Genomic DNA, 170,233 nt, shown 5'->3' on the forward strand with positions numbered 1-170,233 from the left:
AAAAAGCCCACAGCAAATACCGCAGCCGCATTTAGCAGCTCGACCGTGGGGTTGCCGTGCGGGAAAAAGGCATGCGCAAAGTAAATGGTGAAAGAGGAATAAACATACCAATCAAAATATTCCAGCAGGTTGCCTGCGGAACCTGCCACAATGCCGCGGATGCGTTGTGCCGTGTTCACTCTATTGTTCTCCTGTCCGGAAAGGGCACGGTGTTATTTAAATCCGCGGCCTGAATGACGTGTTTTTATTGGCCTGCCACACAGCGTATGTTCTGCACGCAAGGCAGGCTAAGGGGTAGGTCATACCATTGCCGGTGGTCGATTGTCATTACGGTGCCGCGATAAAGCTGTTCTGGTGGGCATTCTATGCGTTTCTGGTGCTTGCTCTTGTTGCGGACATAAGACAAAACGGGGCATGAGTTCTGTAATTGTTCTTTTAAGTGTTGCTGTGTGCGCCTTGTTGCTGGGGGCGGGTCTTGTTGTGGTGCTGCGCCCTAAAGCAGGAGGTGGCACGGATGCAGATTTGCTGGCCCGGCTGTATGTTCTGGTAGAGCATGAGAGCGCGACGGCACGTTCCGAGAGTGCCGCGCAACGCAATGGCATGATGGAAATGGAACGCGCCATGGGTGGGCGTATTGAGCGCATGCGCACGGAGCTGGCGGAACAGCTTGGTGCATTGGCCGGAGGTCTGGGGCGAGAACAGGCGGAGGCCCGTGCCGCTCAGGCCGAAGCCCTGCGCAATCTGGCGGATACATCTGCCCAGCAGTTGGCCTCTATCCGGCACGCGGTTACGGAGCAACTGCACGAAGCTGTAGAGCAGCAGATGCAAACTTCGTTCCAGCGTGTGTTGGAGCAATTTTCCGCCATGCAAAAAGCCATGGGCGAAGTAAGGGCCATGACGGGCCAGATTGGAGACCTCAAGCGCCTGTTCAGCAATGTCAAAACCCGTGGTGGCTGGGGGGAAGCCCAGCTACGCGCCATTTTGGATGATGTACTGCCACCCGGCACGTATGAAAGCAATGTGCGGATTGGCAACGGAAACGATGTGGTGGAATTTGCCATCCGCATGCCTGTTAAATCCAGCACGCCTCCGCTTTTGCCTGTGGATAGCAAATTTCCCACAGAAGCCTATGAGCGGCTGCTCAACGCTGCGGATGAAGGTGATGCAGCGGCAGAAAAAGCTGCACGTAAATCTCTGGAAAACACCATGCGGGTGGAAGCGCGCAAGATTTCCAGCAAATATATTCACCCACCCAAAACGGTGGAGTTTGCCGTACTGTATCTGCCCACAGATGGGTTATATACAGAAGTGGCACGTATGCCGGGGCTGATTGATGAACTGGGGCGGCAGTTTCGGGTTATGGTTATGGGGCCTGCTCTTATGCCAGCCATGTTGCGCACAATCCATCTGGGGTACGTTACACTTGCGCTGGAAGAGCGGACAGAAACCATTGCGCGCCTGCTGGGGGCCACGCGGCAGGAAATGATCAAGATGGATGGCGTGCTGGATAAACTGGCACGAAATGCACAGGCCATGTCTTTTTCTATCGAGGAAGCCCGTAGGCGCACACGTTCGGTTAGCCGCAAGTTGCGTGAACTGGATGAACCGGAAGACAATGCCGCCGGAATAGAAGAGTCTGAAATTGAATTTACTGGTGTTGATTCAAATGGAGCGGCATCAGTGTAAAAGATGAATGGAACAGCGGATATGCTTAAGGAAGATGCCGATTTTTTCTCACCCAATGGGAAAGCGGTGCTTCTGGTAGAAGATGACAGCACCATAGCCGAGGAAATTGCAGCTGAACTGACAGCCCGCGGTTTTAAAGTGCTGCACGAAGCCACAGGTGATGCCGGGCTGGAAGCTGCCTTACGGTTAGAAGCAGACGTTATGGTGGTGGATCGTCTTTTGCCCGGTCTGGATGGTTTAAGCGTGATAGAAACCATGCGCCAGCAGGGCATACGCCTGCCTGTACTGGTGCTTTCTGCCCTTTCTGCGGTGGATGATCGGGTAACAGGCCTTAAGGCTGGGGGCGATGATTATCTGACCAAGCCCTTCGCCATAGAAGAGCTTGTGGCCCGGATAGAAGCCCTGTTGCGTAGGCCGGATGATACGCGCAGCACCAAGTTGCATCTGGGCCCAATTGATATGGATCTGATAGAACGCCGCGTCTGGCGCGATGGGCGGGAAATAGAGCTGTTGCCGCGTGAGTTCCGTTTGCTTGAATACCTTATGCGCAGGCCGGGGCAGGTGCTTACACGTTCCATGTTGCTGGAGGATGTGTGGCAATATCGGTTTATTCCGCGCACCAATCTGGTGGATGTGCATATTGGCAAGTTGCGGCGCAAAATTGATGGGCCGGGAGAGGAACCGTTGATCGAAAGTATTCGCGGAACGGGATTCCGGCTGCGTGTTCCTGACTGAACTTTTTCGCACAGCTACTTTCCGCATCACCCTTATGGCGCTGGCCGCCATGGCGGGGGTGATGGTCATGCAGTTTGGTCTGGTTTACGCGCAGCTTGAGGCCGTGGAATCGCGCCGTTCCACCGAGTTGCTGAAAGGTGAGGCCGAACTGCTGGCCCAGATGTCTCCCGAGCATCTGGAATACGTTATCCGCCGCCGTGCCACGGATGATCTGCGGCTGATTATTAACAGTGCTGGGCTGTTTGATTCCGGGCATGCTCTTATCGCAGGGGATTTGCGCACTTGGCCCAAGGGCCTAAAGGCAGATGGCAAACCCCACAATGTAGAAATTTACCCCGAAGAAGGGGATTCGTACCCCTTGCGTGTGCTGGCGGAAAAACTGCCAGATGGCACCATTCTGGTGTTGGGGCGCAGCTTCCATCTGCTTTCCGAACAAAAGCTCATGTTGCGCCACACCATGCTGGTGGCGGCTATTCCTACCTTTGTGTTTGCGTTGTTTCTGGGCATCGTGCTCAGCCATCGTGCTCTTTCCCGCGTGAAGGAAATGCACGAGGCCATAGACCGCATTATGGCCGGAGATATCCATGAACGTTTGCCCGCTGCCAAGGAACGGGATGATCTGGAACGCTTGGCCGGTAGTGTAAACCGTATGCTGGATCGGCTGGAGCGGTTGATGGACGATATGCGGGAAGTAGGGAATGATATTGCGCATGATTTGCGCACCCCGCTTTCTCGCATGCGTGCCAGATTGGAGCGGGCTCTTTCTGCTTGCGCAGAGCCAGAGGCGCTGGAGGCGGCCGTAGGGCGTGCTGTAGATGATCTGGACCAGTGCATGGGTATTATCACTGCGTTGCTGCGTATTGCGGAAATAGAAAACAGCCGCAGAAAAGCAGGCTTTGGGCAAGTGCTTTTAGCCGATCTGGTGGCAGACGTATTTGATTTGTATGAACCCATAGCTGAAATGGAAGATAAAGTGCTGGTTACAAAGGAGGGGGAAGCCCCCTGCTTTGTATGGGGGGATCGGCACTTGTTGATCGAGCTTTTGGCCAATCTGGTTGATAATGCCATAAAGTTCACACCAGAAGGTGGGCGCATTATGCTTGGCTCGCAACGCATCAACGGTGCGGCATCTCTGTTTGTTACGGATACGGGCGTAGGTATTGCACCGGCTGAAAGAGAAGCTGTTCTTTCACGCTTTTATCGGTCGGACAAAAGCCGCCACGTACCGGGGAGTGGGCTGGGGCTTAGCCTTGTGTGTGCCATTGCGCATCTGCACGAAGCCCATGTCACCATTGAAACAGGGGCGGAGGGTGTTGGCACCTGTTTCAGAATTACCTTTCCATCCGCTTTTTTACAAAAGGTTGAAGATTGCACGTAATGATGTTGGCGGGCCGCAGATATGTATGTAACGATAAAACCATGCCAAATCTGCCTGTCTGCAATGCAGCGTCTCTAACTGTGCAAGGTTGGAGCGCATGAACGAAATTGTCGTTACCGCGCTTAAAAAGCCGTATACGTTTGTGGTGCTTTCCATCCTGATTCTGGTGTTCGGAATCAGGGGAATATTCAATACGCCTACAGACGTATTTCCCAGCATTCGTATTCCTGTTGTGGCAGTGGTCTGGACCTATACGGGCCTGATGCCAGAGGATATGTCTGGCCGCGTCGTGTATTATTACGAGCGCGCTCTCACCGCGACCGTGAATAATATCGAACATATCGAGAGCCAATCGTATTATGGCCGCGGGATTGTGAAGATCTACTTCCAGCCCGGTACAGATACATCTGTGGCGCAAACCCAGATTACCTCGGTATCGCAGACAGTTATCAAGCAGATGCCCACGGGCTCTACACCACCGCTGGTGTTGGCTTATAACGCATCCTCTGTGCCGGTTGTGACGTTGCAGGTGTCTTCCACCTCCATGACGGCCTCACAAATTTACGACATGTCCTCCAACCTTATCCGTCCGGCGCTTGTTTCCGTGGCGGGGGCTGCCATTCCCAACCCGTACGGCGGGCAGCCGGGTAATATCATGGTGGATCTGGACCCGGTAAAACTGCTGGCGCATCGGCTTTCCCCGGTTGATGTCTCTCGCGCGTTGAACAGCCAGAACATTGTGCTGCCTGCGGGGGATCAGCGCATTGGCCCGTTTGACTGGATGGTGCAGACCAACGCCTCTCCCAAAAACATGGAAGAGCTGAACATGATCCCCATCAAACAGGTGGGGGATGCCGTGGTGCGGTTGCAGGATGTGGCATGGGTGCATGCAGGCGGCCCGCCACAAACCAACCTTGTGCTGGTTAAAGGGCAGCAGGGCGTTCTGATTGTTATTATGAAAAGTGGCGATGCCTCTACGCTGGATGTTGTGGCGGGGGTTAAAAAGCTGCTGCCGGGCATTGTAAAAACCCTGCCAGAGGGCGTGAGCATCAAGATTTTGAATGATGCCTCTACCTTTGTGAAGGAATCCGTGCAGGACGTGGTGCGTGAAATGCTCACCGCTGCGTGTCTCACCGGGCTTGTGGTGCTGCTGTTTCTGGGCTCTTGGCGTTCTACCGTTATTATTGCCACCTCCATTCCGCTGGCCATGCTGTGCTCGGTTATTGGGCTGGGTTGGGCCGGGCAGACCATCAATGTCATGACACTGGGCGGCTTGGCGCTGGCCGTGGGGATTTTGGTGGATGACGCCACGGTGATGATCGAAAACATCGACGCGCATCTTGAGATGGAAAAGGATCTGGAAACGGCCATTATTGATGCCGCAAACCAGATTGTTATCCCCACCTTTGTATCCACCATGTGTATCTGCATTGTGTGGATGCCGCTGTTCCAGCTTACGGGTGTTGCGGGCTGGCTGTTCATGCCCATGGCAGAAGCCATCATTTTTGCCATGATCGCCTCCTTTATCCTGTCCCGAACACTGGTGCCCACCATGGCCAAATACATGCTGGCGGCACAGGTGGCCGCACATGCACATGGCCCGCAGGAGCCCAAAACCATTTTTGGCCGCTTTCAGCGTGGGTTTGAGCATAAGTTCGAGCAGTTCCGGCATCGCTATCACGAGCTGCTGTCTCATTTGGTGGCAACGCGTGGTACGTTTGTGCCGGTGTTTGTGCTGTGCTCGCTTGGTTCCTTGGGGCTGCTGTTCTTTGTGGGGCAGGATTTCTTTCCCGAAGTGAACTCAGATGCCATTGCCCTGCATATGCGTGCGCCCATTGGCACAAGGTTGGAAGAATCCGGCAAGATTTCCCAGCTTGTGAATGATGAGATCGAACGCACATTGCCGGGGCAGGTAGAAGGGTTGGTTGATAACTGCGGTCTGCCCTTCAGCCCGTTGAATCAGGCTTATATTCCAACGCCAACAGTGGGCACGCAGGATTGCGATATTACGGTTTCACTTAAAAATCCGGCATCTCCTGTGGCCGAATATCGGCGGCTTTTGCGCCATAACCTGAACATGAAGTTTCCCGGCACGCAGTTTTCCTTCCTGCCGGGGGATCTGACAGCCAAAATTCTGAACTTTGGTTTGCCATCACCTATTGATGTGCAGGTGGTTGGGCGCAATCTGGCGGACAATTTCCGATTTGCGAACCGTCTGGCAGAACGTCTGCGCCATGTTACGGGCCTGACAGACGTGTTTGTGCAACAGCCCATGACAACCCCCACACTTATGGTGAATACCCGCCGTACTTACGCGCTGGGAACTGGCATTACAGAATCCGATGTTGCCAATAACGCACTGGTTTCTCTGTCCGGTAGTTCTCAGGTGGGGCAGGTTTACTGGTTGGATACCAAAACCGGTGTTTCGCATCTGATTGATATTCAAACGCCAGCGCCCTTCCTCCAGACCATGAATGATCTGGAAATTACGCCTGTTGATAAAGGGGATGGCAACCCATCTGGCCAAGATCCGCAAATCTTGGGTGGGTTGAGCAAGATCGATCAGATCGGCACCCCGGCGGAGGTGGCGCATTACAATATCATGCCGGTGTTTGATATTTACGCCACGAATGAGGGGATAGACCTCGGCACGGTCTCACGCGAGGTGTCGCGTATTGTAGATGAAGTGCAGGGTGACCTGCCGCATGGCTCCTCCCTCAGTGTGCTGGGGCAGGCTGTTACCATGAACAGCGCTTACGCCCAGTTGCTAGGTGGCTTGGCCATGTCTGTGCTGTTGGTTTACCTGCTGATTGTGGTGAACTTTCAGTCCTGGTTGGACCCGTTCATCATCATCACCGCGTTGCCCGGCGCACTGGCTGGTATTTCATGGAGCCTGTTTCTAACGCACACCACGCTTTCCGTGCCAGCCCTTACAGGGGCCATTATGTGCATGGGTACGGCCACGGCCAATGCTATTTTGGTTGTAGCTTTTGCGCGTGAACGTCTGGAAGAACATGGTGATGCCATTCAGGCCGCGCTGGAAGCTGGGTTTGAGCGTATTCGCCCAGTGCTGATGACAGCCTCCGCCATGATTATCGGCATGTTGCCCATGTCTTTAAGTAACTCGCAAAACGCACCCTTGGGTAAGGCCGTTATGGGCGGCCTGATAGTGGCAACAGTTGCCACTCTGCTGTTCGTACCCTGTGTTTTTGCCATGCTGCACACACGTAAAAAACCGCATGAAACCGAACAAGAGGAAGCTGCCGCATGACCCAAGAGCATCCAGACGCTTCAGGGCCTCAATCTCCCACGCCGGCTGGCAGCACACGTAAACGCAAAATCGGGTTTGTGGCTGTTGGCGGGGTTGCCATCCTGCTGGCAGTGGTGGGTATTGTTCAGCGCCATACGCAGTACGTTAATCTGGCGCACGAAACGGCACATAACGCTATTCCATCCGTGCAGGTTATCTACCCCCAGCCGGGCCCGGATGAACGCACTCTTTCCCTGCCTGCCAATATAGCAGCATGGTATCAGGCACCCATTTATGCGCAGGTCTCTGGCTACGTGAAAATGTGGTACAAAGATTTCGGTGCCAAGGTGAAGGCGGGCGATGTGCTGGCCGAAATTGATACACCGGGGTTAGATGCTCAATTTGCAGCAGCTAAAGCCAACCTGAATGTGGCGTTGGCGCGGTATAAGCTGGCCCAGATTACAGCAAAACGCTGGAAGGCCCTGCAAGGCACGCAAGCTGTTTCTCAGCAGGAAGTGGATGTGCAGGCAGCCAATGCAGAAGCCCAAAAGGCCGAGGTAGAAGCAGCGCAGCATGATGTAGAGCGTTATGCTGCGCTGGAAGCGTTCAAAAAAATTGTTGCGCCTTTTGATGGCGTTGTGACATCGCGCTTGGCGGATGTGGGGGATTACGTCAACGCAGGACGTGGGGATGTAGATGCTCACGGCAATGCCACCGAATTGTTTAGTGTGGCGGATGTGCATGCCATGCGTGTGTTTGTAGCCGTGCCGCAAGATTATGCAGATATTATCTCCCCGCGGTTGGAGGCAGATTTAAGTATTCCGCAATATCCTGAACGCACATTCCGGGCACATTTTCTGGCCACGGCTTCGGCCTTTAATGCATCTACCCGTACCGTTACAACAGAACTTACACTGGACAATAAATCTGGTGAACTCTGGCCCAATTCCTACGCCACAGCCACGTTCCATGCTCCCGGTGATACGGAAGAGCTGATTTTGCCACTGGGTGCTATTGTGTTCAGGGCGGAAGGCACGCAGGTTGCGCTGGTGGATGATACCAACCACGTGCATCTGGTGAATGTTACCCTAGGCACCAACTTCGGAACCACGGTGCAGATTCTGCGTGGTGTGAAGAAAACGGATCGGGTGATCAACAATCCATCTGCTGGGCTGCTGGATGGGCAGGAAGTGCGCATTGTTAAAGGCACACCCGGCTATAACATGCCCAGCACGCCGCCAGCCGTTAAAAAAGCAGAACCCAAAAAGCCAGCGCCTCCCACCAAATCATCCCAAGGGGAAGATGGGGATGACACCCGCGCGATGCCTGATGATAACGCGGATATGTCTGAAGCTGGGGCCCGCCCATGAGGAAAGGGAACATTCTGCCGCGTAAAGTTACACATATTCTGTTGGTAGGGGTGGCAACATCGGCCTTGGTGGGCTGCGATATGGCACCCCGCTATAAGCCTGCGCAATTTGTGCTGCCCGATAACTGGAGCGGGCAGGGCGTGATGAAGCCCGCCCACCCATCGGATGATGCCATTCGGTCCGATTGGTGGACAATGCTGGGTGATCCGGAACTCAACCGGCTGGAAGATCAGGCCATGCGCCTGAACCCGGATTTGCAGGCGCAGGCAGAGGCGTTCATGCAATCGCGCGATATGGCAGCGGAAGCCAAATCCCACCTTTACCCGCAGTTAAATGGGGCGGCGAGTGGGGCCAAATATAAAGGCTCCCAACACCGGCTATGGCGTGGAGCTGGGGCAACCGGGCCGATGTATATGTCGTCCGAGCAGTATTCGGCCACCGCAACGTGGGAGCCGGATTTCTGGTCTGCCATCCGCAACCGTATCCGTATGGCCAAGCAGGGTGTGCAGGAAGATGCCGCAAATTATGCCTCTGCACGCTTGAGCCTTCAGGCAGAACTGGCATCGGATTACGTTATTCTGCGTGGGTTGGATGCGCAGGATGCGGTGTATAAGGATTCTATCCGGTATTATCAGACAGCCGTGCAAGTTACGCGCATGCGTCTGGCTGGGGCCATTGCGCCGGGTATGGATGTTTCCCGCGCAGAAGCTCAGCTTTACACCACGCAGGCGCAGGAAACCGATATTCGCACCCAGCGTGATGTTATGGAACACGCTATAGCCGTGCTGGTTAATCAGGCTCCGGCCTCATTCCATATCGCGCCGGTTACAAAGCTTACGTTTGAGGAAAAAGAACCACCTATAGCGCTGCCATCCACTTTGCTGGAACGCAGGCCAGATATTGCCGCAGCAGAACGGCGTATGGCACAAGCAAACAGAGCCATCGGTGTGTCTCGCGCCGCGTTTTATCCGCACGTTACGTTTAACGCCATGACGGGCTTTATGGATAACGGGTTCGATCTGGCTTCGTTGTACAACGCTATGTATCAGTTTGGGGCACAAGCAGTGCTGCCGTTGTTCCAAGGTGGTTTGCGGCGTGCAGAATTGCAGCGCACGTGGTCGGGTTATCGGCAAACGGAAGATATTTACCGCAGCACGGTGTTAGATGCCTTTCAGGAAGTGGAAGACAATCTCACGCGCACCAATCGTTTGAAAACGCAGGTTAAGCAGGAAAGCAACGCCGTAGATGCCGCCTTGCGCACGCAGGGCATGACTATGGCGCTCTATACTGGTGGCCTAACCAATTATCTGGATGTTGTGGTGGCGCAGGTGGCGGCGCTGAATGCCCGCATTTCATTAGTGCAGGCGCAAACCCGACAGGTGGATGCGCGTGTGCAGCTTGTGCGTGCCCTTGGTGGTGGGTGGTCTCGTAGCCAATTGCCGCACGGTGAGGAAACCATCATGCCTTTCAAGCCCTTGCAGTATGAAAACCTGCGTCATGCAGCGCCTTTGGGTGGCATTAGCACCCAGACAGATCCGCTTTCCAATGATCTGACAGGCGGCATGAAAAATACACAACCACTTGACACGCAGCCAGCGCCCCGGTAAGCGCGGCACTTCTGATCGGAACGCGGGAGATTCTTGTCTGCGCCCTGTGCGTGGTGTGGAATCGAGAGAACCGCGGTTCGGGTTCATTTTGAGGAGTCCCGGATATGGCCAAAAAAGTTGTTGGCTACATCAAACTTCAGATCCCCGCTGGTAAGGCTAATCCTTCCCCGCCGGTTGGTCCGGCACTGGGTCAGCGCGGTCTGAACATCATGGAATTCTGTAAGGCATTTAACGCCAAGACCCAGGGTCTTGAGCCGGGTATGCCGATTCCTGTGGTTATCACCGCATATGCAGACCGTACGTTCAGCTTCATCACCAAAACCCCGCCGAACACCTACTTCCTGCTGAAGGCCGCCAAAATTTCCAAAGGCAGCCAGACAGTTGGCAAGGGTGGTAGCGTTGGTAAAGTGACCATGAGCCAGCTTCGTGAAATTGCTGAACAGAAACAGCAGGACATGAACGCAAACGATCTGGATGGCGCAGTGCGCATGCTGATCGGCTCTGCCCGCTCCATGGGCATTGATGTGGTGGAGGGCTAATATCATGGCAAAGAACAAGCGTATCGCTGCTGCACGTGCCAAGATTGAAGCTGGTAAAGTTTACGGTATTGATGAAGCTATCGCGCTGGTAAAAGGCAATGCGACAGCTAAATTTGATGAAACCGTTGAAATTGCACTGAACTTGGGCATTGACCCGCGTCATGCAGACCAGATGGTTCGTGGCTTTGTTTCCCTGCCGAATGGCACAGGCAAAACCCTGCGCGTTGCCGTGTTTGCACGTGGCCCGAAAGCTGAAGAAGCTCAGGCTGCTGGTGCAGACATCGTGGGTGCAGAAGACCTGATGGAAAAAGTGCAGGCTGGCGAAATCAACTTCGACCGCTGCATTGCTACGCCTGACATGATGGCTCTGGTGGGCCGTCTGGGTAAGATCCTCGGCCCGCGCGGGCTGATGCCGAACCCCAAGCTGGGCACCGTGACCATGAACGTAAAGGGCGCTGTTGAAGCGGCTAAGTCTGGTCAGGTTGAATATCGCGCTGAAAAGAGCGGTATTGTGCATGCTGGTGTTGGCAAGGCTTCCTTCAGTGAAGACAAGCTGGCTGAAAACGTACGTGCATTTATTGATGCCGTGCAGAAGGCCCGTCCGTCTGGCGCAAAAGGTGCTTACATGAAGAAGGGCGCTCTGTCCTCCACCATGGGCCCTGGCGTTCAGTTGGATCTCTCTGCCTTCGCTGGCTGAGAAAGAATGACGCCGCACTCGCTTTCGGGTTGGTGCGGTGCATGAAGGGGTGGTTACGGCTGCTCCTTCTTCCTGTCCGAGACCGTGCGCAACTTCGGTTTTAATCAGCCTTCGGGTTGGCGAGCGGTAAGACGGGAATGCTGGTTACAGGTCGTATTTACGGCACGCCAGATATTCCGTTTCAAGGACAGGCGAGCGGGTTGCGTTATGTATAACGGAACCTAAAGGGCAACCCGTTCTGTTGGGCGCAAGCTTAATGGAACAAGACGGAGACGGGATTTGAACCGTACGGAAAAGAAGGCCTTTATCGCCTCTCTGGCCGCCGTTTTCGCCCAGACGTCCATGGTTGTAGTCACCCGTAATGACGGGCTGACTGTGGCTGCTGTGACGGAACTGCGGCGTAAGGTGCGTGCAGCGGGTGCGAACTATAAGGTCGCTAAAAACCGGCTGGCAACTCTCGCCCTGGATGGGACCCAGTTCAACGGCATCGCGCCGCTGCTGCAAGGCCCGACCGCGCTTGCGTGGTCTGAAGACCCTGTGGCTGTGGCTAAGGCTGTCGTTGAGTTCGCCAAAACAAATGACAAGCTTGTGCTGCTTGGTGGTTCTCTTGGTTCTCAGGTGCTTGACGCCGATGGAATCAAGGCTCTGGCCGAGCTGCCGTCTCTTGATGCGCTGCGCGCGCAGCTCGTGGGTCTTATCTCCACGCCAGCTACGCGTATCGCCAGCGTTACTCAGGCGCCGGCAGGCCAGCTTGCACGTGTTTTTGGGGCCTATGCCAAAACGGGTGAAGCTGCCTGATTTCATTCCTTTGCATGAAGGAATGTTAAAGAATTTTGCGCTGCCTTCGTGCTTGAAGGTTGCGTTCTGCTAACCAGTATCTATATTAGGAAGTCAAACTATGGCTGATCTTGCTAAGCTTGTTGACGAACTGTCCGCTCTGACCGTTCTTGAAGCTGCTGAACTTTCCAAGCTGCTCGAAGAAAAATGGGGCGTTTCCGCTGCTGCTCCTGTAGCAGTTGCTGCTGCTGCACCTGGTGCTGCTGCTGCTCCGGCTGAAGAAAAAACCGAATTCACGGTTGTTCTGGCTAGCGCTGGCGACAAGAAGATCAACGTGATTAAGGAAATCCGCGGCATCACCGGTCTGGGCCTGAAAGAAGCCAAGGATCTGGTTGAAGGTGCGCCGAAGACCGTTAAAGAAGGTGTCAGCAAGGACGAAGCTGACAAGATCAAAAAGGCTCTTGAAGGCGCCGGGGCAACCGTCGAAGTCAAGTAAGTTTGCCAAATTTCTGATGCATGGCATCAGGGAAATGGAAAAAAGGTTTTCGGGTAGGGGCGCTGTGCCTCTGCCCGTTTGCCTGTTTCGGGTTGATCTGAAACAGGAGCCGGGTAAAACCCGGTATGGGCTTGAGACCAAAATTAGGTCGGACCATCAGGCTCGCGGGATGACCACGGGCATGATGGTCCGAGATAAATGGGCGGGGCAGGAGCGACGATGAACGCAATCACTAAATCGTTCACAGGACGGAAGCGGATTCGCAAAAGTTTCGGGCGGATTCCCGAAATCGCCCCGATGCCGAACCTGATTGACGTGCAGCGTGCGTCTTACGAGACATTTCTTCAGGCAAATGTATCGCCTGATGCACGTACTCCAACAGGTTTGCAGGAGGTATTCCGTTCCGTTTTCCCCATCAATGATTTTGCGGGGCGGGGGCGTCTGGAATTCGTCAGTTACGAATTTGAAGAGCCTAAATATGATGTGGAAGAATGCATTCAGCGTGGTCTGACATATGCCGCACCGCTGAAGGTTATTCTGCGCTTGATCGTGTGGGATGTGGACGAAGATACGGGGTCTCGTTCCATTCGCGATATTAAGGAACAGCCAGTCTATATGGGCGATATGCCGCTCATGACAGATAATGGCACCTTTATCGTCAACGGTACGGAGCGTGTTATCGTCAGCCAGATGCACCGTTCACCCGGTGTGTTCTTTGATCATGATAAAGGTAAAACGCATTCTTCTGGCAAATATCTGTTTGCGGCGCGTGTTATTCCTTACCGTGGTTCCTGGCTGGACTTCGAGTTTGACGCCAAAGATCTGCTTTACGTTCGTATCGACCGTAAGCGTAAGCTGCCTGTCACCACGCTGCTGTATGCGCTTGAAGGTGCAGCTTCTGAGGCTGCACGCAAAGCTAAAGCGGCTGAAGGCGGTGATGTTGACTCTATGGAAATCAAGGGGATGGATGCCAATGAAATCCTCTCCTACTTCTATAATGCTGTCACATTCATAAAAACAGCCAAAGGCTGGGCCCGCCCGTTTGATGCGGATTCTTTCCGTGGCCTCAAGCTGCTGGCGCCGCTGGTGGATGCAGAAACCGGTGAAGTGGTGGCGGAAGCCGAAACCAAGCTGACAGCCCGCATGGTGCGCAAGATCGCGGAAAAAACGCGTGAAGTGCTGGTGGGTGAGATCGATCTGCTTGGCCGTTACATTGCCCATGATATCGTCAATATGCAGACTGGCGAAATCTATGGCGAAGCTGGTGAGGAAATCACTGAAGCACGTCTTGCTGCTTTGGAAGAAGCCGGAATTACGGAACTTCCCCTGCTGGCAATTGACGCTGCTAACGGGCCGTGGATCCGTGATACGCTCACAGTAGATAAAAACAGCACGCGTGATGAAGCGCTGATTGACATCTACCGTGTAATGCGCCCCGGTGAGCCGCCAACGGCTGAAACAGCCGAAGCCATGCTGAATGGCTTGTTCTTTGATCCCGACCGTTATGATCTTTCCGCTGTTGGCCGCGTGAAGATGAACATGCGTCTGGATATGGACGTGCCAGACACAGTGCGTGTGCTGCGTAAAGAAGATATTCTGCGCACCATTAAAACACTGTGCGACCTGAAAGACGGTCGCGGTCAGATTGACGATATTGATAACCTTGGTAACCGCCGCGTGCGCTCGGTTGGTGAACTGATGGAAAATCAGTACCGCATTGGCCTGTTGCGGATGGAACGCGCTATCCGTGAGCGTATGGGCTCTGTGGATATTGATACGGTCATGCCACATGATCTGATCAATGCCAAACCTGCTGCTGCTGCTGTACGTGAGTTCTTTGGTTCTTCTCAGCTCAGCCAGTTTATGGATCAAACCAATCCGCTGTCTGAAGTGACGCATAAGCGTCGTCTTTCAGCGCTTGGCCCAGGTGGCTTGACCCGTGAGCGCGCAGGCTTTGAAGTGCGTGACGTTCACCCAACGCATTATGGTCGTATCTGCCCAATTGAAACGCCGGAAGGCCCGAACATTGGTCTGATCAACTCTCTGGCAACCTATGCCAAAGTGAACAAATACGGCTTTATCGAAACACCTTACCGTCTGGTAAAGGACGGCGTGCTACAGGACGGCTGGAAGTACCTCTCCGCTATGGAAGAGGAAAAGCTGGTTGTTGCGCAGGCCGATGCCAAGGTGAATGATCAGGGTGCGCTTACCAGCGATCTGATTTCTGTGCGTCGTAACGGTGATTTCCGTCTGGTTCCGCCAACGGAAGTAACGGCGTGTGACGTTTCGCCCAAGCAGCTCGTTTCCGTTGCTGCGGCGCTCATTCCGTTCCTGGAAAACGATGACGCGAACCGTGCACTGATGGGTTCCAACATGCAGCGTCAGGCTGTGCCGCTGGTGCGTTCCGATGCACCGTTGGTTGGCACAGGTATGGAAGCCGCTGTGGCGCGTGATTCCGGTGCAACAATTGTTGCCAAGCGCGAAGGTATTGTGGACCAGATTGACGGTGCCCGTATCGTAGTGCGTGCAACCAATGCGGCAGGTTCTACGCAGGGTGTAGATATCTACCGTCTGCGTAAGTATTCCCGTTCCAACCAGTCCACCTGTATTAACCAGCGTCCGCTAGTGCATGTAGGTGACAATGTGCGGGCAGGCGATATTATTGCCGATGGTCCTTCCACAGAGCTGGGTGAACTGGCTCTGGGCCGTAACGTGCTGGTCGCGTTTATGCCTTGGAATGGTTACAACTTCGAAGACTCCATCCTGATTTCCGAACGGATTGCCAAGGATGACGTTTTTACCTCGATCCATATCGAGGAATTCGAAGTCATGGCCCGTGATACCAAGCTGGGTCAGGAAGAAATCACGCGTGATATTCCGAATGTGGGTGAAGAAGCCCTGCGGAATTTGGATGAAGCCGGCATTGTGTATGTAGGTGCTGAAGTTAATCCGGGTGATATTCTGATCGGCAAGGTAACGCCAAAGGGCGAAAGCCCAATGACACCGGAAGAAAAACTTCTGCGTGCCATCTTTGGTGAAAAAGCCTCCGATGTGCGTGATACGTCTCTGCGTCTGCCGCCTGGCACATCTGGCACAATTGTTGATGTGCGTGTGTTCTCCCGCCGTGGTGTGGATAAAGATGAACGCGCCATGGCCATTGAACGTGCGGAAATCGAACGTCTTGCCAAAGACCGTGATGATGAACGCGCTATTCAGGAACGCTCTTTCTATAGTCGTTTGCGTGAAAAGCTTCTGGGGCAGGTTGCTGGCGCTGGGTTCAAGGGTATTCGCTCTGGAACCGAGATTACAGATGCCGTTCTGGATGAACATCCGCGTGCTACGTGGCGTCAGATTGTTGTCGCTTCTGACAGCGTTATGGCGGAACTGGAAACTTTGCGGCGTGAATTTGATGCGGCTATTGCACGTATTCAGGCACGTTTTGAAAGCAAGGTTGAAAAACTTCAGCGTGGTGATGAACTGCCACCTGGCGTGATGAAGATGGTCAAGGTTTTCGTGGCTGTTAAGCGTAAGCTGCAGCCAGGGGATAAAATGGCCGGTCGTCATGGTAACAAGGGTGTGGTTTCCCGCGTTGTTCCAGTTGAAGACATGCCGTTCCTGGAAGACGGCACGGCTGTTGATCTGGTGCTGAACCCGCTAGGTGTGCCTTCACGTATGAACGTGGGGCAGATTCTAGAAACGCATCTGGGTTGGGCTTGCGCTAAAATCGGCCGTGGCATTGGTGACATGGTGGATGAATACCAGCGTAATGGCGAAAAACGTCAGGAACTGCTTGATCGTCTGAAAGATGTGTACGGGGATAAAGTTTACAGCGAAGACATTGCCAATATGAGCAATGATGAGCTGATTGAACTGGCCAATAACCTGCGCAAAGGCGTGCCGATTGCAACGCCAGTGTTCGATGGTGCTTCCATTCCGGATATTGAAGCCATGCTTGAAAAAGCTGGCGTTAATAAATCTGGTCAGTCTCAGTTGATTGACGGGCGCACGGGTGAACCGTTCGAACGTAAAACAACGGTTGGCTACATCTACATGCTCAAGCTGCATCATCTTGTTGATGACAAGATCCATGCACGCTCTATCGGCCCATACTCGCTGGTTACACAGCAGCCTCTGGGTGGTAAGGCGCAGTTTGGTGGTCAGCGCTTTGGGGAAATGGAAGTGTGGGCGCTGGAAGCATATGGCGCAGCTTACACTCTACAGGAAATGCTGACTGTGAAGTCGGATGACGTTTCCGGTCGAACCAAAGTTTATGAATCCATCGTGCGTGAGCAGGATGATTTTGAGGCCGGTATTCCGGAAAGCTTTAACGTTCTGATCAAAGAGCTGAAGTCTCTGGGTCTGAACGTAGAACTGGAGCAGGGGGCCGAGTGACGGTGAATTTCGCCACCACCATCCGTTCTTATTTCAAAGGGGAGGCCGGGGTAGAAACCTCGGCTCCCCGTTTCCCGCTGGGGGCTTCGGTACATGAATGAGCTCATGAAAATTCTTGGCCAGACCGGCCAGGCGATGACATTTGATCAGATTAAGATTCAGTTGGCATCGCCCGAACAAATCCGTTCCTGGTCTTATGGCGAAATCAAGAAGCCCGAGACCATCAACTATCGTACGTTCAAGCCAGAACGGGATGGCCTGTTCTGTGCGCGTATTTTTGGTCCGATCAAGGATTATGAATGCCTTTGCGGTAAATACAAGCGGATGAAATTCCGCGGTATTATCTGCGAAAAGTGCGGTGTTGAAGTTACGCTGGCCAAAGTGCGTCGTGAGCGCATGGGCCATATTCAGCTTGCCAGCCCCGTTGCCCATATCTGGTTCCTGAAGTCTCTGCCCAGCCGTATCGGCCTGATGGTTGATATGACGCTGAAAGATCTGGAAAAGGTGCTTTACTTTGAAAGCTACCTGGTTCTGGAACCCGGCACGTCTCCGCTGAAGCAGTATTCCTTGCTGACGGAAGAACAGTACCTTGATGCCATGGATGAATATGGCGATGAAGGTGTTGAAGTTGGCATTGGCGCAGAAGCCATTAAAAAAGTTCTGGAACGCATTGATTGCGATGCCGAAAAGGTAGAGCTGCGTCAGGAACTTAAGGAAACAACTTCAGAAGCCAAGCGCAAAAAGCTTGTTAAGCGCCTGAAGCTGATTGAAGCGTTTGCAGAAAGCGGTTCCCGTCCAGAATGGATGATTCTGGATCTGGTGCCGGTTATTCCGCCGGATCTGCGTCCGCTGGTGCCGCTGGATGGCGGTCGTTTTGCAACGTCTGACCTGAACGATCTGTATCGGCGTGTTATCAACCGTAATAACCGTCTGAAGCGCCTGATGGAACTGCGTGCGCCCGATATTATCGTGCGTAACGAAAAGCGTATGCTGCAGGAAGCTGTGGATGCGTTGTTCGATAACGGGCGTCGTGGCCGTGCGATTACGGGTGCTAACAAGCGCCCGTTGAAATCTCTTTCCGATATGCTTAAAGGTAAGCAGGGGCGTTTCCGTCAGAACCTGCTTGGTAAGCGCGTCGATTACTCTGGCCGTTCTGTTATTGTGGTGGGGCCGGAGCTTAAACTCCATCAGTGTGGTCTTCCCAAAAAGATGGCGCTGGAGCTGTTCAAGCCGTTCATTTACGCCAAGCTGGAAAAATACGGTCATGCTACCACCATTAAAGCTGCAAAGCGGATGGTGGAAAAAGAGCGTCCAGAAGTTTGGGATATTCTTGAAGAAGTTATCCGCGAACATCCGGTTATGCTTAACCGTGCGCCTACGTTGCATCGTCTGGGTATTCAGGCGTTTGAACCGGTGCTGGTTGAAGGTAAGGCCATTCAGCTGCATCCGCTGGTCTGCACCGCGTTTAACGCAGACTTTGACGGTGACCAGATGGCTGTGCATGTGCCGCTGAGCCTTGAAGCCCAGCTTGAAGCACGTGTGCTGATGATGTCCACCAACAACATCCTCAGCCCAGCCAATGGTAAGCCGATTATCGTGCCTTCTCAGGATATCGTTTTGGGGCTGTATTACCTCAGCCTCGAAACACCTGAATTCAAGGTTACGCCAGATCGCTGTGAATATGATGAGAAGACAGGTGCTCTGGTCAAAGAAGGCGCGCCATCTTTCTCTTCTATTGGTGAAGTGGAATACGCACTCAGCGCCGGTGCACTGAAGCTGCATGATAAAATTCGCGCACGCTTCCAGAAGGTCGGTGCGGATGGCAAGGTCACCTACGAAACAGCCGTGACCACGCCTGGCCGTGTGTTGATTGCGCAGATCCTGCCGCAGCATGAAGCTGTGCCGTTCTCCCTCATCAACCGCCAGCTCACCAAAAAGGCCGTGTCTGACGTTATTGATACGGTGTATCGTCATTGCGGTCAGAAAGAAGCAGTTATCTTCTGTGATCGTCTGATGGCTCTGGGTTTCCGTCATGCTGCCAAGGCTGGTATTTCCTTTGGTAAGGATGACATGATCATCCCGCCTGAAAAGAAAGAACTGGTTGATCGCACGGCTGCCGAAGTTAAAGAGTTTGAACAGCAGTATCAGGATGGTCTGATCACGGCTGGCGAACGCTACAATAAGGTGGTGGACGCGTGGTCTCGTTGCACAGACGAAGTGCAGGCGGCCATGACCAAAGAAATTTCTCGTCAGGAAGTTGGTAAGCAGATCAACTCGGTGTGGATGATGAGCCACTCCGGGGCTCGTGGGTCGCCGGCTCAGATGAAACAGCTGGCCGGTATGCGTGGTCTGATGGCCAAGCCATCTGGTGAAATTATTGAGCAGCCGATTATTGCCAACTTTAAAGAAGGCCTTTCGGTTCTCGATTACTTCACCTCTACCCATGGTGCACGTAAAGGTCTGGCTGATACCGCGCTGAAAACCGCTAACTCCGGGTATCTCACCCGTCGTCTGGTGGATGTGGCGCAGGACAGCATCATTATCGAAGAAGATTGCGGTAGTGAACGCGGCCTGACGGTGCGTGCGGTAATGGATGGTGGGGAAGTTGTAGCTTCTCTGTCCGAACGTATCCTTGGCCGTACGGTTGCTTCCGATGTGGTGGCGCCAGGTACCAACGAAGTGATCGTTCCGCGCAATCATCTGATTGATGAAGCCGATGCCGAGCGGATTGAAAAATCTGGTGTGGAAACGGTTCATATCCGTTCTGTCCTGACCTGTGATAGCCGTGTTGGTGTATGTGGTCACTGCTATGGTCGTGATCTTGCACGCGGCACACCGGTTAACATCGGTGAAGCCGTGGGTGTTATCGCCGCTCAGTCCATTGGTGAGCCCGGCACACAGCTGACAATGCGTACCTTCCATATTGGTGGTGCGGCGCAGCGTGGTGCGGAACAGTCCATGATCGAAGCCTCTCGTGATGGTCAGGTCGTAATCCGTAACCGTAACGTTGTGCATAATAGTCAGAACGTGCCGATCGTGATGGCACGTAACTGTGAAATTCTTCTGTCTGACGAAAACGGTGTGGAGAAAGCCCGTTACCGTGTGCCGTACGGTGCCCGTTTGTTGACAGAAGAAGGGGCAAAAGTTGCTCGCGGTCAGAAACTGGCTGAGTGGGATCCGTACACCCTTCCGATTATCACGGAAAAAGCCGGTAAGGTTGAATACCTGGATCTGATTGACTCCATCACGCTTGTTGAGCGTATGGACGAAGTAACAGGCCTGACCTCCAAAGTGGTGGTTGACTATAAGCAGGCAGGTAAAGGTGTGGATCTGCGCCCACGTCTGCAGCTTAAGGATGCCAACGGTGATGTGGTGAAGTTGGATAACGGTGCAGATGCCCGTTACTTCCTCTCTCCCGAAACGCTTCTGTCTGTTGAAAACGGCACAGAAGTAAATGCCGGTGACGTTCTGGCGCGTCTGCCACGTGAAGGCTCCAAAACCCGTGATATTACGGGTGGTCTGCCCCGCGTTGCTGAATTGTTTGAAGCACGTCGGCCAAAAGACCACGCTATTATCGCGGAAATGGAAGGGCGCGTTGAATTCGGGAAAGATTACAAATCCAAGCGCCGTGTTATCGTGAAGAACGATGAAACGGGCGAGGAGCAGGAATACCTGATCCCGAAAGGCAAGCACATTTCCGTTCAGGAAGGTGACTTTGTGGAAAAAGGTGATCCGCTGGTCGATGGTCCGCGGGTGCCCCACGATATCCTGAAGGTGATGGGTGTAGAGGCTCTGTCTGATTACCTGATCAACGAAATTCAGGATGTGTATCGTCTTCAGGGTGTGAAGATTAACGATAAGCATATTGAAGTTATCGTGCGTCAGATGCTTCAGAAGGTAGAAATTCTGGAGCCGGGTGATACGACATATCTGATTGGCGAAACTGTTGACCGTATTGAGTTCGAGGCTGAAAATGCCAAGAGCCTCAAAGCAGGTGAGCGGCCAGCTCAGGGTATGCCGGTGCTGCAGGGCATCACCAAGGCTTCTCTGCAGACGCAGTCCTTTATCTCTGCTGCATCGTTCCAGGAAACCACACGCGTGCTCACAGAAGCTGCTACGGCAGGGAAAGTGGATAAGTTGATGGGCCTGAAGGAAAACGTAATTGTTGGGCGACTGATTCCAGCAGGCACGGGCAGTGTTATGAAGCGTCTGCGGGCTATTGCCGCAGAGCAGGATCGCCAACGTGTTGGGCGTTCTGCAGCCGAATAAACGTTGCAAATATGCTTCATGAAGGAAGGATCAGGGGAAACCTTGGTCCTTTTTTCATGTACAGCGTACGCAATTCTTTAAGAATCGCAGGGTAAAACTTGACTCCCAGCGGGGGGAGGGTTAGGTAGCAGCCCTCAGCTCTGGATATCCCTGTGGATAGAAAGAGCAATTAGGTTTTCTGTGTGAGTCTAGCATGCGGTTGGCTTCCGGGGTGGAAGCGGGGCCGGATGCCAACATAGCCCCATACAGGCAAATGCCTGATGGGATCTTTTTTAATGAAAGTCGGCAGTCAGAAATAATGGCGGCCGGCCGAACTGTGTAAGGATCGGGAAAGGCGCATGCCGACCATCAACCAGCTCATTGCCAAGGGGCGCAAGCCTGCGGTCAAGCGCAACAAGGTGCCCGCGCTGCAAGGATGCCCCCAAAAGCGCGGTGTTTGCACCCGCGTTTATACCACGACGCCAAAAAAGCCGAACTCCGCACTGCGTAAAGTCGCTAAGGTGCGTCTGACGAACGGCTATGAGGTGGTCAGCTATATTCCGGGTGAAGGTCATAACCTTCAGGAGCATAGTGTTGTGCTGATCCGCGGCGGTCGTGTGAAGGATTTGCCGGGTGTGCGTTATCACATCCTTCGTGGTGTTCTGGATACGCAGGGTATTGCCAAGCGGCGTCAGCGTCGCTCGCTGTATGGCGCCAAGCGTCCGAAATAAGAGGAAGAACAGGTATGAGTCGCCGTCATCGCGCAGTAAAGCGCGAGATCCTTCCCGATCCGAAATTCGGAGATATCGTTGTCACGCGTTTCATGAATGCGCTGATGTACGATGGTAAGAAGTCTGCTGCAGAAAGAATCGTATACGGTGCGCTGGATGCCATGGTGCGTCGTAGCGGTAACGGTGCGGATGCAGTGGTGCTGTTCCACAGTGCGCTGGATAACGTAAAGCCGGCTGTTGAAGTGCGTTCTCGCCGTGTTGGTGGGGCAACCTACCAGGTGCCGGTTGAAGTTCGCGCAGACCGCCGTCAGGCGTTGGCGATCCGTTGGGTGATTGATGCTGCGCGCAAGCGTGGCGAAAACACTATGCAGGATCGGCTTTCCAATGAGCTTCTGGATGCAGTCAACAATCGTGGCGCAGCAGTGAAGAAGCGGGAAGATACCCACCGTATGGCGGAAGCTAACAAAGCATTCAGCCACTATCGCTGGTAATGAAAGAAGCTGCTGCATTTCCTCTTGCAGTGAGTTTGCAGGGCTTATAACAACTGCATCCCGAATGGTTTTTGGGGCATGGAGTAAAAAATGGCTAAGGCTAAATTTGAGCGGAATAAACCGCACTGCAACATCGGCACCATTGGTCACGTTGACCATGGTAAGACCTCTCTGACGGCAGCGATCACCAAGACGCTTGCAAAGAAGGGTGGCGCTGAATTTAAGGCGTATGATCAGATCGACGCTGCTCCGGAAGAACGCGCTCGCGGCATCACCATTTCCACAGCTCACGTGGAATATGAAACCGACAAGCGTCACTACGCGCACGTTGACTGCCCCGGACATGCTGACTATGTGAAAAACATGATCACGGGTGCAGCACAGATGGACGGTGCAATCTTGGTTGTGTCCGCAGCTGACGGCCCGATGCCGCAGACCCGCGAACACATCCTGCTTGCTCGTCAGGTCGGTGTGCCAGCTCTGGTTGTATTCCTGAACAAGGTTGATCAGGTTGATGATCCGGAACTGCTTGAGCTGGTTGAAATGGAAGTTCGTGAACTTCTGTCTTCCTATCAGTTCCCTGGCGACGATGTGCCGATCATCAAGGGTTCCGCTCTGGTAACTCTGGAAGATGGTGATCCGGAAATCGGTGAAAACCGCGTTCGCGATCTGATGGACGCAGTTGATGCCTACATCCCGCAGCCAGAACGTCCGGTTGACCGTCCGTTCCTGATGCCGATCGAAGATGTGTTCTCCATCTCTGGTCGTGGCACCGTGGTAACGGGTCGTGTGGAACGTGGCGTGATCAATGTTGGTGACGAAATTGAAATCGTTGGTCTGAAGCCGACCACGAAGACAACCGTAACCGGCGTTGAAATGTTCCGTAAGCTGCTTGATCGCGGTGAAGCTGGTGACAACATCGGCGCTCTGCTGCGTGGCACCAAGCGCGAAGATGTGGAGCGTGGTCAGGTTCTGGCAAAGCCAGGCTCCATTACGCCGCATAAGAAGTTCAAGGCAGAAGCCTACATCCTGACGAAGGAAGAAGGTGGCCGTCATACGCCATTCTTCACCAACTATCGTCCGCAGTTCTACTTCCGTACGACTGACGTGACGGGTGTTGTGCACCTGCCGGAAGGCACCGAAATGGTGATGCCGGGCGACAACTGCGCCATGGAAGTTGAGCTGATTGCTCCAATCGCCATGGACGAAGGTCTGCGTTTCGCTATTCGCGAAGGTGGCCGCACGGTTGGTGCTGGCGTTGTTTCCTCCATTATCGAGTAATCGATAGAGGATATGAGCCTAAGTGGCCCCGACCGATTGATTTTGGTCGGGGTCTTACTTGGCGGCCGGGATTCCCCGGATAAGTAAAGTGTTGGACTAAAAAACAAATGGACAACCAGAACATCCGCATTCGCCTGAAAGCGTACGATCATCGGGTGCTGGATAACAGCACGAAAGAGATCGTGAATACGGCGAAGCGTACGGGTGCGCGGGTTCGGGGTCCTATCCCGCTGCCTACGCATATCGAACGGTTTACGGTTAACCGTTCTCCTCACGTTGATAAAAAGAGCCGCGAGCAGTTCGAAATTCGAACTCATCGCCGTCTGCTCGACATTGTTGAGCCCACTCCGCAGACCGTGGACGCTCTCATGAAGCTCGACCTCGCCGCTGGCGTTGATGTCGAGATCAAACTCTAAGGTCCAGACGATGCGCACCGGATTGATCGCAAAGAAGTTGGGCATGTCCCGACTGTTCAAGGAAGATGGCACGCATGTGCCTGTTACCGTCCTGCATGTTGATGATGTGCAGGTGGTTGATGTCCGTAACCAGGAGCGGGATGGCTACGTAGCTGTTCAGCTAGGTATGGGTAAAGCCAAGGTGAAAAACGTAACCAAGCCGAATCGTGGGCATTTTGCTCGCACGAAGGTGGAGCCCAAGCAGGCGCTTCGCGAATTTCGTGTAGCTGATGATGCCGCTCTTGAGGTTGGTGCTACCCTTTCAGCTTCTCACTTTGTTGTTGGCCAAAAGGTTGACGTTACAGGTGTAAGCAAAGGTAAGGGATTTGCTGGCGCAATGAAGCGCTGGAATTTTGCTGGTCTTGAAGCCACGCATGGTGTGTCTATTTCGCACCGTTCGCATGGTTCGACTGGTAATCGCCAGGATCCCGGCAAGACCTTTAAGAACAAGAAGATGGCTGGTCATCTCGGTGATGAACGCGTGACCACCTTGAATCTGGAAATCGCAGCGGTCGATCCGGAAAAGAATCTGATCATGGTTCGTGGCTCCGTGCCAGGAGCGAAGAACGGTGTTGTTCTGATCCGTGACGCCATTAAAAAAGCCCGCCATGATGACGCGCCTTATCCGGCCGGCCTCGTGAAGGCGGAGGGCTGAGGTCATGGAAATCGAAATCAAGACGCTAGATAACAGCAGCGCCGGTTCTGCAACGCTTCCGGACGAAATTTTCGCCGTTGCGCCGCGTGCAGATATCATGGCTCGTGTTGTGCACTGGCAGCTGGCTAAGCGCCGCGCCGGCACGCATAAGGTAAAGGGCATGGGCGAAGTGTCCGGCACCACCAAAAAGCCATACCGTCAGAAAGGCACAGGTAGCGCCCGTCAGGGTTCGTTGCGTGCGCCACAGTATCGTACCGGTGGGGCAGTGCATGGCCCGGTTGTGCGTGACCACGGTTACGATCTGCCGAAAAAAGTGCGCCGCCTTGGTCTGATTTCTGCGCTTTCTCAGAAGGCAAAAGACGGTAAGCTTATTGTACTGCAGTCTGCTTCTGGCGTTGATAAGACCAGCGAACTGGCAAAGAAACTGAAGTCTCTGGGTTGGACATCTGCTCTGATCGTGGATGCTGCTGTAGATGAGAGCTTCGGTCGTGCCGCCCGTAACCTGCCCAAGATCGACATTCTGCCGACCATTGGTGCGAATGTTTACGACATTCTGAACCACGAGGTGCTTGCGATTACGCAGGCCGGCCTTGAAGGACTGAAGGAGCGCCTGGCATGACGAATATTCTTGCCATTCGCAAGAAAGCCGAGCGTCTTTCCCGTGAAGCAATGTACGACATCGTGCGTACTCCTGTAATTACGGAAAAAGCTACGGCGCTTTCTGAAAAGAACCAGGTTGTTTTCAAAGTGGCAATGTCCGCTACGAAGCCTGAAATCAAGGTTGCGGTGGAAACGCTGTTCGGGGTCAAGGTCGTTGGTGTCAACACCTTGGTTCAGAAGGGAAAAACCAAACGCTTTAAAGGGCGTGTTGGGCAGCGTTCTGACGTGAAGAAGGCGTTCGTTCAGCTTGCGGAAGGTCAGTCTATTGATCTTACCGCCAAGCTGGCGTGACCGAAGGTAGAAATTCATGGCTCTGAAGCACTTTAATCCTGTCACGCCAAGCTTGCGTGGTACGGTGCTGGTTGATCGTGCTGACCTTTGGAAAGGTAAGCCGGTCAAACAGTTGACCGAAGGTAAAAACAAGACGGGCGGTCGTAATAATAATGGCCGTATCACTTCCCGTTTCCGTGGGGGTGGTCATAAGCAGTCTTACCGTTACGTAGACTTCAAACGTCGTAAGTTTGATGTTCTGGGTAAGGTGGAACGTCTGGAATATGATCCGAACCGCACCGCATTTATTGCGCTGGTGAAGTACGAAGATGGCGAGCTTGCATATATCCTGGCTCCGCAGCGTTTGAAAGTTGGTGACAATGTCATCGCTGGTGCACGCGTGGATATTAAGCCTGGTAATGCTATGCCGCTGGCTTCCATCCCGGTGGGAACAATTATCCATAACATCGAACTGAAGCAGGGTGCAGGTGGTAAGCTCGCACGTTCTGCTGGCACATATGCCCAGCTCGTTGGTAAGGATTCCGGTTACGCCCAGATCAAGTTGCAGTCTGGTGAGCTGCGTGTTGTTCGTGGTGAGTGCATGGCGACCGTTGGTGCCGTGTCCAATCCGGATAACATGAACCAGCATATGGGTAAGGCTGGGCGTTCCCGTTGGTTGGGGCGTCGTCCTCATAACCGTGGTGTGGTGATGAACCCTGTTGATCATCCGCATGGTGGTGGTGAAGGTCGTACCTCTGGTGGCCGTCATCCGGTTACGCCATGGGGCAAGCCAACCAAAGGGTACAAAACTCGGGTCAACAAGCGGACGGACAGTCTGATTATCCGTCGTCGAAAGACCGGCAAGTAAGGGGCAATAGAAGATGGCACGTTCCGTCTGGAAAGGCCCGTTCGTCGACGGGTATCTGCTGAATAAAGCTGAGGTATCCCGCGCGTCGGGTCGTAACGAAGTGATCAAGATCTGGTCTCGTCGTTCTACAATTCTTCCGCAGTTCGTCGGTCTGACGTTCGGTGTTTATAACGGTCAGAAGTTTCTGCCCGTACAGGTTACGGAAAACATGGTCGGACATAAGTTCGGCGAATTTTCTCCGACCCGTACATTCCATGGGCATGGTGCTGACAAGAAGTCTAAGCGGGGCTAAGCAGAGATGAGCAAGCCGAAGCATCCGCGCACACTCGCGGAAACAGAAGCGCAGGCAGTTACGCGCAACATCCGGGTTAGCCCCCGCAAGCTGAACCTTGTGGCCGGCCTGATCCGCAACAAGCCTGCTTCCCAGGCAGTTGCAACGTTGACGTTCTCTAAGCGCCGTATCGCTCAGGAAGTGAAAAAGACGCTGGAAAGCGCAATCGCTAATGCTGAAAACAATCACCAGCTGGACGTTGACCAGTTGGTGGTGAAAACAGCTGAAGTTGGAAAATCCATTGTCATGCGGCGTTTTCATGCCCGTGGTCGTGGGCGTTCTGCTCGTGTTGAAAAGTTTTTCAGTCACCTGAAGATTGTTGTAGCTGAACGGGCTGCTGAGCCCGAAGCAGCTTCTTCCGAACAGAAGGCGGCCTGAGGTATGGGACATAAAGTCAATCCAATCGGGCTGCGGCTCGGTATCAACCGCACGTGGGATAGCCGGTGGTATGCCGATTCCGACTATTCAAAATTGCTTCATGAAGATCTGAAGCTGCGTGCATTCCTGCGTCGCAAGCTGGTTGGCGCTGGTGTGTCTCGTGTCGTTATCGAACGTCCGGCCAAAAAGCCCCGCGTAACCATTTACGCCGCCCGTCCGGGTGTTGTGATTGGTAAGAAGGGTCAGGACATTGATGCGCTCCGTAAGGAGCTGACACGTATGGCTGGCACGGAAGTTGCGCTGAACATTGTTGAAATTCGCAAGCCAGAAATCGACGCTACACTGGTTGCAGAAAACATTGCTCAGCAGCTGGAACGTCGTGTGGCTTTCCGTCGTGCCATGAAGCGTGCAGTGCAGTCTGCTATGCGTCTGGGCGCACAGGGTATTCGTATCAACTGCTCTGGTCGTCTTGGCGGTGCGGAAATCGCACGTATCGAATGGTATCGTGAAGGTCGTGTGCCTCTGCACACCCTGCGTGCTGATATCGATTATGGCACAGCAACAGCAAAGACCACCTATGGCACTTGCGGTGTAAAAGTCTGGATCTTTAAGGGCGAAATTCTTGCTCATGATCCGATGGCTCAGGATCGCCGGGCGGCCGAACAGGCTCCTCAGCGCTGAGGAGAGGGATAAAACAACATGCTTTCCCCGAAGCGGACAAAATTCCGTAAAGCCCACAAAGGCCGTATCCACGGTCTTGCAAAAAGTGGCACCACGTTGAACTTCGGTACGTTTGGACTGAAGGCTCTTCAGCCGGAACGTATTACGGCACGCCAGATTGAAGCCTCCCGTCGGGCTATCACACGTGCCATGAAACGTGCAGGTCGCGTCTGGATTCGTATTTTTCCTGACCTTCCGGTCTCGACAAAACCTGCAGAAGTGCGTATGGGCTCCGGTAAGGGTTCCCCAGAATACTGGGTGGCCCGTGTGAAGCCAGGTCGCATTTTGTTTGAGATCGAAGGTGTGCCCCCTGAACTGGCGCGTGAAGCGTTGGCTCTGGGTGCAGCAAAACTGCCGATCAAGACCAAGTTTGTGACCCGAATTGGAGATGCGTGAGATGGTAAAGGCAACTAAGCCAGCCGATTTGCGCACCAAGACTCCAGACGAGCTTGAAGCTCGTCTGGTTGAATTGAAGCGTGAGCAGCTTAATCTGCGTTTCCAGCAGGCCACGGGTCAGACTGAAGCGCAGAGCCGTATGCGTGCGGTGCGCCGTGAGATTGCACGAATCAAGACGATTGCGGTGCAAAATGCAAAGACTGCAGCAGGTGCAAAAACATCTGCTGCCAATGCCTGAGGAGAGTTAGCCGATGCCAAGGCGCGTCCTGACCGGGCGTGTGACCAGCGATAAGATGGACAAAACCATTACGGTTCTTGTTGATCGTCGCGTCATGCATCCGCTCTATAAGAAATTCATTCGTCGCTCTAAAAAATATGCGGCGCATGATGAAGAAAATATCTGCAAGGTTGGTGACTCCGTGCGGATTGTTGAATGTCCGCCTATTTCACGCCGCAAGACGTGGACTGTGATTTCCCGCAACGGCGAAGTCGTTGGTGCGGAAGCCGGTGCATCGGCCTAACGTAAGGATATTTAGGTTATGATCCATCCCGAGACCAACCTTGACGTCGCCGATAATTCTGGTGCACGTCAGGTGCAGTGCATCAAGGTACTGGGCGGCTCCAAGCGGAAGTCCGCCTCGGTCGGCGACGTGATCGTCGTTTCCGTCAAAGAAGCTATCCCCCGTGGGAAAGTGAAGAAGGGCGACGTTCACCAGGCTGTTATCGTGCGGACTTCCTATCCAGTCCGTCGGCCTGATGGTAGCGCGATCCGTTTCGATAAAAACGCAGCTGTGCTGATTAACAAGCAGCAAGAACCGATTGGTACGCGTATTTTTGGACCGGTTGTGCGCGAATTGCGTGCGAAGAAGTTCATGAAGATCATCTCTCTCGCGCCGGAGGTGTTGTAATGGCTGCCCGTATTAAAAAAGGCGATACGGTTGTCGTCATCAGCGGTTCCTCCAAGGGGACGCAGGGAGAAGTTCTGGAGGTTCGTCCTTCCGAAAACCGTGCTGTTGTGCGTGGTGTGGCGCTAATTAAGCGTCATCAGCGTGCGCGCCGCATGGGTGAAGAAAGCGGGATTATTACCCGTGAAGCACCCATTCACCTTTCTAACCTGAAGCTGATTGATCCAGCCTCTAAAAAGCCGACACGAGTTGGTTTCCGAGTGCTGGAAAACGGCAAAAAAGTTCGCATCGCTAAGGCGACCGGCGAAGCTATTGAAGGTTGAGGGGCTACGAATGAGTGCGAAACAGGAAGGTCGTTCCCTGCCGCGCTTTCAGCAGCGGTATGAAAGCGAACTGCGTGCCAACCTGCGTAAGCAGTTTGGTTACAAAAATGAAATGCAGGTGCCTCACCTCGAAAAAATCGTCCTGAATATGGGCGTGGGTGAGGCTGCTGGCGATCAGAAGAAGCTAGATGCTGCTGTTGCAGAAATGGCGCTTATTGCTGGTCAGAAGCCTGTTAAAACAGTGGCGAAGAAAGCTATCGCTGGCTTCAAGATTCGTGAAGGTCTGCCGATTGGCTGTAAGGTCACTCTGCGCCGTGCACGGATGTATGAATTCCTTGATCGTTTGGTAACTATTGCTATGCCACGCATCCGCGATTTCCGCGGTCTGCCGGCTACCAAAGGTTTTGACGGTCGTGGTAACTTTGCTCTGGGCTTGAAAGAACAGATCATCTTCCCCGAAATCGAATACGATAAGGTAGATGAAATCCGCGGTATGGACGTGGTGTTTGTAACCAGTGCAAAGACAGATGCAGAAGCCAAGGCCCTGCTGAAGGCGTTTGATCTTCCCTTCGTGGGGTGATACAGACCCTGCTGGGTGTTTTAATGTGTGATCTTGGAAAACCGTCGAAGGTTTTCGAAGGGTTCCGGAGGTAATTTGTATGGCTAAGACTTCTGCCATTCTGCGTAACGCAAAGCGCGCGCGCATGGCGGCACGGGATAAAGAGAAGCGGGTAGCTCTCAAAAATATCGTTATGGATCGTTCTCTTCCCGTGGAGGATCGGTTTGATGCGTCTTTGAAGTTGGCTGAACTGCCGCGCAATGGTTCTCGCGTGCGGGTTCGTCTGCGTTGCAAACTGACAGGTCGTTCTCGCGGTAACTACCGCAAGTTTGAGCTGTGCCGTATTGCTTTCCGTGATCTGGCATCTGAAGGCCAGATTCCGGGTGTGGTTAAAGCAAGCTGGTAAGGGCGCGAGATGTCACTTTCTGATCCTTTGGGTGATATGCTCACCCGTATTCGTAATGCTCAGCGCGCGCGTCACAATGCTTGTGTTGCTCCGGCCTCTAAGCTGCGCGTGAGTGTTTTAGAAGCTCTGCAGCGTGAAGGCTACATTCGTGGCTATAAGCGTGAAGACGTCCGTAAGGGTATTGCTCAGTTGCATATTGAGCTGAAATACACCGACGGTGAGCCGGTTATCCGCGAAATTCAGCGTGTTTCACGCCCTGGTCGTCGCGTATATTCCAAAATTAAGGAACTTCCTCGCGTTTGTGCAGGTTTGGGTGTTTCTATCCTTTCCACACCGCGTGGTGTTCTTTCCGATGTTGAGGCTCGTGCTGCCAATGTTGGCGGTGAAGTCCTCTGCCGTGTTTTCTAAGGAGGGGTAAATGTCACGCGTAGGCAAGTATCCTGTTGAAGTGCCGGCAGGGGTAACCATCGCTATTGCAGATGGTGTTCTGAAGGCCAAAGGAAAATTGGGGGAGCTGGCTCTGCCGCTTTCTTCACATGTTTCCGTTGATGTGCAGGATGGTAAGGTTGTTGTGCAGCCAGTGGGCACTGCTGCTCAGGCTCGTATGATGTGGGGCACAACGCGTGCTCTGATCGCAACGGCTGTTAAAGGGGTTTCGGAAGGTTTTTCCAAGGCTCTGGAAATTAACGGCACAGGTTACCGTGCAGCTGTGCAGGGTTCTAATCTGGTGATGAACCTTGGGTTCTCCCATGATGTTGTGTATCCGATTCCTGCAGGCATCAAGATTTCTACGCCGCGTCCGACGGCTATTGTGGTGGAGGGGATCGATAAGCAGCGGGTAGGCCAGGTGGCTCTTGATATCCGCAGCTTCCGTAAGCCTGAACCTTACAAGGGCAAAGGTGTTCGGTACGAAACGGAAACCATTCGTCGTAAGGAAGGCAAGAAGAAATAATGAGCACTCAGCAGGAATTGCGGAACCGCCGTCGGGCGCGTCTCCGTTTTCAGCTGCGCCGCAAGGCAGGTGGGCGTCCTCGTCTGTCTGTTTTCCGGTCTGGCAAGAACATTTATGCTCAGGTGATCGACGATGCGCAGGGCCGTACTTTGGCCTCAGCGTCCTCCTTGGATAAGGAGCTGCAGACGGATCTGAAAAAAGGTTCCACGCAGGAAAGCGCTGGCGCTGTCGGTAAGCTGGTTGCACAGCGCGCCGTTGCTGCAGGTGTATCTCAGGTCGTGTTCGACAGGGGGTCTTATCTTTATCACGGGCGCGTCAAGGCCCTGGCAGAGGCGGCCCGTGAGGGCGGTCTCTCCTTCTGAGGAAAGGATCACGGAATGGCTCGTGAACCAAGAGAAGGCGGTCGAGGCGGCCGTGAGCGTGAACGCGAAGGGGATGAACTGGTCGATAAGCTGGTAACCATCAATCGCGTTGCGAAAGTGGTTAAGGGTGGTCGTCGGTTTGCTTTCGCTGCTCTGGTTGTTGTTGGTGACCAGAAGGGGCGTGTTGGCTACGGTGCAGGTAAGGCGCGCGAAGTTCCTGAAGCAATTCGTAAGGCTACGGAACGCGCCAAACGTGGCATGATCCGTGTCCCGATGAAGGAAGGCCGTACACTGCATCATGATGTTGCTGGTCACTTTGGTGCCGGTAAGGTTGTGCTGCGGTCTGCCGAAGCAGGGACGGGGATTATCGCTGGTGGTCCTATGCGTGCTGTATTCGAAAGCCTTGGTATTAACGATGTGGTTGCGAAGTCTCTGGGTACCCGGAACCCGCACAACATGGTTAAGGCAACTTTTGATGCGCTGGCACGTTGTGCAAGCCCACGTTCTGTAGCTAGCCGTCGCGGTAAGAAGGTTGCTGAAATCTTCGGTAAGCGTGAACAGGCTGTTGCTGCGGAGGCCGCTGATGTCTGATAAAAAAACCTTTAAGGTTGTGCAGATTGCGTCCGGTAACGGACGTAAGCCTGGACAGCAGGCAACTTTGATCGGTCTGGGTCTGAACAAGATTGGCCGTGAACGCGTTCTAGAAGATACTCCGTCTGTCCGGGGTATGGTACGCAAAGTGGCCCACCTGGTGAAGGTGGAGGATTGAAATGAAGCTCAACGAACTTCGTGATAACGAAGGTTCCCGTTACCGGAAAAAGCGTCTTGGGCGCGGTATTGGTTCTGGTAAAGGTAAGACGTCTGGTAGGGGTGTAAAAGGCCAGAAAGCACGTGAAGGGGTTTCCCTGAACGGGTTTGAAGGTGGGCAGCTTCCTATCTATCGTCGTCTGCCTAAGCGTGGCTTCAAAAACATCTTCCGCAAGGTTTATGCTCCTGTAAACCTTGGTGCGGTGGAAAAAGCCTTGGCTGATGGCAAACTGGCAGCAGGCACACCTGTTACTGAAGAAGCTTTGAAAAAAGCTGGTCTGGTTGGCACTGGCAAATATGCTGGCGTGCGCATTCTGGCCGAAGGTGAGCTGACAAAAGCTGTTACGTTTGAAGTCTCTGGTGCATCAGCTTCTGCTGTTGCTGCAGTAGAAAAAGCCGGAGGTAGCGTTAAGCTGCTGCAGCCTAAAGCTGCTGAAGCCAGCGCTTCCTGATGTTGCAAAAAGGAGAGCAGTGTTCGCACTGTTCTCCTTTCTTGTTCCTTCTCAGAATGTTGTCTGAATTTTTCAGGCGATTGTGCCAGCGTCTCCACAGCCGTGGTGGCGCTGTTTGTATGAAAGGACGGATGCATGGCTTCCGCGGCCGAACAACTGGCTGCCAACTTTAATGTAGGCTCTTTTGCCAAAGCGACTGAACTTAAAAAGCGAATCTGGTTTACACTGGGTGCGCTGATTGTTTACCGCTTGGGCACATACATCCCGGTTCCGGGGGTGGATGCCACAGTTATGGGGCAGCTTCTGGCGCAGCATCAGGGTGGCATTCTGGGCATGTTCAATATGTTCACGGGGGGTGCGCTTGGGCGTATGACCGTGTTCGCGCTGAACATCATGCCATATATCTCTGCGTCTATTATTGTGCAGCTTATGTCTACTGCTGTGCCTTCTCTTGAGGCTCTCAAGAAGGAAGGTGAACAGGGGCGTAAAAAGCTTAATCAGTATACACGTTACCTGACTGTCCTTATTGCGCTGTTTCAGGCGTATGGGATAGCTGTGGGGCTGGAGAACGTGCATAGCGCTGCAGGCGCTGCCGTTGTTCATCCCGGTATGTTCTTTTTGCTTTCATGCGTAACCACGCTTGTTGGCGGAACCATGTTTCTGATGTGGCTGGGTGAGCAAATTACCGCGCGTGGTGTGGGTAATGGGATCTCGCTCATTATCTTTGCTGGTATTGTGGCAAACCTGCCGCATGCATTGGCAAGCCTCTTCCAGCTTGGTTACACGGGCGCGCTTTCGCCGTTCTTTGTGCTGCTTTTCTTGGTTCTTGCAGCGCTTACCATCATGTTTATTGTGTTCATGGAACAGGCGCAGCGTCGGGTTGTTATCCAATATCCAAAGCGCCAGATGGGGCAGCGGATGTTTGGGGGGGACACAACCCATATGCCACTGAAAGTGAATACGGCTGGCGTTATTCCACCGATTTTTGCCTCTTCAGTGCTTCTGATTCCGGTAACGATTGCTGGTTTTATGAATGGCAAATCACTGCCGGGCTGGCTTTCCTTTCTGGGGCAGGAACTTGGGCAGGGGCAGCCACTGTATATGCTGTTCTATGCTGCCATGATTATATTTTTCTCATACTTTTATGCGGCCGTTACCTTCAATCCGACGGAAACAGCCGATAATTTGAGAAAGCAGGGTGGTTTTATCCCTGGTGTGCGCCCAGGTGCTTCTACAGCATCGTATTTTGATAAAATTCTCACCCGCCTGACCACGATCGGTGCAGCGTATATGGTGGCAGTCTGTCTGTTGCCTCAGATCCTGATCAGTCACTACAACGTACCGTTCTATTTTGGTGGAACGAGTCTGATTATTATTGTGTCTGTAACTATTGATACGGTCACACAAATTCAGTCTCATCTGGTGGCGCATCAATATCAGGGGCTTATGCGTAAATCGCGCGGCGGTAGGAAGCAGAGGATCATCAGACGATGAATATTATTTTTCTGGGCCCTCCCGGTGCGGGAAAAGGTACACAGTCCAAACTTCTTGAAGAGCGGTATGGGCTGATTCAGATTTCTACGGGCGATATGCTACGCGCAGAAGTGGCCAAGGGATCTGAAACAGGAAAGCAGGCAAAAGCTCTTATGGATGCCGGGAAACTGGTTCCTGATGAGTTGATTATTGCGATGCTGAAAAGCCGGATTGCGCAGGCAGATTGCCAGAATGGTTTCATTCTGGATGGTTTTCCGCGCACGCTGGCGCAGGCTGAAGAGCTGGACAGCATGCTTTCTTCAGACGGGAAGAAAATTGATACTGTTCTCTTCCTGGATGTGGACGAAGAAATTCTGGCAGATCGGATTTCCGGTCGCTTTACTTGTGGCAACTGCGGCAAGACGTACAACGAGGTCTCTAACCCACCCAAGGTGGATGGGATCTGTGATTCTTGCGGTAGCCATGAGTTCAAGCGCCGGGCGGACGATAAGCGGGAAACCGTTGTTGAACGGCTGAAAGAGTACCGGAAACTGACGGCACCGATTCTGCCGTTTTATGAAAAAACCGGACGGCTGCACAAAATTAACGGCATGCTGTCGGCCCCTGAAGTGACAGGCGAAATCGAAGATGCGCTTGCCAGCGAGGGGTTGATCACGAAAAAGTGATCCGTTTTCGTTGACTTGTGGCGGTGGCCGGTATATTTCGCGGCCACCAAGTGAAATCTGCCCCAAGGGCTATGAGCGTTCGTGGTTAAGGCGGGCGAACAGGAGTATAAGGCGTGGCACGTATTGCCGGCGTGAATGTCCCGACCAACAAACGGGTTGTTATCGGGCTTCAGTATATTTACGGGATTGGCGCAACTAAGGCTGCTGAAATCTGCAAGGCTCTGGAAATTCCAGAAGCAAAGCGGGTAAACGAGCTGAGCGACGACGAAATCCTGAAGGTGCGTGAACTGATCGACAGCAAGTATCGCGTTGAAGGCGATCTGCGTCGTGAAATCGCAATGAACATCAAGCGTCTGATGGATCTGGGCTGCTACCGCGGTCTGCGCCATCGTCGCGGTCTGCCTGTGCACGGTCAGCGCACACACACCAATGCTCGCACGCGCAAGGGCAAGGCTGTGGCGATTGCAGGCAAGAAAAAAGCAACGCGCTAATCCAACTGGTTAGGATGTCTAACCCTGCTGCGGCAGGCTCTGGGCAGGGACTGAGGTAGAAAAGACATGGCGAAAGCCGCAACTCCGCGTATTCGCAAAAAAGAGCGTAAGAACATTATTTCTGGCGTGGCGCATGTGCTCTCCACGTTCAACAACACCATGATCACCATCTCTGATGCACAAGGAAATGCCATTTCTTGGTCTTCCGCTGGCGCGCAGGGTTTTAAGGGGTCTCGGAAATCTACGCCTTATGCGGCGCAGGTTGCGGCGGAAGACGCAGGTCGCAAGGCTCGCGAACATGGTATGGAAACTCTGGAAATCGAAGTTTCCGGTCCTGGGTCAGGGCGTGAAAGCGCACTGCGTGCTTTGCAGGCTGTTGGTTTCACCATCACCTCCATCCGCGATATGACGCCGGTTCCGCATAATGGTTGCCGCCCGCGTAAGCGTCGCCGCGTCTAAGTCCTGAGCAGGAAGGCAGCTTACAATTTAAGCTGTCTTCCGGTTGTTGTGTCCACTTCAGAGAAATCGCTGCGATTGCAGTGGTTTTTCGTATTGAAAGGCCGGTACCTTGGTCCTTCAGAAAAACTGGCAATCTCTGATCAAGCCTGAAAAGCTTGAGGTCGAATCCGGTGTGGAGCCAGCACGCATCGCAACCGTGGTTGCAGAACCTCTGGAACGCGGGTTCGGGATGACACTGGGGAATGCGCTGCGGCGTGTTCTGCTGTCCTCGCTTCAGGGTGCGGCTGTTACTGCTGTGCAGATTGACGGCGTGCTGCATGAGTTCTCGTCTGTTGCGGGCGTTCGGGAAGATGTCACGGACATCGTGCTGAACATCAAGCAGCTGGCACTGCGTATGCATGGCGAAGGGCCAAAGCGTATGATGCTGACGGCCACGGGCCCCGGCGAAGTGCGCGCCCGCCAGATCCAGACCGGCCATGATATCGAGATCATGAACCCCGATCTTGTTATCTGCACGCTGGATGATGGCGTTAAGCTGGGCATGGAATTTATTGTTAACATGGGTAAAGGCTATGTGCCTGCCGCGGCTAACCGCCCGGAAGATGCACCAATTGGCCTGATTCCGGTGGATGCAATTTATTCCCCCGTAAAGCGCGTGTCTTATAAAGTTGAGCCTACCCGCGTGGGGCAGGTAACAGACTATGATAAGCTGCTGCTGACGGTTGAAACCAATGGTGCTGTAACACCTGAAGATGCTGTGGCTTTGGCTGCACGTATTCTGCAGGATCAGCTTCAGCTGTTCATTAACTTTGATGAGCCGCGCCCTGTGCAGGCTGAAGAGCCTGAAGATGATCTGCCGTTCAACCGTAATCTGCTGCGTAAGGTGGATGAACTTGAACTGTCTGTTCGTAGTGCAAACTGCCTGAAGAACGACAACATCATCTACATTGGGGATCTGGTGCAGAAGAGCGAGCAGGAAATGCTCCGTACTCCGAACTTTGGCCGGAAATCCCTGAACGAAATCAAGGAAGTTCTCACCTCTATGGGGCTGTCCTTGGGTATGAATGTGCCGGCTTGGCCGCCGGAAAATATTGAAGAGCTGGCAAAGCGGCTTGATGAGCCGTTTTGATCTGACTTTTCACACGATACGTAGGAACTGAACTATGCGTCACGGGATTGCCGGCAGAAAGCTCGGCGTTACTTCTTCTCACCGCGCAGCCATGTTTCGCAATATGGCTGTTGCACTGATCAAACACGAACAGATCACCACCACGCTGCCTAAAGCTAAGGAACTGCGTCCGGTTGTTGAAAAGCTGATTACGCTGGGTAAACGGGGCGATCTGCATGCGCGCCGTCAGGCTTTTGCCATGCTGCGTGATGATGTGATCGTGAAAAAGCTGTTTGCTGCTATTGCAGAACGCTACAAGGCTCGTAACGGCGGTTACACGCGCGTTCTGCGTGCTGGCGTGCGTTATGGCGATGCCGCACCTATGGCTGTTATCGAACTGGTTGATCGCGATGTTTCTGCCAAAGGGCAGGACAGCGGCCCACGTCCGGAAGCAGAAGAAAAGCAGGATCTGGCTGCATAAGCCACGTATCTGGTTTTTAGAAAAAAGGCTGGCTCAGAAATGGGCTGGCCTTTTTTTATGCTCTCATAATTGCATGAGTGGTGCGATTTTATATCGTGAAATTGGCTGGAAAATTTACACCATTTCAACATGGTATATTGACAATATAGCCTTCTGGCACGTTAGTAATTGCAAAATGAATGGCGCAAACAAACACGGTGGCATTATGAGGCAAGTTTTTCTGCGGATTATGCTGGTGGTCAGCCTGCTTTTTGTAGGGCTGATACAGCAGGCACGGGCCGGAACCCCGGTGCGTATTGGGTATATTCCTGTTCTGGGTTCATCCGCCCTGTTTGTTCTGGATGGTGAGGGCTGGGCCAAGCAGGCTGGTTTGGATCTGCAACTTGTGCGCTTTGGTTCTGGCCCTCAGGCTATTCAGGCTTTGGTGTCTGGGCGTATTGATGCCTACGTGGCAGGTGTGTTGCCGTTGTTGCAGGCACGTGCGCATGGTGTGGATGTTAAGGTTGTGGCTTCTGGTTCGGTGGAGGAACTGGAGCTGCTGGCCCGTGGCCCGTTGGCTCAGATCGTGCCAGAAGGGCAGGAGGGTGGTCTGTCTGCTCAGGTCATTAAGGATGGCTTTGCCAAGTTCAAGCAGGAACAGGGGCATTTGCCGCGTGTTGCCGCACAGCCAGCCGGTTCCGTGCCGGATATCATGCTCCGTTACTGGCTGCAAAAACGCCTTAATATTGCGCAGCCTGCCTCTGTTATCAATATTGCCGGTGTGGATATTGATGCCGCACAGCAGGCTTTTCTGGCTGGTGCGGTAGATGCCGCCGTATTGCGCGAACCTTCTTTAACAGTTGCAAAAATGCGTGTGCCGGAAGCCAGAATTCTGGCCACGGGGCATGATATGCTGCCCGATCAGCCGGGTTCTGTTCTGGCTATTGTAAAGCCAACAGAAGTGCCATGGGCAAAAACGCTTACAGGCCTGTTTGTTAAAGCCAACACTTTGGTGTCTCAGCATCCGGATGAAGCAGCTCCTTTCGTGCGCACGGCACTGGGTGGCGGTATGCTGAAGGAAGAAGTGTTGCAAAAAGCCCTTGCACGTTCTGCCCAGCATTTTGTGAGTGATCCTGCACGTATTGTAGAAGGCGTGCGGCAGTTACAGGATTTTGAGGTTGAACAGGGGCTTTTGCGTAAGGCCGAGCCAGTGGATAGCCTGTTTGATCTGGAGATGTGGAAGCAGAGCCAGCAGTGAGGGATAAAGTTTCGTTTTCAACAAAATGGGCGTTAGGTCTTATCGGGCTTATCGTCTTTTTTGGAGGGTGGGAGGCAGCAGTCCGAACAGGATTGCTGCCTTCTGGTATGGTGCCTGCTCCCAGTTCACTAGGGCCAGCCTGGCTGGATGAAGTGCGCGGGGGCTTTTGGCAGCAGGCCATTTTAGACAGTCTGCACCATTATCTGTTGGGCTTGCTTATTGGTTCCGTGCTGGGTGCTGGTTTAGGCATTCTGTGCGGCATGGCGGCTGTTGTGGATGGCTTGCTGGAAGGTATTGTCCGGCTGCTGCGGCCTGTGCCGGGCTTGGCGTGGGTGCCTTTTGCCATTTTGTGGTTTGGCCTGAACACATCGGGCGCCACCTTTGTGATTGCCATTTCAGTTTTCTGGATCAACTTTTACGCGGCCCACAGTGCCGTGCGCGGAGTGGACCCAGAACTGTATGAACTGGCAGCCGCTTTTGGGCATGGCAGCTTTTTGGGGCGTTTGTTCAAGGTGGTGCTGCCTGCGGCTTCTCCCGGCCTTATGTCTGGCCTGCGCACAGGTTTGGGGCAGGGCTGGATGTCTGTTGTGGCGGCGGAACTGTTTGGCGTTCCCGGTATTGGTGCGCGTATGATGCAGGCATCCAGCTTGTTGGCAACCGATGTTGTGGTTGTTTATATGCTCACCATGGCTTTGCTTTATGCGGTAACTGATTTTCTGTTCGGGTTTGTAAGAAAACGCGTGCTGAGGTGGCAACCATGAGCGACAAACACAGCGTTGCCAGCTTGGATAATGTCGGCCTCTCGCACGATGGCGGAGCTAATTTTGTGTTGCGCAATGTGAGCCTCACATTGGAGCAGGGTGAATTTGTTGCGCTTTTAGGCCCATCTGGTGTGGGGAAATCCACGCTTCTGCGCGTGTTTATGGGGCTCATGCAGCCTACGGAAGGCACAGTGGGTGGTTCGGCCTGCATAACAGATGCAGAGGAAACAGGCGCCAAACGGCGTAGGCGGGCCTTGGTCTTTCAGGATGCGCGGCTGATGCCGTGGCGCTCTGTGCTGAAAAATGTTGAGTTCGGGCTGGAAGGCTTGGGCCTAACGCGTGAAGAAAAGCATACACGCGCCATGGATGCGCTTAAACTGGTAGGGCTGGAGGAAGCAGCAGATAGGTGGCCCCGCCGTATGTCTGGTGGGCAGCGGCAGCGTGTAGGGGTTGCGCGTGCTTTTACAGTCAATCCTGATCTGCTGCTGATGGATGAGCCTTTTGGTGCCCTAGACCCTATTACACGCAGCAGCTTGCAAGAGGAGCTTCAACGTATCTGGCAACAAACGCATAAAACCGTGCTGTTTGTAACGCATGATATTGAGGAAGCCTTGCGCCTTGCTACCCGTGTAGTGGTGCTTGCGGGCGGCCCACCAGCAGGTATTACGGGTGAAATTGCCATTACGATGGATGAAAGAAACCCCGAAAGCACGGTGTTTAGAACCTATGCGGCCCGTTTGCGCGCCATGATTGCGGGGGAAAAAGACCCCGGTGGTGCTCCGTACTGGCGTTCTGCTGAAATTTAGTTGAAAAGCATATAAATAAAAGTCTCACGCATCCTTTTTGGGGTGTCGTGCGTTCACATGCAACAAAATGGGGAGACATCGCATGAGCGATGACAACACAAAGGATTACGCGCTGGAAGAAGGTATTGGCCGTGTTCAGGATGGTGCGGAAGGCTTGTTCAGCCAGCTCCCCAGTTATGATGAAATGAACCCGGCCAAGCGTTGTGCTGCAACGGAAGCTGTTCGGGATGTGGTGATTGACCAGCCCTTCCTGATTTTGCCGGTTGTGGGAATTTTCAGCTTTATTGTTGGTGGCCTGCTCCGGCGGCGACGTTAAAATTTTGATAGATTTTCAGTCAGAAAACTCTGCCTGAAGGTGTGAAGGAGATGATTACATGCTGAAGCTGGCACTGTTTTTTCTAGTTATTTCCCTTATTGCGGGACTGTTCGGTTTTGGTGGTATTTCCTCCGCAGCCGCGGGAATGGCAAAAATCCTGTTCTTTATCGCAATTATTCTGTTCGTTGTTTTTCTGGTGGTGGCCCTGTTGGCTGGGCGTGCCATTACAAAATAACCGCTTCTGAATAACCAGAGCATGAAAAAACCCCCGGTCTAAAAAGGCCGGGGGTTTTTGTTTGTGCAGCTAAAAAGCAGGCCGCCCTAGTTTTTATCCTTTTGGATAAAGGACGGCAGAAGCGGGTTGTCTGTTTGCATGGAATCCTTGCTAGGCAGCGAGGATGCATCCCACCCACCACCAAGAGCTTCAATAAGCGTGACGGAATCCAGAATACGGCTTTGCTGAATTTGCAGTGCCGTTTCCGCATTGGAAAGAGCTGTTACTTCCGCCGTAATAACCGTGGTGTAAATCTGGGTGCCAGCCATGTACTGGTTGAAGGAAATCTGCACAGCCTTGTTGGCGGCTTCTACAGCAACAGCCTGTTGGTCTGCCTGGTCTGCTAGTACGCGCAGGTTGGCAAGCTGATCTTCTACTTGTTGCAGGGCTGTCAGCACGGTCTGGCGGTAGGCGGCTACGTAGTAATTATAATTGGTGTTGGCTTCACGCACAGCGGCGGTGCGTGCGCCCCCCTCAAAGAGGGTTTCCGTAGCGGAAGCACCTAGCGCCCAGATACGGTTGGCTACCTGCACCAGAGCTCCCACCGGGTCACCACTGTAGGAGTAGCTGGCTGTTAATTTTACGTCCGGGTAAAATGCAGCAAGTGCTGCGCCAATCTGGGCGTTATATTCCTCCATCCTGCGTTCTGCGGCAGAAACATCTGGGCGGCGCTGCAAAAGCTCTGAGGGCACGGCAACAGGAATGGCCGGAATATCCCGCGTAAGCGCACCGTGGGGAATGGAAAGATCCGCCGGAGATTTGCCCATCAGAATGGCAATGGCATGTTCATACCCTGCGCGGGCGGCATCTGTTGCGGTGGCTTGGGCGCGTGTTTGCTCAAGCTGGGTTTTGGCCTGCATCAGTGTGGTGGGGTCAGCCGTGCCTGCATCATACTGGTTTTTGGTGATCTGGTAGGAGCGTTCGTAAAAATCTACGTTCTTTTGCAGCAGATCGTGCAAGCTATCCTGATACCGCAGGTTAAAATAAGCTGTTGCCAACTGCGCCTGATAGGAGAGTTTGGCATTGGTCAGATCAGCCGCAGAAGCCTGAGCCTCTGTTACCTGAGCCTGAATCTGACGGCGGATATTGCCCCACAAATCTAGATCCCACGAGGCGGAAGCACCCATTGCATAGGTATTTTCTGTGGTGTTGGAGGCAATGGAGGACGTTGTATCTCCGTAGTTAATAATCGTGCCTGATGAGCGCGAGCCACGGCCAGAACTCTGCCGGTTGAAGGAGAGGGCACCGCTTAATGTAGGATACAGCTCTGCTCGTATGGCGTTAATGGCGGCGCGGGCATTGCGGTATCTGGCCTCATACTGCGCGACATTCTGGTTGTTAATTTCCACCTGAGATTCAAGCTGGTTCAGCAGCGGATCATTATAAAGCGTCCACCATGCGCCTTTGGGAATGGCCGCCAAGCTGGGCTGTGCATAGTTCCACCCAGCCGCAGGCCGTAGCTCCTTGAACTGCGGAGAGATAATGGCCGAAGGGCGTTTATAATTGGGGCCAACCATGCAGCCCATAAGCGCCAGTGGTGCCATAAGGCTGGCAGCGCGGCGGGATAGTTTTTTGTGTTTGAGCATCATGCTGGAAAAAGAAGGCGAAACCATCAGCTATCCTGCCGGGAGGTGCGAGAAAAGAAAGAGCGCAGGCGTATTTTCTGAACACGCAGCCGCCACGTATCAAGCGTAAGATAAATAACAGGGGTGGTGTAAAGTGTAAGAGCCTGACTGACGAGCAACCCGCCCACAATGGCAATGCCCAACGGGTGGCGTAGTTCTGCCCCATAGCCATTGGTGATCATTAGCGGGGCCGCCCCCAGCGCTGCGGCAGCGGATGTCATGATAATAGGGCGGAAGCGGAGCAAGCAGGCTGTACGGATGGCCTCAAGCGAAGACATGCCATGTTCACGCTCTGCCACAAGAGCAAAATCCACCAACATGATGGCGTTTTTCTTTACAATGCCAATCAGCAGAATCACCCCGATCATGGCGATAAGCGAGAATTCTTCCCCAGCCAGTTGCAGCGCCAACAGTGCTCCCACACCAGCAGAAGGAAGGGTGGAAAGAATGGTGAGCGGGTGCAGATAGCTTTCGTACAGAATACCCAGAACAATATACACGGCAGCCAAGGCGGCGAGTATCAGCAGGGGTTCATCATTCACGGCTTTCTGGAACTGTGCGGCATTTCCCGCAAAACTGCCGTGGATGGTGGATGGCATATGCAGCGTAACCTGTGCGGCGTTGATAATCTGCGTTGCCGTACTAAGCGAAACACCCTTGGCCAGATTGAAGGAGATAGTGGAAGCCACAGCCATACCCTGATGGTTGACCGAAAGGGGTGTGCGTGTCTGCACAATCTGAGAAACCAGCGTAAGCGGCACCATGCTTTCTGACGATGTGCTGACAGCAGACCCGTTGGAAGCCCCGGCGCCTCCCGCCAGTGCGTTGGCAATCTGGTTTTTGAAGGATTCCGAACTGAGGGAAGATGCTGAACTGCTTCCGGCCTCATCCAGCCCGCTGGTGTTGCGCACGCGTATGGTGTTGGATTGTGTGCCACCGCCCGCTGTGCCACCGGCCACACTGACCCACACCTGCATCAGGCTATGGGGGTTGGACCACAGCACCGGGTCAGCTTCCATCACCACGCGATACTGATTGAGCCTGTTGTAGATGACAGAGGCCGCACGTTGCCCGAAGGCATCGTACAGCGTGTTGGAAAGCAACTGCGGCGTGATGCTGACACGTGCGGAGGTATCACGGTCTATATCCACGCTCATGGCGGAACCACCCTGCTGCACGTCGGATGAAAGATCGGTCAACTGTGGGTGGCGGCGTAATTCACTTTGGAGCTTGTCTGTCCATGTATAAAGCTCAGATGCGTTTTCCCCTTCCAATGTGTACTGGTAGGAGGCGTTGCTCTGCCGGGCGCCCGCACGTACGGCGCCGGGTTCCATCAGAAAGAAATCAGCCCCCACCAGTTTGCTCAGCCGTGTGCTGATACGGTTGATAAGGTCTGTGGGGGTATCCGAACGCTCGCTTTTGTCCTGCAACTGCAAGAACAGATTGGCTTGGTTGGAAGAGCCGCGACCACCAATAAAGGAGGAGACACTTTTAACTTCTGATTCCGCCAGAATAGCCTTTTGCACATCAGCCAGTTTTTTGCTGAGTGCGCCAAACGAGATAGACTGATCTCCCTGCAAATGTCCCATCAACAGGCCCGTATCTTCTACCGGGAAGAAGCCCTTGGGCATGAGAATAAACAGCGCGACAATCAGCGCCAGCGTAAAGGGCAGGCTCAGCAACACCAGCTTGCTATGCCGCAGCGCAACATCGAGTGAATACGCATATCCAGCCTGAAGTTTATCTAGCGCACGGGTAATACGTGCCGCTACACGGGCAGAAAACGGTGCGTGTTCCTGCGTTTCAAGCGCGGGCGCACGTGGGGCCAACAGGTAAGCAGCCATCATGGGGGTAAGCGTGAGAGATAGCACCATGGAAATAATGATGGTGATGCTGACCGTCATGGCGAATTCATGGAACAACCGGCCCGCAAGGCCACCCATGAGCAAAATGGGCAGAAAAACCGCAATTAGCGAAATGGAAATGGAGAAAACGGTAAAAGCTACCTCGCCGCTACCCTTTGTGGCGGCTTCTCGCGGGGGAAGGCCCTGTTCTATGTAGCGGGCAATATTTTCCACCACCACAATGGCATCATCCACCACAAAGCCGGTGGAAACCGTAAGCGCCATAAGGGACATATTGTCCAGCGAATAGCCAAACAGCGCCATCACCCCAAATGTGGCCACAATAGAAGCTGGCACCACAATGGCGGGAATAAGCGTCATTCTAACAGAGTGCAGAAACAGCAGCACCATTAGCACAACCAGCACCACGGAAATAACCAGTGTAAGCTGTGTATCGGCCAGAGAGGCGCGGATGGTAAGGGAACGATCCAGCCCAATATGCAAATCCACCCCGCCGGGTAGAGCGGCCTTGAGCATGGGCAGCTTAGCGTTGATCTGATCCACCGTATGGATCACGTTGGCCCCAGCCTGCGGGAACACGATGGCAATAACCGAGGGCTGGCCATTGTAATATCCGGCGTTGCGCAGGTCTTCCACGCTATCACGCACTTGGGCAATATCCGCCAGCCGCACGGGCCGATTATTGCGCCATGCGATAATCAGATCCCGATAATCCTGCGCTTTGCTTACCTGATCATTCGTATCCAGGGTAAAGCGCATGCCGCCTTGGTCAATAATACCTTTGGGGGTATGGGCATTGGCCGAGGCCAAGGCTGCGCGCACGTCTTCAAAGCTGATGCCGTAGCGGTAAAGCGGCAGAGGGTTTATTTCTGCACGGATAGCTGGCAGCGCACTCCCGCTGATTTCTACCTGACCAACACCTTCTACAGATGAAAGATGCTGCACCAGTACATTGGTGGCGTAATCATAAAGTTGTGGGCGCGTATGGGTGTCTGATGTCAGGGTTAAAATCAGAATAGGCGCGCCGTTAGGGTTGGCTTTGCGGTACGTCGGGTTTTGCCGCAGGGAGGACGGCATATCTGCATGGGCTGCCTGAAGGGCGGCTTCCACATCTCGCGCAGCGCCGTTGATATCGCGCGAGAGCGAGAATTGCAGCATGATGCGCGTGGTGTTTTGCGAGGATTGTGACGTCATTTCCGTCACATCCGCAATCTGGCCCAAATGTCGCTCCAGCGGGGCCGCTACAGAACTGGCAATTTCTTCCGGGCTGCCGCCAGCCTGCGTGGCCTGCACCATAATCACCGGAAAATCCACATTCGGCAGGTCAGATACCGGTAGGGTGCGGTAGCCTAAAATGCCCCCCAGCAACATGGCCACCGTAAGCAGAATGGTGGCCACGGGCCGGTCAATAAACAGCCGGCTTATGCTCATGGTGTGGAATGTCCATCAGCCGGAGGTGGGGCAGAAGGCTGGCTGTGCTGGTGCCGCATGGCGTTGAACTTGTGGGCCAGCGTATCCAGCGCCAGATAAATAACCGGCGTTGTAAACAGCGTAAGCAATTGGGAAAGTGCCAGCCCGCCAATAATGCTCAGCCCCAGAGGGTAACGCAGCTCGGACCCCGTGCCATGAGAGATGACCATGGGCACAGCACCCAACATGGCGGCAAGGGTTGTCATTAAAATAGGGCGAAAACGCAGTGTGGCGGCAGTGCGGATGGATTGAAGGGAGTCCATGCCATGCACGCGTTCGGCTTCCAGTGCGAAGTCGATCATCATGATGGCGTTTTTCTTAACAATGCCAATCAGCAGCACAATGCCGATAATGCCCATAATATCCAGATCCACGCCCGCAACCATCAGCGTTAACAGCGCTCCAATGGCGGCGGAGGGCAGGGTGGAGAGAATGGTAACCGGATGCACAAAGCTTTCGTAAAGAATGCCCAGCACGATGTACACGGCAATCAACGCCGCAGCTACAAGGAACAACTCATTGCTGAGTGAGCCTTCAAACGCGGCTGCCGTGCCTTGGAATGATGTCTGGAAGGTGGAAGGCAGCCCAATTTCTTTTTCCACCTTGCGGATGGCGGTCGTGGCATCCCCCAGCGCATAGCCATCGCTCAGATTAAAGGAAATGGTGGTGGCGGGGAACTGCCCAAAATGTGTGAGAAGCAGGGGCGCTGTTTCCTGCGTAACGGTGGTAACGGCATCTAGCGGCACCATGCCGGAAGTGGGTGAACGCGTAGGGCCAGAAACACTTTCCCCCGAATTGCCGCTGATACCCGGCAGATAAAGTTGGGAGAGTGAGGAAAGGTTGGTCTGGAACTTGGGGTCTGCTTCCAGAATAACGCGATACTGGTTGGACTGCGTATAGATGGTAGAAATCTGCCGCTGACCAAAGCTGTCATACAACACGTTATCAACGGTTTGCGGCGTGATGGAATAACGTGCTCCGGTGGCTCTATCCAGCGTAACCTTTGCCACCAGCCCAGATGCCTGCAAATCCGATGTGACATCAGAAAGCGCAGGTTCCTGCTTCAGGCGGTCCAGCAGCTTTGGCACCCATGTCTCAAAGGCACTGTATTCTGGGTTTTCAAGCAGGAACTGGTATTGCGTAGCCGTAACTGTTGTATCCAGAGAAAGATCCTGAATAGGCTGCATATACAGCTTGATACCGGCTACCTGTGAGGTTTCATCGGCCAGCCGCCGGGCAATTTGCGCCGCTGTGCTTGTGCGGTCATCATGCGGTTTCAGGTTGATAAGAAACCGGCCCTGATTAAGCGTGGCGTTCTGCCCATCCACCCCGATAAAGGAAGAAAGCGAGACCACATCCGGGTCTTTCAGCAGCACTTTGGCAAGTTCTTGCTGATGCTCTTTCATGCTCTCAAACGAGATGGTTTGTGAGGCAACAGAAATACCCTGAATCACCCCCGTATCCTGCGCGGGAAAGAACCCTTTGGGTATAACCCACGCCAGCACACCTGTAAGCAGCAGTGTACCTACGGCCACGCACAAGGTTAGCACGCGGTGGGCCAGCACCACATCCAGTATGCGGTCATATCCGGCAATCAGCTTTTCCGTGTAGTCTTCCATCCGGGCAGACCAGCGCTGGAATGCTGTTGTGGCAGAACCGGCATCATGCACACGTTCAGAAAGAATACGCGCGCACATCATCGGCACCAGTGTAAGCGAAACCACAGCAGACAGAATGATGGTAACGGCCAGTGTAAGCGCAAATTCATGGAACAGGCGGCCCACAACATCGCCCATAAACAGCAGTGGAATGAGCACAGCAATCAGCGAGATGGTGAGCGAGATAATGGTAAAGCCAATTTCCCCGGCCCCTTTCAGGGCGGCTGTCATACGGTCTTCTCCCGCTTCCACGTAGCGGGAGATGTTCTCGATCATAACAATGGCATCATCCACCACAAAGCCGGTGGCGATGGTAAGCGCCATAAGCGAAAGATTATCCAGCGAGAAATCCAGCAGATACATCACTGCCAGCGTGCCGATAATGGAAAGCGGCACAGACAGGCTGGGAATAATGGTGGCAGGGATATTGCGCAGGAATACAAAAATAACCGCTACAACCAGCGCGAGGGATAAAAACAGTTCGCCCTGTACATCGGACACAGAGGCGCGAATGGTGGTGGTGCGGTCTGTTAGCGGGGTAATATCAATACCCGGAGGCAGCGTTTCCCGTAGGGCAGGCAGGGTGGCTTTTACGTTGTCCACCACGGAAATTACGTTGGCGCCGGGCTGGCGCTGCACGTTCATGATCAGTGCGGGTGTAAGGTTGGACCATGCCGCAAGCTGCGTGTTTTCCGCACCGACAACCACCGTTGCGACATCACGCAGGCGGATAGGACCGTTGTTCTGATAGGCGATAACCTGATTAAGCAGCACATCCGCACTGGTAATCTGCCCATCCACCTGCAACGTGGCGGCCTTTTGCGGGCCGTCAAATGTACCGGTGGGGGAGTTTACGTTCACGTTGCCAATGGTGGTGCGCAACGTGTCCAGATCCATACCGTAGGATGTAAGCTTGGGAATGTTAACCCGCACCCGAATGGCTTTGCGGTTGCCACCAGAAAGCGTTACCAGCCCCACGCCGGAAATCTGGCTGATTTTTTGCGCCAGGCGGGTATCCACGTAGTCTTCCACTTCTGGCAGCGGAATGGTGGAAGATGTAATGCCCAGTGTTAGCACAGGTGTATCCGCCGGGTTTACCTTGGCGTAAACCGGAGGGGCTGGCAGATCTGTTGGCAGCAGGGAGTTGGCCTGGTTAATGGCAGCCTGAACTTCCTGCTCCGCCACATCTATGGAAGTATCCAGCGCAAAACGCAGGGTAATAACCGATGCCCCACCAGATGAGCGTGATGTCATCTGGTCCAGCCCCGGCATCTGGCCAAACTGGGTTTCCAGCGGGGCAGTTACAGAGGTGGACATGACATCTGGCCCAGCGCCGGGGTAGAATGTTTCAACCGTAATGGTTGGATAATCTACCTGCGGCAGGGCGGAAACGGGCAGAAAATGGTAGCCCAGCAGGCCAGCCATAAAAATGGCCAGCATAAGCAGAGTAGTGGCAACCGGCCTGCGAATAAAAAGGGCTGAGGGGTTCACTTTGCCGCGGAATCCGATGCTGGAGTGGTTTGTGCAGGAATGGTGACTTTAATGCCGGCACGCAGATGGTCTGTGCCATCTGTTACCACTCTGTCACCATCCTTCAGGCCGGAGGGAACAACAATGTTGGTGCCATCTGATGTGCCAGTGGTAACGGGCCGTACTTCAACGGTGTTATCGGCCTTTACAACGTAAACAAATAGGCCATTGGGGCCAGTTTGCACTGCTGTTGTGGGCAGTAGCAGCACATTGTTAAGTGTTTTAACCAACAGGCGGGCATTTACAAACTGGTTGGGAAACAGATGCTCATCCGTGTTGGGGAAGATGGCACGCAGGCGCACAGTGCCGGTGGAGGTATCTATTTCACTATCCAATGTGCTAACGGTGCCATCCGCAATTTTTTGCGTATTGGAACTGTTCCATGCCTCTACGGAAAGGGATTTTTGGGTGCGTAGCTCTTCCGCCACTTCAGGAAGCTGATCCTGCGGGAGTGTGAAGATAACAGAGATAGGCTGCATCTGCGTTAGAATAGCCAACCCGCCAGATTGACCCGCCGTAACGTAATTGCCCTTATCCACAGCACGTATGCCAATACGGCCATCTACAGGTGCAATAATATGGCAGTAAGTGATCTGGAGCTTCTGGTTATCCACCAAAGCCTGATCGGATTTTACCGTGCCTTCCAGTTGCTGCACGATAAACTGCTGATCCTTGGCCGTTTTAGCATCAATACTGTCCTGTCGGATCAGGCGCTGGTAACGCGCGCTATCTACGCGTGCCTGTGCAAGCTGGGCTTTATCTGCGGCAAGCTGGCCTTCATATTGGGCTAGCAACACCTCATAAGGGCGGGTGTCTATCAGCGCCAGCAGATCACCTTTGTGTACGTGCTGCCCTTCCGTAAACAGCACGTTCATCAGGTAGCCTTCCACGCGGGTTTGCACGGTTACGTTGGTAATGGGGATAACCGTTCCCAGCTCGGTAAACACCACGGGCATGGAGCCACTATGTACCGTTTGTACGGCAACGGGCTGCGCCTGAGATGTATCAGCCGTGTGGTGTTTGCCCTTTTTATGCGTTCCGCTGCTGGTGTCTCCATGCGGGCGCAGGAAGGCAAAGGCCAGCACGCATGCACCTGCCAGAGCTATGCCTGCAAGTAACATCCGTTTTTTACGGGGAGGGCGCGGAGATGGTGAAGACGGAGAAACGGGAGAGGCTGGCTGATGTTCATCCATGTGGCGCGCTGCGTATTACCTAAAAATAAGGAATATTGGTTCAGATAGGAAAATAAAGGCCAGAATAAGGTTTTATAATCCATCTGAGAGAAGTGATGGGAGCTGGAAAGCAGGAAGTTCTGCTTTCACCGTAAAACGTACCACATGGATATGGGAAGGGCTTGTTACGTTTTTTAACGTTTGTTTCCACTCATGGAGGCCCCGGCAGAAGGTGCAAGGCTCGCCGCAAATGGCACAGCCAGAAGAGATACAGCCCCAGTTGCCAGAAAACCTGCGGAAAAATCGCCCAAAGTGGGTGTTGTGTGGCCATATATTTGCCCCAGCACGGTAAGCGTGCCCGCAGCAATACATATGCCAGCAGAAAGCATGATCTGCTGCATGGTGGAATACAGGCTGGTTGCAGCGCTCATGTTACTTGCTGGCACATCAGCATAGGCAATGGTGTTGTAAGCGGAAAACTGGATAGCTTGCGCAGCCCCGGCACATGCCAAAATAAGCGAAAAAAGCCACAAGGCATGCGGCAGCCGAAAGCTCGCTACCAGTGTAAAAACGACAGCAGCGGAAATGCCATTGAACATTAGCACCTTCCGAAAGCCCCAGCGCCGCAAAATGGCGGGTACAAAGGGCCGCGTTATTAACGCCCCAATGGGGGCTGTAAATGTGACCAGCCCGCTTTGGGCAGCGTTGAGCCCCATGCCGATTTGCAGAAAGGATGGCATGAGAAAGGGCAGCGAGCCCACAGCCACGCGTGAGGCCGCGCCCGCTAAAACAGAAATCCGAAATGTGGGAATGCGCATAAGCCGGAAATCTAGCAATGGCGCGGGAATGCGGAAGGCATGAATGCAGTAAAGGGCCATCAGAAGGCTGCCCGCGCCCAGCATAACCACGCGCAAAGTTATTGAACCTTCTGCGTGGCTGAACAGTTCTGCAAAAACAGAAAGCAGCGCCAGCCCACCCCCGGCCAGCACCATGCCCTTTAAATCAAACGGCGCAGGTGAGGGCTCGCGAATTTGTGGAATAAAGCGCCATGTAAGCCCTAGCCCGACCAGCCCAATGGGAATGTTGAGGTAAAAATTCCACCGCCATGAAAACCATGTGGTGATAAATCCACCAACCACCGGGCCAAGCAAAGGGCCAAGCGTTGCGGGCAACATCATCCACGTCATGGTGCGCACAAGCTGATCACGCGGTGTGCTGCGGATAATCACAAGCCGCCCTATGGGCACCATAAGGGCGCCGCCAATACCTTGCAGCGTACGCATGCAGGCCAGAAAGGGAAGGGAGTTTGCTTGAGCGCAAAACAGAGAGCTGGTGACAAAAATGCAAATGGCCACCATCAGCACAGACCGGCTGCCCAGCCTGTCTGCCAACGCACCAGAAGCCGGTATGAAAATAGCTAACCCAATAATATAGGATGTGAGTGCAACAGAGGTTGCAACTGTATCAACGTGTAAACTGTTAGCAATAGAAGGCAGAGCTGTTGCCAGAATGGTGCCATCAAGCTGTTCCATAAACATCATGGAGGCAACGATCAGGGCGGTGAACTGCGCTTTGGTCGGGCGTGGCATGCCTAGTCAGAAACGTGTTTTTGCGGTCTGATGCAACCTATGATCCTGCAAGCACTGTTTTGTTACGGCAAGCAGGCGGGTGGGATTGCACTCAAAGTTTAAGGAAAAAGTCATGGCTGAAGATAAAATCAAGAATGTTGAAAGCAAGGTTGAAGGCGCAGCAACAGATGCCAAAGGCCATGTTAAAGATGCCATCGGCGGTTTGACAGGTAATATTGGCATGCAGGCCGAAGGTAAGTTCGATCAGTTTGCTGGCCACATGCAGCAGGATTTTGCAGATCTGTACGAAGAAGGTGAAGGCGTGCTGGAAAAGGCAGCAACCTTTGTGCGGGATAAGCCCCTGCTTTCATTGGGTATTGTATCCGCTATTGGCCTTGTTCTGGGCTGGCTGATCTCCCCCCGTCGCAAGCGTTCTTGAAAAATTAGTTTACCGGGACTCTTGCGCTCCTAGGTAAAAAAATGCTTCTCCTTCCCTGCGGAGTCGCAGTTGATGCGACTCGGTTAATTTAGCCGAGTCGCATCAAATGGATGGAAAGAGAAGCAATGCCGGACTTTACGCGGGAACAGCAGCTGGGTGGCCGAGTGGCCGGGGTGGATGAAGTGGGCCGTGGCCCGCTGGCAGGCCCCGTGGTTGCTGCCGCCGTGGTGTTTGGGGCTGGTGTACCTGCTGATCTTGCCGCTGTTATTGATGATTCCAAAAAATTAAAACCAGCTGTGCGCGAAGCCATAGCGGAACGCCTGCCGCAAGTGCCGGGTATTGAAATCGGCATTGGGGCAGCTTCCACTGCGGAAATCGATAAGCTGAACATTCACCATGCAGCCCATCTGGCCATGCAAAGGGCGGTAGGCCGCCTGCCACGCCTGCCAGACCACGTGCTGGTGGATGGCAACAAGCTGCCGGATTTTGGCTGCGCTGCACAGGCTATTGTGGGCGGAGACAGGGTAAGCCTGTCTATTGCTGCGGCATCTATTGTGGCCAAAGTGGTGCGAGACCGCGCTATGGCTCGGCTGGATGCGCGCTGGCCTGATTACGGCTGGGAGAAAAACGCGGGCTACGGCACGGCTGTTCATCGCAAGGCGCTGATCAGCGTGGGCATTACACCGCACCATAGAAAAACGTTCGGCACAGTGCGCCGGCAGCTAGAAGAACATTATTCGGCGGAGAAGCAGGTATGAGCGGCGCAAAATCAGCATCCATGGAACTCCCTATTGATCAGATCCTCCGTGGTGAATGCGTGGAAACCATGCGTTCCCTGCCTTCTGGTTCTGTGGATTGTGTGTTTGCAGATCCGCCATACAACCTCCAGTTACGTGGAGAACTGCGCCGCCCAGATGATACGCTGGTGGATGGCGTGGATGATGACTGGGACAAATTCTCTGATCTGGAAGAATATGACCGTTTCACCCGTGCATGGTTGGCAGAGGCCCGCCGTGTGCTGCATAAGGATGGCACAATTTGGGTGATTGGCTCCTATCATAACATCTATCGCATTGGCGCCATTTTGCAGGATCTGGGCTTCTGGATTCTCAATGACATTGTGTGGCGTAAATCCAACCCCATGCCCAATTTTCGTGGTCGGCGTTTTACCAATGCACATGAAACCCTTATCTGGGCCGCACGTGGGCAGGATAGCCGGTACCGCTTTAACTACCAGGCCATGAAGGCGCTGAATGATGATGTGCAGATGCGCTCAGACTGGTATCTGCCCCTGTGCACAGGCAATGAGCGCCTGCGGAATGAACACGGGTTGAAGCTACATCCGACCCAAAAACCAGAAAGCCTGCTGCACCGCGTGCTGCTGGCTTCCACCACGGTAAATGATGTTATTCTAGACCCATTCTCCGGCACAGGCACCACGGCTGCTATGGCGCGCCGTTTGCGGCGGCATTTTATCGGTATTGAACGCCACCCGGATTATGTAGAAGCTGCCATGGCGCGTGTGGCCGCTGAAACGCCGCTGGAAGCCGATGCCGTGCAGACCACACAGGATAAGCGTGAAGCCCCGCGTATTCCTTTCGGCTCATTGGTGGAGCAAGGGGTTATTGCTGCTGGTACGGTAGTGTGTGACAAAAAACGCCGCGTACATGCGACTGTTTCGCCTGATGGCACGTTGGTAAATGGCACCAAGCGCGGTTCTATCCACAAGTTGGGTGCGCAGCTTACAAATGCTCCTTCCTGCAATGGCTGGACATTCTGGTATTTTGAACGGGCAGGGGAATTGTTGCAGCTTGATGTGCTGCGGCAGGAAACACTCCAGAAAACAGCGCAGGCATAACTGCGCTGTTTTCTAAGGTGTAAGAAAATACTTTAAAAACAGAATATAAAAAGGCAGCGTTTTAGCTGCCGCCAAAGCCCAAAAAGCCCACAGAAGGTTGTGCGGTGCCGCCTGTGCTATCGTACCGCCGTTCTTGTATTTGCTTCTGTTCGTCCTGCTCATAACGGGCATTGTTGATGCCGCCAGAAACAACAGGTTCCGAACCACCATCCATGCTGCCACCGTAAGAACGCGGGTTATCTGCCGGAGTGCGGAGGGAAAGCAGAAGGAAGGTAATGGGGTTACGGTTAAGGTCGATAGACATATCCAGAGGTGTCTGACCCAGAATATTATGCCCGTTCAGATCCGCCCCACGGTTAATGGCATCTTTTGCAGCAGAAATGCTGCCACGGTTAATGGCATCAAACAGGGCGGCTGTGGGTTCCACATCCTTATTGGATTTATCCCCGTCATCTTCATCCAAGCCTGATGCACCGGGAATATTGGTGGGCGGGGCAGCCTGTTTGGCAGCCTGCGCGGCTTCCGCCTTTTTGGCGTCTTCAGCAGCAGCAGCTTCATCGCCCCCTTGTGCCTGCGCCCAGACAGGAGTGGTGGCAAAGCAGGCAAAACTGCCCATAAGCACGGCAGAAGAAGCAAGGCGGCAGAAACGGGTCATTGTCTGTCCATCATTACACGTATGCGTCATGCTATCACACCGCATAATGGTGTGAAAGTGGAGAGACCGCACACCCCACTCTTTCCCTGCTGTTATCAATTCCGGCCTTCACGCCACCATCCTGCAAAAAGGAAAGCGAGGGATACCAGCAGCATGCTCCATGTTGGCAATAAGGGTTCTGCACTTTTGCCCGTTACAATATGCGCGCCACGTTGCGGGAAGGCCAGCCAATTTGCGCCGTGCAGGGTGGAGGATTCTGCCATCCGAATGGTGGGTATGGCCAAATGTCCGGGCGTACCCAGCCAGAACACACCACCGCCAGACTGCTGCACAATAGGCGCCAGCTTGGTGGCTGTGGCCCGTAAATCCGTCATTTCACGGATATCGCTTTGCACTGGGGCTGCGTAGGCGGTGTGGGTGCCATCTGTTACCTGCCAGATTCCTGCTTCATTGGCGGGCATGGTTGCTGTCTGGCTGCCATCCTGTGGGGCAGCATGCAGGCGCAGGGATGTTTGCGTGCCTGAAGGCGCCGTGATGGTGACACCGGGCGGAGTGGCTTCGGTGCTGATACTGTGGCGCGTTACGGTTAACACGTTGTCTGTAATGCTGGCAGCCAGTTGTTCTTCTTCCAGCTCTGGCTCTTTCATCAGCCAATGGGAAATCCGGCGCAGCAATTCCGCTTGCGGTCCGCCACCACCTTCACCGCGAGACCAAAGCCAGATCTGGTCAGAAAGCAGGAGGGCCACACGGCCCTGATCCACCCGGTCTAGAACCAGCAGAGGGGCGGCATCTGGTCCGCTCATCAGCACTTCACCATGTGTGCTGTCTGGTTTGAGGGCACGGTACCAAGGCCCCCATACGCCTGCAACGGTTGTGGTGCTATCTGGCACGTTGGCATCGGGCGCACCAGAAAGAGCAGCCGTAACAGGGTGTTGGCGGCCTTGCGCAGTTAACCGAGGGCGGAACTGGCGCTCAACCATGCCTGTTTCTGGCGGCACATGCGCGGGCAGCACATCGCCTACAGGGGTTTCCTGTAATGATCCGGGGCCTACAAATTCCGGCCCAGCGGTTAGCAACAACCCACCACCACGGCGCACAAAGTTGGCAATGTTTTCCAGATAGCTGTGGGGCAGAATGCTGCGGTTTTCAAAACCATCCAGAATGATCAGGTCAAACTGGTTGATCTTGTCCTGAAACAGTTCCTTTACGGGAAAAGCAATGAGCGCCAGATCAGATAGCGGCGTGCCATCATCTTTTTCTGGTGGACGCAGAATGGTGAAGTGGATCAGATCCACTGCCGGGTCTGCTTTCAGCAACCGGCGCCAGACACGCTCCCCTTGGTTGGGGGTGCCGGAAATCAGCAAAACCCGCAGCCTGTCCCGAATACCCATAATATGGGTGATGTTTTGATTATTCAGTTGTGAGATTTCCCCCGACAGAGGGGAAACCGAAAGGCTGATAAGCATCTGCCCCGGCCGTGCAACAGGGATGCTGATATCTTGCGGCGTGCCAGTAACAACAGGGATAACCACAGGCTCTTCCCCATTCACGCGTAAGGTAAGTTCCGCTGGTGTGCCAGTATGCGTGCCGGGGCCGGAATCTTCGGCCAATACGCGTAAATGTGCGGGTTGTCCGGCAATGGCGTAGGGCGGTGCTTCTAGTATCTGGAGCTTGCGGTCTATTTCCTCACCTTTGGCGGTCAGCAACACATGCAGGGGTAGGGGAGTTTGTTCTCTCGCAGCAGTGTGCGGGCGCAGGCGATCTGGCAGGCTGGCCGGAATATCAGCAACCTGACCATCTGTAACCATCATGGCGCCAGCAAGCTGATCGGGCGGAATATCTGCTGCGGCCTGATCCAGAGCTTCAAATAGGCGGGTACCGTCATGCCCGTTCTGCCGTACTGTAACGGTACGAATATTCAGCCCTTCCACCTGCATGTGGGCCAATGCATCTGCCGCCTGCCGGGCAATAGCTGCCCGTTGTCCGATAGACATGGAAGGAGATTGATCTACCAGCATAAGGGCGGTTTGGGGCAGGCTATGCCAGCTTTCACGCAGATGCTGCGGGCCCGCCAGCCAGAACAGAAGCGAGGCAAGAGCAGCCAGGCGCAGCAAGGCCCCGCGCGCGCCGTTATACAGGCTCCACACACAAAGTATCAGGCCCCCAATGCCCAGCAAAGCCAGCAGCCATAAAGGCAGAAGTGGCGCAAAACCGATGGATTGCATTAAATTGTTTATCATGGCCGGTCTTCCAGCCGTTTCAGCAGCATGGGCACGTGCACTTGGTCTGCCTTATAACTGCCGGTAAGCGCGTAAATGACAATATTTAGTCCAAAGCGATAAGCCAGTAACCGTTGCTCTGCGCCACCAGGAATAACCGCAAAGGGCGTATTGCCAGATGGATCAACCGCCCAAGCGTGTGCCCAGTCTGCCGAGCCGATAATAATGGGGCTGACTTCATCATTTCCGGCATCGCCTTCCCGCGCCACCCAGATGGGCTGGCCAGCGTAACGGCCCGGAAAGTCATGCAGCAGGTAAAAAGTATGCGCCAGTAGGTGGTGGTCATTCATGGTTACGAGGGGCGGCACTGTTAGCCCTGTTGTAGCACGGCGCAGGGCGGCGCGCGTGCCCGGAGCATCTCCGGCAAAGCTGGCATCATCTGTGGTGCCGTCTGGCGTGTCCTGTCCTTGGGTATCAATGAGCAAAATGCCACCATGCGCCATAAAACGGTTGAGTGCGGCTATCATGGCGGGAGAGGTATGGGCATCTGGCGTAATCGGCCAGTATAGCAATGGATAGTAGGCCAGATCATCCGTTTCGGGGTGCACGCCATCAGGGTGGCCCAGCACGGCAGATGTGCGGGCATTCGTAAAATCCGCCAAACCCTGAAGCCCTTGGCGGGAGGCTTCATCTACATCTTCATGCCCGGTCAACACGTAGGCCAGACGTGTTTCAAGTGCTGCTCCGGGCACGGAGGGTAAGGTTTGTTGTGCAGGAACCGGCGGTTGTGTATCTGCTGCATGGGCCGGAGCGGCCATGCCGAACAGCAGCCCGCCTATAACCAATGCAGCCGTATGAGCGCGGTTGGTAACCAAAAGCCCTTTGCGCATCAGCAGAACCACAGCGCCATCAAGCAACAGCAGAACAATGGCTGCCAGAAGGCAGAAGCGCCCCAGTGGCACATCCGGCTGTTGTCCTGCCGGATCTGTAATAAGACCCACGGCGCTTTCAGGATGCAGCGTGGCAACGTGGTCCGCTGCATTTAAGGCGCGGCGGCCAGAACCGGGGCCATACAGGCCCGGAGGGTGCGCGGGGGAAACATCCGTGCTGGCAAAGGCGGAAGCTTTTAGGCCGCGCGCATAAGGTGGCGGAGGGCCAGCAATACCTGCACCATCCAGCGTAAGGGCTGGTTGCAATATGGCACCATCCGCTGGCACACTTACGCCGTTTGCGTGGTCTGTCAGCCTTTGCAGCATGGAGACAAACAACCCGGAAAGCGGCAGGTTAGACCAATCTGTTGTGCTGCTGACATGGAACAGCACAATTTCACCTTTGCCCAGCGCGGCATGTGTAACCAGCGGCGTGCCATCTGCCAGCCGTGCCCATGTATGCTCAGTAAGTGTGGCGGAGGGGCGTGCCAGAACCTGCCGAGAGACTGTGACATCATGAGGAGGCACTAAACCAGCGAATGGGGAGGTGGCATCAAACTTGGCAAGTTTTTGCGGGGTGCCCCATGTCATGGAGCCGCCGAGTTGGCGTGCACCATCCAGCAAAGCGACGGGAAGCAGATCTTGCATGGTCTGCTGGGTATTGTCGTTCTCGGTGGTTTCAGTCGCATCATCATGCTGGGCACCGGCAAGGGCTGGCCCTGCAAAGCGGATGAGTGTGCCGCCATTTTTAACCCATTCACGCACTTTTTCTCGTGTTTCCGGGTCTGCCAATGTGCCATCAGGCGCAATTAAAACAGAAAGCGGGCGGCTTAAAAGCGCTAATGGCGTGCCTTCATGCAATTCGGCAGAAGGGGCAAGAGCGCGGCGCAAATAGAACAAAGACCCCACTAAAGGTGTATCCGCCCCGCCGGAAGCCAGAAGCCCTACCGGATGCAGGCGGCTGCTTTCATCCATTAGCACTGTGGTGGCTGCGCTGGCTGTGCCTGCAAGCGTAAGCGTATCTATGCGGTTGCGCACGGCGGCAGGCAAGTTCACAGCAATATTGGCGTGGCCAGATTGTGCGGGCAGGGTTACGGGTACAACGGCCAGCGTGCCCCCATCTTGCGTATGCGCAATAACATTAAAACTACGTGGAGCCGCAGCAGGCATCGCCACCAGCCGTGCCATGACGTTATTGCCTTTATCGACCACCGGAGCCAGAGCCACAGCGTTTTGATGCGGAAAGCGCACTTCCCGCACGCGCCCCAAACGTTGCAGGGTGTGCGTAAACGCGCCATCGCTGGGGGTGGCAACATCATCCGCCAGATACAGAATACTGCCAAATGTTTGTGCCGCTAGATGTTCCAGTGTGTGGGCGGCAGCTAAGCGATCTACTTGCCAAGGTTCCGGGCGCAACGCGTTCAGGTGTTGCCGCACTTGAGCAACTGGCAAGGGGGCGAGGCTTTCTGCCACAGATGTTTCGGCTTCCGGCGCGGTGGTAAGCAACAGCACGGGACGTTTGGCGCGTTCGGCATCATCTAGAAAATTCTGGGCAGCGGCTAAACGTTCGTTCCAGTCTGCGGCGCTGAACATGCCGTTATCTATAATAAGCAACACCGGGCCAGATCCTTGCTGGGCGGCATTGTGCCCCGGTAGCACTGGCCGGGCCAGGCCAAGAACCAACAAAGCAACAGCGAGCAGCCGGAGGAGCAGCAACCACAGCGGAGAGCGTGCAGCCTCGATCTGGCGTGGTTTCAGGCTGGCCAACAGTTTTACAGGCGGAAACACTTGTTGGCGTGGGCGCGGGGGTATTGCACGCACAAGCCACCACACCAACGGCAGCGTAAGCAGGCCCAGTAGGGCAAGGGGAGCCAGAAAAATCATACCCGGCGGCCCATCAAATTATGCAGGGCCAGCAAGGTGGGCGTGGTTGGAGTATCGGTAACATGGCAAATATAATCATGCCCAAGGCTTGTAGCCATTTGCTCAATCTGGCTGCTACGTGCAGATGCCAGATGGGTGTAATCTGCACGCAATGTTTGCACATGGGGCAACTCAATGGGCGGTTCCTGCTCCAGCCCCGTAAACTCAACGCGCCCTTCATAGGGCAGGGAAAGCTCTGCCGGATCTGCGATATGGAGAATATGTGCACGCACGCCCCGCGCTGCACATTCATGAAGCAGGCCGCGCAGGGCCTCTGTTTCACACAGCAGATCACTGGTCAGCAGTAAATGTGCATGGCGCGGCAGCGCGGCAGCGGCAGGCAGCGTATTTTTTTGCGGCGAGGAAGCCTGAAACACCAAAGCCAATGCCAGACGCTCCAGAAGGCTACCCCCAGAAGGCAGATGCACCATACCGGATGAAGAAAGCAGCCGAATGCGCTCTCCCCCACGAGCAAGAGCGGCGGCCATTGCCAGCGTGAGTAGAATGGCGCTTTCCAGCTTGGTGGGCATGTTGGTGCGGGAGTGCCAGTTCATGGAGCCAGAAAGATCACACCACAACAGAATGGTTTGCGCGCTTTCGGCTTCTGTTTCGCGCACATAAGCGTGGGTACTGCGGGCGGACTGTCGCCAGTCTATATGCGCAGCGGGCTCTCCCGGCTGGGCTGGGCGATATTGCCAGAAGGTATCTCCCCACCCCGCGCGATGTTGCGGGTGCTGCCCGGCCGCCAGTGTGGCGGCGGTGCGATTGGCCTGCACAATTAAATCGGGCATGCGTGCCGCCAAGGCCTGTGCTTGTTGAGTAAGCGTGGCAGGTTGCCCGATGGCAGCAGAACTATCTGCCAGCGCGGCAAAATGCGGAGCCTGTGTGGTGCCAGCCTTATTGCGGCGGAATGCGGCGGTAAGAAAGGAGGGGCCGCGCAATGGCTTTAACCCAGTTGTTGCAGAAGGCGAGAGATTACATCCTGAATTTGCACACCTTCAGCGCGGGCGGCAAAAGTAAGCGCCATACGGTGGGCCAGAACAGGCTGGGCCAGTGCCGCAACATCATCCAGGCTGGGGGAAAGTCTGCCATCCAGCAAGGCGCATGCGCGGGTGGCCAGCATAAGCGTTTGTGCGGCCCGCGGGCCGGGGCCCCAAGCAATTTGTTCACGCAAGGTGGCATCTTGCGTGGTTTCTGGCCGGGCGTTGCGCACCAGGTTGAGAATGGCATCCAGCACTTTTTCACCTACCGGAATACGGCGCACCAGTGCCTGTGCTTCCAGCAGGCTTGCGGCATCCATAAGGGTTTGGGGCTGTTCTGTTTGTGCGCCGGTGGTGGCTAGCAGCATCTGCCGTTCTGCTGCTTCATCAGGGAAGGAGAGCGGAATTTGCAGCATAAAGCGGTCAAGCTGCGCTTCTGGCAGCGGGTAGGTGCCTTCCTGCTCCATAGGGTTCTGGGTGGCCAGAACATGAAAAGGGCGTGGCAAAGGGTATTCTGTTCCGGCTACGCTTACGCGGTGTTCCTGCATGGCTTGCAGCAGAGCGGACTGTGTGCGGGGGCTGGCGCGGTTGATTTCATCCGCCATCAGCAACTGGCAGAATACCGGGCCGGGCACAAAGCGGAAGCTGCGGTGGCCAGAGGCATCTTCATCCAGAATTTCACTGCCCGTAATATCGGAGGGCATAAGGTCTGGCGTAAACTGCACGCGGCGCGAATCAAGCCCCAGCACTGTTCCCAAAGTTGTGACCAGCAATGTTTTGCCTAAACCGGGCGCCCCCACCAAAAGCGCGTGGCCACCAGCAAGAATGGTGGCAAGCGTTTGGCGGATAACCTGTTTTTGGCCAAAAACAATGCGAGAGGTTTCCTGCTGCACGGCTTGCAGCCGTTCGCAGATACGGTCTGCCTCCCGCACTTCGGGAGGAGAGGAGGGCTGTTGCGCGGGCTGCGATGCGTCTGATGCGGTCATGGTTCCAGTGTGAAGCACATACGGGGCTTACATCAAGCGGGGTATCATCCCTATATCATCAGGATGACGGTATGGACACGTATTACAGGATGATAGGCCAGTGAAAGGCGAACACGCAGTAAGTGGCGACAGTCTTGCCTGTTCGGGGCATCAGGAAAGCCCGGAAAGGAAAAGGCATGACTTGGGATACCTGCCTTTTCTGGTGCGGCGCGATGGCGTGTGGCTTTATAGGGGCACGCCCATAAAACGTAAGGCCATGCTGTGCATGTTTGGCTCCATGCTCACGCGGGATGAAAAAGGGGCATACCTGCTACGCTCTCCTTTTGAGACCGGGTATATTGAAGTGGAAGACGTGCCTTTTCTGGCGGTAGAGCTGGATTGGACAGGCTGCGGCAGAATGCAGCGTCTGTGTTTTCGCACCAATATGGATGAAGTGGTGGTGGCTGGGCCAGAGCATCCGATTCGGACAGATTGGAACATGCCGCCAGAAGCGTGCCCGGAGAGTTGCCCACCCTATATCCGCTTGCGAGAGGGGGATGATAGGCGCTTTCCGTTAGAAGCGCGTCTGTCTCGCCCAGTGTGGTACGAGCTGGCCGCTTTGGCAGAGCCAGGCATGTGCCAAGGGGTTCCCTGCATGGGCGTGTGGAGTTGCGGGTGCTTTTTTCCGCTTGCCAGGCAATCATCCGGCACAGATTGCGACGCATGACCCGCACTTTATTGCACCGGCTGGCTCCTGCACGTTTGCATGCGCTGGAGCAGATATGGGCCGTGCTGCCTGAAGCACGGCTTGTTGGCGGTGTGGTGCGTGATTTGATGGTGGGGCGCGCTATTGCAGATGTTGATCTGGCAGTGCCGCAACCGCCCGAAGAGGTTATGCAAGGCCTGAAGGCGCAGGGCATTACAGTTGTGCCTACCGGGTTGGCGCATGGCACGGTGACAGCGGTTATCGATTCCGCGCCCTATGAAATTACCACCCTACGGCGCGATGTGGAAACAGATGGACGGCACGCCGTGGTGTGCTGGACAGACAACTGGCAGGAAGATGCCGCGCGCCGAGATTTTACAATCAACGCCATGTCCTGTGACAGCACAGGTGCTGTGCATGATTATTTTGGCGGCCAGCAAGATCTGGCAGAAGGAACTGTGCGTTTTGTAGGCGATGCCACGCTGCGGATACAGGAAGATGCGCTGCGTATTCTGCGGTTTTTTCGCTTTTGGGGGCGCTATGGGCAGGGGCGGGCAGATGCACAGGCCATGCAGGCCATTACTGCGCAGGCGGCGTTGCTGAACGGCCTGTCTGTTGAGCGGGTATGGTCTGAACTTAAACGTATTCTGGCTGGGCCGAAGGCGCAGGATGTTGTGTATTTGATGCAGCAGGCCGGTATTCTGCCTGTTCTGTTGCCAGAAGGTGCAAATGTGCCTTTGTTTGCACAGTTGATGGCGTTTAACCCGCCAGCAGATGCGCTGCTGCGGCTTGCTGCTTTGGTGCCGAATAAAAGCGCGGATATGGCACGCCGCCTCAAATTTTCTCGCGCTGAAGCCGCACGCCTCAAAGCCATGCAGGCTGAACCCGTGCCTTTGCCCAAGATGTCCGATGCGCAATTACGCCATTTATTGGCAGATACTCCGCCAGATATTCTGGCTGCACGCAGTTGGCTGCATCAGGCGCGGTATTCTGATGTTTTGGGCGAAGAACTGCGGCAACGTTTAGCGCAGCTTGAAATCCCTGTGTTTCCGATAGCAGGGCGAGATTTGCTAGAGGCAGGCTGCCAGCCGGGGCCGCACGTTGGGCAGGTGCTGAAAGATGTGCGCAACTGGTGGCAACAGGGTGGTTGCAGCGCAGATAAACAGGCTTGTCTGGCCTATGCGTTAGAGCTGGTGAAAGCGTTGCCATAATAAAACCATGCGTCAGCCTCTTACGCGAAAGGGGGGGAGGCTGTTAGAGAAGACGCATGACGTCACAAGCATCTGCTTCCTCTACCCGTTCGTCCCGTTCTTCCCGCGATTTATTGCCGGATGATACCCGCGTGCTTCTGAGGCGGTTATGGCGGCAGCAGGTGCGCCATTTTCCCGGTAACCTTACGGCTGTTGTGCTGCTTACGGTATTAACAGCCGGGCTTACTGCATTGTACCCGCTGGTTATTCAGCGTGCGCTGGATATGTTTTCCAGCCATGATTCCCGCATTCTGTATCAGGTGCCGCTGTTGGTGGTGCTGATTACGGTTGCCAAATCCATTTCTCAATACGCGCAAACGCTGGCGTCTCAGGGGTTGGTGCTTAAGGTTATTCGTGGTTTGCAAAGCGAGATGTTTGCGCATCTGATGCAGGCGGATATTACCGATGTAGAGCGTGAGGCTCCGGCCAAACTGGCAGCACGTTTTACCACGGATGCCGTTTCTATCCGTGAAGCCATGATCCGCGCCGTAAACTCGCTGGGTGATGTTGTGACCGTGGTGGGGCTGATTGCCTCCATGTTTTACATGGATTGGGAACTCAGCCTGATAGCCGGTCTGCTTTACCCCATTGCCGCAGTGCCTATTCAAAAGCTGGGCAAACGCGTGCGGCGCGCTTCTGGTGGCATGCAGGAACGGATTGGGGAAACCGCTGCTTTTCTAACAGAAAGCTTTAGCCAGGCTCGTACTGTGCGCGTGTATCGGCTTGAACAGCGCGAGGAAGAACGCGCGGCCATTTCCTTCGATCATCTGCATCAGGCCATGCTGCGTATTACGCGCGGTCGTGCACGTGTTGACCCCTTGTTAGAAGCGCTGGGTGGTTCTGCCGTGGCTGCTGTATTAGGTTTTGCAGGGTGGCGGGCCGCTATGGGCGGGGCCACATTGGGGGATTTTTCCGGCTTTGTGGCGGCTTTGTTGCTGGCAGCACGCCCCTTACGTGCATTAGGGGCCTTGAACGCGGCTTTGCAGGAAGGGTTGGCCGGGCTTGTGCGTATTTTTGAAATTATTGATGAAAAACCCGCCGTGGCAGATAGCCCCAATGCTGTGCTTCTTGGTGCCGGGCAGGGTGATCTGGTTTTTAAAGATGTCGGCTTTGTTTACCCAGATGGTCGCGTTGGTCTTTCCGGCCTTAATTTTGAGGCCAAGCCGGGCTTTACCGTAGCGCTGGTGGGGCCATCTGGTGCAGGTAAGTCCACAGCGCTTTCCCTCGTGCCGCGGCTGCATGATGTCACATCGGGCTGTATTTTGCTGGATGGGCAAGATCTGCGGGATCTCACACTGGCCAGCTTGCGAGATGCCATCGCTTATGTCAGCCAAGATCCGCTGCTGTTTGACCTTTCTGTGCGCGACAACATTCTGATAGGCCGTCCCACCGCCACGGAAGAGGAGGTTCAGGCAGCGGCCAAGGCAGCCGCAGCCGAAAAGTTTATTCTGGCCTTGCCCGCAGGGTATGAAACCATAGTGGGGCCGGGTGGGCAGCGTCTTTCTGGCGGGCAGAGGCAGCGTGTGGCCTTGGCGCGCGCTCTACTGCGCAACCCACGCCTTCTGTTGCTGGACGAAGCGACAAGCGCGCTTGATAGTGAGAACGAAGCCGCAGTGCAGGACGCTTTGGTGACCCTGCGCAAGGGGCGTACAACGCTTGTGGTGGCGCATCGTCTTTCCACCGTACGGTCGGCAGATCTGGTGGTGGTCATGCAGGAAGGCCATGCTGTGGAATGCGGAAACCATGATGAACTCATGGCGCAAAACGGTCTATATGCGCGGCTGGTTAGAACACAGGGGTTGGAACGTTAAGGCCAGCGCAGCAGATTGGGCGTGGCAAACTGCGTCTTTTTTACAGCAAAACATTAAAAACCCAGGTTGCATGTGTGCTGAATGCCATGTGCGACTTGATGCCTGCTTGTGAACATGCCACAAAACTGACCGACCAGTTCGGTCAGAGATGAATTGACCGAAAAAGCAGGGTATGCGCCGTGCGTTTGAGATGGCAGGGAACAGTATGACAGACGACCACAACGACCAGTCTTCCGCAAATACCGGCGCACCAGCCAAGCCAGAAGAAAAGAAAAAAGAGAATCCTCGCCGCAAGATTATTCTCACTGGTGTTATTGCCGTGCTGGCTGTGGGGGCCGGTGTTTACTGGTTTATGACTCGCAATGAAGTTGAAACCGATGATGCTTTTACCGCCGGGCGCGCCATTACCATTGCGCCGCATGTTAGCGGGTATGTGACAGAACTGCTGGTGAACGATAACCAGTTTGTACGCAAAGGGCAGCTTCTGGCGCGTATAGACCCGCGAGACTGGAAAGCCGCGCGAGATCAGGCTGCTGCACAGGTTGAAAGCGCGCAGGCATCTAAGAACGCCAGTGACATGATGCACATGGTGGCTATGCTGGAGTTTCCCGGTAAGCTGTTGCAGGCAAAAGGCCAGCTAGAAGCCGCCAAGGCTCAGGAATTTAAGGCGCAAACAGATTTCCGCCGCCAGCATGTGGTGGAACGTGCAGCAACTTCGCAGCAGGATATAGATTCCGCTCGTGCTGCGTTGGATGCCGCCAAAGCCCGCGTGATAGCCGCGCAGGGTGCTGTGCAGATGGCCATGCCTGTGCAACCCAATATTCAGAACACCGCTATCCAGATCACTCAGGAAGAGGCCGCAGTTAAAACCGCACAGGCCCGGCTGGAAACGGCAAACCTGAATCTGGAATGGACAGAAATTCGTGCCCCGCATGATGGCTGGATTTCCCAACGTAATCTGGAACAGGGCAACTATGTGCAGCAGGGGCAGAATATACTGTCCATTGTGGAGCCGGAAGTATGGGTAGTGGCCAACTACAAGGAAACCCAGATTACCCGTATGAAGCCCGGCCAGAAGGTGGATATCAAGGTAGATGCCTATCCATCCCTTAAGGTGCATGGGCATATTGATTCACTGCAAAAAGGCACAGGCGCGCAGTTCAGTGCCTTTCCGCCAGAAAACGCAACTGGCAACTACGTAAAAATTGTGCAGCGCGTGCCAGTTAAAATCCTGATCGATGATGGGTTGGACCCCAACCAGCCGTTGGCGCTTGGTATGTCCGTGGTGCCCACCGTGCATGTTGATACAGAAGGGCACTCTGATGCGCCGCCGCGTGATGGGGCAGAACCAGCAACCCCGGCTGCGCAATGAGCACACAGGCCGAAGTAGCCCCCGGCGGGTGGAAGCCGAAGCATAATCCGTGGACAGTCGCCTTTGTTGTAACCATGGCGGCGTTCATGGAAATTCTGGATACAACCATTGTGAACGTCTCCCTGCCACATATCGCAGGGAGCCTGTCCAGCACGTATGATGACGCTACATGGACATTGACCGCCTATCTGGTGGCCAACGGGATTGTGCTGACAATTTCTGGTTGGCTAGGTAAGGTTTTTGGCCGTAAAAACTACTTTCTTATCTGCATTGTTATGTTCACTGTATCGTCGTTTTTGTGCGGTACGGCCACCAGCCTTGCAGAGCTGGTTGTTTTTCGTCTGTTACAGGGCTTTTTTGGCGGAGGGCTCCAGCCCAACCAGCAGTCCATTATTTTGGATAGTTTTCCGCCCGAAAAACGTGCCGCAGCGTTTGGCCTTACCGCCATTGCAGCCGTTGTGGGGCCGGTTATTGGCCCAACGCTGGGTGGGTGGATTACCGATAATTTCTCTTGGCGCTGGATTTTCTTCATCAACGTGCCATTCGGGTTTTTAACAACCGTTGGCGTTATGGCGTTGGTGGAAGATCCACCATGGGCGCGCAAACAAAAAGCCCCAGTGGATGCCATTGGTATCAGCCTGATTACCATTGGGTTTGCCAGTCTTGAAGTGATGGTGGACCGTGGTGAGGATGCAGACTGGTTTGGCTCCACCTTCATCCGCATTATGGGTGTGCTGGCGTTTTTGGGCATTGGTGGCGCTGTTTTGTGGCTGTTACACGCCAAAAACCCGGCAGTGGATTTGCGTGTGTTCAAGGATCGTAACTTTGCGGTGGGCACAGCACTTATGGGGGCAATGGGGGCGCTGCTTTATGCATCCGCTATTATTGTTCCGCAGTTTGCCCAGCAGGTTATGGGGTACACGGCCACTATTTCTGGTTTGCTGCTTTCTCCGGGGGGGATTGCCGTTATCTTTCTGATCCCCATAGTGGGTAAGCTTATGACGCTCATGCCTGTGCGGAATGTGATTGCGCTTGGTTTTGGGCTTATGGGTATTGCTCTGTTTTGGTCAGCCCATTTGTTGCCATTGCTGGACTTCCATCATCTCATGCTGTTCCGCATGAGCCAGACGGCCTGTTTGGCTTTTCTGTTTGTGCCGCTTTCCACCATTGCGTATTCCACCATTCCGGAAAAACTGAATGCAGATGCTTCGGCATTATTCAGTATGGCGCGTAACGTGTTGGGGTCTTTGGCTATTTCTGGTGCCACGGCACTGCTTACAGAGCGGCGGCAGGCGCATCAGTCCTACATGGTGCAGTGGATGACGCCCTACCATCAGCCGTATAATGATTATTTGGCGCAGGCCAAGGGTGTTGCCACAGCCCACGGATACGCCCCCGGCGCGGCACAGGCCATTGCACAGCACACCCTGTTTCAGGAATTCACCCGGCAGGTGGCTATGTTGTCTTACAATGAAGTGTTCATGATCTTGGGTATAGGTTCGTTTCTTTGTGTGCCGTTCTGCTTCCTGTTTTCTGCCATTACAGGTAGCGGCAAGACGACTGGCGCACACTAAAAAGCGCAGCAAAAAGCCAATATAAAAAAGCTCCCTGACTATAGGCGGTCAGGGAGCTTTTTTATTGCGCGTTATTTTTTATGAGCGCGGTTTTGTAAACTGTGCGAAATCCTGCACCAAGCGATCATAAATTGGTTTTTTAAACCCCACATTCTGCTGGGGTAGGGTGGCAAGATCTATCCATTGCCATGCGTCAAATTCCGCAGGGGTTTGGGCATCTAGCCGGATATCGACATCTGTGCCTTCAAAAGCCAGAGCAAACCATTTTTGGGTCTGCCCCCGATACTTGCCACCCAATGCACGCCCGATAAGGTGCTGGGGCAGATCATACGTAATCCATTCAGGATGTTCGGCCAAAATACGCACTTTGTCTGTGCCAATTTCTTCTGCCACTTCGCGCAGCACAGCTTTTTCTGGTGCTTCTCCGGTATCAATACCACCTTGAGGGCATTGCCATGTGCCTTCATTCAAGGGGCCGCCAGCGCCGGGCATATCCGTACGCCGAGCAATAAAAATGCGCCCATCAGCATGAAAAATCATGGCCCCAACATTGGGGCGATACGGGAGGGACGTGGCGCTTGCATCTCTCATTGTTGCGGTTGGCCTTGCTGCTGCACCCGTGGGTTGGTGAGGTTGACATGCATGCTGCCATCTGCGGCGGCTGGGCCATAGGCGGACATATCCGGCGGTAGAACAATCTGGCTAACTGGCACCAAGGCAATGCCCATATCTTTCAGGTGTGGTAACCATGCGCGCAGGCAGGCCATGGCCACTGGCCGTAATGGCCCCAGAATGCCAATGGCGCGCCCATTCTGCCGTGCCATTTGCTGAAGTTTCAACAACTGGATATCAATATTTACAATATCGGTATCCGTGTTCACCACAACATCAGCGGTAGCAGCGCTACTGGCGCCTTCGGTTTGTGTGCCCGGTGTAGCATCCAGATAAAGCAGGCCGCGCTGATCTATGGCTTTTACCAAAGATTTAAAGCTTTCAGATTGCGGGAAGCTACCGCCATTTTGCCCTGCAAAGGCATTGGTAACCCCCACATATCCCGCCAGATGAGAAAGCGCCCAGTTCAGATTATCCATGTTCTGTTGGGGGGAAAGTAGCAGCCCAAGCGCTTTGGGCCCGGCATCTGTATTCTTGCTGGCATTATCTTGAATGGGGAGAGAAAGCAGCGTTTCATGCCGATGTTGGCGTGCTGCGTTCATCAGTTCTTCAGGGTTGGCGGCATAGGGTGAAATACCCAGAGAAACCGGACCGGGCAGGGAGTTTATGGCTTCTGTTGTCAGATCATCTGTCTGATCTATGCCATCAATCAGCAAAGCCACCATGGGGGTGCCGGGCGGCACATCCACAGCAGGAGCGGCATAAACCTTTTTGGGTGTGCGATCATGCGCACCCATTTTGGGAAGCGGAAAGCCCCCCGGGCCATTCTTGCTTTCCAGTAGATCAGCTTGCGGGCCGGGAATGGTGGTGCGCTGGATGGGGGAGGATTGTTTGGCAGCGGAATCTGCCGAAACATCAATATCCTGCCCCTCAATGGAAAGGCCGGGCGGCCCCATAACCTCCAACCCTATGGCCAGCGCCACGGCGGCTGTAGCGCACCCGCCCCAAAAGCGAATAAAGGTGCGCCCGTTAGAGGGCAGTTGCTGCCAGAGCGATGGAGTGTGCATGGCCTTTCCCTTTCGCGCCCTTAGTGGTGCGTTGCACTATCCGTTTTAGCGGGTTGCTTGGCAGGCGGCAGAGATGCAGCCGGATCTGGAGAAGGCAGGCCAGCCATAAAGCGCACAATACGCAGGCCTTCCTGAAGCTGGAAGTCTGTTGCAGGCTTATCGTATTCAAACTCCGGCCAGTTTGCCGGTGGTTCGTTTGGAATATCCTTGGCAATGGCTGGCAGATCCGTGCGCGGCTGTGCCTTGGTCTGGTTGCCGCCCTGATTTTTCAGAATATGCTCCAGATCAGCTTCGCGCAGGCTGAAGGCCGGATCTTCCCGCGTTTCCTTCACCACAATATCCGGTGTGATGCCCAGTGCCTGAATAGAACGGCCAGAAGGCGTATAGTAACGCGCAGTGGTTAGGCGTACGGCACCATTACCCGGAATGGGGATAATAGACTGCACAGAGCCCTTACCAAAGGAGCGCGTGCCAATCAGCACCGCACGGTGATGATCCTGCAATGCGCCAGAAACAATTTCGGAAGCCGAGGCGGAGCCACCGTTAATCAGCACGACCAGAGGCAGGCCATCTGTAATGTCGGTGCCGTGCGCATCCCAACGCTGGCTGTCTTTGGGGTTGCGCGAGCGGGTGGAAACAATCTCACCCGAACGGATGAAGTTGGAAGAAACATCCACAGCCTGATCCAGCAGGCCACCCGGATCGTTCCGCAGATCCAGCACTAGCCCGGCCAGCTTACCGCCAGCCTGCTGCTTGAGGCTGTTATAAGCTTTCAGCAGCTCTTTTTCCGTGGTTTCGTTAAACTGTGCTACGCGGATGTAACCTACCCGATCATACAGTGCAGATTTCACAACATCGATGTGAATCACTTCACGCGTTAGCGTTACCACAATGGGTTTAGGTGTTTTTTCGCGCACCAGTGTCAGGGTAATTTTGGTGTTGGCCTTGCCGCGCATTTTCTTCACGGCTTCATCCAGCGGGGTGCCGTCAATCGGGTGGCCATCTACGGCAATAATGTAATCACCCGGCTTGATGCCAGCCCTAAAGCCCGGTGTGCCATCAATAGGGGAAACAACGCGGATATGCCCATCCTGCTGCTGAAGTTCCAGACCAAGGCCGCCAAATTCGTCCTTCATCTGTACCATCATGTCATCATACTGTTTTTGCGTCATGTAGGAGCTGTGCGGGTCTAGCCCGCTCAGCATACCGTTTAGCGCATTGGTAATCAGATCACGGTCTGAAACAGGTTCCACATACTGTTGGCGGATCATGTCCATAACCGTGCCAAACAGCGTTAGCAGTCGGTATGTTTCAGCGTGGTTTGTGGTGGGCGTGGCATCTGGCGCCGTGGCAGCCTGCGCAGGGGCTGCAACAAGGGCGGAGCCAGAAAAATGGCCCGGATGAAAAGCCAGGGCAAGGCCGGTTAAGGCAGTGGCGCCGAACATCAGACCTGTGCGGAACTTCATGCGATCGTCTCTCCTGTCGCAGGGCTGTATGTGGCCCGTGCGTGTTCTTCCTGTCTTTTCAGCCAGCACAATAGGGGTGCGGCCAAGGTTTTACGCGCATAACCAGATGTTCTGGCGCTGGTTGGGCAGAGTAACCTTTGTGATCCTGCTTGGCAAAGAGCCAGCGTGTTTTCTGCCATTACAGAAAAGGCGCGGGATTGATGGTTTTCTGCCCATGGCGCAACTGAATGAACAGCGTGCCAGAGCCTCCGGAACTGCTCATCTGTCCTATAGGTGCGCCCTTTGTCAAACTCTGGCCCATATCTACGGCCAGTCCGCTTAGGCCCGCCATGATAAAGCGGTAATGGCGGCCGCAATTCAGAATAAGCATTTGTCCATAAGTGCGGAAAGGGGCTGCAAAATCTACTGTGCCAGCACAGGGGGCGCGCACACTGGCACCGGGGGACGTGCGGTATGTCATGCCTGTGGCCGGGCCAGATTCGGTAGCAGAGCCCCAGGTAGAAATAAGTGTGCCTGCAACGGGCCGCAGGCCAGATCCAGCAGAAGGATGCTCTGTAAGCCCCGGCCCTTGTGTTTTTACCATAGCGGCCATTTTACGGCGTGCAGCTTCAGCCCGCGCGGCCTCATGCGCGCGTTCTGCGGCAGCTATTTCTTTTTGCAGGGCAGATTCGGCCTGTGCCTGTAGGGCATCCAGTTTAGAAACGGCATCCTGCAAACTGGCAGCCCGCTGTGTTGCAGTTTGCAGTTGATGGTTGGTGTTTATGGCAGTGGCAGACGCCTGCTTCTGGGCTTCTCGCGCAAGGGCGGCCTGTTGGCGCACGGTATCGCGCTGGTGGCTTTGGGCTTGTTCAAGCTGGTTCAGTTCAGCCAGCTTGTTTGTTAGCGTGGTGTTGAGTGCCGTCAGCCGGGTTTGACGGGCGCGCATGCCTTTGGCTTCCTGCTCCATTTGGCGGGAAAGCCCGCGCAAAACCAAAAAGCCGGTAATGGCATCACCCTGCGGCATGGGCGCAGCCAGTAAGGTATCAGACGGATAAAGAGAAAGACGTTCTGCCAAGGGAAGGATAGGGGCAAGCGCGTGGGCATCTTGCACTAAGGCGGCTTGAAGCGAAGCCTGCTCTTTTTTTACATCCGAGATCTGATCTTGCAGATCAGAAAGCTGCTGTTCTGTGCTTTGAAGTTGCGATGTGGCGCTCACTGTTGCAGCAGAAAGCGCAAGTGCGCGGTTTTTGGCTTCTGCCGCGGCAGCCTGCGCAGCCTCATTCTGGCTACGGGATTGTGCAACAGCAGCGGCTTGCCGGGCTTTTTCCTGCTCCATGGCCTCGTGCTGCGCATGGGCTGCGTTGACGGCAGCCTGAGCTTCTCGCACAGAACGATCCGACATCACGGAAGGTTCTGCGGCCTTTTTGCTTTTGCGCGTATGTGTGCTGCGGGGCTTGCTTTCCCGCACAGAGGTTTTGGCCGCAGTTTGCGTGGAATGATGTGCTGTTGCTATTTTTTTATGATGTGTGGTTGCAGCCTGCAAAGGCATTGCCGGATAGCCCACCAGCAAAGCAGGCGCTGCAACCAGAACCGCTGTATATCCGGCCAGTTTCCCCCAATGGAAAGACGGGCAGATAGAAGAAGAAAAAGGCCGGATACGTTTCATTCAGCGTTCAAGCAGGGAAGAGCCTGTCATTTCCGCAGGTTTGGGTAAGTTGAGGAGAGCCAGTAGCGTGGGCGCAATATCTGCCAGCCTGCCACCATCACGCAGGGCAGATGCGCCCGAGCCATAGGCAATAAAGGGCACAAGGTTAAGTGTGTGTGATGTATGCGGGCCACCGGTTTTGGGGTCTTTCATGGTTTCGCAGTTACCATGATCTGCCGTTACCAGCAGCGCACCATGTTGTTCTGCTATAGCCTGTGCAATACGGCCCAAGCCGGTATCTACGGCTTCTACCGCTTTTACGGCAGCATCTAGCTTGCCCGTGTGGCCGACCATGTCCGGGTTGGCAAAGTTGAGAACAAGCAAATCATATTCACCACTTTTAATGGCGGCTACGGCTTTGTCTGTTAATTCCGGGGCGGACATTTCGGGTTGAAGATCATAGGTGGCTACTTTGGGGGATGGCACCAGAATACGATCTTCCCCTTCAAACAGTGTTTCGCGTCCACCGTTCATGAAGTAGGTGACATGCGGATATTTTTCCGTTTCCGCCATGCGCATCTGTTTAAGGCCAGCGCGGGAGACAACCTCGCCCAACAGGTTTGTCAGTTCCTCTGGCGGGAACAGAATGGACATGCGTTTGGAAAGCGTATCGCTGTAATGTGTCATGGCCACAGCGGCAGCAAACTGCACAACCTTGCCTCGTGCAAAGCCGTTGAAATCAGGCTCCAGCAAGGCATCCATCAGTTGGCGGATACGGTCTGCACGGAAGTTGAAGGAGAGAATGCCATCTCCATCCTTCATGCCGGTGTAGCCTTCCAGCACGGTGGGGACAATAAATTCATCTGAAATATCGGCCTGATAGGCGTTGTTCACCGTCTCTTCTGGTGTTGCAGCCGTTGGGCCTTCTGCGCTTACAATAGCGTTGTAGGCTTTTTCTACCCGGTCCCACCGTTTGTCGCGATCCATGGCGTAGTAGCGACCAGAAATGGTGGCGAGCGTTGTGGAAGAAGGCAGATCAGCCCGTAGTTTTTTCAAAAACTCCAGCGCAGAGCGCGGGGCGGTATCGCGCCCATCGGTAAACAGGTGGAACGCCACCGGCACGCCGGCTTGCGCAACAATGTGTGCAAGAGCTGCGGCATGATCCTGATGAGAATGTACGCCACCGGGAGAAACAAGGCCCATCAGGTGGCAGGTGCCACCGGTTTTTTTTAGCGTGGCAATAAAGTTTTCTATCACCGGGTTGCGGGCAAGGCTACCATCCCGAATGGCGGTGAAAATGCGCGGCAGTTCCTGCATGACCACACGGCCAGCCCCAATATTTAAATGACCAACTTCGGAGTTGCCCATTTGCCCTTCAGGCAAGCCCACATCTTCGCCACTGGTGCGCACAAAGTTGTGCGGGTTGTTCTGCCACAGCTTGTCAAAATTGGGGGTGCGGGCAATCTGTACCGCGTTGTCTGATTGATCCTCTCGCCATCCAAACCCATCAAGGATGACAAGCATAACTGGTCTCTTTTGTGGCTGGGATGTCGAGGTCATAGGTTTAAACCTTTTTATGTTTTTGTTTATGCGTGAATAATGCCACCAAATTGCATGAAGACAAAGAGGGCAAGTGCAGCAGGTGTGCGCATGCCCAAACACAAAGGGCAGCCCCCATACAGAAGCTGCCCTTGTAAAAGCCTTAACGCCTAAAAGTTTTCAGGCGCGGCGCACAATGTAAGATTTACCCAGTTCCTGCGTGATAAGGGCTGCGTGTTCCGGGTCTCGCGCTTCTATCATTACTTCCAACTGAGCAGCCTGCACGGAAGGGGCAGCAAACAGGCGCTGGTGCGAAACTTCGATAATATTGCCGCCAGCCTCCCCAATGCTTTTGGAAATATCGGCCAGAACGCCCGGGCGGTCTGGAATTTCCATAATCAGGCGCAAAATGCGGCCATCACGCAGCATGGCGCGCAGCAGCGTGTTGGCCAGAATACGGCTATCAATGTTTCCGCCAGAAATAGGTAGGGCAACTTTTTTACCGCGGAACATATCCGGGTAAGTCAGCAGGGCGGCAAGCCCAGCAGCACCTGCGCCTTCACTTACCTGTTTGGCGCCCTCAGCCAGCAGGGTAATGGCGTTTTCAATAGCAGATTCAGAAACAACCAGAACCTGATCAACCAGCTTGCGGATGACCTCATCCGTTTGGCGGCCAATTTGCAGAACGGCAATGCCTTCTGCAATGGTGGCACCACCATTAGGGCGTGTGGCCGGGCCGGGGAAAGCACACAGAGAATCATACTTTTCCACCTGCACGCCAATCAGCTTAATATCCGGGCGCATGGCGCGGGCTGCCACGGCACAGCCAGAAAGCAAGCCACCACCACCAATTGGCACTACCAGCGTATCCAGCGGCCCTGCGTCCTGAAAAAGCTCCAGCGCACAGGTGCCTTGGCCCGCCATAACTGCGGGATCATCATACGGATGGATAAAGGTGCGGCCTTCACGCGCTTGCAGGTCTTCTGCAAACATCAGGGCTTCTGCAAAGCTTTCGCCTTCCAGAATAACACGCGCCCCCCAATTGCGGGTGCGCACCACTTTGCCTGCCGGTGTAAACTTGGGCATGACAATAACGGCATCAATACCCAGCAGGCTGGCATGGCGCGCCACGCCCTGCGCATGGTTGCCAGCAGATACGGCAATGACACCACGGCTGCGTTCTTCGGGGGAAAGCAGTGCCAGCTTGTTGGCGGCACCACGTTCCTTGAACGACCCAACAGCCTGAAGATTTTCAAGCTTAAGGGTAATATCAGCCCCAGTTGCCTTGGAAAGCGCGTGGGAAGCAATGGTGGGCGTACGGATCACATTGCCGCGGATACGATCTGCCGCGACTGTGACATCCTGAAACGTGATCATATTAGATGAATTTGACGGAAAGGATTTCGTAAGTCCGATCTCCACCCGGTGCGGGCACAGAAACGGTATCGCCTTCTTCCTTGCCAATCAGTGCCTTGGCAAGTGGGGAGGAAATGGAAATGCGGTGCTGTTTGATATCTGCTTCGTGCAGGCCAACAATCTGGTATGTAATTTCCTTGTCCGTATCTTCGTCCACAAGGCACACAGTCGCCCCGAACTTGACCTGCTTGCCGGAAAGAGAGGTGGGCTCAATAACTTCTGCGGTGGAAATAAGTTCTTCCAGCTCCAGAATACGGCCTTCAATAAAGGACTGTCGTTCTCGTGCTGCGTGATATTCCGCATTTTCAGAAAGATCGCCGTGGCTACGGGCTTCCGCAATGGCGCGGATAACTGCCGGACGTTCTTCTGCTTTCAGCTTGCGCAGCTCATCTTCTAGCTGCAGCAGGCCCTTGCCCGTCATTGGAGTTTTCTGCAAGACGCATCCCCAGACTTAAAAAAGCAGCCGGAACCAGCGGGTTCCGGCGCAAAAGTTAAACAGTTACACGGGCAAGGCATAACCCGCAAAAGCAGGCTGCCACCCGAACATGGCTAAGGGGGTGCAGGCAGGTTATGCCTGCACCTTTAGCTTAGAATGTTCCACTAAAGTATGACTGAAGTGGCGCAACATCAAGCGGTCCTTCACGCATTGCCGCAATTGCATGAATTGCAGCCCGCGCGCCAGCCATGGTGGTGTAGTGCGGAATACCCAGCACAAGGGCAGAGCGGCGGATATCAAAACTGTCCGCTACAGACTGCGCACCCTGCGCCGTGTTGATAACCATCTGCACCTCACCAGAGCGAATGGCATCCACACAATGTGGGCGTCCTTCCAGCACCTTGTTTACAAGGTTTACTTCAATGCCGGAATCGCGCAGCTTTTTGGCTGTGCCGCGGGTGGCCATAATACGGAAACCCATGGAAGCCAGCAGGCGGCCTAGCGGCGGCAGTTGGGGCTTGTCACTTTCACGCACGGAAAGAAACACCGTGCCGGAGGTTGGCAGCTTAACACCTGCCCCAAGCTGGGATTTGGCAAAAGCGCGCTCGAAGGATGTATCCAGCCCCATGACTTCACCCGTGGAGCGCATTTCTGGCCCCAGAATGGTGTCTACTTCCGCAAAGCGGTTGAAGGGGAATACGGCTTCCTTTACCGCAACATGCGGCACCACGGCCCGATCATCCAGATTAAAGCCCGAAAGCTTGGCGCCAGCCATAACGCGTGCACCAATTTTAGCTACCGGCACGCCTGTGGCCTTGGCTACAAACGGCACGGTGCGGGATGCGCGTGGGTTTACTTCAAGAACAAAGATTTCCTGATCCTTGATGGCGTACTGCACGTTCATCAGGCCCACAATGCCCAGTTCCCGCGCCATGGCTTCTGTCTGGGCTTTTAGCTCAGTTACAATAGCGGGGGAGAGGGTATAGGGCGGCAGAGCGCAGGCGCTATCACCAGAGTGGATGCCTGCTTCTTCAATGTGTTCCATCACGCCAGCCACATATACATCAGTGCCGTCTGCAATGCAGTCCACATCAGCTTCAATGGCTTCGTTCAGGTAACGATCAAGCAGGATCGGGCCGGAGGAAATATCGTGCCCGGCCATTGTCAGCACATCGCGCATGTAGCGCTGTAGGCCGTTACGGTCGTACACAATTTCCATGGCGCGGCCACCCAGCACGTAGGAAGGGCGCACCACAACCGGATAGCCAACCTTTTCGGCCACGGCTTCGGCTTCTTCCGGCGTACGGGCAATGCCGTTTTCTGGCTGACGCAGGCCAAGCTTGTGCAACATGGTCTGGAAGCGTTCACGGTCTTCTGCCCGGTCAATGGCATCAGCCGGGGTGCCTAGCAGCGGAATGCCTGCGGCTTCCAGAGCGCGGGAAAGTTTAAGAGGTGTTTGCCCGCCATACTGCACAATGCAGCCCTTAACCGTGCCTTTTTGCTGTTCGCAACGGATAAGGGAAATAACATCCTCAGCCGTGAGCGGTTCAAAATACAAACGGTCGGAAGTGTCATAGTCGGTAGAAACCGTTTCCGGGTTGCAGTTGACCATGATGGTTTCATAACCGGCTTCACGCAGGGCGTAAGCAGCATGAACGCAGCAGTAATCGAACTCAATACCCTGCCCGATACGGTTGGGGCCACCACCCAGAATAACAATCTTTTCCCGGTCTGTTGGGTTGGATTCACAGGTTGGCGGGGCAAACTGCCCTTCGTAGGTGGAATACATATACGGGGTGGAGGATGCGAACTCACCCGCGCAGGTATCAATACGCTTGTAAACCGGTGTTACACCAGCTTCTGCCCGCAATTTGGCCACTTCTTCAGGCTGCGTGCCGGACAGGCGAGAAAGCTGTACATCTGAAAAGCCAAGGGCTTTCAGGCGGCGCAGGCTTTGGGCATCCTTGGGCAGGCCGTGGTTTTCCACTTCCCGTTCTGCGTGAATGATTTTTTCCATTTCACGCAGGAACCAAGGCTCAAACTTGCAGGCTTCGTGAATGTCTTCCACCGAAAGACCAGCCCGCAGCGCCTGCGCGGCCATAAGGATACGTTCCGGCTTGGGCTGGGAAAGAGCAGCACGAAAGGCATCTTCTCCACCATCGCCGGGCTGTTCTACAGGGTCCAGCCCATGCAGGCCGGTTTCCATAGAGCGCAGGCCCTTTTGCAGCGCTTCGGGGAAGGAGCGGCCAATGGCCATGGCTTCCCCAACGGATTTCATGGAGGTGGACAACAGAGCCGGTGCGCCGGGGAATTTTTCAAACGTAAAGCGCGGGATCTTCACCACCACGTAGTCAATGGTGGGTTCGAAGGAAGCCGGAGTGGTGCGCGTGATGTCGTTTTTCAGCTCATCCAGCGTATAACCAACGGCCAGTTTGGCAGCCACTTTGGCAATGGGGAAGCCCGTTGCCTTAGAGGCTAGCGCAGAAGAGCGGGACACGCGGGGGTTCATTTCAATAACCACCATGCGGCCATCTTTGGGGTTGATCCCAAACTGCACGTTGGACCCACCGGTTTCCACGCCAATGGCCCGCAGGCAGGCAATGGAGGCATCACGCATGCGCTGATATTCTTTGTCTGTCAGCGTTAATGCGGGGGCAACGGTGATGGAATCACCCGTATGCACACCCATTGGATCAATGTTTTCAATGGAGCAGATGATAATGCAGTTGTCCGCCTTATCGCGCACAACTTCCATTTCATATTCTTTCCAGCCCAGAACAGATTCTTCCACCAGCACTTCCGTAGTGGGGGAGGCATCCAGCCCGGAAAGCACGATCTGGTCGAATTCTTCACGGTTATAGGCAATGCCACCGCCGGAACCGCCCATAGTGAAGGAGGGGCGGATAATGGATGGAAAGCCAATCTGCTTAAGCGCATCGTGCGCTTCTGCCAGCGTGTGGGCAATAAAGCTACGGGGGCTTTCAATGCCAATGGCATCCATGGTTTCACGGAACTTCTGGCGGTCTTCTGCCCGGTCAATCACCTCGGCGTCTGCACCAATCAGTTCCACATTATGCTTGGTCAAAAAGCCTGATGCATGCAGCGCCATAGCGGTGTTCAGCGCTGTCTGGCCGCCCATTGTGGGCAGCACGGCATCTGGCTTTTCCTTAAGAATAATGCGTTCCACCACTTCCGGCGTAATGGGTTCCACATAAGTGGCGTCCGCAAGGCCGGGGTCTGTCATGATGGTGGCCGGGTTGGAGTTTACCAGAATAACCCGGTAGCCTTCTTCCCGCAGGGCCTTACAGGCCTGTGCGCCAGAGTAATCGAACTCGCACGCCTGCCCGATAACAATAGGGCCAGCGCCGATGATGAGGATGGAGCGGATGTCTGTCCGTTTGGGCATGATACGTTCGTTCCCGTTATTTCTTGGCGCTGTTAAGGTCGATCAGGGTGACAAAGCGTTTGAACAGATAGAAGCTGTCAGACGGGCCGGGGCTGGCTTCGGGATGATACTGGACGGAAAACGCCGGATACTTGTCTGATGCCAAGCCTTCGTTTGATTCATCAAACAAGCTGATATGTGTGACGTGCGCATCGGCGGGCAGGGTATCAGCATCCACAGCAAAGCCGTGGTTCTGGCTGGTAATTTCCACGCGCTTGGTGGCCAGATCCTGCACCGGCTGGTTAGCTCCGCGGTGGCCGCGTTCCATTTTGTAGGTTTTGGCGCCCAGCGCACGGGCCAGAAGCTGATGCCCAAGGCAGATGCCAAACAACGGTACGCCAGCATCCAGCACAGCTTTAATAGCGGGCACAGCATATGTGGCCGTAGCTGCCGGATCACCGGGGCCATTGGAGAGAAACACGCCTTCTGGCTTAAGGGCCAGAATTTCTTCACCCGTGGTGGTGGCAGGCACAACGGTTACGTCACACCCGGCAGCAACAAGGCAGCGCAAGATGTTGCGTTTTGCGCCGTAATCTACAGCAACAACCTTGCGCCGGTTTGTGGGGGCTTCCTTGCTGCCATTGGGCCATTCCCACACGCTTTTTGTCCATGCGTAAGGGGCGGCGCATGTTACTTCCTTGGCAAGATCCATGCCTTCAAGGCCCGGCCATGCTTTGGCTTCTGCCAAAATGGCATCCAGATCAAACTTGCCATCCTGCGGGAAAACCAGCGCAGCCGTTTGGGCGCCCTTGTCTCGAATTTTTAAGGTGAGGGAACGGGTATCCACACCGGCAATACCGGACACACCGCGTTCCTTCAGCCACGCATCAAAGCTTTCCGTTGCGCGCCAGTTGGCTGGTGCTGTGGGGTCTTCCTTCACCACAAGGCCGCGGGCAAACACTTTTGTAGCTTCATCATCTTCTGCATTCGCGCCCACATTGCCGATATGGGGGAAGGTGAAGGTAATAATCTGCCCGGCAAAAGATGGATCAGTAAGTGTTTCCTGATACCCGGTCATACCGGTTGAAAAGCAAATTTCGCCAATGGAGGGTTTGGAGGTGAAAGCGCCAAAGCCTTTCCCCCACAATACGGTTCCATCTGCGAGAACAAGCGCGGCGGTGGCGCCATCGGGGCGGGCGTCGGGCATGGATGATCCTGTCTTGCTGTCTCCCGCATGGGGGGAGGGTCGGTCTGTCGGAATGGGTTGGAGGTCTTCCAGGGAAAGGCCTGTGGCCTGCGCAATAACGGGCCAGTGGCGGGGCGGAATGGCCTGCGCCTGCCGCCATTTGCGGATGGCTTCCGTGCCAACGCCTGTTAGCTTGGCTGTGGCGTCTGGGCCGCCAATCCGGGCGATAATGGTATCTATGGACAAGGGCATGTGCGTGCTTGTGCCTCCCGAAGCCGTCTTCTAGCACTCGATTTCCAAGGTGGGAAGAAATTTCCCACCTGCAAGATGCTGTGTTGTAAGTGGGTGGGAAGTTTTTTCCCGTGGTGTTGCATGCGTGCCGCGCAGGGGCGGAGAGGTTCTTTATTTTCCGTATGATGTTTTTTTGTGAATCTGGATGATATGGTGCGCCCGATTGCAGCACAGAAAGAGCGGAGCATATGGAAATGACATTACGTGAACGCCTGATGGCAGACCTGAAAACAGCCATGAAAGCAGGCGAAAGCACCCGCGTGGCCACAATTCGGATGATTACGGCTAAGCTGAAAGACGTGGAAATTGCAGGCCGCGCCAAAGGGCAGGAAGGGTTGAATGAAAATGAAGCCATTGCGGCCCTGCGTGGGATGGTAAAGTCCCGCACGGAATCTGCTGGCATGTACAGAGAGGGCGGCCGCCCCGAGTTGGCGGAAAAGGAAGAAGCAGAAATCGAAGTGATCCGTGGCTATCTGCCGCCAGAAATGGATGAAGCCTCCTTGAAAGCTGCTGTGGATGAAGCTGTTGCCACCGTAAAGGCAGAAAGCCTGAAGGACATGGGCAAGGTGATGGCTGAACTGAAAAACAAGTTTGGCGTGGCGCTGGATATGGGCAAGGCCAGTGCTGCTGTAAAAGCGCGTCTGGGCTAAGCGTTTTTTAAACATCATATTTGCTGAAATAAGTATCAGCCCGATCTGAGGTGGTTTTATGCCGCCTAATCGGGCTGCTTGATGAAACGGACAGTCAATGGCGATTGATTCAGCTTTTCTGGATGAATTGCGGGCCCGCACGCCCATTGCGTCCGTTGTCGGGCGCAGGGTCAAACTGGCCCGCTCCGGGCGGAACTGGAAAGGGTGTTGCCCTTTCCATGGTGAAAAAACGCCCTCCTTTTATGTGTATGATGATCACTTCCACTGCTTTGGCTGCGGTGTGCATGGAGATGTCATCTCCTTTGTCATGCAGATGGAAGGCAAAAACTTCCCCGAAGCTGTAGAGGAGTTAGCCTCCAGCGCAGGCATGGAAGTGCCAAAGGATACGCGCCGCACGCAGGAAGAAGTGGCGCATGTGCGCTCGCTGGAAGATGTGCTGGCGGCGACGCAGGAAATCTGGTCTCGCGCCTTATACAAGCCAGAAGGGCGCGCTGGACTGGATTATCTGCTGGGGCGTGGCCTCACGCGGGAAACGCTGGAAACGTTCGGTTTAGGCTGGGCAAGTGAGAAGCGGGGAGATCTGGTTTCTGCCCTCGCGCCCAAAGGCATTACACCCGACATGATGGCCGAAGCAGGCCTGATGCGGGTGGATGAGCAAGGCCACCCCAAGGGTGAGTTGTTCTGGGGGCGTGTCACTTTCCCCATCCGGGATCGCAAAGGGCGTCTGGTTTCCTTTGGTGGGCGCATTCTGGGGGATGGGCAGCCGAAATACCTCAATGGCCCGGAAACTCCAGTTTTTTCCAAACGGCGGCTTTTGTTTGGGTTGGATCGTGCCCGCGCTGCTGTGCGTGCACCACGCCCCAAAGGTGTGTTGGCGCCGGATCTGGTGGTGGTGGAAGGGTATATGGATGTTATTGCCCTGCATCAGGCCGGTTTTACAGGGGCAGTTGCCCCACTGGGCACGGCGCTCACGCCTGAGCAGTTAGAAGCGTTGTGGCAGGTCGATCGTGCGCCCATTCTGTGTTTTGATGGTGACGCAGCAGGGCGTAGGGCAGCGGTTAAAGCAGCGGAAACGGGTCTGCCGTTGCTCAAGCAGGATTATTCCCTGCGTATCTGTTTGCTGCCTGATGGAGAAGACCCAGACAGCTTGGTGCGCACACGAGGGCGGCAGGCTGTAGCGGAAATGTTTGCCGCAGCGCAGCCTTTATCCGAAGTGCTGTTTGATTTGCTCAGCGCGGGCGCCAATAATCCGGGGCCAGAAGAACGTGCAGCCTTGCGGCGTAGGCTGACGGAAGTTGCAGGCCTTATCCCAGATAAAACGCTGGCGTCTGAATATCGCTCCACGTTGCTGGATCGGTTTTTTACGACATTCCGGCGCGGTGGCGGCAAATGGAACGGGCCGCAGAGCCGTAAAGCCAACGCGCCGGCCTCTGTGCCCGGTGCTGTGCCAGTAAATATGGATCAAACGCGCGAACGCCAACGCCTGATGCTGGAGTTGCTGCTGTTGCATCCTGTTCTGGTGCCGGAGGTGGAAGAGGCGTTATGTCGGCTTGATTTGCCAGAAGAATTTGCCGAGGTGCGCGCCCTTTTGCTTGATCTTTCTGCCGAGGGTGAGTTGCCAGATAATGCTGCGGCATTATATGCATGGTTGCAGGCACAAGGGGCGGAGGAAACCATTCGCGCTGTTGTGCGTGAAAGCTACTCTGCGATGTCGGAAAGTGATGCAGAAGACCCGGCACACACTGTTGCATCAAGAACACAGTGGTGGCATTTTTATGGTTTGCTCTACGGGCCGCAATTTATTCAGGAAGTAAATCGTGAGATTGCGCGTTTTGTTGAAAAAGGCGGAGATTCCGCTGAATGGCAACGGTTACAGGCGCGGCTAGAGGCAATGGAGCGCCTGAAACGCGGCGGTGTGGACGACACCGAGCTATAAGACAACAAATGTGTTCAGGGCGTGTTCCCCTTGACTTCACGCGCAGGATATCCCACGTCCTGCCCGCCCTGAAAAGAGAGCAGTACATAGTAAACTGGTCGTTCTGCATTCTGTTCGGATGCGGGCGGGGAGGAGCAGGTCTGGCATGGCGACAAAAACGGCATCAACCAACGCAGCGCAGGAACAGGATGGGGATACCACCCTGCTTGATACGCGGTCTTCTGCAGTCAAAAAACTGATTGCCAAAGGGCGTGAGCGCGGGTGCATTACGTTTGATGAGCTGAATGCCGTTCTCCCGCAGGACAAGATGTCTTCTGAACAGATTGAAGACATTATGGCTGTGCTGTCTGAAATGGGTATTCAGGTTGTCGAAAACGAAGATAACGACAACGAAGAAGCTGAACCCAAAAAAGCCGCCGCTGAAAGCGAAGATGCAGATGCGGAGGAAGAGGCTGAGACCGAAGCTGAAGCCGAAAGCCCAACCGGCAATGTAAATGCTGAAAGCGTAGGCCGCACGGATGACCCGGTGCGGATGTATCTGCGCGAAATGGGCACGGTGGAACTGCTCTCCCGCGAGGGCGAAATTGCTATTGCCAAGCGGATTGAGGCTGGCCGCGATGAAATGATTGGCGGCTTGTGTGAAAGCCCGCTGACATTCCGCGCCATCATCTCCTGGCATGAGATGATCCGTAACAATGAAATGCTGCTGCGTGACATTGTGGATCTGGAAGCCATGCAAAGCGGGGGCAACCCGCTAGAAGAAGGCGGAGACGGCACGTTTAATGAAGCCGAATCCGATTCGGACTCGGAAGAGGCAGAAGAGCCAGAAACCGAGGGCGAGGGTGATATTGAAAGCGAAGGCAGCGGCCTTTCCCTTTCTGCGCTGGAAGAAAAGCTTAAGCCGGAGATTCTGGCGCATTTTGATGAGATCGAACCGCTTTATGCAGCTCTGCGTAAGTTGCAGGTGCAGCGGATTGAAGCCCTGACATCTGGTGAAGATGTTGATGGGAATTTTGAAGAAAACTACGTTGCCCTGCGTGAAAAACTGGTGGGCAAGGTAGAGCAGGTACACCTGCACAATAACCGGATTGAAGATCTGGTTGCCCAGCTTAAACAGATGTTCCAGAAGCTAAACATGCTGGAAGGGCGCATGCTGCGTCTGGCAGAAAGCTGCCGTGTCTCGCGTGAAGATTTCTTGCTGAAATACCGTGGGCGTGAGCTTGATCCGGGCTGGATGGACATGGTTTCCGCCCTGTCTGGCCGTTCATGGAAAAACTTTGTGGCCAAGCACGCCAACACAGTGGTTGACCTGCGTGATCAGGTTGCGCAACTGGCGCAGGAAACGGGTTTGCCGATTGGTGAATTCCGCCGTGTGTATGCAACGGTTGCACGTGGTGAGCGTGATTCTGCCCGCGCTAAAAAGGAAATGATCGAAGCTAACCTGCGGCTGGTTATTTCCATTGCCAAAAAATACACCAACCGCGGCCTTCAGTTCCTTGATCTGATTCAGGAAGGCAATATCGGCTTGATGAAGGCGGTGGATAAGTTTGAGTACCGCCGTGGCTACAAGTTCTCCACTTATGCAACGTGGTGGATCAGGCAGGCTATTACGCGCTCCATTGCGGATCAGGCGCGTACCATCCGTATTCCTGTGCATATGATCGAAACGATCAACAAACTGGTGCGCACATCCCGCCAGATGCTGCATGAAATCGGGCGTGAACCTGCTCCGGAAGAACTGGCTGAAAAGCTGGGTATGCCGCTGGAAAAAGTGCGCAAGGTGCTAAAAATTGCCAAGGAGCCCATCTCCCTCGAAACCCCGATTGGGGATGAGGAAGATAGCCATCTTGGTGATTTTATCGAGGATAAAACGGCTATTATTCCGCTGGATGCCGCTATCCAGACCAACCTGCGTGAGGCCACAACCCGCGTTCTGGCCTCTCTCACCCCGCGTGAAGAACGCGTGCTGCGTATGCGCTTTGGTATCGGTATGAACACCGATCACACGCTGGAAGAAGTTGGCCAGCAGTTTAACGTGACGCGTGAACGTATCCGCCAGATTGAAGCCAAGGCCCTGCGTAAGCTTAAACATCCAAGCCGTAGCCGTAAGCTGCGTTCCTTCTTGGATGATAACTGATCTAAACTTTAACGCCGAATCCACAACGCGCATGAAGGTGGTTGTTACCTTCATGCGCATGTTTTCTCCGCCGCAACACACACCTTTGGCTTTGCCTGAAGGATGGCACGTGCAGGAGCGTATTCAGCCCGATGTGGCTGGGTATCGGCTTTTGCAGGATCGGGTGGGGCGGGAATATTGTTGGTGGATGCGGCAGGCGGCATCAGATGCCACTCTGGCCCGTTTTTTAGAAACTGCACCCGTAAACATTGGCCTTCTACGGCAAGAACAGCAGATCCGTGGTTTTTTTGAGCTGGATCTGGCAGATCCGCAATCTGTAAACCTTTCTTATTTCGGGTTGTTTCACGAGGCGATTGGCCAAGGGGTCGGGCGCGCTTTTCTGGATAACGTGCTGCGTTTGGCGTGGCGTGGCGGGCCGCATTCTGTGCGCGTAAACACCTGCACGGCAGATCATCCACGCGCATTGGCTTTGTATCAGCAGGCAGGCTTCAAGGTTATGCGGCGTGTAGAAGAGGTATGGGATGTGCCAGATCGGCTTGGCATTCCCGTTCCACAGCATCTGCGCGTGTGAATCTCTCTTGCTTTTGCCGCGTAAATATGATTGAGACTGCTCTTTCCCTGCCGGGTTCATGGCATTGGCCCGGCTATACCCGCAGCTTCAGATTTTAAAACTCTGTAGCACCGTAGGCCGGAAGGGTTCGGCACGGGTGGGTTGATTGTATCCGAAGGGAGTCAACATGCCACTTTATGAAACCGTGCTGATTGCGCGGAATGATATTTCCCAGCAGCAGGTGGATGCCATTCTTGATGGTATTGCCGCCCAGATTGAAGCCGATGGCGGTGCCGTGCGCAAGCGCGAGTACTGGGGCCTGCGTAGCCTTGCCTATCGTATCAAAAAGAACCGCAAGGGCCACTACGCTCTTCTGGGTCTGGAAGCACGTTCTGAACTGGTGAAAGAAATTGAACGCCAGCTCGCTCTGAACGAAGACGTTCTGCGTCTGCTGACACTGCGCGTTGAAGAAATCGACGAAGCTCCGTCTCCGGTTCTGTCCCGCAAGGGCGATGACCGTGGTGACCGTGGCGGCTTCCGTGGCCCCAAGCAGGCCGGTGGTCGTTTTGAAAGTGGCCGTGGCCGTCGCAGCGGTGGTGAAGACCGCAGCAACGCCGAACAGCCAGCTGACAACGCAGCAGCGGAGTAATCCAGAATGTCTGATACAATGGAAGTAAACCCCGCCGCCCGTCGCCCGGCTGTGGGTGCGCGTCGTCCGTTCTACCGTCGTCGCAAGTCTTGCCCGTTCTCCGGCCCCAACGCGCCGAAGATCGATTATAAAGACGTGCGTCTGCTCAGCCGCTTCCTGTCCGAACGTGGCAAGATCGTGCCGAGCCGCATCACGGCGGTTTCCGCAAAGAAGCAGCGTGAACTGGCACAGGCTATCAAGCGTGCCCGCTTCCTGGCTCTGCTTCCCTACGTTGTAAGCTGAGGGAGCGATCAATGGCTGCTACAGAAGTAATCCTGCTTCAGCGCGTCGAACATCTGGGTCAGATGGGCGATGTGGTGAAGGTACGTCCGGGTTTTGCCCGTAACTATCTGCTGCCACAGGGCAAGGCTATTCGTGCAAACGATGATAACCGTGCCCGTTTTGAGCGTGAACGCGCTCAGTTGGAAGCACAGAACATCAAGCGTCGTGAAGAAGCTGAACGTCTGTCCGAACGGATGGAAGGTCTGGCTGTCATCCTGATCCGTCAGGCCGGTGATAGCGGCAGCCTGTATGGTTCCGTCAGCACGCGCGATGTTGCGCAGGCTGTTACGGAAGCAGGCTTTACCATTTCCCGTCAGCAGGTTTTCCTTGCGCACCCCATTAAGTCTTTGGGGCTGTATGAAGTGAAAATTGCGCTGCACCCGGAAGTGGTTGTGCCGGTCATCATCAACGTGGCACGTTCTGAAGAAGAAGCAGAACGTCAGGCACGTGGTGAAGCTGCTTCTCTTGAAGAAGAAGCTGAAATTGCTGGTGATGATGCCGTTGTTGAAGGCGAACTCATTACCGACCCAGCAGAAATTGCTGAAGCAGAAGCTGCACCGGCAGAAGCTAACGCTTAATTGCTGTTTGCATTTTCATGCGGAAGAAGCCCGGAAAATTCTTTTCCGGGCTTTTTTTTTGCGCGTATGCTGCAATTAATTTTCTGAAGGAGACGCGGGATGAAGCAAGTTCTTGATCGCATTCTGCAACACTTTATCGCAGATGGTCAGTTGCAGGTGCGCTGGCCAGATGGAAGCACAAGCCTTTATAAAGGCCGCAATCCCGGCCCTTCAGCTGGCGTAGTACTGCATAATCAGGCTGCCGTGCGGGCTATGGTGATAAACCCGGGGCTGGGTTTTGGTGAAGCTTATATGGAGTCTCACCTCGATCCGTTGGAGTGCACGCTTTACAATCTGCTGGATGTGCTCATGCTTAACGCCATGCGCCCGGGTGGCCATGTGGCGGAACGTCTGGCATCGGCTCTGCGGTATGTGCGCCGGGGGTGGATACAGTTTAACCCAATCAAGCGTGCACAGCAGAATGTGGCGCATCATTATGATTTGGATAACCGCCTGTATTCTTTGTTTTTAGATAAAGATTGGCAATATTCCTGCGCTTATTTCCGGCATGGCACAGAAACGCTGGATGAGGCACAGGCCGCCAAAAAACACCATATTGCCGCCAAGCTGCTGTTAGATCGGCCGGATTTGGAAGTGCTGGATATTGGGTGCGGTTGGGGGGGTATGGCCCTTACACTGGCCAAGGATTACGGCGCTATTGTTACCGGCATTACTCTTTCTCAGGAGCAGTTGGCTTTTGCTCGCCAGCGCGCCAAGGATGAAAGGCTGGAAGGACGTGTGCGGTTTGAGTTGCTGGATTACCGCAACCTACATCGACGGTTTGACCGCATTGTCTCAGTTGGCATGTTCGAGCATGTCGGTGTAGGGCATTACCGGCAGTTTTTTGATGTCATCAAAAACGCACTGGTGGATGATGGTGTGGCACTTGTGCATTCTATTGGCCGGAGTGATGGGCCGGGCACAACAAACCCGTGGGTTAACAAATACATTTTCCCCGGTGGGTATTCTCCGGCGTTAAGCGAGGTTTTTGCCGCTGTTGAGCCTACAGGCTTGTGGGTGACTGATTGTGAAATCTTGCGTCTGCATTACGCAAAAACAATTGCCATCTGGCGTGAGCGTTTTGCGGCCAAACGGGCAGAAGCGGTTGCGTTGTATGATGAACGCTTTGCCCGGATGTTTGAGTTTTATCTCAACGCCGCAGAACTGGCTTTCCGTGTGCAGGGGCACATGAACTTTCAGCTCCAGCTTTCTCGTTCTATTTCTGCCGTGCCGTTTACGCGGGATTACATTGCCGCAGCAGAAAAAGAATAAGGCGCTTTATTGAGCCGATAGCGCAAAATGCGCACGTGCCAAGCGGTCAAACTCTGCAATATCCAGAGTTTCCGCGCGGCGCGTGCCATCTATTTCTGCTGCTGCCAAAAGCTTATCACCGTTCAGGCCTTTTAAGGCTCCGCGTAGCATTTTGCGCCGCTGCCCAAAGGCTGCTGCCGTTACGCGTTCCATTGCTTTAAAAAGAGCAGGCGCGGGTTGTTGGGCATGAGGCGTAATGCTGGCAACCGCAGACCATACGGCTGGGGGCGGTGAAAACGCACCCGGTGGCAGCTTCATAACAATCGCACACTCTGCACACCATTGGGCCAGTACAGCCAAGCGTCCGTAATGTTGGCTGTTGGGCGCGGCGCAAATACGTTCAGCCACTTCCCACTGGAACATGAGTGTCAGCCGTTCCCACGCGTTGCCTTGTCGTAGCCAGCCAATAAGCAAAGGTGTGGCCACATTATAAGGCAGATTGGCAATAATCTGCCGTGGTGCGGCGCAAAGCTCTGTAAGGTCACACTTTAGCGCATCGGCTTCCACCACCTTGAGGCGGTTGGGGTAAAAGCCAGCCAGTTCCTGAATAACCAGCACGGCGCGGCTATCCAGCTCCACTGCGGTTACAGATTCCGCAGGGCCATTCAGTAAAGCGCGTGTTAAACCACCGGGGCCGGGGCCAACTTCCACAACGTGGCGGCCTTTTAAGTTACCTGCCAGTGTTGCAATGCGTTCTGTAACACCCGGATCAAGCAGAAAGTGCTGGCCGAGGGCTTTGCGTGCATCCAGCCCATGCCGATGGATAACATCGCGCAGGCTTTCCATAGGGGCAGACAGGGCCTTATACCCCCTTTAGCTTGATGTGCTTGTCAATAATAGCGCGGCGGTGCAGGTCACTATCCAACTGGCGGGCGGCCTGTTCCACGCGTTCATTCATCAACTGGTCAGCAATTTCGCTAGGTGAGCGGTTGGAAAAGTTCTTTTCTTTTTTGGTGCAAACCATCAGCAGATCAATCCCATCGCGCGAGACCAGAGGGCGGGAGACCTTACCTTCGGGTAAATCAGCCAGCAGAGATTGCATTTGTGGGTTCAGGCGTTCCAGCGGCATTTCACCCGGATCTGTGGGGCGCTTTTCGCCTTCGGCCTTGTTCAGGGCCTCCATTTCCGTGCAGCTATGAGTGTTTTGGATAACCTGCATGGCTTTTTGCAGGGTAGATTCCTGCTGCGGCGTAATGTGCTGCGGGTCTAGCGGTGTATCAAAGGAAAGGAATACCTGCCGAATGGTAATCAGGTGGCCCATTTCGTGCCCAATAACACGCTTGCCATTAAGGGTGATGATAACATACCCGCCCGGCACTTTGATGGGGTTAGAAATAGCCCCAACGCCCACGGGCATTTGCCGTACCACCTGCACAACGGCCGGGTCTAGCTCATCTTCCTGTACCCAGCCCATGGAACCACCATCCAGCGCTGTCTGACTTTGGGAAAACTGAGCTGCCACAATGGGGAAGGGCGCACCCTTACGCAGTTCCTGAATAACGGTGTTGGTAAAGTCCAGCTCTTCCTGATCGTGCCGGGGATCTTCCACTTTTACAAAAATTTCGGCCAGTTCGTATTCTGTGCGGCCTTCTTCGCGCTTGAGCGCAGCCTGACGTTGGGCAATATCCTGTGCTGATACGCGTGAGCGCGCACCAAGCTCCTGCCGTAGCACCTGAATCCAGCCAATTTGCACCCGGATCTGGTCGATCAATGTGGTAAGAGACACGCCATCTTGTGCCAGATGCTCGCGCAGGGTGCCTTCGGGCATGCCGTTGCGCCGCTCAATATTGGTAATGGCGCCTGCAATCTGTTCGGGCGGCACATTGATATGGCGGCTAAGAATTTCCTGCGTACGCAGGCGTTCATCAATAAGCTGGCGAATAATTTGGGGCCGCAGCCGCGCCATCAGATCTGGCGTAAGGGGCAGGCCGGTAGAAAGGGCAAACAGTTTGCCGCGGTTATCAACATCGCGCTTGGTAAGCGGAATACTGTTGATAACAGCAAGAATCATATCATCTGGTTCAGGCTGGGCAGGCGTTGCTGTTTGCTGCGTTGCCGCGCTGGAGGTGTGCCGTGTTGCTGCCTGCGCATACGGTGCGCCAGCAATGGCCGGAACGCTAAGCGCGGCAAGGGAGCAACAGGCCAGTGCAAGGGAACGCAGGCGCATACGGAACAGTCTTTCAGCTTTCTGCCAGATCGGGAACTCTGTTCCCTGATACCGGAGCGCGAGGCATTTTTGAAGCAGTTCTTACTTAAGGCCGAAAGACCCAAGCGTTTTCAGGCTAAGGGTGAACAGGAAGGTAGAGTTACGCTGCTGCCCACCAATGGTGGTGTACTGCTTGAGATACATGAAATCGAGGCCGAAGCAGTCATTCGTATATCCAATATCTCCACCCAGAGAGACAAATTCACGGCGGGAGAGGCTGCGGCGCGCAAACCCGGAAAGATGCCAGTTATCCCAGTCGGAGGAGAAGCCGCCGCTGATTTCGTTTGTGCGTACAGTGTAAAGCTGGTTCGGGCTATAGGAGCGATAGTTGGTGGCAAAGTAGTAATAGGGGGTAACGGGTTCATACACATACCCGCCACGGATACGGAAATGCGGCACCCCGGCGCTGAACAGGGCATCACCAAAGTTGAATTTGCCGGTATAGGGATCAAGCCGCATACGGGCGTTGAAATCAAAATACTCGTTTGGTGCTACACGGGCACGCGCCACAATGTCTGAGGCATGATGGTCTAGCCCAGAATAGGGCAGGCGGTCATGTTCGATATGTTCCTGGAAGCTTTCACCGGCCAGAAGATCCACTTCGTGGCCATCCCATGTCCAGTTGGCATGCACCCCGATATTGCCGCGCAGGCCGCCATCCAGCCTGTCTGTGCCCTGATAGCGGTTAAGAGAAAACAGCGTTGAATCCGTAAATTCATAGGACATGCTATCTTCGTTCGGAATCATGTCCGTTGCGCCCATGCCAGTATTGGGGGCGTAAATGGCTTGCACAATGGGTTCTATCAACTGCGTGCCGCGGCCATGTTCAAAGCTGCGGACAAACGGCCAGTTGGTTTTTAACGCAATGGTAGGCAGAACCTGCCCGCTTACAACTGTACGGGCTGTTTTGTAGTAGTTGGGCTGCTGGTACAGCTTGCGGGCGCGGTAGACCATGGAATCAAGCCGCAATGTCAGCAGGAATTGCTGCCCTTGGCGGGAACGCCACAGCCTATCCCAGTTTAATTGCAATTCACCGCGCTGATCGGCAGACCCGTTTTCACGATATACGTAAAAATCGGTGGTGTTTACGCTGGTGCGACCGCCCAACGCATCTGGCTGGCCAACAAAGCTATACGTATAACGCGGCAACGCCCACGGCAGATCGGTGTTGTGAATGACACCTTTGTTCAGGCCCTGATAGTACTGCCCATCAATACGGGAGTAAGAGCCTGTGCCAAAGCCTTCAATATAGGCGTTGGAGTTTAGGGTATCAGACCCATAACCCTGCACACGGTAATCGCGCATATAGTCAGCAGAGGTGGCCAGATTGATGTTGGCTCCGGCGCGCCAGTGCTTGTTTATGGAGAACTGGCCACGGGCAAACAGATAGCCCTGCACACCATGGTTGCCGCCACGGCCTACATCATCACCAAAGCCGTTGGTGTAGCTGTTACTGCGATGCGTATCGTAAGCCAGACCGCCCTGAATGTTGATCTTGCCGAAGTTAAAGAAGTTTCGGTACTGCGCGCTGATCTGTGGCCCTGTTTTGGTGGAGAACAGGCCCTGCACGGTCATGTCGGACTGATCATCAATCACCCAGTAATACGGGATAGTGAAATACGTGCCCAGATAACGGTCATGCGGTGTAATGCCGGGCATAAGGAACCCGCTGTGCCGCTTGGCTGAAGGGTCCGTCATGGAGAAGTAGGGCAGGTAGATGACCGGAATACCCAGAATATCCAGATACGCATCACGGAAGTCGATTTTCTGGTGTTCCAGATCCTGCGTGGCGTCATAAGCGCGGAACTGCCAGAAAGGTGCGCGGGTTTTATCTTTTTCGCAGATTTCACAGGCCGTATAAACGGCGCGGCTCATGACGTTAATCTTGCCTGCTGTACGCCGCAGGCCGTTGGCTGCCAGCTTGGCGTTGTCCTGCATGGTGGCATTTACGTGCATCATGATACCATCCTTCATGCCGCCCGAAAGCTCGGCATAATGGGTGTACAGCACGGAACCATCTGGCTGAATGGTGGCTACATTTCCGCGTGCGGCTATAACGCCGGTATCGCGGTCATACACAATGCGGTCTGCTCGCAGCACATGGTCGCCCTGCCAGACCTGGACATTGCCAGTCCAGGTAACGGTGTGCTCAACATCGTTGTAGTCAACCTTATCGGCCTGAAAAGTTGCCGGTTCATCGGGAGATGTCGGGCGGCCGGTATCAAGGTGCATCACCTGCGGGCGGAACTGCGCGTGGGCATGTTTGGGCAGGTTGAAAAGAAGGCACGCGGCCATGCTCCCCAATGCGGTGGCCGCACTGAGGGTGGAACGACGGCGCAACAAAGGGTTGCGGAAAGGCCGGCGAGCCACGGTCAATCAGCCATCCTCCAAATGAAGCAGCAACGAAACAGCCAGACATAACCCGGCCAGCGTAGGGGCCCATGCAGCTAGCATCGGCGGAAGTGCCCCCGAATTCCCGAACTGCTCTGCAACCTTGGATACGGTGAAAAGCAGAAAACCCGCCGCAACGCCAGACCCGATCATGCGGGCAACGCCCCCGCGCCGAGATGGACGCATGGAAAACCCCGCCGCAACCAGTGCCATCGTGCCCGCCAGCATGGGCAATGCCAGCAGGGACTGAAAATGAATACGATGGCGAATAGATGAGAAACCTGAGCGATCAAGCAAGGAAATAAAGCCCGGCAGCGCCCAGACAGAAAGCGTTTCGGGGGAAGAAAAACTTTCCTGCACGCGGTTAACCGTTAAATCTGTAGGCAGATCAATCTGGCCAACGTGGTGCAACAAATCATTAGGCCGCACCACAGAGGCATCACTTAAAATCCATTTCAATGTTCCCAGATAGCCTTCGGGAGCTTCGATTCGCATCATCAGCTTGTCCTGATGATCAAGACGGAACACGCTCACATTACGGATACGGAGCAAGCCATCCTTAAGCTGCACGCCACGCGCATGTAGCATGGCAACGCCGTGCGGATCGTACTGACTATCTGATTGCCGTAGCCATAAAGACCCGCTGGACAGGCTGAGCGGCCCACCACCAGTACGCAGATATTGCTGATCCAGCTCTTCCGCCCGGCGATACATGGATGAAGACACCGGAGAAATCAGGGTGGTGAAAAGAGCACCAATCAGCATGGCGCAGGCTACCGGAGCGGTAAGAAATTGCCATGCGGAAATACCAGCAGCGCGCGCCACAATCAGTTCGGAAGAACGCGTAAGCCGCCAGAAGCAGACAATCCCGCCCAGAAGCATGCCAAAAGGTAGGATTTCCGTGGCAAAATAAGGCACATGAAGCGCTGCAATTTCTGTTACCACATTGGTGGAAACATCTGGCTTGGTGGCGACACGGCGCAACAGGTCAATAAAATCAAACAGGCAGACAATGCCGGTTAGGGAGGCAATCATCGCCACAACGGAAAACACAAACTGCCGCGCAATATAGCGGGAGAGGGTAACGGCAACAATCATCAGGCCGGAAGCCCCTTCAGTTCTGTGTCAGGCGGGCAGAGGCGCGGTCTGCCAGCATTTCCGGAATGAATAGTATGCCTGCGCATATCAGCCCCGGCAGTAATGCCACAAGCGGAATAAGCGGGATAAGGGCCATGTTTCGGCTGGCCAGGTTTTGCAGCAACAGGTTAATGGCCAACAGCCCCACAACAGTCAGCACCGCAGCAAGGGGCCGCTTGATATTGCCGTAGCGTGAAAAAGCTCCACGCAGCACGGCAACCAGCCCTACCATGGCAAAGGAAAAGCAGGTAAGAGGGGATGTAAGGCGGCGCCAGCCTTCTACCTTGAACTTGCCTGTATCGCGCACAGAAACCTGTTGTGGATCTGGGTGCAGCAGTTCCCCCAAAGACATTTCAGCAGCATCCCGAAAGCGGGCGTCTTCCTGATGTGCGGCAGACAAATCCATGGAATCCTGCTTGAAAACCAGCATGTTCAGGCGGCCTGTCTTATGGTCGATCACCTGTCTGGAACCATCGTACAGGATCACGCGGGGGGTATCATTCACGATCATCATGGACCCATGATTGGCCAGAATTGTGGCCTGATTCCCCGGTTGCCGATCATCCTCCACCATAATGCCGTGCAGCGTGCCATCGTGGCTGCGCGAACGAATATAGACCGTCATGGCATCCGAAACCTTGGTGAACACGCCTTCTTGCAGCATGAAGGCCGCCATCTTGTTGCGGATATCAAATTCGTATTGCCGGAAGGCGTGGTAGGATGTGGGCACAATCCACAGGTTCAGCAAAAAGCCCATTATGGTGGCCATAAGCGCACAGCCCAGCCCGGCCTTTGCCAGCGCAAACTGTGAAAGCCCCGCCGCCTGCATAACCGTAAGTTCGCGGTCTCCCGCCAGCCGTTGATACACAAACAGGCTGACCACAAAAGTGGTAATGGGCAGCACTACCGCCACAAAGGAAGGGATGAGCAGGCTTGTGAGTTCAATAAACACACGCAGGGAAAGCCCTCTGTCCACCACCAGAGAGACAAAGCGCAAAGACTGCATAAGCCAGATGAGCGCGGCCAACCCCCCGGTGGTTGCCAGCAGTGCCACCAGAAGCTGGTGGAACACATACCTGTCCAGCGTGAGGAAACGCGATTTCAGCCAAGACTGAAGTGAACGGACGGTCATACGTCTGTTATCTACTTCACCTGTGCGGGAGGCAACAGCCTTATCATGCATAAAGCAGGTGCAAGCATGTTGCTCCGGTGTGGTTTTTCTTGAAAACTGACAGTTTTATTGGCGCAAACTCTCAAAATTCCGCAATTTCTTTTTTCGCTTTTCGCGGAATTTCTAGAATAGAAGAATCACACCACCAGCAGCCGTGTTGTCGCTTTCCTTGTAAGGGCCGTGGGCGGCAGACGATGTATGAGTGTATTCACCCACCAGATTCAGCCAATCTGTCAGCTTGTAAAAAACAGCCCCAACTTCAGACTGGTTGCGCCGCACAAGGGTAGGGCTGTTTTCTCCCGGAGCCTGATACAGGTTGCTTACGCCGTAACTGCCCACCAGCTTGAGCCTTTTGGTAACGTGGTAGGCCCCCTGCACGTAATACCCTTCGGATGCACGTTTGCGGCCATTTTGCCCCACGCCATCAAAGAACAGCCCGGTGGTACCCAAGCCGCTGCCGCGATAGTAGTAGGCGACACCTTCAAGCGGACCATAGGTAACTTTGGTGCCAATATCGCCCGCTTCTGCCATTGCGCCCTTGCGGCTGTCTGTATTCAGCAAAGTGCTTTGCAGGCCCTGCTGATGCTGAATCAGGAAGCTGGCCCAGATGCGTGTCTGCACCTCGCCAACCTTGAAATCATACGTAACCTTGCCCTGCACCATGGGGGAGGAGTGATGCTCGGATGAGGCAGACAGATCGCCCCCGGCAAAATTAAATTCATCCAGCGGTTGGAAGATACCGACAGTGCCTTGAAAACCGTGAATGGTGGGTGAGGCGTAGGAAATCTGCGGAATCCAGTCTGCGTACACATAACCCACACCAATGCGGCCCAGAGATGTGTTGCCCGGAGCTGCGTTGTTGCCGGAAGCACCGACGCTGAGCAGCGTGGCATCGTTCAGAATAGCGTCGGAGCCAAACAGCGCCAGATCACGCCCGACTTTGAATGTGCCGATATTCTTGTTGCCAAACGTAACGTAAACCTGACGCAGATCGATACCAGCAGTGCCAAGCCCAACGGGGCTGCCGCCTGTGTTGGCGTTAAAGGCCCCGTTTTTGGCGTTATCAATACCCGGATACATGCCCAGAACGGCAGAAATATCCATACCGCGCTGCACGGTGCTAAGCTTGAGCACAAAGCCAGCAGGGAGCAGACCGTTACGCACAGCAGAAGAATCAAACCCGCTGGAACCGGTGGAAACACCCCCAGCCACGGCTTGCCCGCCAGCGGGGCTGTTGTAGGTGTAAAAGCCGTTCACAAAGCCAGAAAGGTTGATGTTGATGGGGCCCGCCATAAAGGTAAGCCCTTTGCCGGGCACGTATTTTGCCACCCGCACCACATCGTCGCCTTTAAGGGATTTGGCAGCTTCTTCGGCAGAACGGGCGCTGGCTTCTGCGCGTTCTGCGGCACTTTCGGCCCGCATGCCGGAATCTTCTGCACCGGGGTCAAACTTGATGCCGGGTTCGTATTCATCACCGCCAGCCCCATGCCCGGCATGGGCCACCATGCGGTGCCGTGTGCCCGAAGCCGCTGCCGTGCGGCCAGAGCCTGAACCACCTCTGCCGCCTGAAGATGCACGCTCGGTTTGTGCTGGAGCGGCGTGGCGCACGTGTTTGGCGAGCAGCGTATCGTATTCATGCTTGGTTAGGCTGCCTTTGGCGCGCAGCACATCCAGCAGATCGCTATAATCATCAGCCAGAGCAGCTTTGGGCAGCATGGCAGGCGAACCAGCAACCGATGCGGCCATAACCGTGGCAACCAGCGCCTTTTTTCCCGATGCCATACAACTGTGCTCCCCTAAAAACCTGCTCTCTCTTACTGTGGATCAGATTTCCTGCCGTCAATACGGCGTAAAAAGGCAGCAGCTTTGTAAGCCAAGAGGGCAACGATGCAGCAAAACCGAACGCATTGGTAGAAAAAACCCCATTCTACACTGCTGCGTAAACAGCAAAACGTATTGGTTCCATAATGGAATGGAATAAATATAATTCTTTAATATCAAGGAAATAGACGATTATTTTTTTGCGGTGGAAGCAGAATGAAAAACAGTATGAATTAAAAATGACGTAAGCAGTTTTGACGATAAAATGCTATATACACAGCACAAAAAGTGAAGAAAAGTGCGCTTACAAAAGTTCCACTCATCACGGAATTTTTATTGTTATAACAAGAATTTACGTCATTTCTTGAGGCTGTTTTTGATTGGCGACGTAAAAGGGTGCGAAAATTTCCCCGTAATTGCAGTACTTTGCATCATAATTTGCCATTATGCCGCCGTGTTCGCGCCGCACAGCACATTTTGGTGTCTTGAATTTAAACTTAGCTGGGCAGGGCAAGTGGTTCTGCCAAATCAGTAACGAAAGCAAACACAGTGTCGGCGGAAAAAGAAAAACACAGTCAGGCTTGGCCACACAGCGCTCAGCAGCAAGCTTTTTCTGCTGAGCCCATTATAACGGTGCCGGATGAGGAACTGCCACACTATGCCGGGCGGCCCGTGGCGTTTTTAGTGCGTTACATGCGGCATAGGCCTGTGGGGCATGCGTTGGTATTTGGCTCTGTTGGGTTGGCTATTGGCTGTATCGTGCTTTCATCTAACGGTATCCGCCGCCTGGTGGATCTCATGACAGGCACATCCCCTACAGGGGATGTTATGGCCGTATGGTCTGCCGTTGGGGTGCTGATTGGCCTGGTTGTGGCAGACAATATCTCGTGGCGTATTGCCGGGTGGTTTGCTGCCCGCACTTTTGTAGCGGTTACGGGGGATATCCGGCAGGATCTGTTCCGTTTTCTAACAGGCCATTCTCCCGCCTATTTTGCAGACCGTATGCCCACATCGCTTGCTGCACGTATCGCTACCGCTGGCAATGTGAGTTTCACCATAGAAAACTTGCTGGCATGGAGCGTATTGCCCCCTAGTCTGAATGTTCTGCTTTCTGTTGTGCTGATGTTGTCTGTCAGCACCATTATGGGCAGCGTGACAGTAGTGCTGGCCATTGGGCTATGTTTGCTGATGTTCCGTCTGGCCGTAAGGGGCCGCACTCTGCACGGAGATTACGCAGCAGCCGCCGCCGGGCTGGAAGGTGAAACGCTGGATGTTATGGGCAACATTGCACTGGTGCGGGCCTTTGGCATGCGCAACCGTGAGCGCGAGCGTTTTAATGCCCTCACGCAACGGGAAATGGGCGAACGCCTGAAGTCTCTGCGTTACATGGAAAAGCTGCGCATGATCCATGCGTTGCTGACTGCGGTGCTCACTACGGGTTTGCTCATTTGGGCCGTGTTGCTGTGGCAATGGCAGCAGGCAACCGTTGGGCAGGTGGTCATGATTATTACGTTGGGCTTTGCCATTCTGCACGGCACGCGGGATCTGGCTTTGTCTATGGTGGAAACCATCCAGCATAACGCACGGTTGTCCGAAGTGCTTTCCTCGCTACTTGTGCCGCATGATATGCCAGATGCTGAAAATGCCGTGCCGATGAAAGGCCCAGTGTTGGGCGATGTGCAGTTTCGGGATGTGGTGTTTGCGTATCCTGGTGGCGCCGCAGTGCTGGATCACTTCAACCTGCATATTCAGGCAGGCACCCGCGTAGGGTTGGTGGGGCGTTCGGGCTCAGGCAAAAGCACGGTGCTGGCCCTGTTGCAGCGCATGCGCTTTGTGCAGTCTGGCAGTGTGTTGATAGACGGGCAGGATATTCGCGATCTTACAGAAGATGCACTGCGGGCCTGCCTTTCCATTGTGCCGCAGGATGTCTCCTTGTTGCATCGCTCTGTTATGGAAAATATTCGCTACGGCAGGCCAGATGCCACAGATGCAGAAGTGCGTGCCGCAGCAGCCGCTGCCGGGTGTGCCGCATTTATCGACGAATTGTCTGAAGGATTTGCTACCATTGTAGGAGATAGGGGCGTAAAACTGTCTGGCGGGCAGCGCCAGCGTATTGCCATTGCACGCGCCTTTTTACGCAATGCCCCTATTCTTATTTTAGATGAAGCCACAAGCGCGCTGGACACGGAAAGCGAACAACACGTACAGCAAGCACTAGACAGGCTGATGGTTGGGCGCACGGTTATTGCTGTGGCGCACCGGCTTTCCACCTTACAAAACTTTGACAGAATCGTTGTGATGCAGGAAGGCAGGATTATCGAGGATGGTTCTCCTGCGCAGCTTGAACAGCAGGATGGCCCGTATCGGCAGTTTCTTAACAGGCAGATGACACACGCATAATGACAATCATACAAACACCACAGGCGTGGAAAAACCTGCGACCCGAAGGGCGGGGCGAAGCACGAGGTGCCCTTGCAGCCTATGCTTACCAGCAGATACGCGACAGGCTGATTTACTGTCATTATCAAGGTGGTGAGCGCTTGGTTTTGCGCCCGCTTGCGGCTTCATTGGAGTTAAGCCCCACTCCAGTGCGCGAGGCGCTGTTGCGCTTGGTTTCAGAACAGGCGCTGGAACTGGATGAACGCAATACAGCCCGTGTGCCGACCACCACGCGCGCACTGTTTTTAGAAATTCATGGTGTGCGGGGAGATCTGGAGGGCCGTCTTACCCGAGATCTGGTTACGCACATTACCCAAGAACAGATTGCGGTGCTGCGCGAAAAGCATCGGGACTTTATTGTGGCATATGAAAACGCAGACCCACATAAGACCGCTGTGGCCAATGCTATTTTCCATAGCACGGCAGCAGGTTTTTCCCGCTTGTTGTTTACGGTAGGGATTATTCGCGGGTTGTGGGCACGTATGGGGCCAATTTATGCAGCAGCTAACAGCTTGCCTACAATGAGCCCAGCAGACCCAAACCACCCGCATCTGCAAATTCTGGCCGCGTTTGAAAAGCGCGATGTTGAGGCCGCAACAGATGCATTGCAGCGTGATTTTCTGCAAGCTAGAGAATGGCTGGAACCTTTGCTGCCAGAAGAACAGCCGGTAACAGTTTGAATTTGAAGTAAAAATACACAAGCCTGCCAGACCGGAAAGGGTCGGTCAGGCTTGTGTATCTGTGTGCGGCGCAAAGCCCCGCAGTCAGGCAGGTTTAGGCTGGTTTGGTTTTGCCACCAGCCGGAGGTTTGCCAGATGCCGCAGTTTTGGCTTTGTTATCCGCTTTGTCTTTGTCTGACAGGCCCGGAACTTCCACATCAATTTCCAGCATGGAACAATGCGCGCCACGATCCAGCTTGATCTGAACCTTGTCCTGATCAACCGCAACGTGCCGTTTAATAACTTCCATGATCTCGCGGTGTAGCTGAGCCAGCAGGTCATCCTTGCCGTCACCTACACTGATGCGTTCATGCGCCAGCAAAATCTGCAACCGATCCCGCGCAACAGGGGCGGAGGAGCGGCGTTTAAAGAGGTTGGAGAGGAAGGTCATGAGACTCTCCGTTTGAACAGCCAGTCAAACAGGCCTTTGCGTTCAGTTGGAATGGTAACTTCCACTTTTTCACCCAACAAGCGGCGCGCTGCTTCTGCATAGGCGCGGGCTGGAGCGCTTTCCGGTTCGGCAATCGTAACAGGGGCGCCCACGTTGGATGCTTTCAGAACATCCGGGCTTTCTGGAATAATGCCAAGCAGTGGAATGGAAAGAATTTCAAGCACATCATCCGTAGCCAGCATGTCACCGCGTGCGGCGCGCTGCGGGTCATAACGTGTCAGTAGCAGGTGCTTATCAATTTTCTTGCCGCTTTTGGCCTTTTCCGTTGTGCTATCCAGCATCCCGATCATGCGGTCACTGTCTCGCACAGAGGAAACTTCCGGGTTGGTGACAATAACAGCCATATCAGCATGGTGCATGGCCATTTGTGCGCCACGCTCAATACCGGCGGGGCTATCACAGATAACCCAGTCAAACTTTTTACGAAGTTCTTCAATAACCTTGGCAACGCCCTCTGTGGTCAGGGCATCTTTATCCCGCGTCTGGGAGGCAGGTAGAAGGGAGAGGGTATCAATCCGCTTATCCTTGATAAGCGCCTGCGCCAGATTGGCGTCACCCTGAATAACGTTAATCAGGTCAAACACCACGCGGCGTTCCGCCCCCATAACCAGATCAAGATTACGCAGCCCGACGTCAAAATCTACCAGCACGACTTTCTGGCCGGTTTTGGCCAGTGCGGCTCCCAAGGCTGCGGAGGTTGTGGTTTTACCCACACCACCCTTGCCTGACGTGACGACCAGAACCTTTGCCATCAGTATTCCTTTTTATATCTCTGCGGGGTCATACGGATGAAGCCATGATGACCTTGTATGGCGATAACATGACAAGCTGCACCTAAAAAGAAAACTGCCAATATCTATTTAGTCTTAGTTTTCTTTTTATTTATTTTCTTACGGCAGCGGACGGAACAAAAGTGCTTCCCCCGAAAGCAGAACCTGTGCGGGCTTTTCTGTGCAGGCGGGGTCCATTTCTTCCGCCGTGGCATAGAATCCATCTATGGCCACAAGTTCGGCGGCCAGATTGCGGGTGTAAATCCGGGCATTGCCGTGCCCACCGATACCCGCAATGGCCCGCCCGCGTAAGGCGCCATAAATATGGATAGACCCCCCGGCAGAAACTTCCGCCCCAGAGGCCACAGCCCCCAGAATAATCACATCGCCATCTGGCCAGACAATATGCTGGCCGGAGCGTACGGGGTCTTCTATCAGCAGGGTTGTGGGGGGGGGTGGGCCTTCGGGTTCTTCTTCTGGTGCGGTAATTGGGCCCGAAGAGCGACCCCCCACCGGGCTTTCAGGCCATTCCCAATCTGCTACGGCAGGCCATGAGCGATCACCGTTTTCTATGCCCAGCACACGTATGCCACGTTCTTTGAGTGCAGGCAGCAAAAAGGCAAGGTTGGGTGTATCGGCCTGCATCATGCTCAGATCAAGAATAACAGGTTTGCCAGCAAAAAAGCCAACAGACCGCGTGATCTGATGATCCAGCGCCACCAGCCAATCTTCCAGCGGGGCTTCCGGCGTGAGGGTGAGCGCCAGAAAAGAGCGCCCGGACATACGGATACGGGGGAGTGGGGGATGTGTGCCGGACAAGAACAGCCGCTCTCGAAATAAAGATCAGGAATAACAGATGCACAGGATAATGGCGTTACAGTGCAGTTGGGAAGTGTCTGTTACGCATTGGATGCATGAAGGCAAGGGGATGGTGGGAATTTGATGTGCTTTCATGCTGTTTTCCCTCTGGCGTTGGGGCAGGCAATGGCATAAATCATCGGGTATGCGTACCCTCTTTCATTTTCCCCTCTCTCCTGCCAGCCGTACTGTTCGGCTTGTACTGGCGGAAAAGCGCCTGCCGTTTGAGGCCATTATTGAACGGGCATGGGAACACCGGCCCGAATTTTTGGCCATGAACCCAGCAGGTGATGTGCCGGTTCTGGTGGAAGATAATGGGCTGATTGTGCCGGATTCGTATGTGATCTGCGAATATCTGGAAGAAGCATATTCCGATACGCCGCTGCTGGGGCGTACGCTGGCAGAACGTGTGGAAGTGCGCCGCGTAATGGCGTGGTTTGATACGCTGTTTGCGCGCGAAGTTTCTGGCCGATTTATTGATGAGCGGGTGATGAAGCGCCTAAGCGGCCGCGGCAACCCAGATGGCACCGCGCTGCGTGAGGCCTATGCCGCCATGCGCCCGCTTATGAAATACGTGAATGATCTGGCAGAAAACCGGAACTGGCTTGCTGGTAATTTTCTGTCTCTGGCAGATTTTACGGCCGCTGGGCATCTGTCCTGCCTGGATTTTATTGGCGATATTGATTGGAGCAAGGTGCCAGCTGTGCGGGACTGGTACGCACGCATGAAGTCTCGCCCCTGTTTCCGTCCGCTTCTGGCAGATCGGGTTTCTGGCATAACGCCGCCTGAATATTACACCAATCTGGATTTCTGATCTTTTGAAACACCAAACGGCGTGGCACGCGCCAGATGTGCTGGTTATTGGCGGCGGTGCCGCAGGGCTTATGGCTGCCATAACGGCAGGCCAGCATGGGTGCAGCGTTGTTGTGGTGGAACACGGGCCGGAAGTGGGGCGCAAAATCCTTATTTCCGGTGGTGGGCGCTGTAATTTCACCAATACAGAAATACGGGCAGACCGGTTTTTGTCTGCCAACCGGCATTTTGTAAAATCAGCGCTCAGCCGCTATAAGCCGGAAGATTTTCTGGCTTTGTTGGCCAAACATGCCATTGCATGGCACGAGAAAAAGCTGGGCCAGCTTTTTTGCGATCATTCAGCGCGGGATATTGTTTCCATGCTGTTGGCAGAATGTGGCGCAGCAGGCGTGCGTATTCTTACAGATACACGCATTCGCCACGTCAGCCGCTCTGGTGATGCCTTTCGGGTAGAAAGCTCTGCCGGTGAGTTTCAGCCAAAAGCCGTTATCTTGGCTACGGGTGGGCTTTCCATTCCCAAATTGGGGGCTAGCAGCTTTGCGTATGATGTGGCGCGGCAATTTGATGTGCCCGTTATCAAACCAGAGCCGGCCCTTGTACCACTGGTGTTTGATCAGCCGCAGGATGGGTGGTTGAAAACGCTGGCTGGTGTTTCTCTGCCCGTGCGTGTGACGTGTGGCAAAACAGCTTTTGATGAAGCTTTGCTGTTTACGCATCGGGGGCTTTCTGGCCCAGCCTTGTTGCAGATTTCTTCCTATTGGCAGGCGGGGCAGGCTGTAAAGGTGGATATGCTGCCGGAGCAGAATTTGGCAGCCTTGCTGATGGGGCTGAAAAAAGCTGGTTCCAAAGCCAAGGCACCAGCAGCTTTGGCCAGATGGCTGCCGCAGCGTTTGGCCGCTGCCTTGGCAGCGCAAAAGGCATCTGAGCGGCCTATGGCGGAATGGGCCGATAAAGATATTCAGGCCTTGGCGCAGCGTGTGCAGAACATGCAACTTTACCCCACAGGCACAGAAGGCTTTGCCAAAGCAGAGGTGACGCGTGGCGGGGTGGATACACGCGCACTGTCTTCTCGCACCATGCAGGTAGAAGCTGTGCCCGGCCTGTTTATGGTGGGTGAAGCCGTGGATGTTACGGGCTGGCTGGGCGGCTATAACTTCCACTGGGCATGGGCCAGCGGCCACGCTGCGGGGGAAGCCGCAGCGCAGTTTCGTGCTGTGTAGGTTTTAGCTTTTTGCAGCTTTAATTTCGGCAGCCAGTTCCAGAGCGCGCGTATAAACGGTGCGCTTTGGCAAACCCGCTGCTGTTGCCGCCAGTGCTGCGGCATCCTTAACAGAATGTGTTTCCAACAGGCTACGCAAGGTGGTGTCCAGATCATCTTCAGATGTCTGCTCCGGCTCGGCTGGGCCAAGGAGCACGGTTATTTCTCCGCGCGGGGGTGTGGTGGCGTAAAAGGCAGCTAGGTCACCCACAGTATCACGCCGCACTTCCTCAAATTTTTTGGTCAGTTCTCGCGCTACAGCACAGGGGCGTGTGGGGCCAAAAATTTCCGCCATATCAGCCAAAGTTTCAGCCAGCCTATGCGGGGCCTCGTGCCAGATTAGGGTTGCGCTCAGGCCCGCACGTTCCGCCGCATGTAGCTTGGCAAAACTTTCCTTGCGGGCTGATGAGCGCGGCGGCGGAAAGCCAATAAACATAAACGGATGTGGTGGCAGGCCAGAAAGTACAAGTGCTGTTAATGCAGCGTTTGGGCCGGGTACGACTGTAACGGGCACATTGGCTTCTATGGCAGCGCGCACAAGGCGGAAGCCGGGGTCTGATAGCAGGGGCATGCCGGCATCAGAAACCAGCGCAATGTTGGCGCCATCTTGCAAGCGGGCAATCAGGCCGGGAATACGCTGGCGCTCATTATGTTCATGCAGTGCTTCGGTGCGGGCAGAAATACTGCGTTCTGTTAGCAGCCGGGCGGTGGTGCGTGTATCTTCACATAGAATCAGGTCTGCACTGGCCAGTGCTTCGGCACCACGCGGGCTGAAGTCTCCCAGATTGCCAATGGGGGTGGCAACCAACGTAAGACCGGGGCAAGAAGGCGCATGACTTGGCGGCTTTCCTTCGCTATGGAGGGGGGAAGTCCGGTCGCGGTGTTCATCAGGCCGGTTGTTTGTGGAGGACGATCTTGATGATGACGCGTGCATGTTCGCTCCTGTCTGGACTTTCCGGCCAAGGTCTGGCGGGAAAACAGACATGGCGCAAGGCCGGTCTGGCTGCTTTGGGCATAACCGGCATGGCTTTGGCTGGCTGTGCAGACCAATCTCCCTCTGCTGGTGGTGGGGTTTCTAAGCCTGTAGCCAGCCACAAAATTGGGGTTCTGCTGCCTCTTAGTGGCCCAAATGCCGGGCTGGGGCACGAACTGCTGGCGGGTGCGCAGCTTGCAGTTGGCAACACAGCACCTACGGACCCAACAGGGTTGCAGTTAGATGTGCATGATACAGCCGCAGCCGGTGGGGCATCTGGCGCGGCTACTGCTGCTGTAAGTGCCGGGGATGGCCTGCTGCTTGGCCCGCTTACCAGTGGTGATACCGCAGTTGCGGCACCCGCCGCACAGTCTGCCGGTATTCCGGTTCTGGCGTTCACCAGTGATATTTCTCAGGCTCGTTCTGGTGTGTGGATTATGGGTATCACGCCAGAAGATCAGGTGCAGCGTCTGGTAGAACAGGCACGCCAGGATGGGCGGCGTAAGTTTGCGGCGCTTTTGCCCAACAACCCGCTAGGCCATGCGCTGGGGAATGGCTTGCAGTCTGCTTGCCATGATCAGGGTTTGCCAGAGCCCACAATTGTGTATCACTCCGGCACGGCGGCCAGTATTTCGCAAAGCCTGCGTGATATTTCCAATTACGATACGCGTTTGCAGGCTGCAAAAGGCAACAGTAGTGAGCCAGCGCCTTACACGCCAGATGCAGATGCCGCCAAAACGGCAGACAAGCTGCCTTCTAATCTGGCGGCAGCATTGGGCACAGATGGTAGCGCACCAGCAGCGCCAACAGATACGCCCAAGGCAGAGACTCCCAAGTTAGAAGCGCCACCTTTTGATGCGCTACTGCTGGGTGATACCGGCCTGAATCTGAGAAACGTGATTGTGGCGTTGAACGAAACCCAGATCAGCCTGCCATCCGTGCGTATTATGGGGCCGGGCCTGTGGGCTGCTTTTGCCACTAAGCTGGGGGCCATTAAAGGCGCATGGTATGCCGCGCCAGATCCTACGTCTCGCCAGGCTTTTGTTACGCGTTTTATGGCGGTTAACCACCATATGCCCAAGCCATTGGCCGATTTGTCTTACGATGCTGCCAATGTGGCCAAAACCGTGGCGCAGAGTGGTGCTTCTGGGTATCCGGCCAGCGCACTTACGCGGTCTGAAGGGTTCTCTGGCGTCAATGGTCCGTTTACGCTGCTGCCTGATGGGCGTGTTCGTCGCGCTTTGGGTGTGTTTGAAGTGATTGGCGGTGGCAGCCCTGCCAAAATGCAGAGTGCTCCAGCAAAGGCCAGCGCAATATCTGGTTAATCTGGTTGTATTTGTAATAAAAGCTAAAAAGGGCTGCCTGATATATTTTCAGGCAGCCCTTTTTATTTGCTGTGCATAAAAGAAATTATTTTTTGTGCTGTGCCAGAATGGTTAGAACCTGCGCAACACGTTCCACCACATCATCCCACTTTCGCGGGGTGGTCTGGCGAATAATCTGCAACGTAGGGTACCATGGGCTATCTGTGCGCCCACTCAGCCAGCGCCAGCAGTTATCATACCGATCCATCAGCAAAACCGGCTTACCTAATCCGCCAGCCAGATGCACCACAGAGGTATCTACCGTGACCACAACATCCAAAGACATGATGAAGGCCGCTGTATCATCCATATTGTGGAGGAGATGTGTGGGGTCATACAATACCATGTTGGGCGGTGGGTCATTCATCTGCTCGGCATAAGGGCCTTTTTGCAAGCTGATGAGATTAACGCCTTCCACATCTCCCAATGGAGAGAGTGTGTGCAGGTTTATGGAGCGCCTGCGGTCTACAATATGGGCTGAAATTGTATTGGGCCGTGGTGCACCGCCCCATACCAGCCCCACATTCAGGTTATCATTTTCAGGCAGAAATTTTGCCAGTTCGCGCACTTTTATGGTGTCTGCCCGCAAATAGGGCACGGGCGCACCCATGGCATCTGGCGTGGCAGAAAAAACGCGGGGCAGGCTGATAAACGGGCAATGCCAATCAAACGGCGGGGTAGTGCCACCTACCTGCACAATTTGCGCACCAACAATCCGATTACAGAGTTCGCCCAGTGTTTCTGGTACCCATAAATGTGGGATGGCCCCCCGGTCTGAAAGTGGCTTGATGTAACGCAGATACATTAAAGTATCTCCAAGCCCTTCTTCCTGCGTAATCAGGATACGCTTCCCCCGGATATCCGTATTCGGCCCAAGCGAAGGCATAAGAGTGCTTGGCGGCAGGCTGGTATGGCCGGGCAGGCGCAAGCGCCATTCATGTTCTGCCCAACCTTGTGCATAACGCCCGGCTTTAAGCAGTGTAATGGAGTGGTTCAGGCGGATTTGCGGTTCCGTAGGACGCAGAGAAATGGCACGCCGATAGTAATCCAGCGCTTCATCCAGCCGCCCTTTGCCTGCCAGCATACATCCGATGTTTGAAAGTGTGCCTGCATGATCTGGCTGCGTTTCCAAAACATTTTGGAGGTGTGCCAAAGCTTCATCAAAACGGCCTTGTTCAAGAAGCGCCATGGCCAGCAGGTTGTGGGAGTGCATGCTGTTGGGCCGTAGGTCAACAGCATGGCGTAACAGGCTGATAGCTTCATCAAACTGTCCGCATTGCACCAGCAAATTGCCCAGAATATCATAAATACGGGCATCCTGCGGCGTGCGCTCCAGAGCAGCACGGCATACAGCTTCGGCTAAGGGGCGTTTGTCCAGTTCTGCCAGCAGATCACTCAGTGCCTGTAGCGGATGCTCCGTGCCAGCATGGCGGGATGCAATATCGCATAGAATTTCTGCGGCTTCTTCCGGCTGGTTAGTGCCTGCAAGGCAATATGCATACAGGGTTTTGGCCAGATCATTATTGCTGGTGCTCAATGGTTCCAGAACAGCAAGCATTGCGTTGAAGTGGCCCGCAATAATTTCTGTACGCGCGCGCCGCAACGTCAGTTGATCGGGCAGGGTAGGGGCAGAAGCAGCAGGAGTATTCATGATGGCATTAGGTATCGTTTAAAACAGATGAATGAATAACACGAGGCAGGCAATGTGTAGGCAAGAAAAAACCCGACACGATAGTGTATCATGCCGGGCGATGAACCTGAATGTCTAAAGTAACGGAATGTAAAAGGTTCAGGCAGCTTTCATAACTGCTGTCAGGGATTCCAGAACTTCAGTCGGGTCTTTCTTTTCCAAAACGGCCACTTCGGCCACAAAACGTTCCTGCGCGGCTTCAAACAGCTTGCGTTCGCTAAAGCTGCCATCCAAGCTATCTACGTTGCGGCGTAGATCACGCAGCACTTCGGCAATCTGTACCAAATCACCCGAGTTGATTTTTTCCTGATATGCCACGGCGCGGCGGGCCCACATGCCTTTGCTAACATGCGGCTTACCCTTGATAATGGCCATGGCCTTATCTACAATCTCGCGCGAGACAATTTTGCGCAGGCCAGCCTTACGGGCCTTGCTGAGCGGGATGCGCAGTGTCATCTGGTTGCCGGGGAAGGAAATCTGGATTACTTCCAGCTTCGTTCCGGCAATTTCATCAACCCCTATCCGGTCTACCCGCCCCACGCCATGGGCGGCATAGACAATGGCATCGCCTTCCTCAAAAGGATCTTCATCCTTTACTTTTGTTTTTGCTTGGGCTGCCGTAGCAGCTGCAGCGGTGCGTGCCATGGCGTCTGTCACGCCGCCTTTAGGAGGTGCTCTGAACGTGTTCATAGTTATAGCTTATAGCATAAAACCGCAGCGTTGTCTTGTAAAAGAGAAAACTGCGGTTCTGCTATTCAGTATTGTACGCCGTTTACAGCGCCAAGTGGTGGGGCTGTTGGGTCTCCGGTAGGCTGGGTGACGTCAATTTCAATATTTCGTGCCATTGTTGCCATGGGCAGCGCATGCGGTGTGCCAGAAAAAGGTTCCTGCAGGTCATTCGCACTTTTATCCAGTACCAGAAACAGGCAGCCCACCAGTGATGAACCCAGCGGCGTAATCCATTCCAGCGTCTGCACCATGGAAAGGGGCAGCACGATACAAAAGATATTTACCAATGTGCGCGGCAGGGCTGAAAACTGCATGGGCAAAGGCGTATTGCGGATACGCTCCAAACCACCCTGCGCGTTGGCAATGTCGGACAAAATGCGGTCAATCTGTCCATGCACCGCGCCATCAATGCCCTTTTTATTAACTTCTTCCGTAACGCCCAGCCCAATCTGATACAAAATAGCATTGGGCTTGTTGCGATAATGAACAATCGCATCCTGCATATAAGGCGGAAGCAGGCGCTGGATATCGGCCGAGGCATCTTCCTTTCCCAATGCCATGCGCAGGGCGTGGGGGTAGGCGGCAATGGCGTACATCAGATCATGCCGGTCTCCCAGCAATGTGCCCGCCTGTCGGCCAAAGGAGCGGCAGTTATTGGTAATAGCGCCCCACAACGTGCGGGCCTCCCACCAGCGGGCATAGGCGCTGTTGCTGCGGAACCCCATGAACAACGCCAGTGCAGAACCAATAAGGGAAACCGGCAGGCTGGGCTGTTCCATCCACTCCTGATGGAACACCTGAAAAAGCACAACTACAATTAAATCCCACCCTGCCATAAGCAGGATAACACCTAGAATTTCTTTTCCGATAATGCGTAGCCCGACCCTTTGGTCAACAATCATTCACAAATCCTCGCGTGTCACAAAAGCGTTCTTGCCTGAACCTATATCAACATGGCACGAAAAAAGGAGTTTCTTAACAATACAGATATTTATTTCATATTTTTCAGCATGAGTGCGGATTTTTGAAGGATCAGGAGGGCAGAAATGGATACGCAACCAACCAGCTTGCAACTGCGTGAGGAGCATGAATGCCACGGTGGTAAAGTGCAGTTTTATGAGCACTTTTCCCATACTCTGGGGCTTGCCGCCCGGTTTGGTGTGTTCTTGCCGCCCGCTGCATGTCTGGGGCAGAAGGTACCGGTTGTCTATGCACTGGCTGGGCTAACCTGCACGGAAGAAACATTCCTGATCAAATCCACCGCACTGGCAGAGGCTGCGCATTTGGGGCTGGCATTGGTGGCTCCGGATACATCACCACGCGGTGCAGGCGTGCCGGAAGAAGATAAGGATTGGGATTTAGGCACCGGCGCTGGTTTTTATCTGGATGCCACGCGAGCGCCTTGGTGCAAACATTACCGTATGGGCAGTTACATCGCGCAGGAACTGCCAGAAATTGTGGAGCAGGCGTTACCGTTGGATAGTGCGCGGCGTGGCATTATGGGCCATTCCATGGGGGGGCATGGTGCGTTGATACATGGTTTGCGTGCGCCGACCTTCTGGAAATCCATATCCGCTTTTGCGCCTATTGTGCATCCGGCGGCTGTGCCATGGGGGAAAAAGGTATTTACCGCGTATTTGGGGCCAGATCCGGCCATGTGGCGGGCATATGATGCGGTGTGCTTGTTGGAAGATGGCTACAAACACCCCAATGCCATTCTGGTTGATCAGGGTAAGGCAGACCAATTTCTGCAACGCGAACTTCAGCCGTGGCACTTGCAACAGGTGGCGGAACAGGTGGGGCAAAAATTGAACCTACGCCAGCACGCGGGGTACGATCATTCCTATTGGTTTGTACAAAGTTTTGCAGCAGACCATTTGCGCCACCATGCAGAAAACCTGAAAGTGGGTTAAATTTTTCAGGAATGGAGGGTGCGGCTCAGGCTGGGAGAGGTAAATCCGCCCAGTGCGCCCAACCATTTGAGATATTCCAAAGCCAGAAGCTGCAAAGATGAACGACGCAGAGGATGTTCCATGGCTGGAGGCAACACCGGATAGGGGTACAGGGTGACATCAGGCAATGTGCGGCTGAGTTCCAGCAATGCGCGGCGCATGTGGTAACTGGCTGTAACAACAATGAGCGAAGTAATATGGTTATCAGCAACCCAAACGGCTGTTTCCGTTGCGTTGCCAATGGTGGAGCGTGCCTGATAGCCAAGAGTAATACGTTCTGCCAAAGCCGGAGGCGCGGTGGAGGGTAAAAGTGCGCCCAGTGTGGTCTGGGTGTCCACGCCGGAAATCAGCAGTCTTTCACCCTGATTACGCGCTAGCAGATTAAGCGATGTATCAATGCGGCCCGCGCCACCTGTAAGCGCAACAATGCCATCTGCATGGGGCAAATAGCTTGGGGGGCGCAGGGCATCATTTACAAACCAGCCAAATCCACCAGCAAATGCAAAACAGGCTAGCAATGCCAGCCGAAGTAAAAGCCGCACAAAAAGCATGATCGGGCCAGAAGGGCGTGGCCCGGATGGTTTGTGGTGAGGGATTAAGGGAGCCGCCGTAGCCATAGGCGTACCATGCTTTGTGTTGTAACCCAGCAGATAAAGGCCGCAACAAAGGGCAGTGCAGCAAAGGCAACCAGCATATCTGTTGGAATAACACTTTGCAGAGTGTGCCAATCTGGCAGCAACAGCGTGTCAGACTGGAGTGAGATATTGGCAAAAGGTGCTGCCATTCTGAACAGAACCAGCAAAGGCACCATAGCCAAAACAGTGCCTGCCAAGCTGCCACCTAGCCCCAACATAGCTGTGCGCCAAGCAAAACGACCGGCAATATAGCCATCGGATGCACCCAGCCCATGCAGGATTTTAATAATATCGCGCCGGGTTGAAAGGCCTGCCCGTGTCGCAAGGCCGGTTACAAGCGTGGCAATGCCACCAACGGTTAGCAATGCCAAACCCGCACAGGCCAAAAGGCTGTTTGCCAGTGCCCTCAGACGTTCTCCCCAGCTTGCATTATGCTCAACAATGGTGCCAGGCACATGCGCGGTAAGGGTTTGCTCCAGATCTTTAGGGAGCTGCGCATTGTCTGGCAGACGAATGCGGATAATGGCTGGCAGAGGAAGGGCCGAATTATCCGCTTCACCCAACCAAGGTTCTAAAAGCCGTGCCAGTTCCTCTTTATCCAGACGGTGCATCACCGAGCCGGGAGGCAAGGTGTTGAGGTCTGCCAAAACGGCTTCTGCGCGGGTGGGGCCTGCGGGTTCTTTTTTGCTGGCAGGGGTAAGAGGTTGATCTGGGTCTGGCACCTGCACGGTAACAAGCTGGGCAGCACCTCCGGCCCAGCGGGCAGAAAGCGCACGCGCACCTGTTGCTCCAGCAAGGGTTAAAGCTGCCAAAAAACTCATCATGGCTACAAGCGCAAACAGGCTGCGGTCTGGTAGGGCTTCGGAAACAGATAAGCCATCCTTGCGGCCAGAAAAGGGCAAAATCATATATCTGCCCCTTCATCCTGCACCAGTCTGCCACGTTCCAGATAGAGGGCAGGACGTTGCAGCCTGCGTATCAGGGCCTCGTTATGCGTGGCCACAACCATGGTGGTACCCATGTCGCTGAGTTCAGCAAACATATCCAGCAACCGGTGGGCTTGGCTTTCTTCCAGCGCGTTGGTGGGTTCATCTGCCAAAATCAGGCCGGGGCGGTGGATAATGGCGCGGGCAATGGCTGTGCGCTGTTGCTCCCCGCCAGAAAGGCTGGATGCGGGGGCATGCAGGCGCTCACCCAATCCTACCCATTTAAGAATGGCTTGGATTTCATCCTGAATTTCATCTTCAGGGCGTTTTTGCAGGCGCAAAGGCAGGGCCACATTATCCGCCACGCTCAAGCCGGGGATAAGTTTGTAATCCTGATGCACCATGCCGATTCTCTGCCGCAGGCGCACAAAATGCGCACGCTTTTCCGCCTTGGAAACAGGTTTACCCAAAAGCAGCATACGCCCTTGCGTGGGCAGTGTTTCAAGGTGCAGTAGGCTGAGCAGGCTGCTTTTACCTGCGCCCGATGGGCCAAGAAGCCAGCGGAATCCCCCTTGCGGAATAGAGAAGGAAAGATCGGACAATACCAGCGCATTCTGCTTTTTGCCCCGCCGCCATGAAACGTTTTCCAGACGGATCATGCTGGAACCATAAAGGACGGAAGTGGCGTAAAGCGGAGCGATTGTTGCATGTATGTAGTGTAACCGACAGGCGGGGGAAGTGTCGATTGAAAGACACAACATACTGCTTAATAAACGGTCTGTTCCATCTTTTTGGCGCGATGTCTGGCGCGAACGGGCGTTACCTGTGCTAAGGGGGATGCCAAATCTGTTCTTCCGTTCGATGCCTTAGCCTCGCATCTGCGTGCAGCAGGCGCAGGGAGGAAGGCAGCCTTTATCAAGAGAGTGTTCATGAAGATCGTCTGTCCTTCCTGCGGTGTGGCCTATCAGGTTCCAGAGGCTCTTCTTGCCAAAAGGCAAATGCTCAAATGCTCTGCCTGTGGCGTTAAATGGCGGGTTCAGATCCCGCAGCCTCAGCCAGAACCTGTTGCGGAACCTGTGCCGCATGAACACGCTCAACCCCAATCTGCACAGCCAGAAGCAACAGCACCACACAGCGCGCCGAAAGAAAGTGCGCCACAAAAAAAAGTGGATTCTCCCACGGCACCTTCGGAAGCTCCTGCTGTCGATAGGCCGGATTCGGAGCTTCCACCACCCGTAACAGAACCTCCGGTACCGCAGGCACCTGTTCAAGAACCAGTTGCTACGCAAACAGCCGAAGCATCTGCGCCGGTTGCAGAAGTGTTGGCACCTGAAGCCGTTCAGCCCTCGCCGGAACCTCAGCCTGTTCCACAGCAGTATGCCCCGGAAATTCCAAGTGCGCCCGTTACTGAATCGACGCCTGTAGCAGAGCCGGAATCTTCTTCTGCGTCAGAGCCAGAAAAGCCAGTTGCGCCGCCGCCTGTTTCGGAAGCCCCACAGCCCACAACTGTGCGGCAGGTGCATGTTAAACAAACACCTCCGCCGTATGCTCAGCCGCATGTGGAGCCAACGCTATCGGCGGCAGCAAAACCTTCTGCTGCGCCTACGCCTGTAGCAGCACCAGAACAGCCGCAGATCAGAGAGCCCGCAGCACAAACGGGCCAACGTTATGAGCCTTTGCGTAAGGCATCACCCGCTGCGGAATCCGCCGCCCCGCGTGTTGCGCCAGAAGCAGGGGCCGCAAACCCGCCGCGGCCTATGGGAATGCCCAAAGTGCGGCCGGAAGTTGCACAGGCCTATGCTCAAAGTGCGGCGGCGCATGTTGCGCAACCTCAAGCACAATTGGCGCGCAAGCTGGATGTGCGTGGGCTGATTTTAACGGAAAAATTCTGGAAAATAGCCTGGATTATCAGCGTTGTTCTGGCTGTTATCGGTTTTGTGGCTATCTGGCATTGGTGGAATGCCATTGTGCATGCATGGCCTGCTGCGGCGCGCCTGCATCATGCAGGCTAATACCTGATACGAAAAGACGCGCGTGGCTTGCTAGGGATAGAGTAGGCTTGCGCAGCGTTTACATGCTGCGCCCGGCCAGTGTTGCCAGAGTAGCGCCTGCAGCAGCCAAAGCCATTAGCATAATACCATCCCAGATCAGGCCGCTGGCCGTTAGATCATGCCCGGCAATGGCAAGATGATGTGGAATGGCGGAAGCCACATTGGCAATGGCATCTCGCGCTTGCGGATCTGCCGATGCAGCAGATTTGGAAAGTGCGCCAACCAGCGCGGGCAGGGCGGCCCATGCTACACCTGCAATCAGCAACAGTGGGGCAAACAGCTCGGCAACCTGTTGCACAAAATAGAACGCAAAATAACAGACAGACCAAATGGCTGTGCGCACAAGGGCAAAGCTGGAAGTGCCAGAACGAGAGGCAGCAGAAGACTGGGAAGAAAGGGGCATGCGCGTGTCCATTGGTATCGTTCCTTGCCGGCAGTAACAGGGCCGAGTGGTTTTGCTGTATCCAACCCACAGAGCGCGCAGGCGGACTATTCTTGCCATCTATATACAGGCACAGGGTAAAGCATGCCAATGGATAGCCATATGGCGCATGCAAAGCATGTTTTTATATGGGTAACGCATTCGCGATGAGGGTGTGCAGGAAGATTTTTGTTAGAATATATTTTTTACACTGACCTCTCGGAAGGGCATGTCAGCGGCTTTTATGCCGGTGGCCGGTAAAATTATGGATTTTCTTTCCTGCTCCATCCTGTTTGCTGGGGTGGACGCGGCTTGGCAGGCACATCTTGAAACTCTGCTGCAGGCGCGTGGGTTGCGTGTAAAAAGCGTGGCGGATGGCCGTTCTGCCTTTGCCGGGTTTGATGAAGATCTGCCTGATCTTCTGGTTGTGCCAGCACGCTTGCCAGATATGCCCGCTACCCAACTTTGCCAGCGGTTGCGTTTAAACGCGGCCACGCGGGGTATTCCTGTAGTGGTGGTGTTGCCAGAAGCCAACAGCAGGCAGGAATCCGAAATTCTGGAGCGCGGAGCAGATTGCTGCTTCAGCATGGCGGATAATCCGCTTTTACTTGTTTTTCGTATCTGCGCGTTGCTGCGTGAATATGATGAAGACCTTGCCGGGCGAGAGGGCGTGGTTTTTCGCCAGCCGCGCATTGTTATCATGACAGCGCCGGGCGGCGTATTGTGGGCGTGGTCTGATAGGCAAAAACCCGCAGATTTTGAGCCAGCCAGAGGCGGCCAACCTTATCTGGTGGAGCTTCTGCAACAAAATGGGGAAGACGCTCTGCTGGTGGAAGATCCGGAAAAGCTGGATCTTTCCGGTATTGCCGGCAGCCGCGCCTGCCCGGATTGTGTGGTGGTGGATCTGGCCTGCCCGGCATTTGATGGCTTGGCGCTTGCCCGCACCATAGCGGCTTTTCGCAGGCGCAGCCGCCAGTGCACGCGCATTATGGGCATGGTGGAGCATGGTGGCCTATCTGGTGAGCAAGTGGCCCGTGCATTTCATGCCGGTATAGATGATCTGCTAGATGCCGATACGCCAGTAGATTTGCTGGTGAGCCGCATTGGCAGCCTTGTGCGGCGCAAGACATTGCAAGATGAAGCCCGGCGGGAAGAAGCGCATATAGAAAGTGCTCGTGCGCGTATGGCGCTGGCCGATGCCCTGCGGCGCGTCAATGCAGATCTGGCAGCGGCCAATCGCAAGCTGATAGAGGCGCAGGCCAAACTGGTGCAGTCCGCCAAAATGGCATCATTGGGGGAACTGGCTGCCGGTATTGCGCACGAATTTAACAACCCATTGGCGTTTGTGCTGGCGCATGAAAACACGGTCAAACGCAGCATGGTTAAGGCCCTGCATGCTGTGAGATCGCAAGATCTGGTAACGGCAGAAACCGCATTGCAAAAGGGGAGCGAACGCCTATCTGCCTCTCTTATCGGTCTTTCACGCATGCGGGATCTGGTGGCCAGTTTACGCCGTTTTTCCCGCTTGGAGGAAGGGGAGTTTCGCCGTCTGGATGTGCCAGAGGCCATAGGCATGGTGCTTACGCTGCTTGCCCCCAAGCTGGGGCAGGATATTGAGGTCACCTGCAAGCTGGAGGCTCCGCCAGAACTGGTGTGTCAGGCGGCGCTGGTAAATCAGGTGGTCATGAATATTGTAAGCAACGCCGCAGATGCCATTTTGGACACACGGCGCGAGACGATTCAAAGCTCCGAGCCTACGCTTCCACGTGCAGATCGTATCCTTATCACCTCGTTTTTGGAGCAAGCCGAAACCGGCAAAGGTGAAGAATACGTGATCCAGATAAGCGATACCGGGCCGGGTGTGCCCAAAGAGTTGCAGGAACGTGTTTTTGAACCGTTTTTTACCACAAAACCTGTAGGGTCTGGTACGGGGCTTGGGCTGGCCACGGCATACGGTGTTGTGCAGGCCCACGGCGGCAATGTTGTTGTAACCAATGCAAGCACGTTGGGGGGCGCCTGTTTCACCCTCCGCGTGCCATACAGAGCAGGAGAGGAGAGGCGCGGTGATAACGTTGCCTGACCTAAAACAGCGTCCCATCGTGCTTGTGGTGGATGACGAACCGGAGATTCTGGTTGCGCTGACAGACCTGCTGGAAGGGGCCTATCATGTTCTTTCTGCCTCATCGGGAGAACAGGGTTTGGCGTTGCTGCGTGAAAACCCAGATGTAGCGGTTATTATCTCGGACCAGCGCATGCCGGGCATGACGGGTGATGTCTTTTTGGCGCAGGCGCGGGATATTTCCGGTGCAGGGGCTATTTTGCTGACAGGATATGCCGATATCTCTGCCGTGGAAGCCGCGCTGAACCAAGGGCAGATTTCCTTTTTTGCCTACAAACCGTGGGATGATGAAACACTTCTTTCCATGGTAGGGCAGGCGGCTGCGCGCTATTTTCTGGAAAAAGAGTTGGAGTGTGAGCAGCTTTTGCTACGCGGGTTATTGGAAAACCTGCCATTTGGGCTGGCGTTCAAGGATCAGAACGGTTGCTTTATCCGCCTGAACCAGCAGATGGCGCGGGAGTTTGGCCGTAGCGTTGTCGAATGCTTGGGCCAGAAAGAAGAAGATCTGGTAAATGGCCCACGGCATGAAAGTCTGGAAGAAGCACAGCAGGCACTGGAAACATCTGGCCGGGATCAGCAGGTCTTGCAGCTTCCGGGGCCAGATGGGCAAAACCGCTGGCATGATCTTACGCGCGTGCGGTTGGACAGCTTGCGCAACGCCCCTGTGCGTTCGGGCTTGTTGTCCGATTATTCCATTCTGATTGATCGGGATGTGACAGACCTGCTGGGGCTGGAACAGCGCTTGCGGCAGGCCCAGAAAATGCAGGCAATCGGTACCTTGGCGGGTGGCATTGCGCATGATTTCAACAATCTGCTTACCGCCATTCAGGGTTCACTGGAGTTGGTGCAGGATCTGGAACCCCCGCGGGAGCCGGGTGTGGCGCGCCTGTACCAGAACGCCATGGAAGCTGCACGCCGAGGGGGCACACTTACGCGCAAGTTGCTAGACTTCAGCAGACCACGCCATTTGGTATGCCAGCGCGTGGAGGTGCAGGACGTAATGCAAAACCTCCAAGGCTTCATGAAGCAAGGCAAGGTGCCAGAAGATATTCGGGATGCGCTGGATTCTGCCTTGGTAGAAGGTAGCGGGCGCTTTAGCAGCGTGCAGTTTGCCTTGCCCGAAGAACCTCTGCCACCTGTATGGACAGACCCCGTGCAGCTTGAACTGGCGGTGTTTAGCCTGTGCATCAACGCCATTGATGCGCAGCCGGAGGGCGGCAGCACCAGCGTTTCTGTGCGGCAGGTTGCCCGGCTGTTAGGCCGACATGTTGGTAAGGATCATGCTGGCGCATGGGTGGTGGTGCAGGTTTCAGACAGAGGCGTGGGCATGACGGAAGAAATGCGTGCCCGCATTTTTGATCCGTTTTTTACCACCAAGGATATGGGGCAGGGCACAGGGCTGGGCCTGTCCATGATTTACGGCTTTATCAGCCATTGTGGTGGTGAAGTACGCGTAGAAAGTACACCGGGTGGCGGCACTTCTGTGGAATTGTGGTTCCCGGCCATGGATGCGCAGCTTTCAGCATCTCTCCCGCCCACTGCGGCTTCTGGTAATACCACGACCAACATCCGCACACTGGCAACCACCCCACAGGGCCGCGCTATTCTGGTTGTGGATGATGAGCCGGGCGTGCGGGCCGTAACGGCAGGTTTTCTGAGCCGCGCAGGGTATGAGGTCTTAGAATCTGCCAGCGGGGCAGAAGCTGTAGAAACCGTGCGCAACAGGCCAGATATTGCCCTTGTGGTGATGGATGTGATGATGCCGGGCATGAATGGGGGGGAGGCCGCACAGCGTATTCATGCAGAGCGGGCGGAACTGCCGGTGCTGTTTGTAACAGGTTACGCAGATCTGGGCATTTTGCCCGAAGGCGTGGCCGTGCTGCACAAACCTTATACGCGTGATGCGCTTTTAGGAGATGTGAAGGCCATGCTGGCTGCATAGGCCAACCCCTTGTTCTGGGCGCAATAAGGCTTATCTGAGGAAGATCATGCATACTCTTCATACAGCTTCCTCATCCCATGATCCCGTCGGCTGGCACGGGACAACCATTCTCTGCGTGCGGCGCGGGGCCGAAGTTGCCATGGCGGGCGATGGTCAGGTCACGCTAGGCAGCACGGTTGTAAAGGGCAATGCCCGCAAGGTGCGCCGCATAGGCCCGCAGGATAATATTCTGGCGGGCTTTGCTGGGGCTACGGCAGATGCCTTTACTCTGCTTGAGCGGTTGGAAGCCAAGCTGGAACGCTACCCTAACCAGCTTGAGCGCGCTTGTGTGGAGCTGGCAAAAGATTGGCGGACAGATCGTTATCTGCGCCGGTTAGAAGCCATGATGGCCGTGGCAGATGCCGAACATTCCTTTACCCTCACAGGCAATGGCGATGTTTTGGAACCCGAAGATGGCATTATCGCTATTGGCTCAGGCGGCAATTACGCACTTTCCGCCGCGCGTGCCCTGCTGACAGTTGATGGGTTGGGGGCGGAGGAAATTGTGCGGCGATCTATGAAGATTGCCGGTGATATCTGCGTTTACACCAATCATTCTGTCCGGGTGGAAACACTTAAGGCAGCCTCAGATCAGGAGAGCCGGTAATGGATGCTCCTAATTTTTCCCCGCGTGAAATTGTAAGCGAACTGGACCGGTTTATTGTGGGCCAGCAGGATGCCAAACGGGCCGTGGCCATTGCCATGCGCAACCGCTGGCGGCGTGCGCAGCTTTCTGAGGGCATGCGTGAAGAGGTTGTGCCCAAAAATATCCTTATGATTGGCCCCACGGGCTGCGGTAAAACGGAAATTGCCCGCAGGCTGGCAAAACTGGCTCAGGCGCCTTTCCTAAAGGTGGAAGCCACCAAGTTTACCGAAGTGGGTTACGTGGGCCGTGATGTAGACAGCATTGTGCGTGATCTGGTGGAAGTGTCCATCACCATGCTGAAAACATCGCGGCGCAAGGATGTTGAAGAAAAAGCTCAGCAGGCAGCGGAAGAACGCATTGTAGATGCTCTGGCAGGGGAAGGATCTTCTGCTGATACAAAAAGCAAATTCCGCAGCATGCTGCGCACTGGGCAGCTTGAAGACAAAGAAATTGATATTGCCGTAACCGAGCAGGCCCCTGCCGGAAGCGGTGAAATGCCCGGAGCCATGCCGGGGCAGGCCATCAATGTTGGTGATATGATGAAGGCCTTCATGAACCGTGGCCCCAAGCAGAAAAAGCTCAAGGTTTCTGTGGCACGGGAATATCTGAAGCGTGAAGAAGCAGACCGCCTGCTAGATGGTGAGGCTCTCACGCGGGAAGCCGTGGCGAATGCGCAGGAAAACGGCATTGTCTTTCTGGATGAGATAGACAAAGTGTGTGCCCGTGCCTCGGAAAGCGGCGCAAAGGGGGGAGATGTCTCTCGCGAGGGGGTGCAGCGTGATCTGCTGCCACTTATTGAAGGCACAACCGTTTCCACCAAATATGGGCCGGTAAACACAGACCATATTCTGTTTATTGCTTCTGGCGCGTTCCATCTGGCCAAGCCGTCTGACCTTTTGCCAGAGCTTCAAGGTCGTTTGCCTATTCGGGTAGAATTGCAGCCTCTGAGCCGCGAAGATTTGCGCCGTATTCTAACAGACCCCGAACATTCTCTGCTCAAGCAGTATATCGCCCTGATGGGAACCGAAGGCGTTACCCTAAACTTTGCAGATGATGCCATAGATGCGCTGGCTGAACTGGCAGCGGATATTAACGACCGTGTTGAAAATATTGGGGCGCGGCGCCTTGCCACAGTGCTGGAAAGATTGTTGGAAGATGTCTCTTTCACGGCATCGGATCGTAAGGGCGAAACCGTGGAAGTAAATGCTGCAATGGTGCAGGAAAAAGTCGCGCCACTGGCGCGCAAGGGAGATCTGAGCAGGTTTATTCTGTAATGGAAGCACCATTTGTAACGCCGCAGGAAGATACGGCAGAAGAAGCTATTGAGGCCATCCGCGATGAGCTGGAAATCTTTGATGATTGGATGGAGCGGTATCAGTACATCATAGAAATGGGGCGCAAGCTGCCGCCGTTTCCTCAGGAATGGTGTGATGATGCCCACCGTGTGCCCGGCTGCCAAAGCCAAGTATGGCTGGAAGAAAAGGAAGAAGACGGCAAGCTGTATTTTGCTGGTCTGTCTGATGCCGCCATAGTGTGCGGGCTGGTCGCCTTGCTGCTGCGCGTATATTCTGGCCGATCCAAGGCAGAAATTCAGGCAACAGATCCTAAGTTTTTGCGTGATCTGGGGCTTGTGCAGGCGCTTTCCACCAACAGAGGCAACGGGGTGGAAGCTATGGCGCGGGCTATTCGTTCCGTTGCGGCTTCTGCTGTGGCCTGAACAGAATGTGAATTGCGCTGCCTGCACACAGGTGGTGCAGTTCCAAATAAAAAACCGGCGTGCTGGAAAAATCCAGCCGCCGGTTTTTTTTATGTCTGCTTTAGAAAAAAGCGGAAGCCTGAAAAATCAGGCGTTCCCTTTTTCTTTTAGCGCTTTCAAAATGTCAGCCGGGCGTACAGGCAGGTGCCGCATACGCACGCCAACAGCATTGAAAATGGCGTTGCCAATAGCTGGTGCAATGGTGGTAACACCCGGTTCACCAAGCCCCATGGGTTTTTCCGTGCTGGGCAGGAACTCAATATCCATATCCGGCACATCTGTAATACGCAGGGGCGTATAGGTGTTCAGGTTGCGGTCACGCACGTTGCCGTTTTCAATTTCCGTGCCTTCAAACAGCGCCATGCTCAGGCCCCACAGCGCGCCGCCTTCAGTCTGAGCCAAAGCGCCGTCTGGGTCAATAATCGTGCCTGCATCCAGAACCAGCCAGATTTTCTGGCAGGTTACAACACCTGTTTCGCGGTCAACATGCACCTGTGCGGCGCCTGCTGTCCATGTAGGCATGTTGCGTTCCTGCCCGAAGGTGGTGGCAATGCCAATGGCCGTATCTTTAGGCAGGCTGACTTTGCCGTAACCGCACTTTTCCACCAGCTTTTTGAGCACATTGGCCTGGCGGGATGCGCCACCAACAGAGTTGGGAGCACTCCCTGCGTTGCGGCCTTTGCATGTTAGCAATCCAAGGCGGAAATCAACCGGGTCTTTCCCATAATCATGGGCCAGTTCATCCAGAAAGCTTTCATGCGCCCATGGTGTCCAGCCGGAACTAACCGAACGCAGCCAGCCGGGGCGGAAGGTGGCATCGGCCAGATCATTATCCAGCGCACGCACCAGAATGGGGCCAACGTCGTACCAATGGTCAGCGCCTGCAATGGCGAACTGATCGTATGGCTTGCCGTCTTCACCTTTTTCCATAAAGGCGGCAGCCATCACACCAGTTGGCCAACCAGCAGAAGCATGGTGTTCCCACCCGTTGATGGAACCATCCTTATTGACACCCGCGCGCACGGTCTGGATGGACGGTGAGCGGATGGAATCAAACAGCACGTCATCAGACCGGGTGAAGACCAGTTTAACAGGCTTGCCACCCAAGGCTTTGGAAATCAGTGCGGCAGGAACTGCGTAATCCCCGTTCAGGCGGCGGCCAAAACCACCCCCCAGCAGGTAGCTGCGCATCACCACATCGGATTCGGGAACCTGAAGCGCCTTGGCAATAACGGGCAGGAACAGTGTTTGCCACTGGTTGCCACAATGTACTTCCCACTTGCCTTCATGCAGGCGGGCAAGGGCGTTCATGGGTTCTAGCTGATAATGCAGTACGGAAGAGCACGTATAAGTGCGTTCCACCACCTTATCGGCTTTGCCCAGCGCTTCATCCACCCCGGCATCATTGAAGATGCGCGAACCGCCGGTTTTTTCGGCAATCTGCTTGCGGCCGTGTTCAATAATGTCCTGCTCGGTCACGTTGGCGGTTTTACCCGGTGTCCACGTGACTTTCAGGGCATCTGTTGCGCGGATGGCAGCAGGGTAGGAGGAAGCAAGAACCGCAACCCAGCCCGGCACCGTATTGGAAGGATCATCCAGTACAATGTAGCGGATATAGCCCTTAACCTTTTTGGCTTCCGTATCATCAACAGAAACCACTTTGGAGCCATACCGTGTGGGCGGCATTTTGGGGCGCGCGTAAACCATGCCTTCCAGCTTGGCATCAATACCATAAATGGCTGAACCATCTGTTTTGGAAGGAATATCCAGCGCTTTAACTTCACGCCCGATCAACCGGTGTTCAGATGCAGGCTTGAGCGGCAGCTTGGCCATTTCATCTGGCGTAAAGGTGCGGGTGGGGTGCGCACGGCTTACAATATCACCGTAGGAAATGGAGCGCTTGCCCGCAATAACCTGCCCATTACGTGCGATACAGGCAGAAGGTGCCACACCCAGCAGGCGTGCGCCTTCTTCCACCATGACGGTACGGGCTGCGGCACCAGCTTGGCGGAACTGATCCCACGTCAACCAGACAGACCATGAACCACCTGTAATCATCAGGCCCCATTTGGGGTCTGTATCTACATAGGTGATCCGAACCTTGTTCCAGTCCGCTTCCATTTCATCGGCAATAATCCGGGCAAGGGCTGTGCCAACATGCTGTCCCATTTCCGCACGGATAACGTTTACGTTCACCCAGCCATCTGGCGCAATGGAGCACCAGATTGTGGGTTCAAACGCACCACCGGCGGGCAGATTGCCTGCAGCCTGCGGATAAACCTGCGCAGCGTTACCCTGCCGCGCAAAGCCGAACATAAAGGCCGAGCCCATGGCCGTAAGCAGAAAACCGCGGCGCGTAGGCCCACGGCCAGCGGCCCGATCCTGCCGGGCTGCAATGCGTTCTAGCTTACCCATGAGATGCCTCCTCCTTCTGCATGGCGGCGGCGGCTTTTTTAATCGCCTTGCGGATGCGCACATACGTCATGCATCGGCACAGGCTACCGCCCATTACACCGTCAATCTGCTCATCCGTTGGGTTAGGATAATCTTTCAGAAGGCTGACAGCCTGCATAATCTGGCCCGACTGACAATACCCACACTGCGGAACCTGAATATCCTTCCAGGCTTCCTGCACAGGGTGCTTGCCTTCTGGGTGCAGGCCTTCAATCGTGGTTACATCAGCGCCTTCTATGGAGCTAACGGGCGTAATGCAGGAGCGGGTGGCGCGGCCACCCACCAGCACGGTGCATGCACCGCACTGGCCTACGCCACAACCAAACTTTGTGCCTGTCTGATCCAGATCATCACGCAGGGCCCACAACAAAGGGGTATCTTCTGGCACATCGACGGAAACGTCACGGCCATTGAGTTTGAATTTTATCATCTCTTGCTCCGTGTTCCGTCTTAGTGCGAAGAATTGACAGGAACTGGCTGGACGGTCTTGCGCACTTCGGCGGCCTTTTTCTCAAGGTTTGTCCACGGTGGCAGTGTGGTGCGGGTGCGGCGCAGATAGGCTGCAATGCGGGCCATATCCTTGTCAGACAGCGCATTGTAGAAGCTGGGCATGGCTACGCCAGATTGCCCTTCTTCCGCTGTAAGCCCACGCAGCATAACCTGATACAGGTTTGTGGGTTCATCCAGCCATAGTGCGTTGTTCAGCGCCAGATCCGGGCGGCCAAGAACAGGCGTAGGCGCTGCATTGTAATGGCAGGCCGCACAAGCACCCTGATACAGCTTTGCGTCTGGGTCCACATTCGGGCCGATCAGATCGGTTTTGGATTCTTCCATGGCGCGAGCCAAGGCGGCCTTATCGTTCTTTTCACGCTCGGCAGCGTGATCCACATCCGCAAAGTAATGCGCAATGGCATGCACATCTTCTTCCGGCACAGTGGAAAGGAAGCGATGCGGCACGGGGGACATAGGCCCACCAGCCGGGCCGTGCAGTGGTGCTACGCCAAAGCGCAGATACTGGAACAGCTCGTCTTCCGTCCATGTGGTGGGGGTTGGGTTGTGCTCGTTAAGAGCGGGCGCAATCCAGTTATCCACCACAGCGCCATCGTAGGCAGAGCCTTTCTTTTCGGCTCCCATAAGGTCACGCGGGGTATGGCATGCGCCGCAATGGGCGTTGCCTTCGGCCAGATAGGCACCGCGGTTCCACAGGGCATCATGCCGAGGGTCGGGCTTGTACACGCCGGGGCGCAGATACAGCAGCTTCCAACCCGCCTGAAGAATACGCAGGCTGAGCGGGAAAGGCAGTTCGTTCGGGCGGCGAGACATATGCACGGCTGGGCGTGTCATGATGTAGGCATACAGATCGGAAATATCCTGATCCGTCATCTTGGTGAAATGATCGTACGGGAAAGCCGGGATCAGATGTACGCCCTTGCGGGATACACCAAGATGCATGGCGCGGCGGAAGGCTTCTTCCGACCAGGCACCAATGCCCATTTCAACATCTGGTGTGATGTTGGAAGAATAGATGGCCCCAAACGGGGTATCCATTTTATAGTCACCAGCCAGTTCCGGGCCGCCGCCGTTATCTGTGCGGGTGTGACATTCGGCGCAATACCCTTCAGCCGCCACAATCCGCCCGCGTTCTATCTGCTCGGCAGAAAAGCTGGCGGGGTTTGGCCGCTCAATTGGTGCAATCGGTGGATACCACGCATAATATAAGAACCCGAGCCCCCCAAGGACCCCGGCCGCGGCTACTCCCGCTAGAAGACGTTTGATCACTCTACCCCCAATCCCGTGAAAAACGTACCATCTGGCGGGCAACACGTAAGCCTACGCGCCATGAGCCGATGGATCAGCGTCTGAGGTTCGTTTCTTGATTCAGGACAATTCTTATCTGGATTTGCGATGTAAATAAACGCATAGGTTCCACTGTATTACAGTGAAATTTGAATAAGATTTATTTGCCTGCTGAGAATATTGCAGAAAAACAGGGGTTTGATCTTTATCTATATTTCAATGAATATAGTTAAGCGTTGATTTTGCATGTATGCCATGCGCTCAGTTCTTGAAAGAAATCATATTTTTGCGATGAAAGGGGTCGTTGCGCTCTCTGGTCTGGCTGTGTTTGGTAGGCAGGGTAGGGAGCGCAACGGTAATTTAAGGCATATAAAGCCTAAGCTTGGTTAGTCAGCGTGCTGGGCAAGGGTTTTGTGTGTGCCTTGTGCACGAATGCTCTGGCGTAGTTTTACAACATCAGTTGCAAAATTGGGGTAATCTTTCAGGTTCCAGCCTGCAAAAACAGTCATCTGTAATCCTGCGGCCAGATCTTCTGCGCGTGCTAGCGCCAGTTGCTCTGCGTTGATGGCAGGTTCTGTAATGGTGTAGGGCGTGCCCTTATCCGTAGTGCCGCGCAGATATTCTAAAAAGCAAGCCGTGCCAAACGCCAGCCGCCAATGATCGCGCCCAGAGCCGAGAACCCCATTGACAGTATCTGTCAGGAACACAGGCAGTTTAGAGCCGCTATCGGAGGCAATGCGTAAAAGCTGATCTCCAACCGCCGGGTTGCGGAAGCGGTGCAGCACCTGCTGAGCATACTGCGCCAGAGAAAGACCTTTGGGCGGTGTAATGAACGGTGAGGCATCTTCGGTCAGAAAACGTTCCAGATGCCCCAGCAACAAGGTGTCGGCTATGGCATGAGGCACGGTGTCATACCCCATCAGCACGCCGGGAAGTGCCAGCATGGAGTGAGAGGCGTTGAGCATACGCAGTTTCACCTGCTCATAAGGCCCAACATCATCCGTAAACTGTACGCCCACAGTTTCCAGTTCCGGACGGCCTGCGCAGAAATGATCTTCGATAACCCATTGAGTGAAGTCTTCTGCAAAAATGGGCATCTGGTCGGCCACGCCTGTCAGAGCATCCAATCGTGTTATATCGGCTTCACCAACGGAAGGTGTAATCCGATCCACCATGCTGGATGGAAAGCTAACGTTTTCTTTTATCCATGCGCCCAAAATGGGATCACGCGCTGTGGCGTAGGTGCAAAAAGCTGTGCGGGCCACCTTGCCGTTATGGCGCAGGTTATCGCAGCTGAGCACTGTAAAGGGGCCGGTGCCGCTTTCGCGCCGCTGGCGTAGGGCTTCACATACCAGCCCGAATGCTGTTTCGGGTACATCACGCGCCAAATCTGCTTTAATATCAGGGTGATCCAGCGTGAAGTTGCCTTTGGCATCCAAGTAGTAGCCACCTTCTGTAATGGTCAGGGTGACAATTTTAATATCCGGATCTGTCAGGCGTTTAATGGCGGCAGCACGATCTTTGGCAGCATGCACATATTCTATAATGCTGCCGATAACACTGGTTTCATGGGAGCTATCGGGCGCAAAGGTGGTGAGGGTGTACAGGTTGTCCTGTTCCGCCATAATGGCTGCGCGCTTGTCTTCCCGCGCGGAGTTGCGCAATCCCACACCAACAATGGCCCAGCCTTGCTGGCCCTCACGCTCCAGAACTTTGTTGATATACATGGCCTGATGGGCGCGATGAAAATTGCCCACGCCAAGATGCGCAATGCCTGCTGTGGTTTTCTGCCGATTATAACGCGGCGTTGTAACCTGAACAGGAAGCTGATGCAGTGTGGCGTTGGAAAGAGGGATCATGAAAACTGTGTACCTCGCTTTAAAATATCTGTTGGTGAATAATGTTGGGGCAAAACGCAGCATAAGCAAGAAAGCTGCGTATGTGAGGCTTGAAAGTGATGGGGCTTTCCGTTAAGGGAGCGCATTCGCACACGCGTCCGGGCTTGTAGGGCATGCCCGGCCGTGGTTGGTTACCTTATAATTAAGGTAACGTTATCCAGAGTTTTTCAGGAGTGTTGAAATGCCCAAGATGAAGACCAAGTCGTCGGTCAAGAAGCGGTTTAAAATCACCGCAACCGGCAAGGTGCTCTCTGGTCCGTGCGGTAAACGCCACGGCCTTATCAAGCGCACACAGAAAATGAAGCGCTCCGCACGCGGCACGCAGACCATGACCCCGCAGGACGGCCGTACCGTCAAGCAGTGGGCCCCCTACGGGCTATAAGGAGCATCTGATTCATGGCACGTGTAAAACGGGGTGTTACCACCCTTGCTCGTCATAAAAAGGTTCTGGAACTGGCCAAGGGTTATCGCGGCCGCTCCTCCACCAACTATCGCATTGCGCTGGAACGTGTTGAAAAGGCACTGCGCTATGCTTACCGTGACCGCCGCAACAAAAAGCGTGAATTCCGCGCTCTGTGGATTCAGCGTATCAACGCTGCGGTGCGCGAACATGGCCTGACCTATAGCCGTTTCATTAACGGTCTGGACAAGGCTGGTATCGAAATCGATCGTAAGGTGCTGGCCGCCATTGCGTTTGATGATGCCGCAACCTTTGCTGAAATCGTAAAGAAGGCTCAGGCTGCTCTGGCTGCCTGATCTGCCTGTCTGATACGATAAGGTTGAAGAAAAGGCCGTCCCACGTGGGCGGCCTTTTTGCTTGGTGCCGGTGAGGGAGGATGTGGTTTTCCCTCTTGGGGCTTTTCTCCCGCTGCGGGAGATTGTATCCGCCCGGTAAGCATTTTCTCCTCGCGTGAGGTTTCATGAGCAACGATCTTGAGATTCTGCGGCAGGAAGTCCTGTCCGAACTGGCTGGCGCCACAGACCTGAAAGCATGGGATGCTGTGCGTGTCAGCACCCTGGGAAAATCTGGCAGGCTGACGGCTTTGCTCAAAGCGCTGGGGAAAATGCAGCCCGATGAACGCAAAGCCCGTGGTGTGGCGCTCAACCGCCTGCGTGATGAACTCACCCGTGCAATTGAAGCGCGCGGTAAAGAGCTGGAAGCCGCAGCGCTGGAAGCCCGTTTGGTTGCAGAGCGGGTGGATGTTACCCTGCCACCACCACCGGTAGAACGGGGTTACCTGCACCCCATCAGCCGCACGATTGAAGAAATGACCGCCATTTTTGGCGCCATGGGCTTTAAGGTGGCAGAAGGGCCGGATATCGAAACAGACTGGCACAACTTTTCCGCCCTCAACACGCCCGATCATCATCCTGCACGTACGGATCATGATACGTTTTATTTGCCGCCACAGCCGGGGCTGGATGTTACGCGCGTGCTGCGTACCCAGACATCTGGTGTGCAAATTCGTACCATGCTGGCGCAAAAGCCGCCTATCCGCGTGATTGTGCCGGGCCGTACCTACCGGGCCGATCATGATGCCACGCACTCCCCCATGTTCCACCAGTGCGAAGGCTTGGTTGTGGGCAAGGGCATTACACTAGGGCACCTGAAAGGCTGCCTGATTGAATTTTTGCGGGCGTTCTTCGGTAAGCCGGAATTACCGGTGCGCTTCCGTTCCTCCTACTTCCCGTTTACCGAACCTTCCTTGGAAGTGGATATCGGCTGGTCTCGTAAAACTGGTGAGATCGGCGGTGGAGAAGACTGGTTGGAAGTGCTGGGCGCAGGCATGGTGCATGCCCGTGTGCTGGCCAACTGTGGGTTGGACCCGCGTGAATGGCAGGGCTTTGCCTTTGGCATGGGCATTGAACGGCTGGCTATGTTGAAGAACGGTATTCCCGATCTGCGTTCGTTTTATGAAAGTGATATCCGCTGGCTGCGCTATTATGGGTCGGACCCGCTTGCGCCCGCGCTACTGCATGAGGGGGTGTGAGGAATGAAGTTCACGCTATCTTGGTTGTATGACCATCTGGATACGCAGGCCACGCTGGAAGAAATCTGCGCAAAGCTGAACCAGATCGGGCTTGAGGTTGAAAGCGTTGAAAACCGTGGCGCGGCGATTGAGCCATTTTTAACCGCCCGTATTTTGGATGCCCAACCGCACCCTAATGCAGACCGCCTTCAGGTGTGCCGGGTAGATGCGGGCCCCGGTTTTCAGGATGTGCAGGTGGTATGTGGTGCCCCCAATGCACGCAAAGGGCTAGCTGTTATTTTTGCCAAACCGGGTACCTATGTGCCGGGCTTGGATATTACCATCAAGGCTGGCAAGATTCGTGGTGAAGCCAGCGGCGGTATGCTGTGCTCCCTGCGTGAATTGGGCCTTGGTGAAGAAAGCAACGGCATTGCAGAACTGCCGGAAGATACGCTGCCCGGCCAGTCCTATGCTGATTTTGCTGACCTTGATGATGTGGTGATCGACATTGCCATTACCCCTAACCGGGGTGATGCGCTGGGCGTACGCGGCATTGCGCGGGATCTGGCTGCTGCAGGGCTTGGCACGTTGCGCCCGTGGCTGGCAGAAACGGTGGAAGGCACATTTGAATCCCCGGTGGTGTGGGATATCTCCTACCCAGAAGCCTGCCCGTGGGTGTTGGGCCGCACTATTCGTGGTGTGAAAAATGGCCCTAGCCCGGAATGGCTTCAGCGCAAGTTGGAAAGCATTGGCCTGCGCCCGATTTCCGCGCTGGTGGATATCACCAACTATTTCTGTTTCGATCTCGGCCGCCCGCTGCACGTGTTTGATGCTGCCAAAATTGCCGGTGGCAAGCTGACAATCTGCCGGGGTGAGGGGGAACAGTTCCGGGCGCTGGATGGGCAGGATTATACAGTTGGCCCAGAAGACTGCGTGATTGCAGATCAGGCTGGCGTACAGTCTTTGGCCGGAATTATGGGCGGTGAAGCCACAGGTGCAACAGCAGAAACCACAGATGTATTTGTGGAATGTGCCCTATTTGATGCCGTGAAAATTGCTCTGAGCGCTCGCCGTGTGGGGGTTTCCTCGGATTCCAGCTATCGGTTTGAGCGTGGGGTAGATCCAGCCCTGCCAGTTTCGGCGTTGGAAGCGGCAACACGCCTGATTATTGAACTCTGTGGTGGTGAGGCCAGCGAAGTTGTTTCTGCCGGGGCGCAGCCTGCTTGGCAGCGTGATGCCACGTTGCGTTTTGCCCGCGTGCGTGATCTGGGTGGGCTGGATGTGCCTGCTGATGAAAGCGTGGACCTGCTGGAAAAACTGGGTTTTGAGGTGCAGGACCGTAACAATACGCAGGTGCGTGTAAGCGTGCCATCATGGCGGAATGATATTGCCCAAAAGCCTATTCTGGCACAGGGCGAGGGTATTCCGGCTGATGTTGCCGCCAAGGCTGCGGAAGGTGTTGCCGCTATAGAATCAGAAAGCGATCTGGTTGAAGAAGTGCTGCGCCTTAAAGGGCTGGATGCCGTGCCTGCGGTGCCGCTGCCATCTGTGGTGGTTGTGCCAGAAGCTGCACTTACGCCTCGTCAGGCGCGTCTGGCACTTGCGCGGCGCTTTTTGGCTGCTCGCGGGCTTACAGAAACAGTCGGTTTCTCTTTCGTCTCGCACGAGGAGGCTGAACGGTTTGGTGGCGCGCCGGAATCCCTGCGTTTGCTCAATCCCATTGCGTCTGATCTAGACCAGATGCGCCCCACCCCCATGATCAATCTGTTGGCTGCGGTTAAGCATAACAGCGCACGTGGCTGGGGAGATCTGGGGCTGTTTGAAGTTGGCCCAGCCTTTGCTGAAAATGGCCAGCAACCTGTGGTAGCCGGTGTGCGCTCTGGCCATACACCGCGTTATCCGGGGCAGGCGGGGCAGCCTGTTTCTCTGTGGGCGGTTAAGGCAGATGCGCTGGAACTGCTCCAGCAGCTTGGTGTAAACCCAGATGCCATGAGCACCACCACAGATGCGCCGGGCTGGTATCATCCCGGTCGTTCTGGCGTGCTGCGGCAGGGGCCCAAAAACGTGCTGGCCTATTTTGGTGAATTGCATCCATCTCTGCTTCAGGCCGAGGGTATTGATGTGCCGGTTGTAGGGTTTGAATTGCTGCCAGATATGGTGCCCGACCCCAAACGCAAAAAGAAAGTCGCACCGCGTCTTTCTGCGTTCCAGCCAGTGCGGCGTGATTTTGCATTTGTTGTGGCGCGCGATGTACCGGGTGAAAAATTGCTGCGTGCCGTGCGTGGGGCAGAGCGCCAGCTTGTTGCAGATGTAAGCCTGTTTGATGTGTATGAAGGCCCGCACGTGCCAGAAGGGCATCGCTCTATTGGTGTGGAAGTTACGCTTCAGCCAATGGATAAAAGCCTGACAGATGCGGAACTGGAAGCTGTATCTGAAAAAATTGTTGCCGCTGTTACCAAGGCAACGGGTGCAACCCTGCGTTAAGCAGAAGGAGCTGGGTTGTATGAAGGAAAAGCGCATCATGGCAGGCAGGGCTGAAAACATGAGTTGGAAGAAAACTGTTTTCCTGTCTGCCTTGTTGTGTGGCTTAGCGGGTGGCGTTTTGCCACAGGCGCGGGCCGAACAAATTACAGGGGCCGGTTCCAGCTTTGCCGCGCCCTTGTATCAGTCATGGTCTGCTCATTCTGCGGCGCAAACCGGTGTGCAGCTTAATTATCAGACCATTGGTTCTGGCGCTGGGCAGAATCAGGTTTTGGCTGGCACAGTGGATTTTGGTGCATCCGATGCCCCAATGTCTCATGCGCGGCTGGAGGCTGGGCATTTGCTCCAGTTTCCTACCGCTATTGGTGGCATTGTTGTTATTGCCAATGTACCAGGTGTGCCAGAAGGTGCGTTGCGTCTTACTGGCCCCGTTCTGGCAGCTATTTATGATGGTTCCATCACGCAATGGAATGATCCGCAGATTGTTGCGCTCAACCCCGGTGTCACGTTGCCGGATCTGCCCGTGGCTCCGCTACACCGGGCAGACGGATCTGGCACAACCTATGTGTTTACAGAATATCTCGGCCGGGTTTCCCCCACGTGGGAGAAGCAGGTGGGGCGCGGCACGTCTGTTGCATGGCCTGTTGGTGCAGGTGCGCGCGGGAATGATGGCATTGCCTCTTACGTAAAAAATACAGAAGGCAGTGTGGGGTATGCGGAATACGCTTATGCGGAACGCAACCACCTTTCCACCGTTGTTCTGCAAAACCGGGCAGGGGAATTTGTGGTGCCCTCTGTTAACAGTTTTACGCGGGCGGCAGAAAACGCCACGTGGGATCAAGCAGACATGACAGCTTCGCTTTGTGATGCAGACGGAGCCGGAAGCTGGCCGATTGTAACCACCACCTATGCATTGGTGCCGCGTGAAGCAAATGAGGCAAACCACGGAAACGCTGTAAGAACGTTCTTCCGTTGGGGCGTGAAGGATGGAGAGGCCGCCAGCCGGGAACTGGACTATGTGCCATTGCCTGCAACTGTGCGAGATGCCGTTCTGGAGCGGCTGAAATAGGCGGATAACAGGGTTATTCGGTTCTTCCCGCGTTCATCCTGCGGTTGTCCCACGTTTCATCCACAGATTCTGTGGATAACGTATGAACCGGGATAAGTTACTGCACCCATGCCTGAGAGAACAAAAGCTGGTTTACGGGTGTAAACAACAGGTTTTTCAGGCGTGGGGATGTTAAAATTACAGCATCTTTTTCAATGGCTGGAGCTACGGGGGCTTGTTCCATAACCAGTTTGTCGGCCTCTTGCCACAAGGCGTTTTGTGCTTGGGCTGTCAGGCTAACATCCGTTTTGGCTTTATCCATCAGTCTTTGCACATCGTGATTGCAAAAGCCGGGAATATTGATGGAGCTGTCTGAACCGGGATGAATATTTTCACACCCCAATAAAGCATCCAAAAAATTGGAAGCCGATGGATAATCGGCAGACCAAGAGGCCACGCCAATCTGCACATGGTTATCTGAATTCTGCATGTAGGAAAAAGCCAGCGCACTGCTAAGTGGGCGTAGGTTGGCGCGGTAGCCAAGGTTTTGCAACATATCCCGCACCCATGCGCCCATAGCCAGATCAACACTGGTATTGGCAGCAATTACGGTGACTTTCTGGCCATATGTTCCGCTTTCACGCACCAGATTGCGGGCTTTTTCCATATCCACGCCACGCCACATAGGGGCAGGGGATTCGGGAGAGGCATCTTTAGTATAAAAACACTGCGTAGAGGGTGCTGGCAAAGTAGAAGGCAACATCCCGCAGAGTGGCCGCGCAATACCGGGGCCGCCATAAAGAATGGTCATGGCCTTGCGGTTGAGTGCGTAATTGACGGCTTGCCGCGCCTTGAGTGAAGAAAAAGGCGCCTCCCGCATGTTCATGGGTAGGAAATACATGGCCGGGTGGCGCAACACATGTGTCTGGCCAGCAAAGCGACTGCCTAATTCCCCAAGTCGGTCTAGGGGGATGGGGTCTGCCATCCAGTCATACTGTCCGTTTTCTACGGCGGTTACGGCAGCTTCATCCGGTATGCCAAAGGTGTATTCTATGTCATCAGGATAGCCGAGAGGCTGTGCCTGTGCACTCCATTCTTTAAAATATGGATTGCGTGCCAGCTTTAAAAATCGGTTCGGGTCATACACTGTAAGCTGATAGGGGCCGGTGCTTGGTAAAGGCACATTGCCGGTATCATGGTCTGGCGTATTGGCCGGTAAAATCACGGCGTGCGTAAATGCCAGCTTATGCAGGAATTCTGTATCAGGCGTTGTGAGATGAAATGTAATGCTGCGCGTGGCAGGGTTTTCTACAACCCCTTCAAGCTTGCAATCTGTTGGGCTGCGTAGGCAGGCATCGGCCCCTTTGATAGCCCCGTAAAAAGACCCTGCCGTTGGGCTGCCAACACGAAAAATCCGTCGGAAGGATGCCACAACATCAGCCGTGGTGACAGGCTGCCCGGTGGAAAAAATAATGCCTTCACGCAGGTGGAAAGTGTAGGTCAGGCCGCCATCTTCGGGGTGTGGAAGGTCTTCAGCCAAATCTGGCACCACGTCTGCCCCAGCCAGACCATCTGCTTTGCGGAAGGTGGTCAACCCATCATACACATTGGCAAACAGATTAATGTATTTGCCGGAGTAATTGATCTGGGGATCTAATGTGCCGCCAGAAGAGGCCGCAACCAAGCGTAAAGTGCCCCCCATATGTGGGACGGATGCGGCAGGGGCATCTAAAACAGGCGCGGCCATACCTGCTTTTGTTGCGCTGGCCGTAAGCAGCAGACAAAAACAGGCACAGCGAAACAGCTTGCCAGACTTACTGGCCAGAATTCTGCTCCATAGCCGCTTCCGGGGAAGGAGATGTCATCAACGTGCTAAGGTTTTTGTAAAGGGACGACACCATCATTATGCCCACAACTATTGTGGCGATAATAATGCAGATTCGTACAAATTTACTGGTCATAGCGCATTGAGCCGCCACCATAGTTGGTGGTGGAGTGCTTATAAGGGTTGGTACCCTGCTGCGGCGTAAGAGGGGGGCGGTACCAGCCAGGCGCAGCACGCCCATGGTTTGAGCCGGGGTGATAATAGTGCCGGTGCGGATCATGCGCGCAGGCAGCAAGCCCAAATCCGGCCAGCAACATAAGGGCGACCTTGTAAGTACGCCGCAATGAAGAAAACTGTTTCATCATACCTCCAACATAGCGTTGTTTGGGCCTGTTCGCCAAGAACAAAGCAGGTAGGCGCTGATATGTGGCGTGCAAGCCCGATACGTTCACATAATGGCAAGAAAATGCGTGAATAATGAGGCCAATGCCTTGGGGAATATGGCTAGGGCAGTGCATGCCATGTTAGGGATAACGCGTATATAATGCGGAAGCTGCCATTTCCTTGCCCTATCATGATGATAACGGCTCAGGCAGTATGGATGTTGGTGTTGGATATAGGGAATAGCGTGGCATGGCGGTAACGGGTCTGGCAGCGGTACTGCTTGTTATTGCGCTGCTTTTGGTGGTGGTGAGCACCGTGCAGCCCATTGCGCGCAAGCTGGAACTGTCTGAAACGGTTCTACTGGCTATTGTGGGTATTATCATCGGGTCTTTGGCAGATGTGGCTCTGCGCAGTTCCCACACTTCGGCTTTCAATGGCATTGCAGAGGCGCTGCTTGATTTCCCGCTGAACAGTGAAGAATTTCTGCTCATCTTTCTGCCCGCGCTGGTGTTTCAGGGCGCGTTGGCCATTGATGTGCGGCGTCTTGCGCATGAAACAGGTACTGTTTTGCTTTTGGCTGTGGTGGCGGTTGTTATTGCCACGGCCACTATTGGTTTTGCGTTGTATCCCTTTGCCCAGATGCCGCTGGTGGTCTGCCTGCTGCTTGGATCTATTGTGGCCACGACTGACCCTTCCGCCGTGGCCGGGATTTTCCGAGATATTGGGGCCGCAACACGCCTGACACGGCTGGTGGAGGGCGAGGCGCTGCTGAATGATGCGGCGGCTATTTCCATCTTTTCCATTCTGCTGCCTTCCGTCACGCTGCATAAAGCCATCCATCTGGGTGATGCGTTGATCTCCTTCGTGGTCTCCTTTGTGGGGGCGCTTATTGTTGGGGTGGTTGTCGGGCGGCTCACATTGGTCATGATGTCCGCTATTGCCAGTTCGGCAGCGGAAATTACGCTAACAGTGGCGCTGCCTTACGTGGTGTACATCCTCTCAGACGAAATTCTGGGGGTTTCCGGCGTGGTGGCCACAGCGGCCGCAGGGCTTACGCTGTCTGTGTACGGGCCATCCACCATTCGGCCGCAAACGTGGCTGTTTCTCAACCAGCTTTGGCAGCAATTGGTCTTTTGGGCGGGATCCTTGGTGTTTGTGCTGGCTTCCATGCTGGTACCGCGCCTGCTGGTGGGCATGACCCGGTGGGATTGGGTGCTTATCCTTATTGCCAGCGTGGCGGGGCTGGCTGCACGTGCGGCTGTGGTGTTTGGCATGTTGCCGCTATTGGCATGGACACGTCTTTCCCCACCCGTGCCCACACCATTTAAGGTGACAATGGTGTGGGGGGGCTTGCGTGGGGCCATTACATTGGCGCTGGCGTTGGCCGTTACGGAAAACGAACACGTTTCTACGCCGGTTGCGCATTTTATCGGTATTATTGCCACTGGGTTTGTGTTGATTACGCTGCTTGTTAACGGCACCACGCTGCGTTCCCTCGTGCTGTTTCTCAAGCTGGATCGTCTGTCCCCCATTGATGAAGCCATGCGCCATCAGGTGCTGAGTATCGGGCTGGGCAATGTGTGCAACCGCGCCAAGGAACTGGGGGATGAACTTGGTTTCAGCGCAGATGCCACGCGCTCGGTTGTTGATCATCTAGAACGCCGGGCAGAGGAAGAACAGGCAGCTAATGAGTTTGACCGCGCACTGTCTGATATCCAGCGCGTTAATCTGGCGCTGATTACCATTGCCAGTCAGGAACGCTCCATGCTGCTGGATCTGTTCCGTATGCAAGGGCTTTCTCGCCGGGTGATGGAAACATTGCTACGGTCTTCCGAAGCGGCAATTGATGGTGCACGGCTGGAAGGGCGTTTGGGGTATGTGCGCGCGCTGCGTAAACGGCTGAGCCCATCTTTGCGCTTCAAGGCGGCGCAATGGGTGCATAATCATTTGCATCTGGATCGGCCGCTGATGCTGTGCATGGCGGAACGGTTTGAAATGCTGATGGTGGCGCATTTCATTTCCATCTCTCTCACACGTTTCATGCACGAGCGGCTGGAGCCCACATTGGGCAGCCGTATTGGGGAAATTGTGGCCGAGGTGCTCTCTCGCCAGCGCAAGTTGCTGGATGAGGCGCTGGAAACCTTGCGCTTGCATTATCATGGCTATGCCGAGGCGCTGGAAAACCGGATTTTCCGCCAGATTGCCCTGCGCCTGGAAAGTGAAGAATACACAACCCTGCTTTCAGAATCCCTTATCAGTGATGAACTTAGCCGTGAACTGCTGAAAGAGCTGGAACGCCGCAGGCATCGTCTGATCAAGCGGATGAGCTTTGATCTGCGCAGTGGCATAGAAGACCGGCTAAAACATGCAGCCATCTTTAAGGGGTTGCCGGGGGCAGAACTGCATGATCTGGCCACGACCACATCCTTGCGTTTTGTGGCCCCGCAGGAGGTAATCTGCCGGAAAGGGCGCAAGATGGGCGCCATCTATTTTATTAGCGCCGGTTTGGCAGAAAGCCACGTTGCGGGGGCCGATGTGCTGTATGGCGCAGGTGATCTGATAGGCGCGCAGGAGGCTTTGCATGGCTGGCGTTGCCCCGGCACCATCCGTGCCGTGCAGTTTGGGCATTTCATGGTGATTACGGCCAGCCGCTTCCAGCGCTTGATTGAAGATTACCCCGTGGTGCTGGAAAACATTCAAAACATCCTGCGCAAGCGTGAAGCAGGCGAGCGGCCTATTGCTCTTTTGCCTGGCTCAAACCGTAAGGTGGAGGATGATGCTGGCAAGGATGCGCTTATGCTGTTGGCTCCCAAAAGCCAGTTGCCGCCTTCATCCACACCAAAAGAATAAGCGGCCTTCATTATGTGGGCATAAAAAACGGCGCGGAGCCAACAGGCCCGCGCCGTTTTTGTATATATACGCCGTAAATTTTATAGGCGGGTAATGGGTGGCGGCACAGAATTGCTCTGGCGTAGGGCAAGGCCAATTTGTAGCCAGCTTATGCCGCTTACAATCAGTTCTGCACCCACAAATGTACCAATCAACCACAGGCCAGACCACGGCAAGGTAAAGTACAGGCAGAGGCCAACAAGCAGGCTGATAAGCCCGCTACCCAGAATAATCACCCAGCCCGGCATACCGCGTGCTTGCAGGGCCAGAACGCAGCGCAGCACGCCTACAACCACAAAGCAGGCAGATACAAAAATGGTAATGGCAACAGAGCCCGTGGCTGGTTCTTCTATAAGAAGGTAACCGCCAGCGGCGTAGAGAAGCCCGCATAGCAGGGAAAAAATAAAGCCGCCCCAATCGCGTACAGCAAAGGCATGTACTATCTGCATAATGCCAGCAGCAATTAGCAGTGCGCCAATAAATATGGTGCTGGCAAGGGTTACGGAAACCGCATCAATACAGGCAATAAAGCCCAATATAATAAGGGCGAGACCCAACGCCACAAATAGCCCCCATTTTTTAGCAAATGGCATGCTGAGTAATCCTTTCTTTTCAATTTTATGGGTCGATTGCACGACTATGCACTGCAGAATGGAAGAAAGCGCAACGGAAAAAGTTGACACTGCGCCCGGGGTTTCGTAATTCCTGCCTCCATTGCCGGGAATGTGGACAAATCGGCCAGAAGGGGAACACGCCCCGCTGGTAATACGGTTTGCGCCCGCTCCGATCCGTGGTGGACGGGGACTACCGGTGTAACGACGGACATCTGCCCGATGTTCCGCCTGTTAAGAGAGAAGAGCGCACTATGAGCAAGCGCCTTGAGAGCAAGTATAAAATTAACCGTCGCCTTGGTGTAAACCTGTGGGGCCGCGCCAAATCTCCGGTTAACCGTCGCGAATATGGTCCGGGCCAGCATGGCCAGCGCCGTAAGGGCAAGCCGTCTGACTTCTCCGTTCAGCTGATGGCTAAGCAGAAGCTGAAGGGTTACTACGGTAACATTACAGAAAAGCAGTTCCGCCGCTATTATCAGGAAGCCGTGCGCCGCAAGGGTGATACGTCTGAAAACCTGATCAACCTGCTGGAACGCCGTCTGGATGCCGTTGTGTACCGGATGAAGTTTGCAATCACGCCGTTTGCATCCCGTCAGTTCATCAGCCATGGCCACATTCTGGTTAACGGCAAAAAGATGAACATTCCTTCCTACCTCGTGAAGGATGGTGACGTTATCGAAGTGCGTGAAAAATCCAAGCAGCTGGCTATCGTTCTGGATGCCGCGCAGTCTGCCGAACGCGATGTGCCGGAATACATGGAAGTGGATCATCGCCAGATGAAGGGCACGTACCTGCGTGGCCCGCAGCTTTCCGATGTGCCGTATCCGGTGCAGATGGAACCGAATCTGGTGGTCGAATACTACTCCCGTTAATCGGCGTTTAGGTTCGTTTTATACCGCGCCGGGTGGAGGGATTTCTCTCCATCCGGCGTTTGCCGTTTTTACTCATGTTTGTTTCGGAACAGAGCCCTTATGTCTGATACCGCATCCGCCCCTCTTAGCAGTGACATTACCCGCCGCCGGACCTTTGCTATTATCTCGCATCCGGATGCTGGTAAAACCACGCTGACAGAACGGATATTGCGGGCAGGTGGGGCTATTCAGATGGCGGGCAACGTGCGCGCCAAGGGCGAACGCCGCCGCACACGGTCTGACTGGATGGGCATTGAGCGTGACCGTGGGATTTCCGTTGTCAGCTCGGTCATGACATTCGATTACGGCGGCTGCGTATTCAACCTGCTGGATACACCCGGACATGAAGACTTTTCTGAAGATACCTACCGTACCTTAACAGCCGTAGATTCCGCCGTAATGGTGATTGACGCCGCTAAGGGCATTGAAGATCGTACACGCAAGCTGTTCGAGATTTGTCGTCTGCGTGATATTCCGATTGTTACCTTCATCAACAAGATGGACCGTGAGGCGCAGGATCCATTTGCTCTGCTGGATGAAATTGCATCATCCCTTGCGCTAGATACATCTCCTGCTACATGGCCGGTGGGGCGCGCGGCCACGTTTGTTGGCACTTACGATATTCTTACCAAAAAACTGCACACAACGGTTGATCTGCCAGAAGATGATGCCCGCCTTGTGCAGATGCGTGAGGAACTGGAGCTGGTAGAAGCCGCGCTGCCGGAGTTTGATAAAGAATCCTTCGATGCCGGACACCTTACCCCCGTGTTCTTCGGGAGTGCGATCAAGGAAATTGGGGTGACCGATCTGCTGGATGCACTGGTGGCTTTTGGCCCGCCCCCGCGCGATCAGGCCGCAGAAACCCGTGTGGTAAAGGCCACGGAGCCGAACATGACGGCGCTGGTGTTTAAAATTCAGGCGAATATGGACCCCAACCATCGTGACCGTATTGCCTTTGCCCGTATCTGTTCTGGCAAGCTAAGCCGTGGCATGCGCCTTAAACACACGCGCACAGGCAAAAGCTTTGCAGTGCATACGCCACAGTTCTTTTTTGCGCAGGATAGACATCTGGCAGAAGAAGCCTTCGCTGGGGATGTGGTGGGTATTCCCAACCACGGCACCTTGCGCATTGGCGATACGCTAACAGAGGGTGAAGATATCCAGTTTACCGGTGTGCCGCATTTTGCCCCGGAAATTCTGCGCCGCGTGCGGCTGGATGACGCCATGAAGGCCAAAAAGCTCAAACAGGCGCTGGTGCAGTTGGCGGAAGAAGGTGTGGTGCAGTTGTTCCGCCCGCAAGATGGCGCGCAGCCGATTGTTGGCGTTGTGGGTACTTTGCAGCTTGATGTGCTGCAATCTCGCCTGAAAGCAGAGTACGGTGTAGCCATTGGTTTTGATTCCACGCCGTATTCTTTGGCCCGCTGGATTACTGGCCCGCGTGAAAAAATTGAGGCCTTTGCCGCTGCACATCGCTCCGCCATGGCGGATGATCTGGATGATGATCCGGTGTTTCTGGCCACGTCAGCATTTATGATGCGCCGTACGGAAGAACAGAACCCGGATATCAACTTCCATGATATCAAGCAGATTGGTGTGGAAATTAAATAAGCAATTTAACGCTGGCGCATCATATGGTGCGCAGTGTTTTGCTTTTTTGCTCATGTTGCAGAAGGTACTGGCTGGTTGGCAGAATAGCGTTTTGCTCCAGCCATGTTGCTACGTTTTTGGCAGGTACGCAGGCCAGCATGTCGTATTCTTTATTGGCATGTTGCTTCCAACTTTCTTCTACTTTTTCAAAAGTCAGTCGGGTTTTTAACACAAGCCCAATATCCAACACGCGGGTATGAGGGTGCCGCACTGCCATAAGTGGCTGTTCAACCTGTAGATCTTTGGCATCCAGCCCCAATTCTTCTGTGGCTTCTGCTAAAATCTGTTCGGCCAGATTGATACTTTCGGCATCTGTGCGTTTTTCAATGCTACCAGCAGGCGGGCTTTGCCAAAAATTTCCCTGATAGATAGATGATGGGTTACGGCGGCCTAACACATATCCATCTGGCGTACGCACCAACCCGACCACAGCTAATGGTTGCAGCCGCAAAAATGGAAAAAGCGCAGGGTTCTTCATTTGCGCGAATACGCGACGATACTCTGTCCAGTAACCTTTAATAACGGTACGCGTTACGCAGGTGGCCGAAAAGACGCAGCCATTAAATAAGGCTGGCGTTGTTGCACAGGCTTGCTGCCAGAGATGCGTAATTTCCTGCTCGATATCTGCCAGAACAGCCGGAGGTGATGGTTCTACATCAATGCGGAATGAAGCAGAAAGGGGGAGGGCAGGCCATGGGCCACCAAAAAAACGGGTCATGCCTTACCCTAATGTGAGATGCGGTTAAAAGAAAAGGGAGCCACAAGGGCTCCCTTTCCATCGCAATCGGTTTTTTGAACAGCCGTAATGCTGAGTATCAGGCAACTGCCTGTTTCAGAGCTGCTGTCAGATCCTTTGTGGTGGCATTGCCGCCCAGATCCTTCGTGCGCACTGTACCGTTGGTGATAACCTTTTTGATACCGGCATCAATACGGTCAGCCAGATCATCACGGTTCACGTGGCGCAGCATCATAACAGCAGCCAGCAGCAGAGCCAGTGGGTTGGCAATGCCTTTGCCTGCGATATCTGGTGCAGAACCATGCACGGCTTCAAACACAGCGGCTTTTTCACCAATGTTTGCACCCGGTGCCATACCCAGACCACCAACCAGACCGGCCGTAAGGTCAGAAAGGATGTCACCAAACAGGTTGGAGGTTACAATCACATCAAACTGCCACGGGTTGATGACAAGCTGCATGGCGCAGGCATCTACAATCCGTTCATTGAATTCAACGCGGCCTTTGTATTCTTCTGCAACCTTGCGGCCTTCTTCAAGGAACAGGCCTGTCAGCAGTTTGAGGATATTGGCCTTGTGAACAATGGTTACCGTTTTGCGGTTATTCTTGACCGCATATTCAAAGGCAAACTTTACAATCCGGCGGCATTCTGCGCGGGAGTTAAAGCCAGAGCTTAGCGCAATGCCCTTGGGGTCATCCCCTACCGGAATGTAATGTTCCATTGCTGCGTAATAACCTTCAAGGTTTTCACGGAACAGAACAAGGTCGATATCATCAAACCGACCACCGGGAATGATGGTTTTGGTTGGGCGCAGGTTGGCAAACAGGCCAAATTCCTGACGCAGGGTTACGTTGATGGATTTAAACCCACCACCAACTGGAGTTGTCAGCGGGCCTTTCAGGGCCAGGCCAGTGCGCCGGATGCTTTCGATTGTCTGCTTGGGCAGCGGATCATTTACCGCGTCCACACCCGCCATACCGGCCAGTTGGCGATCCCATACAAATGGGGCCCCAACGGTATCCAGAATTTCGGTAACTGATTCAACAATTTCAGGGCCGATGCCATCACCTGCAATAAGAGTGGCTGGAATGGTCTTGCTGTCTGTCGTCATTCTGAGAAGCTCCCTTCAACTTCGTAGCCTGTTTTGCGCCCGTTTTACGGTGCATGCGATTCTCAATTTCGTGACCAGAGAGGAAAGACTCCGTCTCTCACGGCTTCTTGAGAGGTGCGCATGCTGTTTTCAGCCATTTCTGTGCATCAGATGGCAGGTGAGGGCCTACCTGATCCAAGATTTGAGCATGGTACGCGTCCAGCACGGCGGTATCTTCCGGGCCTAACAGGGCGAGGTCAATCAGCCGTCTGTCAAAAGGAGCCAATGTAAGGGTTTCAAATGCCAGAAAAGCTCGATCGGAATGCGGCATGTCATTCCGGCGGATCATTACCAGTGTTTCCAGACGAATGCCGTAGGCGCCGGGTTTGTAAAAGCCCGGTTCGTTGGAAATCACCATGCCTTCTTCCAGCGTAATGGGAGAAGGCATTTTAGAAATACGTGCAGGCCCTTCATGCACGGAAAGAAAGCTGCCAACACCGTGGCCGGTGCCGTGGTCATAATCCAACCCAGCCTGCCACAGGTCAAACCGTGCCAGTGCATCTAGCGCGTGGCCTTTGGTGCCAACAGGAAACCGCGCACGGCCCAAACGTAAATTACCTTTGAGCACGCGGGTAAATACGTCTTTCAAGCTGGCCGGTGGCGCATCAGGGCCTGTCCAGACAGTGCGGGTAACATCGGTTGTGCCTTCGGGGTACTGGCCACCGCTATCAATCAGATAAACTTCGTTATTCTGAAGTTTTCGGTCACTTTCCGGCGTAACGCGGTAATGAATAATGGCTCCATTGGGGCCAGAACCGGAAATGGCGGGAAAGGATTCCTCCCGGTAGTCCTTCCCTTCAGCACGAAAGGCATCAAGCTGTGTAGCGGCTTCAAGCTCTGTGCAGTTGCGGCCCTTTGTATCCAGCCAATGCAGGAAACGGCAAAGTGCGACACCATCACGCAGATGGGCTGTACGCATGCCCATCTGTTCCACTTTGTTTTTGCGGGCCTTGGGCAGCAGGCACGGGTCTGGTGTTTCCTGCACTGTTGCGCCGTGGCGGGTGAGCGTTTGGCCAAACCAGACGGCATTGCTGGCAGGATCTACACCAACGGTTTTGCTTTTCAGGGTTGCCAGAATCTGCTCCATCTCCTGCGGTGCATGCACGCGCACGGAAGAGCCAAGCCATTCCTTAATGTTTGTCGGGATTTTTTCTGGCTTTATAAATAGATCGACTGAGTTGTTTGCATGCACCAGCGCAAATGCCAAAGCTACGGGTGTGCAGGGAATATCGGAGCCTCGAATATTCAGTAGCCACGCAATAGAGGCGGAATCGCTCAGAACCGCAGCATCCTGACCATTCTGGGTAAGAATTGCAGCAATTTCCTGCCGTTTTTCGGCAGAGCTGCGGCCAGCAAAAGCCAGCGGGTGCATACAGGCTGGGGCAGAGGGAAAAGCCGGGCGATCTGCCCAGATATCATCCACCAGATTGCGGGATGTTGGCACCAGTATGACGCCGCTTTGGGCTACAAACGGGCGTAGTTCCGCAGCACTCATCACACGCGGATCATACCCTACGCGGGTTTCTGGTTTGGCTTGCTCCTTCAGCCACATGGCCGGAGGTGTCTGGCTGATATGCAGGCGTTGCCAGCACGTACCGTCCACCTGTTGATCCATCTGGGTAATGTAACGACCATCAGAAAACACAGCGGCGGTATGGGGCAGCACAATGGCTATGCCTGCGCTGCCCGTAAAACCAGTTAACCATGCCAGACGTTCAGCACAGGCTGGTGTGTATTCCCCCAAAAACTCATCGCTATGGGGCACAATCAGGCCATCCAACCCCTCGTTTTGCAAAAGGGTGCGCAGCGCAGCCAACCGGGCGGAAGATGCAGACGTCATGAAAACTGTGTCCTGAAATAACGTAGGAAAAGAAAAGGCTGATCAGGCTGTTTTTCGAACAGGAAGAACCGGGCGGCGTAGAATAAGGGTGGCCCATTCTCCTTCTGTCAATTCCTGCTCAAGAACCAGCCCCTGCCGCCGATGCGCGGCCAACACCATACGTACCTGTGTGCGCAACAACCCTGCCAGAATAACCGTGCCGCCGGGGGCCAGATACCGTGCCAGATCTTTGGCCATCAGGCACAAAGGGCGGGCCAGAATATTGGCAAAAACCAGATCAAACGGTGCGGCCTTCCAGATGGCAGGCGTTTGCCACCCATTGCCCAAGCGGCATGTAAGCAGGCGCCCAAGCTGGTTACGCTTGGCATTTTGTGCCGCTACGCGCACAGACCACGGCTCAATATCCACTGCCAACACTTTTTGGTGCAGCAATGCCGCAGCAGCCATGGCCAGAATACCGGTGCCGCAGCCCAGATCCAAAATCCGGCGAGGGCGACGGTAAGCCACACGCTCCAACGCGCGCAGGCACCCGCGGGTGGAGCCATGCTCGCCTGATCCAAAAGCTACGCCCGCATCCAGCGTGAGCACAATTCGGGTGGCATTTTTAGAATCGGGCAAATGCGTGCCGCGCACCACAAAACGGCGGCCCACTTCCTGTTCGGGAAAAGCCTCATACGTGCGGGCCAGCCAGCCTTCTGCTTCCGTGCTGGTGCGTTCCAGTGGAGCGGTAACGCCACTTGTCAGTTCGGCCAGCACAAGGCTGGCGGTTAGTTCATCTTCCCGGTGTCCGGTATCTTTCACGCCTTCTACCCGCCACAAGGTGCCTTCCGGGTTGGCCTCAAAAATACCAACCGTGGCGCACACGCTGCCAATGGCGTTTTCGTAAGCTTCCACCGCCGCTTCCGGCACAGTGACAGAAATGGTTTCAAGGCTGGTGGCATGACGGCGGGTAGGAGGAGCCATTAGATTTTCTCGATAAAGGATGAAAGAAGACGTTTGGTGCCGACAGATTCAAAAGACACTTCAACATGGTGCCGATCTGCCGAAATAACGATGCCTTCCCCAAAGCGGGGGTGGCGTACATGGTCACCCAGTTGCAGTGCCGGTGCGGCTTCCAGCATGGGGTCTTTTCTGCGGCGGGCAATAATGGGGCCGTTATCAAACACGGATTCGGAAAGGTTAAGGCCCTGGCGTTGGAACGTACCGCCTTCATCATGGCGAACCACGTGTTCATCTGGCAGTTCGTCTAAAAAGCGGCTGGGCATGGAAGGCTGCCAGTTGGCGTAAATACGCCGACGGCCAGCATGAAAGATAATGGCTTCCTGCCGTGCGCGTGTAATGCCCACGTAAGCCAGCCTGCGTTCTTCCTCCAGCCCTTTCAGGCCACCTTCATCCAACGTGCGTTGAGAGGGAAAAACACCTTCCTCCCACCCGGGCAGAAAGACTGTATCGAATTCAAGCCCTTTGGCGCCATGCAGAGTCATGATGGACAGGTAATCATCTTGCCCGTTTTCATCATGATCCATCACAAGGGCAACGTGTTCTAAAAACTCGCCCAGCGTTCCAAAATCAGCCAGCGCACGTGTCAGTTCCTTAAGGTTTTCCAGCCGCCCCGGCGCATCGGGGGAGCGGTCCTGCCGCCACATATCCAGATACCCGCTTTCTTCCAGCAGGTGTTCAACAGCCACCACATGGCCTTCACGCGCTAAAATATCGCGTGTGCTGGCAAAGGCTTCCATCAACTGGCGCAAATGGGCGGCGGATTTTCCTTTAAGCGCGTTATCTTCCAGCAGCTTTTCCGTGCCGCCGGTAAGGGGCAGGCTATTGGCGCGGGCAGCAGCATGCAGCTTTTGCAACCCGGCAGGGCCAACGCCGCGTTTGGGTACATTGATAATGCGTTCAAACGCCAGATCATCCGCCGGTTGGCTTAGTACGCGCATATAGGCCAGTGCATCACGTATTTCTGCACGTTCATAAAAACGCAGGCCACCTACAATGCGATAGGGTAGGCCAGTTTGCATAAGCCGTTCTTCAAACGCGCGGGTTTGAAAGCCCGCACGCACCAGAATGGCTATTTCTTTTAAAGCGTGGCCTTGTGCGCGTAGTTTTTCTGCCTGTTCGCATACCATGCGGGCTTCTGTATCCGAATCCCACACACCAAGAACGCTAACTTTTTTACCTTCTGCATCTTCTCTGCCAGGGCGAAGTGTCTTGCCTAACCGTTCGCTATTATGGGCGATAAGCCCTGCGGCAGCCCCCAGAATATGCCGGGTAGAGCGATAATTGCGTTCTAGCCGCACAACCTTGGCGGAGGGAAAATCTTTTTCAAACCGCAGAATGTTTTCAACTTCTGCACCACGCCAGGAGTAGATGGATTGGTCATCATCCCCCACGCAGCAGATATTGGCTGGGCCTTCTGCGTGTTTGGCCAGCAGACGCAGCCAGAGGTATTGAATGGTGTTGGTATCCTGATACTCATCCACCAGAATGTAACGGAACAGGCGATGATACTGTGCCAGCACATCAGGCCGTGTGCGCAAAATTTCGGTCACATGCAGCATCAGATCACCAAAATCGCAGGCGTTCAGTTGCTTCAGGCGGGCCTGATACGCGGTGTAAATGGCGCGGGCGTGGCCGTTGGCAAAGTCCGAATCCTCGGAGGGGGTAATGCGCTCTGGTGTAAGCCCACGGTCTTTCCAGCGCTGAATAACGCCTAAAAGGCCAGGAGCAGGCCAGCGTTTGATATCAATCTGCCACGGGGCCATAACCTGTTTGAGCAGGCGCAGCTGGTCATCCGTATCCAAAATTGTAAAGCTTTGTGTGAGCCCCACATATTCGGCATGGCGGCGCAGCATACGCGCACACAGGGCATGAAATGTGCCTAACCATAGCCCTTCTGCCGGACTGCCCAAAAGCAGCCCAATACGCTCACGCATTTCTCGCGCAGCTTTATTGGTAAAGGTTACTGTCAGGATCTGCCATGGCTTGGCGCGGCCTGTCAGCAGGATATGCGCAAAGCGGGTGGTTAAAACCCGTGTTTTGCCTGTGCCAGCACCAGCCAGCACCAGCAAAGGGCCATCCGTTGTTTCAATAGCAGCGCGCTGTTCGGGGTTAAGACGAGCCAGATAACTGTCACCCGATGCAGACGGAGATGAAAAAAGCGAGGCGGAGGGGTGTTCGGACGTATTCACCATGCCTTTATATAAGCATGTGCGCTTCAGGCCAAACGGAGCAATGGAATGGGGAGACAGTCGGCTGAGCAGAAAAGGCAAAAAAAGCCCAGCAGCTTTGCAGTAAAGGCTGACACAACCCAAGGTTGTTTAAATGCACCGCAAGGTGCCCTGCCTGTTTTTGAAAGCACCGGCCCTACAGGGCATCGCAAACGTATGCGCCAACGCGTGTTAGCCCAGGGCGCAGCTTCCTTGGCTGATTACGAATTGCTGGAAATGCTGTTGTATGTCGGGATTCCACGTAAAGATACAAAGCCCTTGGCAAAAAGCCTTATCAATACGTTTGGTAATTTGCAGGCTGTGCTGGAAGCAGGAGAAGAAAATCTGCGCCAGATCAGTGGTGTTACACGGGCAAGTGCCGCAGTATTGCAAGATGTGGCCTGCGTGGCAGACCGGTTGCCAGAAAGTGGTGAGGAATCACGCCAGTTTTTGGGCAACTGGGACAGTATTTTAGAATATGCAGATGTTTATCTGGCAAATGCTCCCAGAGGGCAGGTGCGTGCCTTGTTTCTGGATAGCCGCAACCAGTTAATTGCCGATGAAACGGTGCCAGCGTTTTTGCATGAAGGCAGCAGCCATGAGGCTATGGCCTGTATTCGGCAGGCTGTGGCGCTGGTTTTGCAACGTGCATTGGCTTTGCATGCCTGTGCGTTGGTAACTGTGGATTTGGTGGCAGAAAATCAAACGCTGGATCAAAGCCTTGCGCAAAATGCGCCTTTTGTAAGGGAATTGCAGCGTAGCGCCCCATTGTTGGCGGTGGAGGTGCATGATCATATTACCATTGGGTGGGGTGAATGGCGTAGCTTTAACCACCACGCAGGGCCGAAATTTTGACGCGCCCACCTACAAAACCCGAAAAAAAAGCGACAAGTCAATTTGCTGATGCCACGCATTTTCGGCTGAATGTTTCAACTGCGGAAGCTATTGCGTTTCCAGCCGAAATTTATGGCGGCACAGTGCCGGAAGCTTCTGGGGCGGAAGAAACGGATTTTTCTCTGCTATGCAGGCTTATAGTACAGGCACAGCCGCGTAATGCGAAAGCACAGGAACAGGCGCAGAACTTATTACATGAATATGGAAACCTATCCGCAGTAATGGCAGCTATAAGCTGGCAGGAGCCAAGTAAAAGCATAAAGGCGTTGCCAGAGGCTGCACGCATTTTGCTGATGTTGGCGCGTGAAACTGGGTTGCGTATCCAACGCGCAAGATTACGCCGTTCCGGCATACTGGCTGATAGCACACAGCTTTATGCGTATTTACGGGCTGTTATGGGGCCTGAAAAGCGCGAACAGGTGCGCGTATTGTTTCTAAATGAAAAGCACCAGCTTCTGGTTGATGATGTTATGGGGCAGGGCACGGTGGATCATACGCCTGTTTACCCGCGGGAAATTGTATCACGCGCCTTGCAGCTCAAAGCTACTATTCTGGTGTTGGTGCATAATCACCCAAGCGGAGACCCAACGCCTTCAGCCGATGATGTGGTGATGACAACGCAAATTTGTGGTGCAGCAAAAATTATGAATATCCACGTATGGGATCATATTATTGTTGCCGGAGAAAAGCTGTTGAGCATGCGTGAAGCAGGGCTTCTGTAAATATCCTGCTTCACACAGTATCTTAACTGGCGGCTGTGTCTTCTTTTGGTTCCGGGGCAGCGGTTTTGGTGGCCAGTGGCCCCAAAGCATCCTGAACACCCAAATTGCCGGGAAGTGCGCCGTAGGGGAACAAAATATTCACATGCCCCATTTTACGGCCAACGCGGGCTTCTTTCTTGCCGTATAAGTGCGGAATAAAGCCTTGAGTAGCCATAATTTGTGGCAACAGAGCCATATCTTCCGGCCCAACCAGATTTTTCATGATGGCATCAGAATGGCGCACAGCATGGGGTAAAGGCAGCCCCGCAACTGCACGGATGTGCATGTCAAACTGATCCTGTGGGCAGGCGTTCATGGTCCAGTGGCCCGAATTATGGGGGCGAGGGGCCATTTCGTTCACCAACAGGTTGCCGGTGCGATCAACAAACATCTCAACGCCCAGAATGCCAACCAATTCCAGTTTTTCTGCAATAGTGGTGGCCAGTTTTACGGCCTGCGCGGCAATGTTTGGATCAATAGGGGCCGGAGCTAGTGTAAGGTCTAGAATACCATTCCAGTGCCGGTTGAGCGCTGGATCAAAACACCGCACCGTACCATCGGCACTGCGCACCACCATAACGCTAATTTCGCAGGCAAAATCTACCATACCTTCTGCAACCAGAGGATGTGGTGCCAAGGCGTTAAAAGCATCTTCCAGATCATGGATATGGTGCACGCGGCGCTGGCCTTTGCCATCATATCCATTGCGGGTAGTTTTGAGAATCAGCGGTAAGCAAACTTTTTCTGCGGCTTCATGTAGGGTTTTTACGTCTGTGACCGCGTGCCACGGTGCTAATGGGATGCCAGCAGAAGCAAAAAAAGTTTTTTCAGCCAGTCTATCTTGGCTGATGCGCAAAATATGGCCCGAAGGATGCACAGGACAGTGTGTGGCCAAAAGGTCCAACGCATCTGCACTGATGTTTTCAAACTCAAAAGTTACAACATCAACCGCGCTGGCAAATGCATCCAGTGCTGCCGGATCATCATACTTGCCGCATGTTACAGCGTGAGAAACCTGAGCCGCCGGGCCATTGGCCTCGGTTGTCAGAATATGTGTGCGAAACCCAAGGCGTGCAGCTGCAATGGCAGACATACGGCCAAGCTGGCCACCGCCCACAATGCCGATAACGGCATTGGGCTTAAGCGGAGAATGTGAAGAGGTCATTTATCTTCGGTAATGGGGGAGTTGGGGACAGAGGCTGTTTGCAATGCACGCCATGTTTCAAGCCGCGCAGCAAGGGCCGGATTGTGCAGCGCCAGAATGGAGGCTGCCAGCAAGGCTGCATTTTTTGCCCCGGATGCACCAATAGCCAAAGTGCCCACGGGCACGCCACCGGGCATCTGCACAATAGAAAGCAGGCTGTCCATGCCTTTAAGTGCGCGGGATTCTACCGGAACACCTAAAACGGGCAGGCGTGTCCATGCCGCGCACATACCCGGCAGATGCGCAGCCCCGCCAGCACCAGCAATAATGACATTTAGCCCGCGTTCGGCTGCTGTGCGTGCGTAATCAGCCAGCCGATCTGGTGTGCGATGTGCTGAAACAATTAGGGTTTCATGCGGGATTTCCAGCTCAGTCAGCAATCCATCCGCATGGCGCATGGTTTCCCAATCTGACTGGCTGCCCATGATAATCCCCACAACTGGGGCAGAGGCTGCTTTGTCATCTAAAGCATCGGAAGCGGAGGGCAGGGGGGCGGTTTCGCTCACGGTAGGTATCTATCCGGGTTTTCTAAAGTCTGTAACGGGGTGGTTTAGGCGATATCATCAGGGATCAGAAGGCTTTCAACCTTGGTGATCTGATCTTTTAACAGGAGTTTACGCTTTTTAAGCCGCTGGAGATATAGTTGATCAATAAAGGTGGTTTCATGCCCCATCCGGCTGATAACTGTATCCAGATCTCTGTGTTCACTACGCAGTTCATGCAGTTGGGCAAGCAGTAAATCGCGATCTCGCAGCATGATGTCCTGTCTCCTTCACCACTGATGCGGAATCGTGCGCCGGGTCTGGCGGCCCGCAGAGTGAATAGCATGCCCGAAGCAGTGTTTACCATGTAAGAGCCGGACGCCAGCCAGGATTACAAAAAAACTTCTATGCTCAGCCCGCATGCCAGCAGGGCGTGATATATGAAATTAACATGAACTTTCTTATCCTCAGTACGTTAGCGTTTGTGGGTCATCAATCGAGTGGAGGCACCCAAATGACACGCCTTTCAAGGATCGAGAGTCTTAAATCGCGCCATTTCCGTATTGATCAGAAAATTATGAGCGAAGGTGGACGCCCCAGACCGGACGAGCGCGTGCTGATGTGCTTAAAATTACAAAAGCTACGAATAAAGGAAGAAATAGAGCGCCTTTCGGTTTAACGCCGTATTTGGCAGCTTAAATGCTTCTGAGGCAGAAAGAACGATCTTCTGCCTCAGGGCATCATTCCATTAGTTTTCGGAAGAGCTAAAGCTTTCCATATCTGTTACGGGTGCAGGAATTTCCTGCCCATCACGTTCCAGACGCATATTGGCTTCGTGCACGGCAGCGTTCAGATCTGTTTGGCTGCACAGCCCCACGGTTACCGGATCACGCGGTTTGATGTTGGGGGTGTTCCAATGCTGCTTGTTGCGTACTTTGGCAATGGTATCTTTGGTGGTGCCAAGCAGCTTAACAACCTGCTGATCGCTCAGTTGCGGATAGTTGCGCAGCAGGAATGCAATGCCATCCGGACGATCATGACGTTTAGCAACAGGCGTATAACGCGCCCCCTTGGAGCGACGGCGCACAGGGTTGTTAGAAGGTAGAATTTTCAGCCGTGCGTTGGGGTCTTTTTCACAACGCTGGATTTCTTCCTGCTTGAGCTGGTGATTCGCAACCGGATCATACCCGACAATACCATGTGCCACTTCGCCATCAGCAATGGCCTGCACTTCCAGCGGGTGCATACCGCAGAAAGCGGCAATCTGTTCAAAACTGAGAGCAGTTTTTTCAATCAGCCACACAGCAGTTGCTTTGGGCATTAACGGTAGGGTCGTCATGTTTTTGTATTCCTGTCGTCGGGCGGCGCTTGCGCAGGCACCGGGAACTTGACGGCCCGGAACGTGTTCCGCAGGCCTGCGTGCCTGCCGGCGCGCATCTGTGCCACGATATGGGGGGAGTGGCAGCTTCAGGTCAAGCCGCAATACACATAACGGCCCAATATTCTACACATTAAATAAGGGGGAAACCGCAGTTTCCCCCTTGCTGGGCCTATATGAAGTGTATTGGTAACACTTCAGCAATCAGGCGGCTGTGGCAATAGATTGCTGAGGTTGCTGCGACACCTGATTTTTCTGCTCGGTTGTAACGGCGCGTTCTTCTGGCGTGGTGCTGACAGTTTTAACAGGAATACGGCGCGGCTTAAGCGCTTCAGGAATAATCTGCTGCACCGTAATGCGCAAAAGCCCGTTATTCATTTCTGCGCCTGTTACTTCCACATGGTCTGCCAGTGCAAAACGGCGTTCAAACGCACGGCGGGCAATGCCTCGGTGCAGGATTTCTCCTTCATCCTGCGGAGCATTAACGCGGCCAGATACAACAAGCGTGTTATCCTGCACCACCAGTTCTATATCTTCCGGCCCAAAGCCAGCTATGGCCATGGTAAGCGTGTAGCTATCACTTCCCGTTTTGGCGATATCGTAGGGCGGAAAGCTGGAGTTGCCCGGTGAGCGGGCCGCAGAATCCATAACCTGTGCAAGGCGGTCAAAGCCAATTGCCGTGCGAAATAGCGGTGTAAAATCGTAACTCATGTAAGAACCTCCTCGTTCAGCAAGGTTCTGCCGGTTTTGCCAAGACCCCCGAAGGCAATCGTGCCCGGCAGCATTTTTTGGCGGAAACCCCATATGCGGGCATTTCCTTGCCCCTAAACGTGGAAAGCCCCGCGCTCTTTTTCAAGAGGCGGGGCTTTTCTGCATACGCAAAGAACTGAAAAATCAGCCTTTTTTGCGGGTGCCAATACCAGCAAAACGCTTGTTGAACTTGGCAACCTGGCCCCCGGTATCCAGCATACGCTGCACGCCTGTCCAAGCTGGGTGAGACTTGGGGTCAACGTCCAGACGGAGCGTATCGCCAGCCTTACCATAGCAGGAGTTCGTCTTGAATTCCGTGCCGTCAGTCATGACAACATTGATTTCGTGATAATCGGGGTGAATGCCGGGCTTCATGAAACTGGTTCTTTCGTTACAGCAGAAAGGGCCCGATACCGACCGGGCCAAGATTGCCGTGCATATAAACGAAATGCGTATGCTGGATCAACCGTTCATTTGCCTTGTTGGGCATGATAATGAAGTGAAGCATATAAAGGGCAAATAACAGCGTTTGTGCAGCATTTGTGTTACAGAATACCTTAAATATTAAGAAAAATGTATCAATCTTGATACAGGGGCTTGAGGAAAAAGCAGTAAAACGGCTACCTCTGGGCGGATTTTTCAGTATTAAACAGGAATTTTTGTATGGCTGACCTTAAATCTCACGTCCATGCCCCAGGTTGGGTGGGCGAGTTCCGGGCATTCATCATGCGCGGCAACGTTGTTGATCTGGCTGTTGGTGTTATTATTGGTGCTGCGTTTACATCCATTGTGAACAGCTTGGTAAAAGACATCTTCAACCCATTGATTGGTCTGCTTATCGGCGGGATTGATTTTTCCAACCTGTTCATCACGCTTAAGGGCCCGCATCTGGCAACTCTGGCAGAAGCCCAGAAAGCAGGTGCTGTTACACTGAACCTTGGCTTGTTCCTGAACGCCGTTATCCAGTTCCTGATTGTAGCCATGGCTATTTTCTGGATGGTTAAAGCCCTGACACGCTTGCATGTGCGTGAAGATGAAGAACCCAAGGCACCGCCGCCGCCATCCAAAACCGAAGTTCTGCTTGAGCAGATTCGTGATGAACTGGCAGCCAACAATAAAGATCAGGCACCGCATCAGGGCTAATACGCCTTATGCCAGCCACCATTGGCTTAAAATGGTAGCTGTGTGATCTGTTCCCGGAAAGTGGGATATGGGATATGCTTCTTATATGAAGCGCTCCCGATCCGGCTTTCCGGTTTTTTTTCGTTCAGCAATGGGTGTTCTAGCCATTTTAGGGCTGGCAGGGTGCCAAAGCTCACGCGGGCTGAAGGTGCAGGAAACACCGCGCACATTGCTGTATAGTTACGTCATAGCCAATGGTATGGCGCGCGGGCGGATAATGACAGAAGATCTGCCACCTGCCCAAGTCTTCAATATTATTACAACAGACAGAAACGCGCTTTTGGCTATTCTGGCGTTTCGGGATAAACCAACCCGGCGCAGGCTGCGGAAGGCGGGCCAGAAGGTGGAAGATTTTATTGGCGCGGTGGAACAACCCACGCAGCCTCTTTCTCCCGCATTGTCTGGCGCCATTCTTTTACCACCACCGCCAACATCCGGTTTCATGCGCTAGACATAAAAAAACGGAGCAGGGTGCATAACCCGCTCCGTTTTTGTTGGCTTATTGTTGCAAGGAAAAGCGTATCAGCTTTTCTGCTGCGCCGGGGCTGGGCCAGCCTTGGCACCACGTTTTAGTCTGCCTTCTCCCATAAACAGCAGCAGCGGCGCTGCAATGAAGATGGAGGAGGAAGTACCCACCACAATGCCGAACAACATGGTCCATGCAAAACCGGAAAGCGTAGCGCCGCCCCATAGTGCCAGCGGAAGAGCTGCCAAAAACACGGTGGAGGATGTGCCCAAAGTACGATTCAGCGTTTCGTTAATGGAAAGGTTGATCAGTTCCATCAGAGGCATGGTGCGATATTTGCGCAGGTTTTCACGCACACGGTCATACACCACCACCTTATCATTGGTGGAATAACCCAGAATGGTCAGAATGGCGGCCACCATCACAAGGTCAAATTCAAAACCCGTGATAACCAGAAAACCCATGGTTTTGGTCAGGTCCAGAACCAGCGTGATCACGGCGCTAAGGGCAAATTCCCACTCAAAGCGGAACCAGATGTAAACCAGAATCATGGCCAAGCTGAGCCCAAGGGCCAGCATACCATTGCGGAACAGCTCGGCCGAAACAGAAGCGCCAACCGCATCAGCCCGCAAAATGGTGGTGCCGGGCTGTGCATCTGTAACCGCGCGGCGCACAGTGTCCACCACAGCATCTGTATTCTGGTCATCTCCGGTATCTAGGCGGATCAACACATCATCGGGTGCGCCAAATGCCTGTAGCGATGCGTGGGAGATATGCTGTGCCGCCAGCGCCGTACGCAGCTTGGCAAAATCTGCCGGGCCGCTGGTTTTGGCTTCCACCACAATGCCGCCTCTAAAATCCAGCCCCAGCGTAAGGCCGGGGTGGAAGAACAGAATAATAGAGGCAATGGAAAGCACGGCCGAGACAATAAGCCCCATGTACCGGCCACGCATGAAGTTGATATGCGTGTCTTTGCGCACAAAACGCAGAAGAGGACGTCCGAACATAATGGCCTCGCTTCAGACAGGCAGGCTGGCAGGGCGCGTACGCGCATACCAGCGGGCCATAAGCATGCGGGAAAGCAGCAGGGTGGTGAACAGCGTGGTGGCAATACCAATGGTAATGGTTAGCGCAAAGCCACGCACCGGCCCGGTGCCAAATACAAACAGCATGACATGGGCCAAAAAGGCCGTGGCATTACTATCTACAATGGTGGAGGTGGCGCGTTCAAACCCGGTTTGCATGGCAGCCAAAGGGGTGCGGCCACGGGCTACTTCTTCACGTATGCGTTCGTTAATCAGAATATTGGCGTCCACCGCCATACCCAAGGTCAGCAGCATACCCGCCATACCCGGCAGTGTAAGTGTAGCTTCGAACAGAGAGAGAATGGCAACCATCAGCACAAGGTTGGCCAGCAGGGCGATATCTGCGTACCAGCCAAAGCGGCCATAAAACAGCACCATAAAAACCACAACCAGCAGGAAGCCAACGCCAAGGCTGAGAATACCGGCCCGAATGGAATCGGCCCCAAGAGATGGCCCGATGCTGCGCTGTTCCACCACGCTTAAAGGTGCGGGCAGTGCGCCAGCGCGGAGCATAAGTGCCAGATCCGTGGCTTTCTGGGCATCAAATCCGCCCGTAATCTGCCCGTTACCGCCCGTAATGGGGGTGCGGATAACGGGGGCTTCAATCACCTTGTTATCCAGAACAATGGCGAAGCGTTTGCCAACATTGGTTTGCGTAACAGATGAGAAAGCGCGCGTGCCTACTGAATCGAAAGAGAAGCTGACAGCCCATTCGCCTGTTTGCTGGTCAATCACTGCGCCTGCGTTTGTCAGGTCTGTGCCATCCACATCCACATGGTCAAAAACAGGCAGGGGGCCGCCTTCCGCCGGGTTAGCCATGGGCACAAGGCTCACACCCGGGGGGGCATAGGTGGCATGCAGCGGGTTGGAATCTACCAGCCGGAAGGTCATTTTGGCCGTGGTGCCAAGCAGCGCCTTAATCCGTTCTGGATCACTGATGCCGGGCAGCTCTACCACAATCCGATCATCGCCCTGACGGGTGATTTCGGGGTCAACCGCGCCCGTGCCATCAATACGCCGACGCACAATCTCGATAGACTGTGTCACAGCCTCCCGCGCGCGGGCCTTAATGGCATCTGCAGAAAGCACCAGAGCGATTGTGCCGTCATCCTGCTTTTTAACGCTGAATTCATTGGGCACAACGCGGGGCAGCTTGTCCAGCGTAGCAACATCTCTATCTGCTTCAGCCGCATCACGCGGTTGGAAGGAGACGGTGTTTTTGTCGGCATTCACGTTGATGTTCTGATAACCGAGCTGAGATTTCAGCAGGGCATCACGCGTGTTTTCTGCCAAGGTCTGGAGCCTGTCGTGCGTGAGGCTTTTAAGGTCAACCTGCATCAGCAGGTAAGACCCGCCCCGCAAATCTAACCCCAGATGGATTTGACGCCATGGTATGGAAGGGAAAGGCTTGCGCATACCGTTGGGTAGGCACAGCAGCAGGCCCAACAGGCACACGCCCAGCACCGAGGCCAGTTTGAGGCGGCTGTAATACATTCTCACCTGATCGCTTGCAGTTTTCTTGCCGGGAACATGCCGCCCCGGCAGGCGGGATGCAACCGTTGTGCTGCATTATTCGCGTTTCATACCTGTTGTATGGCCGCCACACCAAGATGTACGTGGCCAAACTGCATCAGTTTGCGGCAAGGCTGCCTGTTGTTGAGGGCGCTTGCATTCGGCTACGGGGGTGCTACGCCTGCATGCAGTCTTGTAGGGCACAAAAAGAAGGCGGATTTCATGGCTGAAACACTTAAGGTTGGCGTAATTGGAGCCGGACATTTCGGACGTTTTCATGCCTTGAAAGTGCGCCACGTTGCGCGGGAAACGCTGGTGGGGCTGTTTGATCCCGATAACAAGCGCGCGGCCTTGGTAGCAAAGGAAGCCGGATGCCCCGTTATGCAGGATGTTGATACCCTACTGGCAGCGTGTGATGCCGTGGTTGTGGCTGCTCCAGCAGAATTTCATTTTGAACTGGCAGTGCAAGCGCTGCGTGCGGGCAAGCATGTGCTGGTGGAAAAGCCCATAGCCGCCACGCTGGAACAGGCAGATTTTCTGGTTACTCTGGCGCATGAAAGCGGGTTGGTCTGTCAGGTTGGGCACCTGCTGCGTTATTCTGCCGAGCACGATGCCATTACCCAGCGTATCACCCGCCCTCTTTATATAGAGGCCACACGCATTGCCCCCTACAAGCCGCGCGGCACGGATGTATCCGTTATTCTGGATCTGATGATCCATGATTTGGATCTGGTTCTGGCTATTGTAGATAGCCCTATTGCGCAGGTGGATGCCTTGGGTGCGGCGGTAAGCTCTGCTCATGAAGATATTGCCAATGCGCGTGTGCGGTTTGAAAACGGCTGTGTGGCCACCATAACCGCCAGCCGCATCTCGCTGAAAACGGAACGGCGCATGCGCCTGTTTTCTGAGGAAGGCTACTTGTCCGCCGATTTTGTAAAACGGGAACTGACAATGATTGGCCGTGATCGGGGCCTTCCCTTACCGGGTACAGGCGGATTCCGGCGCGAGCACATCACGTGGAAAGAGCATGATTCGCTTATGGCTGAACACGAAGCTTTTGTTGCTGCGTGTCTGGACGGTGCCCCTGTGGTGGTGGACGCAAATGCCGGTCGGCGCGCTCTGGCGGCAGCTCTGGCCGTGGCAGATGGTATTGCCGAATCTCGCCGCCGGATGGAGCTTTCCGGACTGATTCAGGCCGAATAAAAAAGCACCCCACAGAAGCGGGAGAAAACCGCCACTTTCAAAATTTCAAGCCCCTTTTTCTAGCTTTCTGTGCAAAAATTCACTAGATATAGGGGGCAAGATAGAGCACAAGCACGAGATATGGTGCGGAGGCAAAGCCCCCCATCCGACCCCAAAATTGACGCAGAAAATAGCGGAGTAACCCAGCCATGACCCTGATTGACGTACAGGAAAATGACATTCGTCGTTCCTCGTCCGGGGGGGCAGAAGCCGGGGAACCCGATCTGTTCAACGCTGGCAAGATGGAAGATATGGTGCAGTTGCCCGGCCACCACCAAGTGCGGGTAGATCGCTCCCGTGATGCGTTGCTCACACCTTTTGGCAAGGCCACGCTGGATAACCGTTACCTTTTGCCGGATGAAGGGTATCAGGATCTGTTTGGCCGTGTGGCCTCGTATTACGGGGCAGATGCAGCCCATGCCCAGCGCATTTATGATTACATCAGTAAGCACTGGTTCATGCCAGCAACGCCCGTTCTGTCTAACGGCGGAACATCACGCGGGCTGCCTATTTCGTGCTTTCTGAACGAAGCCAGCGATAGCCTGAAGGGCATTGTTGATCTGTGGAATGAGAACGTCTGGCTGGCCAGTAAGGGCGGCGGCATTGGTTCCTATTGGGGTAATCTGCGCTCCATTGGTGAAAATGTTGGCCGCAATGGCAAAACATCCGGCGTTATTCCGTTTATCCGCGTGATGGATAGCCTCACACTGGCTATTTCTCAGGGCTCTTTGCGCCGCGGGTCTGCTGCGGTGTATCTGCCAGTCTGGCACCCAGAAATTGAAGAATTTATCGAACTGCGTCGCCCCACTGGGGGGGATCCCAACCGTAAGGCGCTGAACCTGCATCATGGTGTGCTGGTGTCAGACGCCTTTATGCGGGCTGTGGAAAGCGATGATGAATGGGCGCTGATCTCCCCTAAAGATAGCAGTGTTATCCGTAAGATTTCTGCCCGTGGGTTGTGGATACGTATTCTTACGGCCCGCATGGAGCAGGGTGAGCCCTACATTGTTTACTCCGACCATGTGAACAATGCGCGGCCGGAACACCACAAGTTAGCTGGGCTAGAAGTCAAAACCTCCAACCTGTGTTCCGAAATTACGCTGCCAACCGGGATCGATCATCACGGTAAGGCACGTACGGCTGTATGCTGTCTTTCTTCCCTGAATCTGGAAACATGGGATGAGTGGAAGGATAACCCGCAGTTTATTGAGGACGTGATGCTGTTCCTTGATAATGTGCTGCAGGACTTTATCGACCGTGCGCCAGAAGATATGCACCGCGCTAAATATGCGGCCATGCGTGAACGCTCTGTTGGGCTTGGTGTTATGGGATTCCACACCTTCCTGCAAAGCCGCAACGTGCCGTTTGAAAGTGTGATAGCAAAGGTCTGGAACCGTAAGATTTTCAAGCATATTCGTGAGCAGGCAGATGCAGCATCCCGCAAGTTGGCGGAACTGCGCGGCCCATGCCCGGATGCTGAAGAATACGGCGTTATGGAACGCTTTTCTAACAAGATGGCTATTGCGCCTACGGCGTCCATTTCCATTATTGCGGGGAACGCCAGCCCTGGCATTGAGCCAATTGCGGCCAATGTGTTCTTGCAGAAAACGCTTTCCGGTTCCTTTACCGTACGTAACCGGCACTTGCAGAAGCTGCTGGAGGAAAAAGGGCAGGATACGCCGGAGGTGTGGTCTTCCATTACCACCAGCAAGGGCAGCGTGCAGCATCTGGATTTTTTGACCCAGCAGGAAAAGGACGTGTTTAAAACCGCGTTCGAACTGGATCAGCGTTGGATCGTGGAGCATGCGGCAGATCGCCAGCCGTTTATCTGTCAGGCACAGTCCGTCAATCTGTTCCTTCCGGCCGATGTGCATAAGCGGGATCTGCACCAGATCCACTACATGGCTTGGAAAAAGGGCCTGAAATCTTTGTATTATTGCCGCAGCCTGTCTATCCAGCGTGCAGATACAGTGAGCAATGTTCTGGCCAAGAATGATGTGATGAATGTGGATTCATCCCAAGCATCGTCAGGTTCTGCATCAAGCGGGAATGACTACGAAGAATGCTTGGCCTGTCAGTAAGCATTGGCTACTAACAATTTGTTTATAAAAGAAATATGACGGCATCCTGCGTGTTGCCGTTAAGGGAGGCAGCATGAGCGAGCATATGTCTGGTCAGGAGCCGCAGCAGGAACAGAAGTTTGACCTGCTGACAGCCAACCCGGTTTACAAGCCGTTCCGCTACCCGTGGGCGTATGATGCGTGGTTGACGCAGCAGCGGCTGCACTGGCTGCCAGAAGAAGTGCCTCTGGCCGATGATGTAAAAGACTGGCACCGCGTTCTGAACGAAGGTGAACAGCATCTGGTGACGCAGATTTTCCGCTTCTTCACCCAGTCCGATGTGGAAGTGAACAACTGCTACATGAAGCACTACAGCCGTGTGTTTAAACCCACGGAAGTGCTGATGATGCTTTCAGCTTTTTCTAACATCGAAACCATCCATATTGCAGCGTACAGCTACCTTCTGGATACACTCGGCATGCCTGAAACCGAGTATTCTGCTTTCCTTAAGTATAAGGAAATGAAGGATAAATACGATTACATGCAAACGTTCACGGTGGACAGCAAGCATGAAATCGCCAAAACGCTGGCAGCTTTTGGGGCCTTTACGGAAGGGCTTCAGCTTTTTGCCTCTTTTGCCATTCTGCTAAACTTCCCACGCTTCAACAAACTTAAGGGCATGGGGCAGATTGTCTCATGGTCTGTGCGTGATGAAACACTGCACTGCCTGTCCATTATCCGGTTGTTCCGCGTGTTCATTCAGGAAAACCCTGAGCTGTGGACAGAGCAGCTACGCACGGAACTAACAGATATCTGCCGCACCATTGTAGAGCATGAGGAGGCCTTTATTGATCTGGCCTTTGAAATGGGTGCTGTAGAAGGGCTGAATGCGGAGCAGGTGAAAACCTACATCCACTTTATTGCAGACCGTCGCCTTACTCAGCTTGGGCTGGAGCCAATTTACAACACCACAACCAACCCGCTGCCGTGGTTGGATGATATGTTGAATGCCGTAGAACACACCAACTTCTTTGAAAACCGCTCCACAGAATACAGCCGTGCTTCCACAGCCGGTACGTGGGAAGAGGCTTTTGAAAACTCTGTGTTCGAATAAACAGCTTATAGCCCTGGCAACGGGGCGCCTTCTTCCAGCACTGTGCGGGCCGATGGCGTGAAAGCGCCATCGGCTTCGTGCAGCACCAGCCCAGCCAAAACACGGGCTGGGCTTTTAACGCCTTTGCGGGCCTGCACCAAGACAATGCGCGATTCTCGCCCGGCCTTTGGCCAGAACGGATAAAGCGTAACACCCCCAAATCCGGATTTGCTCAGGCAGAAAATGGCTTGGTCTGCTAATGCCGCGGGTAAAGCAAGCGTAAGGCTGCCTTTATGGCGCAGGATTCGGGCAGCGCCTGCAATCCATGTGGGTAAGGTATCTGCCCCCATCCGCCGGGCCAGATCACGACGCGGGTGCGCCGAGGCTGTGCCTAAAGGGGCATGCCACGGTGGATTCGCCATGCAGTGGTCAAAATATTGTTCGGGCAGCGGGTTATCTTCCAGAAAAACATCGGGAAATGTGGCATTCAGAATCCTGATATTCTGCTGATGGTTGGCGACCATGTTTTGCTGGGCCAGGGTTGCTGTATCACTTTCTTTTTCCACGCCCGTGCCCTGAAGGGTGGGCGCGCGGTGGAGCAGGCAAAGCAGCCCGGCTCCAGCGCCACAGCCAATTTCCAGCACATGCTGGCCTTTACGGGCCGGTACAGCGGCAGCCATAAGCACGGGTTCCAACCCGGTGCGATAGCCTTGCAGAAACTGGCTATAGGAGATACGGCCACGCAAAAGCGTTCCGGGAGTAATGGCAAAACGAGCTGGCATGGTTTCCGATGGGAGCTATGTGTCTGGCTGGCTTGAATTCGTAGGCGCTTGACCGTTTTTCAGGTGCCTCGCATATAGAAGAACGTCAACTCATCCCATGGCTGGGGGATAAAACGTTTGGGTGTTGCAATCAGTCTGTCAGAAACAGGCAGAACCACAAGCCAGGATGGATCTGGAGTTTCAGTGAGTAAACCAGGAGAAGCAGGCCTGAAAGCGCTGGCCGATTATCTTGCGTCGGACATGCTTGCCTGCAATCAGGTCATTGTAGACCGTATGCAAAGCCCCGTGGCACTTATACCGCAGCTTGCGGCCCATTTAGTGGCGGCTGGCGGAAAGCGGCTGAGGCCCTTGCTTACTCTGGCTGCGGCCAGAATGTGCGGCTATAATAATCAGGATGGGCGCATGCGGCATGTAGAAATTGCCGCGTGTGTAGAATTCATTCACACAGCCACGCTGCTGCATGATGATGTGGTGGATGACAGCCAGCTTCGCCGTGGGCTGGCAAGCGCCAATGCCATTTTTGGCAACAAGGCTTCTGTGCTGGTGGGGGACTTCCTGTTTGCGCGGTCTTTCCAGATTCTAACAGCCGATGCCTCGCTGGGTGTTATGGCGATTCTGTCTGCGGCTTCTGCCACGCTGGCGGAAGGTGAGGTCATGCAGATGACCACGCAGAATGATCTTTCCACATCGGTAGATCAGTATTTGCAGGTTATCTACGGCAAAACAGCAGCGCTGTTTGCTGCTGCGTGCGAATCTGGCGCTGTCATTGGTGAAGCTACGCCAGAACAGCGTGAAGCATTGCGCATGTATGGTGCCAATTTGGGCATGGCTTTCCAGCTTGTTGATGATGCGCTGGATTATGCGGCAGATCAGGCCACACTGGGTAAGGAAGTGGGGGATGATTTCCGTGAAGGAAAAGTCACCCTGCCTGTTCTGGCAGCTTACGAAGCCGGGAATGAGGAAGACCGTATTTTCTGGCGCCGGGTGATTGAGGAATGTGATCAGCACCCCGGAGATCTGGAAGCCGCGTTGGGTCGTATTGCAGAAACAAATGCAATTGGGATTACCCTAAAATGTGCGGAAGATTACGCGGCTAAAGCACGTGAAAATCTTTCTATGTTCCCAGATGACACATTGAAAAACCTGCTGCTGGAAACGGCCAGCTATTCTGCTAGCCGCGAGCGTTAAGAGCGGCTGTGTATTGGGGGCTGGCTATTACGGGTTAATAGCTGGCTTCTACTTCATTAATATCTTCCCATAATGTCACGGCACTGAACCCGTAAGGTTTTAAGTGTGTGAGCAGGGCTTGATCGTTCTGGGTATCAGGTAGGGCCGTAAACCATGCGCAGGGGTGTGCGTGGGTTTTCTGTGGTAAATGAGCCAGCAGGTTGCAGGTATGCCGCGCTACGGCTGGCGCAGGGTCTAGCCACGTCAGGCCGGGTGGAGAGAGCGCACGCAGACGGTTCAGCACAAAGGTATAATGTGTGCAGCCAAGGCCTACGGCATCCAGTCTGTTAGAATCCGGGTGAATAAACAGCCCTTCTATTTCTCGTAAAATCGTAGAATCAGGCACATCCTGTCCACGGAAGGCTAATTCCGCACATCCAGCTAAGCCGGGGGCAGCATGGGCAATAAGTGTGCATTCTGGCGCGTAAAGCGCATGGAGCCGAGAAAGGTATGGCCGCCGCACGGTAGCGCGTGTGGCCAGCAACCCGATAACCTTGGTTTGGGTGATACGCGCAGCCCAGCGTATGGGCGGAACACATCCTACAAAGGGCATATCTGGCCATGCGGCCCGCAGGGCTTCCAGCGCCAATGTGCTGGCCGTATTGCAGGCCACCACCACAGCCTGAGGCTGAAGCCGCCGAATAGCCTGAGAGAGCAAGGAGACGATTCGCTCAATAAGAAAACCGTCATCCTGTTCGCCATACGGAAAAATGGCGGTGTCGGCCAAATAATCTATGCAGACATCTGGCGCCAGCACTTGAATGGCCCTGACAATACCCAAACCTCCAATTCCGGAATCAAATGCCAGAATATGCCGGGGGCCAAAAAGGGCAGGGCCATCTATCTGCACCGTTTTATTTATCCTTGTTGGCTTTAAATGCAGCGGCTTCTTCCAAAGTGCCAACGCCACCGTGGCGAGCAGACCAAGCGCAAGGATCTTCCAGAAAACGCCGCACTTCTGATGCAGCTTCTTCAGAGAAGTATGGCCGTGTAGAGCATGCTTCCAGCACATCCCACCACGTGCACAGGGCATGCAAAGATACGTTCATTTCTGCCAGCGTGTTCTGCGCACCGGGGAAAACGCCGTAATAGAACACAACAAATGCGTGGTTGATAATGGCGCCAGCATTACGTAACGCATTGGCAAATTGCACTTTGGAACCACCATCGGTGGTCAGATCTTCTACCAGCAGGGTGCGCATGTTTTCAGGCACATCGCCTTCAATCTGGGCGTTGCGGCCAAAGCCTTTGGGTTTTTTGCGCACATAAGCCATCGGCAGCATCATGCGGTCTGCCATCCATGCTGCAAACGGAATGCCTGCGGTTTCACCACCCACAACGGCATCCAGGCTTTCATACCCAACGTGGCGGCCAATTTTTTCCACCCCAAGTTCCATAATTTTGGCACGGGCACGGGGGAAAAAGATAATGCGGCGGCAATCAATATAGACGGGAGATTTCCAGCCAGAAGTCAGGGTGTACGGATCTTCCGGGCGGAAATTTACGGCTTTGATTTCCAGCAGCAGGCGTGCGGTGGTCAGGGCCGCGTCGCGGTCCCAGTCGCTGGTCTCAGCGGGGTGGGCAGAGGCCACGCCTGAGGGTGATGTCATGTGCGCATGTCCTTGAATTTGGCGGTTGTCTATATATGTTTGGAATAACGCCGCAGGCGTGGAAAATCTATGCCTGATATGGCAGTTTTCCTGCATATGCATGCCAGATAAATAGGTGGGCGGCGTATGAGTGAAAAACTTGTGATGTTCAAAAGCCCCAGAATTGATTTTTGCACCTTGCTTATATGGTGGATGTAGCGTTTAATCATTCCCAGTTAAGATTGATTATCAGTTAAGGAATATGCCGTGGCCGCCGAAGCTAATCGTATCGCGCGCAAGTGTGAGCGGGCCGTTATAACGGCTTACAAGGAACTGCGCGAAGTTGGGACAGCGGATGTTACGGCATTTAATGCCTGCACCACCTTGTACCGTATTCATCATCCCGAAGCATCAGTGAATGAAGCGCGCCGCCTTGTGTCCGAATGGATTGATCATCATGTTGTCCGCATGGATTCCGGGCCAACCAAAGGGTGTGATTGCAACTAACGCACCTAAGGCGTACAGCCCTATGTAATCAGACGCATGTTCCGTTAGGGCATGCGTTTTTTTATGCCCAAGTGGTGGCTTGTGTCTTTGTGGCGCTGAAGAGCAGCACAAACAAAAAGCCGGTCTTCCATAAGGAAAACCGGCTTTTTGGGTTAACCTATCTTACCGTTTGGCAAGAGGCGTATAGTCGCGCTGTGGTGCGCCAATATAAAGCTGGCGAGGGCGGCTGATACGCTGGCCCGGTTCTTCAATCATTTCCTTCCACTGGCTGACCCAGCCGGTGGTGCGGGCAACGGCAAACAGCACGGTGAACATGCTGGTGGGAATGCCCATGGCCTTGAGAATGATGCCGGAATAGAAATCCACATTCGGGTAGAGCTTGCGCTGCACGAAGTAATCATCGCTCAGGGCAATTTTTTCCAGCTCAACAGCCAGATCAAGCAGCGGATCGTCCTTAATGCCCAGTTCTGTCAGCACTTCGTGGCAGGTCTGCTGCATAATCTTCGCACGTGGGTCGAAGTTTTTGTAAACGCGGTGGCCAAAGCCCATCAGCTTTACGCCGCTGTTCTTGTCCTTCACCTGCGCGATAAAGGCAGGGATGTTTTCTTTCTTGCCAATGCGAGCCAGCATTTTCAGCACGGCTTCGTTAGCACCACCATGTGCAGGCCCCCACAGGGCCGCAATGCCCGCAGCAATACAGGCAAACGGATTGGCGCCTGTAGAACCTGCCAGACGCACGGTAGAGGTGGAAGCATTCTGTTCATGATCGGCATGCAGGATCAGAATCCGGTTCATGGCGCGGGCCAGAACAGGGTTAACCTTGTAGGGTTCGGACATGCGCGCGAACATCATGGACAGGAAGTTTTCTGCGTAGTTCAGATCATTCCGCGGATAGATGAAGGCTTCACCCTGCGTGTATTTGTATGCCCATGCTGCAATGGTTGGGATTTTGGCAATCAGGCGCATGGCAGCTAGATCCCGGTTGGCGGGAATGGCAATATCGTTGGCATCTGGGTAGAAGGCAGACAAAGCCCCAACCGTGCCGCACAGAATGGCCATGGGGTGGGCATCACGCCGGAAGCCGTTAAAGAAGTTGCGGATCTGCTCGTGCAGCAGGGTGTGGTTTGTAAGGGTGTTGGTGAAGGTATCGTACTGTGCTTTGTTCGGCAGTTCACCATTCAGAAGCAGATAGATAACTTCCTCATAGGAAGCATTTTCCGCTAGCTGGGCAATGGGGTAGCCACGGTGCAGCAGAATACCCTTGTCGCCATCAATAAAGGTGATTTTGCTGTTGCAGGCGGCTGTTTCCCCGTAACCGGGGTCAAACGTGAAAACGCCCAGTTGCGCCGGAAGTTTGCGGATGTCGACAACATCCGGTCCCAGAGTGCCTGAAAGTACAGGCATTTCGGCGGATTTCCCACCAACCGAAATGGTAGCGGTAGATAGCTTACCTTCTTTCTGCGACGCGCTCATTAGTGTTTCCTTTTGCATGTTTGGGCCACGGTCGCTGCTGCGGCCTGCTCGTTCCACTTTGTCACCTATTCAAAAGGAAACCGGAAGATTGCTGGCGATAAACGAAGCGTTATCGGAACGGAGTATGCTTGGAAAACCACAGTTTTTTGGGGTTAGGGTCGCGCGAATGTGTGCAAATGCATGCTTTGACCATCGCACATTTGCCAGTGTGTCATATCCGGCAATGTGTTGCTTCCGTACATTTCAAAAATGGCAACAGCCCCCGGCGCGAATCCCTGGTCCAGTTCACTGGCCTGCATATCTAGGCTCAGGACTCATTCTTTGAGGTAGAAGATGAAGCTTGCTGCGATGTGGATAGCGGACATGAAAGTGTGTGCGCAGCGGTCAT

154 protein-coding genes (1 of these 154 running past the window's edge) are annotated in these 170,233 nt (G+C 54.4%); 93 read left to right on the forward strand and 61 right to left on the reverse strand.

Annotated elements, in window-relative coordinates; translation table 11 throughout:
- Positions 1-179, reverse strand: partial view of an MFS transporter gene (locus FKW31_RS05240; RefSeq protein ID WP_150178002.1) — the beginning only. The gene continues 1,105 nt to the left of window position 1, outside the view; 179 of the gene's 1,284 nt are visible here — the first part of the coding sequence; its start codon is at positions 177-179; the stop codon falls past the left edge of the window.
- Between the two features lie 235 nt (positions 180-414).
- Here FKW31_RS05240 and FKW31_RS05245 point away from each other — a divergent pair, with 235 nt between their 5' ends.
- The 47 genes from FKW31_RS05245 to FKW31_RS05475 all read left to right on the forward strand — a co-directional run bounded on the left by FKW31_RS05245 (position 415) and on the right by FKW31_RS05475 (position 41,230).
- Positions 415-1,686, forward strand: coding sequence for a DNA recombination protein RmuC (locus tag FKW31_RS05245; protein ID WP_063353852.1), 1,272 nt, complete (start codon positions 415-417; stop codon positions 1,684-1,686).
- A 3-nt stretch (positions 1,687-1,689) separates the two neighbouring features.
- Positions 1,690-2,421: a response regulator transcription factor gene (locus FKW31_RS05250; protein WP_006116065.1), complete on the forward strand. Its 732-nt coding sequence runs from the start codon at positions 1,690-1,692 to the stop codon at positions 2,419-2,421.
- Positions 2,408-3,799, forward strand: coding sequence for an ATP-binding protein (locus tag FKW31_RS05255; protein ID WP_150178003.1), 1,392 nt, complete (start codon positions 2,408-2,410; stop codon positions 3,797-3,799). Before FKW31_RS05250 ends, FKW31_RS05255 begins: the two co-directional genes overlap by 14 nt.
- A gap of 97 nt (positions 3,800-3,896) precedes the next feature.
- Complete coding sequence (locus tag FKW31_RS05260) at positions 3,897-7,070, forward strand: efflux RND transporter permease subunit (RefSeq protein WP_035351625.1); 3,174 nt, start codon at positions 3,897-3,899, stop codon at positions 7,068-7,070.
- Complete coding sequence (locus FKW31_RS05265) at positions 7,067-8,419, forward strand: efflux RND transporter periplasmic adaptor subunit (protein WP_063353853.1); 1,353 nt, start codon at positions 7,067-7,069, stop codon at positions 8,417-8,419. The genes FKW31_RS05260 and FKW31_RS05265 overlap by 4 nt, the downstream gene beginning before the upstream one ends.
- Positions 8,416-10,026: an efflux transporter outer membrane subunit gene (locus FKW31_RS05270; RefSeq protein WP_150178004.1), complete on the forward strand. Its 1,611-nt coding sequence runs from the start codon at positions 8,416-8,418 to the stop codon at positions 10,024-10,026. Before FKW31_RS05265 ends, FKW31_RS05270 begins: the two co-directional genes overlap by 4 nt.
- A 104-nt stretch (positions 10,027-10,130) precedes the next feature.
- Complete coding sequence (rplK, locus tag FKW31_RS05275) at positions 10,131-10,565, forward strand: 50S ribosomal protein L11 (protein ID WP_003622680.1); 435 nt, start codon at positions 10,131-10,133, stop codon at positions 10,563-10,565.
- A gap of 4 nt (positions 10,566-10,569) precedes the next feature.
- Positions 10,570-11,262 carry a 50S ribosomal protein L1 gene (rplA, locus tag FKW31_RS05280; RefSeq protein ID WP_035351622.1) on the forward strand — a complete coding sequence of 231 codons (693 nt, stop codon included), beginning with the start codon at positions 10,570-10,572 and terminating at the stop codon, positions 11,260-11,262.
- Positions 11,263-11,541: 279 nt separating this feature from the next.
- Entirely contained in the window at positions 11,542-12,060 is a 519-nt protein-coding gene (gene rplJ, locus FKW31_RS05285) for a 50S ribosomal protein L10 (RefSeq protein WP_003622686.1), read from the forward strand.
- A gap of 100 nt (positions 12,061-12,160) precedes the next feature.
- A complete protein-coding gene (rplL, locus tag FKW31_RS05290) occupies positions 12,161-12,535 on the forward strand; it encodes a 50S ribosomal protein L7/L12 (RefSeq protein WP_003622688.1) in 375 nt (124 codons plus the stop codon).
- 219 nt (positions 12,536-12,754) lie between these two features.
- Positions 12,755-16,927 carry a DNA-directed RNA polymerase subunit beta gene (gene rpoB / locus FKW31_RS05295; RefSeq protein WP_035351617.1) on the forward strand — a complete coding sequence of 1,391 codons (4,173 nt, stop codon included), beginning with the start codon at positions 12,755-12,757 and terminating at the stop codon, positions 16,925-16,927.
- A 93-nt stretch (positions 16,928-17,020) separates the two neighbouring features.
- Positions 17,021-21,196 (forward strand): DNA-directed RNA polymerase subunit beta', encoded by a 4,176-nt coding sequence (gene rpoC, locus FKW31_RS05300; protein ID WP_006116054.1) that lies wholly within the window; start codon positions 17,021-17,023, stop codon positions 21,194-21,196.
- 338 nt (positions 21,197-21,534) lie between these two features.
- Positions 21,535-21,906 (forward strand): 30S ribosomal protein S12, encoded by a 372-nt coding sequence (gene rpsL, locus FKW31_RS05305; RefSeq protein ID WP_003622698.1) that lies wholly within the window; start codon positions 21,535-21,537, stop codon positions 21,904-21,906.
- A 14-nt stretch (positions 21,907-21,920) separates the two neighbouring features.
- Positions 21,921-22,397 carry a 30S ribosomal protein S7 gene (gene rpsG / locus FKW31_RS05310; RefSeq protein WP_006116053.1) on the forward strand — a complete coding sequence of 159 codons (477 nt, stop codon included), beginning with the start codon at positions 21,921-21,923 and terminating at the stop codon, positions 22,395-22,397.
- A gap of 90 nt (positions 22,398-22,487) precedes the next feature.
- Positions 22,488-23,678 (forward strand): elongation factor Tu, encoded by a 1,191-nt coding sequence (gene tuf / locus FKW31_RS05315; RefSeq protein ID WP_006116052.1) that lies wholly within the window; start codon positions 22,488-22,490, stop codon positions 23,676-23,678.
- 107 nt (positions 23,679-23,785) lie between these two features.
- Positions 23,786-24,094 (forward strand): 30S ribosomal protein S10, encoded by a 309-nt coding sequence (gene rpsJ / locus FKW31_RS05320; RefSeq protein ID WP_007282720.1) that lies wholly within the window; start codon positions 23,786-23,788, stop codon positions 24,092-24,094.
- A 10-nt stretch (positions 24,095-24,104) separates the two neighbouring features.
- Positions 24,105-24,788 carry a 50S ribosomal protein L3 gene (gene rplC, locus FKW31_RS05325; RefSeq protein ID WP_035351615.1) on the forward strand — a complete coding sequence of 228 codons (684 nt, stop codon included), beginning with the start codon at positions 24,105-24,107 and terminating at the stop codon, positions 24,786-24,788.
- Positions 24,789-24,792: 4 nt separating this feature from the next.
- A complete protein-coding gene (gene rplD / locus FKW31_RS05330) occupies positions 24,793-25,407 on the forward strand; it encodes a 50S ribosomal protein L4 (RefSeq protein WP_006116050.1) in 615 nt (204 codons plus the stop codon).
- The gene (locus FKW31_RS05335; RefSeq protein WP_003622708.1) at positions 25,404-25,739 is read left to right on the forward strand and encodes a 50S ribosomal protein L23; all 336 of its coding nucleotides are present in this window, start codon (positions 25,404-25,406) and stop codon (positions 25,737-25,739) included. The genes rplD and FKW31_RS05335 overlap by 4 nt, the downstream gene beginning before the upstream one ends.
- 16 nt (positions 25,740-25,755) lie before the next feature.
- A complete protein-coding gene (rplB, locus tag FKW31_RS05340) occupies positions 25,756-26,586 on the forward strand; it encodes a 50S ribosomal protein L2 (RefSeq protein WP_003622710.1) in 831 nt (276 codons plus the stop codon).
- A 13-nt stretch (positions 26,587-26,599) separates the two neighbouring features.
- Positions 26,600-26,878 carry a 30S ribosomal protein S19 gene (rpsS, locus tag FKW31_RS05345; RefSeq protein ID WP_012812769.1) on the forward strand — a complete coding sequence of 93 codons (279 nt, stop codon included), beginning with the start codon at positions 26,600-26,602 and terminating at the stop codon, positions 26,876-26,878.
- A gap of 6 nt (positions 26,879-26,884) precedes the next feature.
- Positions 26,885-27,295: a 50S ribosomal protein L22 gene (gene rplV / locus FKW31_RS05350; RefSeq protein WP_003622713.1), complete on the forward strand. Its 411-nt coding sequence runs from the start codon at positions 26,885-26,887 to the stop codon at positions 27,293-27,295.
- A gap of 3 nt (positions 27,296-27,298) precedes the next feature.
- On the forward strand, positions 27,299-27,976 hold the full coding sequence (gene rpsC, locus FKW31_RS05355) for a 30S ribosomal protein S3 (RefSeq protein ID WP_003622715.1): 678 nt from the start codon (positions 27,299-27,301) through the stop codon (positions 27,974-27,976).
- Positions 27,977-27,994: 18 nt separating this feature from the next.
- Complete coding sequence (gene rplP / locus FKW31_RS05360; protein WP_035351612.1) at positions 27,995-28,411, forward strand: 50S ribosomal protein L16; 417 nt, start codon at positions 27,995-27,997, stop codon at positions 28,409-28,411.
- Position 28,412: 1 nt separating this feature from the next.
- Entirely contained in the window at positions 28,413-28,649 is a 237-nt protein-coding gene (gene rpmC / locus FKW31_RS05365; protein ID WP_006116047.1) for a 50S ribosomal protein L29, read from the forward strand.
- A gap of 13 nt (positions 28,650-28,662) precedes the next feature.
- Complete coding sequence (rpsQ, locus tag FKW31_RS05370) at positions 28,663-28,932, forward strand: 30S ribosomal protein S17 (RefSeq protein ID WP_006116046.1); 270 nt, start codon at positions 28,663-28,665, stop codon at positions 28,930-28,932.
- 18 nt (positions 28,933-28,950) lie between these two features.
- Complete coding sequence (gene rplN / locus FKW31_RS05375) at positions 28,951-29,319, forward strand: 50S ribosomal protein L14 (protein WP_012812770.1); 369 nt, start codon at positions 28,951-28,953, stop codon at positions 29,317-29,319.
- Complete coding sequence (rplX, locus tag FKW31_RS05380) at positions 29,319-29,639, forward strand: 50S ribosomal protein L24 (protein ID WP_003622726.1); 321 nt, start codon at positions 29,319-29,321, stop codon at positions 29,637-29,639. The genes rplN and rplX overlap by 1 nt, the downstream gene beginning before the upstream one ends.
- A 10-nt stretch (positions 29,640-29,649) precedes the next feature.
- The gene (rplE, locus tag FKW31_RS05385) at positions 29,650-30,219 is read left to right on the forward strand and encodes a 50S ribosomal protein L5 (RefSeq protein WP_035351604.1); all 570 of its coding nucleotides are present in this window, start codon (positions 29,650-29,652) and stop codon (positions 30,217-30,219) included.
- A gap of 79 nt (positions 30,220-30,298) precedes the next feature.
- Positions 30,299-30,604 (forward strand): 30S ribosomal protein S14, encoded by a 306-nt coding sequence (gene rpsN / locus FKW31_RS05390; RefSeq protein WP_003622728.1) that lies wholly within the window; start codon positions 30,299-30,301, stop codon positions 30,602-30,604.
- A 9-nt stretch (positions 30,605-30,613) separates the two neighbouring features.
- Positions 30,614-31,012, forward strand: coding sequence for a 30S ribosomal protein S8 (rpsH, locus tag FKW31_RS05395; protein ID WP_003622730.1), 399 nt, complete (start codon positions 30,614-30,616; stop codon positions 31,010-31,012).
- 10 nt (positions 31,013-31,022) lie between these two features.
- The gene (rplF, locus tag FKW31_RS05400) at positions 31,023-31,556 is read left to right on the forward strand and encodes a 50S ribosomal protein L6 (protein WP_003622732.1); all 534 of its coding nucleotides are present in this window, start codon (positions 31,023-31,025) and stop codon (positions 31,554-31,556) included.
- Positions 31,556-31,918: a 50S ribosomal protein L18 gene (rplR, locus tag FKW31_RS05405; protein ID WP_019090051.1), complete on the forward strand. Its 363-nt coding sequence runs from the start codon at positions 31,556-31,558 to the stop codon at positions 31,916-31,918. Before rplF ends, rplR begins: the two co-directional genes overlap by 1 nt.
- 15 nt (positions 31,919-31,933) lie before the next feature.
- Entirely contained in the window at positions 31,934-32,509 is a 576-nt protein-coding gene (rpsE, locus tag FKW31_RS05410) for a 30S ribosomal protein S5 (protein ID WP_006116042.1), read from the forward strand.
- Positions 32,502-32,687, forward strand: a complete 186-nt coding sequence (gene rpmD / locus FKW31_RS05415; protein WP_003622738.1) for a 50S ribosomal protein L30 — start codon at positions 32,502-32,504, stop codon at positions 32,685-32,687. Before rpsE ends, rpmD begins: the two co-directional genes overlap by 8 nt.
- 1 nt (position 32,688) lies before the next feature.
- Positions 32,689-33,177 carry a 50S ribosomal protein L15 gene (gene rplO / locus FKW31_RS05420; RefSeq protein ID WP_006116040.1) on the forward strand — a complete coding sequence of 163 codons (489 nt, stop codon included), beginning with the start codon at positions 32,689-32,691 and terminating at the stop codon, positions 33,175-33,177.
- A gap of 135 nt (positions 33,178-33,312) precedes the next feature.
- Positions 33,313-34,671 carry a preprotein translocase subunit SecY gene (secY, locus tag FKW31_RS05425; RefSeq protein WP_150178005.1) on the forward strand — a complete coding sequence of 453 codons (1,359 nt, stop codon included), beginning with the start codon at positions 33,313-33,315 and terminating at the stop codon, positions 34,669-34,671.
- Positions 34,668-35,336, forward strand: coding sequence for an adenylate kinase (locus FKW31_RS05430; RefSeq protein WP_150178006.1), 669 nt, complete (start codon positions 34,668-34,670; stop codon positions 35,334-35,336). Before secY ends, FKW31_RS05430 begins: the two co-directional genes overlap by 4 nt.
- A 113-nt stretch (positions 35,337-35,449) precedes the next feature.
- A complete protein-coding gene (gene rpsM / locus FKW31_RS05435) occupies positions 35,450-35,827 on the forward strand; it encodes a 30S ribosomal protein S13 (RefSeq protein WP_006116037.1) in 378 nt (125 codons plus the stop codon).
- A gap of 66 nt (positions 35,828-35,893) precedes the next feature.
- Positions 35,894-36,286, forward strand: coding sequence for a 30S ribosomal protein S11 (gene rpsK, locus FKW31_RS05440; RefSeq protein WP_003622750.1), 393 nt, complete (start codon positions 35,894-35,896; stop codon positions 36,284-36,286).
- A 109-nt stretch (positions 36,287-36,395) separates the two neighbouring features.
- On the forward strand, positions 36,396-37,415 hold the full coding sequence (locus tag FKW31_RS05445; RefSeq protein ID WP_003622752.1) for a DNA-directed RNA polymerase subunit alpha: 1,020 nt from the start codon (positions 36,396-36,398) through the stop codon (positions 37,413-37,415).
- A 34-nt stretch (positions 37,416-37,449) separates the two neighbouring features.
- Positions 37,450-37,875 (forward strand): 50S ribosomal protein L17, encoded by a 426-nt coding sequence (gene rplQ / locus FKW31_RS05450; protein WP_006116036.1) that lies wholly within the window; start codon positions 37,450-37,452, stop codon positions 37,873-37,875.
- 175 nt (positions 37,876-38,050) lie between these two features.
- Positions 38,051-39,112, forward strand: a complete 1,062-nt coding sequence (locus FKW31_RS05455) for an ABC transporter substrate-binding protein (RefSeq protein ID WP_150178059.1) — start codon at positions 38,051-38,053, stop codon at positions 39,110-39,112.
- Positions 39,109-39,873, forward strand: a complete 765-nt coding sequence (locus FKW31_RS05460; protein ID WP_035351599.1) for an ABC transporter permease — start codon at positions 39,109-39,111, stop codon at positions 39,871-39,873. The genes FKW31_RS05455 and FKW31_RS05460 overlap by 4 nt, the downstream gene beginning before the upstream one ends.
- A complete protein-coding gene (locus FKW31_RS05465; RefSeq protein ID WP_150178007.1) occupies positions 39,861-40,679 on the forward strand; it encodes an ABC transporter ATP-binding protein in 819 nt (272 codons plus the stop codon). Before FKW31_RS05460 ends, FKW31_RS05465 begins: the two co-directional genes overlap by 13 nt.
- Before the next feature lie 82 nt (positions 40,680-40,761).
- Complete coding sequence (locus FKW31_RS05470) at positions 40,762-40,995, forward strand: hypothetical protein (protein WP_035351594.1); 234 nt, start codon at positions 40,762-40,764, stop codon at positions 40,993-40,995.
- Between the two features lie 58 nt (positions 40,996-41,053).
- Positions 41,054-41,230 (forward strand): DUF1328 domain-containing protein, encoded by a 177-nt coding sequence (locus FKW31_RS05475; RefSeq protein WP_006116031.1) that lies wholly within the window; start codon positions 41,054-41,056, stop codon positions 41,228-41,230.
- Between the two features lie 86 nt (positions 41,231-41,316).
- Here the strand turns inward: FKW31_RS05475 and FKW31_RS05480 are convergent, their stop codons facing one another.
- The 5 genes from FKW31_RS05480 to FKW31_RS05500 form a co-directional block, all read right to left on the reverse strand.
- Complete coding sequence (locus FKW31_RS05480; RefSeq protein WP_150178008.1) at positions 41,317-42,882, reverse strand: efflux transporter outer membrane subunit; 1,566 nt, start codon at positions 42,880-42,882, stop codon at positions 41,317-41,319.
- Positions 42,882-46,190 carry an efflux RND transporter permease subunit gene (locus tag FKW31_RS05485; protein ID WP_150178009.1) on the reverse strand — a complete coding sequence of 1,103 codons (3,309 nt, stop codon included), beginning with the start codon at positions 46,188-46,190 and terminating at the stop codon, positions 42,882-42,884. The genes FKW31_RS05480 and FKW31_RS05485 overlap by 1 nt, the downstream gene beginning before the upstream one ends.
- Positions 46,187-49,378, reverse strand: coding sequence for an efflux RND transporter permease subunit (locus FKW31_RS05490; RefSeq protein ID WP_150178010.1), 3,192 nt, complete (start codon positions 49,376-49,378; stop codon positions 46,187-46,189). Before FKW31_RS05490 ends, FKW31_RS05485 begins: the two co-directional genes overlap by 4 nt.
- Positions 49,375-50,610 carry an efflux RND transporter periplasmic adaptor subunit gene (locus FKW31_RS05495; protein WP_006116027.1) on the reverse strand — a complete coding sequence of 412 codons (1,236 nt, stop codon included), beginning with the start codon at positions 50,608-50,610 and terminating at the stop codon, positions 49,375-49,377. Before FKW31_RS05495 ends, FKW31_RS05490 begins: the two co-directional genes overlap by 4 nt.
- Positions 50,611-50,783: 173 nt before the next feature.
- Entirely contained in the window at positions 50,784-52,178 is a 1,395-nt protein-coding gene (locus FKW31_RS05500; RefSeq protein ID WP_150178011.1) for an MFS transporter, read from the reverse strand.
- Between the two features lie 112 nt (positions 52,179-52,290).
- Between FKW31_RS05500 and FKW31_RS05505 the strand changes: the two genes are divergently transcribed.
- From FKW31_RS05505 to FKW31_RS05515, 3 genes are all read left to right on the forward strand, one after another.
- Positions 52,291-52,596, forward strand: coding sequence for a CsbD family protein (locus FKW31_RS05505; protein WP_150178012.1), 306 nt, complete (start codon positions 52,291-52,293; stop codon positions 52,594-52,596).
- 110 nt (positions 52,597-52,706) lie between these two features.
- The gene (locus tag FKW31_RS05510; protein ID WP_006116024.1) at positions 52,707-53,354 is read left to right on the forward strand and encodes a ribonuclease HII; all 648 of its coding nucleotides are present in this window, start codon (positions 52,707-52,709) and stop codon (positions 53,352-53,354) included.
- Positions 53,351-54,454, forward strand: coding sequence for a site-specific DNA-methyltransferase (locus tag FKW31_RS05515; RefSeq protein ID WP_006116023.1), 1,104 nt, complete (start codon positions 53,351-53,353; stop codon positions 54,452-54,454). The genes FKW31_RS05510 and FKW31_RS05515 overlap by 4 nt, the downstream gene beginning before the upstream one ends.
- Before the next feature lie 61 nt (positions 54,455-54,515).
- Here FKW31_RS05515 and FKW31_RS05520 read toward each other — a convergent pair whose 3' ends face one another.
- Genes FKW31_RS05520 through FKW31_RS05540 form a run of 5 tightly spaced genes read right to left on the reverse strand, consistent with a single transcriptional unit; the run spans position 54,516 to position 62,164 of the window.
- The gene (locus FKW31_RS05520) at positions 54,516-55,181 is read right to left on the reverse strand and encodes an ankyrin repeat domain-containing protein (protein WP_035351775.1); all 666 of its coding nucleotides are present in this window, start codon (positions 55,179-55,181) and stop codon (positions 54,516-54,518) included.
- A 23-nt stretch (positions 55,182-55,204) separates the two neighbouring features.
- Positions 55,205-57,349 carry a VWA domain-containing protein gene (locus FKW31_RS05525; RefSeq protein ID WP_150178013.1) on the reverse strand — a complete coding sequence of 715 codons (2,145 nt, stop codon included), beginning with the start codon at positions 57,347-57,349 and terminating at the stop codon, positions 55,205-55,207.
- Positions 57,346-60,141 (reverse strand): DUF4159 domain-containing protein, encoded by a 2,796-nt coding sequence (locus tag FKW31_RS05530; protein WP_150178014.1) that lies wholly within the window; start codon positions 60,139-60,141, stop codon positions 57,346-57,348. The genes FKW31_RS05525 and FKW31_RS05530 overlap by 4 nt, the downstream gene beginning before the upstream one ends.
- Positions 60,138-61,121, reverse strand: a complete 984-nt coding sequence (locus tag FKW31_RS05535) for a DUF58 domain-containing protein (RefSeq protein ID WP_150178015.1) — start codon at positions 61,119-61,121, stop codon at positions 60,138-60,140. Before FKW31_RS05535 ends, FKW31_RS05530 begins: the two co-directional genes overlap by 4 nt.
- A gap of 5 nt (positions 61,122-61,126) precedes the next feature.
- On the reverse strand, positions 61,127-62,164 hold the full coding sequence (locus FKW31_RS05540) for a MoxR family ATPase (protein WP_006116018.1): 1,038 nt from the start codon (positions 62,162-62,164) through the stop codon (positions 61,127-61,129).
- Positions 62,165-62,246: 82 nt separating this feature from the next.
- On the opposite strand from FKW31_RS05540, the gene FKW31_RS05545 reads away from it, so the two are divergent.
- From FKW31_RS05545 to FKW31_RS05565, 5 genes are all read left to right on the forward strand, one after another.
- The gene (locus FKW31_RS05545; protein WP_150178016.1) at positions 62,247-62,852 is read left to right on the forward strand and encodes a DUF1285 domain-containing protein; all 606 of its coding nucleotides are present in this window, start codon (positions 62,247-62,249) and stop codon (positions 62,850-62,852) included.
- On the forward strand, positions 62,849-64,042 hold the full coding sequence (locus FKW31_RS05550) for a CCA tRNA nucleotidyltransferase (protein WP_150178017.1): 1,194 nt from the start codon (positions 62,849-62,851) through the stop codon (positions 64,040-64,042). Before FKW31_RS05545 ends, FKW31_RS05550 begins: the two co-directional genes overlap by 4 nt.
- 56 nt (positions 64,043-64,098) lie before the next feature.
- A complete protein-coding gene (locus FKW31_RS05555) occupies positions 64,099-65,892 on the forward strand; it encodes an ABC transporter ATP-binding protein (protein WP_006116016.1) in 1,794 nt (597 codons plus the stop codon).
- Positions 65,893-66,064: 172 nt separating this feature from the next.
- Entirely contained in the window at positions 66,065-67,264 is a 1,200-nt protein-coding gene (locus FKW31_RS05560) for an HlyD family secretion protein (RefSeq protein WP_150178018.1), read from the forward strand.
- Complete coding sequence (locus FKW31_RS05565; protein WP_063353877.1) at positions 67,261-68,838, forward strand: DHA2 family efflux MFS transporter permease subunit; 1,578 nt, start codon at positions 67,261-67,263, stop codon at positions 68,836-68,838. The genes FKW31_RS05560 and FKW31_RS05565 overlap by 4 nt, the downstream gene beginning before the upstream one ends.
- Positions 68,839-68,916: 78 nt before the next feature.
- Here the strand turns inward: FKW31_RS05565 and FKW31_RS05570 are convergent, their stop codons facing one another.
- The 9 genes from FKW31_RS05570 to carA form a co-directional block, all read right to left on the reverse strand.
- Entirely contained in the window at positions 68,917-69,429 is a 513-nt protein-coding gene (locus tag FKW31_RS05570; protein WP_150178019.1) for an RNA pyrophosphohydrolase, read from the reverse strand.
- Positions 69,426-70,517 (reverse strand): divergent polysaccharide deacetylase family protein, encoded by a 1,092-nt coding sequence (locus FKW31_RS05575; RefSeq protein WP_150178020.1) that lies wholly within the window; start codon positions 70,515-70,517, stop codon positions 69,426-69,428. The genes FKW31_RS05570 and FKW31_RS05575 overlap by 4 nt, the downstream gene beginning before the upstream one ends.
- 20 nt (positions 70,518-70,537) lie before the next feature.
- Positions 70,538-71,983, reverse strand: a complete 1,446-nt coding sequence (locus FKW31_RS05580; RefSeq protein ID WP_150178021.1) for a S41 family peptidase — start codon at positions 71,981-71,983, stop codon at positions 70,538-70,540.
- Positions 71,984-72,161: 178 nt separating this feature from the next.
- Positions 72,162-73,628, reverse strand: a complete 1,467-nt coding sequence (locus FKW31_RS05585; protein ID WP_150178022.1) for a murein hydrolase activator EnvC — start codon at positions 73,626-73,628, stop codon at positions 72,162-72,164.
- The gene (gene gpmI, locus FKW31_RS05590; RefSeq protein ID WP_150178023.1) at positions 73,629-75,167 is read right to left on the reverse strand and encodes a 2,3-bisphosphoglycerate-independent phosphoglycerate mutase; all 1,539 of its coding nucleotides are present in this window, start codon (positions 75,165-75,167) and stop codon (positions 73,629-73,631) included.
- A 159-nt stretch (positions 75,168-75,326) separates the two neighbouring features.
- Positions 75,327-76,523, reverse strand: coding sequence for a threonine ammonia-lyase (locus FKW31_RS05595; RefSeq protein ID WP_150178024.1), 1,197 nt, complete (start codon positions 76,521-76,523; stop codon positions 75,327-75,329).
- Position 76,524: 1 nt separating this feature from the next.
- Complete coding sequence (gene greA / locus FKW31_RS05600) at positions 76,525-76,998, reverse strand: transcription elongation factor GreA (RefSeq protein ID WP_006116008.1); 474 nt, start codon at positions 76,996-76,998, stop codon at positions 76,525-76,527.
- A 151-nt stretch (positions 76,999-77,149) separates the two neighbouring features.
- Complete coding sequence (carB, locus tag FKW31_RS05605) at positions 77,150-80,404, reverse strand: carbamoyl-phosphate synthase large subunit (protein WP_006116007.1); 3,255 nt, start codon at positions 80,402-80,404, stop codon at positions 77,150-77,152.
- Between the two features lie 16 nt (positions 80,405-80,420).
- Entirely contained in the window at positions 80,421-81,821 is a 1,401-nt protein-coding gene (gene carA / locus FKW31_RS05610; protein WP_006116006.1) for a glutamine-hydrolyzing carbamoyl-phosphate synthase small subunit, read from the reverse strand.
- A 233-nt stretch (positions 81,822-82,054) separates the two neighbouring features.
- On the opposite strand from carA, the gene FKW31_RS05615 reads away from it, so the two are divergent.
- From FKW31_RS05615 to FKW31_RS05650, 8 genes are all read left to right on the forward strand, one after another.
- Positions 82,055-82,510, forward strand: a complete 456-nt coding sequence (locus tag FKW31_RS05615) for a GatB/YqeY domain-containing protein (RefSeq protein ID WP_150178025.1) — start codon at positions 82,055-82,057, stop codon at positions 82,508-82,510.
- 97 nt (positions 82,511-82,607) lie between these two features.
- Positions 82,608-84,446, forward strand: a complete 1,839-nt coding sequence (gene dnaG / locus FKW31_RS05620; protein ID WP_150178026.1) for a DNA primase — start codon at positions 82,608-82,610, stop codon at positions 84,444-84,446.
- 145 nt (positions 84,447-84,591) lie between these two features.
- On the forward strand, positions 84,592-86,583 hold the full coding sequence (gene rpoD, locus FKW31_RS05625; protein ID WP_035351559.1) for an RNA polymerase sigma factor RpoD: 1,992 nt from the start codon (positions 84,592-84,594) through the stop codon (positions 86,581-86,583).
- A complete protein-coding gene (locus tag FKW31_RS05630; RefSeq protein WP_150178027.1) occupies positions 86,573-87,154 on the forward strand; it encodes an N-acetyltransferase in 582 nt (193 codons plus the stop codon). The genes rpoD and FKW31_RS05630 overlap by 11 nt, the downstream gene beginning before the upstream one ends.
- A 166-nt stretch (positions 87,155-87,320) precedes the next feature.
- Positions 87,321-87,782, forward strand: coding sequence for a 30S ribosomal protein S6 (gene rpsF / locus FKW31_RS05635; protein ID WP_035351555.1), 462 nt, complete (start codon positions 87,321-87,323; stop codon positions 87,780-87,782).
- Positions 87,783-87,788: 6 nt separating this feature from the next.
- Positions 87,789-88,064 (forward strand): 30S ribosomal protein S18, encoded by a 276-nt coding sequence (gene rpsR / locus FKW31_RS05640; protein WP_003622836.1) that lies wholly within the window; start codon positions 87,789-87,791, stop codon positions 88,062-88,064.
- 11 nt (positions 88,065-88,075) lie between these two features.
- Positions 88,076-88,681, forward strand: coding sequence for a 50S ribosomal protein L9 (gene rplI / locus FKW31_RS05645; RefSeq protein WP_006116000.1), 606 nt, complete (start codon positions 88,076-88,078; stop codon positions 88,679-88,681).
- A gap of 99 nt (positions 88,682-88,780) precedes the next feature.
- On the forward strand, positions 88,781-89,992 hold the full coding sequence (locus tag FKW31_RS05650) for a cyclopropane-fatty-acyl-phospholipid synthase family protein (protein ID WP_150178028.1): 1,212 nt from the start codon (positions 88,781-88,783) through the stop codon (positions 89,990-89,992).
- A gap of 6 nt (positions 89,993-89,998) precedes the next feature.
- On the opposite strand, the gene rsmA is transcribed toward FKW31_RS05650, so the two are convergent.
- The 6 genes from rsmA to FKW31_RS05680 form a co-directional block, all read right to left on the reverse strand.
- Entirely contained in the window at positions 89,999-90,817 is an 819-nt protein-coding gene (gene rsmA, locus FKW31_RS05655; protein WP_150178029.1) for a 16S rRNA (adenine(1518)-N(6)/adenine(1519)-N(6))-dimethyltransferase RsmA, read from the reverse strand.
- A 16-nt stretch (positions 90,818-90,833) separates the two neighbouring features.
- Entirely contained in the window at positions 90,834-92,198 is a 1,365-nt protein-coding gene (locus FKW31_RS05660; RefSeq protein ID WP_006115997.1) for a peptidylprolyl isomerase, read from the reverse strand.
- A gap of 81 nt (positions 92,199-92,279) precedes the next feature.
- Complete coding sequence (locus FKW31_RS05665; RefSeq protein ID WP_081461441.1) at positions 92,280-94,607, reverse strand: LPS-assembly protein LptD; 2,328 nt, start codon at positions 94,605-94,607, stop codon at positions 92,280-92,282.
- A 6-nt stretch (positions 94,608-94,613) separates the two neighbouring features.
- A complete protein-coding gene (gene lptG, locus FKW31_RS05670; protein ID WP_006115995.1) occupies positions 94,614-95,726 on the reverse strand; it encodes an LPS export ABC transporter permease LptG in 1,113 nt (370 codons plus the stop codon).
- Between the two features lie 16 nt (positions 95,727-95,742).
- Positions 95,743-96,948 (reverse strand): LPS export ABC transporter permease LptF, encoded by a 1,206-nt coding sequence (lptF, locus tag FKW31_RS05675; protein ID WP_150178030.1) that lies wholly within the window; start codon positions 96,946-96,948, stop codon positions 95,743-95,745.
- A gap of 111 nt (positions 96,949-97,059) precedes the next feature.
- On the reverse strand, positions 97,060-98,718 hold the full coding sequence (locus tag FKW31_RS05680) for a hypothetical protein (RefSeq protein ID WP_063353887.1): 1,659 nt from the start codon (positions 98,716-98,718) through the stop codon (positions 97,060-97,062).
- A 588-nt stretch (positions 98,719-99,306) separates the two neighbouring features.
- Between FKW31_RS05680 and FKW31_RS05685 the strand changes: the two genes are divergently transcribed.
- Positions 99,307-101,157: an ABC transporter ATP-binding protein gene (locus tag FKW31_RS05685; protein WP_150178031.1), complete on the forward strand. Its 1,851-nt coding sequence runs from the start codon at positions 99,307-99,309 to the stop codon at positions 101,155-101,157.
- On the forward strand, positions 101,157-101,876 hold the full coding sequence (locus FKW31_RS05690) for a GntR family transcriptional regulator (RefSeq protein ID WP_006115991.1): 720 nt from the start codon (positions 101,157-101,159) through the stop codon (positions 101,874-101,876). The genes FKW31_RS05685 and FKW31_RS05690 overlap by 1 nt, the downstream gene beginning before the upstream one ends.
- 94 nt (positions 101,877-101,970) lie before the next feature.
- Here the strand turns inward: FKW31_RS05690 and minE are convergent, their stop codons facing one another.
- From minE to minC, 3 genes are all read right to left on the reverse strand, one after another.
- Complete coding sequence (minE, locus tag FKW31_RS05695) at positions 101,971-102,306, reverse strand: cell division topological specificity factor MinE (RefSeq protein ID WP_089178859.1); 336 nt, start codon at positions 102,304-102,306, stop codon at positions 101,971-101,973.
- Positions 102,303-103,118 carry a septum site-determining protein MinD gene (minD, locus tag FKW31_RS05700; protein WP_006115989.1) on the reverse strand — a complete coding sequence of 272 codons (816 nt, stop codon included), beginning with the start codon at positions 103,116-103,118 and terminating at the stop codon, positions 102,303-102,305. The genes minE and minD overlap by 4 nt, the downstream gene beginning before the upstream one ends.
- Positions 103,119-103,256: 138 nt before the next feature.
- Positions 103,257-103,955, reverse strand: coding sequence for a septum site-determining protein MinC (minC, locus tag FKW31_RS05705; protein WP_150178032.1), 699 nt, complete (start codon positions 103,953-103,955; stop codon positions 103,257-103,259).
- 184 nt (positions 103,956-104,139) lie between these two features.
- Here minC and FKW31_RS05710 point away from each other — a divergent pair, with 184 nt between their 5' ends.
- Together FKW31_RS05710 and FKW31_RS05715 are read left to right on the forward strand one after the other, a co-directional pair.
- The gene (locus tag FKW31_RS05710) at positions 104,140-104,808 is read left to right on the forward strand and encodes a glutathione S-transferase family protein (protein WP_003628165.1); all 669 of its coding nucleotides are present in this window, start codon (positions 104,140-104,142) and stop codon (positions 104,806-104,808) included.
- Positions 104,809-104,812: 4 nt separating this feature from the next.
- Positions 104,813-106,027 carry an NAD(P)/FAD-dependent oxidoreductase gene (locus FKW31_RS05715; protein WP_150178033.1) on the forward strand — a complete coding sequence of 405 codons (1,215 nt, stop codon included), beginning with the start codon at positions 104,813-104,815 and terminating at the stop codon, positions 106,025-106,027.
- A 3-nt stretch (positions 106,028-106,030) separates the two neighbouring features.
- Here the strand turns inward: FKW31_RS05715 and rsmI are convergent, their stop codons facing one another.
- Complete coding sequence (gene rsmI / locus FKW31_RS05720; protein WP_035351545.1) at positions 106,031-106,999, reverse strand: 16S rRNA (cytidine(1402)-2'-O)-methyltransferase; 969 nt, start codon at positions 106,997-106,999, stop codon at positions 106,031-106,033.
- Here rsmI and FKW31_RS05725 point away from each other — a divergent pair.
- Positions 106,987-108,363 carry a penicillin-binding protein activator gene (locus tag FKW31_RS05725; RefSeq protein WP_150178060.1) on the forward strand — a complete coding sequence of 459 codons (1,377 nt, stop codon included), beginning with the start codon at positions 106,987-106,989 and terminating at the stop codon, positions 108,361-108,363. The two genes, rsmI and FKW31_RS05725, sit on opposite strands and share 13 nt — an antisense overlap.
- Positions 108,364-108,448: 85 nt before the next feature.
- Here the strand turns inward: FKW31_RS05725 and FKW31_RS05730 are convergent, their stop codons facing one another.
- The 3 genes from FKW31_RS05730 to FKW31_RS05740 all read right to left on the reverse strand — a co-directional run bounded on the left by FKW31_RS05730 (position 108,449) and on the right by FKW31_RS05740 (position 111,723).
- Positions 108,449-110,053 (reverse strand): tetratricopeptide repeat protein, encoded by a 1,605-nt coding sequence (locus tag FKW31_RS05730; RefSeq protein WP_150178034.1) that lies wholly within the window; start codon positions 110,051-110,053, stop codon positions 108,449-108,451.
- Positions 110,054-110,191: 138 nt separating this feature from the next.
- Positions 110,192-110,782, reverse strand: coding sequence for a CarD family transcriptional regulator (locus tag FKW31_RS05735; RefSeq protein ID WP_006115983.1), 591 nt, complete (start codon positions 110,780-110,782; stop codon positions 110,192-110,194).
- A 65-nt stretch (positions 110,783-110,847) separates the two neighbouring features.
- Positions 110,848-111,723: a bestrophin family protein gene (locus FKW31_RS05740; RefSeq protein WP_006115982.1), complete on the reverse strand. Its 876-nt coding sequence runs from the start codon at positions 111,721-111,723 to the stop codon at positions 110,848-110,850.
- Positions 111,724-111,867: 144 nt separating this feature from the next.
- Between FKW31_RS05740 and fghA the strand changes: the two genes are divergently transcribed.
- Positions 111,868-112,734 (forward strand): S-formylglutathione hydrolase, encoded by an 867-nt coding sequence (fghA, locus tag FKW31_RS05745; RefSeq protein ID WP_150178035.1) that lies wholly within the window; start codon positions 111,868-111,870, stop codon positions 112,732-112,734.
- Between the two features lie 5 nt (positions 112,735-112,739).
- Here the strand turns inward: fghA and FKW31_RS05750 are convergent, their stop codons facing one another.
- The 3 genes from FKW31_RS05750 to FKW31_RS05760 are packed head-to-tail and all read right to left on the reverse strand — an operon-like array spanning position 112,740 to position 115,095.
- Positions 112,740-113,324: a YdcF family protein gene (locus FKW31_RS05750; protein ID WP_150178061.1), complete on the reverse strand. Its 585-nt coding sequence runs from the start codon at positions 113,322-113,324 to the stop codon at positions 112,740-112,742.
- A 44-nt stretch (positions 113,325-113,368) separates the two neighbouring features.
- Complete coding sequence (locus tag FKW31_RS05755) at positions 113,369-114,316, reverse strand: ABC transporter permease (protein WP_150178036.1); 948 nt, start codon at positions 114,314-114,316, stop codon at positions 113,369-113,371.
- Positions 114,313-115,095 carry a cell division ATP-binding protein FtsE gene (locus FKW31_RS05760; protein WP_082823138.1) on the reverse strand — a complete coding sequence of 261 codons (783 nt, stop codon included), beginning with the start codon at positions 115,093-115,095 and terminating at the stop codon, positions 114,313-114,315. Before FKW31_RS05760 ends, FKW31_RS05755 begins: the two co-directional genes overlap by 4 nt.
- A gap of 168 nt (positions 115,096-115,263) precedes the next feature.
- On the opposite strand from FKW31_RS05760, the gene FKW31_RS05765 reads away from it, so the two are divergent.
- Positions 115,264-116,346: a zinc-ribbon domain-containing protein gene (locus FKW31_RS05765; protein ID WP_238332748.1), complete on the forward strand. Its 1,083-nt coding sequence runs from the start codon at positions 115,264-115,266 to the stop codon at positions 116,344-116,346.
- A gap of 58 nt (positions 116,347-116,404) precedes the next feature.
- Here FKW31_RS05765 and FKW31_RS05770 read toward each other — a convergent pair whose 3' ends face one another.
- Entirely contained in the window at positions 116,405-116,800 is a 396-nt protein-coding gene (locus tag FKW31_RS05770; protein ID WP_089178867.1) for a hypothetical protein, read from the reverse strand.
- Between the two features lie 235 nt (positions 116,801-117,035).
- Here FKW31_RS05770 and FKW31_RS05775 point away from each other — a divergent pair, with 235 nt between their 5' ends.
- Genes FKW31_RS05775 through FKW31_RS05795 form a run of 5 tightly spaced genes read left to right on the forward strand, consistent with a single transcriptional unit; the run spans position 117,036 to position 123,269 of the window.
- Entirely contained in the window at positions 117,036-118,886 is a 1,851-nt protein-coding gene (locus tag FKW31_RS05775) for an ATP-binding protein (protein WP_150178038.1), read from the forward strand.
- Entirely contained in the window at positions 118,870-120,867 is a 1,998-nt protein-coding gene (locus FKW31_RS05780) for a response regulator (RefSeq protein ID WP_150178039.1), read from the forward strand. The genes FKW31_RS05775 and FKW31_RS05780 overlap by 17 nt, the downstream gene beginning before the upstream one ends.
- Positions 120,868-120,913: 46 nt before the next feature.
- Positions 120,914-121,513 carry an ATP-dependent protease subunit HslV gene (hslV, locus tag FKW31_RS05785; protein WP_006115974.1) on the forward strand — a complete coding sequence of 200 codons (600 nt, stop codon included), beginning with the start codon at positions 120,914-120,916 and terminating at the stop codon, positions 121,511-121,513.
- Positions 121,513-122,826: an ATP-dependent protease ATPase subunit HslU gene (gene hslU, locus FKW31_RS05790; RefSeq protein ID WP_006115973.1), complete on the forward strand. Its 1,314-nt coding sequence runs from the start codon at positions 121,513-121,515 to the stop codon at positions 122,824-122,826. The genes hslV and hslU overlap by 1 nt, the downstream gene beginning before the upstream one ends.
- Positions 122,826-123,269: a SufE family protein gene (locus FKW31_RS05795; RefSeq protein WP_006115972.1), complete on the forward strand. Its 444-nt coding sequence runs from the start codon at positions 122,826-122,828 to the stop codon at positions 123,267-123,269. The genes hslU and FKW31_RS05795 overlap by 1 nt, the downstream gene beginning before the upstream one ends.
- Positions 123,270-123,395: 126 nt before the next feature.
- Here FKW31_RS05795 and FKW31_RS05800 read toward each other — a convergent pair whose 3' ends face one another.
- From FKW31_RS05800 to FKW31_RS05815, 4 genes are all read right to left on the reverse strand, one after another.
- Positions 123,396-125,723 (reverse strand): xanthine dehydrogenase family protein molybdopterin-binding subunit, encoded by a 2,328-nt coding sequence (locus FKW31_RS05800; RefSeq protein WP_150178040.1) that lies wholly within the window; start codon positions 125,721-125,723, stop codon positions 123,396-123,398.
- The gene (locus FKW31_RS05805) at positions 125,716-126,192 is read right to left on the reverse strand and encodes a (2Fe-2S)-binding protein (protein ID WP_006115970.1); all 477 of its coding nucleotides are present in this window, start codon (positions 126,190-126,192) and stop codon (positions 125,716-125,718) included. The genes FKW31_RS05800 and FKW31_RS05805 overlap by 8 nt, the downstream gene beginning before the upstream one ends.
- Before the next feature lie 20 nt (positions 126,193-126,212).
- Entirely contained in the window at positions 126,213-127,541 is a 1,329-nt protein-coding gene (locus FKW31_RS05810; protein WP_035351529.1) for a cytochrome c, read from the reverse strand.
- Between the two features lie 404 nt (positions 127,542-127,945).
- A complete protein-coding gene (locus FKW31_RS05815; RefSeq protein ID WP_150178041.1) occupies positions 127,946-129,418 on the reverse strand; it encodes a mannitol dehydrogenase family protein in 1,473 nt (490 codons plus the stop codon).
- A 220-nt stretch (positions 129,419-129,638) separates the two neighbouring features.
- On the opposite strand from FKW31_RS05815, the gene rpmI reads away from it, so the two are divergent.
- The 5 genes from rpmI (at position 129,639) to pstS (ending at position 134,977) form a co-directional block, all read left to right on the forward strand.
- Positions 129,639-129,839 (forward strand): 50S ribosomal protein L35, encoded by a 201-nt coding sequence (gene rpmI, locus FKW31_RS05820; RefSeq protein ID WP_003622898.1) that lies wholly within the window; start codon positions 129,639-129,641, stop codon positions 129,837-129,839.
- A 14-nt stretch (positions 129,840-129,853) separates the two neighbouring features.
- On the forward strand, positions 129,854-130,213 hold the full coding sequence (rplT, locus tag FKW31_RS05825) for a 50S ribosomal protein L20 (protein ID WP_003622900.1): 360 nt from the start codon (positions 129,854-129,856) through the stop codon (positions 130,211-130,213).
- Positions 130,214-130,377: 164 nt separating this feature from the next.
- Positions 130,378-131,448, forward strand: a complete 1,071-nt coding sequence (pheS, locus tag FKW31_RS05830; protein WP_063353904.1) for a phenylalanine--tRNA ligase subunit alpha — start codon at positions 130,378-130,380, stop codon at positions 131,446-131,448.
- A 3-nt stretch (positions 131,449-131,451) separates the two neighbouring features.
- A complete protein-coding gene (gene pheT, locus FKW31_RS05835; protein WP_150178042.1) occupies positions 131,452-133,911 on the forward strand; it encodes a phenylalanine--tRNA ligase subunit beta in 2,460 nt (819 codons plus the stop codon).
- Between the two features lie 19 nt (positions 133,912-133,930).
- Entirely contained in the window at positions 133,931-134,977 is a 1,047-nt protein-coding gene (pstS, locus tag FKW31_RS05840; RefSeq protein WP_150178043.1) for a phosphate ABC transporter substrate-binding protein PstS, read from the forward strand.
- Positions 134,978-135,074: 97 nt separating this feature from the next.
- Here the strand turns inward: pstS and FKW31_RS05845 are convergent, their stop codons facing one another.
- A complete protein-coding gene (locus FKW31_RS05845) occupies positions 135,075-136,784 on the reverse strand; it encodes an ABC transporter substrate-binding protein (RefSeq protein WP_150178044.1) in 1,710 nt (569 codons plus the stop codon).
- A gap of 122 nt (positions 136,785-136,906) precedes the next feature.
- Positions 136,907-137,146 (reverse strand): hypothetical protein, encoded by a 240-nt coding sequence (locus tag FKW31_RS16345; protein WP_231621180.1) that lies wholly within the window; start codon positions 137,144-137,146, stop codon positions 136,907-136,909.
- 268 nt (positions 137,147-137,414) lie between these two features.
- On the opposite strand from FKW31_RS16345, the gene FKW31_RS05860 reads away from it, so the two are divergent.
- On the forward strand, positions 137,415-140,015 hold the full coding sequence (locus tag FKW31_RS05860) for a cation:proton antiporter (protein ID WP_006115118.1): 2,601 nt from the start codon (positions 137,415-137,417) through the stop codon (positions 140,013-140,015).
- An 80-nt stretch (positions 140,016-140,095) separates the two neighbouring features.
- Here the strand turns inward: FKW31_RS05860 and FKW31_RS05865 are convergent, their stop codons facing one another.
- Positions 140,096-140,647: an HdeD family acid-resistance protein gene (locus tag FKW31_RS05865; RefSeq protein ID WP_193561067.1), complete on the reverse strand. Its 552-nt coding sequence runs from the start codon at positions 140,645-140,647 to the stop codon at positions 140,096-140,098.
- A gap of 272 nt (positions 140,648-140,919) precedes the next feature.
- Between FKW31_RS05865 and rpsD the strand changes: the two genes are divergently transcribed.
- Positions 140,920-141,537 (forward strand): 30S ribosomal protein S4, encoded by a 618-nt coding sequence (gene rpsD, locus FKW31_RS05870; protein ID WP_035351514.1) that lies wholly within the window; start codon positions 140,920-140,922, stop codon positions 141,535-141,537.
- A gap of 99 nt (positions 141,538-141,636) precedes the next feature.
- The gene (locus FKW31_RS05875; protein WP_035351513.1) at positions 141,637-143,184 is read left to right on the forward strand and encodes a peptide chain release factor 3; all 1,548 of its coding nucleotides are present in this window, start codon (positions 141,637-141,639) and stop codon (positions 143,182-143,184) included.
- A gap of 19 nt (positions 143,185-143,203) precedes the next feature.
- Here FKW31_RS05875 and FKW31_RS05880 read toward each other — a convergent pair whose 3' ends face one another.
- The 5 genes from FKW31_RS05880 to FKW31_RS05900 form a co-directional block, all read right to left on the reverse strand.
- Positions 143,204-143,941 (reverse strand): NUDIX hydrolase, encoded by a 738-nt coding sequence (locus tag FKW31_RS05880; RefSeq protein WP_150178046.1) that lies wholly within the window; start codon positions 143,939-143,941, stop codon positions 143,204-143,206.
- A gap of 97 nt (positions 143,942-144,038) precedes the next feature.
- Positions 144,039-145,070 (reverse strand): isocitrate/isopropylmalate dehydrogenase family protein, encoded by a 1,032-nt coding sequence (locus tag FKW31_RS05885; protein ID WP_006115123.1) that lies wholly within the window; start codon positions 145,068-145,070, stop codon positions 144,039-144,041.
- 97 nt (positions 145,071-145,167) lie between these two features.
- Complete coding sequence (locus FKW31_RS05890; RefSeq protein ID WP_150178047.1) at positions 145,168-146,949, reverse strand: aminopeptidase P family protein; 1,782 nt, start codon at positions 146,947-146,949, stop codon at positions 145,168-145,170.
- A 42-nt stretch (positions 146,950-146,991) separates the two neighbouring features.
- Positions 146,992-147,912, reverse strand: coding sequence for a 50S ribosomal protein L11 methyltransferase (locus tag FKW31_RS05895; RefSeq protein ID WP_150178048.1), 921 nt, complete (start codon positions 147,910-147,912; stop codon positions 146,992-146,994).
- Positions 147,912-150,143 (reverse strand): ATP-dependent helicase, encoded by a 2,232-nt coding sequence (locus FKW31_RS05900; protein WP_193562047.1) that lies wholly within the window; start codon positions 150,141-150,143, stop codon positions 147,912-147,914. The genes FKW31_RS05895 and FKW31_RS05900 overlap by 1 nt, the downstream gene beginning before the upstream one ends.
- A gap of 45 nt (positions 150,144-150,188) precedes the next feature.
- Between FKW31_RS05900 and FKW31_RS05905 the strand changes: the two genes are divergently transcribed.
- Together FKW31_RS05905 and FKW31_RS05910 are read left to right on the forward strand one after the other, a co-directional pair.
- The gene (locus tag FKW31_RS05905) at positions 150,189-151,013 is read left to right on the forward strand and encodes a RadC family protein (protein ID WP_150178050.1); all 825 of its coding nucleotides are present in this window, start codon (positions 150,189-150,191) and stop codon (positions 151,011-151,013) included.
- A complete protein-coding gene (locus FKW31_RS05910; protein ID WP_150178051.1) occupies positions 151,010-151,774 on the forward strand; it encodes a RadC family protein in 765 nt (254 codons plus the stop codon). The genes FKW31_RS05905 and FKW31_RS05910 overlap by 4 nt, the downstream gene beginning before the upstream one ends.
- A gap of 22 nt (positions 151,775-151,796) precedes the next feature.
- Here the strand turns inward: FKW31_RS05910 and FKW31_RS05915 are convergent, their stop codons facing one another.
- The 3 genes from FKW31_RS05915 to FKW31_RS05925 are packed head-to-tail and all read right to left on the reverse strand — an operon-like array spanning position 151,797 to position 153,774.
- Positions 151,797-152,978: a 5-(carboxyamino)imidazole ribonucleotide synthase gene (locus FKW31_RS05915; protein WP_150178052.1), complete on the reverse strand. Its 1,182-nt coding sequence runs from the start codon at positions 152,976-152,978 to the stop codon at positions 151,797-151,799.
- Positions 152,975-153,523, reverse strand: coding sequence for a 5-(carboxyamino)imidazole ribonucleotide mutase (gene purE, locus FKW31_RS05920; protein WP_006115130.1), 549 nt, complete (start codon positions 153,521-153,523; stop codon positions 152,975-152,977). The genes FKW31_RS05915 and purE overlap by 4 nt, the downstream gene beginning before the upstream one ends.
- 44 nt (positions 153,524-153,567) lie before the next feature.
- Positions 153,568-153,774, reverse strand: a complete 207-nt coding sequence (locus FKW31_RS05925; RefSeq protein WP_006115131.1) for a YdcH family protein — start codon at positions 153,772-153,774, stop codon at positions 153,568-153,570.
- Between the two features lie 239 nt (positions 153,775-154,013).
- On the opposite strand from FKW31_RS05925, the gene FKW31_RS05930 reads away from it, so the two are divergent.
- Positions 154,014-154,178: a YdcH family protein gene (locus FKW31_RS05930; RefSeq protein ID WP_080585990.1), complete on the forward strand. Its 165-nt coding sequence runs from the start codon at positions 154,014-154,016 to the stop codon at positions 154,176-154,178.
- 69 nt (positions 154,179-154,247) lie between these two features.
- Here FKW31_RS05930 and FKW31_RS05935 read toward each other — a convergent pair whose 3' ends face one another.
- The 3 genes from FKW31_RS05935 to rpmE form a co-directional block, all read right to left on the reverse strand.
- Complete coding sequence (locus FKW31_RS05935) at positions 154,248-154,838, reverse strand: DUF1013 domain-containing protein (protein WP_035351508.1); 591 nt, start codon at positions 154,836-154,838, stop codon at positions 154,248-154,250.
- Between the two features lie 243 nt (positions 154,839-155,081).
- Positions 155,082-155,588: an Hsp20 family protein gene (locus tag FKW31_RS05940; protein WP_035351759.1), complete on the reverse strand. Its 507-nt coding sequence runs from the start codon at positions 155,586-155,588 to the stop codon at positions 155,082-155,084.
- A gap of 183 nt (positions 155,589-155,771) precedes the next feature.
- Positions 155,772-156,002 carry a 50S ribosomal protein L31 gene (gene rpmE / locus FKW31_RS05945; RefSeq protein ID WP_006115134.1) on the reverse strand — a complete coding sequence of 77 codons (231 nt, stop codon included), beginning with the start codon at positions 156,000-156,002 and terminating at the stop codon, positions 155,772-155,774.
- A 288-nt stretch (positions 156,003-156,290) separates the two neighbouring features.
- On the opposite strand from rpmE, the gene mscL reads away from it, so the two are divergent.
- Positions 156,291-156,770: a large conductance mechanosensitive channel protein MscL gene (gene mscL, locus FKW31_RS05950; protein WP_006115135.1), complete on the forward strand. Its 480-nt coding sequence runs from the start codon at positions 156,291-156,293 to the stop codon at positions 156,768-156,770.
- Between the two features lie 85 nt (positions 156,771-156,855).
- Positions 156,856-157,260, forward strand: a complete 405-nt coding sequence (locus FKW31_RS05955) for a hypothetical protein (RefSeq protein WP_238332750.1) — start codon at positions 156,856-156,858, stop codon at positions 157,258-157,260.
- Positions 157,261-157,331: 71 nt separating this feature from the next.
- Here FKW31_RS05955 and secF read toward each other — a convergent pair whose 3' ends face one another.
- Both secF and secD read right to left on the reverse strand, forming a co-directional pair.
- Complete coding sequence (gene secF, locus FKW31_RS05960; RefSeq protein WP_150178054.1) at positions 157,332-158,282, reverse strand: protein translocase subunit SecF; 951 nt, start codon at positions 158,280-158,282, stop codon at positions 157,332-157,334.
- A gap of 12 nt (positions 158,283-158,294) precedes the next feature.
- Positions 158,295-159,860, reverse strand: a complete 1,566-nt coding sequence (secD, locus tag FKW31_RS05965) for a protein translocase subunit SecD (protein WP_193562048.1) — start codon at positions 159,858-159,860, stop codon at positions 158,295-158,297.
- Positions 159,861-160,094: 234 nt separating this feature from the next.
- Here secD and FKW31_RS05970 point away from each other — a divergent pair, with 234 nt between their 5' ends.
- From FKW31_RS05970 to FKW31_RS05980, 3 genes are all read left to right on the forward strand, one after another.
- On the forward strand, positions 160,095-161,075 hold the full coding sequence (locus FKW31_RS05970) for a Gfo/Idh/MocA family protein (protein WP_035351501.1): 981 nt from the start codon (positions 160,095-160,097) through the stop codon (positions 161,073-161,075).
- Positions 161,076-161,263: 188 nt separating this feature from the next.
- The gene (locus FKW31_RS05975; protein WP_035351500.1) at positions 161,264-163,195 is read left to right on the forward strand and encodes a ribonucleoside-diphosphate reductase subunit alpha; all 1,932 of its coding nucleotides are present in this window, start codon (positions 161,264-161,266) and stop codon (positions 163,193-163,195) included.
- A gap of 73 nt (positions 163,196-163,268) precedes the next feature.
- On the forward strand, positions 163,269-164,288 hold the full coding sequence (locus FKW31_RS05980; RefSeq protein ID WP_006115142.1) for a ribonucleotide-diphosphate reductase subunit beta: 1,020 nt from the start codon (positions 163,269-163,271) through the stop codon (positions 164,286-164,288).
- A 5-nt stretch (positions 164,289-164,293) separates the two neighbouring features.
- Here the strand turns inward: FKW31_RS05980 and FKW31_RS05985 are convergent, their stop codons facing one another.
- Entirely contained in the window at positions 164,294-165,049 is a 756-nt protein-coding gene (locus FKW31_RS05985; RefSeq protein ID WP_063353917.1) for a tRNA1(Val) (adenine(37)-N6)-methyltransferase, read from the reverse strand.
- Positions 165,050-165,166: 117 nt separating this feature from the next.
- Between FKW31_RS05985 and FKW31_RS05990 the strand changes: the two genes are divergently transcribed.
- On the forward strand, positions 165,167-166,237 hold the full coding sequence (locus FKW31_RS05990) for a polyprenyl synthetase family protein (protein ID WP_006115144.1): 1,071 nt from the start codon (positions 165,167-165,169) through the stop codon (positions 166,235-166,237).
- A 34-nt stretch (positions 166,238-166,271) separates the two neighbouring features.
- Here the strand turns inward: FKW31_RS05990 and FKW31_RS05995 are convergent, their stop codons facing one another.
- Together FKW31_RS05995 and FKW31_RS06000 are read right to left on the reverse strand one after the other, a co-directional pair.
- A complete protein-coding gene (locus FKW31_RS05995; RefSeq protein ID WP_150178056.1) occupies positions 166,272-167,126 on the reverse strand; it encodes a glutamate racemase in 855 nt (284 codons plus the stop codon).
- Positions 167,127-167,130: 4 nt separating this feature from the next.
- The gene (locus FKW31_RS06000; RefSeq protein WP_012812827.1) at positions 167,131-167,886 is read right to left on the reverse strand and encodes an orotate phosphoribosyltransferase; all 756 of its coding nucleotides are present in this window, start codon (positions 167,884-167,886) and stop codon (positions 167,131-167,133) included.
- Positions 167,887-168,132: 246 nt separating this feature from the next.
- Here FKW31_RS06000 and FKW31_RS06005 point away from each other — a divergent pair, with 246 nt between their 5' ends.
- Positions 168,133-168,372 (forward strand): hypothetical protein, encoded by a 240-nt coding sequence (locus FKW31_RS06005; protein ID WP_003622965.1) that lies wholly within the window; start codon positions 168,133-168,135, stop codon positions 168,370-168,372.
- Positions 168,373-168,534: 162 nt separating this feature from the next.
- Here FKW31_RS06005 and gltA read toward each other — a convergent pair whose 3' ends face one another.
- Positions 168,535-169,845, reverse strand: coding sequence for a citrate synthase (gltA, locus tag FKW31_RS06010; RefSeq protein WP_150178057.1), 1,311 nt, complete (start codon positions 169,843-169,845; stop codon positions 168,535-168,537).
- Between the last annotated feature and the right edge of the window lie 388 nt (positions 169,846-170,233).

The sequence above is a fragment of the Acetobacter sp. DmW_136 genome (genome assembly GCF_008690365.1).
GTDB classification, from domain to species: domain Bacteria; phylum Pseudomonadota; class Alphaproteobacteria; order Acetobacterales; family Acetobacteraceae; genus Acetobacter; species Acetobacter oryzifermentans.

What these genes read in the sequence shown, in the direction of transcription:
- FKW31_RS05245 (WP_063353852.1), top strand. Translation starts at nt 415, where the DNA reads ATGAGTTCTGTAATTGTTCTTTTAAGTGTTGCTGTGTGCGCCTTGTTG.
- FKW31_RS05250 (WP_006116065.1), top strand. Translation starts at nt 1,690, where the DNA reads ATGAATGGAACAGCGGATATGCTTAAGGAAGATGCCGATTTTTTCTCA.
- FKW31_RS05260 (WP_035351625.1), top strand. Translation starts at nt 3,897, where the DNA reads ATGAACGAAATTGTCGTTACCGCGCTTAAAAAGCCGTATACGTTTGTG.
- FKW31_RS05265 (WP_063353853.1), top strand. Translation starts at nt 7,067, where the DNA reads ATGACCCAAGAGCATCCAGACGCTTCAGGGCCTCAATCTCCCACGCCG.
- FKW31_RS05270 (WP_150178004.1), top strand. Translation starts at nt 8,416, where the DNA reads ATGAGGAAAGGGAACATTCTGCCGCGTAAAGTTACACATATTCTGTTG.
- rplK (WP_003622680.1), top strand. Translation starts at nt 10,131, where the DNA reads ATGGCCAAAAAAGTTGTTGGCTACATCAAACTTCAGATCCCCGCTGGT.
- rplA (WP_035351622.1), top strand. Translation starts at nt 10,570, where the DNA reads ATGGCAAAGAACAAGCGTATCGCTGCTGCACGTGCCAAGATTGAAGCT.
- rplL (WP_003622688.1), top strand. Translation starts at nt 12,161, where the DNA reads ATGGCTGATCTTGCTAAGCTTGTTGACGAACTGTCCGCTCTGACCGTT.
- rpoB (WP_035351617.1), top strand. Translation starts at nt 12,755, where the DNA reads ATGAACGCAATCACTAAATCGTTCACAGGACGGAAGCGGATTCGCAAA.
- rpoC (WP_006116054.1), top strand. Translation starts at nt 17,021, where the DNA reads ATGAATGAGCTCATGAAAATTCTTGGCCAGACCGGCCAGGCGATGACA.
- rpsL (WP_003622698.1), top strand. Translation starts at nt 21,535, where the DNA reads ATGCCGACCATCAACCAGCTCATTGCCAAGGGGCGCAAGCCTGCGGTC.
- rpsG (WP_006116053.1), top strand. Translation starts at nt 21,921, where the DNA reads ATGAGTCGCCGTCATCGCGCAGTAAAGCGCGAGATCCTTCCCGATCCG.
- tuf (WP_006116052.1), top strand. Translation starts at nt 22,488, where the DNA reads ATGGCTAAGGCTAAATTTGAGCGGAATAAACCGCACTGCAACATCGGC.
- rpsJ (WP_007282720.1), top strand. Translation starts at nt 23,786, where the DNA reads ATGGACAACCAGAACATCCGCATTCGCCTGAAAGCGTACGATCATCGG.
- rplC (WP_035351615.1), top strand. Translation starts at nt 24,105, where the DNA reads ATGCGCACCGGATTGATCGCAAAGAAGTTGGGCATGTCCCGACTGTTC.
- rplD (WP_006116050.1), top strand. Translation starts at nt 24,793, where the DNA reads ATGGAAATCGAAATCAAGACGCTAGATAACAGCAGCGCCGGTTCTGCA.
- FKW31_RS05335 (WP_003622708.1), top strand. Translation starts at nt 25,404, where the DNA reads ATGACGAATATTCTTGCCATTCGCAAGAAAGCCGAGCGTCTTTCCCGT.
- rplB (WP_003622710.1), top strand. Translation starts at nt 25,756, where the DNA reads ATGGCTCTGAAGCACTTTAATCCTGTCACGCCAAGCTTGCGTGGTACG.
- rpsS (WP_012812769.1), top strand. Translation starts at nt 26,600, where the DNA reads ATGGCACGTTCCGTCTGGAAAGGCCCGTTCGTCGACGGGTATCTGCTG.
- rplV (WP_003622713.1), top strand. Translation starts at nt 26,885, where the DNA reads ATGAGCAAGCCGAAGCATCCGCGCACACTCGCGGAAACAGAAGCGCAG.
- rpsC (WP_003622715.1), top strand. Translation starts at nt 27,299, where the DNA reads ATGGGACATAAAGTCAATCCAATCGGGCTGCGGCTCGGTATCAACCGC.
- rplP (WP_035351612.1), top strand. Translation starts at nt 27,995, where the DNA reads ATGCTTTCCCCGAAGCGGACAAAATTCCGTAAAGCCCACAAAGGCCGT.
- rpmC (WP_006116047.1), top strand. Translation starts at nt 28,413, where the DNA reads ATGGTAAAGGCAACTAAGCCAGCCGATTTGCGCACCAAGACTCCAGAC.
- rpsQ (WP_006116046.1), top strand. Translation starts at nt 28,663, where the DNA reads ATGCCAAGGCGCGTCCTGACCGGGCGTGTGACCAGCGATAAGATGGAC.
- rplN (WP_012812770.1), top strand. Translation starts at nt 28,951, where the DNA reads ATGATCCATCCCGAGACCAACCTTGACGTCGCCGATAATTCTGGTGCA.
- rplX (WP_003622726.1), top strand. Translation starts at nt 29,319, where the DNA reads ATGGCTGCCCGTATTAAAAAAGGCGATACGGTTGTCGTCATCAGCGGT.
- rplE (WP_035351604.1), top strand. Translation starts at nt 29,650, where the DNA reads ATGAGTGCGAAACAGGAAGGTCGTTCCCTGCCGCGCTTTCAGCAGCGG.
- rpsN (WP_003622728.1), top strand. Translation starts at nt 30,299, where the DNA reads ATGGCTAAGACTTCTGCCATTCTGCGTAACGCAAAGCGCGCGCGCATG.
- rpsH (WP_003622730.1), top strand. Translation starts at nt 30,614, where the DNA reads ATGTCACTTTCTGATCCTTTGGGTGATATGCTCACCCGTATTCGTAAT.
- rplF (WP_003622732.1), top strand. Translation starts at nt 31,023, where the DNA reads ATGTCACGCGTAGGCAAGTATCCTGTTGAAGTGCCGGCAGGGGTAACC.
- rplR (WP_019090051.1), top strand. Translation starts at nt 31,556, where the DNA reads ATGAGCACTCAGCAGGAATTGCGGAACCGCCGTCGGGCGCGTCTCCGT.
- rpsE (WP_006116042.1), top strand. Translation starts at nt 31,934, where the DNA reads ATGGCTCGTGAACCAAGAGAAGGCGGTCGAGGCGGCCGTGAGCGTGAA.
- rpmD (WP_003622738.1), top strand. Translation starts at nt 32,502, where the DNA reads ATGTCTGATAAAAAAACCTTTAAGGTTGTGCAGATTGCGTCCGGTAAC.
- rplO (WP_006116040.1), top strand. Translation starts at nt 32,689, where the DNA reads ATGAAGCTCAACGAACTTCGTGATAACGAAGGTTCCCGTTACCGGAAA.
- secY (WP_150178005.1), top strand. Translation starts at nt 33,313, where the DNA reads ATGGCTTCCGCGGCCGAACAACTGGCTGCCAACTTTAATGTAGGCTCT.
- FKW31_RS05430 (WP_150178006.1), top strand. Translation starts at nt 34,668, where the DNA reads ATGAATATTATTTTTCTGGGCCCTCCCGGTGCGGGAAAAGGTACACAG.
- rpsK (WP_003622750.1), top strand. Translation starts at nt 35,894, where the DNA reads ATGGCGAAAGCCGCAACTCCGCGTATTCGCAAAAAAGAGCGTAAGAAC.
- rplQ (WP_006116036.1), top strand. Translation starts at nt 37,450, where the DNA reads ATGCGTCACGGGATTGCCGGCAGAAAGCTCGGCGTTACTTCTTCTCAC.
- FKW31_RS05455 (WP_150178059.1), top strand. Translation starts at nt 38,051, where the DNA reads ATGAATGGCGCAAACAAACACGGTGGCATTATGAGGCAAGTTTTTCTG.
- FKW31_RS05470 (WP_035351594.1), top strand. Translation starts at nt 40,762, where the DNA reads ATGAGCGATGACAACACAAAGGATTACGCGCTGGAAGAAGGTATTGGC.
- FKW31_RS05475 (WP_006116031.1), top strand. Translation starts at nt 41,054, where the DNA reads ATGCTGAAGCTGGCACTGTTTTTTCTAGTTATTTCCCTTATTGCGGGA.
- FKW31_RS05480 (WP_150178008.1), bottom strand. Translation starts at nt 42,882, where the DNA reads ATGGTTTCGCCTTCTTTTTCCAGCATGATGCTCAAACACAAAAAACTA.
- FKW31_RS05485 (WP_150178009.1), bottom strand. Translation starts at nt 46,190, where the DNA reads ATGAGCATAAGCCGGCTGTTTATTGACCGGCCCGTGGCCACCATTCTG.
- FKW31_RS05495 (WP_006116027.1), bottom strand. Translation starts at nt 50,610, where the DNA reads ATGGATGAACATCAGCCAGCCTCTCCCGTTTCTCCGTCTTCACCATCT.
- FKW31_RS05500 (WP_150178011.1), bottom strand. Translation starts at nt 52,178, where the DNA reads ATGCCACGCCCGACCAAAGCGCAGTTCACCGCCCTGATCGTTGCCTCC.
- FKW31_RS05505 (WP_150178012.1), top strand. Translation starts at nt 52,291, where the DNA reads ATGGCTGAAGATAAAATCAAGAATGTTGAAAGCAAGGTTGAAGGCGCA.
- FKW31_RS05510 (WP_006116024.1), top strand. Translation starts at nt 52,707, where the DNA reads ATGGAAAGAGAAGCAATGCCGGACTTTACGCGGGAACAGCAGCTGGGT.
- FKW31_RS05515 (WP_006116023.1), top strand. Translation starts at nt 53,351, where the DNA reads ATGAGCGGCGCAAAATCAGCATCCATGGAACTCCCTATTGATCAGATC.
- FKW31_RS05525 (WP_150178013.1), bottom strand. Translation starts at nt 57,349, where the DNA reads ATGATAAACAATTTAATGCAATCCATCGGTTTTGCGCCACTTCTGCCT.
- FKW31_RS05530 (WP_150178014.1), bottom strand. Translation starts at nt 60,141, where the DNA reads ATGATTTTTCTGGCTCCCCTTGCCCTACTGGGCCTGCTTACGCTGCCG.
- FKW31_RS05550 (WP_150178017.1), top strand. Translation starts at nt 62,849, where the DNA reads ATGACCCGCACTTTATTGCACCGGCTGGCTCCTGCACGTTTGCATGCG.
- FKW31_RS05555 (WP_006116016.1), top strand. Translation starts at nt 64,099, where the DNA reads ATGACGTCACAAGCATCTGCTTCCTCTACCCGTTCGTCCCGTTCTTCC.
- FKW31_RS05560 (WP_150178018.1), top strand. Translation starts at nt 66,065, where the DNA reads ATGCGCCGTGCGTTTGAGATGGCAGGGAACAGTATGACAGACGACCAC.
- FKW31_RS05565 (WP_063353877.1), top strand. Translation starts at nt 67,261, where the DNA reads ATGAGCACACAGGCCGAAGTAGCCCCCGGCGGGTGGAAGCCGAAGCAT.
- FKW31_RS05570 (WP_150178019.1), bottom strand. Translation starts at nt 69,429, where the DNA reads ATGAGAGATGCAAGCGCCACGTCCCTCCCGTATCGCCCCAATGTTGGG.
- FKW31_RS05575 (WP_150178020.1), bottom strand. Translation starts at nt 70,517, where the DNA reads ATGCACACTCCATCGCTCTGGCAGCAACTGCCCTCTAACGGGCGCACC.
- FKW31_RS05580 (WP_150178021.1), bottom strand. Translation starts at nt 71,983, where the DNA reads ATGAAGTTCCGCACAGGTCTGATGTTCGGCGCCACTGCCTTAACCGGC.
- FKW31_RS05585 (WP_150178022.1), bottom strand. Translation starts at nt 73,628, where the DNA reads ATGAAACGTATCCGGCCTTTTTCTTCTTCTATCTGCCCGTCTTTCCAT.
- gpmI (WP_150178023.1), bottom strand. Translation starts at nt 75,167, where the DNA reads ATGACCTCGACATCCCAGCCACAAAAGAGACCAGTTATGCTTGTCATC.
- FKW31_RS05595 (WP_150178024.1), bottom strand. Translation starts at nt 76,523, where the DNA reads ATGATCACGTTTCAGGATGTCACAGTCGCGGCAGATCGTATCCGCGGC.
- carB (WP_006116007.1), bottom strand. Translation starts at nt 80,404, where the DNA reads ATGCCCAAACGGACAGACATCCGCTCCATCCTCATCATCGGCGCTGGC.
- carA (WP_006116006.1), bottom strand. Translation starts at nt 81,821, where the DNA reads ATGCCCTTGTCCATAGATACCATTATCGCCCGGATTGGCGGCCCAGAC.
- FKW31_RS05615 (WP_150178025.1), top strand. Translation starts at nt 82,055, where the DNA reads ATGACATTACGTGAACGCCTGATGGCAGACCTGAAAACAGCCATGAAA.
- dnaG (WP_150178026.1), top strand. Translation starts at nt 82,608, where the DNA reads ATGGCGATTGATTCAGCTTTTCTGGATGAATTGCGGGCCCGCACGCCC.
- rpoD (WP_035351559.1), top strand. Translation starts at nt 84,592, where the DNA reads ATGGCGACAAAAACGGCATCAACCAACGCAGCGCAGGAACAGGATGGG.
- FKW31_RS05630 (WP_150178027.1), top strand. Translation starts at nt 86,573, where the DNA reads ATGATAACTGATCTAAACTTTAACGCCGAATCCACAACGCGCATGAAG.
- rpsF (WP_035351555.1), top strand. Translation starts at nt 87,321, where the DNA reads ATGCCACTTTATGAAACCGTGCTGATTGCGCGGAATGATATTTCCCAG.
- rpsR (WP_003622836.1), top strand. Translation starts at nt 87,789, where the DNA reads ATGTCTGATACAATGGAAGTAAACCCCGCCGCCCGTCGCCCGGCTGTG.
- rplI (WP_006116000.1), top strand. Translation starts at nt 88,076, where the DNA reads ATGGCTGCTACAGAAGTAATCCTGCTTCAGCGCGTCGAACATCTGGGT.
- FKW31_RS05650 (WP_150178028.1), top strand. Translation starts at nt 88,781, where the DNA reads ATGAAGCAAGTTCTTGATCGCATTCTGCAACACTTTATCGCAGATGGT.
- rsmA (WP_150178029.1), bottom strand. Translation starts at nt 90,817, where the DNA reads ATGGAAAGCCTGCGCGATGTTATCCATCGGCATGGGCTGGATGCACGC.
- FKW31_RS05660 (WP_006115997.1), bottom strand. Translation starts at nt 92,198, where the DNA reads ATGCGCCTGCGTTCCCTTGCACTGGCCTGTTGCTCCCTTGCCGCGCTT.
- lptG (WP_006115995.1), bottom strand. Translation starts at nt 95,726, where the DNA reads ATGATTGTTGCCGTTACCCTCTCCCGCTATATTGCGCGGCAGTTTGTG.
- lptF (WP_150178030.1), bottom strand. Translation starts at nt 96,948, where the DNA reads ATGCATGATAAGGCTGTTGCCTCCCGCACAGGTGAAGTAGATAACAGA.
- FKW31_RS05680 (WP_063353887.1), bottom strand. Translation starts at nt 98,718, where the DNA reads ATGGCATCGGGAAAAAAGGCGCTGGTTGCCACGGTTATGGCCGCATCG.
- FKW31_RS05690 (WP_006115991.1), top strand. Translation starts at nt 101,157, where the DNA reads ATGACAATCATACAAACACCACAGGCGTGGAAAAACCTGCGACCCGAA.
- minE (WP_089178859.1), bottom strand. Translation starts at nt 102,306, where the DNA reads ATGACCTTCCTCTCCAACCTCTTTAAACGCCGCTCCTCCGCCCCTGTT.
- minD (WP_006115989.1), bottom strand. Translation starts at nt 103,118, where the DNA reads ATGGCAAAGGTTCTGGTCGTCACGTCAGGCAAGGGTGGTGTGGGTAAA.
- FKW31_RS05710 (WP_003628165.1), top strand. Translation starts at nt 104,140, where the DNA reads ATGCGTACCCTCTTTCATTTTCCCCTCTCTCCTGCCAGCCGTACTGTT.
- FKW31_RS05725 (WP_150178060.1), top strand. Translation starts at nt 106,987, where the DNA reads ATGACGCGTGCATGTTCGCTCCTGTCTGGACTTTCCGGCCAAGGTCTG.
- rsmI (WP_035351545.1), bottom strand. Translation starts at nt 106,999, where the DNA reads ATGCACGCGTCATCATCAAGATCGTCCTCCACAAACAACCGGCCTGAT.
- FKW31_RS05730 (WP_150178034.1), bottom strand. Translation starts at nt 110,053, where the DNA reads ATGAATACTCCTGCTGCTTCTGCCCCTACCCTGCCCGATCAACTGACG.
- FKW31_RS05735 (WP_006115983.1), bottom strand. Translation starts at nt 110,782, where the DNA reads ATGAACACGTTCAGAGCACCTCCTAAAGGCGGCGTGACAGACGCCATG.
- FKW31_RS05740 (WP_006115982.1), bottom strand. Translation starts at nt 111,723, where the DNA reads ATGATTGTTGACCAAAGGGTCGGGCTACGCATTATCGGAAAAGAAATT.
- fghA (WP_150178035.1), top strand. Translation starts at nt 111,868, where the DNA reads ATGGATACGCAACCAACCAGCTTGCAACTGCGTGAGGAGCATGAATGC.
- FKW31_RS05750 (WP_150178061.1), bottom strand. Translation starts at nt 113,324, where the DNA reads ATGCTTTTTGTGCGGCTTTTACTTCGGCTGGCATTGCTAGCCTGTTTT.
- FKW31_RS05755 (WP_150178036.1), bottom strand. Translation starts at nt 114,316, where the DNA reads ATGATTTTGCCCTTTTCTGGCCGCAAGGATGGCTTATCTGTTTCCGAA.
- FKW31_RS05760 (WP_082823138.1), bottom strand. Translation starts at nt 115,095, where the DNA reads ATGTTGTGTCTTTCAATCGACACTTCCCCCGCCTGTCGGTTACACTAC.
- FKW31_RS05765 (WP_238332748.1), top strand. Translation starts at nt 115,264, where the DNA reads ATGAAGATCGTCTGTCCTTCCTGCGGTGTGGCCTATCAGGTTCCAGAG.
- FKW31_RS05770 (WP_089178867.1), bottom strand. Translation starts at nt 116,800, where the DNA reads ATGGACACGCGCATGCCCCTTTCTTCCCAGTCTTCTGCTGCCTCTCGT.
- FKW31_RS05775 (WP_150178038.1), top strand. Translation starts at nt 117,036, where the DNA reads ATGTCAGCGGCTTTTATGCCGGTGGCCGGTAAAATTATGGATTTTCTT.
- hslV (WP_006115974.1), top strand. Translation starts at nt 120,914, where the DNA reads ATGCATACTCTTCATACAGCTTCCTCATCCCATGATCCCGTCGGCTGG.
- hslU (WP_006115973.1), top strand. Translation starts at nt 121,513, where the DNA reads ATGGATGCTCCTAATTTTTCCCCGCGTGAAATTGTAAGCGAACTGGAC.
- FKW31_RS05795 (WP_006115972.1), top strand. Translation starts at nt 122,826, where the DNA reads ATGGAAGCACCATTTGTAACGCCGCAGGAAGATACGGCAGAAGAAGCT.
- FKW31_RS05800 (WP_150178040.1), bottom strand. Translation starts at nt 125,723, where the DNA reads ATGGGTAAGCTAGAACGCATTGCAGCCCGGCAGGATCGGGCCGCTGGC.
- FKW31_RS05805 (WP_006115970.1), bottom strand. Translation starts at nt 126,192, where the DNA reads ATGATAAAATTCAAACTCAATGGCCGTGACGTTTCCGTCGATGTGCCA.
- FKW31_RS05815 (WP_150178041.1), bottom strand. Translation starts at nt 129,418, where the DNA reads ATGATCCCTCTTTCCAACGCCACACTGCATCAGCTTCCTGTTCAGGTT.
- rpmI (WP_003622898.1), top strand. Translation starts at nt 129,639, where the DNA reads ATGCCCAAGATGAAGACCAAGTCGTCGGTCAAGAAGCGGTTTAAAATC.
- rplT (WP_003622900.1), top strand. Translation starts at nt 129,854, where the DNA reads ATGGCACGTGTAAAACGGGGTGTTACCACCCTTGCTCGTCATAAAAAG.
- pheS (WP_063353904.1), top strand. Translation starts at nt 130,378, where the DNA reads ATGAGCAACGATCTTGAGATTCTGCGGCAGGAAGTCCTGTCCGAACTG.
- pheT (WP_150178042.1), top strand. Translation starts at nt 131,452, where the DNA reads ATGAAGTTCACGCTATCTTGGTTGTATGACCATCTGGATACGCAGGCC.
- pstS (WP_150178043.1), top strand. Translation starts at nt 133,931, where the DNA reads ATGAAGGAAAAGCGCATCATGGCAGGCAGGGCTGAAAACATGAGTTGG.
- FKW31_RS16345 (WP_231621180.1), bottom strand. Translation starts at nt 137,146, where the DNA reads ATGATGAAACAGTTTTCTTCATTGCGGCGTACTTACAAGGTCGCCCTT.
- FKW31_RS05860 (WP_006115118.1), top strand. Translation starts at nt 137,415, where the DNA reads ATGGCGGTAACGGGTCTGGCAGCGGTACTGCTTGTTATTGCGCTGCTT.
- FKW31_RS05865 (WP_193561067.1), bottom strand. Translation starts at nt 140,647, where the DNA reads ATGCCATTTGCTAAAAAATGGGGGCTATTTGTGGCGTTGGGTCTCGCC.
- rpsD (WP_035351514.1), top strand. Translation starts at nt 140,920, where the DNA reads ATGAGCAAGCGCCTTGAGAGCAAGTATAAAATTAACCGTCGCCTTGGT.
- FKW31_RS05875 (WP_035351513.1), top strand. Translation starts at nt 141,637, where the DNA reads ATGTCTGATACCGCATCCGCCCCTCTTAGCAGTGACATTACCCGCCGC.
- FKW31_RS05880 (WP_150178046.1), bottom strand. Translation starts at nt 143,941, where the DNA reads ATGACCCGTTTTTTTGGTGGCCCATGGCCTGCCCTCCCCCTTTCTGCT.
- FKW31_RS05885 (WP_006115123.1), bottom strand. Translation starts at nt 145,070, where the DNA reads ATGACGACAGACAGCAAGACCATTCCAGCCACTCTTATTGCAGGTGAT.
- FKW31_RS05890 (WP_150178047.1), bottom strand. Translation starts at nt 146,949, where the DNA reads ATGACGTCTGCATCTTCCGCCCGGTTGGCTGCGCTGCGCACCCTTTTG.
- FKW31_RS05895 (WP_150178048.1), bottom strand. Translation starts at nt 147,912, where the DNA reads ATGGCTCCTCCTACCCGCCGTCATGCCACCAGCCTTGAAACCATTTCT.
- FKW31_RS05900 (WP_193562047.1), bottom strand. Translation starts at nt 150,143, where the DNA reads ATGGTGAATACGTCCGAACACCCCTCCGCCTCGCTTTTTTCATCTCCG.
- FKW31_RS05905 (WP_150178050.1), top strand. Translation starts at nt 150,189, where the DNA reads ATGGGGAGACAGTCGGCTGAGCAGAAAAGGCAAAAAAAGCCCAGCAGC.
- FKW31_RS05915 (WP_150178052.1), bottom strand. Translation starts at nt 152,978, where the DNA reads ATGACCTCTTCACATTCTCCGCTTAAGCCCAATGCCGTTATCGGCATT.
- FKW31_RS05925 (WP_006115131.1), bottom strand. Translation starts at nt 153,774, where the DNA reads ATGCTGCGAGATCGCGATTTACTGCTTGCCCAACTGCATGAACTGCGT.
- FKW31_RS05930 (WP_080585990.1), top strand. Translation starts at nt 154,014, where the DNA reads ATGACACGCCTTTCAAGGATCGAGAGTCTTAAATCGCGCCATTTCCGT.
- FKW31_RS05935 (WP_035351508.1), bottom strand. Translation starts at nt 154,838, where the DNA reads ATGACGACCCTACCGTTAATGCCCAAAGCAACTGCTGTGTGGCTGATT.
- FKW31_RS05940 (WP_035351759.1), bottom strand. Translation starts at nt 155,588, where the DNA reads ATGAGTTACGATTTTACACCGCTATTTCGCACGGCAATTGGCTTTGAC.
- rpmE (WP_006115134.1), bottom strand. Translation starts at nt 156,002, where the DNA reads ATGAAGCCCGGCATTCACCCCGATTATCACGAAATCAATGTTGTCATG.
- mscL (WP_006115135.1), top strand. Translation starts at nt 156,291, where the DNA reads ATGGCTGACCTTAAATCTCACGTCCATGCCCCAGGTTGGGTGGGCGAG.
- FKW31_RS05955 (WP_238332750.1), top strand. Translation starts at nt 156,856, where the DNA reads ATGAAGCGCTCCCGATCCGGCTTTCCGGTTTTTTTTCGTTCAGCAATG.
- secF (WP_150178054.1), bottom strand. Translation starts at nt 158,282, where the DNA reads ATGTTCGGACGTCCTCTTCTGCGTTTTGTGCGCAAAGACACGCATATC.
- FKW31_RS05970 (WP_035351501.1), top strand. Translation starts at nt 160,095, where the DNA reads ATGGCTGAAACACTTAAGGTTGGCGTAATTGGAGCCGGACATTTCGGA.
- FKW31_RS05975 (WP_035351500.1), top strand. Translation starts at nt 161,264, where the DNA reads ATGACCCTGATTGACGTACAGGAAAATGACATTCGTCGTTCCTCGTCC.
- FKW31_RS05980 (WP_006115142.1), top strand. Translation starts at nt 163,269, where the DNA reads ATGAGCGAGCATATGTCTGGTCAGGAGCCGCAGCAGGAACAGAAGTTT.
- FKW31_RS05985 (WP_063353917.1), bottom strand. Translation starts at nt 165,049, where the DNA reads ATGCCAGCTCGTTTTGCCATTACTCCCGGAACGCTTTTGCGTGGCCGT.
- FKW31_RS06000 (WP_012812827.1), bottom strand. Translation starts at nt 167,886, where the DNA reads ATGACATCACCCTCAGGCGTGGCCTCTGCCCACCCCGCTGAGACCAGC.
- gltA (WP_150178057.1), bottom strand. Translation starts at nt 169,845, where the DNA reads ATGAGCGCGTCGCAGAAAGAAGGTAAGCTATCTACCGCTACCATTTCG.